This is a genomic window from Sphingobacterium multivorum, from assembly GCF_900457465.1.
Lineage (GTDB): Bacteria > Bacteroidota > Bacteroidia > Sphingobacteriales > Sphingobacteriaceae > Sphingobacterium > Sphingobacterium multivorum.
Window position 1 is genome coordinate 922743 of record NZ_UAUU01000002.1, and the last position, 230686, is coordinate 1153428.

Annotated in this window: 219 protein-coding genes, 6 pseudogenes and 1 riboswitch (2 of these 226 only partly in view); of the genes and pseudogenes, 82 read left to right on the forward strand and 143 right to left on the reverse strand. The window is 39.4% G+C overall.

Annotation, left to right across the window (positions count from 1 at the left end; translation table 11 throughout):
• On the forward strand, window positions 1-313 hold the 3' portion of the coding sequence (gene lat, locus DTA23_RS04050; RefSeq protein WP_070562033.1) for an L-lysine 6-transaminase. Its footprint begins 977 nt before the window's first position; only the last 313 of its 1290 coding nucleotides appear in the window; its start codon lies beyond the left edge, outside the window; it ends in the stop codon at window positions 311-313.
• A 59-nt stretch (window positions 314-372) separates the two neighbouring features.
• Here lat and DTA23_RS04055 read toward each other — a convergent pair whose 3' ends face one another.
• From DTA23_RS04055 to DTA23_RS04065, 3 genes are all read right to left on the reverse strand, one after another.
• Window positions 373-1140 carry a suppressor of fused domain protein gene (locus DTA23_RS04055; RefSeq protein ID WP_070562050.1) on the reverse strand — a complete coding sequence of 256 codons (768 nt, stop codon included), beginning with the start codon at window positions 1138-1140 and terminating at the stop codon, window positions 373-375.
• 77 nt (window positions 1141-1217) lie between these two features.
• Window positions 1218-1667, reverse strand: coding sequence for an energy transducer TonB (locus DTA23_RS04060; RefSeq protein WP_083295803.1), 450 nt, complete (start codon window positions 1665-1667; stop codon window positions 1218-1220).
• A gap of 69 nt (window positions 1668-1736) precedes the next feature.
• A complete protein-coding gene (locus tag DTA23_RS04065) occupies window positions 1737-2720 on the reverse strand; it encodes a hypothetical protein (protein WP_112373884.1) in 984 nt (327 codons plus the stop codon).
• A 224-nt stretch (window positions 2721-2944) separates the two neighbouring features.
• Between DTA23_RS04065 and DTA23_RS04075 the strand changes: the two genes are divergently transcribed.
• Window positions 2945-3451, forward strand: coding sequence for a GbsR/MarR family transcriptional regulator (locus tag DTA23_RS04075; protein ID WP_112373885.1), 507 nt, complete (start codon window positions 2945-2947; stop codon window positions 3449-3451).
• A gap of 4 nt (window positions 3452-3455) precedes the next feature.
• A complete protein-coding gene (locus DTA23_RS04080) occupies window positions 3456-4373 on the forward strand; it encodes a TIGR01777 family oxidoreductase (RefSeq protein WP_239468793.1) in 918 nt (305 codons plus the stop codon).
• Between the two features lie 29 nt (window positions 4374-4402).
• Here DTA23_RS04080 and DTA23_RS04085 read toward each other — a convergent pair whose 3' ends face one another.
• Window positions 4403-6514: a type IA DNA topoisomerase gene (locus DTA23_RS04085; protein WP_112373886.1), complete on the reverse strand. Its 2112-nt coding sequence runs from the start codon at window positions 6512-6514 to the stop codon at window positions 4403-4405.
• 111 nt (window positions 6515-6625) lie between these two features.
• On the reverse strand, window positions 6626-7984 hold the full coding sequence (locus DTA23_RS04090) for a deoxyguanosinetriphosphate triphosphohydrolase (protein ID WP_070562021.1): 1359 nt from the start codon (window positions 7982-7984) through the stop codon (window positions 6626-6628).
• Between the two features lie 294 nt (window positions 7985-8278).
• Here DTA23_RS04090 and DTA23_RS04095 point away from each other — a divergent pair, with 294 nt between their 5' ends.
• The gene (locus DTA23_RS04095; RefSeq protein WP_256602864.1) at window positions 8279-9292 is read left to right on the forward strand and encodes an aldose epimerase family protein; all 1014 of its coding nucleotides are present in this window, start codon (window positions 8279-8281) and stop codon (window positions 9290-9292) included.
• 97 nt (window positions 9293-9389) lie between these two features.
• Here the strand turns inward: DTA23_RS04095 and argH are convergent, their stop codons facing one another.
• Window positions 9390-10709 (reverse strand): argininosuccinate lyase, encoded by a 1320-nt coding sequence (gene argH / locus DTA23_RS04100; RefSeq protein ID WP_112373888.1) that lies wholly within the window; start codon window positions 10707-10709, stop codon window positions 9390-9392.
• Between the two features lie 583 nt (window positions 10710-11292).
• Here argH and rbfA point away from each other — a divergent pair.
• The 4 genes from rbfA to DTA23_RS04120 are packed head-to-tail and all read left to right on the forward strand — an operon-like array spanning window position 11293 to window position 14075.
• Entirely contained in the window at window positions 11293-11664 is a 372-nt protein-coding gene (gene rbfA / locus DTA23_RS04105; protein WP_070562015.1) for a 30S ribosome-binding factor RbfA, read from the forward strand.
• Between the two features lie 29 nt (window positions 11665-11693).
• Complete coding sequence (gene aat / locus DTA23_RS04110) at window positions 11694-12341, forward strand: leucyl/phenylalanyl-tRNA--protein transferase (protein WP_112373889.1); 648 nt, start codon at window positions 11694-11696, stop codon at window positions 12339-12341.
• The gene (locus tag DTA23_RS04115; protein WP_112373890.1) at window positions 12334-13422 is read left to right on the forward strand and encodes an aminotransferase class V-fold PLP-dependent enzyme; all 1089 of its coding nucleotides are present in this window, start codon (window positions 12334-12336) and stop codon (window positions 13420-13422) included. Before aat ends, DTA23_RS04115 begins: the two co-directional genes overlap by 8 nt.
• Window positions 13423-13424: 2 nt before the next feature.
• A complete protein-coding gene (locus DTA23_RS04120; protein WP_070562009.1) occupies window positions 13425-14075 on the forward strand; it encodes a DUF8465 domain-containing protein in 651 nt (216 codons plus the stop codon).
• 50 nt (window positions 14076-14125) lie between these two features.
• Here DTA23_RS04120 and DTA23_RS04125 read toward each other — a convergent pair whose 3' ends face one another.
• A complete protein-coding gene (locus DTA23_RS04125; RefSeq protein ID WP_112373891.1) occupies window positions 14126-14524 on the reverse strand; it encodes a hypothetical protein in 399 nt (132 codons plus the stop codon).
• A gap of 221 nt (window positions 14525-14745) precedes the next feature.
• Here DTA23_RS04125 and DTA23_RS04130 point away from each other — a divergent pair, with 221 nt between their 5' ends.
• From DTA23_RS04130 to hemL, 5 genes are all read left to right on the forward strand, one after another.
• Window positions 14746-15585 carry a hypothetical protein gene (locus tag DTA23_RS04130; protein ID WP_070562005.1) on the forward strand — a complete coding sequence of 280 codons (840 nt, stop codon included), beginning with the start codon at window positions 14746-14748 and terminating at the stop codon, window positions 15583-15585.
• Between the two features lie 219 nt (window positions 15586-15804).
• Entirely contained in the window at window positions 15805-17046 is a 1242-nt protein-coding gene (gene hemA, locus DTA23_RS04135) for a glutamyl-tRNA reductase (RefSeq protein WP_070562003.1), read from the forward strand.
• Between the two features lie 349 nt (window positions 17047-17395).
• Window positions 17396-18982 carry a hydroxymethylbilane synthase gene (gene hemC, locus DTA23_RS04140; RefSeq protein ID WP_112373892.1) on the forward strand — a complete coding sequence of 529 codons (1587 nt, stop codon included), beginning with the start codon at window positions 17396-17398 and terminating at the stop codon, window positions 18980-18982.
• 90 nt (window positions 18983-19072) lie between these two features.
• Window positions 19073-20056, forward strand: coding sequence for a porphobilinogen synthase (gene hemB / locus DTA23_RS04145; RefSeq protein ID WP_046674929.1), 984 nt, complete (start codon window positions 19073-19075; stop codon window positions 20054-20056).
• Window positions 20057-20059: 3 nt separating this feature from the next.
• A complete protein-coding gene (hemL, locus tag DTA23_RS04150) occupies window positions 20060-21370 on the forward strand; it encodes a glutamate-1-semialdehyde 2,1-aminomutase (RefSeq protein ID WP_046674928.1) in 1311 nt (436 codons plus the stop codon).
• 91 nt (window positions 21371-21461) lie between these two features.
• On the opposite strand, the gene DTA23_RS04155 is transcribed toward hemL, so the two are convergent.
• Genes DTA23_RS04155 through DTA23_RS04170 form a run of 4 tightly spaced genes read right to left on the reverse strand, consistent with a single transcriptional unit; the run spans window position 21462 to window position 23788 of the window.
• Window positions 21462-22007 carry a DUF4252 domain-containing protein gene (locus tag DTA23_RS04155; RefSeq protein WP_083295802.1) on the reverse strand — a complete coding sequence of 182 codons (546 nt, stop codon included), beginning with the start codon at window positions 22005-22007 and terminating at the stop codon, window positions 21462-21464.
• Window positions 22008-22013: 6 nt separating this feature from the next.
• The gene (locus DTA23_RS04160) at window positions 22014-22535 is read right to left on the reverse strand and encodes a DUF4252 domain-containing protein (RefSeq protein WP_046674926.1); all 522 of its coding nucleotides are present in this window, start codon (window positions 22533-22535) and stop codon (window positions 22014-22016) included.
• A gap of 6 nt (window positions 22536-22541) precedes the next feature.
• On the reverse strand, window positions 22542-23231 hold the full coding sequence (locus tag DTA23_RS04165; RefSeq protein ID WP_112373893.1) for a hypothetical protein: 690 nt from the start codon (window positions 23229-23231) through the stop codon (window positions 22542-22544).
• Window positions 23232-23272: 41 nt separating this feature from the next.
• The gene (locus DTA23_RS04170; RefSeq protein WP_070561993.1) at window positions 23273-23788 is read right to left on the reverse strand and encodes a GFO_1088 family ECF-type sigma factor; all 516 of its coding nucleotides are present in this window, start codon (window positions 23786-23788) and stop codon (window positions 23273-23275) included.
• A gap of 273 nt (window positions 23789-24061) precedes the next feature.
• On the opposite strand from DTA23_RS04170, the gene DTA23_RS04175 reads away from it, so the two are divergent.
• The gene (locus tag DTA23_RS04175; RefSeq protein ID WP_112374060.1) at window positions 24062-24898 is read left to right on the forward strand and encodes a hypothetical protein; all 837 of its coding nucleotides are present in this window, start codon (window positions 24062-24064) and stop codon (window positions 24896-24898) included.
• Window positions 24899-25003: 105 nt separating this feature from the next.
• Here DTA23_RS04175 and DTA23_RS04180 read toward each other — a convergent pair whose 3' ends face one another.
• Window positions 25004-26293 (reverse strand): DUF3472 domain-containing protein, encoded by a 1290-nt coding sequence (locus DTA23_RS04180; RefSeq protein ID WP_370445057.1) that lies wholly within the window; start codon window positions 26291-26293, stop codon window positions 25004-25006.
• Between the two features lie 292 nt (window positions 26294-26585).
• Between DTA23_RS04180 and DTA23_RS04185 the strand changes: the two genes are divergently transcribed.
• The 4 genes from DTA23_RS04185 (at window position 26586) to DTA23_RS04200 (ending at window position 29987) form a co-directional block, all read left to right on the forward strand.
• The gene (locus tag DTA23_RS04185; protein WP_112373895.1) at window positions 26586-27740 is read left to right on the forward strand and encodes a sensor histidine kinase; all 1155 of its coding nucleotides are present in this window, start codon (window positions 26586-26588) and stop codon (window positions 27738-27740) included.
• 62 nt (window positions 27741-27802) lie between these two features.
• A complete protein-coding gene (locus tag DTA23_RS04190; protein WP_070561988.1) occupies window positions 27803-28492 on the forward strand; it encodes a LytR/AlgR family response regulator transcription factor in 690 nt (229 codons plus the stop codon).
• Between the two features lie 75 nt (window positions 28493-28567).
• Complete coding sequence (locus tag DTA23_RS04195; RefSeq protein WP_112373896.1) at window positions 28568-29290, forward strand: dioxygenase family protein; 723 nt, start codon at window positions 28568-28570, stop codon at window positions 29288-29290.
• A gap of 10 nt (window positions 29291-29300) precedes the next feature.
• On the forward strand, window positions 29301-29987 hold the full coding sequence (locus tag DTA23_RS04200) for a hypothetical protein (RefSeq protein ID WP_146753005.1): 687 nt from the start codon (window positions 29301-29303) through the stop codon (window positions 29985-29987).
• Window positions 29988-30260: 273 nt separating this feature from the next.
• On the opposite strand, the gene argC is transcribed toward DTA23_RS04200, so the two are convergent.
• From argC to DTA23_RS04215, 3 genes are all read right to left on the reverse strand, one after another.
• Complete coding sequence (gene argC / locus DTA23_RS04205) at window positions 30261-31274, reverse strand: N-acetyl-gamma-glutamyl-phosphate reductase (protein ID WP_112374061.1); 1014 nt, start codon at window positions 31272-31274, stop codon at window positions 30261-30263.
• A gap of 102 nt (window positions 31275-31376) precedes the next feature.
• Window positions 31377-32561: an argininosuccinate synthase gene (argG, locus tag DTA23_RS04210; RefSeq protein WP_112373898.1), complete on the reverse strand. Its 1185-nt coding sequence runs from the start codon at window positions 32559-32561 to the stop codon at window positions 31377-31379.
• A 161-nt stretch (window positions 32562-32722) separates the two neighbouring features.
• Window positions 32723-33439 carry a GNAT family N-acetyltransferase gene (locus DTA23_RS04215; RefSeq protein WP_070561978.1) on the reverse strand — a complete coding sequence of 239 codons (717 nt, stop codon included), beginning with the start codon at window positions 33437-33439 and terminating at the stop codon, window positions 32723-32725.
• Between the two features lie 575 nt (window positions 33440-34014).
• Here DTA23_RS04215 and DTA23_RS04220 point away from each other — a divergent pair.
• A complete protein-coding gene (locus DTA23_RS04220) occupies window positions 34015-34278 on the forward strand; it encodes a hypothetical protein (RefSeq protein WP_046674987.1) in 264 nt (87 codons plus the stop codon).
• 43 nt (window positions 34279-34321) lie between these two features.
• On the opposite strand, the gene DTA23_RS04225 is transcribed toward DTA23_RS04220, so the two are convergent.
• Complete coding sequence (locus DTA23_RS04225; RefSeq protein ID WP_239468792.1) at window positions 34322-36364, reverse strand: S9 family peptidase; 2043 nt, start codon at window positions 36362-36364, stop codon at window positions 34322-34324.
• A gap of 368 nt (window positions 36365-36732) precedes the next feature.
• On the opposite strand from DTA23_RS04225, the gene DTA23_RS04230 reads away from it, so the two are divergent.
• From DTA23_RS04230 to DTA23_RS04255, 6 genes are all read left to right on the forward strand, one after another.
• On the forward strand, window positions 36733-38358 hold the full coding sequence (locus DTA23_RS04230) for a S8 family serine peptidase (protein ID WP_112373900.1): 1626 nt from the start codon (window positions 36733-36735) through the stop codon (window positions 38356-38358).
• Window positions 38359-38439: 81 nt separating this feature from the next.
• On the forward strand, window positions 38440-38631 hold the full coding sequence (locus DTA23_RS04235; protein WP_139144906.1) for a hypothetical protein: 192 nt from the start codon (window positions 38440-38442) through the stop codon (window positions 38629-38631).
• Between the two features lie 167 nt (window positions 38632-38798).
• Complete coding sequence (gene nth / locus DTA23_RS04240) at window positions 38799-39476, forward strand: endonuclease III (protein ID WP_112374062.1); 678 nt, start codon at window positions 38799-38801, stop codon at window positions 39474-39476.
• A gap of 67 nt (window positions 39477-39543) precedes the next feature.
• Window positions 39544-40569 carry a recombinase RecA gene (gene recA, locus DTA23_RS04245; RefSeq protein WP_070561972.1) on the forward strand — a complete coding sequence of 342 codons (1026 nt, stop codon included), beginning with the start codon at window positions 39544-39546 and terminating at the stop codon, window positions 40567-40569.
• Window positions 40570-40761: 192 nt separating this feature from the next.
• A complete protein-coding gene (locus tag DTA23_RS04250) occupies window positions 40762-41529 on the forward strand; it encodes an endonuclease/exonuclease/phosphatase family protein (protein ID WP_112373901.1) in 768 nt (255 codons plus the stop codon).
• Window positions 41530-41548: 19 nt separating this feature from the next.
• Window positions 41549-42730 (forward strand): metallophosphoesterase family protein, encoded by a 1182-nt coding sequence (locus DTA23_RS04255; RefSeq protein WP_070561968.1) that lies wholly within the window; start codon window positions 41549-41551, stop codon window positions 42728-42730.
• A 55-nt stretch (window positions 42731-42785) separates the two neighbouring features.
• Here the strand turns inward: DTA23_RS04255 and pruA are convergent, their stop codons facing one another.
• The 6 genes from pruA to DTA23_RS04285 all read right to left on the reverse strand — a co-directional run bounded on the left by pruA (window position 42786) and on the right by DTA23_RS04285 (window position 47224).
• On the reverse strand, window positions 42786-44423 hold the full coding sequence (gene pruA / locus DTA23_RS04260; RefSeq protein WP_070561966.1) for an L-glutamate gamma-semialdehyde dehydrogenase: 1638 nt from the start codon (window positions 44421-44423) through the stop codon (window positions 42786-42788).
• Between the two features lie 168 nt (window positions 44424-44591).
• Entirely contained in the window at window positions 44592-45245 is a 654-nt protein-coding gene (gene msrA / locus DTA23_RS04265) for a peptide-methionine (S)-S-oxide reductase MsrA (protein WP_112373902.1), read from the reverse strand.
• Window positions 45246-45489: 244 nt separating this feature from the next.
• A complete protein-coding gene (locus DTA23_RS04270; protein ID WP_112373903.1) occupies window positions 45490-46098 on the reverse strand; it encodes a superoxide dismutase in 609 nt (202 codons plus the stop codon).
• A gap of 101 nt (window positions 46099-46199) precedes the next feature.
• The gene (locus DTA23_RS04275) at window positions 46200-46667 is read right to left on the reverse strand and encodes a nucleoside deaminase (RefSeq protein ID WP_112373904.1); all 468 of its coding nucleotides are present in this window, start codon (window positions 46665-46667) and stop codon (window positions 46200-46202) included.
• A 9-nt stretch (window positions 46668-46676) separates the two neighbouring features.
• Entirely contained in the window at window positions 46677-47018 is a 342-nt protein-coding gene (locus tag DTA23_RS04280; protein WP_112373905.1) for a tRNA-binding protein, read from the reverse strand.
• Complete coding sequence (locus DTA23_RS04285; protein ID WP_112373906.1) at window positions 47015-47224, reverse strand: hypothetical protein; 210 nt, start codon at window positions 47222-47224, stop codon at window positions 47015-47017. Before DTA23_RS04285 ends, DTA23_RS04280 begins: the two co-directional genes overlap by 4 nt.
• Before the next feature lie 87 nt (window positions 47225-47311).
• Here DTA23_RS04285 and DTA23_RS04290 point away from each other — a divergent pair, with 87 nt between their 5' ends.
• The 6 genes from DTA23_RS04290 (at window position 47312) to DTA23_RS04315 (ending at window position 57174) form a co-directional block, all read left to right on the forward strand.
• Window positions 47312-47908 (forward strand): porin family protein, encoded by a 597-nt coding sequence (locus tag DTA23_RS04290; RefSeq protein WP_046674910.1) that lies wholly within the window; start codon window positions 47312-47314, stop codon window positions 47906-47908.
• A gap of 171 nt (window positions 47909-48079) precedes the next feature.
• Complete coding sequence (locus DTA23_RS04295; protein ID WP_112373907.1) at window positions 48080-48850, forward strand: succinate dehydrogenase cytochrome b subunit; 771 nt, start codon at window positions 48080-48082, stop codon at window positions 48848-48850.
• Window positions 48851-48907: 57 nt separating this feature from the next.
• On the forward strand, window positions 48908-50842 hold the full coding sequence (locus tag DTA23_RS04300; RefSeq protein ID WP_070561950.1) for a fumarate reductase/succinate dehydrogenase flavoprotein subunit: 1935 nt from the start codon (window positions 48908-48910) through the stop codon (window positions 50840-50842).
• Between the two features lie 14 nt (window positions 50843-50856).
• Window positions 50857-51630 (forward strand): succinate dehydrogenase/fumarate reductase iron-sulfur subunit, encoded by a 774-nt coding sequence (locus DTA23_RS04305; RefSeq protein WP_172462311.1) that lies wholly within the window; start codon window positions 50857-50859, stop codon window positions 51628-51630.
• A gap of 170 nt (window positions 51631-51800) precedes the next feature.
• Window positions 51801-55547, forward strand: coding sequence for a HAMP domain-containing sensor histidine kinase (locus tag DTA23_RS04310; RefSeq protein ID WP_112373908.1), 3747 nt, complete (start codon window positions 51801-51803; stop codon window positions 55545-55547).
• A gap of 280 nt (window positions 55548-55827) precedes the next feature.
• Window positions 55828-57174, forward strand: coding sequence for an IS5 family transposase (locus DTA23_RS04315; RefSeq protein WP_112373584.1), 1347 nt, complete (start codon window positions 55828-55830; stop codon window positions 57172-57174).
• Window positions 57175-57324: 150 nt separating this feature from the next.
• On the opposite strand, the gene DTA23_RS04320 is transcribed toward DTA23_RS04315, so the two are convergent.
• From DTA23_RS04320 to DTA23_RS04330, 3 genes are all read right to left on the reverse strand, one after another.
• Window positions 57325-58251, reverse strand: coding sequence for a DUF8428 domain-containing protein (locus DTA23_RS04320; protein ID WP_112373909.1), 927 nt, complete (start codon window positions 58249-58251; stop codon window positions 57325-57327).
• A gap of 98 nt (window positions 58252-58349) precedes the next feature.
• Window positions 58350-59501, reverse strand: coding sequence for a GDP-mannose 4,6-dehydratase (gene gmd, locus DTA23_RS04325; RefSeq protein ID WP_046674906.1), 1152 nt, complete (start codon window positions 59499-59501; stop codon window positions 58350-58352).
• 262 nt (window positions 59502-59763) lie between these two features.
• Window positions 59764-60318, reverse strand: a complete 555-nt coding sequence (locus tag DTA23_RS04330; protein WP_046674905.1) for a lipocalin family protein — start codon at window positions 60316-60318, stop codon at window positions 59764-59766.
• A 54-nt stretch (window positions 60319-60372) separates the two neighbouring features.
• On the opposite strand from DTA23_RS04330, the gene DTA23_RS04335 reads away from it, so the two are divergent.
• The 3 genes from DTA23_RS04335 (at window position 60373) to DTA23_RS04345 (ending at window position 62417) form a co-directional block, all read left to right on the forward strand.
• On the forward strand, window positions 60373-60705 hold the full coding sequence (locus DTA23_RS04335; RefSeq protein WP_046674904.1) for a hypothetical protein: 333 nt from the start codon (window positions 60373-60375) through the stop codon (window positions 60703-60705).
• Window positions 60706-60792: 87 nt separating this feature from the next.
• On the forward strand, window positions 60793-61707 hold the full coding sequence (locus tag DTA23_RS04340) for a lysylphosphatidylglycerol synthase transmembrane domain-containing protein (protein ID WP_112373910.1): 915 nt from the start codon (window positions 60793-60795) through the stop codon (window positions 61705-61707).
• Window positions 61708-61709: 2 nt separating this feature from the next.
• The gene (locus DTA23_RS04345; RefSeq protein ID WP_070570367.1) at window positions 61710-62417 is read left to right on the forward strand and encodes an SDR family NAD(P)-dependent oxidoreductase; all 708 of its coding nucleotides are present in this window, start codon (window positions 61710-61712) and stop codon (window positions 62415-62417) included.
• A gap of 175 nt (window positions 62418-62592) precedes the next feature.
• On the opposite strand, the gene DTA23_RS04350 is transcribed toward DTA23_RS04345, so the two are convergent.
• The 4 genes from DTA23_RS04350 to DTA23_RS04365 are packed head-to-tail and all read right to left on the reverse strand — an operon-like array spanning window position 62593 to window position 65389.
• On the reverse strand, window positions 62593-63966 hold the full coding sequence (locus DTA23_RS04350; RefSeq protein WP_112373911.1) for an alpha/beta hydrolase family protein: 1374 nt from the start codon (window positions 63964-63966) through the stop codon (window positions 62593-62595).
• Window positions 63967-63978: 12 nt separating this feature from the next.
• Window positions 63979-64563, reverse strand: a complete 585-nt coding sequence (locus tag DTA23_RS04355) for a hypothetical protein (protein ID WP_112373912.1) — start codon at window positions 64561-64563, stop codon at window positions 63979-63981.
• Window positions 64553-65047 carry a hypothetical protein gene (locus DTA23_RS04360; RefSeq protein WP_139145106.1) on the reverse strand — a complete coding sequence of 165 codons (495 nt, stop codon included), beginning with the start codon at window positions 65045-65047 and terminating at the stop codon, window positions 64553-64555. The genes DTA23_RS04355 and DTA23_RS04360 overlap by 11 nt, the downstream gene beginning before the upstream one ends.
• A gap of 42 nt (window positions 65048-65089) precedes the next feature.
• Window positions 65090-65389: a DUF2089 family protein gene (locus DTA23_RS04365; protein WP_112373913.1), complete on the reverse strand. Its 300-nt coding sequence runs from the start codon at window positions 65387-65389 to the stop codon at window positions 65090-65092.
• Window positions 65390-65512: 123 nt separating this feature from the next.
• Here DTA23_RS04365 and DTA23_RS04370 point away from each other — a divergent pair, with 123 nt between their 5' ends.
• The gene (locus DTA23_RS04370; protein ID WP_046674899.1) at window positions 65513-66253 is read left to right on the forward strand and encodes a lysophospholipid acyltransferase family protein; all 741 of its coding nucleotides are present in this window, start codon (window positions 65513-65515) and stop codon (window positions 66251-66253) included.
• Window position 66254: 1 nt separating this feature from the next.
• On the opposite strand, the gene DTA23_RS28465 is transcribed toward DTA23_RS04370, so the two are convergent.
• From DTA23_RS28465 to DTA23_RS04380, 3 genes are read right to left on the reverse strand one after another with little or no spacing between them, the layout of a single operon-like run.
• On the reverse strand, window positions 66255-66926 hold the full coding sequence (locus tag DTA23_RS28465; protein ID WP_256602768.1) for a glycosyltransferase family 2 protein: 672 nt from the start codon (window positions 66924-66926) through the stop codon (window positions 66255-66257).
• A complete protein-coding gene (locus tag DTA23_RS28470) occupies window positions 66898-67317 on the reverse strand; it encodes a glycosyltransferase (RefSeq protein WP_256602769.1) in 420 nt (139 codons plus the stop codon). Before DTA23_RS28470 ends, DTA23_RS28465 begins: the two co-directional genes overlap by 29 nt.
• Window positions 67318-67366: 49 nt before the next feature.
• A complete protein-coding gene (locus DTA23_RS04380; protein ID WP_239468790.1) occupies window positions 67367-68362 on the reverse strand; it encodes a lysylphosphatidylglycerol synthase domain-containing protein in 996 nt (331 codons plus the stop codon).
• A 79-nt stretch (window positions 68363-68441) separates the two neighbouring features.
• Here DTA23_RS04380 and ruvC point away from each other — a divergent pair, with 79 nt between their 5' ends.
• Window positions 68442-69008, forward strand: a complete 567-nt coding sequence (ruvC, locus tag DTA23_RS04385) for a crossover junction endodeoxyribonuclease RuvC (RefSeq protein WP_046674896.1) — start codon at window positions 68442-68444, stop codon at window positions 69006-69008.
• Here ruvC and DTA23_RS04390 read toward each other — a convergent pair whose 3' ends face one another.
• On the reverse strand, window positions 69009-70055 hold the full coding sequence (locus DTA23_RS04390) for a hypothetical protein (protein WP_046674895.1): 1047 nt from the start codon (window positions 70053-70055) through the stop codon (window positions 69009-69011).
• 388 nt (window positions 70056-70443) lie between these two features.
• Here DTA23_RS04390 and DTA23_RS04395 point away from each other — a divergent pair, with 388 nt between their 5' ends.
• Window positions 70444-70917: an Lrp/AsnC ligand binding domain-containing protein gene (locus tag DTA23_RS04395; protein WP_046674894.1), complete on the forward strand. Its 474-nt coding sequence runs from the start codon at window positions 70444-70446 to the stop codon at window positions 70915-70917.
• A gap of 36 nt (window positions 70918-70953) precedes the next feature.
• On the opposite strand, the gene DTA23_RS04400 is transcribed toward DTA23_RS04395, so the two are convergent.
• From DTA23_RS04400 to rplC, 34 genes and pseudogenes are all read right to left on the reverse strand, one after another.
• On the reverse strand, window positions 70954-72018 hold the full coding sequence (locus DTA23_RS04400; RefSeq protein WP_112373915.1) for a M20 family metallo-hydrolase: 1065 nt from the start codon (window positions 72016-72018) through the stop codon (window positions 70954-70956).
• Window positions 72008-72814, reverse strand: coding sequence for a pyrroline-5-carboxylate reductase (proC, locus tag DTA23_RS04405; protein ID WP_112373916.1), 807 nt, complete (start codon window positions 72812-72814; stop codon window positions 72008-72010). Before proC ends, DTA23_RS04400 begins: the two co-directional genes overlap by 11 nt.
• A gap of 27 nt (window positions 72815-72841) precedes the next feature.
• Window positions 72842-73639, reverse strand: a complete 798-nt coding sequence (gene argB, locus DTA23_RS04410) for an acetylglutamate kinase (protein WP_075990880.1) — start codon at window positions 73637-73639, stop codon at window positions 72842-72844.
• Between the two features lie 52 nt (window positions 73640-73691).
• Window positions 73692-74654 carry a Rossmann-fold NAD(P)-binding domain-containing protein gene (locus DTA23_RS04415; protein ID WP_112373917.1) on the reverse strand — a complete coding sequence of 321 codons (963 nt, stop codon included), beginning with the start codon at window positions 74652-74654 and terminating at the stop codon, window positions 73692-73694.
• Window positions 74655-74792: 138 nt separating this feature from the next.
• A pseudogene (locus DTA23_RS04420) lies at window positions 74793-75937 on the reverse strand (aspartate aminotransferase family protein).
• A 157-nt stretch (window positions 75938-76094) separates the two neighbouring features.
• The gene (rplQ, locus tag DTA23_RS04425; protein ID WP_070570394.1) at window positions 76095-76598 is read right to left on the reverse strand and encodes a 50S ribosomal protein L17; all 504 of its coding nucleotides are present in this window, start codon (window positions 76596-76598) and stop codon (window positions 76095-76097) included.
• Window positions 76599-76706: 108 nt separating this feature from the next.
• Complete coding sequence (locus DTA23_RS04430) at window positions 76707-77699, reverse strand: DNA-directed RNA polymerase subunit alpha (protein WP_046674887.1); 993 nt, start codon at window positions 77697-77699, stop codon at window positions 76707-76709.
• A 96-nt stretch (window positions 77700-77795) separates the two neighbouring features.
• Window positions 77796-78404, reverse strand: coding sequence for a 30S ribosomal protein S4 (rpsD, locus tag DTA23_RS04435; RefSeq protein ID WP_046674886.1), 609 nt, complete (start codon window positions 78402-78404; stop codon window positions 77796-77798).
• Window positions 78405-78464: 60 nt separating this feature from the next.
• Window positions 78465-78854 carry a 30S ribosomal protein S11 gene (rpsK, locus tag DTA23_RS04440; protein WP_046674885.1) on the reverse strand — a complete coding sequence of 130 codons (390 nt, stop codon included), beginning with the start codon at window positions 78852-78854 and terminating at the stop codon, window positions 78465-78467.
• Window positions 78855-78864: 10 nt separating this feature from the next.
• Window positions 78865-79242, reverse strand: a complete 378-nt coding sequence (gene rpsM, locus DTA23_RS04445; protein ID WP_112373918.1) for a 30S ribosomal protein S13 — start codon at window positions 79240-79242, stop codon at window positions 78865-78867.
• Window positions 79243-79272: 30 nt separating this feature from the next.
• Window positions 79273-79389, reverse strand: a complete 117-nt coding sequence (gene ykgO, locus DTA23_RS04450) for a type B 50S ribosomal protein L36 (RefSeq protein ID WP_013665024.1) — start codon at window positions 79387-79389, stop codon at window positions 79273-79275.
• Between the two features lie 45 nt (window positions 79390-79434).
• Entirely contained in the window at window positions 79435-79653 is a 219-nt protein-coding gene (gene infA, locus DTA23_RS04455) for a translation initiation factor IF-1 (protein WP_002997456.1), read from the reverse strand.
• 74 nt (window positions 79654-79727) lie between these two features.
• The gene (gene map / locus DTA23_RS04460; RefSeq protein ID WP_112373919.1) at window positions 79728-80510 is read right to left on the reverse strand and encodes a type I methionyl aminopeptidase; all 783 of its coding nucleotides are present in this window, start codon (window positions 80508-80510) and stop codon (window positions 79728-79730) included.
• 9 nt (window positions 80511-80519) lie between these two features.
• Window positions 80520-81857, reverse strand: coding sequence for a preprotein translocase subunit SecY (gene secY / locus DTA23_RS04465; RefSeq protein WP_046674882.1), 1338 nt, complete (start codon window positions 81855-81857; stop codon window positions 80520-80522).
• A 3-nt stretch (window positions 81858-81860) separates the two neighbouring features.
• Window positions 81861-82307: a 50S ribosomal protein L15 gene (gene rplO, locus DTA23_RS04470; protein WP_046674881.1), complete on the reverse strand. Its 447-nt coding sequence runs from the start codon at window positions 82305-82307 to the stop codon at window positions 81861-81863.
• Between the two features lie 119 nt (window positions 82308-82426).
• Window positions 82427-82606, reverse strand: coding sequence for a 50S ribosomal protein L30 (gene rpmD / locus DTA23_RS04475; protein ID WP_046674880.1), 180 nt, complete (start codon window positions 82604-82606; stop codon window positions 82427-82429).
• 5 nt (window positions 82607-82611) lie between these two features.
• Window positions 82612-83130: a 30S ribosomal protein S5 gene (rpsE, locus tag DTA23_RS04480; protein WP_112373920.1), complete on the reverse strand. Its 519-nt coding sequence runs from the start codon at window positions 83128-83130 to the stop codon at window positions 82612-82614.
• 12 nt (window positions 83131-83142) lie between these two features.
• Window positions 83143-83496 carry a 50S ribosomal protein L18 gene (gene rplR / locus DTA23_RS04485; protein ID WP_046674878.1) on the reverse strand — a complete coding sequence of 118 codons (354 nt, stop codon included), beginning with the start codon at window positions 83494-83496 and terminating at the stop codon, window positions 83143-83145.
• A 5-nt stretch (window positions 83497-83501) separates the two neighbouring features.
• Window positions 83502-84056, reverse strand: a complete 555-nt coding sequence (rplF, locus tag DTA23_RS04490; protein WP_088160090.1) for a 50S ribosomal protein L6 — start codon at window positions 84054-84056, stop codon at window positions 83502-83504.
• 21 nt (window positions 84057-84077) lie between these two features.
• Window positions 84078-84475 (reverse strand): annotated as a pseudogene (gene rpsH / locus DTA23_RS04495) (30S ribosomal protein S8).
• Window positions 84476-84615: 140 nt separating this feature from the next.
• The gene (gene rpsN, locus DTA23_RS04500; protein ID WP_028071569.1) at window positions 84616-84885 is read right to left on the reverse strand and encodes a 30S ribosomal protein S14; all 270 of its coding nucleotides are present in this window, start codon (window positions 84883-84885) and stop codon (window positions 84616-84618) included.
• On the reverse strand, window positions 84878-85447 hold the full coding sequence (gene rplE / locus DTA23_RS04505) for a 50S ribosomal protein L5 (protein ID WP_046674875.1): 570 nt from the start codon (window positions 85445-85447) through the stop codon (window positions 84878-84880). The genes rpsN and rplE overlap by 8 nt, the downstream gene beginning before the upstream one ends.
• Window positions 85447-85791, reverse strand: a complete 345-nt coding sequence (gene rplX / locus DTA23_RS04510) for a 50S ribosomal protein L24 (protein ID WP_070570406.1) — start codon at window positions 85789-85791, stop codon at window positions 85447-85449. The genes rplE and rplX overlap by 1 nt, the downstream gene beginning before the upstream one ends.
• A 2-nt stretch (window positions 85792-85793) precedes the next feature.
• Entirely contained in the window at window positions 85794-86162 is a 369-nt protein-coding gene (gene rplN, locus DTA23_RS04515) for a 50S ribosomal protein L14 (protein WP_046674873.1), read from the reverse strand.
• A gap of 1 nt (window position 86163) precedes the next feature.
• Window positions 86164-86419: pseudogene (gene rpsQ / locus DTA23_RS04520) on the reverse strand (30S ribosomal protein S17).
• A 14-nt stretch (window positions 86420-86433) separates the two neighbouring features.
• Entirely contained in the window at window positions 86434-86571 is a 138-nt protein-coding gene (locus tag DTA23_RS30170) for a large ribosomal subunit protein uL29 (protein WP_370445053.1), read from the reverse strand.
• A 172-nt stretch (window positions 86572-86743) separates the two neighbouring features.
• On the reverse strand, window positions 86744-87166 hold the full coding sequence (gene rplP / locus DTA23_RS04530) for a 50S ribosomal protein L16 (RefSeq protein WP_046674870.1): 423 nt from the start codon (window positions 87164-87166) through the stop codon (window positions 86744-86746).
• 59 nt (window positions 87167-87225) lie between these two features.
• Window positions 87226-88020 (reverse strand): 30S ribosomal protein S3, encoded by a 795-nt coding sequence (gene rpsC, locus DTA23_RS04535; protein ID WP_046674869.1) that lies wholly within the window; start codon window positions 88018-88020, stop codon window positions 87226-87228.
• 11 nt (window positions 88021-88031) lie between these two features.
• Window positions 88032-88466 carry a 50S ribosomal protein L22 gene (gene rplV, locus DTA23_RS04540; protein WP_046674868.1) on the reverse strand — a complete coding sequence of 145 codons (435 nt, stop codon included), beginning with the start codon at window positions 88464-88466 and terminating at the stop codon, window positions 88032-88034.
• A 6-nt stretch (window positions 88467-88472) separates the two neighbouring features.
• On the reverse strand, window positions 88473-88625 hold the full coding sequence (locus DTA23_RS30855) for a ribosomal protein S19 family protein (protein ID WP_440591177.1): 153 nt from the start codon (window positions 88623-88625) through the stop codon (window positions 88473-88475).
• 112 nt (window positions 88626-88737) lie between these two features.
• Window positions 88738-89565: a 50S ribosomal protein L2 gene (gene rplB / locus DTA23_RS04550; protein ID WP_046674867.1), complete on the reverse strand. Its 828-nt coding sequence runs from the start codon at window positions 89563-89565 to the stop codon at window positions 88738-88740.
• Between the two features lie 6 nt (window positions 89566-89571).
• Window positions 89572-89862: a 50S ribosomal protein L23 gene (gene rplW, locus DTA23_RS04555; RefSeq protein ID WP_046674866.1), complete on the reverse strand. Its 291-nt coding sequence runs from the start codon at window positions 89860-89862 to the stop codon at window positions 89572-89574.
• Between the two features lies 1 nt (window position 89863).
• The gene (gene rplD, locus DTA23_RS04560; protein ID WP_046674865.1) at window positions 89864-90493 is read right to left on the reverse strand and encodes a 50S ribosomal protein L4; all 630 of its coding nucleotides are present in this window, start codon (window positions 90491-90493) and stop codon (window positions 89864-89866) included.
• A gap of 5 nt (window positions 90494-90498) precedes the next feature.
• Window positions 90499-91116, reverse strand: coding sequence for a 50S ribosomal protein L3 (gene rplC, locus DTA23_RS04565; RefSeq protein ID WP_104385215.1), 618 nt, complete (start codon window positions 91114-91116; stop codon window positions 90499-90501).
• Window positions 91117-91452: 336 nt separating this feature from the next.
• On the opposite strand from rplC, the gene DTA23_RS04570 reads away from it, so the two are divergent.
• Window positions 91453-91923: a DinB family protein gene (locus DTA23_RS04570; RefSeq protein ID WP_112373923.1), complete on the forward strand. Its 471-nt coding sequence runs from the start codon at window positions 91453-91455 to the stop codon at window positions 91921-91923.
• 149 nt (window positions 91924-92072) lie between these two features.
• On the opposite strand, the gene DTA23_RS04575 is transcribed toward DTA23_RS04570, so the two are convergent.
• From DTA23_RS04575 to DTA23_RS04600, 6 genes are all read right to left on the reverse strand, one after another.
• Complete coding sequence (locus DTA23_RS04575; RefSeq protein WP_112373924.1) at window positions 92073-93026, reverse strand: helix-turn-helix transcriptional regulator; 954 nt, start codon at window positions 93024-93026, stop codon at window positions 92073-92075.
• Window positions 93027-93366: 340 nt separating this feature from the next.
• On the reverse strand, window positions 93367-93831 hold the full coding sequence (locus tag DTA23_RS04580; protein WP_112373925.1) for a hypothetical protein: 465 nt from the start codon (window positions 93829-93831) through the stop codon (window positions 93367-93369).
• A gap of 590 nt (window positions 93832-94421) precedes the next feature.
• Window positions 94422-95696: a glycoside hydrolase family 88 protein gene (locus DTA23_RS04585; protein ID WP_112373926.1), complete on the reverse strand. Its 1275-nt coding sequence runs from the start codon at window positions 95694-95696 to the stop codon at window positions 94422-94424.
• 41 nt (window positions 95697-95737) lie between these two features.
• On the reverse strand, window positions 95738-97003 hold the full coding sequence (locus DTA23_RS04590; protein ID WP_112373927.1) for a DUF2264 domain-containing protein: 1266 nt from the start codon (window positions 97001-97003) through the stop codon (window positions 95738-95740).
• Window positions 97004-97189: 186 nt separating this feature from the next.
• Window positions 97190-99082 carry a RagB/SusD family nutrient uptake outer membrane protein gene (locus tag DTA23_RS04595; protein ID WP_112373928.1) on the reverse strand — a complete coding sequence of 631 codons (1893 nt, stop codon included), beginning with the start codon at window positions 99080-99082 and terminating at the stop codon, window positions 97190-97192.
• Window positions 99083-99191: 109 nt separating this feature from the next.
• Window positions 99192-102533 carry a SusC/RagA family TonB-linked outer membrane protein gene (locus tag DTA23_RS04600; protein ID WP_112373929.1) on the reverse strand — a complete coding sequence of 1114 codons (3342 nt, stop codon included), beginning with the start codon at window positions 102531-102533 and terminating at the stop codon, window positions 99192-99194.
• A gap of 137 nt (window positions 102534-102670) precedes the next feature.
• Here DTA23_RS04600 and DTA23_RS04605 point away from each other — a divergent pair, with 137 nt between their 5' ends.
• Window positions 102671-106546 (forward strand): hybrid sensor histidine kinase/response regulator transcription factor, encoded by a 3876-nt coding sequence (locus tag DTA23_RS04605; protein ID WP_112373930.1) that lies wholly within the window; start codon window positions 102671-102673, stop codon window positions 106544-106546.
• 195 nt (window positions 106547-106741) lie between these two features.
• On the opposite strand, the gene DTA23_RS04610 is transcribed toward DTA23_RS04605, so the two are convergent.
• From DTA23_RS04610 to DTA23_RS04620, 3 genes are all read right to left on the reverse strand, one after another.
• Complete coding sequence (locus tag DTA23_RS04610; RefSeq protein ID WP_112373931.1) at window positions 106742-107989, reverse strand: glycoside hydrolase family 88 protein; 1248 nt, start codon at window positions 107987-107989, stop codon at window positions 106742-106744.
• 165 nt (window positions 107990-108154) lie between these two features.
• Window positions 108155-108787, reverse strand: a complete 633-nt coding sequence (locus tag DTA23_RS04615) for a glycosyl hydrolase family 95 catalytic domain-containing protein (RefSeq protein WP_172462313.1) — start codon at window positions 108785-108787, stop codon at window positions 108155-108157.
• 120 nt (window positions 108788-108907) lie between these two features.
• Window positions 108908-110296, reverse strand: coding sequence for a glycosyl hydrolase family 95 catalytic domain-containing protein (locus tag DTA23_RS04620; RefSeq protein ID WP_146753007.1), 1389 nt, complete (start codon window positions 110294-110296; stop codon window positions 108908-108910).
• A 428-nt stretch (window positions 110297-110724) separates the two neighbouring features.
• Here DTA23_RS04620 and DTA23_RS04625 point away from each other — a divergent pair, with 428 nt between their 5' ends.
• The 3 genes from DTA23_RS04625 to DTA23_RS04635 all read left to right on the forward strand — a co-directional run bounded on the left by DTA23_RS04625 (window position 110725) and on the right by DTA23_RS04635 (window position 116764).
• Window positions 110725-111948 carry a Gfo/Idh/MocA family oxidoreductase gene (locus DTA23_RS04625; RefSeq protein ID WP_172462314.1) on the forward strand — a complete coding sequence of 408 codons (1224 nt, stop codon included), beginning with the start codon at window positions 110725-110727 and terminating at the stop codon, window positions 111946-111948.
• A gap of 12 nt (window positions 111949-111960) precedes the next feature.
• Complete coding sequence (locus DTA23_RS04630) at window positions 111961-115362, forward strand: DUF1080 domain-containing protein (protein ID WP_112373934.1); 3402 nt, start codon at window positions 111961-111963, stop codon at window positions 115360-115362.
• Between the two features lie 151 nt (window positions 115363-115513).
• Window positions 115514-116764, forward strand: coding sequence for an ROK family transcriptional regulator (locus tag DTA23_RS04635; RefSeq protein WP_112373935.1), 1251 nt, complete (start codon window positions 115514-115516; stop codon window positions 116762-116764).
• Here the strand turns inward: DTA23_RS04635 and DTA23_RS04640 are convergent.
• The 8 genes and pseudogenes from DTA23_RS04640 to DTA23_RS04675 form a co-directional block, all read right to left on the reverse strand.
• Entirely contained in the window at window positions 116761-117120 is a 360-nt protein-coding gene (locus tag DTA23_RS04640; protein WP_088160077.1) for a CoA-binding protein, read from the reverse strand. The genes DTA23_RS04635 and DTA23_RS04640 overlap by 4 nt on opposite strands.
• A gap of 128 nt (window positions 117121-117248) precedes the next feature.
• Window positions 117249-118439 (reverse strand): serine hydrolase domain-containing protein, encoded by a 1191-nt coding sequence (locus DTA23_RS04645; protein ID WP_112373936.1) that lies wholly within the window; start codon window positions 118437-118439, stop codon window positions 117249-117251.
• A gap of 382 nt (window positions 118440-118821) precedes the next feature.
• Window positions 118822-120453 carry a dihydrolipoyl dehydrogenase family protein gene (locus tag DTA23_RS04650; protein ID WP_112373937.1) on the reverse strand — a complete coding sequence of 544 codons (1632 nt, stop codon included), beginning with the start codon at window positions 120451-120453 and terminating at the stop codon, window positions 118822-118824.
• Between the two features lie 29 nt (window positions 120454-120482).
• Window positions 120483-121478: a pyruvate dehydrogenase (acetyl-transferring) E1 component subunit alpha gene (gene pdhA, locus DTA23_RS04655; protein WP_046674850.1), complete on the reverse strand. Its 996-nt coding sequence runs from the start codon at window positions 121476-121478 to the stop codon at window positions 120483-120485.
• Window positions 121479-121721: 243 nt separating this feature from the next.
• Complete coding sequence (gene hisS, locus DTA23_RS04660) at window positions 121722-123104, reverse strand: histidine--tRNA ligase (RefSeq protein ID WP_112373938.1); 1383 nt, start codon at window positions 123102-123104, stop codon at window positions 121722-121724.
• Window positions 123105-123128: 24 nt separating this feature from the next.
• On the reverse strand, window positions 123129-123869 hold the full coding sequence (rnc, locus tag DTA23_RS04665; RefSeq protein WP_046674848.1) for a ribonuclease III: 741 nt from the start codon (window positions 123867-123869) through the stop codon (window positions 123129-123131).
• A gap of 84 nt (window positions 123870-123953) precedes the next feature.
• Window positions 123954-125208: pseudogene (gene fabF, locus DTA23_RS04670) on the reverse strand (beta-ketoacyl-ACP synthase II).
• A 27-nt stretch (window positions 125209-125235) separates the two neighbouring features.
• On the reverse strand, window positions 125236-125472 hold the full coding sequence (locus DTA23_RS04675) for an acyl carrier protein (RefSeq protein ID WP_028070665.1): 237 nt from the start codon (window positions 125470-125472) through the stop codon (window positions 125236-125238).
• 287 nt (window positions 125473-125759) lie between these two features.
• Between DTA23_RS04675 and DTA23_RS04680 the strand changes: the two genes are divergently transcribed.
• Entirely contained in the window at window positions 125760-126254 is a 495-nt protein-coding gene (locus DTA23_RS04680; protein ID WP_239468789.1) for an IPExxxVDY family protein, read from the forward strand.
• A gap of 134 nt (window positions 126255-126388) precedes the next feature.
• On the forward strand, window positions 126389-127816 hold the full coding sequence (gene pyk / locus DTA23_RS04685; RefSeq protein ID WP_112373940.1) for a pyruvate kinase: 1428 nt from the start codon (window positions 126389-126391) through the stop codon (window positions 127814-127816).
• On the opposite strand, the gene DTA23_RS04690 is transcribed toward pyk, so the two are convergent.
• Entirely contained in the window at window positions 127811-128194 is a 384-nt protein-coding gene (locus tag DTA23_RS04690; RefSeq protein ID WP_112373941.1) for a hypothetical protein, read from the reverse strand. The two genes, pyk and DTA23_RS04690, sit on opposite strands and share 6 nt — an antisense overlap.
• Before the next feature lie 374 nt (window positions 128195-128568).
• Between DTA23_RS04690 and DTA23_RS04695 the strand changes: the two genes are divergently transcribed.
• From DTA23_RS04695 to metE, 4 genes and pseudogenes are all read left to right on the forward strand, one after another.
• Window positions 128569-130185 carry a sensor histidine kinase gene (locus DTA23_RS04695; protein ID WP_256602791.1) on the forward strand — a complete coding sequence of 539 codons (1617 nt, stop codon included), beginning with the start codon at window positions 128569-128571 and terminating at the stop codon, window positions 130183-130185.
• A gap of 17 nt (window positions 130186-130202) precedes the next feature.
• The gene (locus tag DTA23_RS28475) at window positions 130203-130400 is read left to right on the forward strand and encodes an ATP-binding protein (RefSeq protein WP_256602792.1); all 198 of its coding nucleotides are present in this window, start codon (window positions 130203-130205) and stop codon (window positions 130398-130400) included.
• 95 nt (window positions 130401-130495) lie between these two features.
• Window positions 130496-131192 (forward strand): annotated as a pseudogene (locus DTA23_RS04700) (response regulator transcription factor).
• 184 nt (window positions 131193-131376) lie between these two features.
• Window positions 131377-131480, forward strand: a riboswitch (SAM riboswitch).
• A 78-nt stretch (window positions 131481-131558) separates the two neighbouring features.
• Complete coding sequence (metE, locus tag DTA23_RS04705; RefSeq protein WP_112373942.1) at window positions 131559-133871, forward strand: 5-methyltetrahydropteroyltriglutamate--homocysteine S-methyltransferase; 2313 nt, start codon at window positions 131559-131561, stop codon at window positions 133869-133871.
• A gap of 99 nt (window positions 133872-133970) precedes the next feature.
• On the opposite strand, the gene DTA23_RS04710 is transcribed toward metE, so the two are convergent.
• Entirely contained in the window at window positions 133971-134501 is a 531-nt protein-coding gene (locus tag DTA23_RS04710; RefSeq protein WP_112374064.1) for a hypothetical protein, read from the reverse strand.
• A 419-nt stretch (window positions 134502-134920) separates the two neighbouring features.
• Here DTA23_RS04710 and DTA23_RS04715 point away from each other — a divergent pair, with 419 nt between their 5' ends.
• Window positions 134921-135169, forward strand: a complete 249-nt coding sequence (locus DTA23_RS04715; protein ID WP_112373943.1) for a helix-turn-helix domain-containing protein — start codon at window positions 134921-134923, stop codon at window positions 135167-135169.
• A 374-nt stretch (window positions 135170-135543) separates the two neighbouring features.
• On the opposite strand, the gene DTA23_RS04725 is transcribed toward DTA23_RS04715, so the two are convergent.
• On the reverse strand, window positions 135544-135909 hold the full coding sequence (locus DTA23_RS04725; RefSeq protein ID WP_070561580.1) for a hypothetical protein: 366 nt from the start codon (window positions 135907-135909) through the stop codon (window positions 135544-135546).
• Between the two features lie 174 nt (window positions 135910-136083).
• Here DTA23_RS04725 and DTA23_RS04730 point away from each other — a divergent pair, with 174 nt between their 5' ends.
• Entirely contained in the window at window positions 136084-136479 is a 396-nt protein-coding gene (locus DTA23_RS04730) for a single-stranded DNA-binding protein (RefSeq protein ID WP_070561582.1), read from the forward strand.
• A 52-nt stretch (window positions 136480-136531) separates the two neighbouring features.
• On the opposite strand, the gene DTA23_RS04735 is transcribed toward DTA23_RS04730, so the two are convergent.
• Both DTA23_RS04735 and DTA23_RS04740 read right to left on the reverse strand, forming a co-directional pair.
• Window positions 136532-136939, reverse strand: a complete 408-nt coding sequence (locus tag DTA23_RS04735) for a hypothetical protein (RefSeq protein WP_112373945.1) — start codon at window positions 136937-136939, stop codon at window positions 136532-136534.
• Between the two features lie 433 nt (window positions 136940-137372).
• Window positions 137373-138032 carry a helix-turn-helix domain-containing protein gene (locus tag DTA23_RS04740; RefSeq protein WP_112373946.1) on the reverse strand — a complete coding sequence of 220 codons (660 nt, stop codon included), beginning with the start codon at window positions 138030-138032 and terminating at the stop codon, window positions 137373-137375.
• Window positions 138033-138123: 91 nt separating this feature from the next.
• Here DTA23_RS04740 and DTA23_RS04745 point away from each other — a divergent pair, with 91 nt between their 5' ends.
• The 6 genes from DTA23_RS04745 (at window position 138124) to DTA23_RS04770 (ending at window position 147322) form a co-directional block, all read left to right on the forward strand.
• A complete protein-coding gene (locus DTA23_RS04745) occupies window positions 138124-138513 on the forward strand; it encodes a YbjN domain-containing protein (protein ID WP_046674974.1) in 390 nt (129 codons plus the stop codon).
• Window positions 138514-138517: 4 nt separating this feature from the next.
• Complete coding sequence (locus tag DTA23_RS04750) at window positions 138518-139225, forward strand: PspA/IM30 family protein (protein WP_112373947.1); 708 nt, start codon at window positions 138518-138520, stop codon at window positions 139223-139225.
• A complete protein-coding gene (locus tag DTA23_RS04755; RefSeq protein WP_083295781.1) occupies window positions 139209-139406 on the forward strand; it encodes a DUF4177 domain-containing protein in 198 nt (65 codons plus the stop codon). Before DTA23_RS04750 ends, DTA23_RS04755 begins: the two co-directional genes overlap by 17 nt.
• A gap of 11 nt (window positions 139407-139417) precedes the next feature.
• Entirely contained in the window at window positions 139418-140143 is a 726-nt protein-coding gene (locus tag DTA23_RS04760; RefSeq protein WP_046674834.1) for an OB-fold-containig protein, read from the forward strand.
• A 119-nt stretch (window positions 140144-140262) separates the two neighbouring features.
• Entirely contained in the window at window positions 140263-142380 is a 2118-nt protein-coding gene (locus DTA23_RS04765) for a flotillin family protein (protein ID WP_112373948.1), read from the forward strand.
• Window positions 142381-142477: 97 nt separating this feature from the next.
• Entirely contained in the window at window positions 142478-147322 is a 4845-nt protein-coding gene (locus tag DTA23_RS04770; RefSeq protein ID WP_112373949.1) for a DNA repair ATPase, read from the forward strand.
• A 104-nt stretch (window positions 147323-147426) separates the two neighbouring features.
• Here DTA23_RS04770 and DTA23_RS04775 read toward each other — a convergent pair whose 3' ends face one another.
• Together DTA23_RS04775 and DTA23_RS04780 are read right to left on the reverse strand one after the other, a co-directional pair.
• Entirely contained in the window at window positions 147427-149130 is a 1704-nt protein-coding gene (locus DTA23_RS04775) for a bifunctional alpha/beta hydrolase/class I SAM-dependent methyltransferase (protein WP_112373950.1), read from the reverse strand.
• A 167-nt stretch (window positions 149131-149297) separates the two neighbouring features.
• Window positions 149298-150146 carry a hypothetical protein gene (locus DTA23_RS04780; RefSeq protein ID WP_146753008.1) on the reverse strand — a complete coding sequence of 283 codons (849 nt, stop codon included), beginning with the start codon at window positions 150144-150146 and terminating at the stop codon, window positions 149298-149300.
• 138 nt (window positions 150147-150284) lie between these two features.
• On the opposite strand from DTA23_RS04780, the gene DTA23_RS26880 reads away from it, so the two are divergent.
• Window positions 150285-150521, forward strand: a complete 237-nt coding sequence (locus tag DTA23_RS26880) for a hypothetical protein (RefSeq protein WP_146753009.1) — start codon at window positions 150285-150287, stop codon at window positions 150519-150521.
• 87 nt (window positions 150522-150608) lie between these two features.
• Here DTA23_RS26880 and DTA23_RS04785 read toward each other — a convergent pair whose 3' ends face one another.
• The 8 genes from DTA23_RS04785 to DTA23_RS04815 all read right to left on the reverse strand — a co-directional run bounded on the left by DTA23_RS04785 (window position 150609) and on the right by DTA23_RS04815 (window position 158651).
• A complete protein-coding gene (locus tag DTA23_RS04785) occupies window positions 150609-151364 on the reverse strand; it encodes an SDR family NAD(P)-dependent oxidoreductase (RefSeq protein ID WP_112373952.1) in 756 nt (251 codons plus the stop codon).
• The gene (locus tag DTA23_RS04790; RefSeq protein WP_112373953.1) at window positions 151361-152389 is read right to left on the reverse strand and encodes a patatin-like phospholipase family protein; all 1029 of its coding nucleotides are present in this window, start codon (window positions 152387-152389) and stop codon (window positions 151361-151363) included. Before DTA23_RS04790 ends, DTA23_RS04785 begins: the two co-directional genes overlap by 4 nt.
• A 50-nt stretch (window positions 152390-152439) precedes the next feature.
• The gene (locus DTA23_RS27035; RefSeq protein ID WP_172462315.1) at window positions 152440-152868 is read right to left on the reverse strand and encodes a phosphatidate cytidylyltransferase; all 429 of its coding nucleotides are present in this window, start codon (window positions 152866-152868) and stop codon (window positions 152440-152442) included.
• Between the two features lie 28 nt (window positions 152869-152896).
• On the reverse strand, window positions 152897-153271 hold the full coding sequence (locus tag DTA23_RS27040) for a hypothetical protein (protein WP_172462316.1): 375 nt from the start codon (window positions 153269-153271) through the stop codon (window positions 152897-152899).
• Window positions 153264-153848: a CDP-alcohol phosphatidyltransferase family protein gene (locus DTA23_RS04800; protein ID WP_204990926.1), complete on the reverse strand. Its 585-nt coding sequence runs from the start codon at window positions 153846-153848 to the stop codon at window positions 153264-153266. Before DTA23_RS04800 ends, DTA23_RS27040 begins: the two co-directional genes overlap by 8 nt.
• Before the next feature lie 179 nt (window positions 153849-154027).
• Window positions 154028-155512, reverse strand: a complete 1485-nt coding sequence (locus tag DTA23_RS27045) for a TPM domain-containing protein (RefSeq protein ID WP_172462317.1) — start codon at window positions 155510-155512, stop codon at window positions 154028-154030.
• A 288-nt stretch (window positions 155513-155800) separates the two neighbouring features.
• The gene (locus DTA23_RS04810; RefSeq protein WP_112373955.1) at window positions 155801-157123 is read right to left on the reverse strand and encodes a gluconate:H+ symporter; all 1323 of its coding nucleotides are present in this window, start codon (window positions 157121-157123) and stop codon (window positions 155801-155803) included.
• 16 nt (window positions 157124-157139) lie between these two features.
• A complete protein-coding gene (locus DTA23_RS04815; RefSeq protein WP_112373956.1) occupies window positions 157140-158651 on the reverse strand; it encodes a gluconokinase in 1512 nt (503 codons plus the stop codon).
• A 180-nt stretch (window positions 158652-158831) separates the two neighbouring features.
• Between DTA23_RS04815 and DTA23_RS04820 the strand changes: the two genes are divergently transcribed.
• The gene (locus DTA23_RS04820; RefSeq protein ID WP_070561606.1) at window positions 158832-159011 is read left to right on the forward strand and encodes a hypothetical protein; all 180 of its coding nucleotides are present in this window, start codon (window positions 158832-158834) and stop codon (window positions 159009-159011) included.
• A 40-nt stretch (window positions 159012-159051) separates the two neighbouring features.
• Here DTA23_RS04820 and DTA23_RS04825 read toward each other — a convergent pair whose 3' ends face one another.
• Window positions 159052-160683: an ABC-F family ATP-binding cassette domain-containing protein gene (locus DTA23_RS04825; RefSeq protein WP_046674822.1), complete on the reverse strand. Its 1632-nt coding sequence runs from the start codon at window positions 160681-160683 to the stop codon at window positions 159052-159054.
• A gap of 84 nt (window positions 160684-160767) precedes the next feature.
• On the opposite strand from DTA23_RS04825, the gene trmD reads away from it, so the two are divergent.
• The 6 genes from trmD to dusB all read left to right on the forward strand — a co-directional run bounded on the left by trmD (window position 160768) and on the right by dusB (window position 165934).
• On the forward strand, window positions 160768-161445 hold the full coding sequence (trmD, locus tag DTA23_RS04830; RefSeq protein WP_070561607.1) for a tRNA (guanosine(37)-N1)-methyltransferase TrmD: 678 nt from the start codon (window positions 160768-160770) through the stop codon (window positions 161443-161445).
• Window positions 161446-161703: 258 nt separating this feature from the next.
• A complete protein-coding gene (locus DTA23_RS04835; protein WP_070561608.1) occupies window positions 161704-163107 on the forward strand; it encodes an anthranilate synthase component I family protein in 1404 nt (467 codons plus the stop codon).
• Entirely contained in the window at window positions 163104-163397 is a 294-nt protein-coding gene (locus DTA23_RS04840; RefSeq protein WP_070561610.1) for a chorismate mutase, read from the forward strand. The genes DTA23_RS04835 and DTA23_RS04840 overlap by 4 nt, the downstream gene beginning before the upstream one ends.
• Window positions 163384-163959 (forward strand): anthranilate synthase component II, encoded by a 576-nt coding sequence (locus DTA23_RS04845; RefSeq protein WP_112373957.1) that lies wholly within the window; start codon window positions 163384-163386, stop codon window positions 163957-163959. Before DTA23_RS04840 ends, DTA23_RS04845 begins: the two co-directional genes overlap by 14 nt.
• Window positions 163960-163970: 11 nt before the next feature.
• Window positions 163971-164753 carry an indole-3-glycerol phosphate synthase TrpC gene (gene trpC, locus DTA23_RS04850; protein ID WP_112373958.1) on the forward strand — a complete coding sequence of 261 codons (783 nt, stop codon included), beginning with the start codon at window positions 163971-163973 and terminating at the stop codon, window positions 164751-164753.
• A gap of 185 nt (window positions 164754-164938) precedes the next feature.
• On the forward strand, window positions 164939-165934 hold the full coding sequence (gene dusB, locus DTA23_RS04855; RefSeq protein WP_070561616.1) for a tRNA dihydrouridine synthase DusB: 996 nt from the start codon (window positions 164939-164941) through the stop codon (window positions 165932-165934).
• Window positions 165935-166001: 67 nt separating this feature from the next.
• Here dusB and DTA23_RS04860 read toward each other — a convergent pair whose 3' ends face one another.
• The 3 genes from DTA23_RS04860 to DTA23_RS04870 form a co-directional block, all read right to left on the reverse strand.
• Window positions 166002-167471 (reverse strand): lipopolysaccharide biosynthesis protein, encoded by a 1470-nt coding sequence (locus DTA23_RS04860; RefSeq protein WP_112374065.1) that lies wholly within the window; start codon window positions 167469-167471, stop codon window positions 166002-166004.
• A 44-nt stretch (window positions 167472-167515) separates the two neighbouring features.
• Window positions 167516-167797: an acylphosphatase gene (locus tag DTA23_RS04865; protein WP_112373959.1), complete on the reverse strand. Its 282-nt coding sequence runs from the start codon at window positions 167795-167797 to the stop codon at window positions 167516-167518.
• A gap of 118 nt (window positions 167798-167915) precedes the next feature.
• The gene (locus DTA23_RS04870) at window positions 167916-169091 is read right to left on the reverse strand and encodes an amidohydrolase family protein (RefSeq protein ID WP_070561620.1); all 1176 of its coding nucleotides are present in this window, start codon (window positions 169089-169091) and stop codon (window positions 167916-167918) included.
• 408 nt (window positions 169092-169499) lie between these two features.
• Here DTA23_RS04870 and DTA23_RS04875 point away from each other — a divergent pair, with 408 nt between their 5' ends.
• The 5 genes and pseudogenes from DTA23_RS04875 to DTA23_RS04895 all read left to right on the forward strand — a co-directional run bounded on the left by DTA23_RS04875 (window position 169500) and on the right by DTA23_RS04895 (window position 176365).
• The gene (locus DTA23_RS04875) at window positions 169500-171935 is read left to right on the forward strand and encodes a TonB-dependent receptor (protein ID WP_112373960.1); all 2436 of its coding nucleotides are present in this window, start codon (window positions 169500-169502) and stop codon (window positions 171933-171935) included.
• Window positions 171936-172144: 209 nt separating this feature from the next.
• Complete coding sequence (gene dtd, locus DTA23_RS04880) at window positions 172145-172603, forward strand: D-aminoacyl-tRNA deacylase (RefSeq protein WP_070561625.1); 459 nt, start codon at window positions 172145-172147, stop codon at window positions 172601-172603.
• Between the two features lie 18 nt (window positions 172604-172621).
• Complete coding sequence (locus DTA23_RS04885; protein ID WP_070561627.1) at window positions 172622-172948, forward strand: nucleotide pyrophosphohydrolase; 327 nt, start codon at window positions 172622-172624, stop codon at window positions 172946-172948.
• Between the two features lie 60 nt (window positions 172949-173008).
• Window positions 173009-174709 carry a gamma-glutamyltransferase gene (gene ggt / locus DTA23_RS04890; RefSeq protein ID WP_070561629.1) on the forward strand — a complete coding sequence of 567 codons (1701 nt, stop codon included), beginning with the start codon at window positions 173009-173011 and terminating at the stop codon, window positions 174707-174709.
• 119 nt (window positions 174710-174828) lie between these two features.
• A pseudogene (locus DTA23_RS04895) lies at window positions 174829-176365 on the forward strand (IS1182 family transposase).
• 156 nt (window positions 176366-176521) lie between these two features.
• On the opposite strand, the gene groL reads toward DTA23_RS04895, so the two are convergent.
• The 27 genes from groL to DTA23_RS05025 all read right to left on the reverse strand — a co-directional run bounded on the left by groL (window position 176522) and on the right by DTA23_RS05025 (window position 200910).
• Window positions 176522-178159, reverse strand: coding sequence for a chaperonin GroEL (groL, locus tag DTA23_RS04900; protein ID WP_070561631.1), 1638 nt, complete (start codon window positions 178157-178159; stop codon window positions 176522-176524).
• A gap of 163 nt (window positions 178160-178322) precedes the next feature.
• Window positions 178323-178598, reverse strand: coding sequence for a co-chaperone GroES (locus DTA23_RS04905; RefSeq protein WP_028070710.1), 276 nt, complete (start codon window positions 178596-178598; stop codon window positions 178323-178325).
• Window positions 178599-178900: 302 nt separating this feature from the next.
• Complete coding sequence (gene secG, locus DTA23_RS04910) at window positions 178901-179314, reverse strand: preprotein translocase subunit SecG (RefSeq protein WP_070561633.1); 414 nt, start codon at window positions 179312-179314, stop codon at window positions 178901-178903.
• 12 nt (window positions 179315-179326) lie between these two features.
• Entirely contained in the window at window positions 179327-180397 is a 1071-nt protein-coding gene (locus DTA23_RS04915) for a DUF8458 domain-containing protein (RefSeq protein ID WP_070561635.1), read from the reverse strand.
• Between the two features lie 13 nt (window positions 180398-180410).
• Window positions 180411-180926: an LptE family protein gene (locus tag DTA23_RS04920; protein WP_070561637.1), complete on the reverse strand. Its 516-nt coding sequence runs from the start codon at window positions 180924-180926 to the stop codon at window positions 180411-180413.
• A 9-nt stretch (window positions 180927-180935) separates the two neighbouring features.
• Window positions 180936-182210, reverse strand: a complete 1275-nt coding sequence (locus DTA23_RS04925) for a sigma-54 interaction domain-containing protein (RefSeq protein ID WP_070561639.1) — start codon at window positions 182208-182210, stop codon at window positions 180936-180938.
• 36 nt (window positions 182211-182246) lie between these two features.
• Window positions 182247-183683 (reverse strand): tRNA (N6-isopentenyl adenosine(37)-C2)-methylthiotransferase MiaB, encoded by a 1437-nt coding sequence (miaB, locus tag DTA23_RS04930; protein WP_112373961.1) that lies wholly within the window; start codon window positions 183681-183683, stop codon window positions 182247-182249.
• A gap of 314 nt (window positions 183684-183997) precedes the next feature.
• Window positions 183998-184687, reverse strand: coding sequence for a YiaD family glycine zipper/OmpA-like lipoprotein (locus DTA23_RS04935; RefSeq protein WP_172462318.1), 690 nt, complete (start codon window positions 184685-184687; stop codon window positions 183998-184000).
• Between the two features lie 93 nt (window positions 184688-184780).
• The gene (locus tag DTA23_RS04940) at window positions 184781-185650 is read right to left on the reverse strand and encodes a hypothetical protein (protein WP_112373962.1); all 870 of its coding nucleotides are present in this window, start codon (window positions 185648-185650) and stop codon (window positions 184781-184783) included.
• Between the two features lie 205 nt (window positions 185651-185855).
• Window positions 185856-186254, reverse strand: a complete 399-nt coding sequence (locus tag DTA23_RS04945; protein ID WP_112373963.1) for a hypothetical protein — start codon at window positions 186252-186254, stop codon at window positions 185856-185858.
• Window positions 186255-186265: 11 nt separating this feature from the next.
• On the reverse strand, window positions 186266-187675 hold the full coding sequence (gene rlmD, locus DTA23_RS04950) for a 23S rRNA (uracil(1939)-C(5))-methyltransferase RlmD (RefSeq protein ID WP_112374066.1): 1410 nt from the start codon (window positions 187673-187675) through the stop codon (window positions 186266-186268).
• A gap of 424 nt (window positions 187676-188099) precedes the next feature.
• Window positions 188100-188675 carry a TetR/AcrR family transcriptional regulator gene (locus DTA23_RS04955; protein WP_046674798.1) on the reverse strand — a complete coding sequence of 192 codons (576 nt, stop codon included), beginning with the start codon at window positions 188673-188675 and terminating at the stop codon, window positions 188100-188102.
• 125 nt (window positions 188676-188800) lie between these two features.
• Complete coding sequence (pheS, locus tag DTA23_RS04960) at window positions 188801-189841, reverse strand: phenylalanine--tRNA ligase subunit alpha (protein ID WP_046674797.1); 1041 nt, start codon at window positions 189839-189841, stop codon at window positions 188801-188803.
• 236 nt (window positions 189842-190077) lie between these two features.
• A complete protein-coding gene (locus DTA23_RS04965) occupies window positions 190078-190536 on the reverse strand; it encodes a single-stranded DNA-binding protein (RefSeq protein ID WP_046674796.1) in 459 nt (152 codons plus the stop codon).
• Window positions 190537-190555: 19 nt separating this feature from the next.
• Window positions 190556-191605, reverse strand: a complete 1050-nt coding sequence (gene mutY / locus DTA23_RS04970; protein WP_070561649.1) for an A/G-specific adenine glycosylase — start codon at window positions 191603-191605, stop codon at window positions 190556-190558.
• Between the two features lie 42 nt (window positions 191606-191647).
• A complete protein-coding gene (locus DTA23_RS04975) occupies window positions 191648-192130 on the reverse strand; it encodes an urease accessory protein UreE (RefSeq protein WP_053003768.1) in 483 nt (160 codons plus the stop codon).
• Complete coding sequence (locus DTA23_RS04980; protein WP_112373964.1) at window positions 192123-193064, reverse strand: urease accessory protein UreD; 942 nt, start codon at window positions 193062-193064, stop codon at window positions 192123-192125. The genes DTA23_RS04975 and DTA23_RS04980 overlap by 8 nt, the downstream gene beginning before the upstream one ends.
• Before the next feature lie 12 nt (window positions 193065-193076).
• Complete coding sequence (gene ureG / locus DTA23_RS04985) at window positions 193077-193697, reverse strand: urease accessory protein UreG (protein WP_046674969.1); 621 nt, start codon at window positions 193695-193697, stop codon at window positions 193077-193079.
• A gap of 16 nt (window positions 193698-193713) precedes the next feature.
• Window positions 193714-194400 (reverse strand): urease accessory protein UreF, encoded by a 687-nt coding sequence (locus DTA23_RS04990; protein WP_070561653.1) that lies wholly within the window; start codon window positions 194398-194400, stop codon window positions 193714-193716.
• Between the two features lie 23 nt (window positions 194401-194423).
• Entirely contained in the window at window positions 194424-194918 is a 495-nt protein-coding gene (locus DTA23_RS04995; RefSeq protein ID WP_112373965.1) for an urease accessory protein UreE, read from the reverse strand.
• Between the two features lie 10 nt (window positions 194919-194928).
• Window positions 194929-196779 carry an urease subunit alpha gene (ureC, locus tag DTA23_RS05000; RefSeq protein WP_046674791.1) on the reverse strand — a complete coding sequence of 617 codons (1851 nt, stop codon included), beginning with the start codon at window positions 196777-196779 and terminating at the stop codon, window positions 194929-194931.
• 2 nt (window positions 196780-196781) lie between these two features.
• Window positions 196782-197153: an urease subunit beta gene (gene ureB, locus DTA23_RS05005; protein ID WP_070561656.1), complete on the reverse strand. Its 372-nt coding sequence runs from the start codon at window positions 197151-197153 to the stop codon at window positions 196782-196784.
• Window positions 197154-197168: 15 nt separating this feature from the next.
• The gene (gene ureA, locus DTA23_RS05010) at window positions 197169-197471 is read right to left on the reverse strand and encodes an urease subunit gamma (protein WP_046674789.1); all 303 of its coding nucleotides are present in this window, start codon (window positions 197469-197471) and stop codon (window positions 197169-197171) included.
• 37 nt (window positions 197472-197508) lie between these two features.
• Window positions 197509-198699, reverse strand: a complete 1191-nt coding sequence (locus DTA23_RS05015; RefSeq protein WP_070561658.1) for a porin — start codon at window positions 198697-198699, stop codon at window positions 197509-197511.
• Between the two features lie 157 nt (window positions 198700-198856).
• Window positions 198857-200239, reverse strand: coding sequence for a sensor histidine kinase (locus tag DTA23_RS05020; protein ID WP_070561660.1), 1383 nt, complete (start codon window positions 200237-200239; stop codon window positions 198857-198859).
• On the reverse strand, window positions 200229-200420 hold the full coding sequence (locus DTA23_RS28480; RefSeq protein ID WP_256602820.1) for a winged helix-turn-helix domain-containing protein: 192 nt from the start codon (window positions 200418-200420) through the stop codon (window positions 200229-200231). The genes DTA23_RS05020 and DTA23_RS28480 overlap by 11 nt, the downstream gene beginning before the upstream one ends.
• Window positions 200404-200910 carry a response regulator transcription factor gene (locus tag DTA23_RS05025; protein ID WP_256602821.1) on the reverse strand — a complete coding sequence of 169 codons (507 nt, stop codon included), beginning with the start codon at window positions 200908-200910 and terminating at the stop codon, window positions 200404-200406. The genes DTA23_RS28480 and DTA23_RS05025 overlap by 17 nt, the downstream gene beginning before the upstream one ends.
• A gap of 403 nt (window positions 200911-201313) precedes the next feature.
• Here DTA23_RS05025 and DTA23_RS05030 point away from each other — a divergent pair, with 403 nt between their 5' ends.
• The 6 genes from DTA23_RS05030 (at window position 201314) to DTA23_RS05055 (ending at window position 206513) form a co-directional block, all read left to right on the forward strand.
• Window positions 201314-202717 (forward strand): WG repeat-containing protein, encoded by a 1404-nt coding sequence (locus DTA23_RS05030; RefSeq protein WP_146753010.1) that lies wholly within the window; start codon window positions 201314-201316, stop codon window positions 202715-202717.
• A complete protein-coding gene (locus DTA23_RS05035) occupies window positions 202707-203147 on the forward strand; it encodes a hypothetical protein (RefSeq protein WP_053003767.1) in 441 nt (146 codons plus the stop codon). The genes DTA23_RS05030 and DTA23_RS05035 overlap by 11 nt, the downstream gene beginning before the upstream one ends.
• Before the next feature lie 83 nt (window positions 203148-203230).
• Window positions 203231-203791 carry a YeeE/YedE family protein gene (locus tag DTA23_RS05040; RefSeq protein WP_197084072.1) on the forward strand — a complete coding sequence of 187 codons (561 nt, stop codon included), beginning with the start codon at window positions 203231-203233 and terminating at the stop codon, window positions 203789-203791.
• The gene (locus DTA23_RS05045; protein WP_070561666.1) at window positions 203792-204205 is read left to right on the forward strand and encodes a DUF6691 family protein; all 414 of its coding nucleotides are present in this window, start codon (window positions 203792-203794) and stop codon (window positions 204203-204205) included. It abuts the gene before it with no gap.
• An 83-nt stretch (window positions 204206-204288) separates the two neighbouring features.
• A complete protein-coding gene (locus tag DTA23_RS05050) occupies window positions 204289-205104 on the forward strand; it encodes a sulfite exporter TauE/SafE family protein (protein ID WP_112373967.1) in 816 nt (271 codons plus the stop codon).
• Window positions 205105-205115: 11 nt separating this feature from the next.
• The gene (locus DTA23_RS05055; RefSeq protein ID WP_112373968.1) at window positions 205116-206513 is read left to right on the forward strand and encodes an MBL fold metallo-hydrolase; all 1398 of its coding nucleotides are present in this window, start codon (window positions 205116-205118) and stop codon (window positions 206511-206513) included.
• A gap of 123 nt (window positions 206514-206636) precedes the next feature.
• Here DTA23_RS05055 and DTA23_RS05060 read toward each other — a convergent pair whose 3' ends face one another.
• Window positions 206637-207494, reverse strand: coding sequence for a hypothetical protein (locus tag DTA23_RS05060; RefSeq protein ID WP_112373969.1), 858 nt, complete (start codon window positions 207492-207494; stop codon window positions 206637-206639).
• A 159-nt stretch (window positions 207495-207653) separates the two neighbouring features.
• On the opposite strand from DTA23_RS05060, the gene DTA23_RS05065 reads away from it, so the two are divergent.
• Complete coding sequence (locus tag DTA23_RS05065; RefSeq protein WP_112373970.1) at window positions 207654-209531, forward strand: M1 family metallopeptidase; 1878 nt, start codon at window positions 207654-207656, stop codon at window positions 209529-209531.
• Window positions 209532-209635: 104 nt separating this feature from the next.
• Here the strand turns inward: DTA23_RS05065 and DTA23_RS05070 are convergent, their stop codons facing one another.
• Entirely contained in the window at window positions 209636-210775 is a 1140-nt protein-coding gene (locus DTA23_RS05070) for a glycoside hydrolase family protein (RefSeq protein ID WP_204990924.1), read from the reverse strand.
• A gap of 109 nt (window positions 210776-210884) precedes the next feature.
• Between DTA23_RS05070 and DTA23_RS05075 the strand changes: the two genes are divergently transcribed.
• The 3 genes from DTA23_RS05075 (at window position 210885) to DTA23_RS05085 (ending at window position 213932) form a co-directional block, all read left to right on the forward strand.
• Complete coding sequence (locus tag DTA23_RS05075; RefSeq protein WP_112373971.1) at window positions 210885-211100, forward strand: hypothetical protein; 216 nt, start codon at window positions 210885-210887, stop codon at window positions 211098-211100.
• A gap of 118 nt (window positions 211101-211218) precedes the next feature.
• Complete coding sequence (gene hemW / locus DTA23_RS05080) at window positions 211219-212346, forward strand: radical SAM family heme chaperone HemW (protein ID WP_112373972.1); 1128 nt, start codon at window positions 211219-211221, stop codon at window positions 212344-212346.
• Window positions 212347-212483: 137 nt separating this feature from the next.
• Window positions 212484-213932, forward strand: a complete 1449-nt coding sequence (locus tag DTA23_RS05085) for a glyceraldehyde-3-phosphate dehydrogenase (protein WP_070561678.1) — start codon at window positions 212484-212486, stop codon at window positions 213930-213932.
• 74 nt (window positions 213933-214006) lie between these two features.
• Here DTA23_RS05085 and DTA23_RS05090 read toward each other — a convergent pair whose 3' ends face one another.
• Window positions 214007-215251, reverse strand: coding sequence for a 3-deoxy-D-manno-octulosonic acid transferase (locus DTA23_RS05090; RefSeq protein WP_112373973.1), 1245 nt, complete (start codon window positions 215249-215251; stop codon window positions 214007-214009).
• A gap of 65 nt (window positions 215252-215316) precedes the next feature.
• Here DTA23_RS05090 and DTA23_RS05095 point away from each other — a divergent pair, with 65 nt between their 5' ends.
• The gene (locus DTA23_RS05095) at window positions 215317-216309 is read left to right on the forward strand and encodes a UDP-glucuronic acid decarboxylase family protein (protein WP_112373974.1); all 993 of its coding nucleotides are present in this window, start codon (window positions 215317-215319) and stop codon (window positions 216307-216309) included.
• Window positions 216309-217340 carry a UDP-glucose 4-epimerase GalE gene (gene galE / locus DTA23_RS05100; protein ID WP_046674775.1) on the forward strand — a complete coding sequence of 344 codons (1032 nt, stop codon included), beginning with the start codon at window positions 216309-216311 and terminating at the stop codon, window positions 217338-217340. The genes DTA23_RS05095 and galE overlap by 1 nt, the downstream gene beginning before the upstream one ends.
• Before the next feature lie 179 nt (window positions 217341-217519).
• Here galE and DTA23_RS05105 read toward each other — a convergent pair whose 3' ends face one another.
• The 10 genes from DTA23_RS05105 to DTA23_RS05150 all read right to left on the reverse strand — a co-directional run bounded on the left by DTA23_RS05105 (window position 217520) and on the right by DTA23_RS05150 (window position 229056).
• Complete coding sequence (locus tag DTA23_RS05105) at window positions 217520-219055, reverse strand: IS1182 family transposase (protein ID WP_070560775.1); 1536 nt, start codon at window positions 219053-219055, stop codon at window positions 217520-217522.
• Between the two features lie 162 nt (window positions 219056-219217).
• A complete protein-coding gene (locus DTA23_RS05110; protein WP_112373975.1) occupies window positions 219218-219955 on the reverse strand; it encodes a hypothetical protein in 738 nt (245 codons plus the stop codon).
• Between the two features lie 314 nt (window positions 219956-220269).
• Window positions 220270-221949 carry a helix-turn-helix transcriptional regulator gene (locus tag DTA23_RS05115; RefSeq protein WP_112373976.1) on the reverse strand — a complete coding sequence of 560 codons (1680 nt, stop codon included), beginning with the start codon at window positions 221947-221949 and terminating at the stop codon, window positions 220270-220272.
• 140 nt (window positions 221950-222089) lie between these two features.
• Entirely contained in the window at window positions 222090-222671 is a 582-nt protein-coding gene (locus DTA23_RS05120) for a 5-formyltetrahydrofolate cyclo-ligase (protein WP_112373977.1), read from the reverse strand.
• Between the two features lie 257 nt (window positions 222672-222928).
• Window positions 222929-223489, reverse strand: coding sequence for an elongation factor P (gene efp, locus DTA23_RS05125; RefSeq protein WP_046674772.1), 561 nt, complete (start codon window positions 223487-223489; stop codon window positions 222929-222931).
• Between the two features lie 257 nt (window positions 223490-223746).
• On the reverse strand, window positions 223747-224376 hold the full coding sequence (locus DTA23_RS05130) for an ABC transporter ATP-binding protein (RefSeq protein ID WP_312351929.1): 630 nt from the start codon (window positions 224374-224376) through the stop codon (window positions 223747-223749).
• Between the two features lie 17 nt (window positions 224377-224393).
• Window positions 224394-225182, reverse strand: coding sequence for an acyl-ACP--UDP-N-acetylglucosamine O-acyltransferase (gene lpxA, locus DTA23_RS05135; RefSeq protein WP_112373978.1), 789 nt, complete (start codon window positions 225180-225182; stop codon window positions 224394-224396).
• Window positions 225183-225192: 10 nt separating this feature from the next.
• Window positions 225193-226593 (reverse strand): bifunctional UDP-3-O-[3-hydroxymyristoyl] N-acetylglucosamine deacetylase/3-hydroxyacyl-ACP dehydratase, encoded by a 1401-nt coding sequence (locus DTA23_RS05140; RefSeq protein WP_172462319.1) that lies wholly within the window; start codon window positions 226591-226593, stop codon window positions 225193-225195.
• A gap of 138 nt (window positions 226594-226731) precedes the next feature.
• Complete coding sequence (gene lpxD, locus DTA23_RS05145; protein ID WP_112373980.1) at window positions 226732-227772, reverse strand: UDP-3-O-(3-hydroxymyristoyl)glucosamine N-acyltransferase; 1041 nt, start codon at window positions 227770-227772, stop codon at window positions 226732-226734.
• 33 nt (window positions 227773-227805) lie between these two features.
• Window positions 227806-229056, reverse strand: a complete 1251-nt coding sequence (locus DTA23_RS05150) for an HD domain-containing protein (protein WP_112373981.1) — start codon at window positions 229054-229056, stop codon at window positions 227806-227808.
• A 218-nt stretch (window positions 229057-229274) separates the two neighbouring features.
• Here DTA23_RS05150 and porX point away from each other — a divergent pair, with 218 nt between their 5' ends.
• Window positions 229275-230686, forward strand: the 5' portion of a protein-coding gene (gene porX, locus DTA23_RS05155; protein WP_070561696.1) for a T9SS response regulator signal transducer PorX. Its footprint extends 142 nt past the window's final position; 1412 of the gene's 1554 nt are visible here — the first part of the coding sequence; the start codon lies at window positions 229275-229277; its stop codon lies off the right edge, out of view.

The window sequence follows — 230686 nt, forward strand, 5'->3', positions numbered from 1 at the left end:
ATTAATTCTTGAAGTCATAGAGCAAGAAAACCTGATTCAAAATGCGGCAGAAAAAGGGCGCTATCTACAAGATAAGCTCCAGGAACTGCTAGCGAAAAAACCGCAGCTGTCCAATTTACGGGGTGAGGGTTTATTCGTTGCAGTGGATTTCGAATCGGAAGCTGCACGGAATGAATTTATCAAGAAAGCCTACGCCAATAAACTGATTATGTTAGGCTGTGGAGAGAAAAGTATCCGTTTTAGACCGCACCTCAATGTGAGCTATGCGGATATCGATAAAACGATAGCAATTATAGAAAAAAGTATTTCCTAAAAAGATATGCAATGCTAAAAGCTCTAAAATAGCCCATCGCATTGCATATTTTTTATAAACTATCTATCTTTACAGACATTGGGACGGTCGATATCGACCAGCTCGGAAATTCCATATTCATCAAACAAGTCTAAGAGTGCATCTGTGCCCTCTTCCAGTTTGTAATCCATCTCTTCTTTATACACGGGAATCATTGCATAAAAATTGATCAGATTACCATCTTTGGTCTTTAACTCCAAAAATTCCTCATCAAAACTTAACATAGGCGGAAGCAGCAACATACAACCGAAACCTGTATTTGCAATATCTTCGGCTTCCATGCCATTGGGAATGGTATGCCCATAGCCCAGCCAGGTTTTGTACTCATGTGGAAACCGCGCTAATCTTTTCAAAAAGTAGACCGGCCAATAATTATTGTCATCCTGAAATTCCTCTTCTCCGATCTTCCAATCAGCGGGCAGCACAACCATTAGCTCTGCGCGCTCATAAGACTCTTTGTTTTCCACTTCATCTGGAACATGCATAGCCAGGTCACTCATGCCCGAAGTAACCAAGATATGGTATGGATAATTTGCACTTGGTTTAATCCAATGAACATCGATATGAACAAGCTCAGAGATTATCTCATGGAACACCATATCGGGTTCGGCAATATATTTGGTCAAATGCTCCTCAATCTCATCCAGATAAACACATTGTACCTCCGGAAATAAGTTTTTTGGATCCTTATCATCAGATTGATCTTCATAACGGTAGACCGTAGAACCTCCGGCAGTAATTTCTGTATCTTTTTTATCAGGCGAAGATTCCTCCGCTCCGCTACTCATAATCTTTTTGACTTTATCCCAAAATGACATATTATCTTATAAATGGTGAAAATTTAAGCTATTCTTTTCTTATCAATTTATTCGATCACAGCAACGACAGGTTGCCTGAATCTTGTTTTAACCGGTTTTCCCTTGACCTGACCAGGCATCCATTGTGGCGACCGGCGCATAGCAGACAACACAGCCTTTGCAAACTCGGGGCTTATCTTATCGGGATTCTCGATTTCAATATTGCAGATCGCCCCATCCTCGCAAACAATAAATTTCAGAATTGCCGTTTGCCGAGATCCGTATTTTGCATAGGCCACACTATCCATTGCCCGGACTGTTCCGGACAGATCCAGATTATTTTGTATAAATTTGGACCAGGCCACCACCCCGCCCTTGAAATAGGGAAAATCATCAACATGCTGTGCGATACTGTCTGCAGGGATATCCCGCTTAGCAATCACTTGTGCACTTGCGGAAGTACACCATACCATAAAAAGTAAAACTGAAAAAAGAGTCTTGAATCCTGTTAAATACATACCCTATCCTATCCATAACCGTACCATTTAACGCTTATTAAGATAATTTATTACTTTAATTCTTTTGGACTAATTGAGCGGCCTAGCAATATCAGTAACAAACTCTCCTGCTTCGTCAACAAGAAAACTAATCGGATGCTCTGGATTTTTAATAATCTCGAACAAGGTCAAACCCCAAGGTTTCCAAAAATTTTCCAAAACTTGGCCATAGGTCTTGTTTTGCCAATGATCAAAGATAGGTTTCATCGACATATCTGCTAATGGCATCGGTTCAACATAGACTTTTTGCGGGGTATTTAAATAGGTATAATCTGGTAAACGATTAAATAAGTAGGCTGAATAAAAATAGCGTGCACACAATTCTTCAAACTGAATGGGATGCAATGTTTTGCCCGCAATAACCTTGAGGATATCTTCGTGATAAATATTGTTTGTGGCATTATCTTGAAGACAGGCGATTACAGCAAAGTCCTTCATGCGGATAGAAAAGATCAAGGTATTGATTTCATCACGATACATAAATGTATCGGGTGCATTCTTAACCGGTACAACAACCAATGAAAATGGGAAGGTATTTTCAAACTCCATCGGTACAACCAGCGACTGCAACATCGCATGGAGATTTGTAAAACGCTGTGCAAGCGCCTGAGAAAAGTTCATATCTTCGCCAGAAGCTTTTTGCTGCCGAATTCCCGCAAGAATTTCATTAAAGATCACCCCATAGATGATTTTTGTCATCCATTGAAACAATAATAAGGGATCCAACTGTTTGACGGCTTCATAACCTTGTTCAAACGACTGTTCTACCACACGTTCCATTTGTTCGATCGCTTCAGCTGCAGTTATGGAACAGGGGAGCTTCAACGATTTATAAGTCACCAGATTCTCATCCAGCATTTTAAAAGGTTTATCTTCCAATTGAAAAGATTTCATCATCCATACAGGAAACACCTGAATGGATTCTTCTTCCGATTGGAGTTTATTTCCTGTTAAAAAACAAATATCTGAATCAAACTGAAATTGTTTGAATGGATTATACAAAGTTGCCGCCATAATGCAGGCAAAGTTAAAACAAATCGAAAAGTCCGCAAGAAAAGCAAATTCTTATTACGATATGGTGACTTGTCTATTTAAACTTATTTTATTTTCAGAAATTTTTGAAAGTTCAAAAACTTTAAATAACTTTAATATAGGCAATCATAAAAAAAGGACGAGAAAGCCGATCGGTTCAATAGTCCGATAAAAACAAATTGAGGTATTGGCAAAATAAAAGCACGATGGAATTACAAGAAGCAAAACAGCAATTTATAGACACCTGGGGGGCATTAGGTTCTGAATGGGGAATCAACAAGTCCGTTGCGCAAGTTCATGCCTTACTCCTCTCGGCAAGCAATCCCATGTCTACAGACGAGATTATGGAAAAGTTGGTGATCTCGCGCGGCAATGCCAATATGAGTATCCGACAATTGATCGATTATGGCATCGTCTACAAAAAGCATATTGCCGGCGACAGAAAAGAATATTTTGTTGCCGAGAAAGAAGTCTTAAAATGGGCCATGAAAATTGCGGTAATGCGTAAGCAAAAAGAACTTGACCCCGTTATGGATATTCTAAAGGATATCAGCCGAAATACAGAGAAGGATCAGACGGCAGAAGGTAAGGAATTCCATAAAACGGTCAAGGACATCCAAAATCTGACGGATCAACTCGAAACTATTGCCAACAAGATTTTCAATACTAGCGGTGGAGATTTATTAATTAAATTGATCAAATTAATGATGTAGCATCATGAACTGGACTGTAAACACACTTGCCATGCGTAAAATAGTCATCGCTGGAGGAACAGGTTTTGTTGGACAATATCTTTCCGAGAGATTTCAAACATTGGGTTACCAGGTTATCGTCATTGGCCGTCGGCAGGGCAATATCCTTTGGACCGATCGATCCGGCATTTCCGATGCACTGGAAAATGCGGAGATGCTAATCAATCTAGCCGGAAAGTCTGTCAACTGTCGATATAACGAAAAAAATAAGGCCGAAATATTTTCTTCAAGAACAAAGACCACAACGATTCTTGGTGAGCTGATCGCAGGCTGTACCAATCCACCAAAATTGTGGCTCAACTCCAGTACAGCAACCATTTATAGGCACGCCGAAGATCGTCCGATGACCGAAAGTTCGGGGGAGATCGGAACAGGTTTTTCTGTTGATGTTGCCAAATTATGGGAAAAGACTTTTTTCGACTTCAAATTGGAAAAGACAAGACAGGTGGCACTTCGGATGGCGATTGTTTTGGGTGCGGATGGAGGTGTTATCCTGCCTTTTAAAAATCTTATCCGGGCTGGACTAGGGGGCATACAAGGAAATGGCCAGCAATATTTTAGCTGGATCCATATTGAAGATCTTTTTCAAATTATTTTGTTCTTAAAAGATCATGCGGATATGGATGGTGTCGTCAATTGTGCGGCCCCCCACCCCGTTACGAATAAAACTTTTATGGTGACTTTTCGACAAGTAATGAACTGTAAAATTGGTCTACCATCTCCCAAATGGCTGCTGGAAATAGGTGCTGCTTTTATTGGCACGGAGACAGAGCTGCTTTTAAAAAGCCGTTGGGTATTACCTGAAAAGCTGGAGAATAGTGGATTTACGTTCAGGTTTCCATCGATTTCAAGTGCTTTACAGGATATTCTGCAGCGGGAATAAAATTTTAAGGTTAACGTGGGGTAAACCATTTACCCCACGTTAACCTTAAAATTTTCAAATACAAGCGGCGCAGTGACAATAGCACCCTCATTATTTTTTACCCCTTTAAACTCGGAGGTTTTTCCTTTCTCCAACAGGTTCTTCATCTCTTTTTCGTCGAGAAAGATACCATTCAATGTCCGCCAGATCTTAAAATCACATCCACGGGCATAATGGTCGCATTGGGCTACTTTATCGTAGAGCAAAATCAATCCCTGCTCACATTTCGGACATTTTATCTTTCCTTTTTGTTGAGGTTTAACTTCCTCTTGCGCGAGAGAAATCCGCAGCGTCAACAGTTCTTTTGTAATTTTGGCCGTATAATCCTTAATATGTTTCATAAAAACATCATAGGACACTTTATTGGCTCGCATTTCCTCCAGCTTCTGCTCCCATTTACCGGTCAAGGTTACCTTGGCAATGGAACGATCTTTTACAAGATTGTATACCGCAAGTCCTTTTTCCGTTGGGATCAGTTTTTTCTTGTCGCGCTTAATATAATCCCGCTGGAAAAGTGTTTCGATAGTTGCGGCTCGTGTAGCAGGTGTACCAAGTCCACAGTCCTTCATAGCCTGCCGCATTTCATCGTCTTCAATTTCCTTTCCCGAAGTTTCCATGGCCTTCAATAAGGAGGCTTCGGTATGTATGGGTCTTGCTTTGGTAAAACGTTCGGCAAGTTCGAGGGTCAGAATCTGCAATAATTCCTCAGCTAACAGCTTCGGTAACTGCGCATTTTCATTATCCTGATCGTCATTGTTTTTATCTTCATCGGGCGCTTCGATCTGCTCCGCGGAAAGACGCCAGCCGTATTGCTTGATTACAGTACCTTTGGCGATAAGTTCAACCCCCTGCGCATCAATTGTCACGGTGGTAATATCTTTTATACATACTTCCGAGAAACTTTCCACCATGCGCTTGGCGATCATATTGTAAACATTCTGTTGCTCTTTGAGCATGGGACCCGGCTTTTCATCCGTCACCAATAGGGCGTGGTGATCGGTTACCTTTTTGTCATCGACAGAACGTTTGTTCAATTTTGCACCGATCAGATTTTTTGCGATCGACGAGATGGATTCATCTGCGGTATCCGACAAATGTTGAAAAAGTGCGCCAATTTCTTCAAAAACATCCTCACCGATGTAACGGGAACCCGTACGCGGATAAGTGATGACCTTCTTTTCGTAAAGTGTTTGCGCAATACTCAGTGTCTGATCGGCCGAATAACCATACTTCTTATTTGCATCCTGTTGCAGCGATGTCAAATCAAATAGCAAGGGCGGTTGCTCTTTTGTTTCTTTGGCTTCCACCTTTGCGACGCGGGCATTGGAACCAACGGTCAATCGCGCAATGGTTTGCTCGGCGACATCCTTTTTATCGATCTTATTGGAGGTTGCCTTAAAACTGATATTATCTTTTTCAAAACCGGCCTGAATTTTATAGAATGCCTGGGGTTTAAAGTCTTTATTTTCCAGATAGCGCGAACAGATCATGGCCAAGGTTGGCGTCTGAACGCGGCCCAAAGAAAGTAATCCTTTATTCCCGGCCGCCAAGGTGATGGCCTGCGTCGCATTGATACCGATTAGCCAGTCCGATTCCGAACGTGAACGGGCAGACATGTACAGGCTATCGTATTCCGTACCTGCTTTCAAATTGGCAAAACCTTCTTTAATGGCTTTATCCGTTTGGCTCGATATCCAAAGGCGTTTAAAAGGCACTTTAGAACCTAAAAAATAGTATATATTACGAAAGATCAATTCACCCTCCCGTCCCGCATCGGTAGCCACAATGATTTCTTCGGCCTGTTCCAACAGGGATTTTATGGTGTTGAGTTGCTTAACTGCTCCGGTATCATCCATCTGCTTGCCATCACGCTTCACTTTCTTCGATTCTAGCTTAAATGTGGATGGAATGATCGGCAAATTTGAAATTGTCCACGAATTGTATCCGTAAGCCTGTGGCGTACAGAGTTGAACCAAATGGCCAAAAGCATACGTAAAAGCATAGCCATTGCCGGCGATATAACCGTCTTTGACTTCCTTCGCCCCCATCACTCGAGCCAGATCACGCGCCACGGAGGGCTTTTCAGCAATTACAACCTTCATTTTAGATATGAGATGTTAGATTTTCGATCCGAGACTTTAGGATAATACCCTCAGGTATTACAGCGAGTCTCAATTTAATATTGATATTTTACCCCTTTACCTGAAACGTCCCTATTCTATGGATGGTATTGTTATTCCCTTGATTTTACGGTACAGCTCTATGGCATAAACGTCAGTCATACCTGAAACAAAATCCAATACACAACGGATTTTGGAATACGAATCTTGTTTATCCGTATAAAATTGTTCAGGAATTAATGCAACGAGCTTTTTATCGTAATTGTTCTTGTTCTTCTTTAGGTATGCCGGAACAAACTCTTTTAATAGGGCATCCATCACCCGGTAACCAGCAATCTCAATTTGCACAACCGTGGGCGCATTATAGATTTTTGCAATGGAAATCTTCGAGATTTTTTTCATTTGTGTAACAATGTCCTCATCTAAAGCATCCATTAACGCTGATCCGAAAGTTCCTGACAGAAATTTGTCCTGCTGACGTACAAAGACATCAACACATCCTTTAATCAAGGTATTGATCGCTTTAGCACGCAACAATGCTACACGGCTTGGGGTATCCAGCAATCCATCGAGCCTGTCGCGAAGATTTTCTTTGCCACAGAGCGGCAATAGTAATTCTTCCACTTCTTGATAGGACAATATCTTAAGATGATGTGCATCTTCCAAGTCAATAATATTGTAACAAATATCATCCGCAGCCTCCACGAGATAAACCAAAGGATGTCTTAGGTAGCCCTTTGAATTGGAAGGATCTTTTAATAATCCCAATTCATTAGCAACCTTCTCAAATGCTTTTTGTTCTTCCGTAAAAAAGCCATATTTCTTGCGATGATGGCTTTTCTTGAGGTGGCCATCAATTGCCAGACAGGGGTATTTTACAATGGAAGCCAGGGAAGTATAGGTCAATGCAAAACCTTTGGGATCCTTTCCTTGAAAGGCATGTGTCAGAATCCGTAGCGCATTGGCATTTCCTTCAAAGTGGGTCAGATCGGCCCATTCTTCGGCTGTTACCTGCTCTTGGTATTTACGTCCATCGCCATCTGTGAAATATGTGGAAATAGCGGATTCACCAGAGTGACCAAAGGCCGGGTTGCCCAGGTCATGTGACAAACATGCCGCAGAGATAATATTTCCTACTTCTTGCAAAAAAGGGTAATCATTATCCAGGTTTGGATTTTCCTCTTTCAACTGTGCATAAAACATACGTCCCAAAGAGCGTCCTACACTGGCAACTTCTAAACTATGTGTCAACCTATTGTGCACGAATACAGCGCCAGGAAGTGGAAAAACCTGCGTTTTATTCTGTAATCTCCGAAATGGGGATGAAAAGATCAAACGATCATAATCCCGTTGAAATTCCGATCGGGCCACCAGGTAACTATCTACGCTCCGATCTTCGTAACCCCAGCGCTTTGCAGAGAGCAAATCTTTCCAATTCATTTTTTCAGACATAGCGCAAACTTAGATAAATTTGCCTTTAAATACAATTATAATCATAGGAGACCGGCTCAGAAATTCCCCGAATGACTGTGCACATATCCCTATATTTTACTGCTGTTATTTACCTGTTCAGGAGTCATTTTTGCAACAGTATCCTGGATTGCATTTCAAAATGACAAATTTTACAAACAGCTGTTGTCAAAGTCATTTTTATACTGGTTATATTCTGTATCTTTAACCTAAATACCAATAGGGATTCATCATGACGAAATATCAAACACTTATTCCAAACATTTTGAAGGTACAATTGACGGCAAAAACACGCATTTGCTCTTATTAAAAAACGAAGGGGGCATGCAAGTACTCTTAACGGACTACGGTGCGCGTATTGTCAGCATTTTGGTACCTGATAACAAGGGAAATTTGGTGGATGTTGCACTGGGCTTCGATTCCATTCAGGCCTACCTGGATTCTGATGAGAAATACCATGGCTGCACAGCGGGGCGTTTCGCCAATCGCATTGCTGAAGGCAAATTTGAAATAAACGGAAAACACTATACGCTTCCGCAAAACAATGGCAATAATTGTCTTCATGGTGGTATTTCGGGCTTTCATGATAAGGTTTGGGACAGAAGGGTCACTTATCAATCGCACGTCGAATTTTATTATGTTTCCCAAGATGGTGAAGAAGGATTTCCAGGGAATCTAAAAGTTATGGTTTCTTATACCCTAACCAGAAATAACGAGATTATTATCAAATATCATGCGCAATCGGATGCCGATACGCACGTCAACCTGACCAATCATACGTACTTCAATCTGGATGGGGAAGGCAGTGGCGACGTATTGCAGCAGATCCTTCAGATCAATTCAGATAAAGTCTTATTTGTAGACGACAACCAGATACCGAATGCAATAGTACCTGTGGAGGGCACCGCCTTCGACTTCCGCATACCCAAACCTATTGTGCAAGATATTACTGCAAATAACGAACAATTGATCGCTGCCAAAGGATATGATCATTGTTATGTCAACAACCAGCCTATTTCGCAGCCTTGTGCAACAGTCTATTCTAAAAACACGGGCATTCAGCTGGATGTCTTTACAACGGAGCCGGGCGTACAACTCTATACAGCAAACTGGATGACCGGAAATGATTTTGGCAAAAGAGGTTACAAGTATCTTCCTTATGCCGGATTCTGTCTGGAAACTCAGCATTTTCCGGATACACCCAATCAAGCGGAATTTCCTTCAACTTTGTTAAAAGCAGGCGAATCATTCGACTCCGAGACACATTTTAAGTTCTCCATAAAAAAATAAGAACATAAAACGGCCGATAAGCACATGCTTACCGGCCGTTTTATGTTGATGTGCTATTTCCTCTGTAGGGCTACAGCATATTTTTTATTTTAAAAGGTCATCCAATGCTGATTCGACTTTTTTCAAAACCAAAAGTTGCTTTGACCTCACCGAACATCCGTTGAATCTGATCATTGCAGAGATTTCCAATACTTCCTTCATGGGTATGATTTACCTCTTTTGATGGCTTGAAGCGCCCTTCATCAATATCAATCCCGATAGTCCTGTAAGCCTCGCGGAAAGGAACTCCTTTCAGAACTTCATTGTTCACGACTTCAACAGAGAACAAATAATCGTATTTTGGATCGTCCAGGATATTGTCTTTAACAGAAATGTTTTCCAACATGAAAGTTGCGATTTCAAGACATTCATTGAGCGATTTAAACGCCGGGAATAAATTTTCCTTTAACAACTGAAGATCTCTATGGTAACCCGATGGCAGGTTGGTCGTCATCAGCGCAATTTCATTTGGCAAGGCCTGTATCTTATTACAACGTGAACGGATCAACTCAAAGACATCGGGATTTTTCTTGTGTGGCATGATGCTCGATCCCGTAGTCAAATGTGCCGGAAAAGAGATAAAGCCAAAATTTTGGTTGATATATAGACATACATCCATTGCAAACTTGGCCAACGTCGCCGCGATGGAACTCATGCCCTGTGCCAAGATACGTTCGGTTTTACCTCTACCCATCTGAGCATAAACCACATTGTAATTGAGGTCTTCAAATCCTAACAATTGCGTCGTCATCGTTCTATTCAATGGAAAGGATGATCCATACCCTGCAGCAGATCCTAAAGGATTCTTATTACAAACCTTCCATGCTGCACGCATCATCTCCAGATCATCCACAAGACTTTCGGCGTAAGCACCAAACCATAATCCAAACGATGAAGGCATGGCAATCTGCAAGTGCGTGTATCCAGGGATCAGAATATGCTTATACCGCTCGCTGAGTTGGATCAATTCATTAAAAAGAGCCTCCGTATTCTGGATGATATGCTGAATCTCTGAGCGGAAGTATAATTTTAGATCGACCAAAACCTGGTCGTTACGGGATCTGCCGGAGTGAATTTTTTTACCAGCCTCTCCAATACGCTGTGTAAGCAACATTTCAACCTGCGAATGCACATCTTCTACCGAGTCTTCAATACGAAAGTCACCGGCTAAAATTTCTTTATAGATATTTTTCAGTTCTTTTTGTACAAGCGCTAGATCCTCATCGGTCATCAGGTTTATGCTATTCAACATGCGTGTATGGGCCAATGAACCCAAAACATCCGCAGCAGCAAGTTGCAGGTCCATTACGCGGTCATTGCCCACTGTAAACGATTCTACAAAAGAATCGACATCTATATTTTTTTGCCAGATTTTCATTCGTATAATTTCTTTTTGATCCTGTTATTTTCAAAAGCCTTTGGTCGGTTTAGTGTTGATTGAAGCTTCTGATAATTCTATCACATACAATTTTTACAAAAATACCAATTGCAAATGGTTATATCAATGCAAAGATTGCATACATTTTGCTCAGAAAATTGGATGAAAAACAAAAAATCAGGTGGAAAAAAAAGACTGTTACAAAAAAAATAAAATGTTAAAAGTTTGTTAAATCGCGATAAACACACATTATAAGTAACCACTCACTTTATTTTTAAAAGTTATTTTGTCAGTTTTTTAAGTATTCCTATGTTTGTAGTGTAAGGGAGATGAAAAAATAGAAGATGGTAAGGTTAGTAAATACTTACCGCTTTAAATACACCGAAATTTCAAACCAAATATGATAGACCCCAAAGTCTTAAAACTTGAAAGAAATTACCTAACCAATTGTGAATCGAAATTTAAAGGCACGTCAAACCAAGATGTGCCTTTTTTCTTATGTCGAGTCAAGTTTCTCTTTTAATTGAAATTTTGGCTATTTTTGTTTAACATAATTGAGAATATTCAACATAAAACGTATACGATGGGAACAGAAAGCAAGAGACAGCAACGTTTTGCTGGGGTGATTCAACAGGATTTAGCAGCATTATTTCAACGCGAAGGTAATTCATGGGCTCCTGGAGCGTTTATCACGGTTACACGGGTTCGTGTTACACCTGATTTGGCAATTGCCCGTGTTTACATAAGCTTTTTGAACACAAAAACGGCACAGGAAAATATGAAGTCCATTCGTTCCAAAACATCTGAAATACGCTACAAACTGGGAGCAAAAATTAAGAACCAGGTAAAGATTGTTCCTCAATTGGAGTTCTTCCTCGATGATACCAACGAATATGTTGAACACATGGACAAACTATTTGACGAGATCGGCAAAGAACCGCGTCAGCCAGAATAATGCTATCTATCGCAGCCTGTTAAACAACCATGGTATTTGAACTGGATAGGAACAGACTGGAGTTTCCACACCCAAGTTATGCAGAAGAAGATGGTTTACTCGCCGTAGGTGGAGATCTTTCGCCAGATCGTTTGCTACTGGCCTATAGTAACGGAATTTTCCCCTGGTTCAGTGATGACAGCCCTATACTTTGGTATGCCCCAGACCCCAGATTTGTGATCGATCCCTCCAAGGTCAAGATCAGCAAAAGCATGGCGAGTGTACTCCGGAAAAAAACATTTTCCTTATCGATAGACCGCAGCTTTAAAGAAGTCATTCAGCTTTGCGCGACTATCAATAGAAAAGATCAGGCTGGAACCTGGATAACCCAGGGCATGATCCAAGCATATAGTAAACTTGCGGAGCTAGGTTATGCACATTCGGTGGAAGTATGGCAAGGTGGTATACTCATTGGCGGGCTTTATGGCGTGTTAATCAATGGTGTCTTTTGTGGAGAAAGCATGTTTTCAAAAGTCCCCAACGCTTCGAAAGCGGCCCTGATTTATCTCGCCCAAGAAATTGAACTACGTTTAATTGATTGCCAATTTCACACGGATCATTTGAAAAGCATGGGCGGTGAATACCTTTCCTTGACAGATTATTTAGCAAAAATAACAAAAGACCAAAGACATGAGTAGTCCCTATCGTAAACATTTTGACATCGCTTCAGCCGTAACTTACCTCACGACACCAGGATCCGGCTTACTTTCACGTGAAACAAAGGCTTGGCGCTCCAAAAGAGACCAAGATTTCTTTGACGCGAACAGTACCTTACGCGAACAGCAAGGTGCAACTTTAGATGCCTGTCGGGATACGCTCGGTAAATTCTTTAATTGCCCTTCCCAAAATGTGTTCTTATCAAGTTGTTTTTCCTTTGCCTTCAATGCGCTATTGGCAGGTTTACCGAAAAAATCGAAAGTGCTGCTATTGGACAATGATTATCCTTCGGTTAATTTTCCTACAATTATAAGCGGTTTTGAACATCAATTTGTCAGGATGGACGAACAGCTGGAAACGAATTTATTGGACACAATAGCAACATTTAAACCAGATGTCCTTATTCTTTCCATTGTTCAATATATTTCGGGATTAAAAATAGACCTATCTTTCATACAGGAATTGAAGCATCAGCATCCCGACTTGTTGATTGTAGGCGACGGCACCCAGTTTTTGGGAACAGATCTTTTTGATTTTACGCTTTCGGGCTTTGACGCCGTATTATCCAGTGGATACAAATGGCTTATGGCTGGCTTCGGCAATGGTTTTGTTCTCTTAAGTGACAAACTCAAAGCGATACTTTATGCGGATATCCAAAAAAATTACAGCTTCCTCAACAACCAATGGATGAATAAATCTGTGGTACAACTTTGTTTTGAACCAGGGCATCTGGACACCCTATCGCACGGAACGCTACAGCAGTCCCTTCTTCAATTGGAGGAATGGGGATTTTCCGAAACAGTGGCCTATACCCAAAAGTTAATTGCAGATGCCCGCGCTGAACTTGCCGACCGTAAACTGTTATTGGACAGCATCATCAATAGACGTCCGCAGAGCAATATTTTCAATATTCAGATCAACCCCGACAATTATCAGACCCTCCTGGATGAGGGCATAAAATGCTTTCCCCGAGGATCGGGGATCCGTGTTGGATTTCATTTATACAATGATCACTCGGATCTTGAGAAGCTATTATATATTATCGACACAAAAGTAAAGTAAACATGAAATTTAGAATAGGCGACTTAGTACGGTTTGTCGATGAGCCCATTGAGGGGCATATCACATCCATGCAGCCCAACGATATTGTAGGCGTTACAGATGACACTGGTTTTGAGATTCCGGTGCCCATGGATAAAATCACCCTCGTCTTCGGTAATATGCGTCGAGCAGATGATGAACTTGACCAGCATGCGACACCACTGACACCACATCGATTTATCGAAAAAGGAATACTTTTGGCAATTTCGGGAGACCACAAAGATGGACTTGCCAAATTACATATCATCAATGAAACGAGTTTTGAGCTCCTAGTGTCCGTAGCTGAAGCTACAGCGAATAAAGTGAAAGGTATTTTCAGCAATAAAATACCGCCACACGATTCGATGCAGTTTTATACAGGCAACTTTGCAAATGTTGGGAAATGGCCTACCTTCCGTTTTCAGATCATACGGCATAGTGCCAGTTTGCAGGAACTGACCTCACCAATCAACAGAGAACAGCGTGTACGTCCTGTAGATCTTACTAATCCAAAAGTCCTGAACGAAATTTTGGATGAAAAAATATGGTCCTACGAACTGGATAAGATTGAAGAGGATTTAGGACTGGACAAGTTGAAAAATCATTTCATACCACATCGTCCAAATAAAAAATAAGCTAGATGAATTTGATCTAGCTTATTTTTTATATACCAAACGGCTTTATTTTATTCAGCTGTCGCAGAAACCTTCCTGGTGCTCAACAATAATAATACGATGCCGACCAAATAGACAATCCAGCCCCAGCGCATGTGCAGGGATTTAGAAAGCAATTTATCGGCAAATCCCCAGCCGAAATAATTATTGATCTTAAACCAGACCGCTGTTATACTCAACAGGTACCAACAGGCGGCCACTCGGGTCATCCACTGATAAGCTCGAACCGCACGGACAAAAAACAAGAGGGCAGTCACCCCGAGAATAAGTAATGTGATAAAGAACAAATAGGCATCTACCTGATATAAATTCCAATTTCCCTTAATAGGCACTTTTAAGAATGGTGTCATGCTGGACAAAAAAGAAATGACTAGTCCAACAATGGCAAAATATTTTTTGATAATAATCATGGTTCAAATTACTTTAAAATTGCTACGAATATAAGTTGAATATTGACACATATATAACTTGTATTTCACTTTTTGAAAAATTATTCTATTTTTAAGCGCAATTAACACTTAGAACAAATAAAAAACAAGACTAATCCAAAGATCATCAATCATTTAAATCTGGTTTTCACTTGTTTAAAAGAGATGAATATAATTTTTAGCATTTAAGCCGAATAATAAACATGAAAAGAGAAGTTGAAGAAATCGCAGCAGAACAACCTGCACAGCCTAATAAAAAGAAAAAGATCTATATTATTATTGGCGTCGTGCTATTGGTTGTCCTAGCCGGTGGCGGATATTACAACTATAGCCATCGACAAGCTATCGACGGCCTGCAGGTGGATAGTACCGCGACAGCTGTTGTAGGGTTTGACAATGCAGATCCCAAAGACCTGGAAGACGCTGATGGTTGGAGTTCACTGGAAGACTATCAACACTGGAACAATGCAATCTTCACGATTCCCGAATACGATAATATCCCGTTACGCTATAGAAGGGGTATTACAAAGATATTCATGGGTAATAACTACCTTGAACCTGTAGATGATAAACCTATATACAAGTTTACACGGATAAAAGATCGTGCTAAATCTGTTTTCTGTTATGGTAACTTTACCGATCGCAACGATTCAGACAGTTGGAATAAAGAAATGGCTTTTTTGGTAGAAAAGAACGACTATCAGAGCAGTGCCATCTGGATCATTTCAGCAAAAGGCGATATTTTATTCTGGAAGGAATATTCAAGCGAACTGCCACTCATCAACAGCTTCAAAAAGGGACAGAAAATTTTTATGGATGAGATGAAGTTAGTACCTGCTCCTGCTGATGGAATTATTGTCAAGAATAAAAATTCCAAGTACGCATTAATTTACAATAAAAACAGCAAGACCTTCGACAGCTATTACCAATACAGTGATAGTGAAATTCAGGAAGCTACCACTTCCGAAGAGGAGCCTTATGTGGAAGAATTGCAAGATGTCACCATCGACTCTGCAACTACAAATACAGGTATTAAAGAGTAGTTTATCGTATTTTATCGCTTAAAATTTTCGTCACGACAGATCGTGACGAAAATCATTCGATATTGATACGCAAAACAAACACCTGAATTACAGACATATAACCATCAAAATCAGCTATTTAAAATCTTTCTAAATTAATCCCTTTGACAGATTTTTGACACAAGCACAAAGCTTTTAAGCTACATTTGTACCGTTAAATATAAGCGAGGGATTAGAGCTTTGAAAAATCTTAAAGTATTAGCGTTTACTCATAAACATGTCGAACTAAAAGATCTAGGTAATCTAGTGATCTGCAATGAGGATTTAGAAAGTCGCCTCATCAATCTAAAGCATAGCCTAGACATTCCAGAGATCTTTTATATTGGTACTTGTAACCGAGTAGAGTTTGTATTTTATGGTGCTCACGAATTGACCCATGAATTCATTGCTGATTTTATGGGAAAATTGAACTTCTGTGTTCCTCAGGAGAGACTACAATGTTATTTAGGACAGGTCAACAAATACGAGGGTATGGATGCTTTAAACCACCTGCTTCGGATGTCATGTTCACTTGAAAGTCTTGTTGTTGGTGAAAAAGAAATTTTGGCACAGGTACGTCGGGCCTATGATCGTTGTAGAGAAGCTGGTTTTACTGGAGATTTTCTACGTCTGATGATGGATCGTCTCGTAAAAACGGCTAAAGAAGTATACACCTATACTAAAATTTCCAGAAACCCAATTTCCGTTGTCTCGCTCGCCTATCGCAAATTGCGCGAACTAAAACTGGTTGAAAACCCTAGAATCGTCATTATCGGTTCTGGAGAAACCAATCAGAACTTAGCGAAATATTTCCAAAAGAACCAAAAAGCTAAGTTCGTTATTTTCAACCGCACAATAGAGAACGCAAAGGCCTTAGCCGAAGAATTAAATGCTGAAGCTTATCCCCTAGCTGATATTGATCAGTACAAAGAAGGCTTTGATATTTTAATTACTTGCACAGGTGCTCCGACCTCCATTATTGACAACACACTTTATCAATCCTTATTAAACGGAGAAACGGATAAGAAAATAATCATTGACTTAGCCGTTCCGAATGATATTGATGCTGAAGTTCTCCAAAACAATCCGATTCATTATATCGAAGTAAGCAGCTTACAAGCTATTGCGGAGAAAAACATCCAAGAGCGTTATAACGAATTGGAGAGTGCCGAAAAGATTATACAGGACAATATCCAAGAATTTTTACCTTTAATCAAACAGCGACGTGTAGAGGTTGCTATGCGTGAGGTTCCTGAAAAGATTAAAGAAATTAAATCATTTGCGCTAAATGAAGTTTTTGCTCAAGAGGTTCAAGCCCTAACCCCCGAAGCGAGAGAAGTATTGGAAAAAGTCATCAACTACATGGAAAAGAAATACATCAAGGTTCCAATGGTTATGGCGAAAGAAATTTTGGTTAAAACTCCAGAAACGGAAAAAAACTAATACTAAGCTTCCCTTCGAACAGAGTTATATTCTATTACTTTTTGTTGCTTCCCTAGGTTTTGACCAAAGCCTATTAGCAGAATGAATCTGCGCCCATCCCGAGCTATCCTTTGACTGTTTCCTTTAAATTTCGGTTTATCAATTATTTCCTGACATATAATGACAGTAACGTGTCAACATATTCCTTCTATTTATTTATTTTTGCTCTGATAAATGGTATTAAATACATTTTTCCGAAATTGTTTATTTCCGGGGCTCAATTGAATTAAAACACATGCTGTGCTAGTTGAATACGTCGCTACTGGGGGAACATTTTTGTGATTGTTTTAATAGGTAAAGTAAAATTAACGTGAATAGAAAACTAATTATTGGTACCCGGGGAAGTGTTCTTGCCATGTGGCAGGCAAATTTTGTAAAAGATCGATTGGCAGAAATCGGAATTGAAGCAGAATTAAAAGTCATTAAAACACAAGGGGATATCATTCAACACCTTCGTTTGGATAAATTAGAAGGCAAAGGATTTTTCACCAAAGAGCTTGAAGAGGAGCTTTTAAGCGGGACCATTGATTTAGCTGTACACTCACACAAAGATTTACCTACGGTCAACCCTCCGGGATTGATCATTGCAGCGGTTTCTGAGCGTGAAGATCCCGCTGAATTATTGATTATCCACAAAGATTGTGTGGATATCAAAAAACGTCTTTCATTAAAACACAATGCGACTGTTGGGACATCATCCAACCGTAGAAAAGCGCAGATCTCGGCGCTACGTCCGGATCTAGAATTTGACGATCTCCGTGGTAATTTACAGACAAGAATCCAGAAGCTACGTGATGAGCAATACGATGCTATCGTACTTGCAAAGGCAGGTATTAGCCGTATTGAAATGGATATTACAGATTTTCATGTGGAAGAGATTCCTCCTGTTGAAATTATCCCGGCACCGGCGCAAGGAGTACTTGCTATTCAGATCCGTGAAGTTGACAAGGAACTTTTTGACGCTTTACAGCCCTTAAACAATGAAGAAGTAGCAAAAACAATCTCCGTAGAACGTTTGGTATTAAATAAATTTGACGCGGGATGTCATGCGCCATTAGGATGTTATTGCCGTAAAAGCGGTGATGAATACGAAGCTTGGGCCTCTATTGCTGACACAAGCGAAGATTTTCCTGACCGTGTTTACCTTAGAGATACCGATGCGACACGGTTAGCGGAGCGTATTTTCAGCAAATATGCAAAGGATAGAAAATTGCCACAATCTGTATTTATCTCCCGGGAGGTAGACGAAAATTCCTATTTCGCAAGAGCAATGGCCAAGCACAATATTACTATTGAGGGCCGCTCTTTGATCAAAATATTCCCCATCATCAACAAATTGGATCCTTTTATCCTAAAACACGTGGATTGGATTATATTTTCAAGCAAGAATGGTATTGAGCACTTTTTCAATTTAGAGCCACGTTTGAGCAAAAAGACCAAGATTGGTGTAATTGGCCGTGGCTCGGAAGAGATTTTGCGCAAATATGACCGCGTTGCTGATTTCTCTGGCGACAGTGAGGGCATCAATATGGAGGAAATTGCGAAGAAATTTGCTGAATTGGCCAATGGTGGTACCGTGCTTATACCACGTGCGAAGGAATCTTTGGAGACGATCCAAAAAGCATTAAGCCCGGAGACAAAAATTATCAATATACCGGTATATGAAACGGTCTTAGAAGAAAATGTAGATCCATCCAATGCGGAGGTATTGGTCTTTACCAGTCCAAGCAATGTGGAAGCTTATTTTGCAGACAACCTACTGGAACCAGGCCAAAAAGTAATCTGTATTGGCCGCTCTACCGGTGCAAAGTTTGATGAGATGAATGTGCCTTATACCCTTCCTTATTCTCCTGATGAGATCGGCCTTTCCGAAGCCGTTTTTGGATTGGAGTATTAGAATCGTATAAAGTAGTTTGTATTTCAAAGTCAGTAAACGATTGCACTGCTATTGCAATAAACAACATAGATCATAAATAATCTTAATATAATGTTACAACGTCCGAGAAGAAATCGTAAATCTGCCGTGATTCGCGACATGATTCAAGAGACACGTTTAGACGCGTCAAATTTGATTTTCCCACTTTTTATCGTCGATGGGCAAAATCAAAAAACTGAGGTTAAATCGATGCCAGGCATCTATCGCTATTCAATAGACAATCTATTGAAGGAAGTGGAAAGTTGCCTGAAGTTGGGCTTACGTTCATTTGATCTTTTCCCTAACATTGAAGAGTCATTAAAAGACAAATATGCTACAGAAAGCTACCGTGATGGAAGTTTATACTTACGTGCAATTGCTGCGGTAAAGAAAAATTTTCCGGAGGCTTGTATCGTAACGGATGTTGCCATGGACCCTTACAGCAGTGACGGGCACGATGGAATTGTCGAAAACGGTGAGATCCTAAACGATGAGACATTAGAGGTATTGGGCAAAATGGCCTTGGCACATGCACAATCAGGTGCAGATATCATTGCACCATCAGATATGATGGATGGCCGCATCGGTTACATCCGTGAGCTATTGGACCATAATGGTTTTACTAACGTTTCTTTGATGTCGTATACGGCAAAATATGCTTCGGCCTATTATGGTCCTTTTAGAGATGCCTTAGGCTCGGCACCCAAGCATGGCGATAAAAAGACCTACCAGATGAATCCTGCCAATGCAAAAGAGGCGCTTATTGAAGCACAGCTCGACGCACAGGAAGGAGCGGATTTTCTGATGGTGAAACCAGGACTTCCCTACTTAGATATCGTTAAACTTCTTGCAGACAACTTCGATCTACCAATTGCAGTATATAATGTCAGTGGAGAATATGCGATGTTAAAGGCGGCAATTCAAAACGGCTGGTTAGACGAACGTGTCATCCTAGAAACGTTATTGAGCTTCAGACGTGCTGGCGCTACAGCAATCTTATCCTACCACTCCAAAGAAGTATTGGAGAAAGGTTTTATTTCGCATTCAACTATTTAGACTATGCAAGCACCTGATATTTCAAGAGCAAAATCTGCTGAGCTATTTGAAAAAGCAAAACAATATTTCCCTGGAGGCGTAAACTCTCCTGTTAGGGCTTTCAAATCCGTATATGGTACCCCATTATTTATTGAGCGTGGCGATAAAGCACACCTGTGGGATGCGGACGGAAATGAATTCATCGACTTTTGTTGTTCATGGGGCCCCTTAATTTTAGGGCACAATAATGATCAAGTTCGTGAAGCTGTAGCGGCACAACTCGGGAAAGGCTTAAGTTTTGGCGCTCCTACTGCTTTGGAGAACCAACTGGCTGAGTTGATTATCGAAAACAATAGGTTTATTGAGAAAATTCGCTTTGTCAGTTCTGGCACCGAGGCCGTAATGTCTGCAATCCGTTTGGCTAGAGGCTATACGAAACGTGATAAGATCATCAAATTTGATGGCTGTTATCATGGCCACTCCGATTCTCTTTTGGTTAAAGCGGGTTCTGGTTTGGTCACTTTTGGTGAGACATCATCGGCTGGTGTACCTAAAGCATTTGCAGACGAAACCATTGTTATCGAATTAAACGATAAGCAAGCTTTAGAAGCTGCTTTTGCAGAATTTAAAGATCAGATTGCCGCAGTTATCATTGAGGGTATACCTGCAAACAATGGCTTATTGTTGCAATCTAAGGAATATGTTCACTTCTTACGTAATATCACCAAAGAACATGGTGCAATGTTGATTATGGATGAAGTGATCACGGGATTCCGTATTGGTTTTGAAGGTGCTTCGGCTTACTATGACGTACAACCAGATATTATTACCTACGGCAAAATTATTGGTGGCGGAATGCCTGTTGGTGCCTATGGAGCCTCAAAAGAATTGATGGCCTGTATATCTCCTGATGGTGCAGTTTACCAAGCCGGAACTTTATCCGGAAATCCAGTTGCTATGGCTGCCGGCATTGCCGCATTAGGTATCTTGGCACAAAAGGATTTCTACACAAATTTAAATGCCAAAACAGAAGCTTTCGTCAATGATATGCGTACTTATATTGCGGAGAAAGGATATAAAGTTCAACTTTTCCATGTGGCTTCTATTTTTTGGTTTGCCTTCACAGAACAGCACGAAATTAAAAAAGCGAGTGAAATCGATCCTAAATCGATGGAATCTTATAAAATTATGCACCGCGAATTGTTAAATCGTGGCGTATATTTTGGTCCTTCAGGCTATGAAGTAGGCTTTGTTTCTGATGCACATACAGCAGCGGATCTTGACCAGGCAAAAAAACATATTTTCGATGCTTTAGACATTGTCTTTAGTGCATAAAATCAAACTACTATAAAAAAGCCCTCCAGTATATTACTAGAGGGCTTTTTTTATAGGTTAGTGGAAGTATAGGCTCGAATCAACGTGCTTATTACAGTTTGTTTGCCAGCTTCTTATCTTTAGATTTCATCTTATTTAGTCCGGCAATAAGTTCATCCAATGAAAACTTACCTTTGATATCCATAAAAACACTTTCATCTTCGTTATCATGAACGAGTAGAGAAACCCGCTGAATAACATTATTCTTATCAATACGCGCATTCAGCGAAATCTCCTGTCCATCCGTGTTAATAACCAGTAATTCCTCAAATTTGTTCTTCTTCAAAAACTTATGGTAATCGTCCAAAATCCGTGCATTCTTCGTTTTGTCATTATTTGAAAGTGTCAGCATTCTGAACTTCTTTAATTTCTTTACAATTTCAGCCATTGCACGAGACTCTTCATCATTATCGTCCTTTAAGGCTTTTTTCATAAAGGGTTTTGTTAACCACATCGGTAAATTAATGGCAACAATCTCAGCGTCGTCCGATACATTAGACCGGCTGACGAAATCCATATTGGAGGCTTTTTTTATCATGCATGACTGCATGGAGAAAAGAACGCCAACTAGGCACAACAAGGTTAGTAATCTTTTCATAATCTTCTACTTTTTGTTGTTATCACCTTTATTCTTACTCACTTTATTGTTCCCTTCGTTGACCAAGCTAGTCACGTCTTTCAACGGTATAGCCCCGTCAAGGATCATAAATAGATTTTGCCCATCTCCGTTGATCGTTAGTAACAGATTGTTTAGGATGTCGGCATTTGCAGACATATTTTCCACCATGAACCGGATATCCTGACCTTCATTATTGAGTGACATGAGTTCTTCATACTTTAAATTTGAAACTGCCCCTTGAATAATACCTGTTAAGGCTTTATCCTCCCCATCTTCAACAATCAGCATCCGCAACGATTTAACATTCTTAAGTAGTGGTGTAATTGTCTGCATATCCTCATCGTCTATTTTCAAATTACCCAATAGCTTGAACATCGGCGCCCCGATTTTAAGTGTTGTCACGCCCTTTTTTCCTTGATATTGTTCAAAAAGTTTATCCAATTTTGAAATTTGTGCATTTGCCATACTTGCTACAAGTAGAAGGCAAGCTATTAAAAAACCTTTCATTTTATTTTAGTTAATCGTTATTGACATTTGTTTTATATTCATTGCTTTATCTACACCATTTTCCAGATTATTTGCCAGTAAGCCTAAAGATTTTAGGGTCAGTTCAACAGCTTCCTGTTCGTTCGCGACAGGTTTCCCATTCAAAACAACATAATCTGCCTGATAGGGTTCACTTTCGACTGATTGCAGACTTTCAGCAACTATTTTCTTCTTTTCAGTCCATTTCTTCGCTTGTTTTTTAACTTTAGAATGTTTGAGCGTTTCTGCGATCTGTAACGTCTTACCGCTTTCCACCGAAGGGGTCCCATCATTAGCATTGGAAACTACCGTTTCTTCATTTTGTTGTTCGATCAGCTTCTTGTCCGCGGATTTTAGCTCTTTCATTTCCTTTTCGGCAAGTACAGGTACTCGCGTTGTTGGTTCCTGATTTAGGAATAGTGCAATTCCAATAGCCATTACCAACATGGCTGCCGCAGCATATTTTATCCAACTCTTATTCCACCATACAATACGTTTCTTATCCTCATTGATCTCACTTTGGAAGTCCTCAAAGGACCAGTCCATTGTTCTATTCTTTTCTTGATTCAATGATTGAAAAAAAACATCATCCGAGCTTTTCAATGCTCTTTCTTCCTCTAATGACGACTGGCCATTAAAGTACTTCTCTTCCAATTCTTTTAATTTCTTATCTTTCATCACTGTGCATCTTATTTTCAAAGACGATGAAACATTCGGGTTTATTTTTTACCTGAATAAATCCGCGTGGTTTCATAATCGAATAATTTTGTCAATTGTTCTTTTACCTTCTGTCTAGCACGCATCAGATTAACTCTTACCGCAGACTCGCCCATCTCCAATACTTCACCGATTTCATCGATGTCATAATCCTCAACATCGCGCAGATGCATAACAAGCCGTTGTTTTTCGGGAAGGGAATTGATCATTTCAAGGATAATTTCTTTCGTATTCCCAACAGTATGTTCCGTCATGGTAACAACCTGATGCTGCTCAACAAAGTCTGCCCTGACCTTATCTTTTTTTAGACGATTGAGCGCTTCATTTTTGACACTCTGCATGCAGAAGGCTTCCATATTTTTATACTGAAGCAGCTGATCTTTTAATTGCCACAAACGCATCATCACATTTTGTACCGCATCAAAAGCCTCGTCATCATCAACCAAGATCCGTTTCGCAAAGCGAAATAGCTTATCCTTATGGATGAAAACGGTATTTTTAAATTGCTCTTGGTTCATGTTATCGTCAATATTGAGACTTACGCTATTTTAATCTTCTAATCGGCTTTTGCCCCATCTCCGTATCACCTGTGCCTTTTATATTATCAAGACATTTCAGCTTATCGATTTATTACATCTAATATGACTATTTTTTTAAAAATATTTAATTCACTGTGTATTAAACTTCAATGAGTAGCCCAAACGGCCTATTTTTAACCTTATTACAAACAAAATAGGTATATAGACTGTTACTTAAGATGCTGAATGATTAAAAATTTAAACAAAAAAATTATGAAGTATTACAGAATTACAGGTATTACTGCTGCAGTAGCACTCCTAGTAGGCGCCATTGGATGTAACAACTCTTCTACGAAAAGTACAGGTGGAGCTGACTCAAGCAGCAGTATCGACACAAATACTGCACAAAAAATGGACTCTATCACCGTTAGTCCCATTGCAGACTCGAAAGAATTTCCTGGAGCTGATCTGCAGATCGCCTCGATCACTGCAGAAAAGGTAGGAACAGACTCCGCAAAAGTAACTGTAAAATATGCGATTAAGAATTTCAAATTGACTGAGATGACCGATGATGCCCATGCCGCCCATATGGCGAATTCGCATGATGGACAGCATATTCATTTTATTTTAGACAATAAACCTTATACGGCTCTTTATAAGCCCGAGAACTCCGTAACCGTACCGTTAAATTCGGAACATTACCTACTCTCGTTTCTATCGAGATCCTATCATGAATCCATAAAAACCACTGAAGCTTCTAAATTGGTAAAATTTAAGATTGATGCAACGGGTAAATTGACGACAGATGCAACGCCAAAGGAACCATCGCTTTTCTATTCTCGACCTAAAGGCGAGTATAAGGGAGATGAAACAAAAAATCTACTGTTAGATTTTTACCTAGTCAATACCAAACTTGCTCCAGACGGCAACAAAGTAATTGCAGATATCAATGGCCAGACATTTACATTGGACAAATGGGGGCCGTATGAGATAAAAGGGCTGCCAATGGGCAACAATAAAGTAAAATTGACCCTAGTAGATAAGGATGGTAACGCTGTTACAGGAGATAATGTTTCGGTAGAACGTGATATCAAACTATCTGAAAAATAAATCCAGAGCTGTACAAAACAAAAAAGAGTCGCATTGAAATGCGACTCTTTTTTGTTTAGGATAAACTTTGAGCAACAATAAGGCATCGTCTTTATTCCTTTTTGATTAAGGTAGTTTGTCAAAATCAATTTTCGGAGCACTATTTTTATTCATGAATTCAAATGTACTTCCTGGCTTAACAATGTCATTAAAGAAACCACCATTACGGAGAAAGTATCCATTTTTCGTAATCCCGCCGATTGCATCAATGCGCTGATTTGCACGATAGGTATTATCGATACTGAAAGAAGCCGCTTGTACAGCTTTCCATTGCCCATCATAGACCCATTGATTGCCAAAATCGACCTTTCTACCCAGGTAGCCTTGATTCGGACTAAAGTTCTCCAAGAAACTATGGAATCGTTTCAGGTAGGTATTTGTCTGTGGACGTTTGAAGCTTGCGATCACATTCCATGCATTCTCTTCAGGCACAAAAAACCAAGCCGTATAATCGGTATTCCCTTTTCCATCGGGCACACCTTTCAAGAGAAACTTATAAGTTATACCTGCTTTCCAAAAGTACTTACGGTAACTCTGCCCGCCTGACCCTTCATTTCCAAACTCGCCCGAATGCACATCCTTTCCTTTTTTTAGCAGATGGATTTTTTGCTCGTCCGGAATACTTTTCGGATCATCTGTATGGAAAGGACTCCATACGGAAAATAAAATACGCCGTTCGGTTTCTGAATTAACCTGTATACCAAAATAGCCTTCTCCGAAACCGTTCGCCATAAAATAGGAACCAACTTTATCTTCACCTTGAGGAACGGTTACTTCATTATAATAGTAACTCACATTCCCCTCCGTAGGAACGGTATAATTAAGATGACAGGAAGGTCCTCTCCGGGACCAATAGTAATAATCAGGCTTATCAGAGTAAATAAGTCCTTCTGACGCAGCTTCGCCGCTAACAAGTAGTTCTGTCACGTTAGCAAAATTACTGCCCGATTTACTGACTCCTTTTAGGTTGACCCGAACATAACCGGGGGCCTTTACTACAATAGACAGAGGAGCTGTTTCGGCAAGTTCAGTGCCTTCAACATCTACAACAGCTTTTTTCCCTAGTGCGTCAATTTCTATTTTAGATTTCCCAGCATCATTTTTCGCTTTCAGCTTTAATGTTAATTTCCCTGCTTTCTGAGCCCGAAAATAAACCGATGCCACTTCCTGATTGCTTGACCATTTTACAAGGCCATTATGACCGGAAATTTCCACATCACCCGCTTGTCCTGCGGTAATGAAAGCATTCCCCGCTAGAGGAACGGCATAAGTCTTCCCTACAGTCTGCGCGATACTGCTTATCGAAAGACAGGATAAAGCTCCTCGCGAAACCGACTTCTTTATTAGTTCCGAAATTCAATTTTTCAGCTATCGTTCTGCAGCACTTTATTATTGAATCAAGATGGTATCGGTTTGTGAAACTGGATTATTTGATGAAGATAAGGCTTAGATTTACAGAAAAAGAAAGGAAATGTATATCAATCGATTGTGTAAAAAAACAGCAATAATTGACTATCGTTCCTTTCCCATTAAAGGATCTATTATAAAATTAGATGCTGTATTTTAATATTTTAAAAATACAGTATCATCTTTTTGTGTATTTTTAGGTTCAGAGTCCCCTTTAATAAAAGCTAAAATAGCATGCTCCATGGACAAATCTGCTGATCGCACGTCAAAACGTATCTTAGGACAACGACAAATCTCCATATTGATTCATGGGCTCGCCTGGCTTATTTTCTTGTCTTTTCCAGTACTATTTTTTAACAACGGCCAACTGGGAATCAAGGAAATGCTTATTGCAGCAGCATTTTGGATTTTCACGGGCTGTTTTTTAATCCTATTTTATGTCAATGCCTATGTACTGATTCCATACAGCATAAGGCATCGAAAATTTATCAGTTACGGAATCTCCATTATTTTGACAGGTTTGTTACTAGCTTGCTATCTTCAGCCCTTTGACCGGCTGATGCGTATTGGACGTCAACAATTACCGACCCCTGGGGACAGAGAATTTTCACCTAGGCATCATCCTGATTTTCCACCGCCACCATCTGCTAGGCATTTCCCATACCGAGGTCCAGGGCAATCCCCGGGACAACGGCCACAACCTATCGATATCGCTTCTGTGTATATTTTCCTGTTAACTATTAGCCTTGCCGCGCTCTATAGAATCGTAACCTATTGGATGGAAACGCAGCAAAAAATGCAATTGGTCGAACAAGACCGTATGAAGGCCGAACTTTCCTTTTTAAAAGCGCAAGTCCACCCCCACTTCTTGTTTAATACCTTAAATAATATTTACGCATTGGCACTGACCAATGATGATGCCGTCGCAAGTAGTATTCATCGTCTTTCGCAATTAATGCGTTATTACATGGATGAACGGCACAGTGATGCGATTGACATCAAGATCGAAATCCAGGCTATACAAGATTTTATCAATCTCCAAAAGCTACGCATTGGCCCGAATTGTTCGATCAGTGAACACTATACGGGGCTCGAACACCCTAAAACGATACACGCATTTGTGCTGCTTCCTTTTGTTGAAAATGCGTTCAAATATGGATTAAGCACCATAGAGCCCTGCCAATTAAGTTTTGAGGTCATTCTAACGCCAACATCCTGCACATTAAATGTAAAGAATAGTATTGCTACACAGTCAACCGAACAACACCGCACAGGAACAGGCCTTAAAAATGTTCAACGTCTATTGGAACATTTTTATGCCGACAGGCACCGCCTGACGATCCAACAGGAGGATCATTCTTTTTTTGTTCAGCTTATCCTCTATATTTCTCCATAAATTGTTTTTATATTAGGCTATACGATTATGTATACATAAAGCAGTCTATCTTAATTTAATCGATGTTAACTTGCATAGCTCTTGACGATGAACCATTGGCTCTTCGTGTTATTTCTACGTTCACAGCAAAGCATCCCGCTATACAGCTTGCTGGAACCTTCAATAACCCCCATGAAGCGAAGTTGTATCTCGCCAATAACAGTGTTGATTTGATTTTTTTGGATATTGATATGCTCGAAATCAACGGTATTGATTTTGCAAAAAACTTAAATCCAAGACCCTTATTGATTTTCACTACGGCACATAAAGAATATGCGATAGATGGATTTGAACTTGATTCAGTAGACTATCTTCTCAAACCATTTGACTTCACTCGTTTTGAACGGGCTATTGATAAGGCAATGACACGTTCAGCTTCACAGAGCCATCGCCCCTTCTTAATCGTTAATGTGGAATATCAACGCATCAAAATCTACCTTGATGAAATTGAGTGTTTGGAAAGCATGCAAGATTATATCAAAATTCATCTTATACAAGGAAAAACAATATTGACTTTGTCGACGATGAAAGCCATGTTGGATCGTTTACCGCCAAATCAATTTATCCGCATTCATCGCAGTTTTGTTATCGCGGTCAAACACATCATTACGTTTTCACAACGTAAAATACAATTACCCAACTTCACATTGAAAGTCGGCGATGGGTACTATAATGAAGTGATCAAATGTTTACGTGATTCGTCGATGCAATAAGCCTCTTTATCGACACTTAACATTATTTTACATCTCCGTCCACTACCTTGCTTCCATTCATAAAAAAGAAGAGATATGGAACGCAAAAATTTTATAAAAACCTTATCATTGCTGGCATTTACAGGTCCAATGGTCTGGGCAGCCTGCAAGAAAGACGATACCGCATCAACCACGGACGAGGGCACTGACGTCAATGTCGATTCAAGCTGTAGTGTGACACCATCTGAAACCGAAGGGCCCTTTCCGACAAAAACACCTTCAAGTTATGTCCGCTCAGATATACGCAAAGGTGATGGTATTGGGGCTAATATGCTCGGTTTAATTACTATTGTCAATACAAATAATAACTGTGCGGCACTAGAAGGTGCCTTAGTGGATATATGGCATTGTGATGTGGAAGGTAATTACTCGCAATATGGTGGAACACAAATGCAATCCAGCAACTATCAGTCTGTCAATTGGTATCGTGGTAGACAAGTTACCAATGCCAATGGACTTGTTTCTTTCCAAACCATCTTTCCGGGCTGGTATCAAGGCCGAGCAACACATATTCACGTCCATGTATATGATGCTACCGGTAAATCGCTATTAGTGACACAAATCGCTTTTCAAGATAGCCTGTGTCTTGAAGTCAATAATACAGGTTCATCTTATGGTTACAAAAAAGGAGTTTCAGGCTATACCTATAATGCCAACGACAACGTATTCAGCGATGGTGTTACCAAGGAAATGTCTACGGTCACAGGATCCTTATCTGAAGGTTTCAAAATGAAAATGACAATTCATGTAAATGCTTAACAGCCTGATCATGCAGGATATTAGAATCTATATCGCGGAACAGCGTGGGGAAACATCCATCGGAACTCATGTAGTCAGAAGCACACTCAATTATGGTTCCTTTGCTTCTCCTCACCGGGAGTCTATTGGTCGACTTCAACAGGTCAATAACTGGGAAGTTGCGCCTCAAGGCACTTTGGATCTCCCGACCAATAAAGGTACGGTCTCGCTTTTGATTCCTTTGATTGGGGATCTACTTGTAACAATGAATGGCCAAACCTACACGGTACCCGTTGGGACAATCTTAATATGCAATCCTGGAAATAGTACGGCAATTCATATAAGGGCATCGTCCGAAACTGAAGGCCCAGTGACCTTTCAAGAATTTGGACTTAATTCGACAATACACACTCCTACACTACCTCATATCGTGGATCTTCCATTTACATCTTCATTTGAGAAAAACAAGATGTATCCTGTAGGCACCGATTTAGCTACTGATTTTCAGTTCTACTTCGGTGCATTTGCTGGAAAACATGATTTTGAATTACAAACTGGCCCAGACCACAAAAACGTATTTGCATTTACGTTAGATGGTAATTTTGAAATTGAAGAACGCATCCTTTATCCATTTGATGGTCTTTATCTACCATATTCAAACAATTTGGACATCGAATGTTTATCAGCAACTGGCCTTTTGGTAGTTTTGAGTTTCTAAAAATAATATCCATCATCAAAGTCCAACCTATCAATTCACTCTGATTCAATAGGCTGTCGACATAAGAGTCCGTTTTTTTGAAAAACGACATATCATTGTTCATAACTGGATAATGTACGTTTCGAAAGCCCGATTCATAAAAAAAGTGAAGGGGCTACCCTTCACTTTTCCACACGATATTAATAAAATGTTGAAAACCTTATTTCGCTTTCAGGACGAACTCCCAAGTTATTCACAACTTGTTAATATTGCTGTTTAATATCCTAAAAAGGGTTAAAAACCAACGCTTTTCAAGTTTAATCCTGTACGCTCGTCTAAACCGAACATTAAGTTCATATTTTGTACAGCTTGACCGGATGCTCCTTTAAGCAAATTATCAGTCGCATTTAAAATAAGGAGCTTATTTCCGTGCTTTTCAAGGTGGATAATACTTTTATTTGTATTGACAACCTGCTTAAGGTCGATATTTTTTTTGCTGATATGCGTAAAAGGGTGAGCGGCATAATAGCTCTCATACAATGCGTAGGCCTGCTCTTCAGACAAATCGGTGTCTACATAAATAGCCGAGAAAATTCCCCGGGCAAAATCTCCACGTTGTGGAACAAAATTAATTTTTGCTGCAGCACGTTCCAACAACGATCCTGCTGACACCGGTAAAAATCCCGCTTGCAGCTGATCCAAAGATTCTGAAATTTCCTGTAAATGCTGGTGTTCAAAAGATTTGTAAGCAGAAAGATTATTGTTACGCCAGGAAAAATGCGTGGTTGCACCCGGTTTTTGCCCCGCTCCTGTTGATCCAGTCGTTGCATTAACATGGATTTGATCCGGTAATAAGCCTTTACTCGCTAATGGCAATAAAGCCAATTGTATGTTTGTAGCAAAGCATCCTGGGTTTGCAATATACTGCGCTGTTTTGATTGCTTCTTTGTTTAGTTCTGGAAGCCCATACACAAATTGGTGCCCTTGGAAAGCTGTATTCGCACGAAGACGATAATCTTGTGAAAGATCAATAATCTTCACGGATGCATCGATCGGATTTGCATTTAAAAATTTGCGTGCATCTCCATGGCCCACACATAAAAACAAGACATCAATCGCGGAGTGATAGTCGGAAGAGAAGGTCAATTCAGTATCGCCAAATAAATCATTGTGAACTTCATATAACTTATTTCCTGCATTGGAAGCACTATTAGCAAATACGATTTCCACCTCAGGATGATAAATCAATACACGTAATAATTCACCACCAGTATATCCTGCCGAACCAATTATTCCTACTCTTATCATTTTTTTGAATTTAGAATTTAGGGATGTGTTGTCCCCCATTATGCCCTGTATTTTTTCTTATCAATTTTACGTTAAGAAAAAATACAGGGCACAAAACACGGTTTATTTTTTATTCACTTTGTGCCAAATGATGGTTTGATTTCCAAAAATTTTGGAGAAACCTTTCACATCGTCACCTGTATAGCCCTTATTCATCTCACCATAGCTACCGAATTTATTGGACATCAAATCGTGTTCAGACTCGACACCAATGACGACAAAACGGTATGGGTGAAGTTCAACAATCACTCGGCCAGTCACTGTTTCTTGTGAAGATTGCAAGAATGCTTCAATATCACGCATAACGGGATCGTGCATTTGGCCTTCGTGCATATAATTTCCATAGAAAGCAGCGATTTGGTCTTTCCAAGACAATTGCCATTTGGTCAAGGTATGTTTTTCTAAGGCATGGTGTGCCTTAATTAAAATGACAGAAGCAGCAGCTTCAAAACCCACACGACCTTTGATACCAATGATGGTATCACCCACGTGGATATCACGGCCAATACCGTATGGTTGAGCGATTGCCTGTAATTCTTGAATCACTTTAACAGAAGTCATTTTCTCACCATTTAAGGCCACAGGCTCTCCTTTTTCAAAATCGATTGTAATTTGTTGTGGCTCTGAAGAAGTCACTGGAGTTGGCCATGCCGATTCAGGCAAATATTGGTTGGATGTCAATGTTTCTGCTCCACCAACAGAAGTACCCCAAAGTCCTTTATTGATGGAGTATTTTGCTTTTTCAGCAGAATACTCTACACCATGCTTATTCAAATACTCAATTTCGGCTTCACGCGACAATTGCAGATCACGGATTGGGGTGATAATTTCCACTCCTGGAATCAGGGTCTGGAAAATCATATCGAAACGTACTTGGTCGTTTCCTGCACCGGTAGATCCATGAGCAACACATTCAGCACCAATTTTCTTTGCGTAGTTTGCAATTGCGGTTGCTTGGCATACACGCTCAGCAGATACTGACAATGGATAAGTCGCATTTTTTAACACATTGCCAAAAATCAAAAATTTAATAGTTTCGCGGTAATAGTCTGCCGTTTCGTCTATAGCTGTATGTGATTTCACACCTAAAGCATAAGCACGTTCTTCAATATTTTTTAAATCTTCATCCGAAAAACCACCTGTATTTACAACTACGGAATGAACTTCTAAACTTAAATCTTGTGTAAGATAAATACAACAGAATGAAGTATCTAATCCGCCACTAAATGCTAAAACTACTTTTTTCATTAGAATGTTATTTTATGAGTGTTTGTTTTCAACGGCTGACTTAAGCTCGTTTCACTCGGTTTTTTATTATTATGTTGAGAGAACCTTGAACTGATCTTGTTATTATGAACGTCTTCAGTTACCTGTTACATCTATTTTCAATATAATCGCTCAGCTTTAGCTTAATATCCTTTTGCGACTTTGTTATGCTTCGGAAAATTGACGGCAATAAATTTATTGGCCGATTTCCAAAACTTCGCCTGTATACGCTTTAGCAGAGACTGTTTTTGTGTAATTCTTTCCAAGCGTTCTTTCGCTTCATGCTTGCGCTGGATCTTCTCTCGCAATTCACGTTCTTTCTCTTCGGGGTCCCAAAGCATGGCTGTACACATACAGTTTTTACGGTCTTTGCTCATCAGAATTTCATAATTCACGCAACTTTGACAACCCTTCCAAAATTCATCATCGGAGGTCAATTCGGAATATGGAACCGGTTCATAGCCTAGTTCTGAGTTGATTTTCATCACGGCAAACCCGGTTGTCAAACCAAAGATCTTCGCTTTAGGGTATTTCTCACGGGAAAGTTCGAAGACTCTTTTTTTGATCGCTTTTGCCAAACCGACTTTTCTGAATTCGGGATTGACAATCAAACCTGAGTTCGCAACATAATCACCATGCCCCCAAGTTTCTATATAACAAAAACCTGCCCATCGGCCATCTCTATGTAAAGCAATCACTGCTTTACCTTCATTCATCTTGTTGGCAACGTATTCTGGTTTACGACGCGCAATACCAGTACCACGAGCCTTTGCAGACTCGAACATTTCGTCGCAAATAACCTCTGCATAATGTGCATGCTCAGGTTTAGCCGGGATAATTAAAAAATCTGATATAGTCATTGACTTACGACCCTAATAATAAAACAACAACTACTGTCGTGTTTTGTTACTAAATAAATTAAAATAATGGATTCAAAACCATCGGACAATCATGGTCTTGCTTGGAAAGATTCACTACCTCAAATCAAGCCCGAGGTAGTATAGGTCGTCGGAGGCGTAAAACAGGTATTTCTACAAAAATGAAAGCACAGAAAACCTTCCTCATAAACTTCTCAAAAGCTTGAGTATAAGAATAATCGTTCTTTTTGTTCTGTTTCATTTTTTAATGCGCTGTCAATTGTTTCTGACGATGCAAATGTATAAAAATATTTTTTTCTTTTCCACAATATTCTAATTGATTTTTTGCAAAAATCAAAAATTTACAATCTACCATCAAAACCGCGTTGTAAGCTTCATTTTCAAGCAATTAATCCGCAATAAGCCGGCAATAGACCGCGCACATTAGCGATATTAATTTGACAACAAAACGTATAAAGGTTTAAGGCTTTATCAATTGAAATTGTTGTTTTTCCTATCGGTTCGTTATTTTTAGTCAAAAACAATACTTTTGTAGGGATCATTTAATGGAGAATAGTATGTCACCGAGTTTAATTTTCTATCTTATTTTTGCTGTCCCTTACATTATCTTTATGTATTGGCTCGTCAAACAGGACAAACATAAATATGCCTGGGGAATAGCAATCATTACTATTGTTGCCCTATTAGCGATTTACGTATCGCAGAAAGCCAGTAAAGTGGCCATGGACAATTATCAACAGCATCAGATCGACTCGAGAGAGATCGAGCGGGAAGAGCGTTTACAAAAACAACAGGATAGCATTAATCATGCTCAACAATAAAAAAGCGGCGAATGCCGCTTTTTTATTGTTCGTTTGTATAATTTCAAATAAGACCTTCTAATTTAAAGAGAAAAGCATATTCCAATGCAATTTCCTTTAAGTAGTCAAATCGACCAGATGCCCCACCGTGGCCATAATCCATATCTGTCTTTAAAAGTAAAACCGTATCTCCGGTTTTAGTTGCCCTAAGTTTAGCCACCCATTTTGCTGGTTCAAAATACTGCACCTGACTGTCGTGAAGCCCAGTTGTGACCAATAAATTGGGGTATTCTTTTGCTTCAATATTTTCATATGGAGAATAGGCCTTCATATAACTATAAGCTTCCTTTTCATTGGGATTGCCCCATTCATCATATTCATTTGTAGTCAACGGTATAGTATCGTCCAACATGGTATTCACTACATCCACAAACGGTACCTGAGCTATTATGCCATGATATAGCTCGGGCGCAATATTAGCGACTACGCCCATCAGCAAACCTCCTGCACTTCCCCCCTGTGCATAAAGATGTTCGGGTGTACAATAATGTCGATCAATCAGGTATTTACCACAATCCACAAAATCATAAAAGGTATTCATCTTATGCATCATTTTCCCATCTTCATACCACTGCCGCCCCATTTCCTCTCCACCTCTGATATGTGCCAAAGCGTAGATAAATCCACGATCCAACAAACTCAGTCGATTGCTCGAAAAAGTGGGGTCCATCGATGCCCCGTAAGATCCATAGGCATATTGCAACAATGGAGCTGAACCATCAAGTTTGGTTCCTTTTTTATAAACAATAGAGATCGGCACCTGAATACCATCTCTTGCCGTTGCAAAAACACGCTCGCTGATATATGCAGCTTGGTCATATCCACCCAAAATCTCCTGTTGCTTTAACAATACTTTCTCCTGCTTAGCCATGTCATATTCATAGACTGAGCTTGGTGTCACTAAAGAAGTATAGCCATATCGCAACTTATCGCTGTTGTATTCAACATTAATAGCCGGATATACCGTGTAGGTAACTTCTCCAAAATCCAAATAGTGCTGTTGCTGACTATTTAAATTATAAATTGCCAATTGAGTCAATCCGTTTTTTCGTTCAGCAATAGCTAGAAAACCCTTAAACTCTTCAATATCGCTGACCAATACATTCGGTCGATGATCGATGAATGTCTGCCAGTTACCGCGCTCTGTACGATCTAAGGGACATTGCATGATTTGAAAATTGATGGCCTCATCATTGGTCAGAATTAAAAAGCGATCGTCCAATGCAATGACCGAATAGAGAACATTGTGTATCCTTGGCTGAAAAACGCGAAATTCCGACTGCGGTAAATCAGCATTCAATATCCAAATTTCTGAAGACAATGTCCCTTCAGAATTGATGATGATATATTTTCCATTTTTGGATTTCCCGACAGCAATATAATTTGTATTATCTTTCTCTTCATACACGGCCACATCCGCTTTTGTATCGCTGCCCAATGTATGTCGCATAATCCTCTCGCTAAGTAAAGTTACAGGATTTTTAGCCGTATAAAACAACGTCAGGTTATCATTTCCCCATATCGCTGCCCCCTCTGTATTCTTTATCTGGTCGGGATAAATTTCTCCGGTCTCAATATTTTTGATAAATATGGTATATTCCCTCCGGGATACGGTATCCACACTAAAGGCAAGCAAACGATTATCCGGACTAACCGAAAATCCCTTTGCCGTATAATATGCATGCCCTTGGGCAAGCTGATCTACATCCAATAGCACTTCTTCTTCGCCCTCAAGCGTACCCTTTTTCCGACAGAATTTAAAATACTGTTTCCCCTCTTCCGTACGGCTATAATAGTAGTAGCCATTTTTGAAATAAGGTACCGACTCGTCTTTTTCCTTAATACGGGACTTCAATTCGTGAAAAAGATCCTCCTGTAGGTCTACTGTATCCTGAAGCATCAAACTGGTGTAATCGTTTTCCTTTTCCAGATAGTCAATAACTTCTTGAGCTTTTTCTCCTTTTTTAAAGTAATCAATCATCCAATAATAATCATCTCGCACAGCATCATCATGTATGTTTCTTACATGAGGGTAAACTGCTGCCATTGGGGCCATTAGATTAGGCCAAACTATTTTTTTATTTTGTTGCATTCGCTTTCTTATTCGCTATTTAATATAAACGCTTTCTCATTCTGCTGTCCGGACCATCCCATAAAACAGGAGCCTCCTAGAAAGATTTGAATTTAAGATATTTCGTCAACAGTTTAATAAGAGATATGGATTATAAATACTTTTAATAAAAATTAACAGTTCAGAAGAAGCATTAGCATTATCTTTGCTATTCTGCTATAGTTAGGAATAAATGAGCAGACACGCTCTTGAAAAAAAATTAAAACACACAGGAGAGAATAACCAGGTGGAATGCGTTCATGGCAATCATTGAAAGCAGACACTTCATTAAGAATTATTTACATATGAATTTAAAAAAATCACTATATCTAATTGCTTTAGGCTCATTGCCACTTATCTCTTTCGGACAATCGGATACCATTCCAGCAAATTGGTTTAATTTGGACTATAAGACGGATGGGGTGATGGGAATCAGTACCGAAAAAACGTATAAAACTTTATTGAAAGGGAGAAAATCCACTCCAGTCATCGTTGGCGTATTGGATGGAGGTGTGGATGTTTATCACGAGGACCTCAAAGATGTCGTGTGGATCAATGTGAAGGATAGTCTTGCAAATGGTATAGATAATGATGGCAATGGCTATATCAATGATAAATATGGCTGGAACTTTATTGGAAACGCCAATGGAGAAGATGTTCAGTTCGACAACCTTGAACTGACAAGACAGCTTAGGATACTGGACGAAAAGTTTGCAAACATCACAGCGGCAACAGAACTCAATGAAGCTGGTCGAAAAGCTTTCGCTAGTTATCAAAAAATGCTTGCCAAATATAAAAACAAGCTAGAAGAAGCTAAAATGGGTCAATTTTCGTACGATGCGCTCAAACGCAACATAGACGCTGTGGTACGTGAAATAGGTAAAAAGCCCGAGGATATCACACAGGAGGACATAGACAATTTCAAAGCGACCACAAATACGCAACGCATCGCACTGGGCTATGCAAAGGATGAAATCCACAACGGCGGCTTTGCCAAATTTTTTGATGATATCACCGAAGGTGCAAAATATTTCAACAATCAAGTTGATTATCATTTAAACAAAGCATACGATTCTCGACCTATTGTTGGCGATAATTATGAAGATGCTTCAGAGCGCCATTATGGCAACGCGGACGTAAAGGGACCAGATGCATTACATGGCAGCCATGTCGCAGGAATTATCGGTGCAAAACGCAATAATAATATCGGTATCAATGGAGTAGCGGATAACGTTAAAATACTCACGGTTAGACTCGTCCCTGATGGTGATGAGCGTGACAAAGACGTCGCAAATGCTATTCGCTACGCTGCAGACAACGGAGCCAAAGTACTGAACATGAGCTTTGGGAAAAGTTATGCCCATAATAAGCAGGCCGTAGACGATGCCATCAGATATGCTGAATCCAAAGATGTATTGATGGTTCATGCCGCAGGAAATGACAGTGAAGATAACGATATAGAACCTAATTTTCCAATGAAGTATTATACGGATGCAAAAGGTGATACCACCGGAGTTGCCAATGCATGGATCACCGTAGGCGCAACCGGTCTTCATTTGGACAATGAACTATTAGCCGATTTTTCCAATTATGGCAAAAAAACGGTCGACGTTTTTGCTCCTGGCGTCCACATCAACTCAACGGTACCAGATTCCAAGTATAAAGAAGAACAGGGCACGAGTATGGCTGCGCCCGTTGTCGCTGGTCTGGCGGCAATGATTCGATCTTATTATCCCAATTTGAGCGCGGTGGAAACCAAACAGATTATTATGGAATCGGTGGAAAAGCCGAACCAACTGGTACAGATAAAGGTTGGTGAAGATGCCACCAAAACGGTTCGATTAGCGGACATCTCGGTCACCGGAGGAATCGTCAATGCTTATAACGCCATTATAAAAGCAGAAGAATATACCAACAAAAAGAAAAAATAAATATTTTCTCGTTTTTTTATACCAAAACTATCTTTTGTCCGTTTAATTATTTAACTTACAGAGACAAAACAACAGATGCTTATGGTAGAAAACTTTACCCAATCAGAAAACGAAGTTCAAAATTTGCTAACCCAAAACGAGAAGGTAATGACAGACGAGGACATAGAAAATGAATTGAAACTTCAATTACCAAAAATGTTGCTTCATCCAAGCAAAAGAAGTGTAGAGAATATCCTGGCATATTCGAAACAACTGGAAAAAAGAAAGGCCTAATCTGGGAGATTAGGCCTTATTTTTTAACCTTAATATCGTCTTGATTTATCTATGATCCAAAACAGTTGAGACTTCCCTTCCGTTTTGCACATTAAAATCAGAGTATTCACCATGTAGTAGGTTTCAAAATTTCTTTTTTGATGGAAATTTTGGCTAGTTTTGAACCGATGTTAAAACAAGAACGATACAAGGCTTTCGTAGATTATTTCTCCAAAAATAGTCCTGACGCACAGACAGAACTCAACTATAGTAATCCGTTTGAATTACTGGTCGCTGTTATTTTATCTGCACAGTGTACAGATAAAAGGATCAACCAAGTCACGCCCAAATTGTTTGAACGCTACCCTGATGCACACAGTTTGGCAGCTTCTAGTGTAGACGAGGTGTTTAGCTATATACGATCCGTAAGCTATCCAAATAACAAGGCCAAACACCTTGTTGGAATGGCTCAACTAATGATTGAAAAGTTCAACAACATTGTACCCGAAAAAATTGAGGATCTTGTGAAACTTCCTGGTGTAGGTCGAAAAACTGCTAATGTCATTTCATCTGTTGTTTATCATAATCCGGCGATGGCCGTAGATACCCATGTTTTTCGTGTTGCAAATCGTCTTGGGCTAACCTATCGTGCGACAACGCCATTGGCTGTAGAAAAACAATTGGTAAAAAATCTACCCAAAGATACAATTGCCATTGCTCATCATTGGCTGATCTTACACGGACGTTACATATGTCTGGCCCGAAAACCAATGTGTGAGAAATGCCCTATTACTTATATGTGCAAATACTTTGAAAAAAATCACCATATAAAAAGTGTTTCAGCTATATCAGAAACAAAAAGCTAATTTTTTTAGTGAAAATATTTGGTTTATGATTTTTAATTTTTAATTTTGAGAAATATATACTAAAAATATGAGCAACACAGATAAACTAAAGGCTTTACAGCTGACGTTAGATAAATTGGAGAAGAACTTTGGAAAAGGTTCAATTATGAAGTTAGGGGATACTGCTGTTGAGCCGATCGAAGCTATTTCTACAGGATCTCTAGGCTTGGATATCGCCTTAGGCATTGGCGGTGTACCAAAAGGCCGTATCATTGAAATATACGGGCCTGAATCTTCGGGTAAAACTACCTTAGCAACTCACATTGTTGCAGAGGCACAAAAAAAAGGCGGTATTGCAGCAATCATTGATGCTGAACATGCTTTTGATAAATATTACGCTCAAAAATTAGGCGTAGATGTAGAAAATTTATTGATTTCTCAACCGGATAATGGTGAGCAAGGTTTAGAAATTGCTGATAACCTAATCCGTTCTGGTGCAATCGACGTTATTGTCATTGACTCCGTTGCGGCTTTGGTACCAAAAGGCGAGATCGAAGGCGAAATGGGCGATTCTAAAATGGGGCTTCAAGCTCGTTTGATGTCTCAGGCTTTACGTAAGTTAACAGGTACAATTTCAAAAACAAACTGTTGTTGTATTTTCATCAACCAATTGCGTGAAAAAATTGGTGTCATGTTTGGTAACCCAGAAACAACAACTGGTGGTAATGCCTTAAAATTTTACGCTTCTGTACGTTTAGATATCCGTCGTACATCACAAATCAAAGATTCTGATGAAGTATCGGGTAACCGCGTAAAAGTGAAGATTGTAAAAAATAAAGTAGCCCCTCCGTTCCGCATAGCGGAATTTGATATCATCTTTGGTGAAGGTATCTCTAAAGTAGGTGAAATCATTGATCTAGGTGTTGAATATGGTATTATTAAAAAAGCAGGCTCCTGGTTTAGCTATGGTGAGACCAAATTAGGACAAGGTCGAGACGCTGTTAAAGCCTTATTATTCGACAATCCAGATTTAATGGACGAACTTGAAGCTAAAATCCGCGCTGAAGTGACAGGAGAAGATCCAATGCTTAACACCGAGGAAAACGAAGACTAGTTCCTGTAAAAATTAGTATAATGTAGGTAGCCATCCTGTTTAGGATGGCTATTTTTTTGCGAAAGTTCAAGTGCTTAGATGATTATTTTTGTTACAGATCCAAAGTTTTCAATTTGTACTCATAGATTTTATTAATTTTAGCAGGTCGAGCTAAAAACGCCTGACATCCAAATGCTAAACTTAATATAAACAATGAATCGTAAACTAATTCTATTTCTTTTAATACTGCTAGGCTCAGTATTTCATCTACATGCACAAACGATACGCATACTCTCCTTTAATATCCACCACGGAAACCCACCCACCGAAAAAGAATCAGTTATCAACCTTGACACAATTGCCAAAATTATTAAAAATTCAAAAGCTGACCTCGTAGGTCTTCAGGAAATCGATGTCAATCTCGGTAGATCATATTTTGAAAATCAAGCCAAAAAATTAGCCGAATTAACAGGCATGCACTATATATTTTCCAAAGGAATAGACTTGGATAAAGGTGAATATGGCACCGCCATATTGTCAAAAAATCCGATTGAACGTGTAGAAAAACACCTTCTACCCTCACCTGTGGAAAGCGAAACACGTAGTTTATCTGTAATCGAAGTCACTATTCACAAAAAGAAACTCTTATTTGCGAATACACACCTTGACCTGAAAGACAAAAACAAAATCGAACAGGCAAAATTCATCACCAATCGCTTCAAAAACGAAAAGTTACCCACCATCCTTGTCGGTGATTTGAACTCCGAGCCCAATGATCCAGCGATTATTGAACTTAGCAAAATATTTACAAAAAGCAGTATTGCCAATGGATTTACGTTTCCTCAAGATAAACCCACTACTGAAATTGATTATATCATGATCAATAAAACAGTTGCCGCAAGGTTTTCTAACCATCGAATTTTGGACGAGAAATACGCTAGTGATCATCGTCCATTATATGTCGAGATAAATATTAAATAACCACTTGTGAGCTTTAAATATGAATTTTAACAGAAGAAGATTTTTAGAAGTCCTGGCGCTGGCTGGGATTACATTACCGAATATAAGCGTCGCGCAAGAAAAAGAAGCAAATGAGGCAGAAGGCGAGTTCAGTTTTCTCGTACCTGCCTATCTACAGAATCAAACGGAAACAGGCGTCAGTATTTTTACAATTTTGAGCAAAGAGGCTTTTGCTTGGCTCGAGATTCTCGATAACGCAGGAAATGTCCATAAAAAAATCTACCAATCCGAAGATGGGATGATCAACGCCAATACTGACTTTTTTCATTTTACAATTGAGGACGCGCCGCGCTCATTTCGCTATCGCATCAAGGCGAAGGAAGTCCAAAAATTCGATCCTTATAAAATTGTATATGGCCAAGAAATAGAAACACCTATTTTTGAGGCTAAATTAGCCAAGAGCGATCAAGAGCAGATTCGCTGTCTTGTATATAACGATGTACATGAGGAAAAGAGCAGTTATCATGACCTTATCCCAAATCAGGATATCGCGCCTTACGATTTCTTTGTGATGAATGGAGACTCATTTCATTATGTCACCAATCAGCAAGATATCACAGAGAAATTGCTAAAGCCAATTGAATTTTTTGCGACAAGCAAACCATTCATCATGAATCGAGGAAACCATGAGACAAGGGGATCTTTCGCACGTAATTTCAAACGATATTTTGGTTATCCGGACAACAAGTATTACCAAGCCTTTAAAAGAGGGCCTATTTTTTGGATCATGCTAGACAGTGGCGAAGACAAGCCTGACAATCATGAGGTATACGCCGGAACAGTCGATTACGATAACTACAGAAAAGAACAGGCTCAATGGCTGGAACAGGTCCTCCAATCCAAAGAAAGAAAGCGTGCTCAACATACTGTTGTCATTAGCCATATTCCAATTTTTCATTCGGACGACTGGCATGGCACCCTGGATAACAGAGCATGTTTCCATCCCCTGTTTCAGAAATATAAAATTGATGCCATGATCTCGGGCCACACCCATCAATATGGATACTATCCAGCAGATAAAGACCACAATTACCCTGTCTTTATAGGTGGTGGTCCAAAAGCGGGGAAAAGAACCATCATCGATGTGGCCGGGAACAACAAGTCATTGAATATTCGGATGACTAGAGACGACGGAACAGAATTGGGATTATTTAAAAAATAGAAAGGCGCTTTATAAGCGCCTTTTCTATTTTAACAAAGCTGTTATGCTAGCTTCTTTATTCTCCCTTTTCCAAGAAAGGATATCTATAATCTGTATCTGGATTAAACGTCTCTTTAATTGTACGAGGAGATACCCAACGAAGCAAATTGATCATTGATCCTGCTTTGTCGTTTGTACCCGAACCTCTAGCACCACCAAACGGTTGTTGACCTACGACAGCACCTGTACACTTATCATTCACATAGAAGTTACCCGCAGCATGTCTCAATTTATCTGTTGCTAAATTAATGGCATAACGATCTTGCGCAATGATTGATCCTGTCAAGGCATAAATAGATGTTGTATCAACAATAGCTAACGTTTCTTCAAACTTAGCATCCTCGTAAACATATACCGTCAGCACAGGTCCGAACAATTCCTCAACCATGGTCTCGTAATCTGGTTTTGAAGCCTCAATGATTGTTGGATGGATGAAATATCCTTTAGATTTATCGTATGTACCACCAACTACAATTTCTGCTTCATTAGATTCTTTAGCTCTGTCGATATACTTCGCTAATTTATCAAACGACTTCTCATCAATGACAGCATTGAAAAAGTTCGTGAAATCCTCTGTTCCGCCGATTGTAAAAGATTTTACGTCATTCGTCATAGATTCTTTCAATGCTGGCCACAATGATTTAGGAATATAGGCGCGCGATGCTGCAGAACATTTCTGGCCTTGGTATTCAAAAGCACCACGAACTAAAGCTGTATTCGCAACCTTCAAATCAGCCGAAGGGTGTACAACGATAAAATCCTTACCACCAGTCTCACCAACAATACGTGGATATGTTTTATAACGGTGGATATTGTTACCGATCGTTTTCCAAATGTCTTGGAATACTCCTGTTGAGCCAGTGAAATGGATACCTGCGAAATCTGGGTGTTGGAAAATCACATCACCTGCATCAGGACCTGAAACATACACCAAGTTGATTACACCATCCGGAAGACCAGCTTCACGGAAAATTTTCATCAATACATTTGCTGAATAGATTTGGGTATTGGATGGTTTCCATACAACAACATTACCCATCATTGCAACACACGACGGTAAATTACCCGCAATAGCTGTAAAATTAAATGGAGTCAATGCAAATACAAAACCTTCAAGAGGACGTTGTTCTACACGGTTCCAAACACCTTTACCTGATATAGGAGGTTGTTGCTTATAGATTTCACTCATGTACTGTACATTGAAACGCAAGAAATCCACAATCTCACATGCCGAATCAATTTCTGCCTGATAGGGGTTCTTCGATTGCCCCAACATTGTAGCAGCATTCAACTCATAACGGTATTTTCCCGAAATTAATTCAGCAGCTTTTAAAAAGATTGCAGCACGATCCTCCCAAGTAAGATTTTCCCAATCCTTTTTTGCCGCCAAAGCAGCATTGATTGCATCTGTTACGTGAGATTTATCGCCTTGATTGTATTGACCTAAAATATGTTGGTGGTCATGTGGAGGAGCTAGGTTTACTTTTTTAGAAGTAGTGATTTCTTTACCACCAATATACATTGGGATATCGATTTGTTTCGAACGTGCCTCATCAATTGCTGCTTTCAACAATTTACGTTCTTTCGTTCCGACAGCGTAAGTATACACCGGTTCATTGGTAGGAACAGGAACTGTAAAAAATCCTTTAGACATATTACAATTATTAATTATTCATCCAAAAAATGCTATCAATGAATCATGAAGCTATCAAGTTTGTTCGTTCCATTATTTGCATGAGAAACCATGGTTTCAACTTGTTAGCATGATACTAAATAGCGTTAATAGAAGTAAAATTACCTCAAATTTTATGAATACCCAAAGTTACTGTCCCTCTTTGAGCACCTTGGAAAAGATACGTTTAAATTTTTCCAATTTCGGTTTAATCACCAATTGGCAGTATGGTTCTTTTCCATTTAACCGATAATAATCTTGATGATAGTCTTCCGCTGGATAAAATACCGTTGCCGGAACTACTTCGGTTACAATAGGTTTATTGTAAACCTTCTCTTTTTCTAAAGCCGAAAGATAATACTGTGTCTTGTCAAGCTGTTCTTTGTTGTGCACAAAAATAGCTGAACGATATTGCGTGCCAACGTCATTGCCTTGTCGATTGAGTTCGGTAGGATCATGTGCTACGAAAAAAGCTTCCAATAGCTGATCGTAACTGATCACATGGGGATCAAAAATAATATTAGTCGCTTCGGCATGCCCTGTACTTCCGGTACAAACTTGCGCATAGGTCGGATTTTTGATCCATCCTCCAGTATATCCAGAGACAACATTTACAACACCTTTCAGTTCTTTAAACTGTGCTTCGGTGCACCAAAAACAGCCTGCACCAAAGGTTGCCGTATCCAGCTTTGCCATATTTTTTGCAGGCAATTTTGAGAAGTCTGTTTTCTTTGCTTGCTTTTCCTGCCCTTGACAGGAAGTAAAGACAAGAATTGCCACTAAAATTATATATAGATTTTTCATGTATTTAATTGTCAATTTGCTTGTCCGGCTACAAACCATTCTTGCTTTCAATGAGACGCCCCACTAATGCAAGAAATACAAAAATGGACTGAGTTCACTGAAGCAAAACTCTCATGATTTTGCAGATACCAACAGTAATGAAATCGAACTGAATGTTCTTACTGGCTAATAACATCAGACACTTTCAAAAAAAAAAGCGACAATAAATAATTGTCGCTTTTCTGATTTGCTATCAAATGATCAATTATTTTGCAGCAGCATAGTTTTGTGCTACGGCATCCCAATTGATAACATTGAAGATTTCTTCTAAATATGCTGGACGCTTGTTTTGGAACTTCAAATAATATGCATGCTCCCACACGTCGATCCCTAAGATAGGAGTTCCTTTTACTTCAGCAACATCCATCAATGGATTGTCTTGGTTTGGTGTAGAAGTTACCTCTAATTTACCGTCAGCACCAACGATTAACCAAGCCCATCCCGATCCAAAGCGAGTTGCACCTGCTGCTTGAAGTTGCTTTTTCAACTCATCAAATGAACCAAAAGTAGCATTAATTGCATCCGCTAACTCACCTGTTGGAGTGCCACCAGCATTTGGACCTAGAACTTTCCAGAATAAAGAGTGGTTATAGTGACCACCACCATTGTTACGTACTGCTGCTGAATATTTACTCACGTTTTTGATGATATCCAATAAAGATAGATTCTCTGCGTCTGTTCCTGCAATAGCTTTATTTAAGTTATCTACATAGGCCTGATGGTGTCTGTCATGGTGGATTTCCATTGTAGTCTTATCAATATGTGGTTCCAATGCGTCGGCTGCGTATGGTAACGCTTCTAATTCAAATGCCATATCTATTTTAATTTAAATGTTAATTACTTCGTTATTATATACAAATATAACACAATATACACGGTTATGTTTTTATGTGTTACACTAAATTCATTATTTCTCTACCGTTTTTGACGAAAAAATGATTTAACCAAATCGGCACATTCTTCCTGCAAAATGCCATGGTTAATAACAGTTTTTGGATGCAATATTTTGTCGTGAAAATGGGAATAGCCCCGTTTTTCATCTTTTGCTCCATACACTATCTTACCAATATGTGTCCAATAGGCAGCTCCGGCACACATAATACAAGGTTCTATGGTAACGTATAATGTACATTCATCCAGGTATTTGCCTCCAAGGTAATTAGCAGCTGCTGTAAAAGCCTGCATCTCAGCATGAGCTGTCACATCATTCAATCGCTGCGTCAAATTATGACCTTTCCCTATAACACGTCCTCGATGAACAATAACTGCTCCAATAGGTACCTCCCCCTCTTCGTATGCAACCTTAGCTTCGTTCAATGCCATACGCATGAACGACTCGTCACTATCGATGAGTTGTGTTCCTTCAAAATCTATAAATGTCATGGTACAAACTTAACTAAGTTTAGATCCATTTGGTAATTTTTTGTCGACGGATGTCAAAATAATATCGCCATTTTCGTCGGCAAATCCGGTCACGAGACACTCCGAAAAGAAATTAGCGATCTGCTTTTTGGGAAAGTTCACAACTGCGACCACTTGCTTTCCAATCAACTCTTCTTTGTTATAGTGTACTGTAATCTGGGCACTACTTTGTAAAATACCAATTTCATCTCCAAAATCAAGTTTCAATTGATAGGCTGGCTTTTTAGCTTTCGGAAAGTCCTTTACTTCTAAAATAGTTCCTACCCGTAAATCCACTTTCTCAAAATCGGTCCAACTAATGGCATCACTCATAATCGGTTGCTACTAATATCCTGGATCTCTTTACCTATCGTAAATAAAACATAGGAAGGTTTACGGCCCAAACGAGAAGACAATCGATCAATCAGTTTATCCTCCTCTCCAGCTTTAAAAGCTAAATCTTCATCACTTAAGTGGTTGTACTTGCGACGGAGTTTTTCTTTGGCTACTTGCCACTGTTCTTCGTTAATTTTCAGCATAACTCAGATTTAGGTATAAAATTTGTATATCTTTACTGAACTGTAAAAGTTTGTTTAAAGATACAATATATACATAAATAAAAGATTATGAAAAAGATTTTACCAGCATTACTTTTGATTTGTGGTAGCGTAGCAACGGCACAGGCGCAGCTTTTGCCGGGTTTTGAGGTGGGTGTAAAAGGAGGTTTGAACTTCTCCAAACTTAAAAGCGATGGCAAATATTTCAATTCCGACACGAAAGCAGGCTACCAAGCTGGTCTTTATGGACGTGTTGGTGTTTTGGGATTCCATATTCAACCTGAGGTGTACTTAACAGGTAAAAACACAACAGTGAAAGCTGAAAATGGGGAATCTACAGATGTTAAATTTACAACAGTTGATGTTCCAGTATTATTGGGCAAACGTTTTGGCTTAGGGCCGATTGGCGCGAGAATTCAAACTGGCCCAATATTTTCGTTTAAAGTAGATGATAAGCAAGATAAAGTCATCGACCAATTGAATCCCAATAACTACAAAAAAAGTGGTACAGCTTGGGCATTTGGCGTAGGAGCTGACATTTCAAGTTTACGTGTCGATGTTAGATACGAAATGGGCTTAAACAAAGTCAATAACGAGAGTCAGGCAAATCCAAAAATCAATATGTGGAGTATCGGGTTAGGCTATAGATTATTCAGTATTCTATAGTTCGTCCAACCTTGTTTATATGCAATTGAAAAGTCCGTTTTTATTCAAAACGGACTTTTTAATTGTATAAACTTTAGAACCGTTCTAAATTATTGCTTTTTCTTGTCAAAATGGTATCATATTTAATAGCAAATAGTAGATTTGCCTAATTCAAATTAAATTACAAGGATAATGAGTAAATCAAAGCCAGTTTTCAGTTCTTCGATTGGGAAGAAGCTAATCATGAGCTTAACAGGAATCTTCCTATGTTTATTCCTAGTTGTTCACTTGGTTGGTAACTTGCAATTATTTAAAGATGATGCGGGTCTAGCGTTCAACAAGTACGCCTATTTTATGACTCACTTTACACCAATCAAAGTTGTTTCTTACTTATTGTATGCTTCGGTCATTGTTCACGTCATCTACGCTATTACATTGTCGATGAAAAACAAGGCCGCTCGTCCTATTGGTTATGCCAAATATGATGGTCAAGCAAACAGCAAGTGGAATTCACGCAACATGGGTATCTTAGGTACTGTCATTTTAGTATTCTTAGCTACGCACATGTCTAATTTTTGGTGGAAGTTTCACAATGATGAAGTGCCGTACATCGAATACCGTACTGATTTGGCAACTGGACAAACCACAGCGAGAGAACTTCAAGCTTCTGAATTCCACGACTACCAAGAAACGGTAGAAAACAATGTTCAAATCTTAAAAGCGAGAGATTTGTACAAGCAAGTTGACTTTGCATTCCAAAATATTGCATTGGTCGCATTGTATGTTATTGCGATGGCAGCATTGGCATTCCACTTAATTCATGGTTTCCAATCTGCATTCCAAACTTTAGGTTTTAACCACAGAAGATATATTGGAATCATCAGAGTAATAGGTGTTTGGGTATTTGGAGTTTTAATCCCAATTGGCTTTGTATTAATGCCATTGTTTTTCTTCTTTAAATAATTCAGAATCTTTTAAGATAGAGCAGCAGCTCTATTCATTAATATAAAATTAAGAGATATGTTAGATTCAAAAGTACCAGCGGGCCCATTAGCCCAAAAGTGGTCAAATCATAAATTTAATCTTAAGTTGGTTAACCCTGCTAACAAACGTAAATTTACCGTTATTGTTGTTGGTACAGGTCTTGCTGGTGCATCTGCAGCAGCGTCTTTAGCTGAATTAGGATATAATGTAATTACATTCTGTTATCAAGATTCACCTCGTCGTGCGCACTCTATTGCAGCACAAGGTGGTATCAATGCAGCAAAGAGCTACCAAAATGACGGTGACTCTGTTTTCCGTTTATTCTACGATACAATCAAAGGTGGTGACTACCGCTCACGTGAGGCAAACGTTTACCGTTTGGCTGAGGTATCTGTCAACATCATTGACCAATGTGTTGCTCAAGGTGTTCCTTTTGCGCGTGAATACGGAGGTCTATTAGACAACCGTTCTTTCGGTGGTGCGCAAGTTAGCCGTACGTTCTATGCACGTGGTCAAACGGGACAACAATTGTTGTTGGGCGCTTATTCAGCGTTAAACCGTCAAATCAAAAAAGGGAAAGTAAAATCGTATACGCGTCATGAGATGTTAGACTTAGTTATGATCGATGGTCATGCTAAAGGTATCGTCACTCGTGACTTGGTTTCAGGTAAAATCGAAACGCATGCTGCACATGCAGTATTGATGTGTACTGGTGGTTACGGTAACGTATTCTTCTTGTCGACAAATGCAATGGGATGTAACGTTACAGCAGCTTGGAGAGCGCACAAACGTGGTGCTTACTTTGCAAACCCTTGCTATACGCAAATTCACCCAACTTGTATCCCGGTAACAGGTGATCACCAATCTAAATTGACATTGATGTCAGAGTCTCTACGTAATGACGGCCGTGTATGGGTTCCTAAAACTCAAGAAATGGCTGAAAGATTGCGTAAAGGTGAGATCAAAGCCAATGACATCAAAGAAGACGACAGAGATTATTTCTTGGAGCGTAAATATCCTTCATTCGGTAACTTGGTACCACGTGACGTGGCATCTCGTAATGCAAAAGAAGCTGTTGATGATGGTCGTGGTGTTGGTAAAACTGGTTTTGCGGTATTCTTGGATTTTAAAGAAGCTATCGGTCGTCTAGGCGAAGATGCTGTACGTGCTAAATACGGTAACTTATTTGACATGTACTACCAAATCACGGACGAGAACCCTTACAAACAACCAATGCGTATCTATCCAGCTGTTCACTATACAATGGGTGGCGTATGGGTTGATTACAACTTGATGACTACAATCCCAGGTTTGTATGCATTGGGTGAGTGTAACTTCTCTGACCACGGCGCAAACCGCTTAGGTGCTTCGGCATTGATGCAAGGTCTTGCCGATGGTTATTTCGTAATTCCTTACACTGTGGGTGATTACTTAGCTAAATTAGGTTCATTCGCACCAGTAGATCACAACCATCCGGCATTCGAATCTACACGTAAGGAAGTTGAAGACAAAATCAACAAATTGTTGTCTTTAAACGGTACTGAAACGGTTGATGATATCCACAAAAAACTAGGTCTCATCATGTGGGAATACTGTGGTATGGCTCGTACTGCTGAAGGCTTACAGAAAGCACAAGGTTTGATCCAAGAGTTGAAAAAAGAATTCTGGACGAACGTTAGAGTCCTTGGAGAGAATGAAGAATTAAATCTTTCTTTAGAAAAAGCTGGTCGCGTAGCTGACTTCTTAGAATTAGGTGAGTTAATGGTAGTCGATGCATTGCAACGCGCGGAGTCTTGTGGTGGTCACTTCCGTTTAGAAAGCCAAACTGAAGAAGGTGAAGCAAAACGTAACGATGATGAATTCGCCTATGTATCTGCTTGGGAATACAAAGGAGACAACGTACCTGAGGAATTACACAAAGAAGACTTGGTATTCGAGAACGTTCAGTTAACACAAAGAAGTTATAAATAAGAAGGAAAATTATCATGGCACAACATATGAATTTAACGCTGAAAGTTTGGCGTCAAAAAAATGATAAAGATAAAGGTCAATTTGTAACTTATCAGGCAAACGATATCGCTGATGATATGTCTTTCTTAGAGATGCTTGATATTGTCAATGAAGAATTGACTCGTAAAGGAGAAGATCCTGTATATTTCGATCACGACTGTCGTGAAGGTATCTGCGGGATGTGTTCATTAGTCATCAACGGTCGCCCTCACGGTCCTAAAGAAGGTACAACAACATGTCAATTGCACATGCGTAGCTTCCACGATGGACAGACTATCGTGATTGAACCTTGGAGAGCTGCTGCATTCCCTGTATTGAAAGACCTTGCAACAGACCGTACGGCTTTTGACCGCATTCAACAAGCTGGTGGATATGTAAATGTTAATACAGGTGGTGTTCCTGATGCCAATGTTATTCCGATTCCTAAACGTATCGCTGACGAAGCATTTGAATCGGCTACATGTATCGGTTGTGGTGCTTGTGTTGCAGCATGTAAAAATGCTTCTGCAATGTTATTTGTGTCTGCAAAAGTATCTCAATTTGCCTTATTACCTCAAGGCCAAACTGAGCGTTACGAACGTGCACAGGCAATGGTAGATCAAATGGATGCTGAAGGTTTCGGTAACTGTACCAATACAGGTGCTTGCGAAGCAGAATGTCCTGTAGGAATCAAATTAACAAACATTGCTCGCTTAAACCGTGAGTACTTGACTGCTAAAATCTTCAGACAAGAAGAACCGCACGCTTAATAAGCAATTAAAATCCTTCGTGTTTTCGATAGCGTTAACAAAGCTTAAGAAACCGATTGAAGATTCTTTCTAGCCAATTAAAATAGGCTATTCAGAAAATAATATAAAAGTCCTTGCCCTAAGAAAGCAAGGACTTTTTTTTATATTTACAATAATGTAAATTGACGAACGTGAATTCTGGTATAAAAATTCGATTACTCCTACTTATCTTGACTTTATGCTTTATAGGAACAGCTATCACCATTAAAGAATCTGTTACCAATAAGGAAATACTGGACATTGATACAAAATCACTCAATGATTATATCGCTCAACAAGAGAAAAAAGTCGACCGAATTTTTAATGATTCACTCCTGCTCAAAACATTTAAAAACTACGATCAGTACCCAATAGCAGTTTATCAGGCATTTGAAAAGTTCAAAACCAATGAGAAGGTTTATTTATTTCTCTTTAAGGACCATGAACCGAAGATGTGGAGCACGCATTTATTTGTGCCAATTACAGATCAGGGATTTCCGGAAAAATCCAATTTTATTCAGGATGATAACCGTTCTTACGTTGTTCGAAAAAAAACAATTGGCAATATCAGTATACTCGCCTATATTATTGTTAAAGGCTATACAAATAACAACAACCCCTATTTAAATAGCTCATTGCGGAGGAACTTTTTCGACTCTCGAAATATCGACATTGCCTCCTATACAGACACGGTCACCATTAAAAATATCTATAGCAATGAAGGGTCTTATCTATTCTCTGTTAAGCTAAAAGACGGAGAGCATGAAAACGCCTATACGATTTTGCAATTCTTCTGTTGGCTACTTGCCTGGATCGCATTATTGATCTTCTTCAATAGTCTCTGCCTACATATGGCCAAGACAGGAAGGGCCTGGTGGTCTGCATTACTGCTATTATCGGTATTTAGCCTCGTCAAATTTGCCGATCTTAAATGGAATCTGCTGTCCGAAAACGCGACATTTTCAATTTTCGATTCGCGCAATTACGCTTACAATCGCTTCTTCCCCAATATATGGTCCGTGATGTCCACCACCATATTGGTGTTATGGTTGATTCTATTTATCTATTCAATTCGCAAAGAGCTCAATTTCGACAAGATAAAGAACATCCGGTTCTTCAGAATTCCTATCGCAATCGGATTTATTCTAAGTATATACCTGTCGTTCGGTCTATTGTATGACATCGCCGGTACCCTGATTACGCACTCCAATAACATCTATTTTGATTTCACAAAACTTGTCGATTTACATTTCCTAAGTTGGGTAGATTTAGGCATTGTTGGCATGGGTATTTTGGCCTTGAGCATCTACATAGATCTTGTCCTATTTTTTCTTAAAAAATTAGAGTTAAAACCGACGCAGCTACTCAACATTCAACTGGCATGTGTCATTTTTGTCATCCTGATCATTTCCTTTTATATTGAGAAAAATAGCCTGGTCAATTTGTTACTTGCACTGATCATCCTGATTAAATCATTTGGCGAGAAGTATTTCGACCGACATATATTAACAAATTATATCGCCGTACTGATACTTTGGGCAATCATAAGTGCAATCACGCACGCTCGTTTCTATCAGGAACGGAACTTAATTGACATGAAGATCTTATTGAGTAACCTACAATCAGAAGATGATGTCAATGCTGTTTCATTGTTCTCCGATATTGAAAGTAGCCTAGCAAACGATCAAGAATTAAAACACCTATTTAATATCAGTCTCCCCTATACCAACACTGAAGGGATCAACGATTTCATCAAGAAAAAGTACTTTAGTGGCTATCTTTCCAAATATGAGTTCAAAGCATATTATTATGATCAGAATAATATTCCGCTCAATCCAGCCAGTCAGAATAAGATCAATGAATATCGAGAAAAAGTAATCAACAAGTCGATAAAAGTCACGCAGAACTTTTACCGTTCCAGTGCGGAATTAGGTACGCATGAATACTTCTCCATCATCCCTGTCACCATTGACCAAAATAGAATTGTCAATGTTATCGTCAATCTTTCCAATAAAGATTTTAGCTATACGGTTCCATATCCCGAAATCCTTACCGATATGCGGATTAACAATTCGCAATATTATAATAAAGCAGATTATTCGATAGCCCTCTATAAAGGCGGCTCCTTAATAACACAGTTTGGGAAATATACTTACGAGAACAATTTGAGGGGGCTGAAAGGTGTTCCAGGGGAATATATTCAAGTACTCGACCGAGATGCATACCTACATATGGCTTATGTTGCCAATAAATTTTCTACATACGTTATCAGTAAACAAAAACCTTCTTTTTGGGATTATCTAGCGACGACTTCATTTCTGTTCTTGGTATTTTTTATGATTTTCATGCTTTTCCATTTCATAAAATCACTCTATATCTTTCTTAAAAACACCAAGCTAACTTTCCGTAATTTAAAGTATCAGTTCTACAAAATAGTAAATAAAATACAGTACTCTACACGTATTCAGACTTCCATCATCTCATCGGTAATTCTGGCTATTCTTATTTCAGCGGTAATTTCATATATAAGTATCAACAAGCAGCTTTATAATAACAATAAAGCAAGTAAAGAGCGCTTTATTATCGAGCTGGGTAAACGGATGGAAAATATGTTGACCTACACGGATGAAACATCCACCGAAACGCAGCTGATCAGTATTCTCAAGACATTATCCGAAACAATTTCCAAAGACTTCAATCTTTATTCCAAATCAGGCAGGTTACTTTACAGTTCGCAGCGTAGAATCTACGATCTGGAGCTTTTCTCTACTTTCATTAATCCGGCTGCACTGAAAAATCTTTCCATCTTAAAAAAATCGGAGACGATTGAAGATGAGCGTATTGGTACTTTCCAATTTGAGACCAGCTACGCCACCATCAGGGATAAAAACTATAATACACTGGCTTATATAGGTATACCAAACTTCTCACTTCAGAAGGAAGAAAATATCAATAAGAATCTTCTTTTAAATACCATAGTGAACATTTATTCGCTGATTATTATAGGCTTTGGATTTTATGCGACGTTTGTGGCCAACAGTGTCACCAATCCATTGAGCATCATCAGTAAGAAGATTTCACAACTACGCCTGGGGCAGCCCAACGAGCCTCTGTTTTGGCAACGAAATGATGAAATAGGTACATTGATCAAAGAATATAATCTTATGATCATAAAGCTGGAGGACTATGCTAATAAGATCAAAGATACCGAGCGAGAATCAACTTGGCGTGAGATGGCTCAACAGATTGCCCATGAAATCAAAAATCCGTTGACACCAATGAAATTAGGCATTCAGCAACTCCGTAGATCTTACAAAGACGAGGACCCTAAATTTCCGGATCGCTTCAATAAATTCTCCACTTCATTCATCGAACAAATCGATGCATTGACGCATATTGCCTCAGAATTTTCACATTTTGCAAAATTCCCAAATACGGTAATGGAAAACATCAATATTGTAGAGAAAGTAACAAAGTCTATTTCCTTGTACAACAATACACCAAATGTAAGTATTCGTCTCATTAACAATGCGGATCACAGAACCCTTATCGTTAAAGCAGATGGTAATGAGCTATTAAGAACCTTCAATAATTTGATAAAAAATGCGATTGAGGGCGGTTATGGACGAAAAAACATGAAGATCGAGATTTCCATTGAACGCTACTCAGATAAATTTGTCAAGATAGATATCAAAGACAACGGTTATGGGATTCCCAAAGAGATGCAGGATAAAATTTTCCAGATTAATTTTACGACAAAGAGTTCCGGAAACGGCTTAGGACTAGTTCTTGTCAAAAAGACAATTGAAGCCTGTAACGGGCAAATCTATTTTGAGACTGTAGAAGGCGAAGGTACAACGTTTCATATACTGCTTCCTTTGCAACAGATAGAATCTTAAATCAACTGTAATCAGACATCCAAGAAAGCGGATAGGATACTGCACCCAAAGCATCTAAATAATAAGATGAGCCGTTCCAAGTACATAAATAAGAGGCTACCACATTCAAGTAATGTAAATAAAACTAGGGCGTTCAGTTAGGCTCCTTATATCTCAAACATTGATTACATAGTCTCTCCTTAAACCACCTATAATTTACTGATTATTAGTATTTTGGGTTTAAAATAGCTTGTTTTTTATTGCAAGAATTTGTATCTTCGAGCTTTAAAACCTTGCAAATATGTTGGGGAAAAATCCAGAAAAGAAGCCAGAATTATTCCGCCCAATGTTGGTGGATTTTATTGACCACGAGCATGAACTTGTTCTACTTTCAGAAAAAATAGATTGGAATTATTTTGAGAAAGAATTTTCGCCCTTGTATTCCAAAGTGGGCAATCCGAGCCATCCGATTCGGTTTATGGTGGGTTGTTTGCTACTGAAACATTTGTATAATTTGGGCGATGAGACGTTGGAAAAAGCCTGGATCATGAATCCTTATATGCAGCATTTTTGTGGCAGGGTTTTCTTTGAACACGAATTTCCTTGTGACCCGAGTAATTTTGTTCATTTCCGAAAAAGAATTGGCGAAAAAGGTATCGAAAAAATCTTTGCCTACAGCGTAAGAATGCACGATGCCAAGACGAACACCTCAAATTTTGTTTTGTCCGATACTACCGTTCAGGAGAATAATACCTCTTTTCCTACCGATGCAAAATTGTGCAAAAAAGTGATCGATTATTGCAACAAAATAGCCGGAAATGAAGGCATAAAACAAAGACAACGCTACACAAAAGTCAGCAAACAAATGGTGCGCAACACCTACAACGGAAAACATCCCAAGCGGGCAAAAGCGGCAAGGAAATCTCAAAGACAGCTCAAAACCATCGCCATGAGACTGATTCGTGAATTGCAACGGAATTTTAATGCAGAACAGCAAGAATTTTATAAAGATTTAATGACATTGTACACCAAGGTTGTCACACAAAAAAGAAACGATGCCGATAAAATTTACAGCATTCACAAGCCTTTTACCCGATGTATTGCCAAAGGAAAAGCGCATAGCCAGTATGAATTTGGGAATAAGGTAGGTTTGATAACCACCGCCAACAAAGGCAAGAAAATCATTCTCGGGATTAAAGCATTTTTGCAAACTCCTTACGATGGTCACACCATAGAACCACTTTTGGAACAGATGGAAACCGGTGGTCAAAAGCTCCCAAAAGAACTCCTTTACGATAGAGGTGGCAGAGGAAAATCAGAAATAAAGGGCGTGAAAATCTCCATCCCAAGCACTCCAAGAAAAAAAGACACTGCTTATCAAAAGCAGACAAAGCGCAAAAAATTTAGAACCAGAGCGGCAATAGAACCTATCATCGGACATTTAAAAACCGATTTTAGGCTGGCAAAAAATTACTTCATGGGAGAAACGGGACCACAAATCAATGCATTACTAGCTGCAACCGCTTGGAACATGAAGAAAATGATGGAACTACTGAAACAGAAAATTATTTTCTTATTTTATAAGATACAAATTATGCTGTTTTCTAATCCTGTTTTTAAAAATAAATTAAATAGTGGGTTTTGTTAAGGAACGACTACATAAAACTGAACGATAAATGGGAATAGTCCTATTCTTACGACGTTCCAAGGATCAGCCTAACACAAACAGCGTACTATTAAACAAAAAAGCTCTTTGCATTTATGCAAAGAGCTTTTTTGTTTAATAGTGCATTTATTTTTAACGTAACACAACCGTAGATCGTCCCATGATTGCATTATCTTCATATAGCAAAACCGTATAGGCCCCTTTTGAGAACCCCTCTTCTGCTGCCCAATAGACGATATAATCTTCACCTTTGTTGGTAAATAAAATATTGTGTTTAAAGGTATATTGCAATTTCTCTCCATGTACATAGAAAATATTATCACCTTGCACGACCAGATTTCCCTGTGGATCGATAATTCTGACATATATATCACGTTCTCCACTTTTAGCTAACGGATTATCAGCAACGGTAAAGTTGATTTTTAACTTATCGATTTTTTTAGCACGTTCTTCTACCACTTCCTTTCCATTCTTTTTGACTTCAAGTCCATTTATACTGATACTTGAAACCTTCAATGCTGAAGCAGTTGCAACTTTCTCTTTCAGGTCCGAATTTGATGTAACTAAAGAAGTAATTTGTTTTTCTTTTTCAACTACAGATTCGCTCAAATTGGAGTTTTGCTTCGATAAAATTTGATTTTCCTGAATCAGCCGTTGCACATTTACACGATAAGTATCCACCTGCTTCTTAAGCTGATTGATCTTGTGCTGTGCATCATCAATATCTTTTGGAGTAATACTTTTATTTTCAAGCTTTTTACGAAGTACTGCGATCTCCGCCCTAGAATCATCCTTCTGCACAGTCATCTCTGGCGTCAATTGGACATTTTCTACATCAATTTTATCCAATTCAGCTTCAATACGATCGATTTGTACCTGCAGATTTTCTTTTTCTACTGTAAGTGTATAGACCTTTTCACCATTGGTCTTAAACTTGACATAAAAATATATGTTTGTTGCAAGTAATGCTGCTATCGCAATGATAAAGAAGTAAATCTTCGAAGAATCTTTCTTCTTTTCTTCTTCTTTCTTACTCGAAACAACTTCTGAATTTATCATAATATACTGTCATTTTCATAGGTATAAATCTATAAATTTATACTATTGAATGTTTAAACAAAAATTATTCCAGTTTTATTTTTTTTACCAATTATGAATTATTCAAAATAATTCAAGGTTTCAAATCCGCCTTGTTTTAAGTATTCTTCCTTTCTCATCAGATGAAGATCGGATTGTACCATGTCTGTTACCAACATCTGAAGATCATATTTTGGCGTCCATCCAAGTTTTGTATTTGCTTTTGTCGGATCACCAATAAGTAAATCGACTTCAGTTGGCCTATAATATGCCGGATCAACTTTGACAACAGTCTGACCGAATTTAATCAGCGACTTATCAATATTTAACTGAGCTAAGCGTTCCTCGTCAATATCGATAATTACCCCCTTCTCCTGCTCTCCCTTGCCACTGAACTCAATTTCAATTCCCAATTCTGCAAAAGCCATGCGAACAAAATCCCGAACAGTTGTTGTCACACCTGTAGCAATCACAAAATCTTCTGCGGTTTCTTGTTGTAGAATCAACCACATTGCTTCTACATAATCTTTGGCATGCCCCCAGTCACGTTGTGCGGACAGATTACCAAGATATAATTTATCTTGCAGCCCTAGCGCGATTTTTGCCACAGCCCTGGTAATTTTACGTGTCACAAAAGTTTCTCCTCTTACAGGGCTCTCGTGATTAAATAAAATACCATTACAGGCATACATCTTATAAGCTTCACGGTAATTTACAGTAATCCAATAACCGTACATTTTTGCTACAGCATACGGACTTCGTGGATAAAAGGGTGTTGTTTCACTTTGTGGAACCGCTTGCACCAATCCATACAATTCGGAAGTGGAAGCCTGATAAATACGGGTTTTTTCGATCATTCCCAATAATCTGACCGCCTCAAGAATCCGCAATGTACCGATACCATCTGCATTAGCAGTATATTCTGGCGTATCAAAACTAACCTTTACGTGAGATTGTGCCGCAAGATTGTAAATCTCGTCAGGCTGTGTTTCTTGTATAATACGAATCAAATTGGTTGAATCCGTCAAATCACCAAAATGCAATGTGAAATTTCGATTGTCGAGATGAGGATCTTGATAAAGATGGTCAATACGATCAGTATTGAATAAAGAGCTACGGCGTTTTAAACCGTGTACTTTGTATCCTTTCTTCAATAGGAATTCTGCTAGATAGGCACCATCTTGTCCTGTTATACCTGTTATTAAAGCAGTTTTCGTGTTTTGTTCAGCCATGTTTCTCTCTAGATTAAGCAATACCTGACGAAATCGTTAGATATTTATCCCATATCCATACATACAATTAGTTTATCCGCGATTAATTTAGCTACGCACAAGATTATCATTCCATACTTGCCGGTCACCGTATTCGTAAACTCATCCGTCTACAGTGCAAATAAATCATAATGAATTGGGAGTGTAAAAGTATTAAATTTTAAACAAAAAAAGCCATAGGAATTCCTATAGCTTTCTGTTATTCTTTTTTTATCGTTTACGTTTAGTTTGAGCGCGTAAAGTTAAAAACTAGATAGGCTTCTCCATTCGCAACAGTCAATGGCATACGCATAACTAATTTATTCCCATCAGAATAAGATAAATCTAAGCGGTAACCTGTTGTGACATTTTTCGCCTTATCGCCCGCATAAATCTTTTTAAATTGAAACTGAGGTTCTCCTAAGCCTTTTCCAGGGTTATAGATAGACCAAAAAATCTCACGTGATGCTCCTGGAGCACATAAAGTTCCTTGCGCATTAAATGTAATTGATCCTTTCCCATTTCCAATAAAATTCCATGTACTACCTACGAAACATTCTGCCGGAGCCTCTTCAAATACACTTTTGATCGTGAATGAAGAAGGTAAATTCTCTCTATCGATTGTATTCAATGTCCACGTTCCTTTTACCGCGGATTTCCAATCCGAAGCGCTAGGACCAGAAGCTGCACTCGTATTGGAAGAAGGATTTCCAGTTGATGTACCTTGCTTTTGTGCTCCACAAGAAAATAAGGTCACCGTAGCAAAAACAGTTGCTAATGATAAAACGAATCGATTCATATGTATAAATTTTAATTTCAAATTGTATTTTTGGGGTAAATTAATCCACAAATCATGAAGATTACAGCCAAAAATCATACCATAAGCAAAATAATCGCAAAAACGCTGTTAAGGTTATTTATCATTTTATTGGCCTTTGCTTCTTATCCGCTTTTTTTAGGACAGGAAGCAAAAAGCAAATTGAATCAAATCAGCCTTGCTTTTACGAACAAGATAGCACTCATAGCTCCTATCTTGTTATTTTGCTTCATCATTGGATTAATGATCGCTGTGCTCAAGCACAAATATAACAGAATTGACCTAAATTGGCTATTTTCTCTTGCTACTATCTTTGGTATTTTATATTTGATATTATTGTATTCAAGAATTTACCCAACGATTGCTTAAGCCCAATTGCACAATTCGCCAAAGTTTCTAACTTTGGATTCTCCAAAACGCTAATTACAGCCGAACAAGATTGGATGTATAATTTATATGGATAAAAAAAAGGGGCTCAAAATAGCCAAAAATATAGCAAAGATTGTCGTTACTGTAGGAGCCTTATACTGGGTATTTAGCAAGGTATCGCTAAAGGATTTGAAAGAAGCCGTCATCAACTCCAATCCTCTCTATCTATTCTTTGCTTTAGTTGCTTATAGTATCTCAATTTTTATTTCTTCTTCGCGCTTATTGACTTTTTTAAAGGCAATCGGTTTAGATGTTACGGAAAAATATAATTTAAAACTGTATCAACTTGGCCTATTTTACAATCTCATTTTACCAGGCGGTGTTGGCGGAGATGGTTATAAAATATTCTTCCTCAGGAAACGATTCAATATTAAAGGACGAAAATTATTTACGGCCTTATTTTTAGATAGATTAAGTGGATTATGGGCACTGTGCCTCATCATTGCAGCGCTAGTTACTTATATGCCACAACTCGGAATTCCAAACTATCTGACCGTTATTCTATTTATAATAGGGAGCGTTCTCTATTACTTTATCGTAACCAAGTTCTTTAAAGAATACAAGGCTACATTTTTAATAGCCCATTTAAAAGCAATCGGTGTGCAATCCATGCAAGTTATTGCAGCAATTCTTATCCTTTATGCACTAGAATTTAGCGGCAAATTTTCTCCTTACCTATTTTTATTCCTTGCATCTTCTCTTGTTTCGATCATTCCGTTTTCAGTGGGTGGTTTAGGGATGCGTGAGCTTGTGATCATGTGGGGAGCGGGCATATTCCACGTCGACTCACACAATGCGGTTTTAATCACCTTGTTATTTTATATTATTTCCGCTCTCGTCGCGCTTTCAGGAATTTATTTTATCTTTCATCCGCAAGCAATTGGAGAGGACAAATTACCTTCCGCAGAAGAAGTTGAACAAAGTCAAAAACTAGAAGAATAAACATGGCAAATATTATTATTACAGGTGCAAGCAGTGGTGTTGGATTTGAAGCGGTGTTGGATTTGACCTCTAAAAAGGACAACAAAGTCATTGCTTTGGCTAGATCAGCAGACAAACTGAGAAAACTTCATGAAATTGCAGGTCAGCTCAACTATGATGGCGGCACCTTATACCCGGCTCAATTTGATATTGTCTACGATGACTATACTACACTTGTTCCCTTCATCCAATCTAAATTTGATAAGGTTGATATCTTGATAAACAATGCTGGAGCACTCATCAATAAGCCATTTATGGAAACTGATGGAAAGGATTTTGCTGAAATGCTACAAACCAATGTAATGGGACATGTAAATATGATACAAAACGTTGTTCCCATGATGCCATCAGGCTCACATATTGTCAATATTGGCAGTATGGGGGGATTTCAGGGATCATTGAAGTTTCCCGGACTTTCGGCATATTCAACCAGCAAAGCCGCATTAGCAGTGCTTACAGAATGCTTAGCGGAGGAGTTTAAGGAAAAAGGAATCAAAGTGAACTGTCTAGCCTTAGGATCTGCTCAGACCGAAATGTTCGAGGCTGCTTTTCCGGGTGTTGAAGCGGGTACTTTAGCCTTTGAAATGGGACGCTATATTGCAGAGTTCGCTCAAAATGGACATCACTATTTCAATGGGAAAATACTTCCTGTAGCCAATACAACACCTTAATTGGAAAGCCCTTCAAAAAAATATCCCTTGATCTAATATAGTCAGGTTGGTGTAATATAGTCAGGTTGGTGTAATATAGTCAGGGCCATTTAATAGAACATTAAATGGCCCTGATCTTTTACCCCTATTTGATCCGGAAAGAAATACTAAAACTCGCGGCCTTCAGTTCATTAAATCAATTTGTCTTCAATTTAAGCCATTTTGTAAGGTCATCCATCAATTGTTCATTAAAACTCTCTGAGTTTTCAAAATATTCTTCGATTTTTCCAGTTTGCGCATGCTGAAAAAGGTGATTCAAATTGGGATAATCCTTAATGGTGAGGTCAGTAGTCTTTAAGTGCAGGTGTTGGAGACAATAAATGTTTTCATTTGCAGGAACTTGGACGTCCTTTCCGCCAAATGAAGCAAAAACCGGTATTTTTAGCTGCTTCAGATAATAAGCCGGATCGATACGAAGAAATGTTCTAAACCAGGGGCTCATCATTGGACTTAGTTTAATTTTCATATCAGCAGTCAGGGGATTACCGTTATTTTGCTGAATAAGTTCTTTTTCCAACGATTCGGCCAATGCCTTTGGTGGCGCATCTTCCAATAGAATAGTATACAATCTTCGATTATTTGCTTTATTGATCTGTAATGCTGCTTCAGATAATCCGCCCGCTTTTCCTAAAGCATAACTCTGTAAGATCAGTAAAGAATCTCCTTTGATCACTGGGCCAGACAAAAGTGCAATATACTTTACCTTACTGTTCTCGGATGCCACTATTTCGGCAATTAGGGCTCCCTCACTATGCCCGATCATTCCGATTTTATCCACATCTACTATAGCTTTTTTGCTGAGAAAATCAACTGCAGCATTGGCATCAGAGGCAAAATCAATTGTTGTCGCTAAATTAACTTCTCCTTTAGAGCCGCCTACCCCTCGATCATCGTAACGTAATACAGCAAAACCGTTTTTGGTAAGATGATCTGCAAGCACCTTAAATGGCCTGTGACCAAACACTTCAGAATCCCTATTCTGCTGACCGCTACCGTTGACCAACACCAATGCGGGGAATGGTCCACCATTTTTAGGATAAGTCAGAGCGCCCGTAAGAACTGCATTGCCGGCACTATTTTTAAACGAAACTTCCTCTTCCGTATAGCTATAAGGAGGAAAAACATCCTGCTTACGAGAAAGTCCACTCTGTTCATTCTCGCTTCGTACTAAAATCATAGCAGATTCAAAGGGGCCTTGTTTCATCACCCCTTTCATAACATCTTTATCCCGATCCAAAAAGCCCGCATACAGAAGACCTATATTCTTAACATCCATCCAAATGGAATCGTGTTGAATACGTATTTGATTGATTGGAAATTTCTGCGCTGTTTGCATTGGACTCTCAAAGGTACCATTCCACTTCCCTGCACTATCTTTTTGAATATTGAATACCAGTAGCAGCTTCTGCCCTGAAACCTCAACCTCGCCCTTCCATGAGCCATCAAATGTCTGCGCATGGGTACATGAAAAATGAAAACAAATGATAAATAGGTATAAAATTTTTCTCATTGTCGTTTTTTACTAGAAATTAAACTGTATGCATAAATCCAATATAAAATATAATGCCACAAATACCATACTGATTCCAATCTTCTTATTATTAACGGCTACATTCATACCCTTAACCAATAAATAGAACTGATAGCATAGCAATAACAAACTGATGATTCCAAACATGCCAAACAAGAGCATCTCCATTTTATCAACTCCAACCAATGTATGATCGCCGCTTTGCACTGCCTTTAAGACTTTATCCGTAAATTTGTCCTGGTTTAACAATTTCCCTAAAAATAAGGCAAGATAAAGCGGAAATGGCATAATCAGAACGACATTCATGACATCGATAATTCTGGTCTTTCTGTTCAATAACATCCCAGTACCGTAAAGAAGTGTAAAAGGAGCCAAAACCATACAGGCATGAACGCCCAATACAGCCCATATCGAAATCACCCTATCCGGTTGATAGAAATGCATAAAACCATTGAACTGCTGGCCCGATAAATAAATAACATAGCTTGATAACAAAAATCCGATAACACCAGCAAAGAATAACTTCCACTCTGGGAATTCCGCAAATGGATTCTGAAAAATCTGTTTAACTTTCATTTTTTAAGAATTGAGATAAGTTCAGCTGTTCAATCGCAGCCGGATTTTGGGTTCCAATAAGTAATATCTTACCAGTTTCCAATGTAAGTTGCAACCCCATATTACCACGAGCTGAAAAAGCCAGACCTCTCACCCCCCTCCTCAATCCCCATCCACCAAACTCACCGATCGGGTTATAGTTTCGTACCTGAATAGCACGGATATCTGCCCAAAGCGTCCTTTTACGATAGAAATTAAATGGGAAAAAATAGACTTCAATTCCATCTTCACGAATAATAGTTTTTAATCGTAGTATGCCAAATAACCCCCACAATACCAAATTGATCCAAAATCCTGGTAATTGAAATAATGGAACAAAATCCAACTGCAAGATATCATGCCAGTGCACAGAAAAACTGGCTACACTGACCGTTAAAAGGATCAAACATAATAACCAGCTAAAAAAAGATTGGCTTTCGGTAAAAAGCGTATTATTTTTCATCATGACATCATTCTTTGTTCATCAATCATTCGATTTCCCTCGCCACTAAATATTTCTATTTCTGCCAACACTATTTTTATTCATAAGAGCTTTCACTTTTTGAATCAGATCATCCAGGATATTACGAACTGTCGGATAGGATTTTCCCATTTGGTTTGCCATTTCCTTTAAACTTCCTGAGTGTATCAAAAAATTCAGAACAAATTCTTGCTCCTCAACAGTAAGTTGCATTAACACGGGTAATGAAAACTTTCCAACAACTTCGGTTTCACAGGAGTCACACACCAATTTAGCGACTTTTAACTTCGCTTCACAACAAGGGCAATCAACCGGTATTTTTTTCATTAAATAATAACTATATTAATATTATTAAATATAACATTAATAATATTAAAACAAAACACTATAAAATCAATATTTTTTAAAAACCACTGCTTAATGATATATTTGTATCATTAAATAACATTTATGAAGAAGTTTTTAGGCTATTTCCTATCTATAATATTTTGGTTTTGTTTTGGTTTATCCTTGATTATCTTCCACCCTATACAGTGGTTATGTTTAAAGCTGGGTGGATATAATGCACACAAAAAGAGTGTGGATATATTAAATGCCTGTCTCGTTGCCTGCTATTACACCCTATTCAATCGGGTGACGTTTATCGACAATAAAAATATTCCAACAGGGCAACCCATTGTCTTTGTAGCCAATCACCAAAGCACCTTTGATATTCCGCCAATGATCTATTTTTTACGCAGGTTTCATGGAAAATTTATTTCTAAAATTGAACTTGCCAGCGGTATACCTAGCATCTCCTTTAACTTAAAACATGGTGGTGCCGCAAATATAGATCGCAATGACCCCAAACAGTCTATTGCTGAGATATTGAAGCTTGCCAATAATATGAAAACCAAAAACTGGTCCGCGTTTATTTTTCCAGAGGGAACAAGATCGAAAACCGGAAAAATGAAGGCCTTTCATGTTGGCGGAATTGCCACATTACTAAAGAAGAATCCGAACGCACTCGTTGTTCCTATCGCCATCACAGGATCATATGAAATGGTACAATATGGGATGTATCCATTAACCCCATTTCTTCATATGACCTGGGAGGTTCTAAATCCTTTGGATACGGAGGGCAAGAATATTGAAGAGATCGTTAAATTAGCTGAGGAAGCTATAAAACTAAAGGTCGAAAAATTGCAGTAAGCTACTTGACCTGCCTTCCTTTCCAGTCATACTTCCCAACATTACCCAATATGCCGATATAAGCTAGATAAAGGATATGAGCCAGGCTTAATAAAGGAAGATACCATAAGAGTTCATTTCTGCTTGCGAACCTGGTTAAAGGTTGAATAAAAAGAAATTCGACAGTCATCTTCAATAACAACGCGAACAGTACTACCCAAGCAACAAATTTCACACCACAGAGCGCAAGAACTGCAGCAACCAATATCAATAAGTTGAAAAACCAAATGGAAATCCCCAATGCGATGACACCTTTATTTTTATATTTGGTACTTTTTGAAGCCCAGCGTCTACGCTGACTAATGAATGATTTCAAATCTGGTTTTGCATCTGTATAAACAACGGCATCTTGTGATTTACAAAAGATTATACGATCGGGATATTGTTCTGCTACCTTATGTAAAAAAAGTTCATCATCTCCGGATGCAAGCTCATCAATCCCTTTAAATCCGCCCATTTGTTTAAAAATATCCTTTCGATAGGCCAAATTCGCTCCATTACAGGTCGTTGGTTTTTTATTACCAATACCTGCAGCGCCCAAACCTATCAAATACAAAAATTCCAGGGTCTGCAGTCGTTCAAAAAACTCTTTTCTTCTGAATACACTACTGGAGAAGATTGTAGATAGGCACATTCTTCTCAAATGAACTGATAACTGTCTTTAGCCAGTTCGACCCCATGCGGCAGTCAGCATCAGTGGTAATAATAATTTCGCCACGACAGCAGTCTATTGCCCTTGAAATTGCCAATTTCTTGTAGGAATTCAAACGGCCATTTTCGTTCAATTGAATCAGCTTGACACCTTTTTCTTCATATTCTTTCACAATCAAAGACGTACTATCGTCCGAATGGTCATCGATAATAATTAACTCCAGGAGCTCTCTTGGATAATTTTGCCCTAGTATCGATTCAATGGTGCGCCTAATATTTAACTCCTCATTCCGCGCGGCGATAATGACAGATACGGTCATTGTTGGCCTAACAGTATTGTTAGGCTCCGAAAGCAAGAACCAGCCTCTGCGCATCCATAAAACTAGAATTACGTATACGCAGGCAAAAATGATCAATAAATAGTTAAGAATTTGTATCACCGAAAAAATTTATCTTAAAAACAAAAATAGAACCAAATATAGCTGGAAGAATCAAATTGACGAACCAAATGCAGGAAACAATAGCCATTACAGCAATTTCCTGTGTGGTAATATAACTATATAGATTGCTTGCAACGAAACTTCTAACACTGAAATCAAAAATATCCAATGTAGGTAGCGCTGCCTGCACAAAAAACAGGATAAAAATCATCAGAACCATGGATAAAAGCGGTAACTCAGGTAGCGTTAGCTTCATCAAGATGATATACTGAGAAGTAAAAATGACAAATCGCGCCAAAGAATTTAAAAGAACAATACGGAGCTCGCGCATTGAATAATGTTCCAATACTTCAAAGAAAGGCTTAATCCGTTTCAAAAACTTAATTTTGCCGACCAATAAATCGATCCATTTTACATTGAAATATAAGATGACAAATCCTCCGGCATAAATAATTGCAAGTAGCCATACACCAAATTGTACGGTTAAAGGAGTTGAGAGAAATTTACAGATAAACCAAGCGATACTTAATGATCCCGCAACGCTTGTGAGCACCAATTGTGCAAACAATCCAACGCCCATCGCCACGGCTCCTTTTGCGCGATGTTGAGGCTGTAAAAAAAGAACGCGTCCACCATACTCTCCAATCCTATTGGGAGTAAAAATAGCCCAGGTAAGTCCGCAAAAAACGGATTGGAAGGCCCGCCAAAATGAAATACGCTCCAGTTTAGAGGCAAGATACTGCCATTTAACGACTTCAAGCAACCAATTTACAAGCATTAACACCACGATCAGAACCAGGGTCCAAACAACAGAATGTTGTTCTAAACCTGCTACTAGGGTTTTAAACTTCTCAATATTACTTTTATCAGATACTTTCACGGCAATATACCAGGTCGCCAGAGCGAAAACCAATATCTTCAATAAAAGACTGATGTATTTTTTTTGTCTTCCTGTCAACTTACGATAATTAGAGAGCAATGTTACTAAATTTTAGCCAAATGATTAAGTTTTGTCGAATGCAATCCGCGAATAAAACGCAAAATTTGTAATATTGTATATGCAGAAGGAAAAGGCGAAAGAAAGAATAATTTTAGGGATCGACCCCGGTACCGTTGTACTGGGATATGGGATCATCAAAGAAGTCGGCAATAACATATCCTTGATCTCAATGGGGGTCATCAAAATGGGACATTTAGACGATCATGCCCTAAAACTACAACGTATTTTCAAAAAAACTTCGGCTTTAATGCAGGAATATAATCCCGACTGCGTAGCCCTTGAATCACCATTTTATGGCAAAAACATACAGGTCATGCTCAAATTAGGGCGAGCTCAAGGTGTTGCTATGGCGGCGGCGCTGGCGCAAGATATTCCGATCTTTGAATATTCTCCAAGAAAGATAAAACAATCCGTTACAGGAAATGGAAATGCGACAAAGGAGCAGGTTTCCGCTATGCTAAAAAATCTATTAAAATTTGAGGAAACACCACAATTTTTAGATGCCACCGACGGATTGGCAATTGCTGTCTGCCACTCGTTTCAGAAAAATGCAGTATCAGGCAACAGTAAGTCGTACACGGGATGGTCCGCCTTTATCAAAGATAACAAGGATCGAATCAAGTAATCACATTTGCACCTGACGAATCACATTCTTCACATTCAATTCCACAATATCCGTCATCGTTTTACACTTGAGGTAGGAGTTGTTCTGATAAAATTCAGCATAGCCCTCACGTAACTGTTTGATATTCTCCTGGGTCGAGAGCACCTGCGTTTGCGAGGCATCCCTCAGATCAGCGATCCGATGTCTTTCGCTTCGAACTCTATGCACAATAGAGGAACGCTCCTCTTGTTGGTATTGCAGTACTGTTTTTTCATTGAGATGTTCCATCGCCAGTTTGACATAGGGAAGATTCTCCTTAAAAAATTGCGGCATATATACCTTCGGATTTCCTTCATAAAACTGCTGGTCAAAATCTATTGCCCGAATTCGAAACTGGAAATCATCAAAATCTGGTGTAATCTGCATCACGAAATTGTATGCCCGCATATCCCCCAACAACGTAATAATACATCGCTCATTAAACTTGACAAATTCTTTGGAAATCCGGGTCAGATTATAATCAGGCGAGAACATACGTGTTTTCGAAAAAGTGTCTCCCGGAATTCCAACAATATGTTCCTCAACCAAGGTATCATGGTCTACCATATAATTCACCTGATTGGGCGACAATATTTCTTCCAACTCCAGTCCATATATTCTTGATGCATCGGCCTGCTTGATGTAAAAATAATCATACACATCATTTAAACGGTTCACGATACGAATACGAAAGGGTTTCGTATTGCCAAAGCCGCAGTACTCGACACGATCAATATATTTATGCTGGACGATTCGCGTATTACCTGATGCTTTCAGTTTAGCATAAATAACCTTCAACCCGTCATATAATTGGTCAATGAGATATTGTGGATACAGTGGAGTCTCCCAAAAAGTATCGTTGCCAAATTTATCCATAACAGGTACTGTCTCCGTAAAATTCAGTAGATCCTTATATCCTATAGGCAATTTTTCATCTCGCTGATACAGCTTAAGGTATTTATGAAGTCCTTCCCCTACTTCAAAAATCGGCTTCTTTTTCGAAATCTTTACATCTTGAACTTCTTCCATCGCTATTCCGTATTTGATTTTTCGTTTACTCAAACATCACACGGTTGGCTACATTTTTAACCTAACAACCGCTAAATACGAACTGATTAGATTGTTAATAGGCCAACTGCATTTCCTACTTCTTAAAAAGGCAATACTAAATTAATTTATCATAATCCTGATTTCAAACATGAAAACAATCACTTAACCTATAATAAGATCACCATGAAACAATTATAATCACTTTCAATCAAAAACATATAACATTATCAATATGAATAAGTATTTTTTATTAAATTTACATCTATAAACCGAAAATTCTTAGTAATTTTGAAATAAATTTAATTATTTTAGCTATTGGTCCGATTTTGATGCAACGGCCAATTAATGAACACAAAAACCATTGTTAATGGAAAATCAATATGCAAACTATGATCTAGACAATTTGGATATCCAAATCTTGTCTATTCTAATGAACGATGCCTCTATTCCTTATACAGAAATAGCAAAAAAGCTAATTGTATCAGGTGGTACAATTCACGTTAGAATGAAGAAGATGGAAGAATTAGGTATCATTAGAGGGTCAAATCTAATTATCAATCCTCAAAAAGTCGGATTTGATATCACGGCCTTTTTGGGTATCTATCTTGAAAAAGGTTCACAATATGCAGATGCGGTAGATAAATTGAAAGAAATCAAAGAAGTGGTCGAATTACATTATTGTACTGGCCAATACAGTATTTTTGCAAAAATCATCTGTAGAGATACAGTTCACCTCAGAAAAGTATTGAATGAAGATATTCAATCCGTACCTGGGATTCAACGTACCGAGACGATCATCTCTCTCGAAGAGAGTATCAAACGTCAAATCAGCTTAGTCTAGTATAAAAAAAGCTTCCATAAAAAATGGAAGCTTTTTTTATACTATCTTTTCTAACATGGCGATATAGAGATCGATCCCTGCTCTAATTTCATCGATATAGATGAACTCATCCGCCATATGCGACCGAGCGCTATCACCAGGCCCCAACTTCAGAGAAGGGACAGGAATAAGAGCCTGATCGCTCATCGTCGGCGATCCATATACCTTACGCCCCAGGACAACACCTGCTTTGACAATTGGATGCGTTTCAGGAATAGAAGAAGACTTCAGACGCGTCGATCTCGCTGTGACCTCTGATTTTACATGAGACTTGATAATATCCAACGTCTCTTCATTCGAATAAGCATCTGTGGTTCTGACATCGACAACAAAGTTACAAGTAGCCGGTACCACATTATGTTGTGATCCCGCCTGAATTACTGTCACCGACATCTTAATCGGGCCTAAGGTTGACGAAGTCCTTTCAAACGTATAATTTTGAAACCATTCAATATCCCTAATCGCTTTGTAGATTGCATTATCGCCCTCATTACGTGCGGCATGTCCAGCTGTCCCTAATGCTGTACAATCCAACACCATCAGTCCCTTTTCTGCAATTGCCAAATCCAATAAGGTAGGTTCACCCACAATTGCAAAATCAATTGAACCGATATCATCCAAAACAGATTCTACACCGTTCTTACCTGAGATCTCTTCTTCGGCACTAGCGACAAGACAGAAGTTATACTTCAAGTCCGTCTGCTGGTAAAAATACAAAAATGCAGCTATCAATGATACCAAACAGCCTCCGGCATCGTTGCTCCCCAATCCGTACAATTTACCTTCCTCTACAGTCGCCGCCAAAGGATCTCTTGTATAACCTGTATTTGGTTTTACTGTATCGTGATGGGAGTTGAGTAATATCGTAGGTCTGGTGCTATCATAATGAGCGTTATATACCCAGACATTATTGCCTTTTCGATGTGTTTTGATATCACGCTCCTGAAAGAAGCGAACAATTAAATCCGCTGTGAACTCTTCCTCTTTACTTAAAGACGATAGTCCAATTAATTGTTTTAAAAGGGCCAGAGCATCTTCAAATAAGCCCTGCTTATCCTTCATGGTATAGTCCTCCTGCTTTATCCGCAGATAGTTTAATTCCTTTTATAAAAGCAGAACTAAAACCATTATGTTCCATTTCGTTCAGTCCCGCTATTGTACAGCCCTTTGGTGATGTTACCTTATCAATCTCTCCTTCTGGGTGAGCATTGGTATGCAATAACAAATCAGCAGCGCCTTTTGCAGTTTGAACCGCCATCTTTAATGCATCATGCGCATGAAATCCGATTTCAACTCCACCTTGTGAAGCAGCACGGATCGCACGTAGGAAAAATGCAATACCGCAAGCACACAATGCCGTCGCCGATGTCATTAGGTCCTCATTAATAACAACGACTGAACCAACAGTTTCAAACATTTTCTCAACCTCTTTCAAACTATCCTCTGAAGCATTGTCACTGGCAATACACGTCATTGATTGCGCTATTGCAATTGCCGTATTGGGCATTGCTCGTATCACTGTGGCATCTGCCCCCAACTCTGCTTTTAAATCGGCACAAGAAACTCCCGACACAATAGAGACAAAAATCTGATTGGTCTTTTCAATTACAGGAGCCACTTCCACCAATACCTTTTTTAGTTGTTGAGGTAGGATTGCGAAAACAACAATATCAGCCCCCTTTACAGCGAGCCTATTATCATTACTTACTGAGAAGCCCTGGCTCGCTTCTTCGGCCAGTGCATTCAAATTTCTCCTCGTCAATGTAATATCGGCAGCATTGGCAAATTCACTTTTTACAAGTCCTTTTGCCAAAGAAAGACCGATATTACCGCTTCCGATAATGGTGACCTTTTTCATAGCGATCGTTGGGTTTAGGTTAGATTTTTATTTTAATGTCAAGCAAGTGCCAAATTGTCCTTGTTGAAACAAATGCAAATTATTAGCATTTCCAATATAGACCTCTTGAACACCTTTATTTATAGCATTGAATGCATTTTGCAACTTAGGAATCATCCCGTCATTCACCACGCCGGATTCCTTAAGATGTTCAAACTCTTCTGACTTAATCGTTGGGATTACTGAATTCTCATCTGTTACATCGCGTAAAACGCCGTTCTTCTCAAAACAATAAACCAGAGAAGTTTCATATAATGAAGCCAAAGACACCGCCAATGAAGAAGCTATAGTATCCGCGTTGGTATTGAGCAATTGTCCAAGGCCATTGTGTGTAATAGCTGAAAACACAGGAACAAACCCTGCTTCCAAAAACTTCTTGATGGCCAGGGTATTTACAGAGTCATGCAACAAATCACCTACAAAGCCATAATCGATATCTTTTACAGGACGCTTTATCGCTTTTATGACATCCCCATCAGCTCCGGTTAATCCGACGGCATCGCATTTCAAATTTTGCAACTTAGCAACGATTGTCTTGTTTGTCAATCCAGCGTATACCATTGTTACAATGCGTAACATTTCCTCATTTGTCACACGACGCCCTTCTATCATTTGGGCTTCAATTCCAAGTTCACTAGCCAGGCGAGTCGCTATTTTACCACCGCCATGTACAAGAATCTTTTTCCCTGACAATGCAGAGAACTTTTCCAAAAAAGAATCCAATTGGCGTTCATCATCAATAATATTCCCGCCAATTTTAATTATATTTAATACACTATTAGCCATTACGCAAACTTTTCCCAATAAAAATAGTTTTTCAATAATCTATAGGATTGGACTATGCCAAATCCTCTAACATACGTTTCAAAACAACCTGAGCAGCCCATACACGGTTGCTAGCCTCTTTAATCACGAGTGAATTTGGTCCATCTAAAATCTCAGAAGACAATTCAAGATCTCTTCTTACTGGCAAACAATGCATTACTTTGGCATCATTCGTCAAATTGAGCTTCTTGTTATCCATCATCCAATCTTCATCAACACCATATACCTCGCCATATTCTTGATAAGAAGACCAGTTTTTCACATAGACAAAATCAGCATTCTTTAAACTTTCTTCAAGATTATTAGATATGGTTGCTCCAGCGGTAAATTCTTCACTTAACTCATAGCCCATAGGTTGAGCTATCGTAAAATCAACCAATCCCTCTTCTTGTGCTTTGCACATCCATTCTGCGAAAGAATTAGGTACCGCTTGAGGTAATGCCTTAACATGCGGAGCCCAAGCCAATACCACTTTCGGCTTTTCAGTCTTCTTGTACTCAGTGATGGTAATCATATCTGTCAAACTCTGCAGTGGATGGCGTGTTGCACTCTCTAAGGAAACAACAGGAACACCACAGTATTTAATGAATTTGTTGAACAGGTCTTCACTATAATCCTCTTCGCGATCTTTCAATTTTGGAAAGGAACGAAGTCCCAAAATATCACAATACTCGCCCATAACAGCAGCGGCTTCACGAATATGTTCAACAGTTGTCCCGTTCATCACAACACCATCCTGTGTTTCAAGAGCCCAACCATCTTTATCCATATTCATAACCATCACATTCATGCCCAAATTCATCGCCGCTTTTTGTGTGCTCAAACGTGTACGTAAACTGGGATTCAAAAATACAAGTCCCAGCGTTTTGTGTTGACCAAGATCCTGATTGTCATATGGTGCAGCTTTCAAATTTAACGCTTCTTGAACAACGTCCGCTACACTGGAAACATCCTTAACAGAGAAAAACTTTTTCATCTATATCTATTTATTCGAGTGCATCTTCAACGGCAATAAATAAGCGCGTCACACTCAGTATATATTTTAACTAATACAGTGCAATCAAATTTCCACAAGCTGAAACAGCCATTGGCCAATTTGACAGCATTTAGGGGTTTACGCAACCGTTACGGCCTTTACATGCTCCTTTAATGCAGATAAAAACTGATCCGCATGCTCTTTCGTCATATTCAGGGCAGGTAATAAGCGAATCACAAATGGCTTAGCCTCTCCCGTAAAGATACGGTTCTTTAACAAGAGATCCTTCTTCACATGACCCAACGATGCTGGAAGTTCGATACCGATCATTAATCCCCTACCTCTAACTTCAATAATTTCCTCTATTTGCTTCAATTCATTGATAAGATAGGTGCCGACTTGTGCAGCATTTTCCATAAGCTGATCTTGTTGGATGACCTCCAAAACAGCCAAAGCTGCCGCGCATGCAAGATGATTCCCCCGAAGGTAGTACCCAAACTGCCGTAAGTAGCTTTAAATTTAGGCGATATACTTATTGCTCCGATTGGAAACCCATTGCCCATACCTTTTGCCATGGTATAAATATCAGCTTCGACGCCGGAATAATCCTGGGCGTAGAATAAGCCCGTCCTGCCGTAGCCACATTGTACTTCGTCTGCAATGAAAACTGCATTATATTGATCACAAAGAGACCGAATCAAACGAAGAAAAGAAACTGAAGCCTCCCGAATACCGCCAACTCCCTGAATACTCTCTACAATAACGGATGAAATTTCCTCACCATAAGATGCGAAAGCGCTGGTTAAAGCCTCTTCATCATTAAAAGGAAGAAAAACAATATTGTCCGTCTCGTTTACAGGAGCCACGATACTCGGATTGTCTGTTGCAGCAACAGCTAATGATGTACGTCCATGAAATGCTTTTGAAAATGCAATAACCTTCTTTCTTTTGTTATAAAAGGAAGCTAATTTCAATGCATTTTCATTCGCTTCTGCGCCCGAATTACAAAGAAATAAATCATAATCAACCTTTCCCGACACTTCCCCCAACAATCGGGCAAGTTCACGCTGAATTGGAATTTCAACAGAATTAGAATAGAACGCAATGCGGTTCAATTGCTCTGTTATACGTTGTACATAATGTGGGTGCGTGTGTCCGATCGATATCACAGCGTGGCCACCATACAAGTCCAAGTAAGCATTTCCTTCGGCATCCCACACCGTTGATCCATTAGCTTTTACTATGTTAATGGGATTAATGGGATAAACATCAAATGGTTTCATCTTAATGAATTATAGATTGATAAACGAAATAGCTTGTAATAGAAAAAGCTATCAGATTTTAGCAATACAAATATATTAGTTATAACGGTAGGAATGGTCATAAAATAAAAAAAGTCCTCTTAAAAAGAGGACTTTTTTATGTTAGATCAGCAGAATACTATTCTCCGTCTACTTTTTCTTCACCTTCTACTTCGGCTTTAACTTCTGCAGGAGCTTCAGTTTCGGCAGTAGCAGCTTTTTTAGCACCACCACGACGACGAGTCGCTTTTTTCTCAGCAGCAGCAGCTTTTTTACCGTAGATTTCGTTGTAATCAACTAGTTCGATGAAAGCCATTTCTGCGTTATCACCTAAACGGTTTTCCATTTTGATGATACGTGTGTAACCACCTGGACGGTTAGCTACTTTTTCAGAAATTTCGCGGAATAAGATAGAAACTGCGTCTTTATCTTTCAAATAAGCGAATACTGTACGACGAGAGTGTGTTGTGTCGTTTTTAGATTTAGTAATCAAAGGCTCAACATACGTACGTAACGCTTTAGCTTTAGCCAAAGTAGTTGTAATACGTTTGTGTAGGATTAATGATGTCGCCATGTTAGCCAACATTGCTTTTCTATGGCTATCCGTACGGCCTAAGTGATTTACTTTTTTTCCGTGTCTCATTTTGATTTTATTATACTAACCGTACCGTTTTTGTATAGTTCAAATAGGTAAAAATCACCTATTCAGACAGCCAAAAGGAATTACGACTAGTGGTCGCTTAATAAATTATTATTCTTCGTCTAATTTGTATTTCGCCAAGTTCATTCCGAATGATAAACCTTTTGATTTAACCAATTCTTGGATTTCACTTAACGATTTTTTACCGAAGTTTCTGAATTTCAACATATCAGCCACGTCATAAGTTACTAACTCAGCCAATGTGCGAATATCTGCAGCCTTCAAACAGTTCAATGCACGAACTGAAAGATCAAGATCTACTAATTCTGTTTTCAGAATCTTACGCATATGTAAGATTTCTTCATCAACTACTTTAGTTTCTTCTTTCGTTTGAGACTCAAGAAGCATATTCTCATCAGAGAATAGAATAAAGTGTTGAATTAAGATCTTAGCAGCTTCTTTCAAAGCTTCTTCGGGGTGAATTGAGCCATCAGTAGAGATATCCAACAACAATTTCTCGTAGTCAGTTTTTTGCTCTACACGGTAATTCTCAATGGTATATTTAACATTCTTGATCGGAGTAAAGATCGAATCGATTGCGATAACACCTACTGGAGCATCCACAACTTTATTCTCATCAGCATTTACGTATCCACGACCTTTGGCAATACTCAATTCCAATTCAATTGTCACTGAATTATCCATGTTACAGATTACCATGTCTGGGTTCAAGACCGTAAAGTTATTAGAGAATTTTGTGATATCACCAGCTAAGAATTGTTCTTGACCATTGATTACTACAAATACCTTTTCGTTGTCGCCAATCTCACCTGTTTTTTTGAAACGAATTTGTTTCAAGTTCAAGATAATTTCAGTTACGTCTTCAACAACACCTTTGATCGTTGAAAATTCGTGCGAAACGCCAGAAAACCTTATCGACGTAATTGCATATCCTTCTAAAGAGGACAATAGAATACGGCGCAAAGCATTACCAATGGTTACACCAAAACCAGGCTCCAATGGACGAAATTCAAACGTACCATCAAAATCCGTAGATTTTTGCATGATAACTTTATCCGGTCTTTGAAATGCTAAAATTGCCATTTATTTTCTTTTAATGTTTTATTTGTAATAATAATTGTAATACAATAGAAGATGCATACCCCAAAAATTGGACTATGCATTCTTCTATTTTATTTATTATTTAGAGTATAACTCAACGATTAAGTTCTCTTTAATGTTTTCAGGAATGTCAGCTCTTTCTGGATAGCTTAAGAAAGTACCTGTCAATTCTTTCGCATTCCACTCTAACCAAGAAAATTTATTTACAGTACGACCTGCAACTGAATTTGTGATGGCTTCAAGTGTTTGAGAACGTTCACGAACTGCTACAACGTCACCTGGACGCAAGCTATATGATGGAATGTTAACAACTTCGCCGTTAACAGTAACGTGTTTGTGGGATACCAACTGACGAGCAGCGGCACGAGAAGTAGCGATACCTAAGCGGTAAACTACGTTATCCAAGCGAGCTTCTAACAATTTCAAGAAGATCTCACCTGTAATACCTTGTTTAGAGGCAGCTTTAACAAATAAGTTTGAGAACTGACGCTCCAATACACCGTAAGTGTATTTTGCTTTTTGTTTTTCTAACAACTGAATAGCATATTCAGATTGTTTACCTCTGCGTTTAGAAGCTCCATGTTGTCCAGGAGGGTAATTTTTCTTTTCTAACGCTTTATCTGGGCCGAAGATCGGCTCTCTAAATTTACGGGCAATTTTGGACTTAGGTCCTGTATATCTAGCCATTTTCTTTTACAATTAAAGTATCTATCAGCCTATAGCCGATGAATCTTATCTTTAAATTAATTAAACTCTTCTGCGTTTTGGAGGACGACAACCGTTGTGAGGAAGTGGAGTGATATCTTTGATAGTAGTCACATCGATTCCTACTGTTTGCAATGTTCTGATTGCCGATTCACGACCAGCACCAGGTCCTTTAACAAACACTTCAACTTTACGTAAACCCAAATCGTGAGCAACTTTTCCACAGTCTTGTGCAGCCTGACCAGCAGCATATGGCGTGTTCTTTTTAGAACCACGGAAACCCATTTTACCAGCACTAGACCAAGAAATAGTTTGACCTTGATTATTCGTCAAAGTTACAATGATATTGTTAAACGTTGCGTTAATGTGAGCCTGACCTACAGGTTCGATAACAACGATACGCTTTTTTGCAGCTTTTTTAGTTTTAGCCATTTCTTATTTATTATTTAGTAGCTTTTTTCTTGTTTGCAACTGTCTTACGTTTACCTTTACGAGTACGTGAGTTGTTTTTAGTACGTTGACCACGAACTGGTAAGTGTTTACGGTGACGCAATCCACGGTAACAACCGATATCCATTAAACGTTTGATGTTTAATTGAATTTCAGAACGCAATGCACCTTCAACTTTCAATTCGTCGTTAATGATGGTACGAATTGCTGCCAATTGATCATCATTCCACTCTTGTACCTTCACATCTTCGCTGATACCAGCTTTTTCCAAGATATATTCAGCTCTTGTACGACCGATACCAAAAATATAGGTAAGGCCGATCACACCTCTTTTGTTTTTAGGTAAATCAATACCTGCTATCCTTGCCATATAATATTAAGCTATTATTTTTTTAATGAATTAACCCTGACGTTGTTTAAACTTTGGGTTCTTTTTGTTGATTACAAAAACTTTACCTTTACGACGGATGATCTTACAGTCCGCGCTACGTTTTTTTATTGATGCTCTTACTTTCATGATATTTATTTTTTCAAAAGCTTGCACTAATACAAGGGCTTACGGCTATTTATAGCGATAAGTAATCCTTCCTTTAGTCAAATCATACGGAGACATTTCCAATTTAACTTTATCACCAGGTAAAATTTTGATATAGTGCATGCGCATTTTACCAGAAATATGGGCAATGATTTCATGTCCATTTTCCAACTCTACCCTAAACATAGCATTAGAAAGTGCCTCTCTAATTATACCGTCTTGTTCTATTGAGGCTTGTTTAGCCATATATTCTCGATTAAATTTAATTTAAAAGCCTGCGAACAGGAGTGCAAAGATAAATAAAAATAATTGAAAACCAACTACTTTTTGTTCAAAACTTTCTCTACATGTTCGAATGTCAGCAACAAATCTGGTTCTCCTTTTCGGATTGCAACCATCTGTTCGAAGTGCGCCGATAATTTCCCATCCACTGTACTTACTGTCCAACCATCATCCCAAAAACGAACACCCGCACGCCCTGCATTGATCATCGGTTCGATACAAATAACCAAACCTTCTTCCAATTTAGGACCAGCACCTCGTTTTCCATAATTTGGAACCTCAGGTTTTTCATGTAAGTGATAACCAACACCGTGTCCAACCAGTTCACGAACAATTCCGAATCCGAATTTGCTCACATACTCCTGAACAGCTGAAGAAATATCCCCAACACGTTTACCAGCCACCGCCTGTTCAACACCTTTGTACAATGATTCCTTTGTTACATCCAGTAACAACTGTGCTTCTTCAGATATTTCACCTACACCAAAGGTGTATGCTGAATCACTGATAAAACCATTCAAATTGACACCACCATCGACCGAAACAAGATCTCCATCTTTAATTTCATAATCACTTGGAAAGCCGTGTACAATTTGATCGTTGACAGATATACACAAAGAATATGGAAATCCCTGATAATTTAAGAACGCAGGCGTTCCGCCGTTATCATGAATATACTCATAAGCTAATTTATCAAGAGATATAGTCTTTACCCCAGGCTTAATCACTTTTGCGATTTCACCAAGCAATTGCGAAAGCACATCTGCTGACTTTCGCAATTGCTCTATATCTTCTGCTGACTTATAAAATACTTTAGACATCTAAAGAAATTAAATTGCCGAATGATCCATTCCCTCAACAGACGCGGCCGAACGACCTTTAATACGACCTGTTTTCATTAATCCATCGTAATGACGCATCAATAAATGAGATTCGATCTGTTGCAAAGTATCCAACACCACACCTACTAAAATCAATAATGACGTACCACCGTAGAAGTGCGCAAATTGATTGTTAATACCAAACAAACTTGCAATAGCAGGTAGAATAGCAATGATCGCTAAGAAAATTGCACCTGGAAATGTAATATTTGATATTACGCGGTCTATAAAATTACTAGTTTCCAATCCCGGTTTAATACCTGGTACAAAACCTCCGTTCTTCTTCATGTCGTCCGACATCTGTTGTGGGTTCACCATAATCGCTGTATAGAAAAACGTAAATGCGATAATTAACACCGCAAATGTCACGTTGTATGCAACAGAAGTATAGTTACTCAACGAAGTCAAAAATTCCGACTGAAGATTTGGGAAGAACTGTCCTAAACTCATTGGCACAAACATGATTGCCTGCGCAAAAATGATAGGCATTACACCTGCAGCATTTACCTTTAACGGTATATACTGACGTACTCCACCGACTTGCTTGTTTCCAACGATTTTCTTCGCGTATTGTACAGGGATCTTACGAACACCTTGTACGATCAAGATCGTAAAGATCACAACAAAGAACAAAGCTACAAATTCAAGCAACAATGGAATTGGACCACCACCACCTTTCGCCATTCTAGAAACCCATTCCGCAGTGATACCACTTGGCAATTGAGCGATAATACCAGTCATGATGATCAAAGAAATACCATTACCGATACCTTTATCCGTAATTTTCTCTCCTAACCACATCACAAATAAAGTACCGCCTGTCAAAACTATAGCAGTCAGAATAGTGAATAATGGGTCAGCTATTGTCTTAGCACTTGGCTCGATTTGAGTACGTACATAAGCAAAAGCTTGAAGCAAAGTAATCCCTAAAGTTAAATAGCGAGTAATTTGATTCATTTTTTGACGACCACTTTCCCCTTCCTTCTGCATCTTTTGGAAGTAAGGAACCGCGATGCCCAGCAATTGAACAACAATGGATGCCGAGATATATGGCATTACCCCTAAAGCAAAGATAGCCGAACGAGAGAATGATCCTCCCGCAAACATATCCAGTAAGCCCAATAAACCCTCTTTTTGACCAGAAGCCAAAGCATGAGGATTTACACCTGGTAATACCACGTGACATCCAATACGGTAAATCAAAAGAAAAAGTAAGGTATTTAGAATACGCGTACGTAAATCATCGATTTTCCAAATATTGGTTAAGGTTGTGATTAGTTTCTTCATTTATTAAATTTTAACGATAGAACCGCCTGCAGCTTCAATAGCTTTTTGAGCAGAAGCAGTAAACGCGTGCGCTGTTACTTCAACTTTAGCTTTCAACTCACCGCGACCCAAGATTTTAACTTTGTCATTTTTAGACACTAAACCATGAGCTTTCAATGCGTCGAAATCTACAGCTGTTAAATTGTATTTCTCGATCAACGCTTGTAAAGTATCTAAGTTTACACCATTATACTCAACACGGTTGATGTTTTTGAAACCAAATTTAGGCACACGACGTTGCAAAGGCATTTGACCACCTTCGAAACCGATTTTCGTAGAGTGACCTGAACGAGAACCAGCACCTTTGTGACCACGTGTTGAAGTACCACCACGACCAGAACCAGTACCACGGCCAATACGTTTGCTACTTTTTACTGCACCTTTTGCAGGTTTTAAATTACTTAAGTTCATTTTTAAACTAAATTGTGCTAGCCCTTCGCTCTCACTAAACAGGTACTAGCGATTAAAAAATAATGATTATTAATAACAAGTAATGGAAGAAGCCCAAAGACCTCTTCCATATGCTAATATTAAATAGTTTCGATAGCTACTAAATGGTTTACTTTACGTACCATTCCAATAATTGATGGAGTAGCTTCAACTTCTACTGAGTGGTTGATTCTTTTCAAACCCAATGCCTCAATAGTTTTCTTTTGGCGCTCGCTTCTGTCGATAACGCTCTTTATCTGGGTGATTTTGATTTTTGCCATGATAATTAACCGTTAAATACTTTATTCAAATCGACACCGCGGTGTTGTGCTACTGTATACGCATCACGCATATCTGCTAAAGCAGTTACAGTTGCTTTTACCACGTTGTGTGGGTTAGAAGAACCTAATGATTTAGCCAATACATCTTTGATACCAGCAGACTCCAATACTGCACGCATTGCACCACCTGCTAAAACTCCTGTACCACCTACAGCTGGTTTAATCAAAACTGAACCACCAGAATATTTACCATATTGTGCGTGCGGAACAGTACCTTTGATAATAGGAACTTTTACCAAATTTTTCTTTGCGTCATCGATACCTTTCGTGATTGCTTCAGTTACCTCTTTAGCTTTACCTAAACCGTAACCAACGATACCGTTTTCATCACCTACTACAACAATTGCAGAGAAGCTGAAAGTACGACCACCTTTAGTAACTTTAGCTACACGTTGGATACTTACTAAGCGATCTTTTAATTCAATTTCGCTTGATTTTACTCTTTTTATATTGCTTAATGCCATTTCTTTCTATGATTAAAAGTCTAAACCGCCTTCGCGAGCACCTTCAGCCAAAGATTTGATACGGCCATGGTATAAGTACCCATTACGGTCAAAAACTACTTTATTAATACCTGCTGCTAATGCTTTTTCAGCCACCAATTTACCTACAGCTTTAGATTGATCAACCTTGTTACCAGATGCAACAAACTCTTTTGACAAGCTAGATGCAGCAACTAATGTTTTGCCTGCATTGTCATCAATGATTTGCGCATAGATACCTTTGTTACTTCTAAAAACCGATAAACGTGGACGTTCAGACGTTCCAGCAAGGTTTTTTCTGATTCCTTTTTTGATTCTCTCTCTACGAGATGCTTTTTGTCCTGCCATGATTATTATTTTTTAGCTGATTTACCTGCTTTTCTTCTCAATACTTCACCTGCAAACTTGACACCTTTTCCTTTGTAAGGTTCTGGTTTACGGAAGCCACGGATTTTAGCCGCTACCTGACCGATCAATTGTTTGTCAGCACACTCTAAAGTGATTGTAGGGTTTTTACCTTTGTCAGCAGTAGTTGATACTTTAACCTCGTTTGGCAATACAAAAACAATCTGGTGAGAGAAACCTAAAGTTAACTCTAATACATTACCAGTACTTGAAGCACGGTAACCTACACCGACTAACTCTTGCGTAGTTTTGTAACCTTCAGTCACACCGTGAACCATGTTAGCCAACAGGGAACGGTATAGACCGTGTAATGCTTTGTGTTTCTTTTGATCAGTTGGACGTGTTACAACGATATTACCCTCTTCTTGAGCAATCGTGATGTCACGGTCAACTTGTTGTGTTAATTCGCCTTTAGGACCTTTTACTGAAACTAAGTTTTTGTCCGAAATAGTAACAGTTACCCCAGCAGGGATAGCGATAGGCGCTTTTCCAATTCTTGACATTTCTTTGTGCTTTTACCTAGATTAATAAACGTAACATAAACTTCACCACCAACATTTTGAAGTCTAGCTTCCTTATCTGTCATTACACCTTTCGATGTTGACAAGATAGCAATACCTAAACCGTTCAAAACACGAGGCATAGTATCAACGCTTGCATACTTTCTTAAACCAGGTTTACTCACACGTGTCAACGTACGAATAGCCGGAATTTTGCTAATTGGATTATATTTCAATGCGATTTTGATCGTACCCTGTACGCCATTCTCATCGAATTTGTAATTAGCAATGTAACCTTTGTCAAAAAGAACTTTAGTGATCTCTTTTTTTAGGTTCGATGCAGGAATTTCAACAACCCTGTGGTTGGCCTTGATGGCATTCCTTACTCGTGTAAGGTAATCCGCAATTGGATCTGTAGTCATTATATATGAAAATTTGTGACAGCGGTTTCCCTCCCAACCATTGGTATGGGACCTTCTATCTGTTAAACAATTTTAAAATGCAAAAAACCCCGGCAATCCTCAGTTGAATTGCCCGGGCAAAATTAAGTATTTTTTTTTAATTACCAAGAAGCTTTTTTCACCCCTGGGATTTTGCCATCTAAAGCCATCTCACGGAATGTTACACGAGAGATACCGAATTGACGCATATATCCTTTAGGACGGCCAGTCAATTTACAACGATTGTGTAAACGTACTGGAGAAGCATTTTTAGGCAATTTATCTAATGCAACGTAATCGCCAGCAGCTTTTAATTCTGCACGTTTTGCCGCATATTTAGCTACCAATTTAGCGCGTTTTACTTCGCGTGCTTTTAATCCTTCTTTAGCCATTGTTATTAGTATTTTGATTTTTAAATGGTAAACCGAATTGTTTCAACAATTCTAAAGCCTCAACATCATTTTGAGCTGAAGTCACGAAAGTGATGTCCATACCTTGGATCTTGTTGATTTTGTCAATGTTGATCTCAGGGAAAATGATTTGCTCAGTGATACCTAAGTTATAGTTACCACGTCCGTCAAAGCCTTTATCGTTGATACCGCGGAAGTCACGAATACGTGGAAGCGATACTGCTACCAAACGGTCCAAGAACTCAAACATATTGTTGTCACGTAAAGTAACACGTGCCCCTACAGGCATACCTTTACGTAATTTAAAGTTTGAAATATCTTTTTTCGATTTTGTAGCAACGGCTTGTTGACCTGTGATTAAAGTCAACTCAGCGATAGCGTTATCGATTAATTTTTTGTCAGCTGTTGCAGCTCCTACGCCTTGTGAAACAACGATTTTCTCAAGTTTAGGAACCTGCATAATACTTTTATACTGAAATTTTTCTTGAAGTGCTTTACGGATTTCCTCCGCATATTTCACTTTTAATCTTGGTACGTAAGTCATTATTTAATTTCCTCCCCTGATTTTTTAGCGTAACGAACTAATTTACCATCTGCATTTAACTTACGACCTACACGTGTAGTTGCACCTGTTTTAGGATCGATAACAGCTAAATTAGAGATGTGAATACCAGCTTCTTTCTCAATGATACCACCATTAGGATTAGCTGCACTTGGTTTAGTGTGTTTTTTTACGATGTTAGCGCCCTCAACGATAGCTCTATTTTTATCCACTAAAACAGTTAATACTTTTCCTTGAACACCTTTAGAGTTACCAGCGATAACTTTCACTAAATCACCTTTTTTAATTTTGATTTTGTGCGTAGTTGTTTTTGTTTTCTGTGCCATAATTATAAAACCTCCGGTGCTAATGATACAATTTTCATGAACTGTTTCTCACGCAACTCTCTAGCAACAGGGCCAAAGATACGTGTACCACGTGGTTCATCATTATTATTTAATAATACAGCGGCGTTATCATCGAAACGGATGTATGAACCATCTTTACGACGGATTTCCTTTTTCGTTCTAACCACTACTGCTTTAGAAACGGAACCTTTTTTCACGTTTCCTGAAGGCATAGCGCTTTTCACCGATACAACAATCTTATCTCCGATTGATGCATAACGCTTGCGCGTACCGCCCAATACACGGATTACTAAAACTTGTTTAGCACCGCTATTGTCAGCTACATTAAGTCTTGATTCTTGTTGTACCATGTTATTTAGCTCTTTCTATAATTTCTACTAATCTCCAGTTTTTTTGTTTTACTCAGCGGACGAGTTTCCATAATTAATACCGTATCGCCGATACCGCAGGTATTAGTTTCGTCATGAGCTTTAAATTTAGTAGTTTTTTTAACGAACTTACCATAGATCGGGTGTTTCACTTTACGTTCCACTGATACCACGATAGACTTGTCCATCTTGTTGCTAACTACTAAGCCGATTCTTGTTTTTCTTAAATTTCTTTCCATTTCGACTTTAAATTTTACGCCTCAGAGGCTGTTTCATTTTTAGCTGCAGCTTTGCGTGCACTGATCTCTGTACTGATACGAGCGATAGTTTTGCGTGCTGCTTTGATCACGTTAGGGTTCTCAATAGCTGAAACAGCATGTGCAAATTTCAATTTTGTAAGGGCTGTTTTCTCTTCTACAAGACGAGCTTTTAAGTCCTCATTAGATAATTCTAAATTTCTGAATTTTTCATGTTTTTTCAGTTGTTATTTGGGTTATCATCGCTTTATATATAGCGTTAGGGGTAACGGCCCTAACGCTTAAATGATGACATTACCAAGATTTTTATGCTTCAACGTAGTCTCTACGAATCACAAACTTAGTTTGAACCGGAAGTTTTTGAGCTGCAAGGCGTAAAGCTTCTTTGGCAATTTCCAAAGGCACACCTTCTGCTTCAAATAACATACGGCCTGGGCGTACTACTGCTACCCAGTATTCTGGAGCACCCTTACCTTTACCCATACGTACCTCTGCAGGTTTTTTCGTAACAGGTTTATCAGGGAAAATACGAATCCAAACTTGACCTTCACGTTTCATATAACGTGTAACCGCAATACGAGCTGCCTCGATTTGACGACTAGTGATCCATGCTTGCTCCATTGTTTTGATACCGAAAGAACCGAAAGCTAACTCCGCTCCACGAGAAGCGTTACCTTTCATGCGGCCTTTCTGCATCTTTCTGAACTTCGTTCTTTTTGGCTGTAACATGTTCGTATACTTTTTAAATCTGCTTTTTCAGCAGGTTTTTGTTGTAATCTAAATAACTATTAATCTTTTTTCGGACCACGGTTGCTTCCACCACGGTTGTTTCCACCACGGTTGTTTCCACCGCGACCACCTTTGTTGTTACGGTTGTCACGACGTTCGCCACCACCTTCGTGGTTGCCACGTGATTTTACACCAGATGCTTGACCAATGTTTGGAGATAAGTCACGTTTACCGTAAACCTCACCTTTACAGATCCAAACTTTGATACCAATTTTACCGTATGTAGTCAATGCTTCAGCTAAAGCGTAGTCGATATCAGCACGCAATGTGTGTAAAGGAGTTCTTCCTTCTTTGTATTGTTCAGTACGCGCCATTTCAGCACCACCTAAACGACCAGAACACATGATTTTGATACCTTCTGCACCCATACGCATCGTAGAAGCGATTGAAGTTTTCATTGCACGACGGAATGAAATACGCGCCTCTAATTGTTTAGCGACACCTTCAGCTACTAACTTAGCATCTAACTCAGGGCGTTTGATCTCGAAAATGTTGATTTGAACATCCTTTTTAGTCAGTTTTTTCAACTCTTCTTTGATCTTGTCAACTTCTTGACCACCTTTACCGATAACGATACCTGGACGAGCAGTGTGAATTGTAACAGTGATACGTTTTAAAGTTCTTTCGATAACAACTTTAGCTACACCACCTTTTGCAATACGAACAGAAAGATATTTTCTGATTTTTTCGTCTTCAACTAATTTATCGGAATAGTTTTTACCTCCGAACCAGTTAGAATCCCAACCTTTGATGATTCCTAATCTGCTACCTATTGGATTTGCTTTTTGTCCCATTTCTCAATAAATTAGTTTTGTTCAACGTTTAATTTGCTATCAACTACCAACGTAACGTGATTTGAACGTTTACGAACTCTGTATCCGCGACCTTGAGGAGCCGGACGCAATCTTTTCAATTGACGACCACCACCTACTGATACTTCTTTTACATATAGTTCGCTTTCTTCCACTGATTTACCTTCGTTTTTGGCTTCCCAGTTTTTGATTGCAGATAATAATAATTTTTCTACACGAGCAGCAGCTTCTTTACTTGAGTGTTTCAAAATGTAAATTGCATTTTCAACACGTTGACCGCGAATTAAGTCTACCACCAAACGCATCTTACGAGGCGAAGTCGGGCAGTTCAATAATTTGGCATCCGAAGCTCCTCCTTGTTGAGCTTTCTCTTGCTCTTTACGTTGTCTAATTAAGACAGACTTTTTAAGTTTTTTTGTTGCTTCCATTACCTATTATTTTTTCTTTTCTGCGTGGCCTCTGAATGTACGCGTAGGCGCGAATTCACCAAGCTTGTGACCTACCATATTCTCTGTTACATAAACAGGGATAAATTTATTCCCGTTGTGCACTGCGAAGGTATGGCCAACAAAATCAGGTGAAATCATTGATCTACGAGACCATGTTTTGATAACTGACTTTTGTTAGTTTCATTCATAGAAAGAACTTTTCTTTCTAAGTTGTGATCGATATAAGGACCTTTTTTAATTGAACGAGCCATTATTTTTTCCTTCTCTCAATGATGTAACGATTCGATGTTTTCTTCTTGTAACGTGTTTTGAAGCCTTTAGCTAATACACCTGTACGTGAGCGTGGGTGACCTCCTGAAGTACGGCCTTCACCACCACCCATAGGGTGATCTACTGGGTTCATCGCAACACCACGAACTCTTGGACGACGACCTAACCAACGTTTGCGACCTGCTTTACCTAACACTTGGTTAGATCTTTCATGGTTCGATACTGAACCGATTGTAGCAACACAAGTCAATAAGATCATACGTGTTTCGCTCGAAGGCAATTTGATGATGGCATATTTACCATCACGAGCAGACAATTGAGCATAAGTACCAGCCGAACGAGCAATTGAACCACCTTGACCAGGATTTAATTCAATATTGTGGATGATAGAACCCAATGGAATGTTTGCTAATGGTAATGTATTACCAACTTCTGGGGCAACTTTATCACCTGCGATTACAGTTTGACCAACTACTAAACCAGCTGGAGCAAGGATGTAACGTTTTTCACCATCAGCGTAATGCAACAAGGCAATACGAGCAGTACGATTTGGATCGTACTCGATAGTAGCTACTTTTGCAGGGATATCTTTTTTATCGCGTTTGAAATCAATTAATCGGTATACTTTTTTATGTCCCCCACCGAGATAACGCATAGTCATTTTACCGGAGTTATTACGACCGCCTGATTTCTTGTTGATTTTTACTACTAACGATTTTTCAGGAACGTTTGTAGTAACATCAGAGTAGTCAGCGCCTACTCTAAAACGAGTACCAGGGGTTACCGGTTTGAATCTTTTAACTGCCATTTTGTATTATATAGTACTGTAAAAGTCAATAGTTTCGCCGTCTTTAATCGTAATGACAGCCTTTTTATACTTAGGAGCTCTACCAGATACGAAACCTGCTTTTGTGTAACGGCTTTTTGCTTTACCAGCTACTACTGCAGTGTTTACAGCAAGAACTGTAACACCAAACATAGCCTCAACAGCTGCTTTAATCTGGATTTTGTTTGCTCTGTGATCTACTTTGAAAGCGTAACGGTTTAATTTTTCCGTTAACAAAGAAGCTTTCTCAGTCAAGATAGGTTTTTTAATAATTTCCATATTACTTAGCTAATGCTTCCTCCAAAGTTTTAACAGAATCTGTAGTCAACAATAATTTTGTTGCGTTCAATACATCATATGTATTTAAATCAGCTGCAACAATAACTTTTGCTTTTTTCAAGTTTCTGCTTGATTTATAAACAATCTCATCGTAAGCTGGTAATACCAACAATGTTTTCTCATCAGCTACGTTCAACGCATTTATTAAAGCAACATAGTTTTTAGTTTTGATAGCATCGAATTTTACTTCATCCAATACCACAATGTTATTATCTTTTGCTTTGTAAGATAACGCTGATTTACGTGCTACTTGTTTCAATTTTTTGTTCAATTTGAACGAGTAGTCACGAGGTTGAGGACCGAATACACGACCACCACCATTAAACAATGGAGATTTGATAGAACCCGCACGAGCACCACCAGTACCTTTTTGTTTGTGTAATTTACGAGTAGAACCCGCGATTTCGTTACGTTGTTTAGATTTGTGAGTTCCTTGGCGTTGGTTCGCTAAGTATTGTTTCACATCCAAATAGATCGCATGATCGTTAGGCTCTAACCCAAATACCGACTCAGGAAGTTGCACCTTGGCACCTGTTTCTTTACCTGATAAATTTAAAACTTTAACTTCCATCTCTACTATTTGTCTACGATTACATAAGAACCTTTAGCTCCTGGAATGGAACCACTAACAACGATAAGGTTTTGCTCAGCGTAAACTTTCAACACCTGTAAGTTTTGAACTTTAACTCTGTCACCACCTGTACGACCAGCCATGCGCATACCTTTGAATACGCGTGAAGGCCATGATGAAGCACCTAATGAACCTGGAGCACGTAATCTGTTGTGCTGACCGTGAGTCGCACCACCTACACCACCAAATCCATGACGTTTCATTACACCTTGGAAACCTTTACCTTTTGAAGTACCAACTACATCTACGAATTCGCCTTCCTCGAAAAGTGTAACGTCAACTACGTCACCAAGTTGTTTTGCATCTGGGAAAGTTTTAAACTCTACCAACTTACGCTTAGGCGTTGTGTTTGCTTTCGCAAAGTGCCCTTTCAAAGGAGCTGTCGTGTTTTTCTCCTTAGCTTCGTCGAAACCAAGTTGAATTGCCGAGTAGCCATCCTTTTCTTCCGTACGTATCTGCGTAACCACGCACGGCCCGGCCTGAATCACTGTACAAGGAATATTTTTCCCATCAGCGTTAAACAGGCTCGTCATTCCTACTTTTTTTCCAATAATACCTGACATGTTGTAAATTAATTAATTAAAAGTCCTTCGAAGCAGTAGGGCTTCGCTCAAGACATACTATTCCCATTAAGGGACTGCAAAGTTACAAACATTTTTATAACTGTCAAATAATTAGTGAATTATTTTTTTTTATTTTCTAGATCTTTTCTTCATCCGCTTCAAATTTCCGAATAATACCTATCCAACTCCCCACTCCGACTAAATCATCTCCAAAAAAATAAAATTAGGACAATCTATTCCTACTGCCATACAGCTGTCATAAGTTGCGCTAATTTTGAACTGTCATACAACACGTCAGGTGATGTATCGCTTACTAAAACTTTAAATACGAAAATCATGAAAACAGAAATCATTTCGAAGAACGAGCTACTTCAACATTGGTTAGGCCACAGAAACCTAACAAGACAGACTATTGAAAAATTTCCAGAAGAAGGATTGTTCAATTTCAAGGTAGAAGGCATGCGCACTTTTGCAGATATGATTAAGGAGCTATTAGGTATTGCTGTTCCAGGTCTCCAGGAAATTGTCAACAACAAAAGTGGCAAACTCAACGAGAATCTCAGTTATTCGACCAAAGCACAATTACTGCAGGCTTGGGATGAAGCTACTCCTCAGATCAGTGAACTGTTCAATCAAATTCCAGAAGAACGTTTTGCCGAAGAGTTCAATTTATTTGGACAATACAAATCCCCCATTATCCATAGCATATTTTATTTTATTGACAACGAGATCCACCATCGTGGTCAGGCTTTTGCCTATTTACGCTTACTGGGTATCCAACCACCATTTTTTTGGGAAAGGGGTTAATAACTGATACAGACAACGGAAGTTTTCTCCTGACATGGATCAAAAACTTTTTAGTACAATTTACAGTTTAACTTGTTCGGCATCCTCCCTTTCCGCCGAACAAGTTTTTCCTTTACCATAGTAAAGAATCCTGATTACTTCATTTACAGCTAAACTTGCTCCAAAGCAGATGAAAGCAAACCTCTGACAACATCTTTTAGCGATTCGGGTTCAATTATGCGACCTTTATCTGCAAACATCAGATACCATCGCGCAAACCCATTCTCCATATTCATGCAGTCAAAATGCATTTCCACATAGTTATCGGTTACAATTTCTTCTTGGAAACCAAAATAGTGACGATCCCACTCCATATACCTAGCCATTTCTTTATCCACTTGCACCACCACTTTGGTTGTTGGCACTTCATGCCGCTTACTCAGAAAGAAAGATAGTTCGGGATGCTCTTTTCCAAAATCTTCAGCAAGTATTCTAATATTGTTTATTCTATCCAAGCGGAATTGCCTATAATCTTGTCGCAATCTACAAAAAGCAAGTACATACCAAAACTTGCTCTCCACAAAAATACCCACAGCTTCGATTTCACGCCTTTCTGGAGTTTTATCGGAAGGTTTGGAATAATAGATTTCCACACATTTCTTTGCTGCGATGCTTTCGATCAGAATATTGGTGCCATGGGTTAGCTTCTCATTGAATTGATGACGCCCACCGCGCACCAGAAAGTTATCCCCAACTAAGGCTACCTGTTCTTTTTCGTTGCCCCGTAATATAGCTTTCATTTTCAGCAATGCCGTGGTAAAATGATGAGCAAGATTCCGGTCCGTATATTTTTCAACTAATTTCTCTGCTGCGACAAAACTCAATGCCTCTTCCCTTGTAAATTGCAAAGGTGGCATCTTATATCCCTCCACCAAAGAATAACCGCTTCCCGCTTCACCATAAATAGGTACCCCTGCCTGCATCAGGGAACGAATATCTCTATAAATGGTACGCTGACTTACTTCATATCTTTCTGCCAACGCTGCAGCTGTCACAACAGGTTTAGCTTGCAGATGCATATAAATAGCGAGTATACGGTCAAATCTCTTCTGGATATCGGTCATAGGGATAAAGATACAAAATCTAGGCTTTAACGCTACAAAAGTTAAGTTTGAGCACTCCTGTTAAGGAAGGCAATAAATTAATAGCGTTTTGTTAAATAACAGGGAGTTTATAGGGACTTCATACGGACTTAATAGGGACCTCATTCGGATGAAAGCGTATAATATCCGATTTATCTACGGATAATATTTATTTAAAATCTGCACTAATCAAAAAGGCACCTCCACCTCTGTTTTATATGGGATAAACCGACGCTATGTTTCAAGATATAGCCCCCTGCTTCCTTAAAATAGCTGCCCCAATGAAGACATTGAGACAGCAACATTAATTATTATGTGTAACTTAATTGCTTCCGACATCTAATGATGTACAGCCAGTATCGCTCAAATAGACATTTTCAAAAGTGTAATATTGTCCGGAGCCCGAATGACCGCAACTCATCGCATACCACATTGTTAACCAACTAGGGCAACTTGCATAAATATCATAATTTCCACTTTGAATATTAACGGGATAGGAAAGCGTATTCGCAGGGACTACAACATGCTGTGTGGTTCCTCCTGGAAAATTCCCACTAAAGGTCAAATAAATAGGGGAATTACTAAAGTTATACACATAAAAGTCGAATGTGCTACTTAGTGTTTTAATATTCGTTTTGGTATTTTTTTTTGCACCAACGTTTTCTGTAGAAATTACATTTCGTTTATTAGATAGTTTTATAGCTGGTACACTCAAATCTCTAGCTTGAACGAACAAACCGGTGACAATAAATAACGCAAAGGCTATTACAAATGATTTTTTTAACATAATTCAAAAGTGTTTATAAATAATTGACTATTTCAATAAGCTTTTTTTGAGATATAGCTTATCAACAATTGGCTTCTGCCTTAACTAAATCATAAGTGACCTCCTTTCTTTTAGATAAATTGACTAAAGTTTCTCAATCCTTAGCGAATGATGCCTCATCGTTAATAATTATGGTCGAAAAATCCATGGCGCATCGCATTAAAAAATCTTCCGTAAAAAAATAGGTTTACTATCTATAAATCCGTCCAAATGATTACTTAACCAAAGTGTACTAGCCTGAAATACAAAAACTTACCGACCTCTAAAAAAACACTAATCAGTGCAATTTCAATAAATCTGACTTTACTTTGTTCTTTTCATTCTTTATTAGATTTATGCTATTGGTAACTTATAAACGGAGCGGTATAGATCTGACAATTCGAGAGACAGATCTCGCTAAATATGATGTGTCTATCGCGACTATTATAACAGGAGATGATCCAATGAAAATATGGGGTTGGTTGGAACGGCATTTTTCCGGGTGCACGAACGGCTAAAACTGTCCCTAAAACAACACTCATTTTAGGAACAGTTTAAAGGTCCCTTATCGCCTATTGTTTAATCACTTTCTCGCCATCAAGCAATCGATTATACCGCACCAATGCTTCTAGATAATAGTAATCGGCATAGGTTAAAGGCACATCTACCTCTGTTTTATGTGGAATAGAACCGACGCTATGTTTCAAGATATATCCCCCTGCTTCTTTATAATCTGCTTTGTAGGGTTTAGATGATAAAGACCGCAACATCTGCTCGGCCTTTGAAATATAGAGCTGGCTTTCACTACCTGTTGTGTATTGTGCCAATTCCAGCAAAGCCGAGGCCGTTACTGAAGCTGTCGACACATCGCGAAGATCTTTTTGGCTATAATATTTACTGTCTGGTGTAAGCTTGTTTTGGTCCATATCCCAATAGGGAATTAGATCTTTTGGAAGGTTGGGATGATTCAGATAAAACTGCGCAATATGCCGCGCTTGCTCCAAATATTTCTTGTCGCCGGTCTCACGGTACATCATCGTATAACCATAAAGTCCCCAAGACTGTCCCCTAGCCCATGCAGACTCGTCAAAAGCACCTTGGGCAGTCTTTCTCGAAATAATACGTCCATCTTTTGGATTGTAATCCACGACATGATAGGAACTATAATCTTTTCGATAGTGATTGACCATTGTTGTATTTGCATGCGTTATAGCGATATCACGATAGCGCTTATCACCTGTCATCTTGGAAACTTCCGTCAAAAACTCCAGGTTCATCATATTGTCGATGATTACCGGATAGGTCCAAGGCTGCCCATCCCAGTTTTTTCCACCGTCCCATGAACGGATAGTTTTGGGTGCTTCGTGAAAGCGTGTTGCCAACGAGGCTGCTCCAGTACTTAAAATTTCCTTATATGCAGCCGAATCTCCCGTCAAGCGTAACGCATTCCCAAAGCTGCAGTACAACATAAAGCCCAAATCATGTGTTCCCTTGTTGTTCTTTTCCTTCTCGAGTTCTTTTAATTTGCTTTTTGCTTCCGTCAAAAGTTTTTCATCCTTGGTATACTCGTATATGTATAACACTGTACCGGGATAAAAGCCCGAGCACCACCAACTTGAACCCCAATTCACATATTTACCATCTTTATACGTCGTCGGCATATCCGATTCATTGATCGATGCGGCAAGGTAGGCGATTTGTTTATGTGCATCTTCCAAATTTGTGCGAACAAATTCTTTGTCAAGTCCCAATTTCACTGCTCCTAGGTTTCGCTGACTGGAACAGGAAATTCCCTGCATTCCTAGCCCGATCATTAAAGCTCCCGTAATATAGTGTTGTATCTTCATTTTATCCAATCCTTAATCTTTTGCTTTTTATTCTTTTTCGTTTAATAACTTACATAATAGTCTTTGGGAAATTGCTCAGCATTCCAGCATTTTTGGGAGGTCCATGGTTGTGGAGCACAGGTCCAGAACTCGTCGTTTGCTGGTAGTCCTAATGGCAAAAACGACAATGAAGCTACATACATTGAACCTGCATTTGTATAATAATCTGCGAGATTGGATTGTTTATCACCCACCACGCCCATACGTAGCCATCCAGATGGCGCAAAGGTTTTGTCAATATAAATATGTCGAAGTATAGTCGTCAACGCTGCCCTGACCTGACCCTTCGAGATGTCTTCGGGCAACTTATTTTCTAGAGCAACTGTTGCTAGCGGCTGAAAAGCAGCATTCTTATAAGTTGATGAACGGCCAACGACAACATAATGGCCTTCTGGGGAAATCATGCGTTCCAAATGATGCGCATAACGCTGCATCCGTTTGTATGCCCGCTCATACATCTCTTTGTATTTTCCACCCGCTGGGATATTATGACGCAGCGACTCAACCTGCATGCAATGGATTACGTACCCGTTGTAGTGATCAAAACTAAAATGGGCGCCATCGCTATACCAGCCATCTCCCACATACCATTCCTGATCAAATTTATTGACGGCATAATCGATCTTTTCTCGCGCACATTCCTCACCTATGCTGTAAAGAAATGTTTCTGTCATTGCAGCAAACAGCAGCCAATTGCTCTCATTCGGCTTAATCTTACGCAGCAGTTTAAACTCTTCGACCACTCTTTTCTTTGTAATTGGGTCCAATGGTTCCCATAAAGCTTTTGGAGCTCTCAGAAAAGCCAGCGCAAGATGTGCTGCATCTACGAGTGTTTGAGACGACGGACCTCGCCAGGTAAAATAATCCGGTGATTTAGGATCTACACCATACTGTATACCGAGTAATGCTTGATCGCGTAATTTTTTTCGCAATTTTCCTTCCTCAGTGACGTCATCCGGTAATGCCAACCAGGGTGCCATTCCTGCCAGCAAACGTCCAAACGCTTCTAGGTATCCGACTCCAGGGTCCCTACTATCAAAAGTCGGGCTCACCTCCATCGGCATATTTTTACGCCACTGCTGCTTGCTGATATTACCTAATATTGGAGCAGCCATCTTATGTAAGACAGATACCCAATAGGCGCGATCGTTTTCGTTAACGCTTGTCTTATTGTCCAAACTGCTTGCCTCTGCTTTTATTGGTAGAGACGCAGTTAATGCGCCAACTCCAGCTCCGCCTAACAATTTTAATAGGAATCTTCTCTTCATTCGATAATGGTTTATAAATTAATGTGAGCTTGATAATGCTGCACAAAACATTAAAAATCTTTAATTTAACCTAAAAAAACAAACCTAAATAAATCAATCGCTCTAGCAAACGATTGCATGAGCGATTGATAACAGCTTTTTTACAAAATCATCATGAGATTTTAAATTTAGCTGAAACGTTTTTTATTAATATACCCAGCCTGGTGTTGGCTTCAAATTTTTATTTAACTCTATTTCAGATTTTGGGACTGGCCAGGTGTACCATTGGTCACCTATCCATTCATAAGTGGTACCGCCCGTATTTTCTGTACCACCCCAAGCATGTTGTGCAAATTTTTCGTTGAACTTTGTCTCTTTCAGTGTTTTCCAACGCATTTCATCAAAAAAGTTAACTCCCTCACCAATTAATTCCCGACGCCGCTCGTCTCGTACATAATTACGTGCTTTGCTTTGATCTGAAAAAGAGGAGGCCATTGTTGGAATTCCAACCCGATCTCTGACCTGTTTTACTTTTGCCATAGCACCAGGTAAATCATTCATCTCGACTAACGCTTCTGCCCACATCAACAAAACATCTGCATAACGAATAATAGGCTCGTCTACTGGGTTTTGCTCACGACGAGCGTATTCTAAACCTTCCCCCACAAACTTGCGATGGATATACTTAAACTCAGCCTGTGCATTGGCGCTTCCCGAAGTATAATAAGTACTAGGTAAACTACTATTCAAATTAGGCTCAGCTCCAGGTTGGTCCACATAGTATTTACCTGTGACCGGGAATCTATAGGTATACATACCTGCAGTAGTGGAATTGCTGTTTACTCCCTGGAAAGATGCATAAGGAGTTACCACGTTATACGCTAAACGTGGATCCCTATTTGCGTAAGCTGCTTTAAGGCGTGCTTCATTCCCTTCTGGTAGGTAAAACGCCCGCGCAGTACTATTCAATTTATTCAATTCTGTATTGATTACCGTGGTAACAGTAGAATGGACATCATTTCCGTTAACTTTTTGATCCCGGATAAAAAAGACTTTTCTATTGGGAGCTCCTAAAGCATTTACCGTATTCCATTCAGGAATATAGTCTGACCAACTAAAAGGACGTACGGTAGTTCCATCAATTATTTCTTCATACAAATTAACCAAAGCTGGGGTCACTTGGAGATCTGTCCAACATCCCCGGCTATCTTTTGCCCCCTGTTGAAATGCGGCGGTATACTTCTGTACGGCCGAACCGTATCCTGAAGGTTCCTCTATATATTGAACGCTCAAAATCATCTCTTCACAACGTTCATTGGCAACTTTAAATAATTGCTTATAATTTGAGAAAAGTTTGTAGCCGCTCTCCCCAACTTTCGCAAAATCAGCAACTGCCTGATCGTATTTTTTTGTCATAAGATAAGCACGGCCACGTAGTGCATAAGCAGCACCTTTACTCACACGTCCTTCACCTTGGATTTGATTGTTTGGCAAAGCACTCTCATTGATTGCATCAGTTAAATCCTTAATAATAAGCGCCCAAACTTCCTCTTCAGAACTCTGTCCTTTGTTACCTTCTGCAGGACTAATAGGCTCGGTGTAAATAGGAACACCCAAACCATTCCGACCATACAGCTCATTGAGTCGCATGTAAAAAAAGGCTCTTAATACTTTACATTCCGCTACTAATTTGTTCTTTTTTTCCTGAGCCATCATGGCATCGGGTATATGAACAATTGCATCGTTAGCGCGATGTACGCCATCATACAACCATTTCCATTGGAATGAAAAATAGGAATTACTTGGATTCACGGCGCTGGAGAAAAGGTTATTTAAGTTATATTCACCTTGACCAGTCATACCGAATGCCTCATAAGCATAATACCCAATATTTGCAGATGTTCCTACAATTCCGTCACTTCTTACTGGACGTTGTAATGAATAGTAAACACCTATTACCCCTTGATCAACCAACGTTTCCGTTGACCACATTGTTCCCGAAGATATTTTGTCATTAGGTGCAAGGTCCAATATTTTCGTACAAGACGATAAAGAACTTGCTATACCAATTGCTATGACAGATTTTAATATTTTTTTCATCTCTATTTCTATTTTATTTGACTAAACAGAGTTTAAGATTAAGATGCTAGTCTAAGTCTTACTCTATTGAAAACTTCAAATTAGCTTATCCTGCTGTTCTGAGATTAAGTTAAAAAGTTACCGATACCCCGGCGGAATATAGCTTCGCGATGGGATAAACAATCAATGAACCACCTAATTCCGGGTCCACTCCTGGAAAGTCTTTATGTTTAAATGTCAACAGATTTTCTCCTGTTACAAATACCCTTAAGTCTTTAATTTTAGCTTGATTAATCCATTTTTTAGGAAATGTATACCCCAACTGCAAAGACTTTAACTTTAAATACGAGGTATTGTACAAATAGAATGTATTAGCCTGCATGATTGAACTTGAAGAAAGCAAACGTGGGTATTTACCATTTATATTTGCATTTGGATCTGTAGCTGGATCATAATTATCATAATCGCTATTTGCTCTTACTGCATCATAAGAATAGTATTTGGTCCAGGCATCTGCTGGCAATTGATCTCCTGTATTCGCTAAGATTGATCCATTGGATCCACGCTCATTAATATAATGATAAGAGCCGACACGTCCCGCCAAAAGCATGTTTAGATCAAAACCCTTGTAAGCTGCTGTCAGATTTAAGCCAAACACAAATTTGGCAACAGAAGACTTCCCTGTGAATTCACGGTCATCATCATTACCGTATTTACCATCACCGTTCGCATCCGCCATAAGCATTTGTCCATACCATATATTTGCTGCACCAGGCCCAACCGTATTATTATTAAAAGAATAATTTGCAGCAATCATAGATTTCACCCACTCCAGATCAGCTTTAGTACGGATCATTCCGTCTGTGGGTCCACCATTTGGATCTACACTTCCGTCAGATTTCATATAGGTTCCAGTTCCCGCATAAGGCCTTCTTAAAAACCACTCGTCAAGCATATGTTGTTCCACACGACGCTCATTCCCTCCTGTAGATACATCGGCTAAATTCGTATAGCGCCAAGTTGGATTACCCCATATATCGAGAGTGGATGGATCTTGCTCATACTTTAATGTGCCTTTAAAACCTGAAACTCTGTTCATGTTATAGGAAATATTACCATTTACTCCATATCTAAACTCTCCAATTTTATCGTTCCAACCTAGATTAAGTTCTATCCCTTTATTATTCATTGAAGCAGTATTGGACATAGGGGCATTGATATTACCCATTGTCAAATAAATAATAGCTGCAGTTAAGATATCAGAAGTCTTTCGGGAATACATATCAGCCTCGACACTCAAACGGCGATTTAAGAAACTGGCTTCCAACCCAAGATTGTATGTCGTTAGCTTCTCCCATGATAAACTAAGATTTTGGATAGTTTGCTGAATAACCCCATTAGCGACCGACTCGTTAAATACATTATTCACTTTCTGATAAAGAGTCTGCCAATCGTAATTTCCACTTATTGTATTCCCTAAGGTTCCATAAGACCCTCTAAGCTTTAAGTAATTAACTGTTGTTTTAGCTGGATCAAAAAAACGTTCGTTACTGATCACCCAACCTGCCGAGAAAGAAGGAAAAAATCCGGTGCGATGTCCCGGAGCAAACTTAGATGACGCATCCGAACGAAAGTTTCCTTCAAACAAATATTTACCATCGTAGGCATAATTTACCCGGCCAAAATAAGAAATCATTGCGTTCTCCGCCTTTGCATTATCTTTTCTATTTTGGTCAGAACCGCCAATGGACTCCATTGTACCTCCCGAGTTTATATCAGTAACACTCCAATCAAGTAATCCACGTTGAGTAGCATTAAAACCACTTGTCTTCGAGTAATATTGTTCATAACCTGCTAATCCACCCACATCATGTTTCCCAAAAGTATGGGCATAACGTAATAATGCATTCGCTGTATAACTCGATGATTTATAAGAAAAACGATAAGTAGTTGCCTGATCCAAATTCCCTATGCCTTCTTTAGGTTTCTCAAAGCTTTCTCTAAAACTATATCTAGGCAAGTTTTGTGAGTAATTTTCATCCTCACGCATATATTCACTGTAATTAAACCGCGCTTCGGCGACAATCCCTTTCCAAAGATCCGCGTTAGCATACCACGTACTATTGATACGTGTGTAGTTGTTTTCCCCTCCATTTGAAGCAACCTGTTGCAGAATATTGTCCTTATTTGTTGTATTAGGATCTTCACTAGCACCATATTTCCCCTGATAAATGGGGGTCATGCCTGGGAAAGCCTGTAACAAATAGGTCATCGAAGTGCTACCTGGTTGCTTATACTCCTTTGTTGCATAGGTTTGTGTACCAAAAGTAATTCTATCCGCAATTTTTGTTTCCAAATTGGTACGAATATTAAATCTTTTCATCCCAGTATTTGCCAACGTTCCAGGATTATTTTGGTATCCAGCGGACATGAGATAAGAAGATTTATCACTCCCTCCCGTTACTGAAACACCATATCGTTGATAATATTGTGGTTGAAAGAGAACCTGTGCCCAATCCGTATTTGGATAAGCTAACCAATTTGGAATGCTATTCCCAGTGATTGGATTATTATAGATACCATTAGGATCCCCATTCGCTTTTCGCCAATCTTCAATGGTTGACAGTGTATAATCGGGAGATGTGGAAGTTGGGTTAGCATTCACTTTAGCGATGTTGTGCAGTTCCATCCAATCCGCTGTACTCGACATAAACTTTAAATCAGTTTGTGCTTGTTCACGTGCATACAATTCATTGAATGCTATTTTAGGCGCTTCACCTTTCTTCCCTTTTTTAGTGGTCACGAGAATTACACCATTTGCTGCACGAGATCCATAAATCGCTGCAGATGCCGCATCTTTCAAAATGGAAATGTTCTCAATATCATCTGTATTTAATGGAACCATATCGGCCACGGCACCATCCACAAGGATCAGAGGGTTATTATTATTGAAAGATCCTGTACCACGAATACGAATAGATACATCCTCGCTTCCAGGATTACCATTTCCTTGCGTAACACGAATGCCCGGAGCCGTTCCGCCTAAGGCCGCCGCAAGGTTCATAATAGGTCTATTGGTAAGCTTATCTGCACCAACAGTAGCGACAGATCCAGTCAAATTGACTTTTTTCTGTGTGCCATATCCTACAACCACGACTTCATCAAGTGCTGAAGTATTTTTTTCTAGACTAACATTAATTATCGAACGCCCTTTAGAATTGACTTCTTGATCCTGATAACCAATGTATGAAATCAGTATGATAGTATTTTCTGGGACAGAGATGGTATACTGACCCGTCTCATTAGTAGAAGTAGAGATCTTTCCACCCTTTTCTCGAATCGTTACACCCGCTAAAGGTGCACCTTGACTGTCTGTAATCCGCCCCGTAATCGAAATTTTCTGCTGTGCCATACTCGCACCCACAGTAAACATCATCATAGCAGACAGTCCAACTTTGTAAAACTTTGCCATACTTTAGGAAATTAGCTTTATAATAAAAATTGGTTGTTTAACTAGGCCAAAGATGGGCCTATACGCAAATTAAGAGGGGTGAAATTCATAAATATTTGGGGGTAAAATCTTAAATTTGATCCAAATACCCCATAACCATGAACATATTGCCTATTTTATCGCGACAATTTCTGCTGTTGATATCCATCATTTCCATTGGTCATGCCCAGAATCTGAAATTTGAGACACTGAGCCAGGAGAACGTATTGGATAAACAGGCGGTATTAACAATTGCTCAAGATAAACAAGGTAAACTGTGGTTCGGTGGCGGAGCCAACCTTTTTGTCTATGACTCCCAAAATATCACCAATATCCTCGTACAGGATACGGTATTTAAAAAGGTAGATTACATTAACAAGATTGCCATCAACGCAAATAACGCCCTTTTTATTGCTACAGCAACGCAGTTATTTATTTTCGACATCGACAAACGTAAAGCCGTATTTAAACAGGGAAAACCTTTTCAGGAAAAAATTGCTGTTACCGACATTCAGTTTCTTTCAGACCAGATATTTTTGTGCACTGACAAAGGACTCTATCAGGCTGTCCCGACAGCTGGCACCTACAATCTCAAGAAAATTCTTGACCGTCCGCGGGTGCAATCCATTATTCAAACTAGCCCCAACAACTATATAATAGCCAGTTACAATGGCATAGAATCTTTTTCATTGCAAAATAATCAGGTCCTCCATATCCAGAATCTGATACTGCCTGCGCTCCCTTTAAAAGAACGTATTTTCTGTGCCCTATATCTCCATAAAAACATCCTGTGGGTTGGCACAAAATTGCATGGAATATTCCAATATAACTTCGCTGATAAAAAATGGAATAACTTAACAGAAACAAATAGCAATCTGCTCAGCAATAACATCCGGAAAATTGTCCCAACTAAACAGGGAGACCTGCTGATCGGTACATTAAAAGGACTCTCCATCTTTAATGGGGCACCACATTTCTTAAACTATAAACATAATACCTCCGTCAAAAACTCATTGAGTCAAAATTCAATCTATGATATTTTTATTGATCGACAACAGATCACCTGGATAGGAACTTATTTCGGCGGAATCAATGCCATCTACCCCGAACTGATCCCCATACAGCATTACTCAACACGTTCGCGTCCTGGTCTCAGCCTCAATAGTGATATCACCGGTAGCTTCGCCGAATCAGACAATGCCTATTGGATAGGAACGGAGGAAGAGGGAATCAACAAAATTGACAAAAGAACAGAAACGACCTCTCCTTTGTCAAAATTGACCCGGTCAAACCTGATCAAGGATCTATATGTTAGAGATAACAAAATTTATGCGGCACAGTATGGCGGAGGCTACTCCATTATCGATGCACAATCTGGAAACACACAACACTTTTACCTGGAAAAAGATGTCTTGAATCTCAAAAACAACATTTATAGCATTTATGTCGATCCCGTACATCGCATTTACCTCGGAACCAATAAAGGGCTTTACATCGTCGATCCTGGAAAACCTGCAGCGTATAACGCTGCATTAAAAACAGGTACAATTGATGATATCCAAGCGGACAATAAACAGCAGACTTATTTTCTCAGAGGAGGTACACTTTTTCGCAAAAAACCGAATGAATCAAACATAAACCCAATAAAACAGCTGGATACATTGACGCTAGGTGGGTTTTATGTTCATCCGAACGGGGACATCTGGCTGACATCCAAAGAATACTTATATCATTTTGATCAGCATGATCAATTAACCAAGGTCTCTCGCTTTCCGAACAATTCGCTAGGCTGGCCCATCTTTGTGAACAATCAGGTATGGCTTACCAGTAAAAATGGATTAATATGCTATAATCCCAAAACAAAACATAGCTACCTCCTGAATCAGTATGACGGTTTACCGGTCAAAAATCTACTTGGAGCCAAAGTCTTTGCCAGCAAAACAGGAACACTATTCGTCACAACACTCAATGGTGTAGTTGCCATGGATACCCGAACAATAATTTTCAATCAGACTATCCCCGAGGTACTCTTCCGAAATATCTTTCTCGAAGAGACACCATTGAACTACGGACGGATTCAGAAAACAACAGATCCCAACAGCTATCAGCTCAAACTCCGACATGACGAAAACTTTGTTACGATTAATTTCTCAGGTTCTAATTTCATCAAACCACAAAAGAATAGATACCGATATAAGCTTGATGGCTTTGACAAGGATTGGGTTGAAACAAGTACTCCGTCAATACGATATACCAATATTCCAGTCGGAATGCATACTTTGACCATATTCGCCAGTAACAACGATGGCATTTGGAGCAGTATACCCCTACGGATCAATATCGATATTAAACCTCCCTTTTGGAGAACCTGGTGGGCCTATCTGTTGTATGCCGGCTTGTTTACCTTGGGTGTACATTTTGTCATCAAGTTTGTTGTCGAACGTGAGATGTTGATCAATTCAGAACGGGAACAGGAAAAGAAAATAAAATTCTTTACACAGATATCGCACGAAATTCGCACACCGTTGACTTTGATTACAGCTCCATTAGACGAAATTATTTCCGAAACGGCCAATCTGACTTCTACACAAAACAAAGTAAAACGGATAAAAAAGAATGCCAGTAAGCTCCTTGGTGTTATCAACGAGCTGCTGGACTTTAAAAAATTCGATGACAAACACTTTGTACTGAAGAAAACCGACATCTCTTTTAGAGAATACATAGAAGACACGTTCTACCTACTGAATGACCTTGCCAAAACAAAACATCTCAACTATTATATACGTCAGTTGGACGCAGTAGGATTACAATCCATTGATACCCTGCAGTTTGATAAAGTGATGTTTAATCTACTATCCAATGCCATCAAATATACACCCGAATATGGTACAGTTTACCTTGAGCTGATCGAAAGCGATGACTCATTTTCCATAAACATAGTTGATAATGGCATTGGTATTGCCACAGGCAATCAGTTCAAAATATTTGAAGAATACTATCGTGAAGAACAAGCTAATGATGCAATCGGCACAGGCATTGGATTGGCACTTACCAAACAAATTGTGCAGCAACACAACGGAGACATTCGTTGTTTTTCGAAGGAGGATGAAAAAGGAAAATGGACAATATTTACCATAAACCTACCGAAACAAGCTTGCGAGAAAATAGAGCCGCAAGCGGTAGATATCCTTGCAAAAGAAACAGAAGACATTAGCATACACAGACTAGGCACATTCGACACTTCCTTGCAACAAACGATTTTAATTGTAGAAGACAATAAAGAATTGTTAGCAACAGTTGTCAATCTATTTCAGGATACCTACACAGTCATTACAGCAGGTAATGGTGAAGAGGCTCTTCCCAAGGCATTGGAATATATCCCTGATCTGATTATTTCGGATCTAATGATGCCTTATATGGATGGTGCTCAACTCTGCCGAGCTATTAAAACAAATATGGCGACAAGCCATATTCCGTTCATTTTGTTGACGGCCGTAACAGACACCCATTCACAAACCTTAGCCCTGGAACACGGTGCAAATATCTATTTAACAAAACCCTTCGACAATAAACAGCTATTCCTTTCTGCTCAAAATCTCCTGGCTATCAGCCAGAAAAAGAGTAGAGAATTTCAGGTCAAAACAGCTTCATTCGACAATGAGCTTGATGCACAATTCATCTTATCCCTAAATGAATTGATCGAAGCTAATATCCAGTCAGATGGCTTTGATGTTAATTATATATCGCGTACAATGGGAATGAGCGCACCAATTCTCTATCGCAAGTTGAAGGCCATATCCAATTTGTCACTCAACAATTATGTCAAAACGTATAGGTTAAACAAAGCGAGAGAATTACTGACATCGACCATGAATATCAGTGAAGTTGCTTATACCGTGGGCTTTTCCGACAGAAAATACTTCAGCAAGGAATTTAAAAAACAGTTTGGATACAATCCATCGGAACAGACCGCGACGTCTAACCAAAGTAGCTAAACCCTGCTATATCGAATTGTGGTCTCTATAAGATCCAATAAACTCCGTAAGAGCCAATAAAAAGACAGAGGTGGCGTAGCCACCTCTGTCTTTTAGCTTTAACTGCGCTTTTAATCAAGTTCGAATCTTACTTAAAACAAATCATTTTTTAAACGATCTGATCCCACTAAAATAAGCTTTTAGCTGTTGACAGCCTTATTTAGCAATCTCTTTGATCATTGGTTCGCCCGCCAATAAGCGTTGATATCGGACCAGGGCCTCCACATAATAGTAATCGGCATAGGTCAAAGGCACATCGATTTCCGAATTCAACGGTAGCGCTCCAACGCTATGTTGTAAGATATAACCTCCATTTTGACCATAAGGTGCCATATAAGGTGCTTTCGACAGATTTTTAAGAATAGTTTCTGCTTTTTCAAAATAATTCAAAGCTTCGCTCCCTTTTGTATATTGTGAGAGTTCTAACAAAGCAGATGCATATAATGCCGCCGCAGACACATCCCGCAGATCCTTACTCGGATACATTTTATCTGACTGTGCAATTTTGTCTTTATCAAAATCCCAGTAAGGAACCAAATCAGCAGGCAAATTCGGATTGCTTAAGATATACTTTGCGATTTGCTGGGCCTGCTTCAAAAATTCTTTCTTCTTTGTCTCGCGATACATCATGGTATAACCATACAGCGCCCATCCCTGCCCTCTTGACCACGCCGATTCATCAAATGCGCCCTGATGGGTCTTTTTACCAATGGCCTTGCCTGTGTTTTTATCATAATCGATCACATGGTATGAACTATAATCTTTTCTAAAGTGATTTTTCAAAGTTGTTTCAGCATGAGATACCGCAATATCATAGAATTTTTTATCTCCAGTCATTTTAGACACCTGTGTCAAAAACTCCAGATTCATCATATTATCGATTATAACCGGATACTGCCATGATCCGTGATCCCAAGAACGGATCGTTTTGGTAATGGGACTATAGCGAGATGCTAAGGAATTCGCACCGGTGCTGAGTACTGGTCCATACTTTTGCGTATCGCCCGTGAGACGAAGTGCATTTCCGAAACTACAGAATAACATAAACCCTAAATCATGTGTGCCCTTGTTGTTCTTTTCTTTTTCTAGATAGGTCAATTTCTCGATTGCTTTCTTTAATAACCCTTCATCTTTGGTGCCTTCATATAAATACAACAATGTCCCTGGATAAAACCCCGAACACCACCAGCTCGACGAAGAAAATACCTCTTTGCCATTTTCGAAAGTTTTTGGAAACTTTTCTGTCGGAGTTTCGTTCGCCAGGACTTTTATTTGCTTCGCTGCAGCATCTAGCTGCTGCTGAATAAACGCTTTGGATAGATTCGGTTTTGCCGTTTGCGCCTGACCGACAGTCGAAGTACCCAAAATGGCCAATAATAACACGGAAAGTTGTTTTAATTTCATTATTTTCTATTCTTTTATTTTTATTTGGTCAGCGCATTAGCGCTTTAATTCTATACCTAAATAATCCGCTCTTTTTCTTTATTTCAATTGATCGAGGAATATTAAGCAATTGGCTCAAGGAGCTTGAATATTCAGTTTCAACGTAATTTCTTTAACTTACTTTTATCAATGTACATTAATCAAAGCGATTGCTCCCTTATCAAGCTTCAGATCAATTGTTCCATCTCTCCTTATATCAAACGTACCTTTTCCCTGTATCTTTACCTCTGGTATTCCGATATCGGATTTTAAACGTAGACGACCTCCATATTGACTTTTGATCCGGATGTTGGCCGTTTTTCCATTTTTCCGCTCTGCTGATACGAGATTTCCACCATCTGTCAAAAAATTGGTAAAGGAAACATCCTTCCATTTATGAGGAATAGCAGGAAACACGCGTAATACACCATTCCAATACTGCATACACAATTCTTGAATACTGGCCATCGCTGCCAGTGGGGTTTCTATCACCGGACCGCTTTCAGCATATATTGTATTGGCTTTAATATATTTCTGCAATAGCACATCCAGCGAAGCCAAAGCCGAGTCTCCTCTTCCCATCATGGCATACATAGAGGCAGCCCCCGTAAATGAATAGCCCTGCAACCATTGCTTTTTGCTCTGCCAATGTGCAATAGAGCGCTCAATAAGAGCTTGATTATTTACCTGATCCCAGTTTATATCGTAAAAAGGATAAATCATCATTAGATGCGAATAGTGACGATGCGATTCGCCATAAGGAAGATCTTTTGCGATCATAAAGCCATCGACATTTTGTGGATAATCAATCAAGTTGGCCAATACGTCTGTCCAGACAGCATGAAGTTTATCCTTGCCGCCTCTTTCTTGATCCAGCTCAATAAGCGTCTTGAGCCCCCATTAGAAAATAGAAAGATCATAATTTGTATCATAAGCATACCCTTTTGAATATTCTGGTGAATAGGTTTTCACACCGATATGGTATTTTCCTGCTTGATTCTTTTCCAATAAGTGCAAATGATAATTTATCGCTTCCTTCAGTAGCGGAAATAAACGATCATATACTTCCTGCGACAGGGTCGCTCGATAATATTGATAATAACTATGCAAAAGCCATACGAGATTCCCTAGCTCCTTTTCTCCATCGGAAGCCGCATCCAATGAAAATTTTTTTGCCAGAAGAACAGGACTCCATAAGCTTGGCCCCGAGGAGCGACCTACAGCCAAACTGTTATAGCGATAAGGCTCGGGAACATTTTGTCTTAAATTATCTTTATTCCGATCAATCATCTGAATCAACGAGTTTGCAATACCGAGCTGGTTCGCTTTGAAAACAGGGGAATAAGCAAGTTGCATATTAAGATTAAGCCAGTACGCTGGCCACGGAGTTGGACTTGTCCAGGGCCCCTGTAAATCCATAGCGGGTTTATCTGACCTTGTTGCACTGGCAAGCTTATACAGTTGCATATCATAAAACTGCTGGTAAACCGTATCTGGCAATTTCAAGGTCGATGCCTTAAAATAGTTTGTCCACCACTTGCGATGGGACGCCAGTCCCTTCGTTAACTTTTGTTCTTTAAAATTCTGAACATAATTGATCGCCTTTTTGACATAAGCGGTTCCCTGCTGGTTATAATCTACGGTAATTAAATAGGTATCCACTTCTTTGCCGGATCTGCCACAATAAGCCGTCACATACCCTCCCCCGGCTAGAAGAGGCTGATCAAAATATTTTATTTCGCCTTGGGTGCCAAAACTTCCTTTTGGATTTGTCGGATAGTTTTTCGGTTTTTGCGTATAGCTGAATCCCATCCTTGGGCTGATGGCTTCGTCGGGTTTCCATGTAAGATGGTAATTCCCGTTAAAATCTTTTTTAAATACCTCTAGCAAAATAATGTTGTCATTTGATAAGGTGGTCGTCCGAATTCTCACCATCCCTTGGTCTGTGCCGACTTTCGCCTCAGCATAGGCATCTTTTAAATGAATTTCTCCTTGTGCCAGCACAATCGGGCGTTCAAATTCTATTTCAAAATGACCTAACGACATACGCGCCTGATCAAACAATTTATCGGCCGAATTCGCTCGATGGTCATAAATATCAGTTCTTCCAATATCCACACGCATCGAATTCTTACCAGCTAAGTAGGTCATCGTTCCCAGGAGACCATTTCCAGTAAACACACCTTCATAAATGGTATACCCCAGTGCGGGAATTCTAAATTGTGCTGCCCCCAAAAATGGCTGGCATAGGACGCAAACGAATAAAAACAGTATTCTTAGATTCATCATTAGGATTTAATGCTATCAGAGCGACCATAAAGATGCTGGATTATTCTCCTGAAATCAAGCCTCTTTTACGAAAACGATTGAGGAAAACCTAGATTCAAGCTCTTCTCTGTCCATCACTTCGAATAGCTACCTCTCTGAAATGTAACAATTTAGTAGATAAAACAACACAGCATAGGCAATAATGAGGTAGCTATATATGAAAGAAATGAATTCAACAGTATTCTTTTGTTATTTTTTAACAAAACACAAATAAACAATACGTAAAATTTTAGTTATCAGTTTACATTTATCAGTTTTTTATCTATTTTTAAGATTAAATATCCAATGCCGTTATTTTTAACAGCCTAATAGTGGATCAATTATAAAACAACTAATCCAACCAAAATGAAAGAACAGAATTCATCAAGGCGTGATTTCATAAAAAATCCGTGGTCGGTGCTGCGGCATTTTCTATTGTACCACGCTTTGTACTCGGAGGACAGGGCTATCTTGCTCCGAGCGACCATCTAACCAAAGGTGTAATTGGTGTCGGCAATATGGGCCGTGGACACTTTGGCTACGCCGGAACTAAAACAGTAGCCATTTGTGATGTGGACAAAACCCATCTAGCGGCAGCACAAGCAGACTTAGGCGGTGGTGTGAAGGAATACCATGACTTTAGGGAGTTGATTAAATCTCCGGAAGTAGATATCGTACATATTGCTACTCCGCCACATTGGCATGGACTGATGTCCATTGAAGCGGCAAAAGCAGGAAAAGATATCTGGTGTGAAAAACCGATGACACGCACTATCGGTGAAGGTAAAAAAGTGAAAGAAGCCATTGCACAGCATGGTAATATCTTTCGTTTAAATACCTGGTTTCGTTTTAAGGATGATTTTTATGGAATGAATGTTCCCGTAAGCAAAATCAAAAAATTAGTTGATACAGGGATGTTGGGTTGGCCTTTGAAAGTGACGATAAGCAAACATACGGGCTTTGACTGGAAATTTTATTGGGTAGGAAAGGAAAACCTACCGGAAGAGAAAGTACCAGCGGAACTTGACTACGATTTTTGGCTAGGCCCAGCACCATACAAACCTTATAATAAGCACCGTGTACATACGACCTTTAGAGGATATTGGGATTATGATGGCGGCGGCCTAGGAGATATGGGACAACACTATATGGATCCTGTTCAATACTTCTTAGGAAAAGACAACGAAAGTCCCGTTACTGTTGACGTTGATGCTCCGCAGCAACATCCGGATGCCGTGGGCACATGGAGACGAATTACATTTACCTATGCCGATGGTTGTCAGATCATTCTAGATGGTGAAGCGAAAGATGAAAAGGCAGCCTATATTGAAGGTCCAAAAGGTAAATTATATAGAGGATTTCAATCGGATATACCAGATTTGGAAAGAAAACTTGCACAATATCCTGAACCAGCACCACAGATTACCGACTTCCTGGAATCTGTGCGCACAAGAGAAAAGTTTGCACTGAATGAAATCAATGGACACCGTTCTTGTACTTTGGTCAACATGGGGTTAGCAGCATTGCGACTAAACAGATCATTAAAATACGACTCTCAAAACGAGCTATTTATTAATGATGACGCCGCAAATAGATTGATTCACCAACCAATGAGAGGCCCTTGGTCTATTTAAAAAGAAATCCCAATGAAAAGAATATTCAATTCGCTGACTGTATTGCTTCTTATATCTAGTGCAACTTACGCTCAGCAACCACAAAATAGAACGACTGCAACCAAAATAGCAGACGTATTGGCACAGCAGCCTGCCGAAGAAAAAGAAAAATTTTTGCTTGCCATGCATGAGTTGGAAGGTTTTTCGTCTGACGACGTTGTCACTTTCCTCAAGGGACTTAAAGCACCGGGAAGCAATAATGCTCCGATAGAATTTGCAGCAAACAGCTATTCATTCTATGTAAATCAACCAGGTAAAGAACAGCAAAAAAGAGTTTTTGTTGAAGGTTTGGCAAAATCCATCTCGCAATTGAGTGAACCAACAAATCAGGTCTTTGCCCTACGCCTATTACGTCAATGTGCAGATAATACCGCTATACCCGCTGTCGCAAATTGCTTGGCAAACGATTATCTTGCCGATGCTGCAGCGAGAACTCTGGTATCTATTCGTACCCCTGAGTCGACAGCAGCATTAGAAAAAGCTTTAGCTGCGTCAACGACAGAGAAAACTGCTATTGCCTTAGTTACTGCACTCGGAGATTTAAAGGATAAAAATGCTGAAAATGCTATTTTGGGATTGACCAAAAAATATAATTCGGACGGTTTTCAACGGACAGCATTAATCGCATTAAGCAAAATAGGTGGCACAGCTTCTGAATCGCTATTCCAGGAAAAACTAACTGCTGCAGGTTACAGCTACGACAAATTTGATGCGGTTGGTCTTGGTATCGACTATGCCCAAGCATTGATCGACAATAAGCATGATCAAGATGCAATCAAGTTTCTGAACAAATTTTTCCAAGAATCCCAAAAAGCCAAATCAATCAACGGTCAAATTGCATCGCTTAAATTATTGACAACTCTTGACCCGGCGAAACAACAAAAGAACTTATTAGCAGCAGTTAAGAGCGATAATGGTGCTTACCGTAACATTGCTTTACAATTACTCGGAAAATACGGAAAGGGCAGCGACGCAAAAAGCTTGCTTGCTTTAGCAAGCAAGGGTACGCCTGAAGTTCAAGAAAGTGTATTGAACTACTTAGCCCACAATGGTTCGGCAAGCAGTTTAAAACTAATCCAGGCGTTAGTAAATAAAACACAATCTCCAGTAACTAAATTAGCTGGATTAAGTGCACTAAATACACTATCACAGGGAAAAGAAACCAATACTTTAATCCAGGCTCTCAACACAGATCAACAGTTCAACAATTCGGTAAAGGCGTTGATCCTATCATCTAAAGATGCAAATGTTGTTACCGATGTCAACAATGCGCTCGCCACGGTAGATGACGACAAAAAGATTCAATTACTGGATATTTTAAGTAAACGTTCCAACAATGCATCATCCAAAGCTGTATTAGCAATAAAGAGTTCAAATCCTGCTGTCGAAGAAGCGATCAACAAAGCACTTCCCAATGTTGCCCAGGAGTCGGATTTAGAAGAACTATTCAATAGGCTAAACAATACGACAGATAATAAATCTGCCGTTCTATTGCAGCGTGCCATTGTCAATGTGATTCAGTCAAGCACAAATTCAAAAGGATTAACAGAAAAACTAGCAACTAATATAGCGAAATCAGCAGCGCCTAATACCGCTAAATATTTCCCTATTTTTGCTGGGCTTGGTGACGCACAGTCATTGAAAGCTGTAACTGCATACCTTAACAATAATAATACAAGTCTACGGTCAGCAGCAATTGAATCTTTGGCTGGCTGGTCTTCCTCCAACGCACTTCCAGAATTGGTATCTCTTTCCCGAACAGAAAAAGACGATAATCTGTTCAATACGGTATACCGGGGATTAATTAAATCAATTTCTTCTTCTTCGAATACGCCTGAACAGAAAACGTTGTTATTAAGAGATGCATTCAGCGTTGCCAAAACAGCAGATCAGAAAAAAGCAGCATTATCGGCGTTACAACCTACAGGAACATACCAGTCTTTAGTTTTTGCCGCCGACTTAATGAACGATGCACAACTGGGCGGAACTGCTGCCAATGTAGCAATGAACATTGCAATGGACAACAAGTTCTATGGAAAAAAGGTCAGAGAGGTTCTTGAACAGGTAATCGGTAAATTGTCGGGTAGTGAAAGTGGATACCTTAAAGAAGCCGTTGTTCGCTATCTCGCTGAAATGCCCATCAAAGAGGGTTACGTTTCGATGTTCAATGGTAAAGACCTAAGTGGCTGGAAAGGTTTGGTAGCGGATCCGATCAAACGTAGTAAGATGAACGAGAAAACTTTAGCAGCAGAACAAGCTAAAGCCGATGACATCATGCGCAAAGGCTGGACAGCATCCAATGGCGAAATTACCTTCAGTGGTAAAGGAGATAACCTGGCTACCGTAAAAAAATATGGCGATTTTGAAATGCTTGTAGATTGGAAATTGGAGAACTATGGTGGTATAGAAGGTGATGCCGGTATTTACTTGAGAGGTACTCCACAAGTACAGATTTGGGATATTGCGAATACAAGAGTCGGTGCCCAAGTTGGCTCTGGTGGATTATATAACAACCAGAAAAATGAAAGCAAACCATTGAAGGTTGCCGACAATGCTACCGGCGAATGGAATACGTTTAAAATCAAAATGGTAGACGATAAAGTCACGGTTTGGTTAAATGGACAGTTAGTAACCGATAATATTCCTCTTGAAAACTATTGGGATAGAAACCAATCCATTTTCCCTACCGAACAAATTGAGTTACAAGCGCATGGTTCAGTTGTTTATTATAGAGATCTTTTTATCAAGGAATTCCCAAGAAAGCAAATCTTTAAATTGAGCGATCAAGAGAAAAAAGAAGGTTTTGAAGTACTTTTTGATGGAACAAACCTGGACAAGTGGACAGAAAACCAAGCCTATGTCATCAATGACGAAGGTTATATCTGGGTGTATCCAAATGCAAAATTTGGTGGAAACCTCTACACAAAAGAAGAATACGCAGACTTCATTTATCGCTTCGACTTCAAATTGACCCCTGGTGCCAACAATGGTGTGGGAATAAGGGCTCCTCTAGAGGGGGACGCCGCATATGAGGCAATGGAAATCCAGGTACTTGATGATGGCGCAGATGTTTATAAAGACTTGAAGCAATACCAATATCACGGTTCGATTTATGGTGTTGTTCCTGCCAAAAAAGGTCATTTAAAACCTGTAGGTGAATGGAACTCCGAGGAAATAGTCGTGAAAGGAAATCGTATCAAAGTTACACTAAATGGCGCTGTTATTGTTGATGCGGATATCGCCGAGGCAAGCAAAAACGGAACCTTGGATGGCAAACAACATCCTGGACTTAAACGAACCTTTGGTCATATCGGGTTTCTAGGACACGGTACCGAAGTATTCTTTAAAGATATTCGAGTAAAAAAACTCAAATAGTCTAAACTTATACGTAGAGAGGGGATAAGGAATCTTATCCCCTTTTTGCTAATTAGCCCACTTGCTTGTCAAGTGAGAAAAATAACCAAATGATTCCAAAACTTTTGCTAAATTAAAGCCCTGAGGATTCTATTTCAAAATTTGACGTTTTATGACTAAAGCCGTAAACTTACTGATTAACAAAAAATTGGAGAGTAAACCTGAAAAGAAAAATCTGTTCAACAAAATCTCCATTATAAAATTAATAGCCGAATTAGGATCTGTATCGGTAAATGACATTGTAAAAAACCTCTATTTAAGCCTGCCTACGGTAAATAGCCTTATTGCAGAATTGCTGGAAGATGATTTTATCCGTCAATTTGACAAAGGAGAATCTATTGGTGGACGTAAACCCAATTTATATAAGCTATGTGATGGATTGTTTCAGGTGCTATCGATTGAACTCCAACGTTTCTCCATCACACTGAGCATAATGGACAACAACCAGAACATTATTGCTGAAACTGTTGAGCTGGATAATGAATTATCTCGAAATGGAGAAAATCTAGCCGCTATCACACAAATCGTTGATCAATATCTTATCGATAAATCAGTTGATACTGAGAACCTAACAGGGATTATTATTGGCATGCCAGGACTAATCAATGCTGAAGAAGGTACTAACGAGACTTTTTTACATGACAACAATCAATCCATAACAAACTATTTTGAGCGCATATATAAAAAACCGGTCTTCATTCTGAATGACGTCAAAGGCGCAGCTTATGCTGAATTGAAATTTGGATTGGCAAAAAACACAAAAAACAGTTTAATTATCCTAATGGATTGGGGGATAGGTTTAGGAATCGTGTCCAATGGCGAAGTCTACCTAGGCCGTGATGGCTACTCCGGCGAAGTAGGACATATGCCCTTTATCGACAACGGTGAACTTTGCTATTGTGGGAAAAGAGGCTGTTTGGAAACCGTAGCTTCCGGAATTGCTTTGGTCAACAATGCTAAACAGGAAATCCAAAAAGGAGAGCTGACTAAATTAAATGAATTACAACCCGATGAATTACAACATTTAACACCGACACATATTATTGAAGCGGCAAACAAGGGTGATCAATTTGCAATAAATCAGATTTCAAAACTAGGAACAAACCTAGGAAAAGCATTTGCATCTTTAATACAGCTACTCAATCCCGAATTGATCGTGTTGGGTGGAAAAATTGCAAAAGCAAATGAATTGATCACGATTCCGATACAACAAGCCATAAATTCCTATACCATGGCCATTTTGAAGGAACATTGTGACATCAAAGTGTCAAGTCTAAATCTCGACAGCAATACCGTGGGTCTGACAAATTATTTTATCACGAAGTACCTATCGGTTGAATTGCTTCATAAATCCAAAATCTAAAACTGCCCTGTACTCAACAAGACAAGAGTACAGGCTCTTTCTGTCTTAATACCGTGCTCCATAGCGAACTGTTCCAATTCTGCATTCTCCGCACCAGGATTAAATATTATTCGTTTTGGCTTCGTCGCTAATATATAATCGTAATATTCTTTCTGATTAGGCTCACTAAGATACATTGTCACAGTATCAATATCTGTATGGATATCACCTTTCTTTTCAATAGGAACTCCGGCGGCTTCCCCTCCACTCAAGCCAATATTAACGATAGCATGCCCATGTTTATGCAACATATTTGCAGCTTTATTCGAATAACGTGAAGGATTGGTACTAGCACCTAAAATCAATGTTTTTTTCATCCCTTTTTATATCTTTTGTGTTTACCTGTTGCATGCATACTCAGGGCATGTAGATTATCTTCTTTGCCTTCTCGTTACAATAGGATAAAGAAGATAATCTAAATTCTCAAAGTAGCATCGCTCAGAAATTACTCATCGATGATAAAATTACCATGGGTGCTATAGGCATTTTTACGCAATACCGGCATTCCCATGATTTTATAAAGCTCATCCAATTTGACCAAGCTTCCATTGGTCATATTAGAAAGTAAAACAATAACAATGTTTCTTTTTAAATCTCTTACATAAATATGTCTAAAACCGTGCCACCAGCCTGTATGGTATACGATATGATCATTACCATGCTCAAAGGTACGCCAACCATAACCATAGCTAAAAATTCCCTTTTTGGCATCGGGATATCCTCGGTATGCTGAATCCAATGTTGACTGCTTTAACAGTCGTCCATCTCTCAAAGCCAGATCAAAACGATAAAGGTCACGCACTGTACTATAAATTCCTTTGTCACCAAGCGGTCCATCCTGAAAATTTTGCACCACCGATCTTCGCCAAACCTTATCATGCCCGATAACGTTGGTCGGAATTTTATCATACACGGCCTTAGAGAGTGCGGCTGTATTTGTCATTCCGGCAACATTGAATACGCTATCTTTCATATACGTCGCATAATCTTGCTTTGATATCTTTTCAATAATGGCCCCTAAGACCATAAAGTTCGAATTATTGTAAAAGAAACGGCCTCCTGGCGCACCATAGCGATTAGGCTTAAATTCGGTCAGCATTTTCATCACATCCTGATTTGTCATTCCTTTCTTGCGATCAGGCCAATGTTCCTCCGAAAAATAAACGTAATTAGGTAATCCCGAGCGGTGTGTCAATAACATTTTTATGGTAATACCAGGATAAGGAAAATCCGGATAGAAGTCATTGATCGTTTGATCGAGACGTAGCTTTCCTGCCTCCACTAACTTCAAAATTCCGACAGCTGTTAACGGTTTAGAAACTGAAGCGAGTTCAAATTTGTCATCAATTTTTAGACTATCCCGTTTTAAGTAATTTGCCCAGCCGAATGTATTCTGATATAAGATTTTACCATCTTTCGCAACAAGAACATTCCCATTGAATGCAGCTTTTGAATGAAGATTTTTCATAAAAGCATCGATCTTCTGATCTGCATTATTTGGATTATAGACGAGCCTTGTGCTATCCACTTTTGCCTGCGCTATCGCTGCTTCCTTCTGTTTTTTCTCTTTTGAACTACAAGCCACTGTAGATACAAACAAAAGAGCGACCATTCCCTTTAAAAAAAATAATTTCACTATACTAAGTCTCCCGGATTTTTGTGTTTTCTGTATTGTATATCAATAAATACCCCCTATTTCCTGTGTCCTAAATAATATCAAATTATTGAAGCTCGTAATAGAAGGACCAGCATACTGATAATAATGCTAAAATGAAGATTTTAGTATAAAAAAACGAATTTTTCCCTACAATAATTGTTATTCATCGTATATGTTACCTTTTTTACGCACAGCGTCTCTTTCACTATAGAGTTGAACAACCTGTACTTCCTTCAACCAAACGGATAACGATAGAAATTATCGGTAAAAAAAGCTTTCCTGTGGAATGAGCTTAATCAATTAAGGCCATAAAAAAAGCCACTTTATTACTAAAGTGGCTTTTAATTCCTCTATTAAAGGATTATGCTAATAATCTTACTGGATTTTCAACCAAAGATTTCAATGTTTGCAAAAATGCAGCTCCAGTTGCACCATCAACCACGCGGTGATCACAACCCAAAGTCACTTTCATTACATTACCAGGAACTACAGCACCGTTTTTAACAACAGGAACTGCTTGAATAGCACCAACAGAAAGAATAGCTCCATCTGGTGAGTTGATAATGGATGTAAATTCATCAATTCCAAACATACCTAAGTTGGAAACTGTAAATGTAGATCCTTCCCAATCCGCAGGCTGTAATTTTTTAGCTTTCGCCTTTTGGGCGAAGTCTTTCACCTCTGCAGAGATATGTGACAATGATTTACCATCTGCAAAACGCACAACAGGAACTAATAAACCATCTTCAACAGCCATTGCAACACCAATGTTGGTATGCTCATTGAAACGGATTTTATCGCCTTGCCATGAAGAGTTTACAGCAGGATGTTTTTTCAAAGCAACAGCAACAGCTTTTACAACGATATCATTGAAAGAAACTTTTACTGGAGCAACCTCATTGATCTGCGCACGAGCAGCCATTGCATTGTCCATGTCAATTGATACAGTCAAATAGAAGTGTGGAGCTGTAAACAATGACTCTGCTAGACGACGCGCAATAGTTTTACGCATTTGGTTAACTGGTTTTTCAGTATAGCGCTCTTCACCAACAAATGTAGGCAAAGTGATTGCTTTTGCTTCTGTTGCAGGAGCAGCTACAGCTTTTGTCTCCGCCGGTTGTGCAGCAACAGGAACAAACGATTCAACATCTTTCTTCACAATGCGGCCACCATCTGCAGAACCTTTGATATCACTTAAATTGATACCTTTTTCTTGTGCAATTTTACGTGCTAAAGGAGAAGCTTTCACACGAGAATCATCGCTTGAAAACGATGCTACCGGTGCAGCAGTTACAGCAGCAGCTGAATCAGCTTTAGGAGCTTCAGCAGTTTCCGCCTTTGCAGGTGCAGATTTTTGATTTAACAAAGGTGTGATATCAGTTCCACCAGGACCAACGATCGCGATGATGTCGTTTACCTTTGCAGCTTGTCCAGCTTCAAGACCAACATATAACAAGGTGCCATCAGCATAAGCTGTAACCTCCATAGTCGCTTTATCAGTTTCTACATCAGCAATAGCATCGTCAGATTTTATCGTATCACCAACTTTGAAGTTCCATTGCGCAATGACCCCCTCTTTCATGGTATCACTTAACAAAGGCATTGTTATAACAGTACATCCCAATTCTTCAGGAGTTACAGTACTAGCCGAAGATTCTGGACCAGAAACTTCTTCTGCTTTTTTTTCTTCGGTTTCTTCTGGTGCTTTTTCAGCAGCAGGTGCATCACCACTCAACAATGCTTGAAAATCTTCACCCGGTTCTCCTAAAACAGCAATAACAGCATCAATAGCTACTGCTTCGCCTTCTTTGGGACCAATATATAAAAGAGTTCCTTCTTGGTAAGACTCAAAGTCCATCGTAGCTTTATCTGTTTCAATCTCAGCTACTAAATCACCAGAATTTACTTTATCACCAACTTTTTTGTGCCATTTCGCGATGACCCCTTCGGTCATTGTATCGCTCATTTTCGGCATTCTTACTACTTCAGCCATTCTTTATTATATTATCAAGTTAAAGAGTATTAATCTAAAATAAATGGATAGTCTTGTTGTACATATACATCTTTGTACAATTCATCTGCAGTTGGATAAGGAGATTCCTCTGCAAATTTCACCGACTCCTCAACGACCTTTTTCACATCAGCCTCAACTTCTGCAAACCAAGCGTCATCTGCATAGTTGTTTTCTAAAATAGCATGTTTAGTCGACAACAATGGGTCACGGTCTTTATACGCTTCTAGTTCTTCTTTCGTACGATATTTAGCTGGATCAGACATTGAGTGTCCTTTGTAACGGTACGTACGAATTTCTAGGAATGTCGGACCTTCACCTGCACGAGCACGTTGAACAGCTTCGTCCATCGCATTGTGTACAGCAACAACATCCATTCCATCAACCGGAGCAGAAGGCATATCGAAACCTAAGCCCATTTTGTAAATATCCTGCATGTTCGTTGTACGTTGTACAGAAGTACCCATTGCATAACCGTTGTTTTCACACACGAAGATAACAGGGAGTTTCCACAACATCGCCATGTTCAATGTCTCATTGAATGCACCTTGACGCACAGCTCCATCACCCATATAACAGATATTTACATTATCTGTACCAAGATATTTTTCAGCAAATGCGATACCAGCACCTAAAGGAATCTGACCACCAACAATACCATGGCCACCCATGAATTTGTGTTCTTTGGAGAAGAAGTGCATAGAACCTCCCTTACCTTTTGAACAACCCGTGATCTTTCCATATAATTCAGCCATACAAGCATTTGCAGAAACGCCTTTAGCCAAAGCGTGGGCGTGATCACGATAAGCAGTGATTAAAGAATCTTCCGGTTTGATTACTGACATCGTTCCAGCGACTACAGCCTCTTGTCCTATGTACAAGTGACAGAAACCACGAATCTTTTGCTGTCCGTAAAGTTGACCTGCTTTTTCTTCAAACTTACGCATAAGTAACATAGACTTATACCACTCCAAATATGTCTCTTTTGTTATAGGTGTTGAACTCATTTCAAAGTTTTGATTTTCTTACTATTCTAGACTACAAATCTAATAATTTTGGACGAATTTCCTTGCCCAAAAATCAATTTTATTTATACTTTAAGACACTTCTAAGACATTTGATTTAAAGTATATAGCATTTGATTACAAATAAATGAACGGCACAATCAAATAAATCAAAAACTTATGAAAATAAAAAAGCCAAAGGACTTAATAATCATTTGGCTTAATCTATTTTATGCAAACTGTTTGCTATCGAAGTTTTTGTATCAGCTCACTTTCAGTTACCTTTACCTGTTCCCCGCTTTCCATGTCCTTTAATGACAATTGCCCTGAAGTAGCCTCTTCGTCACCCACTAATAATACGTAGGGGATTCCTTTCCCATCCGCATAACCCATTTGTTTCTTCAATTTTACAGGAGAAGCATAGAGTTCCGAAGCGATATTTTCCTTCCGAAGCTTATTGAGTAAATTCAGGGTGTAACTTTCCAGTTGTTTATCAAAATTTATAATCAGGAGTTTGGTAGAATCGGCCTTACCGATAGGAAATAAGTCCAGCTCTTCCAACACATCATAGATACGATCCGCACCAAAGGAAACACCGACTCCGGTCAGCCCCTTCAGACCAAACATACCCGTGAGATCATCGTAGCGACCACCGCCACCGATACTTCCCATGGCAACCTCATTCGTCTTGACCTCAAAAATACAACCTGTATAATAATTGAGGCCTCGAGCCAATGTAATATCCAGATCTATGATTTGATTAAGCAATTTTTCTTCAGCACCTAATTTGCCGACATAGTCAAACACTTCCTCAATCTCAGCGATACCATTTAAACCGACAGCAGAAGTTGCTAAAATCGTTTTTAAGGAAGACAGTTTCTCATCATTCGAGCCTTCCAATAAAATTATAGGTTTCAAAATAGCAAGATCTGCTTCTGTAAAACCCCTTTCCAACAGTTCTTTGTTGACACCTTCCAACCCGATTTTATCCAATTTATCGATCGCGACAGTCATGTCTACGATCAGCTCCGGTTTGCCGATGATTTCAGCAATACCCGAAAGAATTTTCCTGTTGTTGATTTTGATATTAAAATCTTTCAGTCCAAACCGTTCGAAGGCTTCTTGATAAATCAAAATAAACTCCGCTTCATTCAATAGACTTTCTGACCCGACAACGTCGACATCACATTGGTAAAACTCGCGGTATCTTCCGCGCTGCGGACGATCTGCACGCCATACAGGTTGCACCTGAAAGCGCTTAAACGGTAAAGTAATATCATTTTGGTGCATCACAACATAGCGCGCAAAGGGCACCGTAAGATCATATCTTAGTGCTTTCTCTGTTATATGCGGAATGAGCTTATTGGAATTTTTATCGTGAAGCAGGCTGTCGGGCGCTTTTGTCAGGTAGTCACCCGAATTAAGAATCTTAAAGATCAATTTATCACCCTCGTCGCCGTATTTACCGGTGAGGGTCGTCAAATTTTCAAATGAAGGGGTCTGTATTTCATTATAGCCATATTTTCTGAATACCGTTTTCAGTGTATCGAAAATATAGTTGCGTTTGATCATTTCGGAAGGCGAAAAATCACGCGTTCCTTTTGCCAAAGAAGGTTTTACTACTGCCATATTTGGCAAAGTTAATAAAATCCTTTATTCTACTTCCAGAATTTTAAGGAATTCACAGGCTTTTTCGGCGGCAGATTTCTCGGCAGACTTTTTATTAAAATCACGGCCAAGTCCACAAACAATACCATCCACGACCGCTTCAATACTAAACATCTTAGAAGATTCCCCTTCCGGGTTGTCTGTTTGCCGAAATACAATCTCTTTGCCAGTATGTTGACACCACTCGATCAACCGACTTTTAAAGTTTGTTTCCGTCTGTTCCAATAGGTGAATATCGACGTGCGGTTTAATAATTCGATTCAACAAAAAGCTCTTGGTAAAAACATAGCCCCTATCTAGATAAACTGCTCCAATCAATGCCTCAAAAGCATCACCCAATAAAGATCCTTGTTTATTTGGAAAACTGATCATTCGCGCATCAAACTGGATAAGCTCATTAAACCCCAACTTTCTGGAAAGCTGGTTTAGATTTGCTCTACTGACAATTTTTGAGCGCATTTCAGTCAGGAACCCTTCGTCTTTATAAGGATATTTCTTAAATAACAGTTCAGCCACAACCGAACCCAAAACAGCATCACCTAAGAATTCTAAACGTTCGTTGCTATTTTTTGCGCCCTCTTTAATTGTAACGGCGACAGACTTGTGTCTAAACGCCATCTTGTACAGATGTACATTTCCGGGAACAAATCCTAGCAGGTTTTTTAGTTTTCTAACGTATTCCCGATCTGGCGAAAAATATAATTTATATATCCTTGCAAAAGGCATCTCTTCTAAAAATAAGGCGACAAGTCCTAGTTAAAGAACCTGTCGCTAGCTCATATTATCAAACCATGTTTGAAGGATCAAACATTAAGCTTTATATTTTTTCACAATAACGGTAGCATTATGCCCACCGAAACCGAATGTGTTGCTCAAAGCGGCATTAACGATACGTTTTTGCGCTTTGTTGAATGTAAAATTCAAGTTGTTATCAATTTCCGGATCGTCTGTAAAGTGATTGATTGTCGGAGGGACAATATCATTTTGAACAGCCAATATAGAAGCGATAGTTTCAATAGCCCCTGCAGCACCCAAAAGGTGCCCTGTCATTGATTTAGTTGAACTGATATTCAATTTATAAGCGTGTTCACCAAACAGGTCAACAATAGCCTTCGTTTCACTAATATCACCGACCGGTGTAGATGTTCCATGAACATTGATATAATCAATATCTGAAAAATCCATCTCTGCATCATTTACAGCCATTGTCATAGCCAGTTTTGCGCCCAATCCTTCAGGATGCGAGGCTGTGATGTGATGTGCATCTGCACTCATTCCACCCCCTGCAATCTCTGCATAGATTTTTGCTCCACGTGCTAAGGCATGCTCCAAACTTTCTAAGATCAATGCACCCGAACCCTCTCCCGAAACAAAACCGTCTCTGTCTTTATCAAAAGGACGTGATGCTGTTTTAGGATCATCATTCCGGGTTGACAACGCATGCATAGCATTGAACCCGCCAATTCCAGCTTCATTGACTGTAGCTTCTGATCCACCTGTAACAATCACATCAGCTTTGCCCATACGAATATAGTTAAAAGCATCTATCATTGCATTGGTAGCCGAGGCACAAGCCGATACGGCAGAAAAGTTAGGGCCACGTAGGCCATGACGCATTGAAATATGTCCTGGAGCAATATCAACGAGCATCTTAGGAATGAAGAAAGGATTGAAACGAGGTGTTTCCATCTCCCTTTGCAAAGTTTGCAACTTCTTCAGTGAAAGTTGTTAAACCTCCAATTCCTGAGCCCCAAATTACTCCGATACGATTTGTATCTAATTTTTCAAAATCTAAGCCAGCATCTTTAATTGCCTCATCTGTTGACGCAATTGCATACTGGACAAAAGGATCGACTTTACGAGCTTCCTTTCGATCCATAAATTCATGCGGATCAAACCCCTTTACCTCACATGCAAACTGAGTCTTGAATTTTGACGCATCAAAATGCGTAATAGGAGCAGCTCCGCTTACACCATTTATTAACGCCTCCCAGTAAGCTGAGACGGTATTACCAATTGGTGTAAGGGCGCCTAATCCTGTTACTACTACTCTTTTAAGCTCCATTTATTACGATTAGCCTAATTAAATTAGTTAGTTAACGTTTTTTTCTAAATAAGCGATTGCTTGACCAACAGTACCAATAGTCTCTGCTTGATCATCAGGAATAGCAACGTTGAATTCTTTTTCAAACTCCATGATCAACTCAACAGTGTCAAGTGAATCAGCACCTAAATCATTAGTGAATGAAGCTTCTGGTGTTACTTCGTTTTCGTCAACACCTAATTTTTCAACGATAATTGCTTTTACTCTTGAAGCGATATCTGACATGATTTTATAGTTTAATTGTTTAATAAATCTGTGCAAAGAAAAATAAATTTCATCAAAATTCAAACCTAAATTGATATTTAGATGAAAGTCACCATGTTAGGCGACCGAACTTATTCGCGTCTTATACTAGCTAACCCACTCTATATTAACTTAGTTCAAGTATAACAAAAAATATTTTGTATTCCAAACGCTCAGCTAATTAACTCAAATTTTACACAAAAAGTATATTCCTACCTCAAAATTATTAGTACCTTCGTTAGCAGAGGGACATATATTTAAACATTAAAGTGGTCAATAAGTTAGTAGCAAGATTGGATATGGACATGAATGAAGAGTTGGATTTTACCCTACTCGCCATCACCTGTTCGTTGAAAGATTACCGACTCTGCCATTTCATCAACAAGGAGACTAACCTGAATTTTTCCAGAGGAAAAGAAAGCAAGTACGACCATGATGGTCGACAAAAAAACAAAACCGAAGAAGAGCTTGAATATCACATTGTCTTTGATCCAAAGAAAAAAACAAGCTACCACTTCACTGCTTTTCATTACCTTATCGCCGATGCCGACACCGAATATTTCCTGATCAACAATAAGAGCATCGAAGGCACTTATTTAATCCCAGAAAACCCCCACTTCGATTTTTTTATCATCATCAAAAACTACATCTGTGAGGATGACGTGGAACATATTATCAAAAGGATCAACAAATTACCCGAAGTCGTCATTGCAAAAGAAATATCACCAAAAATATTGAAATCTAAAGAAAATCTCATATTTTAGCAAACTGTAGGTTAGTGTAGCAAATACACCCCAACTTAGATCTAAATTAATTCGATTTAGTTTTGACAAAACACAACAATATAGTAGGCTATTTGTTGTGATTAATGAAGAACATTTAAAATACAAAATAACAGATGGAAAAAGTTCAAAAAAGGACTAAAATTGTCGCAACATTAGGCCCTGCCTCGGCAGACAAACAATTTTTGACCAACATGATTGCCAAAGGGGTTGATGTGTGCCGGTTGAATTTCTCTCATGGCAGCCAGGAAGATCACCTTAAGGTAATCGAAACTATAAATGCAATAAATAATGAAACAGGATTCAATGTTGCCATCTTAGCCGATTTACAAGGTCCAAAAATTAGGATCGGAAAAATGAAAGAAGGTGGAGCTATTCTCGTGAATGGTTCAAAAGTTGAAATTACAACACAAGAACTCATCGGAGACGAAAACAGAATCTACATTACATACGAAAACTTTCCAAACGATGTTGAAGCCAACGAAATCATTTTACTTGATGACGGAAAACTTCAACTTCGTGTTTTAGAGACCAATCATAAAGATACTGTTACCTGTGAAGTTGTACACGGAGGTGTCCTTACTTCACGTAAAGGCGTTAACTTACCGAACACCAAAGTATCTATCCCATCGTTGACGGAAGAAGATTTAGACAACTTGAATTTTGCCCTGGATCATGGTGCAGACTGGATCGCGATGTCTTTTGTACGTTCGGCAGAAGATATTTTTCAATGTAAAAAAATCATCGAGGCAAAAGGAAGCCATGCTCGTGTCATCGCAAAAGTTGAAAAACCGGAAGCGATTGAAAATATTGATGCCATTATCGAAGCTACAGATGCTGTTATGGTTGCTCGTGGTGACTTGGGCGTTGAGCTCCCAATGGAAGAGGTACCAGGACTTCAAAAGATCATCGTACAGAAATGTAGAGATCTTTCAAAACCGGTAATCATTGCGACACAGATGTTGGAAAGTATGATCACTACACCACGTCCTACACGTGCTGAAGTAAATGACGTAGCCAACTCCGTATTGGATGGAGCGGATGCTGTGATGTTAAGTGGCGAGACTTCAGTTGGTGAATTCCCTGAAATCGTTATCGAAACAATGAGCAAAATCATTATCCACGTGGAACAAACTTCTTATCCTTATTATAATGAGAAAGTTAGTGAAATCCACGACGGAACACTTATTCCGGACGCGATTTGCGCATCTTCGGTTTATCTTGCTCAAAAAACAAATGCATCTGCAATTGCGGTATTGACATCATCTGGTGCAACAGCGTTTGAAATTACAAGTTATAGACCAAATGTAGATATCTTAGTTTTCACAGGAACACAAAAATTGCTGAAACAACTCAGCCTACTTTGGGGAGTAAAAACTTTTATCTACGACAAGTTCGAAAGCACAGATGGATCTATTCATGATGTTAACAAATTTATTGTAAAAAATAACTACGTTAAACCTGGATCTATCATTATCAATACAGCTTCGACACCGTTAATCGAAAAAGGTAAAACAAATACAATCCGTGTTTCCCAGCTATAATGGACAATAAGGATTAAAGCAAAAAAAATAGCGTTCTAGATAGAACGCTATTTTTTTTTGCTTGTTTGGATACAAGGAGTCGATTTTTAATTTAAAGTCCTTCACCTTTAGCGAATCATTCAAGCGCCTAAAAGGAAGATTGTTTTCTTTCTCATCACCTTTGGGCATTTTTTCCGTTCCTGGCATTGGGGCTAGACCGTCCACACGATTTGGCTTCTTAATGGGCATATGATACTTTTCATCTGAAGAATCCAATTTAAAGACAGGCATCTTTGATTCTTTTTCCTCCATTAAAGGAATCTGCGGTTTCACCTTTACTTGTCCTAAAGCAATGGTCCCTATGGAAGACAATACCAATAATAATACGTAGCTTTTCATCTTTATATAGTTATTAAAGAGCACTCATTGTACCAATGAACGCGTCATATTCGGCTTATTCACTTCTCCAGCAGTTAGACTCAACCGCGTAGATTAAAATTTGTCCACAGCGCAATTCAGCACATAATCCATTTCTATTCACTAATTTACAAAGAACAGCATCTATATTTAAACAGATTGCTGTTAAACATTGTTAAAACAGCTACAAAACACATTAGCATCTTTATATTTGTAACAATTTAAGAAAAAATGAGCTATCGCACCTTAAATGGCCGCTCACATGGCATAAGGGATGAATACGCAAATGGTAAATAAACTGAGCGCTATAAACTTTTTGATATATTCAAAATACATTTATTTAATACCCAATACTAATGAAGAAAAATAGCATTGTATTAATCATTGGACTGATGTCTCTCGCTCTAATTGGGGTATTGGCCATGCAATTCTATTTTCTGAGAGATTCTTATCGCCAAAAGTCTCAATTATTTGATGAGTCCGTCAATGCTGCGATTACAGCTGTTGCCGGTAAGCTTGAACGACGGGAGGTAGTTGACTTCGCTAAGGTTCAACAGGAGCGTAACATTGAAAAATCCAAGCAGGAACAGGCCAAACAACGTCTTTTGGCCGAGCAACTCGAAATACAGTATAGAATTGAAGAATTAAAAAACAAACAACATGTTGTTTTCTCAAACTTTAAAGAGCAAGAAGACCAATTACGTGCATTGTATCCAAATGTAATTGAAATCAAAAATTCATTCTACGAAACATACATCAAAAGACCGGAGTACCAGAAATTTATCAAATTTTCTGTTTCAAATGAGCTTACCGACGATAATTTGGTACAGGCATTTATCATGTTAAATGCTTCAAAGGTAGATGATCAGATCAATGGGAAGGACGATAGCACGCGGTTTGTTATCCCCCTAATGGACCCACTGGTCAATCAACAAACAAAATTCCGGGTAGCCACATTACCTCCAAGAGAGAATGCGAAACTTGCGAAAACAATTTCTGATTTGGAAAAAAGATTGGATATCCTCAACAGAAAAAACGCGTGGAGTGGCTTTAATGTATATGATTCCGTTGCCATGCTGGGCGGCAAAAAAGCAGACTACATCGAAGATATTGCTATTGGAATGGAGCTTGCTAAACGTCCATTAAAGGATCGATTGAATGTGATCATCGTTCAAGAACTTATCAAAGAGGAGTTGGCTCAACGCGACATTAAAGCTCCTTTCAATATTGAAATATGGAGCACAAACAATATATTACTAAATAATATTTTAAACGAAGCCGCTTTAAATAACCCAACAAATACAACCAAATACTCAACGGCACTTTTTAAAGGTGATATCGGTGCTGCGCCAGGAAAATTAACCATCTATTTCCCCAATAAAAAGGCGATAATTGCCGATAATATGGGCTATCTGTTGCTGCCCATGCTGGCACTGCTTTTCTTGTTGGTGGGGTGTTTTGCTTATACACTGATTATCATCTTCAGACAAAAGAAAGTTTCGGAAATGAAGACGGATTTCATCAACAACATGACGCATGAGTTTAAAACACCTGTTGCAACAATTATGATTGCCAGTGAGTCACTTAAAGATCCAGACATCAATGCCGACCACAAGCGCGTTCAGAAATTGGCTAATATCATCTACGACGAAAATGTTAGACTCGGAAATCATATTGAACGTGTGCTCGATTTGGCAAGACTAGAAAAAGAAACGCTAAAACTCGACCAGGTAGAAGTATGCATCAATGATCTTGTTTCGGCAGTAACGGACAGTATGCAGCTACGGATGCAAAATATTGGCGGGAAATTCAGTATAGATCTTGCAGCGACCAAGGATGTTGTCGTTGGTGATGAGTTACATTTTTCCAATGTATTTTACAATCTTTTGGATAATGCCATCAAGTACAGCAAAGGAGATTTACATGTCAACATCAATTCAAAAATGTTGGCGACACCATTGTTGTCACCATAGCCGACAATGGTATTGGGATGAGCCGGGATCACCTGCAAAAGATTTTCGACCAGTTTTACCGTATTCCAACTGGGAATGTTCATAATGTCAAAGGATTTGGCCTTGGCTTAAGTTATGTACAGGACATTCTGAGAAGGCTGAACGGAAAAATTACAGTTAAAAGTGAAAAAGATAAAGGCACGACCTTTGAAGTAATTTTGCCTATTAAAAAATAAAACGTTCCTTTTTTGTATATTTCCTCTTTAAAAAATTTCAAAGGTTGAGGAAGGCTGATTTATCAGCATCAAGGGACATTGGTGAAAATTAATATATTCATTATGCAAAGATATTATTAGCAGAAGATGATCCTAATTTGGGGGATCTTTTAAAAGACTATCTCGAATTAAAGGGAAAATTTGACGTCACATTATGCACGGATGGAGATGAAGCGATTTCTCAAATTCAAAAAAAATAACTACGACCTTTGTATTTTTGATGTCATGATGCCAAAAAAGGACGGATTTACAGTTGGACGTGAAATCAGAAAAACAAACAATACTGTTCCTATTATCTTTGCCACAGCAAAGGGGATGATGGAAGATAAGACCGAAGCCTTTGAGCTAGGAGGAGATGATTATATCACCAAGCCTTTTCGAGTGGAAGAATTATTGCTCCGCATCAATGCTTTGCTGAAACGCAGTGTTCGAGACAAAGAAGAAGAAGTGGTTGCGGATAAATTTGAAATTGGCGATTATTTCTTTGATTATACAAGTCAGCAGATTTCTTACAAAGGACAGATGCAAAAACTCTCCACGAAAGAAGCTGAACTACTCCGCTTGCTTTGCTTAAAGAAAAATGATGTGCTGACCCGGGAAGAAGCGTTGTTAAAAATATGGCATGATGATAACTATTTTACGGGTAGAAGTATGGATGTATTTCTCAGTAAACTTCGTAAATATCTAAAAGAAGATAGCAAAGTTGAAATTGTCAATGTGCACGGAAAAGGTTACAAACTTTTGGTCAGCTAAAAAAAGGGGAATGAAAAATATAGTCATTCCCCTTTTTATGCTACACACGTATTCAAGCGTGACTTACTCGAATTCGTGGATGAAAATAAAAGAACAAAACAATTTCATCCTTAGTAGAATATAAAAAATTGACGCACTTTTATAAAAAATTTGCATTTCAAAAAGAAATGTTCTAACTTAGCGTCGCTTATAGAGAAAGGCAGAGGGAATAGACCCGATGAAGCCTTAGCAACCTGTCCCTTGACAAGGTGCTAAATTCTACCCTACTTGATATGGGAATGATAAGCCGAAGTCACCAAATTCTAGTGTGTCCTTCTCTCTCTAGCAAGAAATATAGTTGAAAAAGAAATATTAAAAACATTCATTATGTTATTGACTAACAATTTAGGTTACCCTCGTGTGGGCGCGTTCCGCGAATTGAAAAAAGCCAATGAGGCCTATTGGGCTAAAAAATCTTCTGTTGAGGAATTATTGGACACAGCAAAAAAAATTCGTGAAGGCAATTGGAAAACACAAAAAGATGCTGGAATAGATTTGATCCCTTCCAATGATTTCTCTTTTTACGATCAAGTATTGGATTTAACCCTCACTGTTGGTGCAATTCCTGCTCGCTACCATTCTTTATTGAATAAAGTAGACAACAATTACAGTTTAGATCTATATTTTGCCATGGCGCGCGGTTTCCAACAAGAAGGAATCGACGTGACTGCAATGGAAATGACCAAGTGGTTGGATACGAACTACCACTACATGGTACCAGAATTCACAAAAGATCAAGAATTCAAATTGACTTCCGAAAAATTCTTAAATGAATACAACGAAGCAAAATCATTGGGCATCGATACTAAACCAGTTCTATTAGGTCCTATTACATACCTTTTGATCGGTAAAGAAAAAGAAGCTGGCTTCGACCGTATCGATTTATTGGATAAACTTATTCCAGTATATGAGCAAATACTAGCTAAATTAGCTGATGCTGGTGCACAATATGTTCAGATTGACGAGCCTTTCTTAGCATTGGATTTAGATGCTAAAGTAAAAGCTTTATATCAACCTACTTTCGAAAAATTAGCTGCAGCAGCAAAAAATATCAAATTAATCGCAACGACTTACTTCGAAGCTTTAAAAGACAACGAAGATATCGCAGTTAACCTACCTATCCATGCTTTACATTTGGATCTGGTACGCGGTGAAAACCAATTGGATACGGTATTGGCTAAAGTTCCTGCTTCATTAACATTATCTTTAGGTATTGTTGAAGGCCGTAACATCTGGAAAAATGATTACGAAAAATCATTGGTTAAAATCAAACAGGCTGTTGATGCATTAGGAAAAGACCGTGTATGGGTAGCTCCTTCTTCATCTTTGTTGCACGTTCCTTTTGACTTAGACAATGAACACAATGAACAATCGCTACCAGCTGAAGTAAAAAACTGGTTGGCATTTGCTAAACAAAAATTAGCTGAAGTAAAAGACTTAGCCGTACTAGCGGAGGGAGAAGTTGATGCTGAAACAGCAAAACGCTTCGAAGCGAACAAAGCGGCTGCTGAAAGCCGTCGTACCTCTCCATTGATCCACAAACCAGAGGTTAAAACACGTACAAGCAATATTACTGATGACGATGCAAAACGCACTTCAGCATTTGCAGACCGTAAAGCAGCGCAACAAGCGAAATTCAACTTACCGGCGTTCCCGACCACAACTATCGGTTCATTCCCACAAACGAAAGATGTTCGTAAATGGAGAGCAGATCTGAAAAAGGGTGCCATTACGCAGGCAGAATACGATAAAGCAATCGCAGAAGAAACAGAAAACACCATCCGTCTTCAAGAGCAATTGGATATCGACGTATTAGTACACGGCGAATTCGAACGTAATGACATGGTTGAATACTTCGGTGAACAATTGGCTGGTTACGCTTTCACACAAAATGGCTGGGTACAATCTTACGGTTCACGTTGTGTAAAACCTCCGATTATCTATGGTGACGTATACCGTCCTGAAGATATGACTGTACGTTGGTCTTCATATGCACAATCATTGACAAATCGTCCGGTTAAAGGTATGTTGACTGGTCCTGTAACAATCTTACAATGGTCTTTCGTACGTAACGATCAACCGCGCTCAACAACGACTTACCAAATTGCATTGGCGATCTTGGATGAAGTACAAGCCTTGGAAAAAGCAGGTATCAAAATCATACAAATCGATGAACCAGCTATCCGTGAAGGATTACCGTTACGTAAAGCTGATCAAAAAGATTACTTGAACTGGGCAGTACGTGCTTTCCGTGTCTCTTCATCAAATGTTGAAGACGATACACAGATTCACACACACATGTGTTATTCTGAGTTCAATAATGTGATCGAAGATATCGCTGCAATGGATGCCGATGTTATCACGATTGAGACTTCACGTTCTCAAATGAAATTATTGAATGCTTTCGCCGGTGATTTCAAATATCCAAATGATATTGGTCCAGGTGTTTATGACATTCACTCACCACGTGTTCCAAGCAAAGATGAGATGGTAGATCTATTGCGCAAAGCAAAAGCAGTAGTTCCAGCAGAACAACTTTGGGTTAACCCTGACTGTGGTTTGAAAACTCGTGCTTGGCCAGAAACCAAAGCGGCTTTAGAGTCTATGGTTGAGGCTGCGAAAATCTTAAGAGCAGAATAATTCTTAAACTATATTGATAAAGCCCTAGCTGAAATTTCAGCTAGGGCTTCTTTATTGGGCTTCGTTCAAAATAAAAACTGTTATCCGAATAAGGTGCGGTTATTTTCGGCTGTTCTTCCGTTCTTTCTTGTTTTCCTTTTCGTTCCCGTTCTTAATTTCCTGTTTTCCTTTAATCCGATCTTCAATCGCCTTCAGGCTTGACGAAAAATCGAGGTCAACATTTTCAAGTTTAGCCTTTTTTAACGCCTTCAATGCCTTTTTGTATTTTCTCATTTTTTCAAATAGCAGTGCTTTCTTGATCCAGATTCCTGTCAAGGGCATGGCCGGAAGTGTCAAAGCAAATTTGATCGTCTTTTTTGCAGCTTCATATTCCCCCATATCAATCAATGTCTGAATGAAATAAGGATATACTTCCAGTGCCTGCACATTATGCACCAAAGCTTCCTGGAAATACCTTTTTGCCTGCTCATAGTCCAATAGCTGTTCGGCATGAACTCTTCCCATCAAACACAGCGCCATTGTATTGGACTCATCATAGGATAGCGCATAGGATAAGGATTCCATGGTCTCCTCCAAATACATCGGATAGTTATCCAGCGCCTGAAGGACATATTTATTTACTGAATTCATAAAATTTTCTAAAACATAACATTCATATCCAGCTTTCACGATAACTTGAAAGTAACTGGATTTTTAAAACTCCTGAATAAGCTAAGCATATTGGAAAAGTGGACTACCATTTCGAGCGCCACGTTTTAGCCAATATCAACCTAGGTTACTTAACGTATTAAGAAGAAGATTAGGAAAGGGCCGTATTCCGAAGAATATTCCCGAGAATCTTCTCTGTGGACGAAGCGGGATTTTCTAATATTGCAAACATATTCTTCCGTTTTTATTAATTACTCTATTGAATTGCAAAGATTCAAAATATTTACCAAATTCCAAAAACTTTTGATTATTAATCTGTTATATTGTTCAGCACGATATTGGCATATTATTGTCGCATCAATTTCACTAAAATTCACCGACTATTTCCCCATCTTTGAACTATGGAAAGTCAATCAGCTAATCAATTAATCAAATTAGCAAGAAAACGTAAGGGACTAACGCAGCAGGAACTCGCCGATCAAGCGGGGGTATCGCTAAGAACAGTGCAACGCATAGAAAAAGGCACGGAAGAAATCAGTGGATTTAGTCTCAAACAGATCAGTCAAATTTTGGAAATACCATTAGAACAACTCAATTATGCCAAATGTAAATCAAATCAGTATCGACAACAATCAAACAGGAAGTATTAAAGCGCTATATTTAGCATCGCTCACCTTTTTGGTCAATCCATTATTAGGGCTATTGGTCCCAGCAATTATGGGTTATACGAAACAAAACAAAGACGCCTTATACAGTAAGCACCTAAAAAAAATAATTATAATACACGCTGTTGGACTATTTTTTCTCGGAAGTTTCATAGGCTATATCATTATTGCAGATTTTTTTAAAATTGCACTACCGTCTTTTTTAACCAATATCTTTAATAGCGCCTATTTTTTACTCATCCCAGTATGCTATTACATATTGATTCTAACGTTTACTATTTTTAATTATATTGCAATAAGAAAAGCCAAGCTCAGTTCTGCAAACTAAACCAATACAAATGAATCTATTGTGATCAATATCACAGCGGTTTCTTTTGAACAATCAATACCCAATCATTCTCCAACAACAGATAGCCTGTTTCGTAAATAAAGTTATAGGTCTGCCCCTTGTTATTGGAAAAAGTATGTGTATGAAACTTAAAATCAAATCCCAACCGCTTTAACTTTTCCCGTTGTATCTTCACCATACCCTCCCCACTCAATGCATCTAATAAAATACGGCGGTTTTTTCGTAGGATATTATTCACATTGCGCACCAGATTGGTCTGGTCGCTATTTAATTTATTGTTATAGGCGTTCCGGCAAGCATCATCACAAAATCGCTTGTCCGAACGGCCATATATTACTTTGCCACATTCAAGGCAGACTTTTTCTCCAGAACTCATAACGGAAGATTAAACGACAACAAACGGTTACAACCGACTATAGTCGAATACAAATGGTAAATAGACGACTATAGTTATTTCCCCGCCCCACCTTTGCTTAAGATCATTCGGCGTTCATAGCCAATGACCATCAACTAAAATAAGAATTATTAAAAACTTTTAAAAATTAGACACATGAGCACATTACGCAACAAAGTACAATTGGTTGGGCATTTAGGAAACGACCCGTTAATCAAAACAACTTCCACTGGCACCAATTACTCCATATTACGTCTCGCCACCAATGATCTTTTCAAGAACAAAGCCGGTGAATGGGTTGAAGAAGTTCAATGGCATACACTCGTGGTTTGGGGTAAGCAAAACAATACCATTGAAAAGAAATGCCAACGTGGGACCAAACTCATGGTTGAAGGCAAACTCACCTATCGTAACTATGAGAACGCAGATGGGGTAAAACAATATGTCACAGAAATTAAAGTAGATAATTTTATGATTTTATCTGATTCGAACGGTGCCAAAGATGACATCCCAACACCTCCAGATGAAAATGAAGACGATCTGCCTTTCTAGTATGATCAACGAGGTAGGTTTTCAAGCCCCTACCTCGTCGATTGTTTCCAACTTATTTTGTCAGGCTTGCAGTCAACGCTCTTCCTAGGTTCTCTGCATAAGCCTTCCATAATTTAGCATCTTCTGGCGTAAACTTAGCAACAGCGTCAGTTTCTTTGGCCGCCCATTCCTGTCGCTTCGCTGCAAGCTCCTTGAGTTTAACAACATCGCCGCTTTTAGCAACAGCGATAAATTCTTTGATATATTTTGTATAATCCTCCGCCAATTTTTGTGTTTCAGCAGAACTAAATTTCGGTATTGGCACTTCGCCACCGCTATTTTCTACCGACATTTCGGCCGTATCTTTTTTTAAGTCAATAGCGGCAGTTGTATCTTTTACTTCGACTTTTTTAGTCGTGGAATTAATGCAAGAAATAACAAAAAATCCAGCAATTAATGCTGATAAGGCTACTTTCTTCATTTATTTAAATTTAGTTTTTTATGTCTGGTCATTTATCCGTTTATGCGTGTTGTTCTAAAGCTAAATAAATCACTCTAGTTTTATCGGATCGACAAGTTCATCACCATCATCTTAATCACAACCCTACCTTTTTGTAACGTTACTTTATTATCGAACTAATTTAATTACAATGCCCGACTCTACGAAATTTTTTGTGGACTCAGATTCTGCAGGCCTGAGTTAGGAGTCTTCTTTTCTTGTAGGCAAGTCAACATCAGATCAACTCCAAGGCCGTACATATTAGGGGTATTACAAGGGTAAACCCCTGCAAACCCCTTGTTAATACCTTGTAAATGGACTGCAATTACATAATTAACCACGGATATGATAACAACATGGAAATACGCCCGATACCGGCAAAACAGAATAAACAATAGGAAAAAGTTCCGCGCAATTAGATTCGCTCAAACCTGCCATACAATTTCCAGAAATATGCGTTCTCCCCCATAGTGAGATCAATCTTCTTCCAAGCATTTAAGGCTAAACTAATCTCCTTTTCCTGCAAACTGTATTTTCCAATAAAGAACTCTTCTTCGGAAAAATACAAACCAAATGCTTTATCCAACGTATGTAGGCTCTGAACATCTACCTCTTCAAAAAATAAAATGGATTGAGGGCCAGCCAAAAAATCACTCGGCACCGGAATAGCGTCAGCGTATTCGATTGCGATGAGGCGGTTCCTACTTTGCAAAGGAAATTCAATTATTGGAAGCTCTTCTAATTTCGAAAAATAACTACCCGCCTCAAAAATACCATCTCGTTCCAGCAGCGGGATTTGTAACAATCTTTTACGTCCAATAAGAGAAACATTTGGATCAAAATAATCATTGAAATTAAGAATTTCATTGACAGATAGATTTTTTTCAATAAGATGCTGCACAGGAATGCCAAAATAATTTGCAATCTTTAGAACAATCTCAATTTTTGGCTCTGCACGCATTTCTTCGTAAGACGAAATATTACCTCTAGTAAGATTAAAAATATCCCCAAATGCCTGTTGACTCATTCCTTTCACTTTTCTTAATTTCTTAATATTGTTGCCTACGTTGCTCATTTTAAAAAAAATTGAATATTTATTGCAAAATATTTTTGCATTTTTATTACCTTTATGCAAAGAATATGTGCAATATATAAAAAACTTGATTATGTACTTCTCAAAAATTGAAAATTATATCGCCAATATCGGTTACACCATCACCCATAAGGATACAAAAGAAGGAATCTTTGTCATCGAAAATGAAGATGACGGAATCCGTAACCTGATTGTAGGCATTGCCCAACCCATCCTGATTTTTGAGCAATATCTTTTTACAATCAGCAATGACACCATGGATATGTTCAAATCACTATTGATAAAAAATAGAGATATTATACACGGTGGGTTTGCATTAACAGAAGATGGTACCAAAGTTATATTTCGGTATACCTTACAAATACATAATCTCGATCAGAATGAGTTTGATGCAGCCATTAATTCGCTGAGTCTTTTGATGAGTGAATATTATAATCAGTTAATAAGTTTTTCAAAATTATAGAATAATGAATATTTTTAAGAGAATTTTCAGAATTGGTCAAGCCGAGATCCACGCAGTCGTGGACAAAATGGAAGACCCCATCAAAATGACGGAACAGGGTATCCGTGAGATGAAAGAGGACCTGGAACAATCGTTAGAAGCCTATGCTAAAGTTAAAGCGTTAGCCATACGTACCCAAAACAATTGTGAAAAGAAAAAAGAAGAAGCCAATGAATTCGAAAACAAAGCTATTCTATTACTCCAAAAAGCACAAAAGGGAGAATTAACGACAGAAAAGGCAGAAGGTCTTGCAAAGGAAGCGCTGTTGTTGAAAAAACAGTTATTAATCGAAGCTGGTGAATTGGAGAAACAAGCCGTGATTCATCAAAGTTCATCGGATGAGCTACACAAAAATGTAGATATTCTCAAATTCAATATATCGAAATGGGAAGGTGAACTCTCTACTTTAAAGGCACGTGTAAAGGTATCCAACGCAGCTAAAATGGTCAATCGTCAGCTCGCTAATATCGATTCCAATAGTACGATTTCCATGTTAGAACGTATGAAAGAGAAGGTCGAAGAAGATGAAGCACTAGCAAAGGCCTATGGTGAGATTGCACTAGGTAACAAAAGTAAAGTTGATGAGATCAACGAGACCATAGGCGGGTCTGAAGCCGTCAACAACGAATTAGAAGAACTAAAAAGAAAATTAAATAATGATGAAAAGATTTGAATATAAAACGCTAAAAATTGAACCTAAAGGTTTTTGGGGAACAAAGTTGGATCCCGAAAAAATTGATGAAATCTTAAATGATCTTGGAAATCAAGGCTGGGAATTGGTAACCATGCAGGACCTTGAAGTCAATGGGAATTCCTGGTCTTTTCATTATACTTTCAAGAGAGAGAAAATTTAAACAATAACACTATGACAGAACTAATCAATATCTTATTCAATCCATTGTCCAATGGAATTATGACAGTCTTAACTGGCATGTCTGTAGTGTATTGGTTATTTATGTTTCTGATGGGAGATGGAGTACATCTATTTGATGCCGATGCAGATATAGACCTCCATCCTACACCTGATGTCACGGACGTTGATGGCTCACATGATATCGCAACTGAGGGCGGCGATCATGCACACCATCATCATACGGATACGGACGCTAATACAGAACCTGGTTTCTTTGCAAAAGCAATGGATTACATCAATGTTGGCAAAGTACCCATCATGCTTATTGTAACACTGTTCAAATTTATAGGCTGGATAATTACCATTGTTTCTTCGCTCTTTATCGACGTTGCTTCATGGGGGATAAAGTCCGTATTAATCCTGATCCCTGTTTTTATTGTTACATTTATTTTAATGCATTTTCTGACCAAACCTTTAGCTAAAATGTTCAAAAGTATAGGTTACAATGGCGAAGAAAGTCACGATTTTCTTGGTCGCATGGGTAAAATGAGAGCCAGTATTGAAGGCAAGAAAATAGGTTCTGCCGAATTTATCATCCAACAGGATCCTATTCGCCTCAATGTTGTCAGCCATAATGGGGAGAAAATAGGCTATGGAGACGATGTCATTATTGTTGACGAATCCAAGGACAAGAAATATTATTATGTGACCAAAGAAATCACGATAGACAATATTTAATGGAAAAGGAATAAACGCAAAGCCCCGACACTAAACAACTGTCCTAAAAGAGCGAATCTTTATCCTTTTAAATTCTAATCGTAAACCCAAATATTAAAATCTAAATAAATACAAATCATATGCTATATCAACCTCTTTTATTTTTAAGTGGCTTAAACGGAATTATACTTTTAATTGTCGGTTTGGCTGTCTTTTTAATTTTTGCATTCTTTGTTGTATTGAGTGCATTCTACAAGAAAATTCCACAAGGGAAAGCGATTGTACGAACCGGTGTTGGTGGTACAAAAGTAGCATTCAACAAGGGAATGTATGTTGTACCTGTATTTCACAAGATGGAGATCATGGACATCTCAATCAAAAAAATTGAGATTGCCCGTATGCAGGGTGAAGGTTTGATCTGTAAGGACAATATTCGTGCAGATATCAAAGTTGCTTTCTTTGTTCGTGTCAATAAAAATGTAGATGATGTGATCAATGTAGCCCAAAATTTAGGTTGCGACCGCGCCAGTGAACCAGAAACATTAAAAAGTATTTTTGAATCTAAATTCTCCGAAGCACTCAAAACAGTAGGTAAGAAATTTGATTTCATTGAATTATACGAAGCCCGTCGCGAATTCCGTGATGAGATACTGGACGTCATCGGAACTGATCTTAATGGTTATATTTTGGACGACTGTGCGATTGATTACCTTGAACAGACCGACATCGAACATCTCAATCCAAATAATATCCTAGACAGTGAGGGTATCAAAAAGATCACCGAATTAACAGCCAAACAAAATATAAATGCCAACTTCATTCGTCGTGATGAGGAGAAACTAATCAAAAAACAAAACGTGGAAGCAAGGGAAGCGATTCTAGAACTAGACCGTCAGCTTGCCGAAAAGGAAGAGAAACAAAAACGGGAAATTGACAACATCAGAGCACGCGAAGAAGCAGAAATAGCAAAGGTACGCGAAGAAGAACGTCTCAAGTACGAAAGCGTCCGGATTTCTACCGAAGAGCAACTCGCTGTTCAAGAAGAAAATAAACTGCGGCAGATTATCATTGCTGAAAAGAATAAACAACGTACCGATGCTGTGGAGGCCGAACGTGTAGAAAAAGATCGCGCCTTAGAACAAACAGAACGCGAGCGCATTGTTACCTTAGCACAGATCGACAAAGAACGCTCGATCGAAACCGAAAAGAAAAGTATCCAAGGCGTTATCAAAGAACGTGTACAATTGGAAAAAGGTGTTGTTGAAGAGCAACAAGGCGTCAAAGACATCGAAGTATTCCGTGAAGTAGAACGTAAAAAACAAGCGGGTGTTATTGCGGCATCACAAGAAGCAGAAGAAAAATTAATTTCAACTGTTAAAGCTGCCGAAGCTGCAAAAATTGCGGCAGAACAGGAAGCAGAGAAAAAAGTAATCGACGCGGAGGCTGCTCGTAAAATCGCCGAAAAGCGTGCACAAGAGCTATTGATCGATGCGGAAGCGAAAAAAGAAGCATCACTCAAAGAAGCCGAAAGTCGTAAGATTATTGCCGAGGCACAAGCCAAAGAAGAAGCTGCACTTGGCTTGTCCGAAGCCGAAGTTATGGTTGCCAAAGCTGAAGCTGAAGAAAAACAAGGTACTGTTGAAGCTAATGTCATTGAGAAGAAAGCGGAAGCGATGCGTAAAGAAGGCTTAGCACAGGCGGAAGTGGTGCGTGAGAAAGCGCTTGCTGAAGCCAAAGGTATCGAAGAGAAAGCTGAAGCGATGAAGAAATTGGACGGCGTGGGCAGAGATCACGAAGAATTCAAATTGCAATTGCAAAAAGAACGTGATATTGAACTCGCACACATCAATATCCAAAAAGACATTGCTCAAGCACAAGCCGGCGTATTATCGGAAGCACTTAAAACAGCAAAAATCGATATTGTTGGTGGTGAAACCATGTTCTTTGAGAATATCGTCCGTCAAGTATCCAACTCCAAAGGTTTTGATCACTTGATTGACAACTCCAAACATGCCACAGCTATTAAAAATTCTTTGATAGGTCCAGATGGACAAGGAGACCTCGCAGAGAAGGTGCGTGGATTAGCCGATAAATATGGAATTTCCACAAACGATATTAAGAACCTCACCGTTTCAGCAGCATTGATTAAACTTCAACAAGCGGCGACTGATGCTGAAAATGGCGAAGATACAGGCTTCATTAATTCTTTGTTCGGATTGGCGAAAAACTTGGGCATATCAAACAAGAAACTGTCCTAGCCCATACCCAATTCACTATTGCCTGCAATGCTAATTAGCATTGCAGGCAACGAACACAAGATTTTATCACATATACCAAGTCGAGAAAGCTCATTTTATGCCAGAAGAAAACGTAATAAATCAGAACGACTCCCTTGATCAAGGTGCATACGAGGTTATTCGAAAGCGGCTCCTTACACAAAAGGAAGAGCTTTCTATCAAACTCCAGCAACTAAATAATGCCCGCAAGGAAGTATTTAATGCGACAAGTTTTATACTCAAAGCCAATCAACGGATCACGACAGAAAATAACTGTGTTGCTCGCGGTATTTTGGCCCTGGACAAGCTATGTATATTTGGTTATAATGTCCATTTTGGGTTACGTACCGAAATTAAACTCGAAGATGTTTTCAGTGTATATACGTTCGAAAACAATCAGTTTATCCCACAATCACTCGATCTGATCAATGATCCTAATTTCATTGGCGATTATCAAAATTTATACAAATACTATCGCGACTCGATCTTTTCCAAGTTTCGACGTACGGAAAACTATCTTTATATGATCTTTCAGACCAGCAAAAATCCTGCTGACCTGAAGGCATTCAAGTGGTTGATTAAAGACGGAAAGCTCCAATATCAGGATGACCGCAGCATCCACGAAGTCAAATTGCCCAACCAATTTGAATTTGAATGGACAAAAACAACCTTGGAAGACCGTCGCCTCGGAAAACACCCACACATATCCATTAAGGATAAGATCTTTATAGAAGCGATCAATGGCGATATTACTTTCAAAATTGAAAATAACACCGATACAGGGAAAGGAATCTTCTCTGAAAAAGTTTCAAACGCCGACCAACAATTGGATGATGCGGATTACTACTATGCAGACCTTGGCAATTTGATTGCCGTTCGCATCAAACCGTATCAAGAAGATTTCCGTGCATTTGTCTTTAATCAACGGACAAAAGAAGTGGTGAATCTTAAATCCCTGAATGAATCAGCCATTTTACTACCCGATAATCAAGGAATCATTTTTTCTAACGGATACTACCTGCAGAATGGCACCCATAAAATCTTTGACGTCCAGTTTGACCGGGTTAGTTTCCTTAGACGCATCACATCACCAAACGGTGAAGACTTTCTCTATATCTTTTGTCAGGAGGAAACGAATACCTACATCTTACTGTCTTATAACATCATTCAGCAGCATGTCGAAACGCCGATCATCTGCAATGGATTCACACTTTTTAAAGACGGCAGTTTAATTTACTTCCATACAGAGGCCGAAGCAACAAGGCATCATCAGGTTCAGATCTGGGAAACCCCTTACATGGCCGTGCTCAAAGAAAATGAGTTAAAAAAAGACGACCCACTTTATAAGGTTGGTAATAAACAGATCGTACAGGCCATGGCCGAGGCACAAGAAGTCATACAGCTCATCAACAAAGAAGACAGTTATGAAGGTCTTTACGAGGATATACTCAAAAAATCGACTGTCCTTCTTGACTCTTATTTTTGGATAAAGGATGAAGCCTTGTCCAACCTTGGTCAGCCGTTGGCTCAGATCAAGGAGGTCGCCAATACGGCAATTGACGAATTTGTTAAGGTCCAAGCCCAACGTAAATACGCTACAGAGCTCAATAGCACTGCCGAGAAGAAAATGGAAGAGCTTACCTTTTACATCAATAGTACAGTAGTCGAAAAGCTTGACCAACTTGTTCATCAATTGGCAGATTCACGACGTTTACAGGGCGAAATCATTGACCTCAAAAATGTCAGATATATTGATATAGTCCGTATCGATGCTTTACTCGAGAAGCTGCAGTCAATCACCACCGAACTTGCCGAAAAGACAATTGCTTTCTTGCTCCGCGACGAGGCTTTACAACCCTATGAGCAGAAAGTGGAGCAGCAGAAAAACAATGTTGCTGCAATTGTCAAAGTCTATGACGCCAAAGCGATTGAGAAGGCCAATTCGACTATATCGAGTGAATTGGAGCTGTTGATCGATATTCTAAACAGTTTAAAAATCGACGACTCCACCCAGACCACCAAAATCATCGAAAAGATAGCCGTTATTTTCTCTTCTTTGAATGAGGTCCGGGCGCAGCTTACGCGCAAACTCAATTCATTAAAAAGTACGGAAGCCATTGCGGAATTTTCTGCCCAACTTACTCTGCTGGAACAGTCTGTCACCAACTACCTTGAACTCTCTACGACAACTGAAAAAGTAGACGAGTATTATACCAAGGTCATTGTCCAACTGGAAGAACTCGAAAGTAAGTTTTCAGAATTTGAGGACTTCGCCCTGAAAATAGCAGATAAACGCGATGAAATCATCAAAGCATTTAATTCCCGCAGAGAGCAAATCGTTGAACAGATCAACAAACGTAGCTCTTCACTCGAGCAAATTGGACTTCGCGTATTAAAGAATATCGAAAACAAATCAAAGACATTTGCAACGCGTGAGGAAATCCTAAGTTTCTTTGCTTCAGATTTGATGATTGACAAAATCAGACAGCTTGTGCAAGAACTGAAAACGCTCAGTGACGTTTCAAAAGCCGAAAATCTTGAAAACCTGCTCAAAAAATCTCAGGAGGATGCATTACGCATTTTACGTGACAAGAATGATCTTTTTGTAGATGGAGAGAACATTATTGCGCTTGGCAAGCATAAATTTGCCGTCAATAGTCAGTCACTCAGTTTAACACTCGTACGCAAAAATGACGAACTATTCTTCCATCTTACCGGAACGAGCTTCTATCAAAAAGTCAAAGGATCCGAGATCGAAAACTTTAGCGATATTTGGGATCAGGAACTGATTTCCGAAAACAAGGACGTATATCGGGCTGAATATCTCGCCTATAAAACATTCCTTGCTTCCAAAGGACAGTTAGATTTTGATGCCAACCTGTTTATCAATCAGACTGTCGAGCAAAGTTATTCGGAAGGTTATGTCAAAGGAGTGCATAACTTTGATGCCTTGGTAATCTATGATACCATCAAACAGCTAGATAGCAAGCTTGATCTTTTACGTTACGATGCTCATTTGCGTGCTATGGCACAATTGTTTTGGCATTCACTTGCGCAAGACGAGCAGGAAAAACAGAAAGCGTTGATTCAATCTACACATTCGGTATTAAAAGCATTTCCAAATTCCACACGCTACCAATCTGTCGTGGACGAACTCACAAAATTATTCATCAATTGGGACACCCATTTGGATCGTTCGACATTTCATGCGGAGGACGTCGCGAGCTATCTCTTCCAGACGTTCACAAGCTACAGCAAGTTTGTCGTCAGTGAGCAATCGGATGAACTTAAAAAGGCTTTCATCCGGCTATTGGAAAACAAAAAGAGTTTTAAACTCTTTGAAGCAGATATTCAGCATACACAATTTAGTCTCGTAGACCGCTTCTATTTGACCTTAAATTGGCTAAATTCTTTTATCGACGAGAACGACGATTACCAGGATTTCCAAAAGTACGTGGAGGAAACTGCAGTCACGCTTCTTTATCCGAAGGATGAATACCAATTGATCATCGCCAAAGACAATGCACTCATCCAGGGATTAAAGGGAAATCACGCGATCTTGAACAATGGAGAAGAGCAGATTCAATACCATCAATTTCTGCGTAGATTGAAGACTTTTGCCGAATGGAATGTTCCTCGTTTTCAAGAATTCGCTTCTTTGAAGGAGCAGCTCGGAAAAACATACGCCAAGGAGCTGAAAATCGGAGAATTTGAACCAAAAGTCCTAACATCTTTTGTCCGAAATAAGTTGATCAACGAAGTTTACTTCCCATTGATCGGAAATAATTTGGCCAAACAGCTGGGGGCAGCTGGCGACAATAAACGTACCGCCAGGATGGGTATGCTTCTCCTCATTTCTCCGCCAGGTTACGGAAAGACAACATTAATGGAATACCTCGCGAAAACCATGGGATTACATTTTGTGAAAATCAATGGACCTACAATAGGGCATTCCATTACTTCAATAGATCCTGTGGAAGCGAAAACCTCTGGTGAACGTGAGGAACTTAAGAAGATCAATCTTGCTTTCGAAATGGCCGATAATGTGATGCTTTACCTCGATGATATCCAACATTTGAATCCCGAATTCCTTCAGAAATTCATTTCATTGGCTGATGGGCAACGTAAGATCGACGGTATTTTTGAAGGTGAGAGTAAAACATACGATTTGCGTGGGAAAAGATTCTGCATCGTAATGGCAGGAAACCCTTACACCGAAAGCGGATCCAAATTTCAGATTCCAGATATGTTGGCCAACCGTGCGGATGTATACAATCTTGGGGATGTGATCGGTGATACCGAAGCACTTTTCAATCTCAGCTTAATTGAAAATGCGGCAATTGAAAACAGCTACCTTGAAAAAATAGCAAGCAAATCCTTCAACGATTTCTATGCTTTAGTGAACTATGCACAATCGGTTGTAGATCAACTTCCCGATTTAGAAGGCAATTACCTGAAGCAAGATATCGATGATTTTATCACGGTATTAAAACATGTGTTAAAGATCAGAAACGTTGTCATCAAGGTCAACCAAAATTATATTCAAAGTGCGGCCATGCAGGACAATTACCGAACAGAACCGCCGTTCAAACTGCAAGGGTCTTATCGGAATATGAGTAAGCTCGTCGCACAAGTTGTGCCGATGATGAACGAACAGGAAATCGATCAAGTTCTCCTCGCACATTATGAAAGTGAGTCACAAACCCTTACTGCCGATACGGAAAGTAATCTTTTAAAATTGAAAGAACTTGCTGGATTAATCAATACAGTGGAACAAGAACGGTGGGAACACATCAAAGAAATATTCCGCAAGAACAATAAACATGGTGGACTTGCCAAAGATGATAAGGTCTTTGCACAAATGCAGGACTTTAATGAAAACCTAGAGGGTATCATACAAGCTATCCGTGCTTATAGGAATTAATATTCGTCCTGATTATTCCAGCTGACGTAATTGGAAGCGTCAGCTGGAATAATCATTACCCTAAACAAAGACATAACTTTTCACTGCTAAGAATAGCGGAATGGCTACCCATTTACCGTCCCTGAAGACACCGTAAATATGCCAAAGTCATCGATCAGCATACGTTCCTTAACAACTCCATTGTACGCCATCAGACGATCTAATTCTTTCTGCGAACGACGACGCATCACCCAGTCCTTTTTCTGATGACTGTTTAACACGTAAGCAATCATCTTTAACTGTGGATGCCATGGCTGTCCAGTATAAACCAAATGACTGCTTGATTCGCAAATCGAAATTGCGCCTTTTACAGCCCTACTTGCCATTTCATTGTCACCAAAAAGTTCAAAAATACCTGAGATAATAACAATATTAGGCTCGAATTCCAGTTTGGAATAGGTAGCTGGATCAAAACAATCGTAATTGGTAAATCGTATCCCCTGCAATCCATTTCTACGGATAATCCTCTCTCCCACCTCAATATTGGACAACAGGAATTCATTAATCACGATTTCGGCTTCGGAATATTTCGCTTTGATATCAAATAAGTAATTGCCGGTGCCACCTGCAATATCCAATATCTTCACGGTCTTTCCAGCAGCTTTGACCTTCGCGATATTCTCTTCCAATAACTGTAATAAGTGCTGTTTTCGAATGCGAATTCCTTTCCATCCAATCGCCTCCAGATAACCTCGGTCGAGGATACGACCGAACCGATTTTTACCCTGCGATTCATTGCGATAGACGTAGTCCAGCGATATCCCCGAATCAAATCCAAACTGCAGTCCTAAATTCATTCCTTTACTTAAGGAACCTATTTTGCCCAATGCCCATTTCTGAACCGCATAGTTCAATTTTTCACCTGCAGGAAGTAATTTATGGTATAATTGTTCATACTCTTTCACCGAAAAATCATCGGGTTCGAGCGTCAGTTCAGGACTTTGTCGGGCATAGGCTTTGTCGATAAAATTTCGCAGATAGTGATAAACTTTCTGCCGATTTGTTTCAAATAGAATCCCGTGGTAGAAATTACGTAAAGTGATAAAAGTCTTCAACTTTGAAGCTATTGTCACAAAGAATTTTTTCTGCACCGAATTTTTGACCACATAATCTTTTTCAGCAGAAAGGACAATCACAGGGATATCAATCGCCGCAGCGTCTTCAACAATACGCTCGCCAGCTTTTAATAGATCAACCAACAAAGCACCATTGATAGATTTGGAAATCAACGGATCGGCATCGTAAGACTTCTGCTGATCGATATCGTGAGTCAACACCTTAGATTTGACATAACTCTGGATAATCAGATCTTTTTTTAGCTTTGTTCCCAAAGCAATCATCTGATTTGCCAAGGGCACATATAATTTAATTTCAAATGCAGGTGCCAACAATGCGATACCTGCGACTTTAGGCGCAAAATCATGTACCCAGGCACTGACAACAACTCCTGCAATACTATTGGCGATAACGAAAATGTCTTTCGAATCAACCAAATATTCGTGGCCTATATAATGAACGAAACTATCTAAATCCCGTACATAATCCATAAAGATCGGTGAAACTGGTTCTTTCGTATAACCATGTCCGCGCAAATCAAATGCAAAGATGGAATGATCGGCAAACTGGGGATCCGTAGCCATCTCCTGCAGACGTTCCGAATGCTCATGCCCCCGGTGCAGTACGACCAATGCCCGCTGTCCGGCCTGATAATTCCAAACGCGATATAATAACTCCCCTTGATCAAAACTCTTGAAGTAACCTGATTTCATGTATAATTTTACGTACTAATTTCAAATAGTATATTTCATAACAAAGATCATGCAAAGGACCGTCTAGCTATTTCTCTCGACCAGCACCTCCATCAACTCAAGTGCATGTTTATGCAATACAAGATGCTTATTATGAGATTTAACACGATCTATAGCATCCATTAAATCTAAAGATAATATTTTTGTGACAATAGAACAGCAAAAATCATACTCCTGCTGTAACCCATTGTACAATGTATAATCATATTTTCACCTCGCTTCAATTGTTGATAACTGATTACGAGCGCTGCCAATATCCTTTCGGCATCCGACAATTTAATTGCTGCTATATCCAACAATGGAAACGAATGATAGTTTTTCTCCAAATGTAGAATAGGTATTTCTTCCAATTCAGCAGCCAGATCAAAAACAACCAGATGCTTATTCAGACCAAGCACACGGAGATCTCCTGCAGTCATCCTCGGCCCCACATAACAACCTGGTAAAATTTCAAATAAAGGCGGATTATTGCTGCGTCTGACAAAACGCCACAGTAACCAATATATGCATTGATATGGACAATAAAACCATTTTTTAAATCCAGGTATCCAACCTTTATCATTTTTTAGAAACCTTGGATTATTGATAACATAATTCCTTCCTACCGCAATGCAGACCAGGGATGGCCAACACAAAAGATATATTCCAAAAGCATGAACTCCGCCCCACAATGCCAGTAACAATAAACTCCAGCCAATGGCATAGTAAACGTTACCAATTCTTTGGTTTCTACGACAAATCTCCGCTTCGAGGTCTAATTTCGTCTTTTCGTATAAATTTGCCTTTTCGGTACCAGCCAAAAAGGGCAAATTCCCGGCCTTTAACATAGATAATGCACTGTCATGAAGCAGTCCCGATGGAGATGGGAATAGAACGAATCCCATATGAACCAAAATCAATGCGGTCAGCACATCCACCAGATGGTGCTGATAAACGGTGAGTGTAGCAATCCCCGTGAGCAGCAGCCAAATTCTCACAGCCTCTTTTTTCCATCCTTTTAGCTGCCTACCGAGCACCGACCAAAACAGACATGCATAGGCCACATGCAACGAAGGTGCTTGATTAAATGGGGAATCGTACTTCCCTAAAAAGGCGAAGAAAAATTCAAAAACTGAATGCTCAACGCTAGGCCTATCAAAAGAAAATCGCAAGGGAAAAATAAAAAAACAACAAATAGAGAAGATGGTAATGAAACTGAAACGCTTCGTATAGACCCAAAGCTCTTCTCGACTTCGACAACAGAAAGGAACCACAGCGAAGAACAAACCACTGCTCATGTAGGGGATAATCATCCAAGAAACGAACGCATAAAGTGTTCAAAAGGAAACACAAACGAAGATACAGTAGTCTGATTTGCAGCATGGACCGCAGCAGCAGAATAAGTCACCTGGAAAATAGCGCACAATAAAGGAAAACAGCAAATTGCAGTCCCCCATTTTTCAGTCGTTTTTCATCCATTTGGCCTTCCTCGACATAATTTTATTCAATACGATATTTGGAAGTAGTCCCAGCGATGCCATTAACCACTTCATACGCTTCGGAAACACTACTTGCTTCTTCTTCTGTTCGATAGCTGCCATTATACGCTGTGCCGCATCGCCTACGGGGATTAAAAATGGCTTTTTAGACAAATCTTGCTTGTTGAGTGTTCTTAGCTTTTCCGTATCCACATATCCCGGGGCGATAACAGTAACCGCAATTCCATACGGCTGGAGTGCCCTACGATAGGCATCTGCCACTTGGATTGCAACACGCTTGGTCTTACTATATAGGCTTGAATTGGGAAAATGAAGCGTTCCCGATACCGATGCGACGATTGCAATCTGTCCTTCCGATTGACCCTGCATAACCATTCTTGCCGCTTCAAAACAATTTATCGTACCCATCATATTCACCTGTAGCATGGCAACCGCCTCCTGATAACTTATCTGTTGAGCAACGTCATCTGCGTAACTCCCGGTACAATTAATAAAGAGGTCCAAAGATGAATGTGCACAAAATGTGCTGACCGTACCCTGCAGACTGTTTAATTGACATACGTCTACTTCAAAACTTTTAAGGCTATGCGTCCAGGAATATGCTGACATTTTCGTTAGATCACGTCCACATACCGCTACCTCTGCTCCTTGATCAAGATAACGCTTGGCCAACGCAAGGCCTATTCCACTTGTGCCACCGGCAATAAATACTTTCATTTCAATGATTTTAATGTCACCTCATAGCCATAGTTCCATTGCGCTTCCATCGCTTCAGCAAATTCTTCCAGATCTCTCGGGAAAGAAAGCGTAACTTCAAATTTACGCCAATCAATTCCTTTTTTACAGTATTTCCCAGCTAATTGTTTCGCGGCATCCTGTGTATCTATCCAATGTGCATACGGAAAATGTTGTTCCAAATCTGCTAACCGTTTATTTCCACTAAAGCCCAATACTGCCCGTACCAACGCTTCTTCTTGTGGTCTGTAAGGTTGTTTTCGCTCACATATAATGTTTTCAGCAAGCACATTTGCTAGCTCCATTGGAACGAGATCAATTGCTCCACCAGCGTAATGAGTATTATTGGAACATACATGTTCAATATAAAACATATCGGACATTGAAATACGGGCCGCCTGTAGCACAGAAAATTCAGCGCTCAAATGAACTTCTTCAGCCACTGCACTGTGCACATAATTCTCATCCGCAATGCCTATTGCCTCAACAGGCACATTGGCCAATACATCCTTAGTTCCCATCAGCATTTTTTGATAGAGTTTCCGATCTCCACGCCGCTGCCCTACTTCAGACGGGCTGAACAGCATTTTAGCGCCGACCACCAGTGCCGGTATTGCTGCCGAGAATGGTCTATCCAAGGTAGGCAATAGTAAGGAAAGATCCTGTTCCATATCTACGAGATAGCGACTAAAGACATCCTCGATAAAGGGCGCCCGTTTTTTGTTCAGCTGTTTTTTCAAAACATACACGCCCAGCTTCCCCAAACGACGCTGTTCAGTGAGCCGATGATGCAAGAAAAATCGATAAAGTTCTTCAGATTGTAGATAGCACTTGCGGGCTTCATGTGTAGCAAAGGCCTGTATAACAGCGACTGCCATTGAACCTCCGCAGCTCGCTATAAGCAGATCTGGTTTTAAGCCCAGCTCATCTAACGCAGCGTACATGCCCAGATATAGACTGAACCGCGTTCCACCCCCTGAAAATAAAACAGCACGTTGATAAGCCATCACATTGAAATTTTAATTAACCTTCTCTCCACTACATTCGTCAAATTTTATTAATTCCCCAACAACAGGATAATCAAAGCATAAAACAGTGGTGCATTGAAGATCAGACTATCGATACGGTCCAATAAGCCACCATGCCCGGGAATCAATGTTCCAGTATCTTTCACTCCTGCCTTTCTTTTCAGATAGGAAAAAAGAACATCTCCCCAGAATCCCAAAATACCGAAGAACAAACCGAACAACGAAAAGTATAGAAAATTCTGAAAAGGCAGTAGGAAATACCCCAATAAATTACTCAGTATAATTGTTAAGCCGATACCGCCCACACATCCCGCAATTGTCTTATTTGGGCTAATACGCGGAACGATTTTACGTTTGCCAAAAAACTTGCCCATCAGGTATTGAAAGACGTCATTCAGTTCCGTTAACACAACAATATATCCGATTAATTTTAGTCCTAGGAACGCGATGCCATCCATTTTAATGGATCGGATAAAAGCTAAATGGCTAAAGGGCAAGCAAACAAGCTACGGCGCCAAAAAACAGTCCAAACACAGTTCCCTTCTTAACCTTTAAACCATAGTTGAAAAATAAAGCAGTCCCCAAACACATGAAGCTGGCCAACACTAAATATTCTTGATAGGAACAAAAGTACAGAAGCAACGCTTGCAACATTGCCATGGAAAGAAATACAAATGGATTCGCCTTCCATTCAGGGATAAACATACGCGCAAACTCGCACATCCCTTGAAAGGTTATCCAGGCAACAAACAAAGGTGATAATGTTGGTGGGACGAAAGCAACCGCCAGCACCAAGACAATGTAACCCCAGCTTCTAACACGAACAGGAACATCTGCAAACTTGCCATTGGCATCAGCCATGCGCCAAAGCCTTTCTCAATCGAGTTACCGAACTCAAAAGTAAGAGTAAGCACAAAACGCCAAAAATATAGCCCGAAATAGCAACGATAGAAATATGCAATAATGCTAAAATTCCATATACGCCCAACAGCAAAGCACGATCACTTTTGCCCATCGGCCCATCGTAACGACGATCATTGGCAATTACCTTCCCTATCAATCCACAAAATTCATTCACAACACTCAAGACAATAAAAGCGACGATTGGATACACGCTTTCCGGATGAAACTTCAACAAAGGAAAAAATAGCACGACATCCGAAACAATATCTCCGACTTCGTTCAAAACCTCTCCGGTCTTGCTTGTCTGATTAAAAAGCCTCGCCATCATACCGTCTAAGGCATTCAAGGCCATGCGTAATAACAATCCGATTGGCAGGACCAAAAAGAAAATCGGGAAACGATCAGCATACCAAAAAAACAAAGCAATAATCAACGAGAATACGATCGATCCAATTGTAATTTGATTGGCCGTTATCTTCCTTTGATGCAAAAAGTTCAAGATCGGCATCAGCAACTGCTGAAATTTTGGTTTCAATTTATAAACAGAAATCATATAGCGCTAGCTGTAACTTATTTTTTATTTTTTTTTAAAAAAAATTTGCATAGTGTAATAAATACACTATATTTGTATCATCATAATTTAGGTTTATAATTGGTTATTTAAGGTTTTCATTCTCCCCGTTTGGAAACCTTTTTTTTGCCCTAAATTACGGATTACCATCTTCCGCCTGCACCACCGCCACCAGAAGATCCGCCACCAAAACTACCACCACCGCCACTACTACTCGATCCTCCGCCAGAGCTACTCGATGTTGAGCGCACTTTAACTGGAGTTGAATGTTCACCATGGGATACCCGATGGCCACAGTTCTTGCATAAGTCAAAGCGTTCTTCCAATCCCTGCGAACTATACGTTGCTGCACGTATCGTCTTGGTACGCCCGGTCTCAAAAGTTCTGTAATGACATGCAGGACAATCACTGAACCCAACATTTTCATCCCAGGGAACCAGCTTTGTTTCATTGGTCGTCTGATCTATCCATATTTCGTACGAACGACTACCGATTTTTTCCTCCAAAAGCTGCCCCTTATCCAGGTATGCACTTTCTCGGGTAGACACATCATCCTTATTCATGCGCAACCAACGTCCAGATTGATCTGGAGGAGCCAATCGAAGTTGATTCTTCCGAATGCGTTTATTCAATCCAATTAGATCAAATAGCGCCAATGGACTAAGCAATAGCGGAACTAAGCCCCAGACACGAAATTTGCGCAAAGCTTTTTGTATATTTTCTTCGTCCTGATAAGAATTGACAATTTGCGTGCGGCTTGCATTATACTTCATCGCCAAGGTGATACTACCAAAAACACCAATAAAATAAGGTAAATTTTTCCACTGATAGACCTCCTCAAAATTATTGAGGGCAAATGCACAGATAAACACCGAGATAAACATTACTATCCCCATACAGCCGCATCCACTGACTAAAGGCGGGAAATATTTACTTTTTTTGGTCAACTTCCCTTTGATCGCTCGGGTCACTTCACCCAACCAGATATAACAGATTGCAAACAAACCTAAAACCAACAGTGAATTTCGCAGGATTGGACTTTTAAAGCTCCAGACAGGTGTTGCCTCTGGCATTAAGCGTTCCAGCTCGGCTTTACTATCCGGTGAGGTGAGAATGGTCTTTATAAATTCTGAAGCCTCCATAACACCCCGGTCGTAATCCTCATTCCTAAAATTAGGTACGAGATATTTTTCGCCAATGCGCTTTAAATAAGCGTCGGGCAAAATACTTTCCATACCATACCCAGTGAGAAAACGGTATTCATGGCGGTCTTTAGCAATAAACAACAAAAGCCCATTGTTACTTTCCTTCTTACCGATCCCCCAGGCATTGAATAATTTTAAAGCAAATTCGAAATCACTGTCGCCAACGTAATCGTTCACAACAACGATGGCAAATTCACTTTTTGTAGTAGCCTCAATCTGCGTCGATAAACCATCTAATTCCGCCACTGTACCTGAGGATAGAATCCCATCAGGATTGGACACAAAATAATCCTGCCCCTTTATTTTTGGACTGGGCAAATTGTCTACTGTATAAGCAATTGATTGTCCAAAAGAAGGTAACCCAGATAGGCAGCTTACCAACAGGATTGAGCAAAGTATATAAAATCGGTGTAATCTCCACATAATTTTAGAACAACAAAAATTTGGTTCATTGTCACGATATTAAGAAAAAAAAATCAAACAAAGGTTTCCGTCAAAAAAAAGCCCATAATCAACCGATTATGGGCCTGTATAATTCAATATTCGTTTGAGCTATTACTATACATCCTTACGATTACTTCATATCATCATTTTGTTGAGCTACAGGGACAGTACATGATCCTGTTTATGTTGTTTATAAAGAAGCAATGCTTAGAAAGGCAAGATTATTAACTAAAGATGTATGACAATAGGAAACTTTCCCATTCGCTGTCAATGACCAAGCCAATGTAAAATCAAGACGCCAATCAATCCAACAACAGAAACGAGCGTTTCCATCACCGTCCATGAGCGAAACGTATCCTTCATGCTCACTCCAAAATAAGATTTAAACATCCAAAACCCAGGATCGTTGACGTGTGAGAACATAAGACTACCCGCTCCCGTCGCTAGCACCATTAATTCAGGAGTAACCTTTCCTGCCTGCACAATGGGAAGCATAATGCCCGCTGCCGTGAGCCCAGCAACACTAGCCGAACCGATAACTAGGCGAATGATACCGGCTATTAACCATGCAAGCACAAGAGGCGACAAGCTCAGGTCTGCGGTTAGGTCAGCGATGTAGTTCGCTACACCACTGTCTACCAAAATTTGCTTAAAGGCGCCTGATGCCGCAATGATAAAAAGGATCATCATTATCCCGCGGATTGCTTCTTCCACACTTTCTGATTGCTCCCGCAAACTTTTACCTTGGCGGATACCCATTGTGTACATCGCCATTAGCGATGCAATCATTAAAGCCACCACTGGGTCACCCAAGAAACGCAGTGCCTTCAGCCAAGAGGAGCCTTCTGGAAACATTAGATGGGAAAATGAACCAAAAGCAATTAAAATTATTGGAAAAAGCCCCGTAAATATACTAATTGCAAACCCGGGAAGCTCCTTCCTATCCGCTTGATTGTGTTCCGGAAAAAACTCGGTCGGTGGATTGGTCGGAATACGCTTAAGCATCCTGCCAAAGAGCGGCCCACCGATAATGATGGCAGGAATTGCCACAACAATGCCATAGACCATTGTTAAACCGATATCCGCTTTGTAGTTAAGCGCTATGGCCGTAGCTCCCGGATGCGGTGGCAAATAACCATGTGTCACGGACAGCGCTGCCAGCAACGGAATGGCTATGTAAAGCAAAGGCATTTTATTGGAAACACATACCATGAAAACGAATGGTACTAAGACGATAAAACCGACATTGTAAAATAAGGGAATTCCTACTAAAAAGCCCGTGAGAACCATTGCCCAAGGTAAGTTCTTTTTGCCAAATACAGCCGTTAGTACCGTTGTAATCTTTTCTGCAGCACCACCCTCCGCCATCAATTTTCCCAGTAAAGACCCGAAAGCCAACAATAGTGCCAACTGGCCCATAGTGGTACTCACTCCGTTTTCAACAGATTTAAGGATGTCGACGGCACTCATATTCATAGCAAAACCGACCGCAACAGAGGTTATCAGTAATGAAAAGATCGTGTTTAACCTGACGACGGTAACTAAAAGAAGTAGTAAAGCTACTCCCAAAATAACGATGATTAGAGGCATAATAATTTATATTTACTTAAAACTCACCTTCCAATATATGGTACAGGCGTTCAAATTTCCGGAAGTTTTTCATATATACAGCGTGATTCTCCGCACTCGGTTTATAATAATGCTCGGTCTCTTGCTCTCCTTCCGCTTGTTTGTTTTTTATAGTAGGCTCACATCCCTGAATACCCAAGGCTTCCAAGCCTATCAATGCTGCTCCCCATGCAGAGCTTTCTACTGTATTTTTGGTGAATACAGGTTTATTGAAAATGTCTGCAAGCATCTGCACGAACAACGATGACCGCGCCAAGCCGCCGCTTGCAAAGATCGTATGAATGGGACCGGTGTTCTCCTCTAACGCGATTCCTACACTGTAAATTGCAAACAACATCCCTTCCATCATGGCACGTGCAAAGTGCGCCCTGCCATGATGCAACTGTATTCCAAAATAAACACCTTTAGCATTGGAATTCCAATGTGGTGCCCGTTCACCAGTTAAATAGGGCAAGAATATCAAGCCCTCTGCCCCCGGAACGACGGAGCCGATCAAAGCATCTAACGACGCCGAAAGATCTCCATCTGCTTCCATTTGGGTATATTCGTTCAAAAAGTTGTCTCGAAACCAGTTGCGTAATACACCGCCATTATTAACCGCACCACCAATTATATATTCATTTGATCTCAGTAGGTAGGTAAATAGTCTTTGTTTTTTTTCTTGATTTGCCTGCGAGCTTGCTACGCGAATAGCTCCACTGGTACCTACAGTTACCGAAGCCACTCCAGGACGTATAGCTCCTACTCCGAGATTAGCCAAACAACCATCGCTACCACCTATAACAAAAGGGGTATCTTCAGGGATATGCATCAAGGCCGCAATTTCTCGGCTAGGCATATTTAAAATATAATTGACCGGAACTGGAGATGCTAGCTGTTCTTCCGATATGCCCGCCAAGCTTAACGCCTGATCAGACCATCTTAGGTGATGTATGTCGAAAAGCCCTGTTGCAGATGCAATGGAATGATCGACCACATACACGCCAAAGAGCCGGTAAAAAAGAAATTCTTTGATACCGATAAACTTGTACGATTGAGCAAATAATTTTTGATCATTGGCCCCTATCCACATTAATTTGCAAAGCAAAGACATGGGATGTATTGGTGTACCCGTCTGCTGATAAAGCAACCTGCCCGCCTCACTTGCCTCCAAGGCAACCGCAATATGCTCACTTCTGCGATCTGCCCATATAATGCAATTGCTAAGTGGCTGTCCTGCCGAGTCAACAGCGATCAGTCCGTGCATAGCACTGCTCACCGAAATACATACAGGTTTCGGTATCTCCACACTAGATTGCCTTAAGCTAATCATGACATGCATAATAGAATCAATACATGCGCCATAAACAATCTCCGGATCTTGCTCATACCACCCTTCCAACGGGTTTATTATAGGATAAGGTATACTATGCTGGGATAAGATGTTACCTGCGTGGTCAAATGCAACAGCTTTCGCAGATGATGTCCCAATGTCTAATCCAATGATCATAAATAAAATTGATGTTTAGGAAAGTTCAATATACGGAATATCTGTTAGCTTACAACAAAAGGCTCAATACCAGCAAAGTAATTGGAGCGAGAAAATCGCCGCATACCGATCTACTGATAATTGTCTTTCGTAGTATCAACATAAATGGTAAATTTCAACTTAGAAAAATGGTATTAAACGATGAGTATAGACAAAAAGAATAACTACGATTTTGGAATAGTTGGACTCGGCGTAATGGTATTGATCGGGAAGGTGTCTTTCACACACTTTGGGATTAAGGAAAAAAAGCTTGAAGGCTCGATTAATATTCTTTTAAAACACAAAAAAGCGGCTTTTATATCAAAAAGCCGCTTTTTATAACTGAGCCCCTATCGGGTTTTACACGACGTTTATCTAGATGCTAACGTTCAATATCTTTCAAGCTACTCATCTTCTTGTATTCCAAGAAACCTTTAATATCTTCAAAATGCTCCCGTACACGTTTATTTCCGAATTCAAAGACTTTCTCTGCCAAACCATCCAAAAAGTCACGGTCGTGCGAAACAAGGATCAATGTACCATCGAAATCTTTTAAAGCATCTTTGATAATGTCCTTTGTCTTCATATCCAAATGGTTTGTGGGCTCATCAAGAATCAATACATTGACCGGTTCCAACAACAATTTTATCATCGCCAAACGCGTTCTCTCCCCTCCAGATAATACTTTCACCTTTTTAGTTGTATCATCGCCGCTAAACATGAAAGCCCCCAAAAGATCTTTCATTTTAACACGTACATCGCCTACTGCGATTTGATCAATGGTATCAAAAACAGTCATTTCACCATCAAGTAAGGCTGCCTGATTCTGTGCGAAATAGCCAATTTTTGCATTGTGGCCAACTTTTAACGTACCTTCGAAATCGATCTCACCCATAATTGCTTTGATCATGGTAGATTTACCCTCACCGTTCTTTCCGACAAAAGCAACCTTTTCACCACGTTCGATAACCATATTTGCTTTTTGAAACACAACATGTTCATCATAAGCTTTGGTTAGATCCTCAACAATAACAGGATATTGACCCGAACGCGGAGATGGTGGGAACTTAAGACGCAATGCGGAAGTATCCACTTCGTCAATCTCGATGATTTCCAATTTCTCCAACATCTTTACACGTGATTGTACCTGCAATGTTTTAGAATAGGTTCCTCTGAAACGATCAATAAACTCCTGATTGTCCGCAATAAAGCGTTGTTGCTCTTCATATGCTTTTAGCTGATGCTGGCGACGCTCCTGACGTAATTCCAGGTAATGACTATACTTGGCACGATAATCATAAATCCGTCCCATCGTCACCTCAATGGTCCTATTGGTGATATTGTCGACAAATGCCCTATCGTGCGAAATAACGATAACTGCTTTAGCCGAATTGACCAAGAAATCTTCCAGCCATTGAATACTCTCGATATCCATGTGGTTGGTTGGCTCATCCAATAAAATCAAATCCGGCTTCTTCAATAATATTTTAGCTAATTCGATACGCATCCGCCAACCACCCGAAAACTCAGAAGTCTGTCTTGTAAAATCAGAACGCTCAAAACCGAGTCCCTTCAAGACCTTTTCAACTTCTGCATCATAATTAACTTCCTCAATTGAATAGAACTTTTCGCTTAATTCGGATACACGTTCGATCAATTGCATATAATCATCAGACTCATAGTCTGTACGGATATTTAATTGCTCATTCAGGTTTTCCAACTCATCACGCATACCATAGACTTCTTCGAAAGCCTTTGACGTTTCCTCAAAAACAGTCACGTTATCCTCTGTTAGCAAATGTTGCGGTAAATAGGCTATAATGGCATCTTTCGGACCAGCAACATTACCTGTAGTAGGTTTACCCACTCCAGCGATAATTTTCAATAAAGTCGATTTACCGGCGCCATTTTTACCCATCAATGCGATCTTATCATTCTCATTGATGGAGAAGGATACATCTGAAAAAAGAGTTGTTCCCCCAAAGGAAACAGAAATATTATTTACGTCAATCACTGTATATACACTTAATTTTGGCACAAAGATAAGCGAATCAATCTTATAAATAGACAATGGTGCATTTTTGTGTATCTTTGCCCCATGCGTTTTGATATTATTACGGTCTTACCTGACCTCTTGGAAAGTCCATTTGCACACTCTATTTTGCAACGAGCAAAGAACAAAGGCTTGGCTGAAATATATGTCCATAATTTAAGAGACTATTCAACAAATAAACACAAAAGTGTCGATGATTATCCGTACGGGGGCGGATCGGGCATGGTCCTTCAAATAGAACCCTTTGCCAAGTGTATTGAGGAATTGCAGTCTGAACGGGAATACGATGAGATCATTTACATGACTCCCGATGGTGAAACATTCAATCAGGATATTGCGAACGGATTATCGACAAAAGGAAATATGATGATTCTCTGTGGGCATTACAAGGGAATAGATCAACGTATCCGTGATATTTATGTAACAAAGGAGATATCTGTAGGTGATTATGTATTGTCTGGAGGTGAACTTCCAGCGGCGATTGTTACAGATGCTGTGATCCGTCTGATTCCCGGAGTTTTGTCGGATGAAACATCCGCGCTTTCAGATTCTTTTCAGGATGGATTACTTGATGCACCTATCTATACACGCCCTGCAGACTGGAAAGGCCACAAAGTGCCTGATATTCTCCTTAGTGGTCATGAGGCAAAAATCGCTGCATGGAAAGATGAACAACAGTTAAAAAGAACACAAGAAAGACGTCCTGATTTATTAAATGATTAAGAAATAAGGTGAATTTTTGTTTTTTTGTCACAAAAAGTTTGCTTATTTATTTTTTTTTATAAATTTGTGTAATAATGACACGAAGATATACAAATACAAATTGGTGGTGGCCTGAAGCAATAAGCATCGGGAACTAATTGGTATTGTCATAATATTTCATAATCAACCAAAACCATTTATGGAAATTCCAACCCCGATGCTGACCAGTATCGGGGTTTTTTTATACATAATTTACAAAAAGAAGATAAGACACAAAAAATGAAGTATACATTCAAAACACAAACCAGAAAGTTGCTTGCGGATACAACTACCCCCGTGAGCATCTATCTTCGTCTAAGAGATATCTTTCCAAACTCCTTGTTACTGGAAAGCTCCGACTACCATAGTCGCGACAACAACATAAGTTATATCTGTTGTCAACCAATAGCTGGAATCCAGCTCGATGAGGAAGAGCTGACGCTCACTTATCCGGGTAGAGAACGTATCGCAAAAAGTGCACACGAAATCGAATTACGTCAAGAAGTTTCCGATTTTAGAAATTCGTTCGAAGATCATACAATTGCTGAACTTAACTTGATCTCCAATGGCCTATTTGGTTACTTCACCTTCGATTGTATTGAACACTTTGAGGACATCAAACTCACAACAACGGTAGATCCAGCACGGAAAATACCGTTTATGCAATATCATGTTTACAAATATGTCATTGCCATCGACCACTTCCGTAATCAACTCTATATTTTTGAACATCTGCTGGACGACGAAGAATCAGAACTTGAAAGAATGCAGTTCCTTATTCAGAACAAAAACTTCCCTGAATATACCTTCAAACTAGCTGGTGAGGAAAGCTCCAATCGTACCGATGAAGAACACCGTCAGCTGGTCAAGAAGATGAAAGAGCATATCCAACGTGGCGATGTATTCCAGATTGTTCCATCCAGAGGCTTTAAGACACCATTCTCTGGTGATGAATTCAATGTCTATCGTGCACTCCGCTCCATCAACCCATCACCTTATCTTTTCTATTTTGACTACGGTGACTTTAAACTTTTCGGATCTTCGCCTGAGGCTCAACTGCGTATTCACGGAAAACAAGCGACGATTTTCCCTATTGCAGGAACATTTAAACGGACAGGCAACATGGAAGAAGATCAAAAAATAGCCACCAAACTCAAAGAAGATCCAAAAGAGACTTCAGAACATGTTATGCTCGTAGATCTTGCCCGCAATGACTTAAGTAGACATTGTACCCAAGTTAAAGTTGAGTCCTACATGGAACCACAATATTACTCCCATATTATCCACTTGGTCTCTAAAGTAACGGGCACATTAAAAGATAATATCAATCCATTTGACATCGTAGGCGATACGTATCCAGCGGGTACACTTTCAGGTGCTCCAAAACATATGGCGTTGACACTGATTGATCGTTACGAAGGATTACAACGCTCATTTTATTCTGGTGCAATTGGATTCATGGGTTTTAACGGCGACTTTAATCATGCCATTATGATTCGTTCCTTCCTAAGTAAACAAAACACCCTACACTATCAGGCCGGCGGTGGTATTGTACTAGATTCAGATCCTGAAATGGAGCTACAAGAAGTAAATAACAAAATTGCTGCTCTACGAAAAGCATTACAATTAGCAGAAACATTATGATCAGACCATTGGAATACTGTGTCAACAAGCAACATATCCATGATTCGGTAGACACTATTGACAACCGCATCGTTGAGCTATTGGCATTACGAAAAACCTATATCGGTAAAGGTAAGGCCTTCAAGGATGAGCAAAACGAAGAGCAGCATATTATTCGGAACCTGGGCAGTAATTATGGAGTGCTGGCAAAAAGATTTAATTTGCCAACCGAATTTATTCAATCTATATTTCAGGAAATTGAAAATTATATTAATCAAGATTTTATAGTAAAAGGTTATGAGCAACAATAAAATAGTCGTTATAGACAACTACGATTCGTTCACTTACAACTTGGTCCATTTGTTACAGGAATTAGATCAAGAGTATGTTGTATGGAGAAATGATAAATTCAAACTGGAAGATATTGATGCTTTCGATAAAATACTTCTTTCGCCCGGACCAGGCATTCCGGAAGAAGCTGGATTATTGCTTGATGTTATCCGTACCTACGCTCCACATAAAAGTATATTGGGCATTTGTTTGGGCCAACAGGCGATCGCAGAGGTTTTTGGTGGTACGCTATTCAATATGGAAAAACCTTTGCATGGCGTAGCAACAAATATTACCGTTGTTGATGAGTCAGAAAAATTGTTTCGCGACTTCCCAAAAGATTCCAAAATAGGACGCTATCATTCTTGGGCCGTAAACAAAGACACCTTACCGGCTAGCCTCAAGGTAACGGCGATCGACGAGAATGGCATCATTATGGCCTTAACCCATACTGAATACGATGTAAGGGGAATGCAGTTCCACCCAGAGTCGGTATTAACCACAAATGGTAAGAAAATAATTGAAAACTGGTTGGGAATCTAACATCTAGAAAAATGACTATACTTGATAAAATCATTGAACGAAAAAAAATAGAAGTAGAACAAGCAAAAGCTTTAGTTCCTTTGGAGGAATTATTAAACTATCCCTATTTCAATGTGGCTTGTCTATCGTTGAGAGAATCTATTCTTGATCCTGAAAAAACAGGAATTATAGCTGAATACAAAAGAGCATCGCCATCAAAAGGAGACATCAATAGCACTTCAGCAGTGGAAGATGTTGTAAAGGCATACGAGGAGGCAGGTGCTTCAGCGGTGTCTGTTCTGACGGATGGGGAATTTTTCAAAGGCAATTTAGAAGATCTATCGAAAGCACGTAAGGCTATTAGCATTCCTATCTTAAGAAAAGAATTCATCGTCGATAAGTATCAGATCGCCGAAGCAAAAGCGTATGGCGCAGACATCATTCTTTTAATTGCAGCATGTCTGAAAAAGGAGGAAGTTCAGGAATTTGCAGCCTATGCACATCAATTGGGTTTAAATGTCTTACTTGAGGTGCATAACGAACAGGAACTGTTGGATAATCTTTTTGATGACATTGACGCAATCGGTGTTAATAATAGAAATCTGAAAGATTTTTCAGTCGACATTCAGCATTCCTATGATCTCCTAGACAAAATACCAACAGAATATATTAAAGTATCTGAGAGCGGCATAGCTGATCCTTCGACAATTAAAGCCTTAAAAAAAGCTGGATTCCAAGGTTTTCTAATTGGTGAAAATTTCATGAAGACAGCCGATCCTGGACAAGCCATCAAAGACTTTGTAAAAGAAATATAGGGAAATCGAACCCTGACAGCAGGACGGCTATCCTCTCCTTTAATTATCGATTTGGCGGGCTTAGCGATTTGAACAGTCAACGTTCGACAGGGTCTGAAGAGATCAAAAATAGGCTTTAAACTCGTGACAGTGAGTTAACTTTATACTAATGCCAAATTTTGTACCTTTGTAAAAAATTATCGAAGATGTCGGTCAAGATTGGTGAAAATATTGATTTGGGTAAATTCCCTTTGTTATTAGCTCCGATGGAGGATGTAAGTGATCCTCCGTTTCGCTATGTGTGCAAACAGAATGGTGTTGATTTAATGTATACTGAATTTATTTCTTCGGAAGGGTTAATTCGGGATGCTGCAAAGTCAATTCAAAAATTGGATATTTTTGAGTATGAACGTCCTATTGGCATTCAGATCTTCGGTGGAGATATTGAAAGTATGCGTCAATCTGCTGAAATCTGCACAAAAGCAGGACCTAATTTAATCGACATCAATTACGGCTGCCCAGTTAAAAAAGTAGTCTGTAAAGGAGCTGGTTCATCCCTGCTACAGGACATCGATAAAATGGTTGCAATGACAAAAGCTGTCGTTGAGGCTACGGATTTACCCGTAACGGTGAAAACACGTCTTGGTTGGGATGACAACACAAAAAATGTATACGAAGTTGCTGAAAGACTACAAGATGTGGGGATCAAAGCACTGGCTATTCATGGACGTACGCGCGCACAATTGTATAAGGGTCAGGCGGACTGGTCCATGATTCGGGATATCAAACGTAATCCGCGTATCAAAATCCCAATTTTTGGCAATGGCGATGTAGACTCTGTCGAAAAAGCTGCGGCATGGCGCCAGGAGTTTGAAGTGGATGGCATTATGATTGGCCGTGCAGCAATCGGATACCCTTGGATCTTTAGAGAAATCAAACATTTTTTCAATACTGGCGAACGTTTAGAAGGACCTACCATTGCTGAACGTGTCGAGGTTTGCCGAACACATCTCAACAAATCCATCGAATGGAAAGGTGACAAATTGGGTATTTTTGAAATGCGTAGGCATTATGCGAATTACTTCAAAGGAATCCCCAACTTTAAAGAACACCGCATGAAATTAGTCAGCTTACAAAGCCAGGCAGAGATTCTTGAGGTACTTTATGAAATTGAACACAATTTCTCCGCAGAAATGGTATAATACTGAAGTCTACAATTTATAAAGAAAAAGGTCGTGCTAAGTTAACATTAGCACGACCTTTTTTCTTTTAAGCATCTTTCTTGATAAATCGCTTGAGCTGATTTCGTTCCATCAAAAATACACCTCCCAGGTAAGCGATTAAAAGTCCATTACCAATAAAAACATTATGATGAAATACAAAGTAAGAAAGGTAGGAGAAACATATTCCCGCAAATATATACATCAGGATCTTTCCCAATTTATAAGGTATAGGGTAATGTTTTTGCCCCCATACATAAGATAGCACAACCATAGCAAAGTAGGCTAAAAATGTGACTATTGATGCTCCCACATAGCTGTATCTCGGAATCAGATAATAATTTGCCACGATGGTTATTCCTGCGCCTACCAATGAAATATACAAAGCGTACCGCGTTTGATCAGAAAGCTTATACCATACCGAAAGATTCATATAAATCCCCAGCAGCACATAATTGAACAGCAACAAAGGAACAATGAAAAGTCCAGACCAATATAAGTCACGTGTTTCCACATTTCCTTTAATAAAATACTTCAGCCAGTCAATATTCGCTGTAATCCCCAACATAACTAACATCATGGCAATGACGAAATATTCCATAATTAACGCATAGGTCTTTTTCGCATTTGCATTTTTTGCATAAGAAAAGAAAAATGGCTCTGCCCCCAATCGAAAAGCCTGAACAAAAATACTCAGAAACATCGCCAATTTTCCAACGGCTCCATAGATCCCCAAATCGCGATCACCAATATCCTTAGGCAGGTAGATTGGCAATACAATTTTATCTAAATTTTCGTTGATGATATAAGAAATATTGGCTATTAAAATCGGAAAGCTATAGGATAGCATCTTTAAGATTAGCTGCTTTTCGGGTTTAAAATAAAAACCTCTCATTTCAGGCAGAAGAAATAGAAAGGTCGCTGCACTTGCCACAATATTGGAAATAAATACATAACCTATCCATTCATTTCTGTACCAACCGGAACACCAAGAGCCCAATGCACCTCCATCTTTTATCAAATAGGGAACCAGAGCAATAAAGAATAGGTTAAGAACAACCATAATACCGATATTGGCCAATTTAATAACACCAAATCGGATAGGCCTTCCCTCCGATCTCAATTTCGCAAAAGGAACAATAGCTAAAGCATCCAATGCCAATATGAGGGCAAAATACTTCACATAGCTCTCGTAATCGGCATTGTAAGTTCCCTTATTCAACCAACCACCAATAGTGCCAGCAAAGACAATGGCCGTTATAAAAAATAATGTTGCCAGAGTGGCAATGACGATAAAACTATTATTGAAAACCTGCTTCTTATCCTTTTCTTCGACTTTTTGGAGAAACCTAAAAAAAGTAGTTTCCATACCAAATGCCAAAACGGCATTGATCATGGACGCCCAGGCGTACATATTGGTAAATATTCCGTAGGACGCAGGTGGATATTTGAGGACATAGAGTGGCGTCATAACGAAATACAGCATACGTGCTATAATCGTACTCAGGCCATAAATCATGGTCTGTCCAGCGAATTTTTTAAGTACTGACAAGGTGAAAAGACTTAAGATTGAACTCTTTTAACTACTTCAAAATTGGAAAAGCCCTTCATTTCGCCTTCCTTTACTTCAACACTTTCAACAATTGCACCCTCGGGCCCTTCTTGGCAGAACTCCAACAGTGAATCTAGTGCAAACTCGTCGCCCTCGCCCTCAATATAGACAGAACCATCTTTTAAATTGACAACAAAGCCCCTAACACCAACTTGATCTGCAACCGCCTTGGTTGTCAATCTAAAAAAGACTCCCTGTACTTTACCTATTATTGAAATATTCAAATGTTTCATCTGTAACTTATTTTTTCTTCCATCGGTCAGATGGAACTTACCATGACTATAGTTCCGTTATTATAGTCATGGACGGTTCAATAAGAGCAAAAGTACAGAAGTTTTGGGGAATTAAATACTACGCTAAACGTTTTACCTTAACATCTTCATGTAGGCGCATGTGTTCCATACCTTGCAACAATACAATCCCAGGCTTTTTACCCACTTCAAGTGAGCCAAATTCATCCTCAATGTTCAACGCGATCGCACCATTAATCGTAGCCCATTGAATAGTCTGCAAGAAATCGAGATCCTCAAAGTGCGCATGCAATACCTTTAGTTCCTCCAAAATGGATAATGTATCATTTGAAGCTAAACTGTCCGTTCCGATTACTAAACGCTGTCCGGCATTCATAAAATTCTGAACCTTTGGTAATGTTCCTTCAATATAAAGGTTGGCTTTTGGACAAAGACACCACATCACATCACGATCCATGCGCTCTACAAAATCCAGATCTTTAAGAGAAGTATAGGTATTATGAACCAACAATAATTTATTGGGATATGGCAAATAAGGAAGATAGGACTGAATCGAATTTCTTGCCTGCGCCTTAATCGCATCGGCGTTTTTTCCTATACTTTTATAAAAGTCCAGGAACTCCCCCATTTTATAACGAAACAGTTTATTCTCCTCTTCACTTTCTTGATTGTGGATACTGATAATATTTGTTTCCGGAACCATCTTCTTGAATTTTTTGAAAAGTACTTTCGAACAAGAATATGGCGCGTGTGGCGTAATGGATACATGCCCATTCCTAAACTCTTGAGTCAACGATTTAGCCTCTTTTAACTTAAAGTCAGCTTCGTCAGGTTCAATTCCGAGCACCTCCACAAACGTATGATATAAGATCTGAGAATCTTCCTTCAGTTTCGAGGAATTATCTGTGTTGGCATGATCTCCGACTGCAACAATACCATTTTCATACATCTCTCGATCGGCTTTTGCCATAGCGTCGTCTATTTTTTTCATCGACGCCGACCGCGTTGTCATCACCTTACTAAGAAAACTCGGAAGTCCCGTACCTTTAGGGACAATACCTTTCATATGCGACAATTCAATGTGGCAATGTGCATTGATAAAACCTGGAATTATCACTCCTTCATATCTCTCAACCTTCGTTTTGTCTGAAGGTGTAAATGAAGTTGGATCATAGATACCTTGAATTACCCCCTCCTCATCTACCGAAACAATACCATCTTTTATTGGCATTGAAGTAATCGGCAGAATATAATTAGCGCTTAAATATTTTAACATTTTATCTCCTCACTATCAATTTAGTAACTAAAAATTTTTGACCTGTATGAATACATACCTCTAGTAGAAAAATTCATGCCAAGGTACCTAAAAAGAACAATAAATACCAAAAACAACAATTTGCACAAATTTTTAACCAAAAAGAAATAAAGCCGTAAATCCACTCTTTTGTATTTGTCATAAATTACTTCTTTATACTTCATTTCAATTTTAAATTTATATATTCGCAGCATCGAATAGGGGTGCCTTGTTTTGTCAGGAACACAAATAAAGGCTGAGATTATACCCAACAGATTAAATTCTGTACACCTGATCCAGATAATGCTGGCGTAGGGAGAGGTTAGTTAAATAGTGCGGTCATAGTAACCCCTTGCTATGATTTGTTTAACTCAAACAAAATACATTACCATGATCAAATTTTTGATTTGTAGCTCCTTAGCTACTATTTCAAGTCAAATTGCCATTGCGCAACAAAATCTGACAATTAAAGCTGTAGACAATACCAATCAGACTCCCTTACAGTACGTTTCCATATCCATCGATGGACAAGCATCCTTCGCTGGCCAATCGGACAAAAACGGACTGATTAAACTATATCGTATCAATACAGGTAAGCATCAGATTCAGGTATCTTCTCTTGGATATAAAACATGGAGCCGAAATGTGGATATTAAAGACAATTTGGAACTTACGGTAGCATTAGAACCTAGTACAATTCAAATGGAAGAGGTCCTTGTTCAATCTACCCGTGCCAAAAGAAATGCTCCTACAACCTTTAAAAACATCTCCAAAGAAGAAATAACACGTAACAATCTCGGTCAGGATATCCCATTTCTTTTAAATCAGACCCCGTCCGTGCAGGTAAATTCCGATGCCGGTGCGGGTATAGGTTATACAGGAATGACGATCAGGGGATCCGACAATCAACGAATCAACGTAACACTCAATGGAATCCCCTTAAATGATGCAGAGAGCATGGGTTCCTTTTTTGTAAACCTTCCCGACTTTGCCTCTTCTACCGAGAGCATCCAAGTTCAGCGTGGTATTGGGACCTCGACGAATGGCGCCGGATCATTTGGAGCCTCATTAAATATCCAGTCCAATACTCTAGTAGAAACCCCTTACGCAGAACTCAACAATTCATTTGGCTCTTATAATACTTGGAAAAATACGGTCAAAGTCGGTACCGGACTAATTGACGACAAATTTGCCTTCAATGCCAGATTATCTCGAATAAGTAGCGATGGTTACATCGAAAGAGGTAGTTCAGACTTACAATCTTTCTATGTGGACGGAGGGTATTATGGCAAGAAACATATTTTAAAAGGAATTGTATTCTGGGGAAAAGAAAAGACCTATCAAGCCTGGAATGGCGTTCCTGAACCATTGATTACAGGAGATCGGTCGCGCATGGATGATTATGCAGATAATGCACTCGAAATTTCCGGTGCCGAGAAGGATCGTTTCATGAACGCTGGCCGTAATTATAACCTATACACGTATAACAATCAAACAGATAATTATACGCAGAAACATCATCAACTTCATTATACCAATATACTGAACGACAAATTGACGCTCAATACAGCCTTACACTATACAAGAGGTTATGGTTACTATGAAGAAATGAGACCGGGAGATAAACTAAGTAAATACGGTTTGCCTAACGTCATTATTGGTAAGGACACCATTCAAAAAACAGATCTTGTCCGCAGGAGATGGCTGGATAATTATTTTTACGGAATGACTTATGCTCTGAATTACAGGCCGAACGATCAGCTTGAAATTACTTGGGGTGGAGCTTATAATCAATATAAAGGAAAACATTATGGCCAGGTGATTTGGGCACAATATGCATCAACAGGATTTCTTGACGACAAATATTATTTTGGGAAATCACAAAAAAATGATTTCAGCAATTTCTTAAAAATCGATTACAAACTAGACAAATGGATATTAATGGCCGATATTCAATATCGGAATGTAGATTACCACATGTATGGTGATGATGATAAGGTAAAAAATTATAATTATCATCCTAAGTTTAATTTCCTGAATCCTAAAGCTGGTGCAACTTATCTGCTAAATGACCATTCAAATGTATACGCTTCTTATGCCTTTGCACAAAAAGAACCTGTCCGAAAGGATTTTATAGAGAAAAATAGCGCCTTACCAGATCCTACCCCAGAGAAAATGCAGGACATTGAATTGGGCTATCGTTTTACAAATGAAAAATTCAACATCGGATTAAATGGATATGGCATGTTTTACAAGGATCAGTTGATCCCAACAGGTGAAATTAGTGATACAGGCTCTCCAATTCGACAAAATGTCAATGATAGCTATAGAATAGGTCTTGAATTCGATGGATCATGGAACATCAGCAAGCAGTTCAATTGGAAAGCAACAGCTAGTTTCAGCCAAAATAAAATTAAGGACTTTGAAGAGGTCATCGGCGATACAAGGATATTTTATTCGAAAACAAACATTGCTTTATCACCGGGAACTATTTTGTCAAGTAATTTCTCTTATAGTCCAATAACATCACTTACATTTTCGCTTCTATCCAAATTTGTAGGAAGACAATACCTGGATAATTCTTCTGCAAAAGAGAGAAGCATTTCCGCTTATTTTGTCAACAATCTGTTAGCAAACTATAACTTTACAGCATTAGGTATCAAAAACATCAGTGCAACCTTACAGGTCAACAATATACTGAACGAGAAGTACGAGGCCAATGGCTACACCTTTGGCTGGATGGAAGGAGATACCCGGAAGTATTATAATTTCTATTTCCCACAAGCCCCAACGAATTTCTTACTGGGCTTGAATTTCAAATTCTAAACCACCCTTTATAAAAGCCTCCTGATTCCAAACGCATTAGTAGCTGGGAAGGCGGACTGAAGGTCGCTTCTGATCAAATCCTTTAGCATAATTAGCGTCCCTTTTTCCTTCGGGAGAAAGGGACGTTTCTATATATACCTTGGAGAAAACTGAATTTCCCATCGTGTTTGACAATCGGAATTTTTACCTTTGGTTTTATACTTTTCACTATGCGCGCAGTTATACAACGAGTTACCAAAGCTTCTTGTACGGTAGATAATCAGATAACAGGCCAGATCCAGAAGGGTCTAATGATTTTATTAGGAGTTGAAGAAGCAGATACAACGGAAGATCTGAAATGGTTAGGACAGAAGTTCATCAACTTACGCATCTTCGAGGATGAACAGGGTATGATGAATAAGTCGATACAAGATGTAGACGGAAATATCTTACTCATCTCACAATTCACGCTCTTTGCTCAAACAAAAAAAGGAAACAGGCCTTCCTTTATCAGAGCAGCAAAACCGGACAAAGCCAAACCAATGTATGAAGAGATGGCTTTACTGCTAAGTCAATTGCTCCAAAAAGAGGTTCAGCTTGGCATATTCGGAGCCGATATGAAAATCGACCTACTGAATGATGGTCCAGTTACCATCGTCATGGACACAAAAGATAAGGACAACTTTTAATTTTTAATTGAACACAAGATGACTATTAAAGAAGCACAAGAGATTATTGACAAATGGATCAATAGTACCGGAGTACGTTATTTCAACGAGTTGACAAACACCGCCATACTCATGGAAGAAGTCGGTGAAGTTGCCCGAATAATGGCTCGGCAATACGGAGAACAATCTTTCAAAAAGTCAGACAAAGAAGTTAATTTAGCAGATGAAATGGCCGATGTATTATTCGTTTTGATGTGCCTTGCCAATCAAACGGGAATTGATCTAACAGCGGCTTTGGAACAAAATCTTCAAAAGAAATCAATTCGGGATGCCGACCGCCATAAAAACAACGAAAAACTTAAATAACCAAGAGTAGTATTGTTTGTACACCTCTTTGAGATAATATTTAATTTTAAATCGCGTACGATGTATAAATTCATAACCTATTCGCTCATAGCAAGCATATGCTTTGCCTCTTGTGCGACAAGACAGCAGCTAAATACTAAGGTTGAGCAGGCCAGTACTTTTAATAAGGCTGCCGTTGTCACAGCACATCCTTTGGCTTCAGAAGTCGGGGTAAAGATTTTAAAACAAGGTGGGAATGCAATAGATGCTGCAGTTGCCGTACAATTTGCTCTTGCAGTTGTTTATCCCAATGCAGGAAATATTGGCGGCGGTGGCTTTATGCTCTACCGCGATCATCGGGGTAATTTAGATGCCTTAGATTTTCGTGAGAAGGCTCCCCTAAAAGCATCCCGGGATATGTATCTCGATGCCCAAGGCAATGTTATTCCGGAGTTGAGCCTTTATAGTCAATTGGCCTCTGGTATCCCTGGATCTGTTGCTGGTATGTGGGAAGCCCACAGAAAGTACGGCAAATTACAATGGAAAGATCTCGTACTCCCAGCAATACAGCTAGCCAGAACAGGGTTTAAAATCAGTCAACGACAAGCCAATGAGTTTGAAAGCCATAAAGAGCGTTTTGTCAAACTGAATCCCGCTGGTGCTGCAATTATCAAAACCACAGTTTGGCGAGCAGGTGATCTATTTATCCAGGAGGAACTTGCAAAAACACTGGAAAGAATCGCAATCGAAGGCCGAGACGGTTTCTATAAAGGTAAAACGGCCGATTTAATTGTTGCCGAAATGGACAAAGGGAAAGGCATTATTAATCATCAAGATCTACTGGATTATCAGGCACTTTGGCGTACCCCAATTTCCACAAATTATAGGGGCCACAAAGTTATTTCCATGCCACCACCTTCGAGTGGGGGAACATCTCTTTTAGCCCTGCTCAAATCAGTCGAACAGTTTCCACTTCAACGCTGGGGCTTCCAAACCGATTCAACCATTCGTGTTATGGTCGAAGCTGAACGCTATGTATATGCCAATCGGGCTAAATATTTAGGAGATCCTGATTTTATTAAGGTACCTGTCGAACAGCTTATTGACTCAAGCTCAAATGCGCATAAACTCCATTCAGTCAATTTCCATAAAGCGACATCAAGCAAAGATGTCAATGCAGATGTCATTCCGGGTTATGAAAGTGAACAAACGACGCATTTCAATATTGTAGACGAGCAAGGGAATGCAGTATCCATTACAACAACACTTAATGATTCTTATGGCTCAGGAGTATTTGTGGAGGGCGCAGGTTTTCTCCTAAATAATGAAATGGACGATTTCTCCGTAAAGACCGGTATCCCAAACATGTATGGGCTTACTGGGGAAAAAGCGAACGAGATTCAGCCCGGCAAAAGGATGCTCAGCTCCATGACACCCACTATTGTAGAAAAAGATGGCAAACTATTTATGGTTGTAGGAACCCCTGGAGGATCAACCATCATTACCTCTGTTTTTCAGACCATCCTCAATGTTATTGACTTCCGACAAAATGCCCAATCAGCTGTGAGCCTGCCAAGATTTCATCATCAATGGCTTCCTGATCGTATTGACGTTGAAAATAACGCAATCGATGTCAATCTACGTGATCGATTGACAAAAGATGGCTATACGATAAATCCGAGAGGGACAATCGGCCGCGTGGAGAATATACTTGTATTACCAAATGGTAAATTACAGACAGGAGCCGACCCGCGTGGAGACGATACGGCAAAAGGCTATTAAAGAACAAAAAGAAAGAGGCTGTCTCAAAAAGGCAGTCTCTTTTTTTTCATTATCTAAGGTTTATTATTTGTTTTAACGGTTTGATTTTCATATATTTATAGTGTAAACAAAAAGGATATATGCCATCTCAAAGACCTACTTTTAAGCCTTACTATCAGGACCAGATCATGGCCATTCCTCCAACTTTTGGACGAACTGGTGGCCAAAGGTCATCCGGTACGTATCGTTAACGATGTAATCAACCGGATCAACATCCAGTCCCTATTGGACGCTTATAAGATAAAAGGCTGCTCCAGTTATCATCCGCAGATGTTGTTGAAAGTTTTGGTGTTTGGCTACGTAAGCAATGTCTACAGCAGTCGCAAATTGGAAACGGCGTGCCGGGAGAACATCAATTTCATGTGGCTGAGCGGCATGAGCTATCCCGACCACAATACCATCAACAGATTTCGAGGCGTTCGTTTGAAAGAAGCACTTCGTAGTGTATTTGAAGAAGTTGTCAAACTCCTGTCCGAAGAAGGTCTGCTGAGTATAGAAGATGTTTACACCGATGGCACCAAGATTGAAGCCAATGCTAACAAATACACCTTTGTCTGGAAAAAAGCTATCCAGACCAATAAGGAGAAGATGAAAGCTGCCTTAAAAGATATTTGGGAATACGCCCAAAGTATCGCCAAAGCAGAGGACAACCTTCCGGAACCTCCCGATCTGACAACAATTGACCGCGAAAAAGTTCAGGCTACGGTCGATAACCTGAACCGGGTCTTGTCCGATAAACCTTCGGTAAGCAAGAAGATGAGGGCAAAGTTGCGCTATGCGACTAAAAACTACCCGGCCAAGATTGTTCAATATGAAGAGCAGGAAGTAACGCTTGGAGATAGAAATAGTTATAGCAAGACAGATCCCGATGCTACTTTTATGCGCATGAAAGAGGATCATATGAAAAATGGCCAGCTCAAACCAGGTTATAACATTCAGATATCTACTTCCAATCAATACATCGTCAATTACACCATACATCCCAACCCCACAGATACCACAACGCTACCCGGTCATCTGGCACAACATGAGGCGAGCTTTGGGGAAATACTGAAAACCATTACCGCAGATGCTGGCTATGGCAGCCAGGAGAACTATGCGTTACTAGAAGGGAAAAACATTGGGGCCTATGTGAAATATGGTATGTTTGACAAGGAGCAGAAAAAGAGTTATTCGGGCAAGAAGCCATTCTCCGTTGATAAACTACATTATAACCCTGCAAAAGATTGCTATATCTGTCCAATGGGACAGGAAATGAACTGCATAGGTCTATTTACACAAAAGACCTCCACAGGTTTCGAGCAAAAAATAAAAAGATATCAGGCAAAAAACTGCACAAACTGCCCATTGAACGGTGCTTGCCACAAATCACAGGGCAATAGAATCATCCAGATAAATGAACAGCTTGAGGCTTATAAAGATAGAGCATACGGATTGCTTAACAGCGATGTCGGTATAGCCAAAAGAAAACAGCGATGTCACGATGTCGAACCAGTCTTTGGAAACATAAAACAGAACCACGGGTTCCGAAGATTTATGCTCCGCGGTAAGGAAAAAGTGTCCATAGAATGGGGTTTATTGGCTATAGCGCAAAATCTAAGGAAAAAAGCAGCTTAAAAAGCTACTTTTTGTTCTTTTTCTTCCCAAATGAACAGTTCTGTGAAATAATCAACAAACAACTCACAAATCTATCGCATAGCCATATTTAATAAAAAAGCTGCCTCAATAAATTTGAGACAGCTTCTTTCTTTTTTATTTAGAAATGGGATGATCTTACATCATTCCACCCATACCGCCACCCATTGGAGGAGCACCAGCACCTACAGGGTTTTCTTCAGCTTCGTCAGCCAATACACACTCTGTAGTTAATAACATTGAAGCAACTGAAGCTGCATTTTCCAATGCTACACGAGATACTTTAGTTGGATCAATTACACCAGCAGCGATTAAGTTTTCGTAACGGTCTGTACGTGCATTGTAACCGAAATCTGCAGTTCCTTCTTTCACTTTTTGAACGATTACTGCGCCTTCGATACCAGCGTTATTACAGATCTGACGTAATGGCTCTTCGATAGCGCGTTTGATGATGTCAATACCGATTTGCTCATCTTCGTTGTCACCTTTAAGGTTTACCAAAGCTTCAGTTGAGCGAATGAAGGCAACACCACCACCAGCGATAATACCTTCTTCAACAGCTGCACGAGTTGCGTGTAAAGCATCATCAACACGGTCTTTTTTCTCTTTCATTTCAACCTCAGTAGTTGCACCGACATATAACACGGCTACACCACCTGACAATTTTGCTAAACGTTCTTGTAGTTTTTCGCGATCGTAGTCAGAAGTTGTTGTTTCGATTTGTGAACGGATTTGAGCAACACGTGCTTTAATATCCTCTACATTACCAGAACCATTGATAATCGTTGTGTTATCTTTGTCAACTTGAACTTTTTCAGCTTGACCTAAGTAAGATAACTCAGCATTTTCTAATTTGAAACCTCTTTCTTCAGAGATAACAGTACCACCAGTTAAGATAGCGATATCTTCTAACATTGCTTTACGACGGTCACCGAAACCTGGAGCTTTAACAGCCGCAACTTTCAACGAACCACGGATTTTATTAACAACTAATGTTGCCAATGCCTCACCATCTAAGTCTTCAGCAATGATTAATAATGGTTTACCAGTTTGAACTTGTTTCTCCAAGATAGGCAACAATTCTTTCATGTTGCTGATTTTCTTGTCGTAGATCAAAATGTATGGATTATCTAATTCCGCTTCCATTTTGTCAGAGTTGGTCACAAAATATGGAGACAAATAACCACGGTCAAATTGCATACCTTCTACAGTTTTTACTTCTGTTTCAGTACCTTTTGCCTCTTCAACAGTGATAACACCGTCGTTACCTACTTTTTCCATTGCTTGAGCAATCAAAGCACCAATTACTTCGTCGTTGTTTGCAGAAATAGTAGCAACTTGTTTAATTTTATTATTGTCTTGACCAACTTCTTGAGATTGAGATTTCAAGTTAGCAACAACAGTTGCAACAGCTTTGTCAATACCACGTTTTAGATCCATTGGATTAGCTCCAGCAGCCACAGATTTGATACCTGGAGCAACGATTGCTTGTGCCAATACAGTAGCAGTAGTCGTACCGTCACCAGCTTGATCTGCTGTTTTAGAAGCTACTTCTTTTACCATTTGTGCACCCATATTTTCTAAAGCGTCTTTCAATTCGATTTCTTTCGCTACCGAAACACCATCTTTAGTAATTACTGGAGCACCAAATTTTTTCTCAATAATTACGTTACGTCCTTTAGGACCCAATGTTACTTTAACTGCATTCGCTAAAGTATCTACACCTTTTTTAAGGGCCTCGCGAGCCTCAACGTTATATTTTACTTGTTTTGCCATTTTTATATGAGTATTTAGTATTTCTAAGAAGTGTAATTCGAGTTTAAATTAAACCGTAAACCGATTTATTTTTTACACGTCCAATTTTACAGCTTCACTAAAATAACCTATTGAATTTTTAATTGAGCCAGTAAGCTCGTTTTAAATAAACTGTTCCTATTAATTAGATAACCGCGTAAATATCAGACTCACGCATAATTAAGTACTCTTTTCCTTCGTAAGTAATTTCAGTACCTGCGTATTTTCCGTATAATACTTTGTCACCAACTTTCACAGTTAACGGTTCGTCAACTTTACCTGTACCTACAGCAACTACTGTACCTTGAGATGGTTTTTCTTTTGCTGTATCGGGGATATACAACCCTGAAGCTGTTTTTTCTTCTGCTGGAGCAGCTTCTACTACTACTCTGTCTCCGATAGGTTTGATACTTAATGCCATAATTAATTTACTTTTTATCTGTTATTGAATTTATTTTAATGTTATAATCGCTATAAACACATCATCTTTTATGCCAATTGTAATTAAGACAGCTTATAAGACAATTTTTCACAGAAAAGTTAATATCTCCATCGACAAAAATTCATTTTGCTGTCACACTGTCATTCCCAGTCTGTCAGTCTTACTTCCTTCGACAGACAGACTAATAAATTTATCGCTACATACCTGTCTTAAACAAAATATCGAACATAAAAAAGCCCCGTCTGTACAAACAAACGGGGCTCATCATTTTTTACTGACAACTATTTCTTAGCTTCTTCTGCTGGTTTTGTTGTCGGTGTAGCCGCTGGAGCCTTTTCTTGCGATTGAGCCGGAGCAGCTTGCCCTTGTCCCGCCGGAGCGCCAACAGGTTGTTGTCCAGTACCCAAGTTCAATGGACCTTGTTGTTTAGGCGCTTCGATTTGACCCCCCAATCCACCTTTAGATGTACTTGGAGACGTACCAATAACATTTACACCTAAGCTAAATACCATAATGGCAATAACCATGATCCAGGTACCTTTTTCCAAAAAGTCACCTGTACGTTTTACTCCCATAAGATTCGTTCCACCTGAAAAACCAGATGACAAACCTCCTCCTTTTGGATTTTGGATTAAAACCAAAAACGCCAAAATAATACTAGCTAATATGATTAGACCGATTAATAATCCTTGCATCTCTTTATGTTATTAATTTAATTTCTTTTCTAATTCTGTTATGCGTGCCGCAAAGTAAGCATTTTTTTCTGGATATTTCAAAACTAATTTTTTGTAAACATCTATTGCTTTTGGATATAAGCCCTGTTCCACATAGATCTTTGCAAGTGTTTCGGTAACAAGTGAATGCTGATCTTCCGAACTTTTTCTAGCTTTATTCTCCAAGTCTAACTTTTCTGCTTGCAGGGGCTGAATCATAGGTTCTTCACGAATAAATTTTTCGATTACCTCGTCTGTTTTACGCGGTATTTGAAAAGAGATTGTCGTTTTAACCTCATCACTTAACTTTGCTTCAGGCGATTGTAAATGAAAGATATTTTCCCGGATCTGTTGATCGAGTAGCTGATTATCCAGCTTCTCATGAATTTTAGCAATATCGTCATTCGAGGGCGTCATTGGGCGTAATGGAGATTTTACATAGGGCTGATAGGTATCAGCATATTCTAATCTCGTCTTATGCAACCACCACAAGAAACTGTAGGGCATGGTATCATCATCATAGACCGAAACACGCTCCTGACCATCATCCATTGTATTGGCAACAGCTTCCGCTACAACAGGTGCTACTAATGCAGGTTCCTCTGAATCGACACTATTTTCTTGCTGCTGATCGTTTGACCGAAAATAATCTTTTGCAACCCCGGCTTGAATCAAACGATCCAATTCATCAACCTCAATCTTGGATAAAACTGGTTCAGCTACCGTTTCACGCTCAGCTTCAATTTCGATAGTCCCATCATCGTCGCGAAGTGCTCCATCCACTGGAATTTCATCTGACGGCATGAATACATCAGGCTCTGTCGTTGGTTTACAATGCATAAATTCATACAACCAACTCGGAGAAGATGCATAGAGCAAAGTAGACGATAAATTCTGAACTGAACTATGCTTGCCAAAAACTTTGCGTTCATAGATAAATCGCAGGCTTTGGGCATAAGGGTATTTTTCAATCAATGCTAAAACAACATCTTCCGCCACAGTGTCGGGATGATTGATTGCTTGAAAAAAAAGCTCGTTATTGGATAATGATATATTAAGATTCATCTTGGAAATAGAATTACCAATTAGCAAACGCTTTATTGTATATATCCTCAGTTAGCATTTGAATAATTTCTTTACCCAAGGTCTCTTCTTGTGCACTCTGAAGATTACCTGCAAACTCTTTAAATCGCGTAAAAGGCTGTTCAAAATCATCCTTCGGATTAATTTTATTATGATAACTAACCTTGATTGTAATCGTCAACCTATTCATCGCTGCACGATCTGTCCCAGCTTCAACAGCTGCAGGACTTATCGAATACTCTGTAATAAATCCCTCAAAGGTAGCATCACCGTCTTGATTCACCTGACTCAATCGAGATTGGTTACGGATACGTTCTTTCAGTGCCTCCGTAAAATTCTGACTTAAGGTTGGATAAACCAAAGGAGCTATATTTTCGAAATATTGAATATTAACTGTTTTCATTCCCTCAGGAATGGATCCACCAGTAAATCCATATTTTACCCCACAACTATTCATTACAAACAAAAAGATTGTGGTGAGAAAAGCATATAAAATTTTTCTTGACAACATCTGTAAACCTTAATCTAAATTTAAGTCTTTAATTTTTCTGTACAAAGTTCTTTCAGAAATCCCCAACTCTTGCGCAGCAGCTTTACGTTTACCTCGGTGCTTTTTCAGCGCTTTTTTAATCAGATCAGACTCTTTATCAACAAGCGATAAAGATTCCTCAACTTCTTGAGCATCCTGCAGGTATTCATCCTGTGCAACAGGACTTTTTAATACGTTTGTTGTATTTGCTGGAGAATGTATGGTGAGCGTTGGGGTTGTATTATAATTTTCTGGTTCTGCTTTCAATTGTGGTTCAATCTCCTGGTATAACTGATTAATGTAAGGGGAATTTTGATCAAATGTGCTCGAATCGACACCTTTCTGAATTAATTCAACCACCAGTTTTTTCAGATCAACCATATCCTTCTTCATATCAAATAAGACCTTATACAGCAAATCTCTTTCGGAGAAATCCTCTTTTCCACCATTATTTGAAGGAACTACCGCTGGCAAACTCGTTCGGGATTCATTGGGCAGATAATTTTGAAGTGTATAGGCATCGACAACGCGTTCTTTCTCCAAAACTGCAATTTGCTCCGCAACATTTTTCAGTTGACGCACGTTTCCGGGCCAGCTATAGTTGCGCAGCATATTTTGTGCATCTTCTGTCAATTGAACCCCAGGTGTACGGTATTTCTCAGAAAAATCTACAATAAACTTGCGAAATAATAAGTTGATATCTTCAGGTCTTTCACGTAATGACGGTACACGCAACGGTACAGTATTCAGACGATAATAAAGATCTTCGCGAAATTTACCTTTTTGTACAGCTTCAAATACATTCACATTTGTCGCAGCAACCACACGTACATTTGTCTTCTGTACCTTGGATGACCCTACCCGTATATACTCACCTGACTCCAATACACGTAATAATCTTGCTTGCGTACCCAAAGGCAACTCACCTACTTCATCCAAAAAGATTGTTCCACCGTCAACGACCTCAAAATATCCCTTTCTGGCTTCATGGGCACCTGTAAAGGAACCCTTTTCGTGACCAAATAACTCAGAGTCAATGGTCCCCTCTGGTATAGCTCCACAATTGACCGCAATAAAAGGGCCATGCTTACGTGAGCTTAATTGATGGATAATATGCGAAAAAACCTCTTTACCACTCCCACTTTCACCTTGTATTAGTACGGAGATATCAGTTGGAGCCACTTGTCGTGCAATATCAATAGCACGATTCAACAAAGGCGAATTACCAATAATTCCAAATCTATTCTTTATATCTTGGTTATCCATAAATTTCCAGTTGGAAATAAAACAATCTAAGTTTTCTTAATCAACAATCTTTCCCAATAATGTCGCAGAGGTACATGACTCGATAAGTACATTCACATAATCGCCTTGTTTAAATCGAGGATCAATTGGAAATACCACCAATGCATTTTGATCATTACGGCCACAGAAATCAAACTCAGATCTTTTCGAAAATCCCTCAACAAGCACTTTACAAACTTTGCCAATAAAATGTTGATAACGGTATAAACTATGATCGCGCTGTTTATTGATCACTTCTGTCAAACGACGTTTTTTAACATCTTCAGGAATATCATCTGCGTATCTTTTTGCCGCCAATGTACCTGGTCTTTCTGAATAAGCAAACATATAGGCGAAATCGTATTTGACATAATCCATCATAGACAATGTTTCTTGATGCTCCTCTTCTGTTTCAGTACAGAAACCTGTAATAACATCTGTGGAAATAGCACAATCCGGAATAATACGACGGATGGCATCGACACGCTCCATATACCATTCACGGTCATAGGTACGGTTCATTAATTCCAATACTCTAGAGTTCCCTGATTGAACTGGCAAGTGAATATAATTACAGATGTTTTCATGCGAAGCGATTGCATATAAAACTTCATCTGTAATATCTTTTGGATGGGAAGTAGAAAAGCGAATACGTAAAAGCGGGCTGATTTCAGCAACCATTGTAAGCAAGCTAGCAAATGTTATGGTTTCACCCGGTTCCTCCCCTTCAGCTACTGGAGCAGTATATTTATACGAATCCACATTTTGTCCCAACAACGTAACCTCCTTATATCCGGCATTGAAAAGATCTTGGGCTTCCTTCACGATAGATTGTGGATCACGACTACGTTCACGTCCACGTGTAAAAGGAACAACACAAAAAGAACACATATTGTCGCAACCGCGCATAATCGAAATAAAAGCTGTCACACCGTTCGAGTTTAAACGGACAGGATTAATATCGGCATACGTTTCCTCCCGAGATAATAAAACGTTTACACCTTTAGCTCCATCGTCAACTTTATCAATCAAATTTGGTAGATCGCGATAAGCATCTGGCCCCACCACGACATCCACCAACTTTTCTTCTTCTAAAAATTTCGATTTCAAACGCTCCGCCATACAGCCCAGCACACCAACGATCATTCCGGGATTTTTTGCTTTAGCAGCTTCAAATTCCTTTAGACGATTGCGTACCCGCTGTTCTGCATTTTCGCGGATTGAACAGGTATTAATAAAAACCACATCAGCTTCCTGATAATTCTTGGTTGTTTCAAATCCCTTATCCAACAAAATAGAAGCAACAATCTCACTATCCGAAAAATTCATCTGGCAACCGTAACTTTCAATATACAGTTTGCGTCCATTACTTAAAATCGGATCCTGTTCTAATAATAATGCCTCACCCTGACGAGATTCGTCGTGTTCCTTAGTGGTATGTGTTAAATCTAGCATAGCTCGATATTCAATAGAATATAATTTTTATTATTTTCGATGGAATAACTAACGCAAATACTCATCTTTTGCTGATCTGATTTCAAGCCCTTAGTTATTTCAAAGACTACAAAGTTAGAAATTTAAATCCATATAATGACAGTTTGTCAGACAGAAATATGGTTTATACTTTGTCAAATTTTAGGCGTAAATGGGCCGTATAAAAATTCGGACGGCTGTATTCCACAAAAAAAGCGCTGAATTTATCAGCGCTTTTTCTATGATTCGCAATCAAGTCAAACAGACTCCGAAAAGACCAAAGTCCTGAATCAGATTTATTGACCTGCTTGTTGTTTTGCTTCTTTCTTCATTTGATCACCTGCCACAATCACGATTTCAACACGACGATTTTGAGCACGTCCTGCTTCCGTATCGTTACTTGCAATTGGCTCAGAGAAGTTTCTACCTTCAGTTCTAATACGCGAAGACGCTAAGCCTTTAGATACCGCAAATGCACGTACAGAATTTGCGCGGTCCAAAGACACTTTTTCATTCGCAGCCAACGTACCTACATTATCTGTATGTCCGATAACCAGGATTTCAGTACCTTGTTCTTTGTTCAAGGTTGTTACCAAATTTGCGATATTATCTTTAGCTGACGCTTTTAAATCTGATTTATTGAAATCGAATAAAATACCTGAATCAAACTTAACCACGATTCCTTCCGCAGATTGTGTAACTTCCGCGCCTTCAACAGTTTTAGAAATCTCAGCGGCTTGCTTATCCATTTTTTTACCGATCAATACACCTGCAGCACCACCAATGGCAGCACCAGCCAAAGTACCTATTGCCGTATTACCAGCTTTACCTCCGATCAATGCACCCAATGCACCACCGGCAACACCACCGATTACGCCGCCTTTAGTTGTATTATTTGTATTTTGGATGGTAGAACAACTTCCAAATAACATAGCTGAGGTTGCAACTGTCAAACCTAATACAGCCAATTTTCTATTCATTTTCATATGTATGCTATCTAAGACTTTTAATATTCAAATTAAATACCGTTCTACTAAAATCAAACAAAGTGCCAAAAGATATTTTTATCAACTTTTTTGTTACAAAACACGACAAAAGGCGCTTAAAACTTCCGAAAATGACGTTGATACGCTACAAAATTTTAAATCACCTTTTCCGACCTTACAATCAGCTAACAGTAACAAAAGCAAAATGTTTTTATTTTCTTGAGTCTTTACTTCAATATCAGGTAAAAGAGCCCCTTTAGGCCTTCCCTTGGCATTAAAGTCGTCCATAGACTGCTGTACGTAATGCATTAGATCGTACTGTCCCCAATGCTCAGCAAGATCAAACGATGGACGATAGCGTATCATAAAAGCATCTAATTCTGTACTATCCAGTTTCGTCAGGTTTTTAACAGCCTCCCGAGAAAAAATACGATCAACTTGCAACTCATCCTTCTCCCTATCCATAAAACGCCCAAAGCGTTTGGCGTTCTTGGCTTCCCGTCCAAAAAGATTATAAAGCGCTGTTGCCGGGCTACCCAGATAGGTCCCGAACTTATTTTTACCCCCATTATAAACGCCCTTTTTAGCGTAATTACTCATGGCATCATTTAATTCGGCCTCCTTTGTTTTTCGTTCAACGATGACAGTCTCCAATCGGATCCCTTCTTGCAACTCCACATAAAACTCGTTCAGGTTGGTCAGCACAGTTTTAACCGGTGAATACCCAACTTTTGTAAAAGACAAGGAATCTCCTACCGATGCATCAATCGTAAAAACACCAAAAGAGTTACTCAACGTAGACCTGTGTGTACGCATATTAAGCACCACAGCATCTCCAATGCGATTACCGTTACCTTTTTGCAGCACCATCCCCGAAACCTTCTGCAACTGTTGCGCAGTAGCACCGAAATAGGTGAATAACAGTAAAAAAAGCCCTAATATATGTATCTGTATTATTTTCATCCTAATATTTCTCTTCAATTACCCCAATTGGTTTCAGTGCGATTGTGATTCTCAACAATTTTATTGGGTCAAACATTTATTTCCGCAAGAACAGTTTATAATTTATTTCAATTTATTAATTCCCTGTTACACCTAACCTACTTTGCTAAAAGTAGTAATAGTTTGACACTTGTACTGTTAAAAAAGTTTAAATATTCTTTGTTGATCACTTGTATGGATAAAAAACAAAATTAGCGCCTTCAGCAACGACAACAAATAAGCACATATAGTCTTTCGCAGGTTTATAGTTCTGAATAAAAGAAGCCTTACGATCTTCTTGAATAATATCCATTTCTACAAACTCTTCCAATGTAGAGGCATTTATACTCCATTTCGTTTCCAATTCTTTACGATCCAATATCAGTTCACCAACAGAAACTTCATGCTGATGTGCAACAAAAATAGGATAGTCAGAATAACCTTCTTCAACAATCTCCTGCGCTACCTCACGGATTGATTCACTATAAAAATCGAGATCTACCTGCAAACTCTTCAATGGACTTTGCGCTGTAGACGCTGCATTTTCTTCTCTTGCAGATCCTGCAAATAAATCTTCTACTTCCATATGGTATCCTATTACTTCTTTAACTCCAATAAAACGACATTCTCAACGTGTTGCGTATGCGGAAACATATCTACCGGCTTGATCCGCTTCACCTCATATTTTTCGCCTAACAACACCAAATCGCGGGCCTGTGTAGCAGCATTACAACTGACATATACAATACGCGGCGATTCCATTTCTAACAAACGCGCTACAACGTCAGCGTGCATTCCTGCACGTGGTGGATCGGTAATAACCACATCCGGTTTACCGTGTTCGGCGATAAAGGAAGGGGTCAACACATCTTTCATATCACCGGCGTAAAACTTTGTATTCGTGATATCATTGATCGACGAATTCACTTTAGCGTCCTCAATGGCAGTGGGAACATACTCTACACCCACAACTTCTCTTGCCTTCTTAGCGACAAAGTTTGCAATTGTACCTGCTCCTGTATACAAATCATACACCAGCTCATCCCCCTTTAAATTGGCAAAGTCACGTATGATTTTATACAGCTCATACGCTTGTGCAGAGTTTGTTTGATAGAACGACTTAGGCCCCACTTTGTAACGCAAGCCCTCCATCTCCTCATAGATAAAGTCACGACCTGCATATACATGAATATCCTGGTCGAAGATTGTATCATTGCGTTTCTGGTTTACGATATATAACAGGGAAGCGACTTGAGGAAACTTTTCTTTAACAAATTCCATCAACAACTCAACCTGTCCTTCTTCAGGATATGCAAACACAACGATCACCATCATCTCCCCGGTAGACGAGATACGGATAATCAAATTGCGCAATACACCGGTGTGTTCACGCAGATCGTAGAACGTCATACCTTGACTAAGCGCAAAATCACGAATGCTGTTGCGAACTTCATTTGACGGATCTTCTTGCAAAAAACAATGATCAATATCTAAAATCTTATCAAAACGCCCTGGCACGTGAAAACCTAGCGCATTCATTTCCAATTGGGACGCATCTTCATCAACTGAAGTCAACCATTTTTTGTTGGAAAATGTATATTCTAATTTATTTCTATAGTATTCCGTTTGCGCAGAGCCCAAGATACTTTCCATCGCTGAAGTATCCACTTTCCCAATACGCGATAGGGCATTATCGACAGATTGTTGCTTGAATTTTAATTGAGCATCATAGGTCATATGCTGCCATTTACATCCACCACACACACCGAAATGTTCACAAAACGGATCTACGCGATAAGATGAAGCCTCTTTTAAACTGGTTACCCGAGCTTCCGCAAAATTCTTTTTCTTGCGCATAAGCTCCACGTCAACAACATCACCGGGAACAGCTTTTTCTACAAACAAAACCAAATCTTCGGTTTTTCCAACACCTCTACCCTCTTCGGCAATATCAATGATGGCAATATCTTTCAAGAACTTTTTCTCTTGCGGAATTCTTCTACTCATAGGGTGCAAAAATACAAATTTATACCGATTTTTCATCTGCATAAATGATTTATAGCCATTGATTATCACTGGCATAAACGAGTACCTGACGGGTATGATAAGTTTCAAGCGAATAAAATACGGGGATCAGATTCGGACATTGTTCGTACCTTATTCGGATGCGATACAGATTGTGTACCAATACTGACCAGATTCTGACCTGACTCTGAACAGGAATTATCTGTTCCGAGTCAGGTCAATAATAGTTGCAAGAGTGTTCATCTCCGAAGGTGGTACGAACACAATACGAAGACAACCCGGCAACAGCATGAACGTTGCAGAGCATCATAAAAAAGTGAGCATGCAAAAAAGATAAGATGTAAACCTTTTTCAGGAATGGACATAACGTCGCGAATTAGAAAGGGATGCGCGCGTTATAACAACTTTACTGAACTGTTGCCTGAACAAGATAAGGAAGGATTTCTTTCTGAAACGAAATAAAGTTTTTCCGCACATCGGCATCTGAGACAGCCGTAAAAGCAAAAGAAAACACAATACTTTTACTGGACTTGATCAAAAAGGTTAGCTTCTCTTCGCTAATCGCTTCATTTATCTTTTCATTCTGAATGAATGTACTTAAGAGCAGAAACTCCAAATCTTCAGACAGCGTTTTTAAATATTCTTGGGCGTTTGCAGATTCCCGGATAAATTCCCAGCCGATCAATTCATTGCAAGCCGTATAGGTCAGTCGGCTTACCCGCAATATTGTAGACGCCAAAAACGAAGCCATATCATCTTCATATTTGGTTGTTTTCAAAATATCCTGCAGACTCGCACGAAGATAATCCATGAGAATGGCATGCAGGATCATTTCTTTACTATCAAAATACTTGTACACTGTCGCCTTCGCAATCTTAGCTTTTTTTGCCAATGTGTTCACACTGGTTTTATGATAGCCATTTTGACGAAAGAGCTCACGTGCTGTTCTTTTTATGGATTCAATAATATAATCTGGTTCCATATACGTTAGATCGTACGAATGTTGAAAGTCATCTACAAAGCCTAAAGACCAAAAAGCATCACATTGTTCTCTTGCCTAGTTATCGTAGAGAATAATGTGATGCCACAATCTTTACAATGAATAATTTATATTAATTCAGTCTCAAATTGAGACAAGAAACGTGTGTCATTTTCTGAGAAAAGACGTAAGTCTTTAATCACATATTTAAGGTTTGTGATACGTTCTATTCCCATACCAAAAGCAAAACCAGAATACTTTTTACTATCGATACCACAGTTATCAAGCACGTTAGGATCGACCATACCGCAACCTAAAATTTCTACCCAGCCAGAGTACTTACACAAGTTACACCCTGCCCCCTTGCAGATTGTACAGGAGATATCCATTTCGGCCGAAGGTTCAGTGAAAGGAAAATAGGACGGACGGAAACGCACTTTGGTACCTTCACCATACATCTCTTGAACAAAATGATATAACGTTTGTTTCAAATCGGCAAAAGAAACATTTTCGTCTACATATAAACCTTCTACCTGATGAAAGAAACAGTGCGCACGGGCTGATATAGCTTCATTTCTATAAACACGTCCAGGCATTATCGCACGAAATGGCGGTTTACCGGCTTCCATTAAACGCACCTGAACCGAAGAGGTGTGCGTTCTCAATGTAATGTCATTACCTTCTTGTTTTTTGATAAAGAAAGTATCTTGCATATCACGCGCAGGATGTTCCGGCGGAAAATTTAGTGCGGAGAAATTATGCCAATCATCTTCAATTTCCGGTCCTTCTGATACAATAAAGCCTAATTTCTTGAAAATTTCAACAATTTCTTTACGAACTAAAGAGATGGGATGTCTAGACCCCAGCTGAAAACCTTGACCAGGCAATGTTAAATCACCCGCTAGTTCCTGGGATTTTTGCTTCTCACCAGACCCGAACTTTTCTTGTGCTTCTTTGAATGTATTTTCTGCTAACTGCTTAAATTCATTCAACACTTTTCCCAAAGTACGCTTCTCTTCAGGCGTAACTGTTTTGAATTCATCAAAAAGATTTTTCACAATCCCTTTGGAAACCAAAAACTTCAATCTGAAATTTTCTACATCGGCTGAAGAAGCTGGCGCAAATGCCTTAATCTCTTCAGTATACTGCGTAATTCTATCTTGCAACATAATTAGAGCAAACATAGCCAAAATTTCCACCAAAAAGAAATTTTGAACTTCGACCGGGCATTAAAAACATCACAACAGAAACAGCATGCTCGCTTGGGAGAAAGGAATCAGATTATACGGCTAAAACGCTGATAAAACAAAAGAGCAGGCTTAGTTGCCTGCTCTTTTGTTTTATCGATGATTTTACAATAGTTATTATACATGTAAAGTTTTTACATAATCTCAAATTCTTCAGCTTAAAATGGTAATGGATTATCCTCCTGATCATTCTCCGTAAAATCGACCTCCACTTCCTTATCTTCGACTTTTTGCGCCTGCGTGTTTGCTGTATTACCAGCACTTACACCAGCATTCGGTTCAAAATCCGATTTACGACCTAAAAGCGTGAAGGTTTCAGCGACAACCTCTGTAGCATATCGTCTAATACCCTCCTTATCCTCATAAGTACGCGTCCGCAGTCGACCTTCAATATAAACTAACTTCCCCTTTGTTAGATATTTTACAGCCACGTCAGCCAGACCTCGCCACATTACAATATTGTGCCATTCGGTTTGTTCTACTCTTTTCCCGTCTTTGTTATACGTTTCTGATGTTGCCAATGGAAAACTGGCAACAGAGACATTACCTTCTAAATAGCGAATTTCGGGATCTTTTCCAAGATGTCCCACTAAAATGACTTTGTTAACTCCTGACATAATTTAAAAGCATAAATGGTTAAAAATTTGACCTTTCCAAAAAGGTAAAGATCAACTTGTGTTTAGCTAATTTATCTAAATCTTTTAGAAATACATAATCCCAATTGGATTTTTTTTGAATTAGATCGCCTTTTAACCGCACCTCAAAAAATGTCGCGTAGATATTCTGATGACTCAGGATATGTTTTGTCTGCTGCTGTAAAACATAAAGTTGTGCATCGGGGCCGAAACAGGAAATAAACCACTCATCGCTAAGAACATCCGGGATAGACAAGCTGTAGTTAGACTCCAAAAGCGGAAACTCATATAGGTTCTGCCAAACGTCACTTGCACCGCGTTTGGACATCAGTATCCGATCGTTGTCCTTCAAGATAAAATAATTAAAGTATCTATCTTTACTTGCCTTGGCTTTAAGCTTTACAGGCAACTGCTCTACCTGCCCCTGACTCAGCGCATAACAGGAAGGACGAAACATACAGAATTCACATAAAGGCAGCTTGGGCTTACAATGGGTAGCCCCAAAATCCATAATTGCCTGATTATACAATGCCGGGTGTTTACGATCAAGATTTTCTTTAGCGATAGCTGTAAAAATCTTCTTTCCTTCTGTAGAATTGATAGGTGTTTCTATGCCATAGTATCGCGCTAGTACACGAAACACATTTCCATCCAATACCGCCTGGGCTTCATCGTTCGCAAAAGAAGATATCGCCGCAGCAGTATACTCACCTATTCCCGGAAGCGTTATTAATGTTTGATAATCTACCGGAAAGACACCCTGATACTGATCGCGAACAATTCGGGCAGCCTTATGCATGTTCCGTCCTCGAGAATAATAACCCAGACCTTGCCAAAGATGGAGAATATCATCTTCTTCTGCATTCGCAAATTCCACAACATTCTTAAATCGCTCGACAAAACGTACATAATAGGGTAAGCCCTGTTCGACACGAGTCTGTTGCAGAATAATTTCAGAAAGCCATATTTTGTAGGCATCTTTTGTTTCTCGCCACGGCAGATCTCGTTTATGCTGTCGATACCATGCTTGCAATTCCTCGCCAAATTTCATAGCGACAAAAATGCGCAATTTTTCGCTAAAACCAACATTTCATCATTCGAGGATAGGCCTACGAATGTAGGTAATCTGCTCATCAGGTTCCAAAATCGTATTTTCCAACGTGATAAAGCCCTTGTATTTTTCTTTTAGCGCCTGATAGAGACGTCCGTCATAGGAAACAGCAAATCGCCCATCTGCTTTGAGATAAACTGGCAGATGCCGATTGCCCACGTCGAAGCAGAACTCGCCCACAACTGATAGATTCTGACAATCCAACAATACACAAAGACAAGGTAAAATGTTGACCTGGATAAATAAATCACCGCGATGATAAATACACTGTCCTGAACGCAGTGCGCTGCTATCATCGCGCTGTATGCGCACCAGATTACCCTTTCTTGTTTTTCGCTGGATAACGCGCTTATTTACTTCATAATAGGAAAGATCCAAAATATCTGAATCGCGGCCCAGCTTCAATTGGTCAAAATCAGGGATAACATCAATCCATATCTCCTCGTGCAGGCTCTCCTTATGCATAATTAGTTCCTTCCACCACGACAGCTTCCATCAACTCGGGCTTACTTTTTCGACGGGGTTTGCGCTGTTCAATGACGCTGATTTCCTCGGCCTTCGATTTCTCATCTTCCGCTATCGCTTCAACTGTTGTCTCTTCCTTCTTTTCAGAAAGCTTATATTGTGTAAAATCCCAACACAATTGGCCCAACATGTGTAAGAAGTCGTACAATAACTCTCCATCAGTACCCAAAGCACGCAGGATAACCACATCTTTTGAAGCCTGTGTAAAACCATAAGAAATATCGTTGTATTCGACAGTTAAGATTTCATCCAATTCATATTTTAATTCTTGCGCAAAAAGAGCCGAGAACACAAAAGTGGCCTGATGGGTGTATCCCTCAAAAAACAACATCTTCTGTATCGGCTGACTTTTGGGCCGCAAAACCTGATTGTCAATAAAAGACAGTTTACCATTTCTAAAAATCTTGGTTTGCGTATGCAGACTATCGAACTCAAATGCCTCTTTCATGTGGATTCTACCCACACTAATAATATCCCCCCACATCAAAACCGCATCTTCAGCCAAGTGAATATGATTGCTTGCCTTGAAAATAGAATCCTTAAACGGCGTTACTGGGTGTGGAATGTAATGAAATAGGCCTCCGGCATCCACATGCACATCCGTATGTTGCTTTGCTCCCGTTTTCATGGGGTGAAGCTTATTGAAGGACTGTGTAAAAAGCTTCAATTGTGCATCTTTTTTCACACGAACATCAATATGCAAATAATCCGTATCCATAATACCAGGCGATGCACTCATGATGATCATTTCCAAATGGTTGGTCAATCCTGCAGCGCCATAATGCGTTAGTTTATAAGGTGCATTATGATAACTCTCCTTCAATCTGCTTCTGCCGTCCTCTTTGGCAACATTTAATACGATTTTGCTATCCATATACGATAAAATTTAGCCTACAGGCTCCAACAAAGCATACTTTTTGATCCATGATTTTACATCTTCCAAACCTTCTAAAGTCATTAAGTTTGTAAAAATAAATGGTCGTTCACCGCGCATGCGGATGGTGTCCTGACGCATCACTTCCAAGTCCGCATTTACATAAGGGGCAAGGTCTATTTTATTGATCAACAACAGATCCGAGCGCGTAATACCTGGCCCGCCTTTACGTGGCATTTTTTCGCCTTCAGCAACATCAAGAACGAATATGGTCAAATCGGCTAGATCCGGACTAAACGTGGCTGTCAGATTATCACCCCCACTTTCAACAAATATCAGTTCCACATCCTCAAAACGATGCGCTAATTCTTCTACAGCTTCAATATTCATCGAAGCATCTTCACGGATTGCCGTATGCGGGCAACCTCCTGTTTCAACACCAATAATACGTTCAGCGGGCAGTGCCGAATTCTGCTGTAGATACATCGCGTCCTCACGCGTATAAATATCATTCGTTACAACACAAATACTATAATCTGCCGACATCGAACGTGTCAACCGTTCAATAAGTGCCGTCTTGCCAGAGCCCACAGGACCAGCAACACCAATTTTCACGTAATTTCTCTTAGACATCTTTATTTCAATTTTTTTACGAAATGTAAATTCTCGTGTATAATTTTTCATGTTGCATGCATCGAATATCCTGAGCGATACAACAATTTCCAATTAGATCCTCATCCAGTTCGGGCTGTAATCCGACCAATTTATTAATCAAGGGCTGCAGTTTAAACAAAATCTGCTGTGCATCCATTTGGCTAATGGGAACCAGTTTGGCACAATTCGTCATAATACCATTCAAAGAATTATAATAAAAAGCGCTCAGTGCGTCTGCATAACTAATTTCCTGTGCATGGGCAAACATGGCAAATGCCATTGCATAGTGACCATGCAGTTCTTGCGCATTGATAGCCTTTAGATAAGCCGAACAACGCTTGACCGGTTTTAACTTTTCTGTTAATTTCAAAAACCGTATTCCCAATTTTTTACTGGCATCCCGAATCTCATAGGGGGCTTTGAAAGCAGTAATTAATGCATCCAGTTCAGCGATCTTTTTCTTGGTTGCTCTTGATTCACACAATTGCCAGGCCTTATGAAAAAAAGCGGCATCGTTGTAATAGAAGCTATGCTCCAATAAAGTCTGTGCATATTCTTTTGCTGTTTTAGCATCATGTACAATCTCTTTATTGATATAGGTTTCCAAGCCATAGGAATGTGTGAAGCCTCCAATCGGAAATACAGAGTCGTTAATCTGCATTAATGTCAACAATGGATTCATATGTAATCGTTATTAATTAAGTATTAAAGCCCCTTGGCCAAGGTAATTTTATGCTGGACTACAGCATACTGATGTATGCGTAAAGTATGGGTTCTTTCAATCACCCGTAACTCTTTCGTCGGTGTAAAACCGGCCCTTTCTAAGATTTCCCAGAGGGGGTTTTCATACGCTGCAATAATTTCATGTGCAGCGTTTATGAAAACAGGGATATGTTTATTGCCAATTTCGAGACATATCCGAGCCATATCCAAGAGGTTTTTGGGGCGTACAACAAGGCAAGGACAGGGCAATATTCGAACAGCGATGCGCAGGTCCTTTGTTTCAAACAAAATATCACCGTCGAACAAGGATTCCGTTCCTAAATTTTTAAAGCCTATTTCGCGGCCTGCAACAGTGAAGCCCCGGATAATACGTCTTTCCGTATCGAACCATTCGAGTTCCAAAAAATCAAGTTCAACGCCGTCCTGATCGGTGCCATCGGTCCAAATATTCCCCTTAATGTCTCTTGCTAACAACATAAATAACCAATTAGAATAAGAAGTACCGTTGGGCCATTGGAAGTTCCTTCAACGGTTCACAGGTTGCCAACACACCATCTACTGTCACTTCGTATGTTTCTGGATTAACGACGATATTTGGTGTAGCATGATTATGGACCATATCTTTTTTCATCACCGTACGACATCCCTCCACAGGCAGACATTTACGCGATAAATTCAATTTTTGAATATTTCCGTTCTCCAACGAAATTTTCGAAACGAAATTGAAGCATAGTTTTGAAACTGCTTTACCGTAATTTCCAAACATTGGCCTATAAATAATAGGCTGTGGTGTCGGAATCGACGCATTGGCGTCCCCCATTTTAGCACCCAAAATCATACCTCCTTTGATGATCAACTCGGGCTTTACACCAAATAATTCCGGTTTCCAAAGGATCAAATCGGCATACTTTCCTTTTTCAATCGAACCGATATATTGATCAATACCATGTGCTTTAGCAGGGTTGATTGTAAATTTAGATACATAACGTTTGACACGGAAGTTATCATTTTCTTTGCCTTTATCTTCAGCTAAAGGGCCGCGTTGGATTTTCATCTTATGGGCCGTTTGGAATGTACGGGAAATAACCTCTCCCACACGTCCCATCGCTTGGCTATCCGAACTCATAATGGAGAATACACCCATGTCTTGCAAAATATCTTCGGCAGCGATGGTCTGAGGACGGATACGTGAATCAGCAAATGCTACATCTTCTTTCACATTTTTATCCAAGTGATGGCAGACCATCAACATGTCCAAATGTTCTTCAGCAGTATTTACCGTAAAAGGTTTTGTTGGATTGGTAGATGCAGGGAGGATATTGGGATACATGGCGATCTTAATAATATCCGGAGCGTGTCCACCGCCAGCTCCTTCCGTGTGGAAAGTATGGATTACACGACCATCTATGGCGGCAACAGTATCTTCCAGGAAACCGGCTTCATTCAACGTGTCGGTATGGATTGCGACTTGTACATCGTATTTATCAGCAACTTTCAATGCCGCATCAATTGTTGCCGGAGTAGCCCCCCAATCTTCATGGATTTTGACGCCCAGTGCTCCAGCTTCAATTTGTTCTTCGATAGGTTTAGTGGTCGATACGTTACCTTTTCCGAAAAAGCCAACATTGATAGGAAGGTTTTCAAAAGCTTCAAACATACGCTCGATATACCACTTTCCTGAAGTCACTGTCGTGGCCAGTGTTCCGTCGGCTGGTCCCGCACCGCCACCAATGAACGTGGTTACTCCAGAATATAGGGCTGTTTCAATCTGTTGCGGCGAGATAAAGTGAATGTGCGTATCAATACCGCCGGCAGTTAGTATATAGCCTGCTCCCCCATGTACTTCCGTAGACGCACCGATGATCATGCCCTCGGTTACACCATCCTGTACATCTGGGTTTCCAGCTTTACCAATACCGACAATTTTACCATCCTTAATTCCGATATCACCTTTTACGATACCCCAGTGGTCGATGATAATGACATTAGTGATGCAAAAATCCAATACCCCCTCATCACGCAAGGCACGGGCAGATTGTCCCATACCGTCACGAATGGTTTTACCACCGCCAAACTTGTTCTCTTCTCCGTAAACATTGAAATCTTTTTCAATTTCAATGAAAAGCTCTGTATCTGCCAGACGAACCTTATCTCCAGTGGTGGGTCCAAAAAGAGCAGCATATTTGTCTCTTGGGATATAAAGTTCCCCATCAACATATTTTACAGATGATTTATCTAAACCTAGTTTATCTAAACCAAGCGCATGTAGACCAACAGTAGTTCCCAACGTGGTGAGTCCTACGACTTTAATCCATTCGCGTCTATTCCATCCTCCCATAGTTACTTCGATTGTCTGAATTTTAATTTTTTCATTTTATCAATGGCTTTGCTTTTCACCGATTGATCTGTATACTTACCATTTGTCAATCCATTAAAACCGTGGATTTCCTTACTTCCGCCAAATTCAACCAGAACAACTGATTTTTGTTCCCCTGGTTCAAAACGAACAGCGGTACTGGCTGGAATATTCAAGCGCATCCCAAACGCTTTCTCTCTGTCGAAGGAAAGCAACTTGTTGGCTTCAAAGAAATGATAGTGTGAACCCACCTGAATAGGTCGGTCACCTTCATTTTTCACAACGATGCTTGTGGTTCTGTGCCCAACATTAGCTTTGATTTCCTCTTTTTTTAAAATGTATTCTCCTGGAATCATATCATTCAATATTTATTAACGAATAGGATCATGGACAGTCACCAATTTAGTACCGTCCGGAAAAGTTACTTCGATCTGAACATCATGGATCATTTCGGGGACTCCTTCCATGACTTGGCTCCTTTTCAATAAAGTAGTACCATAAGACATTAAGTCCGCCACAGACCTCCCGTCCCTAGCCTCCTCCATGATCTGGGCACTGATGTAAGCGATACACTCTGGATAATTTAATTTTACCCCGCGTTTCAATCGCTTAGCCGCCAATTCGCCGGCCAAATGCAACAGCAGCTTTTCTGTTTCTCTCGGTGTTAAACGCATAAAAAAATAGTTATTTGTTAATTTGTTAAAGGAATTATTATAAAACTGGAATGGTAAAATATGCCCCAAAGGCTAAGCGGTTGTACTGACTCTTGGCCATATCCATATAGTCCTTATAGTTTACGGTGTTACCGACGTAACCTAGATAGAACCGAAGATCCTGGTTATGAAACGGCTTATGTTGCAAAGCCGCAAAATAGGTCCAGTTTTGGCGAAAATTCTTGCCGAGTTGCTTATCATCCCGCGATCCCGCAATCTCATAGCCACCTTTCAACGCCAGCTCCCATTTTTTACTCAAAAATTGATCATAGCGCAGTATGGCAGAGCTGTAGTTTACATCTTTGGCCAATACACGGTTCTCGCCAGTTCGACCATAAAATTCGTTGATCGCGGAAGATGCAATCATTGCATGATCGACAGCAAGATAAGAGTACTGTAAATCAAGATATAGCATCTGCTTTGCTGTTTTGAATTTATTCGCTAATGAAATGGCATGATTGGTATGTCCCTTTGCGAACTGAGCGATGTTGTAAGACCATTTCGTATTAAAACGTTTGTCCATAAATGCACCCACCCATGTGAAATAGGCTCCCATAGGCACAGTAGAGCGTTCCAAATCACCTACAGCAAAACCATTTTTTGTATGAAGCTCCATAAAACTATCATTGGTTGTGTTGTAAACTTGGGCATGCAACGAATGATTCGGGTTGACTTCATAGGATAACATTCCTCCGACGACGAAGAGATTCAATATACGGTCTACATAGTCTGTGAACTTATATTCGTAAATTGGGTTATTTTCGAACTCATAACTCCCGACCATTGCACTTTGTTTACCGGCCGTAACAGACCATTTGAGATCCTTGCCAAACTTGTACTTAATATAAGCCATATCCAAGGCACGCGATCCATTATCCTGACTCGTTGGAGCAAATGACCTATTGAGGCGAAAACGTACTTTATAGGATAATCGATCATTGTATTCCCCGCTCATCAGAATACGGGCGTCATCAAGGTTTGCTTTTGCTTGAGAAGCACCCTCGCCATTGTCCGTTTGCAGACCTGCTCTTAACAGGACATCCAATTGAAATGATTTTGCTCTCGCGGGTTCTTTCAGTAGCAAGCTGCTTCTCTGTGCCTGAACAGAGTCCGTTTGGACCTGCTCCTGCGCATGCAATGATGCTACGCCAATCCCAAGTGTTGTAAAAAGTAAACGTGTTTTTTTCATCCTTATAGTGTATTCCTCTAGGGTAAAGAAGCCATCCCGCAGTTTCAAAACAGAATTCGATTCAAAACAACAAGATAGATCCATGCTTTATACTTATCTCCGGTACAAGTATATCACAGCCACCTAAAAATGGAATAAGGATGAGATTAAAATGAAATTAGAAAGGAGTTTTTGGGATTGTAACAACGACCAAAGTGCCTTGACCTTCCGCTGAATGGAGGAGCAATTCAGCACCATGGAGGTCAAAGATATTTTTGGCTAAAACAAGCCCCAAACCATTGCCATAGATATCACCGACATTAGAAGCACGGTAAAAAGAGGTAAAAATATGTGGCTGGTCTTTTTTAGGAATACCGATCCCTTGATCAAACACTTTTATCGTAATATTTTTGCTATCGCTACTTATTGCTACGCCAACCTGCAGTCCATTGCCGTACTTAAATGCATTTGAAATAATATTGCTAAAGGCAATAAAAAACAGATCCGGATTCGCCAAAACCGTAAGTTCATCACTATCTTCCGGGATTTCCGTTAGATCAAAAGAAAGCTTGAGGTCCTTATGAATACTTTTTTCCGCTTTATAAATTTCATAGAGTAACTCGTCAATTCGAATAATTTCTTTATTGTCCACTTCCCCCTTGAAACCCATGCGAGATAGCTGCAAAAGATTATTGATAATCAACTCCATTTTATCCGCATATTTTGCGATAGTCTCCAGGGAATAATAGGCTTCATGCTCTTTCGACAAGAGCTGTTGCGCCAATTCGGCTTCTCCCCCAATAATTGTAAGTGGGGTTTTTAGCGAATGTGAGGCATTTCCGATAAAACTCTGTTGCGATTGAACCGAAATATCCAATCGGTTAAGCATTGAATTTAAGTTCGCAATCAAAACACCCAATTCATCTTTGCTATTACTGAATTTACTGAACAGGCGATGGTCTAAATGGGCGATATCAACTTTATCTAAATCATTGTTGATATCTTTAATAGGTTTCAATAATCGGTCAGCAAAGTAAAAAGACATGAGTACGATTAAAAAAATCGCCAAAATCCCACCTGTGATCAGTGTCCGATCCAATTGACACTGTTCCTCATGACCGTAATCATCGATCCCTTCCGATACAACAATCAAATTCTCGTGGTGAAGATGATCTTGAAAGAATACCGCTACAAAAGCAGTCTTACCATGCATGTATCTTCCCTTTCCATGGCGAATTACGTCGGTATAGAATGTTTCGGGCATGGGCAACTCAGGCCGCATTTGAACACGATCACTTCCTTTAACAACACGAATAAGATGGTCTGTTCCCTCAGATAACTGTTTCAGGTATTTACGTTTTACCTGAATATAGAGCGCTCTATTTTCATCCTTCTGATGGACGATGTGATCTCCAACAATCACGGCATTCTCTTCTAGCCGATGAAAAAATTTAGTTTGCAGACTGTCGTACGTGAAATAAGACACATAAATGGCAAAAACAACAAGCAGCAGGGTACTGATGATCGAAAATAGAAGAACTATTTTGGTCCTAATTTTCATGACGGATTACATAGCCCATACTAATCACTGTATGGATAAGTTTACGCGAAAATTGTTTATCGATCTTTTTCCGAAGGTAATTCACATATACGTCAACAACATTGGTACTTAAGTCAACATCCATACCCCATACTTCCTCCAGGATATCGATCCGGCTCAATACCTTATTTCGATTGAGCATTAAAAAATTCAAGTAGACGAAATTCAGTAGCGGTAAGAATAATAGGAGAATTGGCACGTTGAACCGATTTGCTGTCTCTATCCAATTGAAGATCGTCAAATACCAATATATTTTTCTGCTCGGTCACTGTTTTGGATTTGCGGCTGTAGCGGCTGATTCGAGCCTTTAATTCCTCTAAACGGAAGGGCTTCGTCAAGTAATCATCCGCATCCCTGTCAAATGCCTCGACGATGTCCTCCGTTTGATTTAATGCCGTCAAGATAATAATAGGGACTTCGTTGTTTGACATCCGAATGTTTTTACAGACATCCAAACCATTCATACCAGGCAACATTACATCCAACAGGATGAGGTCATAATGATTCAATCCCGCCATTTTTAGACCAGTATAACCGTCCATAGCAATACTAATATGATAGCCTTCTTCTTTTAAGCCTCTTTCGATCAATGATATGACAGATGGTTCGTCCTCAATTAGTAATAGTTCCACAGGTATCTCTTTTAAACAGTAAAAAATTCGAGGTTTGTAAAATACAAAATTAACATGTCACCTTTTCTCAAAAAGCTACATTCTTAAATTATTTTCGCTTTTTCTTGACGATTATATGATAATAACACATAAAATAAGTATAAAAACACATACACCCTCAAGATCCCTTAACCACCGCCATGACATCAATTTACTTCAAGTGGTATAGCGATATACCGCAACTCAAAACCTCTACTTAAAAGAATCAGACTATTCTTAACACTTGAAACTTAGCACAGACCAAAAACCGGATTTAAGCATTCGAATACAATAATATCTATTTTTGAAAGAATTTCCACAAATAACGAAAGATTATTTCAAAAATCAATTGAATTTCAATATTTTTGTAGCTCAAAATCACACAATGAAACAATTTATCCTTTGTTTACAGCTGGCATTTTTACTCCTTATAGGACAAGGACATGCTCAGGAGAAACTATATAAAATTTCATACCAATTTGCTGATCCTGAAACGGGAACAGATACGGCATCTTCAGAATTCATCAAAATATTGGCTGGAAATAAGGAAGCGTTAATGCAGGCCTTCATCGCGAAAGACCAGATGCGAATTGAAAGTCTATTATTCGGAAAATCGATACAGATCAGCAATATCCGCGAAGGCAGTTCTTTTCTACTGGATGAAATAAATAAAACCTATACCGCAACAGAACTGGCTACGGGCAAACTCATTGAGACTTCCGCAAACGAAGGCGATAATTATGCCTATTCAGGGGATTTTGAGATCAGCTTAATTCCTAATCAAAAGAAAATAATTGCAGGAATTACCTGCGAAAAAGCAACATTCAATCTAACAGGTAGTCAAGATCCACAAACGGAAATTACCGTTTGGTATGCACCCAAATTACCAAAGTTATACTGGGGCACTTACGATTATCTCGAAAAAGTACCTGGGGCAGCGCTCTATATCGGATCGGCGGGTTTAGGAATTCAGGCCACTAAAGTCGAGGAGATAACATTCGACCAATCGCTCTTTGAAGTCCCAGCAGATTACGAAGAAGGTGAAGCTACAGATGAAGCTGTAGATTCCACGTTAAACGACCATCTATCTTGGTATCAAGATTCCAGCACATCATATTTTGGTGTACAGGACAGCTTAGGAAACAAATTAACACCAGCAAAATATACGGCAATATATAGCTATGTAGGAGACTATGCCATCGTAAACGATGCAGCGCAAATGTTTGGCTTGATAGATCTCCATGGCAAAGAAGTTATTCCATGTCAATATGAATCGCTCAGTTTAGAAACCGAAGGCGGTCCTGTGGTTTATATGAGCGATCTTAAGTATGGACTTCTGGATACAAACGGTAAAATATTGCTGAAGGCGAAGTATGACTTTATTTCAGTACCTAGCCCAGCATATGGACTTTTTACGGAAGGAGAATACACGGGTATTATTGATCAAAAAGGCACCGTTTTACTTCCTGCCAAATATGAGACCATTTCAGATTATCGCGATAATCTCGCGTTAATTATAGTAAACCAATCCTACCAGCTTATTAATAAAACGGGGCACAATCAACTTAAGACGAACTATGAATTTCTGTCTTTTGCAGGAGAGAAACTTCTTTTGGCCTTTAAAGACGACAAGTACGGATACATTGATTACACAGGAAAAGTCGTGGTCCCAATTAAATTTCAGAATGCCCAAGATTTTGAAAACGGGCTAGCGCTTGTAACAGAGGATCTAGGGAATTTTTACTATATTGACACAAAAGGGAAGTTTATCAAGAAATATGAAGAGTAATCCACAGACATTCCACTTGTCGACATTGCATCGTGGAAAATACATGTTAATCTTGCTGGTTTCAATCTTTTTGATCGGAATGGTCATGTCTAAAGTTCCCATACAAGAAATTCTCAAGATTATTGTTGCTCTTTTAATGATCCCTTTAGCACTGTATTTGGCCATAAAGTGTTCGACTTTATCATCGACTTGGGTCTTGGACGAAAATACACTGCAGATAAGCAATGCTAAAAAAACAATCGTTTTCCCTCTGAATAATATTTCTCATATCAGGAATCTTAAACGTTCTGGCGGAAACCTGATCATTATCAACCAAAACAAAGGACCGGCTTTTCGTACTTGGCGCAACAAATTATTTCAAAAAGAAGATGATCTTCCTCTGCTAACCGAAGCCCTAAAGACCGCAGACATCGAATATTACGACCTATAAATTCTTTCTTCCTTCGGTAACATTTGTTACAGGCTTTTGCAAAGGCAGTATGTACCTTTGTAACATCACTTAAGAACATTGTTATGCTATTGGAATACATTAAACAACCGTGGCCCTGGTATATTTCAGGACCTTTAATTGCGCTGGTCATGTACCTGCTGCTCAAACAGGGGAAGGATTTTGGCATGTCCAATAACCTACGTACCATGTGTACTGTATTAGGTGCCGGAAAAACTTCCTCTTTTTTCAGATTCGATTGGAAGACCCAATCATGGAATTTATTGGTGGTACTCGGGACAGCCATTGGCGGTTTTATTGCACATCATTTTCTGAGCGATGGCACTGCAAGCCAGATTAATCCCAAAAGTGTTGCCGATCTAAAAGAGCTGGGTATTATCGACCAACTACAAGGCTACCTTCCTGAATCCATATTCGTTTTCGACGGATCTTTGTTTCAGTTTCTAATTTTAAGTATTGGCGGTGTATTGATTGGATTTGGAACACGCTATGCTGGTGGATGTTCATCAGGCCATGCTATTTCTGGACTTAGCAATTTTCAGCTTCCTTCTTTGATTGCCGTTATAGGTTTCTTCCTAGGCGGGATCATCATGGTTCATTTTTTATTCCCACTAATTTTCGCATAAATGAAAGCACTAAAATTTATTTTCATCGGTATATTGTTTGGAATCATCTTATACAAATCGGAGGCCGCGTCATGGTATAGAATCTACGAAATGTTTCAATTTCGTTCCTTTCATATGTATGGCATCATCGGTACAGCACTGACCACAGCAATTATAATCGTACAGATCATCAAGAGAAAGCGAATCAAAGATAGTAACGGGATGCAAATAGCATTCTATGACAAAGACAAAAGTATTACACGATACCTGGTCGGAGGAACAATCTTTGGCTTGGGATGGGCATTGACAGGTGCGTGTCCGGGCCCCATGTTTGCCCTAATCGGTGCCGGTTATTGGACTATTGGAATCGTCCTTCTTTTTGCTTTGTTAGGTACTTGGCTTTATGGGCTGTTGCGCAATAAGTTGCCGCATTAAGTTGAACAGACTTTGTTATGAAACTACCTCATATATCCGAAATCTGAGGCCTGTACCTGGAGTTTAAATTTTAGAAAGAGAACATGGAATTAATATTTATAGCTGGTTTTATATTAGCTGTTCTGGTCGGGCTATCAATGGGCTTGATGGGTAGCGGCGGAAGTATTCTAACATTGCCCGTCTTTGTTTATATTTTTCATATAGAACCTCAATATGCATTGGACTATTCGCTGTTTTCTATAGGAATATTAGCCTTGGTCGGATCAATTTCTCCGTTGAAAAAAAGAGAAATTGATCTGAAAACTACGGCCATTTTTCTCTTTCCATCGCTAATTTCTGTCTTTCTGACCAAGCGTTATCTGCTTGTAGCCATACCAGAGTCATTTCACCTGGGCGAAATAGCGGTTTCCAGAAACCATATCATCATGTTACTTTTCTCGATGGTGATTCTGATTTCTGCAACAGCAATGGTGCGAAAACGTAAACAGGTTCAGCACGATCAATTCAGAAGCGGAATTGGTCAGATTTTCAACGTTGTCCTCGTCGGATTGCTCGTCGGTATCATGACTGGCTTGGTGGGCGCGGGAGGAGGCTTTATCATTGTACCTGCCCTCGTTTTGCTCTTAGGAATCCCACTTAAACAGGCCATTGCCACTTCGTTGTTTATCATCGGTTTAAACGCTTCATTCGGTTTGATCGCGAATTATCAGTTCCTGGAACATATGAATTGGTTTATATTGGTTACCTTTACGTTAATCACTTTAATAGGCCTCCAAATTGGTTCCAAATGGAAAGACAAATTAGATGCAGCAAAATTGAAAGGTATTTTTGGGTACTTTTTAATTAGTATTGGCATCCTAATCTTTGCTTTCGAATTCATTCAATTTGTAAATCATTAAAATCACACGCTATGTTTTTTCAACACATTTTTGAGTCATCTTTAGCACATTCAAGTTATATCATTGGTTGTCAAGCCAAGGGTGTCGCTATTGTCATTGACCCTAAAAGAGATGTAGACAGCTATCTTGAGATTGCACAAAAGAATAATCTGACCATAACGCATATTGCGGAAACACATATCCATGCCGACTACCTTTCAGGTACGCTAGAGTTAGCCGCATTGACAGACGCCCAACCTTATCTATCCGATGAAGGTGGAGAAGATTGGCACTATGAATTCCCACATATTGGATTAAAACATGGCGATCAATTTCACGTTGGAAATCTGATTTTCCAGGTTATCCATACACCCGGACATACGCCCGAGAGTATCAGTTTTGTATTGATTGATACGCCTGCAACCATGGAGCCGGTCATGCTATTTACAGGTGATTTTGTGTTTGTTGGCGATATCGGACGCCCAGATCTGTTGGAAAATGCAGCGGGAATGGTCGGAACCAAGGAAATTGGGGCCCACCAAATGTACCGATCGTTACAACATTTCCTGACGCTACCTGATCATATTCAGGTATGGCCCGCGCATGGGGCCGGATCCGCTTGTGGAAAGGCGCTGGGTGCAGTTCCGAGTTCAACGGTTGGTTATGAAAAAATACGCAACTGGGCACTTCAATACCAAAACAACGAAACAGCCTTCGTGGAAGAACTATTATCAGGACAGCCCGAACCGCCACGCTATTTTGCCACGATGAAAAAACTCAACAAAATAGCGCGGCCATTGCAAACGGCAGTTCCTCAGTATAACAAGTTATCAAACGAAACTTTTCTGGATTTATACCACCAAGGAACAACCGTCATTGATACACGCTACAAGTTTGACTTTGCCAAAGGGTATCTCCCCAATAGCATCAATATTCAGAACAACAAAACATTTAATACCTGGGCTGGCTGGATCCTTAATTACACAGATCCGTTTATACTCATTGTAGCGGAAAGTCAATTGGACGACATTGCCCGCAAGCTTATGCGCATTGGATTGGATCAAGTCGCTGGATATATTACGCCAGATACGATCCCTCATTTGGGAATTGAATTGGAGCACCAGCAACTCATCGGTTTCGAAGAGATGAATAGTGTATTGGGCAGATCCGATATCCAAATACTTGATGTACGCAATTCTAGTGAGTTTGCAGAGGGGCATTTACCCCATGCGACTCATATCTTTGTCGGTACAATTGCAGACAATCTCCACAAAATTGACCAAAACAAACAGCCGTACCTGCACTGTCAGTCTGGAGACCGCGCAACAATAGCAGCATCCATATTAGCAAAAAACAGTATTAAGGACGTCAAAATTTACAGTCCTTCCATCAATGAATGGAAATCAAAGGGCGGAACTTTGGTACAATAACCTTAAAAAAAAGATCCCAGAATAAACATTCCTGGGATCTTTTTTTAGAGAACCAAACGATACCATCGAATTTGAGCTGCCAATGCATGATAAGGAGCAACTCAACTCGGCAGTATATTTCGTTTATAGACTATTTCTATTGATCCGCAAGAATTCGATAACCTCATCCTTCTTCTCTTCCATCTTGCCTTTCTTTTCGGTAAATTGATGATTATAGATGGTCAGATACTGATGGTCGTCCGTTTCAGATTCATATAATTCGGCCGTAGCAAAAGAGAAATGCTCTTCTTCATCTGAAAGATGATCATACACATAGGCAAAATCATGATTCCCCAAGGAGCTTACTACGGCATCTTTATCCGCCACGAATTTCAACCTTCCGGGCAATGTCCGCTTATTCATCCATACTTCGTCTTTTTCAGAAAAAGGATAAATAGTAATACCGCGGAAAGCCATAATAAGCGGCGTAATCAGAATAATACCCATCTCAATCGCCCAAACGGCCCACAACATACCACCCGAAACCGGGCTCTTTTTCAAGGTAAAGGTACCGACTTCGTTTAAACCTTGCATCGCTTCCCAAATAAATGAAGGGTGTAAGAAAAAGGCTTTGAACCCTTCCAGATTGAAAGATGATTTTACCCAGGTATCTCCGCCCATGGTTCCCTCCGCATTGTACATCAGCGAAACGAAAAGAGCCCATTGCGCATAAAAGGCTAAAAGCGCGACTAGCAAAGTAATCAATAGTGCAATGCCCTTATTTCTTAATTTCCATTTTTTGAAACAGAAATTCAGCACATAGAATATTCCAGCACCAAATCCCAATGTAATAAATACATTAAAATAAATAATAGGGATAAACCACTGCAAAGCGATGTAAACAATTGCCAATACAACAGCACTGATTGTTCCTAGCACAAGAGATCCGATAAATGCCAAAGCAGGAGCCTTTCCCGAGGGCTTATAATATAGATTTTCCATAAAAACAGTAAAATTGATTTTTAACTTAACAGTTAAATTCCCTAACCAAAACCAAGCCAATTCCTAAAGAACAGTCAACTTTCGTCAAGATTTGATGACATTAACTTCGTTACATTCGTTTAAGTGCCATTTATTGAGACAATTTTGTAAGTTTGGGGCATGAAAATCAAAATAATATCCTTTTTTACACTTGCATGTGTATTGAATATTTGGGGGGCAGTAGCGAAGGCCCAAAGAAAAGGATTCTGGCAACAGAAAGTTGACTACCATATGGATGTCAACGTGGATGAAAAAGCATATCAGTACGATGGAAAAATGACCTTGAAGTACAGCAATAATTCAGGGCAATCACTTAAAAAAGTATATTTCCATTTATATTTCAATGCTTTTCAACCAGGATCGATGATGGATTACCGCTTAAAAAACATCAGTGATCCAGACAAGCGCATGGTGACCAACCTTGGCACAAAAGAAAAGCCGGTATATCAAAGCCGCATTGGAGAGCTTAAGACCAATCAAATTGGTTATCAAAAAATCAAAAGCTTAACAATGAATGGGGCTAACGCATCATTTAAAATTGACGGAACGATCTTGGAGGTCGCTTTACCAACTCCTATCCAAGATGGCGAAACAGCACGTTTTGATATGGAGTGGACCGCACAAGTTCCGGAACAAATCAGAAGAACTGGCCGGAATTCTGCCGAAGGTGTAGCATTATCTATGGCGCAATGGTATCCGAAGATGGCCCAATTCGATGAATTCGGCTGGCATTTGGATGAATATACAGGTCGTGAATTTATTGCTCCTTTTGGCAATTTTGACGTCACCATACACCTCAATAAAAATTATGTTGTTGGTGCCTCAGGTGTTCTTCAAAACCCATCAGAGGTCAAAGGTTATCAACAGAAAGCGAAAGTAAAAGCCATCGACAATAAAGCGACCTGGCACTATAGAGCCCAAAATATCCATGATTTTGTCTGGGCCGCAGACCCCAAATTTGTTGTGGATTCCGCTTCAAGTAAAAATGGTATAAAAGTATATACCGTATTCTTGCCAACTGACAAAGAAGTTATTTCAAATTGGAAAACGGCAATAGGCCTTTCTACCGAATTCTTTGACTTCTGTAGTGCGAAGTTTGGTAAATATCCATGGCCAACTTATACCATCATTCAGGGTGGCGATGGTGGTATGGAGTATGGCACAGCTACTCTGATCACAGGCGGCCGCAATCTAAAAAGTCTTGTTGGTGTCATATTCCATGAATCGGCACACTCCTGGTACCAACAATTGTTTGGGATCAATGAAACCGTAGATGAATGGTTTGATGAAGGTTTCACCTCCTATGTCGAAGAGTTGGCCATGCAACATATCTTTGAAAAAAGAGGTGCTATTGCCTCTAACCCACAAATTGCCGCCTACCGTGGCTACTATAAATTGGCTCTTTCAGGTAAAGAAGAACCGATGAGCTTACTGGCAGATTATTATAACACCAACTACGGCTACAGCAACGAAGCATACAACAAAGGTGCCGTGCTTGCAGAACAGTTGGGTTATATTATTGGTCAGGAAAATTTGGAAAAAACCTTCCTGAAATTTTATGACATCTGGAAATTTAAACATCCGACACCAAATGATTTTAAACGCGTTGCTGAAGAGGTTTCCGGTATAAACTTAAAATGGTATTTCAATCTGTTTATCCATACAACACGTCAAATTGATTACGCCATCGAAAAAGTAACAGACACCGACATTTTATTGGCTAATAAGTCAAATTTTGCCATGCCACTGGATGTTCTGGTAGAATACACAGATGGAAGTAAAGAACTATTTTATATTCCTTTGCGTGAAATGCGGGGAGAAAAACCGGAAGAACATTTTGACATATACAAAGGTGTTAAAAGGACCGTGCTTGAAGATTGGTTTTGGACCAAACCCGACTATACTATCCATGTGTCGAAAACACCAAAAGCGGTAACTATTGATCCTTCACTACGCTTAGCGGATGTAGAATCGGCAAACAACAGTTTTAGCAAATAACTCGTAGATTCCCATTATCTGAACAGATCGGGGTAAAAAAAGCTTCCAAACCACTTCACATATACCTGGTTTGGAAGCTTTTTTTGCTAATCACCTCACCTGAATCAAGTACTCTTAAGAGGAATAACCATATTCCATGTGCGTTCAAATTGATAGGGCGCCGAACCATCTCCCGTAGCAGCAAACAAATGCGTAGGTTTCCCATTTTCAAATAATAAAAACGGTCGTTCAAAATTCGCCTGATGACTCGTTGTGCCATCATCCCATTGAATTGTTTTAGAATAAGCTTTTACAGACTTTGAAAGATGCCAATCTATACCATCTTTGGAATAAGCGTGTATCCCGCCCCCCTCTTCACCGCAGATCTTTCCGTAACGGTCCTTCATAATAAGTTCAAACTGCTGACCATTATGCCACACAAATGGATCTTCTACATCATTTTCATGGTTTTGGTCCGTATGGAATGAAAAAATGGGTTTTTCCGACAAACGGCGATAAGGTCCGAGAAAAGAATCTGCTTGTGCAGCTCCCAATAGAAGTGGCGGATTATAATTTAGTGGGGAAGATTTATACACTAAATAAACCTTTCCGTTCGGTAAGACAACTGGCGAAGGGTTTGATGTAATGGAGGCATCCCATTCTCCTTTCCGCGGATTCAGAATCGGTTGATCAACTCGTTTCCATGGCCCTGCAATTGATCTGGAATAGGCCATCCCAATACGTTTATGCATCCAGGCTTTCTGGCCTAGGCCCGACTCCCATACATTTTCTGTAAAAGCAGGAGTTGGCTCATCATAATTATTGCCAAAGTAATAAAGTACATAATAGTCACCGCTTTTTACAATGCGCGGATTGTGTGTTGTACAACCATCAAAATATTGCTTCCCCCGAGCGGGCAAAACAACTTCAACAAATTCGTATGGCCCTTCAGGGGTATCTGAAATAGCCCTGACGACTTCTGAGTTTGTGACCCAATTACCAAAACCATATTGTTTGCTCCAACGCGAAGCAAACATATGATATCGTCCATCCTCTCCTTTTATAACCGAAGGATCCCAAATCCAATAATCTTTCATCGCAAATCCGCCGCCTTTTGGTGCCGGTAACAACCGATCGATAAAAGAGTCCTGATTATTAAAAGAGTCTTTAGGAATAGCCCCAAACGCATATCCATGGTTTGAAAACAGGAAGAGGCCGGAAAAACCGGCAACGTTTTTTAGAAAGTCTCGACGGGAGGTTTTCATACATTTTACTTTTATTAGAAGAAAATAATTCGTTTTCTAATCTATTTGATCGGCTCCCATGAAATAATTTACACGAGGCTGATACCCACAATTTTTTAGAAAGAAACTCTTGAATTCACTTTCCTTCATCAGACATGAGGTGTTATATTGGTACTTCTACAAAAATATCGACAACAAGATAACGAATAACCAGCTCGTTGTCAACCTTCTTGTGGATGATTCTTCCATCCTATTGCACTTTCTTTTTAAATCCTTTAATGAACTGCGGAAAAGTCCAACAGCTATCTTACCCGGAATTTATTCGGCTAGTGGCTACCGGAAATAGTTAAACCTATAAATTCCTCTTGCATCTAGGCATAAGTCTAGAAAAGATTTCAGGTATGCATACTCGAAAGAAGAAAAAATAAGGAGCGATTTGGTCAGGTCTTGGTATATTTGTCCCCATGATTTATGTCCATATTCCCTTCTGTAAACAGGCTTGTCATTATTGTGACTTCCATTTTAGCACTTCACTACAATACAAAAGTGAGATGATCAATGCCATACGACGGGAAATTGAACTCAGGGCATCCTATTTGGAAGACAAAAAGGTCGAATCGATCTATTTTGGTGGCGGTACCCCTTCCTTACTGGAAGCGGATGAGATCGCCCAGATCATCGATACGATAGGGAAGCATTTTGACATCGCAAATCATGCTGAAATTACACTGGAAGCTAATCCCGACGATTTAAATGCCGCCAAAGTAAACAGTCTACGGAATACAGTAATCAATCGATTCAGCATAGGCATACAGTCTTTCTTTGAAGAGGATCTTAAATGGATGAACAGAGCACATAATCAACAAGAAGCACTGGCTTCAATTATGCGGGTGCAAGATGCGGGCTTTGAAAATATTACCTGTGATCTTATTTATGGCTATCCGTTACTGACTGACGAGAAATGGCGCCACAATATGCAACAGCTGATTGACTTTGAAATTCCCCATATTTCTTCGTATTCCATGACTGTAGAAAATAAGACAGCATTGGATCACTTCATTAAAAAAGGCTTAAGTCCAGCAATTGATTCGGATCAGGCCGCAGATCAGATGAGTCTCCTTATCCATACATTGAAAGCTGCGGGATATGAACAATATGAAATTTCCAATTTTGCAAAAAATGGCCTTTATGCGCGTCACAATACAAATTATTGGAAAGGTAAACATTATCTTGGTATAGGCCCTTCGGCACATTCGTTCAATGGAATTTCCAGAGCCTGGAATGTTTCCAACAACGCGAAATATATGACCGCAATCAATTCAAACCAACTTCCCCTGCAAATTGAGGAGCTTTCAACATTGGACCAAATCAACGAAGGTATCATGACTTCGCTGAGAACCATGTGGGGGCTCGATTTGATTGCGCTGGAAAGTAAATTCGGGCAATCTATCAAAAACCGCGTATTGAAGGATGCAGAGCCATTTCTGGAAGAGGGCAATCTTGTTTTGGAAGAAAGTAAATTACGTTTAACGGATGCAGGTAAATTAATGGCCGATCATATCATGTCCGACCTATTTGTTATAGAATATTAATAAATAAAATAGATAAAAATTACAAAAACAACAATAACAACCGTGTTTATGTTTTAAATATTACGAAAATAAAAATATAGGTTATTTTTTTTGGCTCTTTGTGCTATGTTTGCAACATAATCTATTATAACATTATTATGTCACACAAGCCATCTTTTGACTTAGAGATCAAAAGTTACAGAGAGCAACAAAACGCTGCCGTAAGCTTAATTCAAATTGTCAGTAACCTGTGGTATAACCGCGCTATTGAACTTGTATTTTTTCGAAATCAACTCATTGATGTAAAATCGAGTTCAATTCTTAACCTGGTCAAGGAAAGCGTCCTCCTTACCGAAGAGCCATTCGATATTTTTGACACTCTTCAGGTGGCACAGGAATTGGAAAAGCTCACCCTATCTCCTGCACGTATCGATATCGGAAAACTTACCTTACAGGTCAAGAAACAGGCAATTGACAACAACGACCTGCCGAGTTTTATAACAAATGAATTAAAGGACATCAATCAACAAGCGGAATTAAAACCACGCGATGTTGTTCTTTATGGATTTGGCCGTATCGGCCGTTTACTCGCCCGAGAGCTTATGCATAAAGCCGGTGCCGGACAGCAGCTTCGCCTTCGTGCCATTGTAACCCGGGACGCCAATGACAGCAAGTCCATATTGAAAAGAGCGACACTATTAAAAACAGATTCCATACATGGTGCATTCGAGGGCGACATACAGGCCGACATTCCTAATCAGGCACTTATTATCAATGGTATCACTGTCCACCTTATCTCAGCCAAACAGCCAGAAGATATCGATTATACCGAGTATGGAATACAGCATGCTTTGGTCGTCGACAATACGGGCGCTTTTCGAGATGAGCAAGAACTAAGTCGTCACCTGCAATCCAAGGGTGTCGCCCAAGTTTTATTAACAGCACCGGGGAAAGGTGTTCCAAATATCGTATATGCAGTCAATGAAAATAATATTGACTTGCAAAAGCATGCGATCTTTTCCGCTGCTTCCTGTACGACGAATGCAATATCCCCTATTTTGGCGGTGCTTGAAAATAAAATAGGCATTGAAAAAGGACATATCGAAACCATACATTCCTATACCAACGACCAGAATCTTGTCGACAATATGCACAAAAAGTCCAGACGGGGTCGTGCTGCGGCGCTCAATATGGTGATCACAGAAACTGGAGCGGGCGCTGCTGTTTCAAAAGTATTGCCATCGCTAAAGGGCAAACTGACCTCCAATGCCATTCGCGTTCCCGTGCCAAACGGATCATTGGCAATTTTAAATCTCGAAATTAAAGCCAAAACTACGGTCGACGAAATCAATGCACTTTTAAAAGAGGCATCTCTGCAGGGTGACCTGGTCGAACAGATTAAATTTTCTAAAGATCATGAACTCGTTTCTTCGGATATTATTGGTTCCACTGCCACCGCAATCGTGGATGCTCCAGCGACGATCGTTTCGGGAGATGGCAGGAATGTTATTTTATATGTCTGGTACGACAATGAATACGGATATTCCCATCAGGTGATGCGCTTATCGCGTCACATTACCGGTGTAAGAAGATATACCTATTATTAGGAGGCAGTCAAGCATCAAGAATAAGAAACCACGCGTAACCTGCAGAATATAGGCGGCGGCAGTACAGCTACCGCTTATATTTTCACGGAATTGCTTTTGAGGTATTTCATTATAATTGCTGTTGCTCCGGCCTTCTGCAGCACATACGCACGGGCCAGTTTTCCCGCCTCTTGACGGACAGCCTGATCTTGTAGAACAGCAAAGACTTTCTTTAGTTCTTTAGCACTACCAATGGCGAAACCGGATCCATTTTGCACGAGCTCTTTCGCCTCCTGAAACTTCTTGAAATTTGGACCAAATAGCACCGGTATGCCATACGTTGCAGCCTCGAGTGTGTTATGTATCCCTACGCCAAAACCACCACCAATATAAGCCAGTTGGCCATAGCCATACAAAGACGAAAGCATACCAATGTTATCGATAACCAGCACCTTTGAATCGGCAACTAATGCGGCATCGTAGCTAGCCATCTCCGAAAAGCGGAGCGCCTTCGGCCAAAGGTTAAAAATGCTCGCCAAATGTGATTCATTGATTTCATGTGGCGCCAAGATCAGCTTATAGTCTGAATAACCCTGAAGCAATTCCTGTAGAGCCTGTTCATCTTCCGGCCAGGTACTTCCTGCGACAAGCGTCGGACTTTCACCAACAAATTGGCTGATCTCGGAAATCATTTTTCTATTTTTAGGAATGTCTACCACGCGGTCAAAACGTGTATCTCCGGCTAACCCAGCATTCCGTATCCCATATTCTTTCAAAAGACGTACACTTTCTTCATTTTGCACAAAGAAGTAAGTCACAAAACTTAAAATTTTCAGAAAAAAAGTACCATAAGCCTGAAAAAAGATCTGATCGGGTCTAAATATTGCTGAGATCAGAAACAAGGGAATGCCCCGTTTATGTAGGCCTTCAAAAAAATAATACCAATATTCATATTTCGTGAACACAGCGAAACTTGGATTGATCAGGTCGAGAAAAAGCCGTGCATGCTGAGCAGTATCATAGGGGAGATAAAAAACATAATCGGCCAAAGCGGTGTTTTTTCTGATTTCGTAACCAGAGGGAGAGTAAAATGTTACAATTATTTTATGATCCAAATAATTATTTTTCACCGCTTCCAGGACAGGTCTTCCCTGCTCAAATTCGCCCAATGATGCAAAGTGAAACCAAATATGTTTTTGGGAAGAATCAACCGTTTGTTTCATCCTCGAATACCAGTCTTTTCGCCCCTCTACCATAAGCTTGGCTTTGGCGTGAAAAGGAGCCAAAATACGCAGTAAGAGTCCATAAAGAAAGATTCCAATTGAATAAAGCAAACGCATGTTTTTAAAATAATGTTTATCTTAGTCAAAGATATTAAACCCATTTCATTAAACGGAACCATTGAGTGGAAAATAAACATCGCAAACGGATTTTGATAACAGGAGCAGCTGGCTTCCTCGGTTCTCACCTTTGCGATCGCTTTATTGCGGAAGATTACGATGTCATTGGAATGGACAACCTGATTACCGGAGATCTACAGAATATAGCACATCTATTTAAGTTGGAAAATTTCGACTTCTATCATCACGATGTATCGAAATTTGTCCACGTTCCCGGACACTTGGATTCTATCTTGCATTTCGCTTCGCCAGCCAGTCCCGTTGATTATCTTAAAATTCCGATACAAACATTGAAAGTCGGATCTTTGGGAACACATAATCTCTTGGGCCTTGCACGCGCCAAACAAGCACGCATATTAGTCGCCTCCACCTCTGAGGTTTATGGCGATCCACTTGTTTCGCCACAATCCGAGGACTACTGGGGCAATGTAAATCCCGTTGGACCTCGCGGTGTATACGATGAAGCGAAGCGTTTCCAGGAGGCAATAACAATGGCCTATCATAATGCACATGGTCTGGATACCCGTATTGTCAGGATATTTAACACCTTTGGTTCTAGAATGCGCCTCAATGATGGCCGCGCTATTCCTACCTTTATCGCACAAGCGATTCGGGGGGAAGACATTACGATTTTTGGGGATGGTTCGCAAACACGATCATTCTGTTATATTGACGATCAGATCGAAGGCATTTATCGCCTACTGCATTCGGCATGTGTCACACCGATAAATATTGGTAATCCGAACGAAATCAGCTTGCTGCAATTGGCCCATGAAATTGTCGAATTGACAGACAGCTCAAGTAAAATCGTCTACGAACCATTGCCGGTTGATGATCCAAAACAACGGAAACCGGATATTGGCCTGGCGAAATCTAAATTAGCCTGGGAACCTCAAATAGATCGAAAAACAGGATTGAAAAAAACCATAGCATTTTACAAAAAGATCCCTTTGGATACCTTATCACATAAAGACTTTACTTACTATAATCAACAATAATGAACAAAAAAATATTAGTCACAGGAGGAACAGGTTATATCGGTTCTCACACAGTGGTCGAACTACATCAAGCAGGATATGTGCCTGTCATCGTGGATGATCTGTCCAATTCAAACATCAAAATTTTGGATCAGGTTGAGAAGATCATCGGCGTTAGACCTGAATTTCACCAGTTTGACCTTTGTGACACAGACCGCGTGAATGAATTTGTAAAAAACAATACCGATATCTCGGGCATTATCCATTTTGCGGCCTCTAAAGCTGTAGGTGAATCTGTACAGAAGCCCTTAAAATATTACCACAACAATTTTTTCTCGTTAATCAACTTATTAGAAGCATATCAAAATAAGCCGATTAATTTTGTCTTTTCTTCAAGCTGTACCGTATATGGTGAGCCAGACTACCTACCTGTAGACGAAAGTGCTCCCGTGAAGAAGGCAACCTCTCCTTATGGCAACACAAAACAAATTGCGGAAGAAATTTTACAGGAGACTGCCGCTGCATATGATAACTACAACATTATCGCACTCCGTTATTTCAACCCAGTAGGTGCACATGAGTCGGCTTTGATCGGTGAATTACCAAACGGTGTTCCTCAGAATCTGCTTCCATTTATCACACAAACTGCCATTGGAAAAAGAGAAAAGTTAACGGTATTTGGCTCTGATTACGACACTCCGGATGGATCTTGTATCCGCGACTACATCCATGTTGTTGACTTAGCAAAAGCTCACGTTGCAGCAATCAGATTGTTGGAACAAGGCAACCCCAACGGAAAATACGATGTCTTTAATGTGGGAACAGGAAACGGGTATTCTGTCCTTGAAGCGATCAAGGCCTTTGAGAAAGCTTCTGGACAAAAACTGAATTACGAATTTGGTCCACGTCGTGATGGAGATATTATCAAGGTTTATGGCGACGTTACTAAATCAGCTAATCAGTTGCATTGGAAAGCAGCACTTGGTATTGATGAAATGATGGCTTCTGCCTGGGCATGGGAAAAAAATCTAAAAGAAAATCCCTTGGATTAAACAGTAGCCTATTGTGCGGCAACAAAGCATAATACTTAGCTTAACGTTATATGAAGCTGTCTCAAATTTATTGAGGCAGCTTTTTTATTAAATATGGCTATGCGATAGATTTGTGAGTTGTTTGTTGATTATTTCACAGAACTGTTCATTTGGGAAGAAAAAGAACAAAAAGTAGCTTTTTAAGCTGCTTTTTTCCTTAGATTTTGCGCTATAGCCAATAAACCCCATTCTATGGACACTTTTTCCTTACCGCGGAGCATAAATCTTCGGAACCCGTGGTTCTGTTTTATGTTTCCAAAGACTGGTTCGACATCGTGACATCGCTGTTTTCTTTTGGCTATACCGACATCGCTGTTAAGCAATCCGTATGCTCTATCTTTATAAGCCTCAAGCTGTTCATTTATCTGGATGATTCTATTGCCCTGTGATTTGTGGCAAGCACCGTTCAATGGGCAGTTTGTGCAGTTTTTTGCCTGATATCTTTTTATTTTTTGCTCGAAACCTGTGGAGGTCTTTTGTGTAAATAGACCTATGCAGTTCATTTCCTGTCCCATTGGACAGATATAGCAATCTTTTGCAGGGTTATAATGTAGTTTATCAACGGAGAATGGCTTCTTGCCCGAATAACTCTTTTTCTGCTCCTTGTCAAACATACCATATTTCACATAGGCCCCAATGTTTTTCCCTTCTAGTAACGCATAGTTCTCCTGGCTGCCATAGCCAGCATCTGCGGTAATGGTTTTCAGTATTTCCCCAAAGCTCGCCTCATGTTGTGCCAGATGACCGGGTAGCGTTGTGGTATCTGTGGGGGTGGGATGTATGGTGTAATTGACGATGTATTGATTGGAAGTAGATATCTGAATGTTATAACCTGGTTTGAGCTGGCCATTTTTCATATGATCCTCTTTCATGCGCATAAAAGTAGCATCGGGATCTGTCTTGCTATAACTATTTCTATCTCCAAGCGTTACTTCCTGCTCTTCATATTGAACAATCTTGGCCGGGTAGTTTTTAGTCGCATAGCGCAACTTTGCCCTCATCTTCTTGCTTACCGAAGGTTTATCGGACAAGACCCGGTTCAGGTTATCGACCGTAGCCTGAACTTTTTCGCGGTCAATTGTTGTCAGATCGGGAGGTTCCGGAAGGTTGTCCTCTGCTTTGGCGATACTTTGGGCGTATTCCCAAATATCTTTTAAGGCAGCTTTCATCTTCTCCTTATTGGTCTGGATAGCTTTTTTCCAGACAAAGGTGTATTTGTTAGCATTGGCTTCAATCTTGGTGCCATCGGTGTAAACATCTTCTATACTCAGCAGACCTTCTTCGGATAGGAGTTTGACAACTTCTTCAAATACACTACGAAGTGCTTCTTTCAAACGAACGCCTCGAAATCTGTTGATGGTATTGTGATCGGGATAGCTCATGCCGCTCAGCCACATGAAATTGATGTTCTCCCGGCACGCCGTTTCCAATTTGCGACTGCTGTAGACATTGCTTACGTAGCCAAACACCAAAACTTTCAACAACATCTGCGGATGATAACTGGAGCAGCCTTTTATCTTATAAGCGTCCAATAGGGACTGGATGTTGATCCGGTTGATTACATCGTTAACGATACGTACCGGATGACCTTTGGACACCAGTTCGTCCAAAGTTGGAGGAATGGCCATGATCTGGTCCTGATAGTAAGGCTTAAAAGTAGCTCTTTGAGATGGCATATATCCTTTTTGTTTACACTATAAATATATGAAAATCAAACCGTTAAAACAAATAATAAACCTTAGATAATGCAAAAAAAGAGACTGCCTTTTTGAGACAGCCTCATATTTTTGGCAGTACGAGTCCTTCGACATCCCTTCTTTCGAATCCTTCCAACCACATCATTCAAGCTGAAAAGCAGTTAGAATCGAAGCTGGATTAAAATCCTTCTCGTTGAGTATATTTGGCCGACGACGATCCTTCTCCAGATACAAAATAGTAAAGCCAACAAAAATAGAACTGCCTACAAAATCGCCACATGCTATGGACAAGGATTTTTCCGGTATGATGTTCTCTTTATACTTCACATCATATTCCCATTCCGTGTCTTGAATGACGACAGATCTAAGTTGATCAAAATTGAATGCGAATGCTTGAAATTTGAATACAATGGCATTACATCTTTTAGGAAGGATCATGGCTCTTTTCATATCAAACTCCGGAAAAGATACCTTCAGTTTTTTCTTTTTGCTCAGTGAAATGGCAGGATCGATAAAAAGATAGTCCTGTGTTGGACAGTTTTCATTGAATTGAAAATTTACCAAGCGATCCAGTACACAGTTACTCAGTGTTCGACTGCCTTTTTCGCGATCAAGATTTGTCTTTATCGCACGGTAGATCTGCCTATTAAGGCGATTGCCCATCTGCCCATCGTGGAGCTGCTGATGGATTTCACTAAGATACGTTCGAATCAGTGCACCGGCACGGCTCACCGTTCCAAACTCCCGCCCTGCTTTTTTTGTATCTTCCTTTTGTTTGACAGGTTTTGGCCTACTTTGAACATAATTTTTGTCACCAACTTTTCTATTTACGAGAGGACCAACCAGCCCCCTGATAAATCCATTATCATAGACTCCCATACTTCAATTTACTAAGGGAAAGCCTGAAAACCAAACATCAGCTTGATTTTTAGTGATTTACAAACGGTAGTCAAACAACGATTTTCAATCTTGAAATTTTCAAGGGTCTTTTTTGCAAATACCTTATAGCCAAATTCGCCTTATGTTCTGCCTGCTCCCAACTTGTAAAAAACGTACCAGCACAATGAAAGCACTTAAAAAGGTAGACTCAACGTGGACTCACTGTAGACTCACCCTGCATACAGGTCGAAGTCGACCACAATACGATCTCAACTTGGCATCCAAAAGGCCCCTCGGCCAACCGATGATCGACATTAAACAAACTCTTTGTCGGAAATGTAATCCATAAGCACCCCAGCTTGATCTCCAAGCTTCTTTTTCAAGCGCTGCATAGATTTTTTTATGGCGTCTGGAGTGACCCCCAATACATTGGCTACTTCCTTATTATTTAACCCCAGTTTCATAAGTACAATTACCCTCAAATTGGATTCCGTTATATCGCAAAATCTGGATTGTATATCCTGCAGTAAATTGGGAAATTCTTTTACAATCAATAATTTAAATTCCTGCCATTTCTCTTCGGTGATGAGATGTGACTGCAGCAATATTTTTAGTTCCTCACGATCTTTTTCAACAACATTCCCTTTTTCCTCAAGCATAGCAGAAAGCACATTGATCTGTTCATTATTCCGCTTAAGGTAAGCGACGTACTCTTCCACCTGGCTTTTAGAGCTCACCAGTTCCCTGTCCAATTCCGCTTTTGTATACTTTAAATTAAGAAGCTGATATTCATAGTCACGTATACGTTTTCTCGCACGGTATCGAACCGCATTATAAATAAAAAAGAATACCACCAGTACCAACAAACTTATTATGACCCATAATCGTCTCTCAGCTTGCTTTTTCTTAATAACAGCTTGCGCCAGCGATAACTTATCGGCATACTTTTGCTTATCGGCCATAAACTTCAACTGGGTCAATACTGGATCACCATCTAAAAAGCGTAGGGAGTCTTGGAGGCGTTCTATCCGTCTTCGTGCATTCAGCTCACGACCGATATCGTTACTTTGCATGGCCAAATTCAACTTGTGAATTTCCAGTTCAAGTATGGTCTTCTTATCATCCGAGCCTGACAAAAGCGATTCAGCTTCCGCAATCATAGGACGGACATCTTTCGTTTCCTTATTCGCTATATCTAAACGAATTCGCATCATTAAGGCGAAAATTGTATTTCTATAATTACCAAGTGATCTTGAGATCTCAAGATCCTTATCGAGGAGCAATAACGCTTTATGGTAGTCCTTCATCCCTTCGAACACAGCAGCCTGATTACCTAAAATCTTCGCGTAGCGTAATGAGTCATTTTCTGAAAGTGCCAACGTCTGCGCCAATTCAAAAATTTTCATCGCCTGCAAGGTATCACCACCACTTTTCAGCGTCAATACACCTAAATTGTCTAAGATTTCAGCTTTCAATCTCGGCGAAATTTGTTCTTGTCGTTGCCCTAAATCCAGATATTTAATTCCAGAAATATAATCACCTAAGGTTCCAAAAAAATAGCCAAGCTTCTTGTACGTTTGAGTTAGGTCTAAAACAAGTTCTTTAGGTACATCTTCTAATCCTTTCTCCCCTTCCAAAATAAAAGGTAATGCCTCAGAGGCTTTCAGGCATCGATATAGGTAAAAGCCATACATCACTTTTACCCAAACGCGTACATTTTGGTAGCTATAGCCTTCTTCAAGGTCCAGCGCTTTTAAATAGTATTTATCACTAAAGTTATTTCTTGCGCCTTCGTCATTAAACGACTGATCCGCCAGTAAACAATAATAGATCGCCAAAAGTGCTTTATCATTTTTTCGTACCGCCTGACTAAAATAGGGTGCAAGATACTTGCTCAACGACAGACTAGAGGATTGATACTGCGCTGATTCTTTTATAATTGTCTCGTAAAAGGTCTTCTCTTCGATCGAGGAATTGGAATCCATTAAATCCATCCCATAGACCACATGACAAGGTATGATTGTTAGGAAAAGAAAAAATAGAAGACATCGAAACATATTGGCACAGGCATTGAATTTCGCAATAAAAATAAAAAATAATTTTAATTAAATCAGCATGCGACAAAATCAGCCCACTACTTATCAAAAAAACGATAAATATGATCTGGCGTAATGGCCTGCGTCAATTGGACATCGTATTCATTTTTATCTGCAATCACATCAATTGGATCAAAAAAAGATAGTCCAACACGTTGAACATCAACTTTACAGGACGCGAAAAAACGGTCGTAAAACCCTTTTCCGTAACCTACCCTGTAGCCCAAAAGATCAAAAATTAACAAAGGAACTATAATCATATCAATAAGCGATGAATTCACCTTAATGCCGGATACTGGCTCAGGAATACCCCAGTTGTTCGTCTCAAATAGGGTATGCTCATCCAATATGAAATGTTGCATCGAATAGTCCTCAAAATTAGATCGCGAAACGACGATCTTTATCTGTGGAAAAGATTCTTGAATATAGTTGATTATTAAATATGTATTCGGTTCGTGATATTTCCCTATGGGAATGAAAATATGCAAAAATTCGACCTCCGACAGATCAAGCTTTGTAAACTGCGAAAGTAGTCGTTCATTGAGCGTAGTTTCTGTCTCTACAGACAATTGACAACGCTTAGTTTTATACTCAAGTCGTAATTCTTGTTTTGATTTCATTTGTAAAATAGTTATTTCTAAATTTTATTTCCCTTCTTCACCAAAATCCCCATTTAAGTCTACCACTTATGCCACGATTAATCAAAAATAGCATTCCTCCCAATTCAATTTTTATTTGATCTTCAAAAGCCATTAGAAATTCTTATTCAGAATCGAAAACCATATGCTCAACTCAGTTGAAACTTTTGTAAAAAAAAACGGCCTTGTAGCGAGCGCTAACAAGACCGAATAATCAACCTAAACCTAAAATCTTTGTATTATTTTACGCGTTCGATATAATTACCTGTTTGCGTATCAACTCTTACTTTCTCACCTTGATTGATGAACAACGGCACCATAATTTCAACACCAGTCTCTACAGTTGCTTTTTTCAATGCATTTGTAGAAGTATCTCCTTTTACAGCCGGTTCAGTATATGTAATTTCCAACTCAACACTTTTTGGAGCTTCTGCCATGATAGGCTCATCACTTTCAAAAGCAATAATTACAGTCATTCCCTCTTTCAAGAAACGAGCTGAATCACCGAACAAAAATTTAGGAATATTGAATTGCTCGTATGTATTGTTATCCATTACCACGAAGAAATCTCCATCCTCATACAAATACTGATAATCGCTAGTTTCTACACGCGCTATTTCTACAGATTCGTCAACTCTAAAACGGTATTCAACTAACTTACCAGTTTTAACATTACGCATTCTCGCTTGATAAAACGCGCGTAAATTACCTGGTGTACGGTGTATATATTCTTCTACGGATACTAATTCTCCGTTAAATCTTAAGATATTTCCTGATTTTACCTCTGATGCCTTAGCCATTCTTTGAATTGAACTTTAAACGGTTATCTCATTATTGAGTCGTCAAAAGTACAAAAACTAATTGTGTTATTAAAATTTCATTCGCTACTTTTTTTCTGAACCTGTTTGTTTTTATTGCCGGAGAGAACCTTCAGTTCACTTTTGTAGCTGCTCATGATGATACAGTCTTGACGGTTTTATTGAAAGTAACTATTTTTAATACAGGACAAGAACTTTTCGCCTATTTTCGATGTGATAGCAACAAATTGTTGATCTCCCTAAGACTTAAAATCGACTATAGAAATACTTTCATCGCAGAATTCATACTCTTTTTTTTGGTTCGAACAGACGATAAACAATCTAGACTCCAATTTTGTACGCTCAATTAAACGAAGATACCATTGTTCACCCGCACTATCCAAATTACTTGTAGGCTCATCCAACAAAACCAAGGCAGATGCAGAACAACAAGCTAGCGCTAGCTTGACACGTTGACGCATACCTGATGAAAAAAAACGGATCTCTCTGTCAAGCGCATGTTCCAATCCCAATAGGCTGATGACAGTTGCTTTATCAAAAGAAGGAAGATAATTTTTAAATTTAAAATGAAAATCAATCAGCTCGTTTAAGGTAAATTCCTCGATCAGTTCAACATAAGGAGCTGCGAGAGACAGCTGCTGATATATCGTATCCACACCCAGGACTTGGTCTCCATCGGTGTAGATCAGTTCACCCGCTGAGGGTGTCAAACTACTTGAAAGCACTTTTAAGAAAGTGGACTTCCCGGAACCATTATGGCCAAGGATGGCATAACTCTTGCCGGACTCGAAGGTATAGTTTATATGCCTAAAAATCCATTCATTGTTATACCTCCTACCAATATCTTTTAATGTAATTTTCAAATTCACTAGAATCGACAAAGCGACTACATCGCTCTATTATTGAATCCTTTCATGATACCCCGGCCTGAGTTTCGAATAAAATCCAAAATTTCATCACGGATTTCCGTTGCCTGATATTCAGCTTCTATAATTTCTATTGCTTTAGCCAGATTTCTGTTTTGAACAAAAAGAATGCGATAAAGATTCTGAATCTCGGCAATTTGCTCTTCCGAAAATCCTCTTCTTCTCAATCCAACAGAATTAATACCCGCATAAGAAATCGGTTCACGCGCGGCCTTAACAAAAGGTGGAATATCCTTACGTACCAATGAACCACCGGTAACAAATGCATGCGAACCAATTTTAACAAATTGGTGAATAGCGACCATCCCAGCAAGTACAACATAATCGCCCACTGTAATATGTCCAGCAAGTGTACTGTTGTTCGAAAAAACACAATTATCACCTACTTCACAATCATGTGCAACATGACTATACGCTTGGATCAAACAATTTTTTCCAATGACCGTTCTATACCTATCCTTAGTTCCTCTATTGATTGTTACACACTCACGAATGGTTGTATTGTCTCCAATTTCGGCTGTCGTAATCTCACCATCAAATTTTAAATCTTGAGGTTCGCCAGAGATTACTGCACCGGGATATATTTTACAGTTTTTTCCAATTCGAGCTCCATCCATGATCGTCACATTTGATCCTATCCAAGTGCCTTCGCCAATGACGACATCTTTATAAATGGTTACAAATGGCTCGATGACCACATTTTTAGCAATTTTTGCCTCCGGATGAATATAAGCTAATGGCTGTATCATCTATACTACTTTAGTTGTTATTTACTCTTACGATCTGTGCCATAAGCTCCGCTTCACACACAATTTTCTCTCCTACCATAGCCACACCTTTCATTTTTGCGATACCTCTTCGGATCGGCTCCATCAAGTCGCATCTAAAAATAACAGAATCCCCTGGAGTTACCTGCGCTTTAAAACGTGCATTTTCAATTTTAAGGAATAAGGTCAACCAATTCTCTGGATCAGGGACCGTCTTCAGCACTAAAATTCCCCCTGTCTGTGCCATAGCCTCTACCTGCAAAACCCCGGGAAATAATGGCGCACCAGGAAAATGTCCCATAAATAGATCTTCGTTCATGGTAACATTTTTCAAACCCACCACATGTGTTTCCGTCAATTCAAGAATTTTATCGACCATAAGCATGGGCTGACGATGCGGTAAAATCTTCATGATTTCTACTGTATCGTATAATGCAGGCATATTGGGATCGTAAACTTTAATTTTTTTACGTGTTTTATCTTTTTTGATCTGCTCCTTTATCTTTTTTGCAAAAGCCACATTCGCTGCATGACCTGGTCGTGCAGCCATAATATGCCCTTTCAAAGGTCTTCCGACAAGTGCTAAATCTCCAACCATGTCCAACAATTTATGTCGAGCAGGTTCATTTTGGTAACGCAATTGATTATTGTTTAATATTCCTTCCTTAGCAACTGCAACGGTTTCTTTATGAAAAAGATGCGCTAATTTCTGCAATTCCTCAGGAGAAGTCTCCTTGTCCACAATAACGATTGCATTACTCAAATCACCACCTTTAATTAGGCCATGATCAACCAACATTTCCAATTCGTGTAAAAAACAAAACGTACGTGAAGAGGCTATTTCTGAATTAAAGTCCTCAATCGATGTTATTGCGGCATGTTGGCTTCCCAACACCGGCGAATTAAAATCGATCATACAAGTCAAACGATACCCGTCCATCGGCATACCCAGTATTTCAACTTTGCGATCTGGCTCTGCATAATGGATATTATTGGATATCTCATAATAATCCCGGTCAGCATCTTGTTCTTCAAATCCCGCTTCCTCCAGCAACTTCACAAAAATAGCTGAGCTACCATCGAGTATGGGTATTTCAGGGCCATCAATATCAATCAGCACATTATCGATTTGTAAACCAATTAACGATGCCATCAAATGTTCAATTGTACTCACACTTGCTCCATTCTGCGTTATTGTCGTCCCTCTGGAGGTATCCGTCACATTATCCGCATCAACCAAAATTTCTGGTTGTCCCGCTAAATCTACACGTCTGAACTTAAACCAGTGATTTTCCGGAGCTGGCTTGATCGTCATCGATACAATTTTCCCTGTATGAAGACCTACCCCCGAAATTTCAACCTCGTTTTTGATGGTTCGCTGTTTTACATTCATTTCTAATAACATATTTTTAAATCAAAACTTCTTTTGACAAAACATTTATCCCTTAAGCTACATCGATGTTGCCATAGCCGTGCCTGGAATGCTTATTTCATCACCATTAAAGAACAGTTTATTTTCAATGAAAAATAATTATTTCAATTTTTTTTCTACTAACTTTTCTAACTCTTGGATTCGTTTTTCCAACTCAGGGAGGCGTGCAAAAATCACATTAGAACGCAATTGGGGCTGATAAGGCATCACCGGTGTACCGCCCCACTTTTTACCTTCTTCTTTAATCGATCTATTCACTCCTGATTGCGCCTGGATTTGAGAGCCCTTTGCAACAACAATATGACCAACAACCCCAACCTGGCCTCCTAAAACCACATGTTCTCCAATTTTTGAGCTACCAGAAATACCTGTTTGCGCTGCGATTACAGTATTCTTTCCAATATCAACATTATGTGCAATTTGAATCAAATTATCCAACTTAACACCATCACGCACGATTGTAGCACCCATTGTTGCTCTATCGATTACTGTATTGGCGCCGATCTCAACATTATCCTCCACTTGCACATAACCAATCTGAGGTACTTTTTTATATGTTCCGTCTTCTTGTGGTGCAAATCCAAATCCATCCGATCCGATCACAACACCAGAATGTACGACGACATTTTTCCCAATCTTACAATCATGATAAATCTTCACCCCTGGATAGAGTGTTGTATTATCTCCAATCGTTACTTTATCGCCAATATAGACCTGCGGGTAAATTTTCACGTTATCTCCAATGGAAGCTCCGCGTCCAATATATACAAATGCACCGATATAACCTCCTTGGCCGATCTCCGCTTCAGTATGTATAAAATGAGGCTCCTCACGTCCGCTTTTGTCAAGACGGAACTCATTATACATATTCAGAATAGTAGAGAAAGCAGCATATGCATTCTTCACCCGTATGAGCGTTAAAGTCGGCTTAGTTGCTTGGGTCAATTGTAAATCTTCATTCACAATTACAATCGAGGCGTCAGTAGTATAAATAAAATGCTCATATTTTGGATTTGACAAAAAAGAAAGATCGCCTTTTTTACCTTCCTCAATTTTGGCAAGGTTACCTACAGTAACTTCTGGATTTCCTTCAATCCGTCCTTCTAATAATGTCCCTATTTGTTGAGCAGTAAATTGCATGGTACAAATCTATGTTTTTTTATTAAAAAATAACTACTTGATGGAAGTAATTGCAACATATCCCACCTCTTTTGGATAACATAAGGCGTATTTAGCCACATTTTTCGATAGTGCTTCTAAATTCCCTAGATCAGAAGCCTCTGTTATATCCACGAGCTCACCGGATTTCAATAATATTTTTATTTGATCCTTGGAAGAATTATAGGCACGGTTTTGAATTTCCTGCATAAATACATAATAATGAATATCCTCCTGAGCCACACCCAGCTCAGCTTGTACTTTCGATTTCACTAAATCTACATATGCTGGCGAGAATGGTTTATTGCTCATGACAGAGCGATATAGATTACGTTTCATAACGCGCTGGCACATTGTACTTAAAATAGAATCCTCATGACGTTCCCATGTTTTTATCGCAGACATAATATCCGTATCATCTAAACGAGTAAACCAATCCAAATGTAACGGGTCATCCAAAAAATTAGTTTTGTTGACCTGCTGGCTTAAAAACCAATGAAAAGCCGGGGTAGAAAAGAGCTTATGACCAGTAGCCGTTAAATATTTTGCCCGCTGCAGAATTTTAATCAATAATTGTTCAGCACCGATAACGGTCTTATGTAAATAGACTTGCCAATACATGAGCCGTCGTGCAATCAGGAATTTCTCCACAGAATACAGCCCTTTATATTCCACCACGATTTCATCCGCCACGACATTGAGCATTTTTATGATACGATCAAATGAAATCACGCCTTCCGATACACCGGTAAAAAAACTATCTCTATTGAGGTAATCCATTCGATCAACGTCCAATTGGCTCGACACCAATTGATGGAGAAATCTGCGTTCATATTTATTGTTAAAGATTGTAATTGCCAAGCTTAACCTTCCGTCCAAATCCTGGTTGATACGATCCATCAACAGGGAGGACAATAACTCATGTGAAACTCCTTCAATCAAACTATGCTCCAAAGAATGGGAAAAAGGACCATGACCGATATCATGCAGCAAAATTGCCGAAAGAACAGCCTCCTCTTCATCCGCAGAAATGATGACACCTTTACTCCGCAAAGTTTCCAAAGCCATTGACATCAAATGCATCGCCCCTATGGCGTGCTGAAAACGAGTATGTAAAGCTCCGGGATAGACAAGATGCGTCATGCTCACCTGCTTAATATAGCGGAGCCTTTGAAAATAAGGATGTTGCACTAAGTCGAAGACCAATCCTGTAGGAATAGCGACAAATCCATATACCGGATCATTAATAATTTTATTTTTGTTCAACGTGGCGACAAATTAATACGATCATCAACACTATAAATTATGAAACCGAGCGCTTTAATTACGAAGCCTTGGGTAACACTAGTATAAACTTAAAACAAAGATAGTTAGTTCACCGTTAAGAAATGTTAAAAATAAAATCTAAAGCACGATATTTGCTTATGTTAGCATGAGATCGAAAATCCGATCCTCCCCTCTACTAATAGACATATAATAACAAGATGCAAAAAACACATATCCTTTGGGCTGACGATGAGATTGACTTTCTAAAACCACACATTTTATTTTTAGAAAGCAAAGGTTACAAAGTTGACACGGTCAACAATGGAAATGATGCCGTTGAAGCCTTTAAGAATGGTTTTTTCCACCTCGTTTTCCTAGACGAAAATATGCCTGGGCTAACCGGGCTCGAAACACTTGCCATACTCAAATCGATCAACCCTACTGTCCCTGTTGTTCTGGTTACAAAAAACGAAGAAGAACATGTCATGGAAGATGCCATCGGCTCCAAAATAGATGATTATCTGATCAAGCCGGTCAACCCCAAGCAGATCTTGATGACAATTAAAAAGTTAACGGAGAACAAGCGTCTTGTCAATGAGAAAACATCCATGGCCTATCAACAAGACTTCCGCAATTTAGGGATGATTCTAAATGACAATTTGGATTTCAATCAATGGTCAGAAGTCTACAAAAAATTGGTCTACTGGGAATTGTCTCTCGAAAAGCTTGAAGATAACAATATGCATGAAATTCTGACGATGCAAAAATCCGAAGCAAACATGCAATTCTCAAAATTTATTGAAAACAACTATATACAATGGATTAATCGTCCCGAAAACGCGCCCATTCTATCCCACCAGCTATTTAAGAAGAAGGTATTTCCGACCATAGAAGATCATATTCCGACATTTTTCTTTCTAATAGACAATTTGCGTTTCGATCAATGGAAAATTATCAATGAGGTCATTACCGATTATTTTAGACTTGAGGAGGAGATAACCTATTACAGTATTTTACCAACAGCAACACAATATGCTAGAAATGCCATCTTTAGTGGCTTAACTCCACTGGAAATGGAAAAACGCTTTCCGAAATTATGGCAAAACGATGAAGATGAAGGCGGCAAGAATTTATATGAGGATAAATTTTTGGAAGATCAGATCAAACGACTTTACCGCAAGTCCATAAAACACTCCTACACGAAAATTTTGACCCTGGAACAAGGAAAGGATGTGTTAGACAATCTTGGTAATTTGATGCACAATCAACTGAATGTATTGGTGTATAACTTTGTTGACATGCTTTCTCACGCACGTACAGACAGCTCTATGATTCGTGAATTAGCAAACGACGAAGCGGCATATCGCTCGCTTACATTGTCATGGTTTGAACACTCACCTTTATTAGAGGTTATAAAATGGCTCTCTCAAAAGAAAGTTCGTGTGATCATTACAACCGACCACGGCACGATCCGGGTAAAAAAACCAAGTAAAATTGTTGGTGACCGCAACACAAATACAAATTTGAGATATAAGCAAGGGAAAAACCTGAACTATATTGACAAAGATGTTTTTGCTATCAAAAATCCCCACGAGGCACAGCTGCCTAAACTTCATGTAAGTTCAACATA

Bases quoted from the DNA above. Each gene is read 5' to 3' on its own strand.
- lpxA (WP_112373978.1), bottom strand. From the start codon at position 225,182: ATGATACAGCCATTAGCTTATATTCATCCGGAGGCAAAAATTGCTAAA.
- DTA23_RS28475 (WP_256602792.1), top strand. From the start codon at position 130,203: ATGAGCCGGGATCACCTGCAAAAGATTTTCGACCAGTTTTACCGTATT.
- DTA23_RS05065 (WP_112373970.1), top strand. From the start codon at position 207,654: ATGAAAATCAAAATAATATCCTTTTTTACACTTGCATGTGTATTGAAT.
- DTA23_RS04090 (WP_070562021.1), bottom strand. From the start codon at position 7,984: ATGTCTGAAAAAATGAATTGGAAAGATTTGCTCTCTGCAAAGCGCTGG.
- DTA23_RS04885 (WP_070561627.1), top strand. From the start codon at position 172,622: ATGACTATTAAAGAAGCACAAGAGATTATTGACAAATGGATCAATAGT.
- DTA23_RS05035 (WP_053003767.1), top strand. From the start codon at position 202,707: ATGAAGAGTAATCCACAGACATTCCACTTGTCGACATTGCATCGTGGA.
- dusB (WP_070561616.1), top strand. From the start codon at position 164,939: ATGTCGGTCAAGATTGGTGAAAATATTGATTTGGGTAAATTCCCTTTG.
- rplD (WP_046674865.1), bottom strand. From the start codon at position 90,493: ATGGAAGTTAAAGTTTTAAATTTATCAGGTAAAGAAACAGGTGCCAAG.
- DTA23_RS04790 (WP_112373953.1), bottom strand. From the start codon at position 152,389: ATGGCTTATCAACGTGCTGTTTTATTTTCAGGGGGTGGAACGCGGTTC.
- rpsE (WP_112373920.1), bottom strand. From the start codon at position 83,130: ATGGCATTAAGCAATATAAAAAGAGTAAAATCAAGCGAAATTGAATTA.
- DTA23_RS04220 (WP_046674987.1), top strand. From the start codon at position 34,015: ATGTCACCGAGTTTAATTTTCTATCTTATTTTTGCTGTCCCTTACATT.
- DTA23_RS04965 (WP_046674796.1), bottom strand. From the start codon at position 190,536: ATGTCAGGAGTTAACAAAGTCATTTTAGTGGGACATCTTGGAAAAGAT.
- DTA23_RS04745 (WP_046674974.1), top strand. From the start codon at position 138,124: ATGTACTTCTCAAAAATTGAAAATTATATCGCCAATATCGGTTACACC.
- DTA23_RS04955 (WP_046674798.1), bottom strand. From the start codon at position 188,675: ATGGAACCAGATTATATTATTGAATCCATAAAAAGAACAGCACGTGAG.
- nth (WP_112374062.1), top strand. From the start codon at position 38,799: ATGTTAAAACAAGAACGATACAAGGCTTTCGTAGATTATTTCTCCAAA.
- DTA23_RS04710 (WP_112374064.1), bottom strand. From the start codon at position 134,501: ATGAATTCAGTAAATAAATATGTCCTTCAGGCGCTGGATAACTATCCG.
- DTA23_RS04370 (WP_046674899.1), top strand. From the start codon at position 65,513: ATGAAGAAGTTTTTAGGCTATTTCCTATCTATAATATTTTGGTTTTGT.
- rplC (WP_104385215.1), bottom strand. From the start codon at position 91,116: ATGTCAGGTATTATTGGAAAAAAAGTAGGAATGACGAGCCTGTTTAAC.
- DTA23_RS04820 (WP_070561606.1), top strand. From the start codon at position 158,832: ATGAGTATAGACAAAAAGAATAACTACGATTTTGGAATAGTTGGACTC.
- DTA23_RS05085 (WP_070561678.1), top strand. From the start codon at position 212,484: ATGTCACACAAGCCATCTTTTGACTTAGAGATCAAAAGTTACAGAGAG.
- DTA23_RS04170 (WP_070561993.1), bottom strand. From the start codon at position 23,788: ATGAACCAAGAGCAATTTAAAAATACCGTTTTCATCCATAAGGATAAG.
- gmd (WP_046674906.1), bottom strand. From the start codon at position 59,501: ATGGCTGAACAAAACACGAAAACTGCTTTAATAACAGGTATAACAGGA.
- ruvC (WP_046674896.1), top strand. From the start codon at position 68,442: ATGCAGAAGGAAAAGGCGAAAGAAAGAATAATTTTAGGGATCGACCCC.
- DTA23_RS04060 (WP_083295803.1), bottom strand. From the start codon at position 1,667: ATGTATTTAACAGGATTCAAGACTCTTTTTTCAGTTTTACTTTTTATG.
- rplB (WP_046674867.1), bottom strand. From the start codon at position 89,565: ATGGCAGTTAAAAGATTCAAACCGGTAACCCCTGGTACTCGTTTTAGA.
- DTA23_RS04365 (WP_112373913.1), bottom strand. From the start codon at position 65,389: ATGAAAAAAATACCGGTTGATTGCCCTTGTTGTGAAGCGAAGTTAAAA.
- aat (WP_112373889.1), top strand. From the start codon at position 11,694: ATGGTATTTGAACTGGATAGGAACAGACTGGAGTTTCCACACCCAAGT.
- rpsM (WP_112373918.1), bottom strand. From the start codon at position 79,242: ATGGCAAGGATAGCAGGTATTGATTTACCTAAAAACAAAAGAGGTGTG.
- DTA23_RS04995 (WP_112373965.1), bottom strand. From the start codon at position 194,918: ATGTTGTTAGCAAGAGACATTAAGGGGAATATTTGGACCGATGGCACC.
- DTA23_RS04225 (WP_239468792.1), bottom strand. From the start codon at position 36,364: ATGGCAGCAGTTTACCCTCATGTAAGAAACATACATGATGATGCTGTG.
- rplP (WP_046674870.1), bottom strand. From the start codon at position 87,166: ATGTTACAGCCAAAAAGAACGAAGTTCAGAAAGATGCAGAAAGGCCGC.
- rplN (WP_046674873.1), bottom strand. From the start codon at position 86,162: ATGGTACAACAAGAATCAAGACTTAATGTAGCTGACAATAGCGGTGCT.
- trpC (WP_112373958.1), top strand. From the start codon at position 163,971: ATGACTATACTTGATAAAATCATTGAACGAAAAAAAATAGAAGTAGAA.
- DTA23_RS04870 (WP_070561620.1), bottom strand. From the start codon at position 169,091: ATGTTAAAATATTTAAGCGCTAATTATATTCTGCCGATTACTTCAATG.
- map (WP_112373919.1), bottom strand. From the start codon at position 80,510: ATGTCTAAAGTATTTTATAAGTCAGCAGAAGATATAGAGCAATTGCGA.
- DTA23_RS04570 (WP_112373923.1), top strand. From the start codon at position 91,453: ATGAAAACAGAAATCATTTCGAAGAACGAGCTACTTCAACATTGGTTA.
- DTA23_RS04920 (WP_070561637.1), bottom strand. From the start codon at position 180,926: ATGTTGTCAAGAAAAATTTTATATGCTTTTCTCACCACAATCTTTTTG.
- DTA23_RS04940 (WP_112373962.1), bottom strand. From the start codon at position 185,650: ATGAAAATAATACAGATACATATATTAGGGCTTTTTTTACTGTTATTC.
- DTA23_RS04345 (WP_070570367.1), top strand. From the start codon at position 61,710: ATGGCAAATATTATTATTACAGGTGCAAGCAGTGGTGTTGGATTTGAA.
- DTA23_RS04395 (WP_046674894.1), top strand. From the start codon at position 70,444: ATGGAAAATCAATATGCAAACTATGATCTAGACAATTTGGATATCCAA.
- DTA23_RS04775 (WP_112373950.1), bottom strand. From the start codon at position 149,130: ATGAAATCAGGTTACTTCAAGAGTTTTGATCAAGGGGAGTTATTATAT.
- rplF (WP_088160090.1), bottom strand. From the start codon at position 84,056: ATGTCAAGAATTGGAAAAGCGCCTATCGCTATCCCTGCTGGGGTAACT.
- DTA23_RS30855 (WP_440591177.1), bottom strand. From the start codon at position 88,625: ATGATTTCACCTGATTTTGTTGGCCATACCTTCGCAGTGCACAACGGG.
- DTA23_RS04120 (WP_070562009.1), top strand. From the start codon at position 13,425: ATGAAATTTAGAATAGGCGACTTAGTACGGTTTGTCGATGAGCCCATT.
- DTA23_RS04865 (WP_112373959.1), bottom strand. From the start codon at position 167,797: ATGAAACATTTGAATATTTCAATAATAGGTAAAGTACAGGGAGTCTTT.
- DTA23_RS04190 (WP_070561988.1), top strand. From the start codon at position 27,803: ATGTTAACTTGCATAGCTCTTGACGATGAACCATTGGCTCTTCGTGTT.
- DTA23_RS04715 (WP_112373943.1), top strand. From the start codon at position 134,921: ATGGAAAGTCAATCAGCTAATCAATTAATCAAATTAGCAAGAAAACGT.
- DTA23_RS04400 (WP_112373915.1), bottom strand. From the start codon at position 72,018: ATGAAGGATAAGCAGGGCTTATTTGAAGATGCTCTGGCCCTTTTAAAA.
- DTA23_RS05015 (WP_070561658.1), bottom strand. From the start codon at position 198,699: ATGAAAAAAACACGTTTACTTTTTACAACACTTGGGATTGGCGTAGCA.
- DTA23_RS04935 (WP_172462318.1), bottom strand. From the start codon at position 184,687: ATGAAAATGAATAGAAAATTGGCTGTATTAGGTTTGACAGTTGCAACC.
- DTA23_RS04215 (WP_070561978.1), bottom strand. From the start codon at position 33,439: ATGACTATATCAGATTTTTTAATTATCCCGGCTAAACCTGAGCATGCA.
- rplW (WP_046674866.1), bottom strand. From the start codon at position 89,862: ATGGAAATTATTAAAAAACCTATCTTGACTGAGAAAGCTTCTTTGTTA.
- DTA23_RS04860 (WP_112374065.1), bottom strand. From the start codon at position 167,471: ATGATTTATGGCCTGAGTACGATTATAGCACGTATGCTGTATTTCGTT.
- lpxD (WP_112373980.1), bottom strand. From the start codon at position 227,772: ATGCAATTTACTGCTCAACAAATAGGGACATTATTAGAAGGACGGATT.
- DTA23_RS04740 (WP_112373946.1), bottom strand. From the start codon at position 138,032: ATGAGCAACGTAGGCAACAATATTAAGAAATTAAGAAAAGTGAAAGGA.
- DTA23_RS04155 (WP_083295802.1), bottom strand. From the start codon at position 22,007: ATGAAAAGATTACTAACCTTGTTGTGCCTAGTTGGCGTTCTTTTCTCC.
- DTA23_RS04675 (WP_028070665.1), bottom strand. From the start codon at position 125,472: ATGTCAGATATCGCTTCAAGAGTAAAAGCAATTATCGTTGAAAAATTA.
- DTA23_RS04575 (WP_112373924.1), bottom strand. From the start codon at position 93,026: ATGACCGATATCCAGAAGAGATTTGACCGTATACTCGCTATTTATATG.
- DTA23_RS04085 (WP_112373886.1), bottom strand. From the start codon at position 6,514: ATGAAGGTTGTAATTGCTGAAAAGCCCTCCGTGGCGCGTGATCTGGCT.
- DTA23_RS04075 (WP_112373885.1), top strand. From the start codon at position 2,945: ATGGAATTACAAGAAGCAAAACAGCAATTTATAGACACCTGGGGGGCA.
- DTA23_RS04730 (WP_070561582.1), top strand. From the start codon at position 136,084: ATGAGCACATTACGCAACAAAGTACAATTGGTTGGGCATTTAGGAAAC.
- DTA23_RS04750 (WP_112373947.1), top strand. From the start codon at position 138,518: ATGAATATTTTTAAGAGAATTTTCAGAATTGGTCAAGCCGAGATCCAC.
- pruA (WP_070561966.1), bottom strand. From the start codon at position 44,423: ATGTCTAAAGGATTTTTTACAGTTCCTGTTCCTACCAATGAACCGGTG.
- DTA23_RS04355 (WP_112373912.1), bottom strand. From the start codon at position 64,563: ATGAAAGTTAAACAGATTTTTCAGAATCCATTTGCGGAATTCCCAGAG.
- pyk (WP_112373940.1), top strand. From the start codon at position 126,389: ATGGAAAAAGTTCAAAAAAGGACTAAAATTGTCGCAACATTAGGCCCT.
- DTA23_RS04690 (WP_112373941.1), bottom strand. From the start codon at position 128,194: ATGAAAAGCTACGTATTATTATTGGTATTGTCTTCCATAGGGACCATT.
- DTA23_RS04765 (WP_112373948.1), top strand. From the start codon at position 140,263: ATGCTATATCAACCTCTTTTATTTTTAAGTGGCTTAAACGGAATTATA.
- DTA23_RS04815 (WP_112373956.1), bottom strand. From the start codon at position 158,651: ATGATCATTGGATTAGACATTGGGACATCATCTGCGAAAGCTGTTGCA.
- secY (WP_046674882.1), bottom strand. From the start codon at position 81,857: ATGAAGAAACTAATCACAACCTTAACCAATATTTGGAAAATCGATGAT.
- rplR (WP_046674878.1), bottom strand. From the start codon at position 83,496: ATGGCAGGACAAAAAGCATCTCGTAGAGAGAGAATCAAAAAAGGAATC.
- DTA23_RS05020 (WP_070561660.1), bottom strand. From the start codon at position 200,239: ATGAAAATTAGGACCAAAATAGTTCTTCTATTTTCGATCATCAGTACC.
- ureC (WP_046674791.1), bottom strand. From the start codon at position 196,779: ATGGGAGGATGGAATAGACGCGAATGGATTAAAGTCGTAGGACTCACC.
- pdhA (WP_046674850.1), bottom strand. From the start codon at position 121,478: ATGAGTTCAACACCTATAACAAAAGAGACATATTTGGAGTGGTATAAG.
- trmD (WP_070561607.1), top strand. From the start codon at position 160,768: ATGCGTTTTGATATTATTACGGTCTTACCTGACCTCTTGGAAAGTCCA.
- proC (WP_112373916.1), bottom strand. From the start codon at position 72,814: ATGAAAAAGGTCACCATTATCGGAAGCGGTAATATCGGTCTTTCTTTG.
- DTA23_RS04610 (WP_112373931.1), bottom strand. From the start codon at position 107,989: ATGAAATTAAAACAACTTTCCGTGTTATTATTGGCCATTTTGGGTACT.
- DTA23_RS04200 (WP_146753005.1), top strand. From the start codon at position 29,301: ATGCAGGATATTAGAATCTATATCGCGGAACAGCGTGGGGAAACATCC.
- DTA23_RS05030 (WP_146753010.1), top strand. From the start codon at position 201,314: ATGAAACAATTTATCCTTTGTTTACAGCTGGCATTTTTACTCCTTATA.
- DTA23_RS04165 (WP_112373893.1), bottom strand. From the start codon at position 23,231: ATGAAAGATAAGAAATTAAAAGAATTGGAAGAGAAGTACTTTAATGGC.
- DTA23_RS04195 (WP_112373896.1), top strand. From the start codon at position 28,568: ATGGAACGCAAAAATTTTATAAAAACCTTATCATTGCTGGCATTTACA.
- DTA23_RS04975 (WP_053003768.1), bottom strand. From the start codon at position 192,130: ATGCATAAGGAGAGCCTGCACGAGGAGATATGGATTGATGTTATCCCT.
- dtd (WP_070561625.1), top strand. From the start codon at position 172,145: ATGCGCGCAGTTATACAACGAGTTACCAAAGCTTCTTGTACGGTAGAT.
- DTA23_RS05070 (WP_204990924.1), bottom strand. From the start codon at position 210,775: ATGAAAACCTCCCGTCGAGACTTTCTAAAAAACGTTGCCGGTTTTTCC.
- DTA23_RS04630 (WP_112373934.1), top strand. From the start codon at position 111,961: ATGAAAAGAATATTCAATTCGCTGACTGTATTGCTTCTTATATCTAGT.
- DTA23_RS04980 (WP_112373964.1), bottom strand. From the start codon at position 193,064: ATGGATAGCAAAATCGTATTAAATGTTGCCAAAGAGGACGGCAGAAGC.
- DTA23_RS04315 (WP_112373584.1), top strand. From the start codon at position 55,828: ATGTTGGGGAAAAATCCAGAAAAGAAGCCAGAATTATTCCGCCCAATG.
- efp (WP_046674772.1), bottom strand. From the start codon at position 223,489: ATGGCTAAGGCATCAGAGGTAAAATCAGGAAATATCTTAAGATTTAAC.
- rpsK (WP_046674885.1), bottom strand. From the start codon at position 78,854: ATGGCTAAAACTAAAAAAGCTGCAAAAAAGCGTATCGTTGTTATCGAA.
- DTA23_RS04770 (WP_112373949.1), top strand. From the start codon at position 142,478: ATGCCAGAAGAAAACGTAATAAATCAGAACGACTCCCTTGATCAAGGT.
- secG (WP_070561633.1), bottom strand. From the start codon at position 179,314: ATGCAAGGATTATTAATCGGTCTAATCATATTAGCTAGTATTATTTTG.
- DTA23_RS04290 (WP_046674910.1), top strand. From the start codon at position 47,312: ATGAAAAAGATTTTACCAGCATTACTTTTGATTTGTGGTAGCGTAGCA.
- argG (WP_112373898.1), bottom strand. From the start codon at position 32,561: ATGAAAAAAGTAGTTTTAGCATTTAGTGGCGGATTAGATACTTCATTC.
- ureA (WP_046674789.1), bottom strand. From the start codon at position 197,471: ATGCGTTTAACACCGAGAGAAACAGAAAAGCTGCTGTTGCATTTGGCC.
- DTA23_RS27035 (WP_172462315.1), bottom strand. From the start codon at position 152,868: ATGGATGGCATCGCGTTCCTAGGACTAAAATTAATCGGATATATTGTT.
- argB (WP_075990880.1), bottom strand. From the start codon at position 73,639: ATGGCTAATAGTGTATTAAATATAATTAAAATTGGCGGGAATATTATT.
- DTA23_RS04280 (WP_112373905.1), bottom strand. From the start codon at position 47,018: ATGAGTGATGCCATTAGTTGGACCGATTTTGAGAAAGTGGATTTACGG.
- DTA23_RS04175 (WP_112374060.1), top strand. From the start codon at position 24,062: ATGAAGTATTACAGAATTACAGGTATTACTGCTGCAGTAGCACTCCTA.
- DTA23_RS04230 (WP_112373900.1), top strand. From the start codon at position 36,733: ATGAATTTAAAAAAATCACTATATCTAATTGCTTTAGGCTCATTGCCA.
- rlmD (WP_112374066.1), bottom strand. From the start codon at position 187,675: ATGAGTAGAAGAATTCCGCAAGAGAAAAAGTTCTTGAAAGATATTGCC.
- DTA23_RS04335 (WP_046674904.1), top strand. From the start codon at position 60,373: ATGAAGATTACAGCCAAAAATCATACCATAAGCAAAATAATCGCAAAA.
- DTA23_RS28480 (WP_256602820.1), bottom strand. From the start codon at position 200,420: ATGCTCAATCGAAATAAGGTATTGAGCCGGATCGATATCCTGGAGGAA.
- rpsD (WP_046674886.1), bottom strand. From the start codon at position 78,404: ATGGCTAGATATACAGGACCTAAGTCCAAAATTGCCCGTAAATTTAGA.
- DTA23_RS04065 (WP_112373884.1), bottom strand. From the start codon at position 2,720: ATGGCGGCAACTTTGTATAATCCATTCAAACAATTTCAGTTTGATTCA.
- DTA23_RS05060 (WP_112373969.1), bottom strand. From the start codon at position 207,494: ATGGAAAATCTATATTATAAGCCCTCGGGAAAGGCTCCTGCTTTGGCA.
- DTA23_RS04055 (WP_070562050.1), bottom strand. From the start codon at position 1,140: ATGAGTAGCGGAGCGGAGGAATCTTCGCCTGATAAAAAAGATACAGAA.
- rplQ (WP_070570394.1), bottom strand. From the start codon at position 76,598: ATGAGACACGGAAAAAAAGTAAATCACTTAGGCCGTACGGATAGCCAT.
- DTA23_RS04640 (WP_088160077.1), bottom strand. From the start codon at position 117,120: ATGAAAAAAACATTGATTTTAGGTGCTAGTACCAATCCTTCACGTTAT.
- rplE (WP_046674875.1), bottom strand. From the start codon at position 85,447: ATGACTTACGTACCAAGATTAAAAGTGAAATATGCGGAGGAAATCCGT.
- groL (WP_070561631.1), bottom strand. From the start codon at position 178,159: ATGGCAAAACAAGTAAAATATAACGTTGAGGCTCGCGAGGCCCTTAAA.
- ggt (WP_070561629.1), top strand. From the start codon at position 173,009: ATGTATAAATTCATAACCTATTCGCTCATAGCAAGCATATGCTTTGCC.
- DTA23_RS05120 (WP_112373977.1), bottom strand. From the start codon at position 222,671: ATGAAATCAAAACAAGAATTACGACTTGAGTATAAAACTAAGCGTTGT.
- rplO (WP_046674881.1), bottom strand. From the start codon at position 82,307: ATGAACTTAAGTAATTTAAAACCTGCAAAAGGTGCAGTAAAAAGTAGC.
- DTA23_RS05040 (WP_197084072.1), top strand. From the start codon at position 203,231: ATGCTATTGGAATACATTAAACAACCGTGGCCCTGGTATATTTCAGGA.
- DTA23_RS27045 (WP_172462317.1), bottom strand. From the start codon at position 155,512: ATGTGGAGATTACACCGATTTTATATACTTTGCTCAATCCTGTTGGTA.
- ureG (WP_046674969.1), bottom strand. From the start codon at position 193,697: ATGTCTAAGAGAAATTACGTGAAAATTGGTGTTGCTGGTCCTGTGGGC.
- DTA23_RS04320 (WP_112373909.1), bottom strand. From the start codon at position 58,251: ATGATAAATTCAGAAGTTGTTTCGAGTAAGAAAGAAGAAGAAAAGAAG.
- DTA23_RS04650 (WP_112373937.1), bottom strand. From the start codon at position 120,453: ATGGCTGAAGTAGTAAGAATGCCGAAAATGAGCGATACAATGACCGAA.
- rpmD (WP_046674880.1), bottom strand. From the start codon at position 82,606: ATGGCAAAAATCAAAATCACCCAGATAAAGAGCGTTATCGACAGAAGC.
- DTA23_RS04605 (WP_112373930.1), top strand. From the start codon at position 102,671: ATGAACATATTGCCTATTTTATCGCGACAATTTCTGCTGTTGATATCC.
- DTA23_RS04875 (WP_112373960.1), top strand. From the start codon at position 169,500: ATGATCAAATTTTTGATTTGTAGCTCCTTAGCTACTATTTCAAGTCAA.
- DTA23_RS04275 (WP_112373904.1), bottom strand. From the start codon at position 46,667: ATGACATTTATAGATTTTGAAGGAACACAACTCATCGATAGTGACGAG.
- DTA23_RS04295 (WP_112373907.1), top strand. From the start codon at position 48,080: ATGAGTAAATCAAAGCCAGTTTTCAGTTCTTCGATTGGGAAGAAGCTA.
- DTA23_RS04905 (WP_028070710.1), bottom strand. From the start codon at position 178,598: ATGGCATTAAGTATCAAACCTATCGGAGACAGAGTAGTAGTAGAAGCT.
- DTA23_RS04595 (WP_112373928.1), bottom strand. From the start codon at position 99,082: ATGAAAAAAATATTAAAATCTGTCATAGCAATTGGTATAGCAAGTTCT.
- DTA23_RS04755 (WP_083295781.1), top strand. From the start codon at position 139,209: ATGATGAAAAGATTTGAATATAAAACGCTAAAAATTGAACCTAAAGGT.
- DTA23_RS04785 (WP_112373952.1), bottom strand. From the start codon at position 151,364: ATGAAAGTATTTATTGCCGGTGGCACAAGTGGAATAGGCCTTGCGTTG.
- DTA23_RS04235 (WP_139144906.1), top strand. From the start codon at position 38,440: ATGGTAGAAAACTTTACCCAATCAGAAAACGAAGTTCAAAATTTGCTA.
- DTA23_RS04390 (WP_046674895.1), bottom strand. From the start codon at position 70,055: ATGGAAGAAGTTCAAGATGTAAAGATTTCGAAAAAGAAGCCGATTTTT.
- rnc (WP_046674848.1), bottom strand. From the start codon at position 123,869: ATGCCTTTTGCAAGGATATATAAATTATATTTTTCGCCAGATCGGGAA.
- DTA23_RS04305 (WP_172462311.1), top strand. From the start codon at position 50,857: ATGGCACAACATATGAATTTAACGCTGAAAGTTTGGCGTCAAAAAAAT.
- DTA23_RS04160 (WP_046674926.1), bottom strand. From the start codon at position 22,535: ATGAAAGGTTTTTTAATAGCTTGCCTTCTACTTGTAGCAAGTATGGCA.
- DTA23_RS04585 (WP_112373926.1), bottom strand. From the start codon at position 95,696: ATGAAGATACAACACTATATTACGGGAGCTTTAATGATCGGGCTAGGA.
- rplX (WP_070570406.1), bottom strand. From the start codon at position 85,791: ATGGCACAGAAAACAAAAACAACTACGCACAAAATCAAAATTAAAAAA.
- DTA23_RS04845 (WP_112373957.1), top strand. From the start codon at position 163,384: ATGAGCAACAATAAAATAGTCGTTATAGACAACTACGATTCGTTCACT.
- rpsN (WP_028071569.1), bottom strand. From the start codon at position 84,885: ATGGCTAAAGAAGGATTAAAAGCACGCGAAGTAAAACGCGCTAAATTG.
- DTA23_RS04600 (WP_112373929.1), bottom strand. From the start codon at position 102,533: ATGGCAAAGTTTTACAAAGTTGGACTGTCTGCTATGATGATGTTTACT.
- DTA23_RS04115 (WP_112373890.1), top strand. From the start codon at position 12,334: ATGAGTAGTCCCTATCGTAAACATTTTGACATCGCTTCAGCCGTAACT.
- mutY (WP_070561649.1), bottom strand. From the start codon at position 191,605: ATGAAATTTGGCGAGGAATTGCAAGCATGGTATCGACAGCATAAACGA.
- galE (WP_046674775.1), top strand. From the start codon at position 216,309: ATGAACAAAAAAATATTAGTCACAGGAGGAACAGGTTATATCGGTTCT.
- DTA23_RS04285 (WP_112373906.1), bottom strand. From the start codon at position 47,224: ATGCTGAAAATTAACGAAGAACAGTGGCAAGTAGCCAAAGAAAAACTC.
- DTA23_RS04620 (WP_146753007.1), bottom strand. From the start codon at position 110,296: ATGATGAATCTAAGAATACTGTTTTTATTCGTTTGCGTCCTATGCCAG.
- DTA23_RS04990 (WP_070561653.1), bottom strand. From the start codon at position 194,400: ATGAATCCATTGTTGACATTAATGCAGATTAACGACTCTGTATTTCCG.
- DTA23_RS04735 (WP_112373945.1), bottom strand. From the start codon at position 136,939: ATGAAGAAAGTAGCCTTATCAGCATTAATTGCTGGATTTTTTGTTATT.
- DTA23_RS04580 (WP_112373925.1), bottom strand. From the start codon at position 93,831: ATGTTAAAAAAATCATTTGTAATAGCCTTTGCGTTATTTATTGTCACC.
- DTA23_RS04725 (WP_070561580.1), bottom strand. From the start codon at position 135,909: ATGAGTTCTGGAGAAAAAGTCTGCCTTGAATGTGGCAAAGTAATATAT.
- DTA23_RS04695 (WP_256602791.1), top strand. From the start codon at position 128,569: ATGAAGAAAAATAGCATTGTATTAATCATTGGACTGATGTCTCTCGCT.
- infA (WP_002997456.1), bottom strand. From the start codon at position 79,653: ATGGCTAAACAAGCCTCAATAGAACAAGACGGTATAATTAGAGAGGCA.
- DTA23_RS04840 (WP_070561610.1), top strand. From the start codon at position 163,104: ATGATCAGACCATTGGAATACTGTGTCAACAAGCAACATATCCATGAT.
- hemW (WP_112373972.1), top strand. From the start codon at position 211,219: ATGATTTATGTCCATATTCCCTTCTGTAAACAGGCTTGTCATTATTGT.
- argH (WP_112373888.1), bottom strand. From the start codon at position 10,709: ATGAAAATCTGGCAAAAAAATATAGATGTCGATTCTTTTGTAGAATCG.
- DTA23_RS28470 (WP_256602769.1), bottom strand. From the start codon at position 67,317: ATGCGCAGAGGCTGGTTCTTGCTTTCGGAGCCTAACAATACTGTTAGG.
- DTA23_RS04300 (WP_070561950.1), top strand. From the start codon at position 48,908: ATGTTAGATTCAAAAGTACCAGCGGGCCCATTAGCCCAAAAGTGGTCA.
- rpsC (WP_046674869.1), bottom strand. From the start codon at position 88,020: ATGGGACAAAAAGCAAATCCAATAGGTAGCAGATTAGGAATCATCAAA.
- DTA23_RS04810 (WP_112373955.1), bottom strand. From the start codon at position 157,123: ATGCCTCTAATCATCGTTATTTTGGGAGTAGCTTTACTACTTCTTTTA.
- DTA23_RS04915 (WP_070561635.1), bottom strand. From the start codon at position 180,397: ATGAATCTTAATATATCATTATCCAATAACGAGCTTTTTTTTCAAGCA.
- argC (WP_112374061.1), bottom strand. From the start codon at position 31,274: ATGATAAGAGTAGGAATAATTGGTTCGGCAGGATATACTGGTGGTGAA.
- DTA23_RS04350 (WP_112373911.1), bottom strand. From the start codon at position 63,966: ATGAGAAAAATTTTATACCTATTTATCATTTGTTTTCATTTTTCATGT.
- metE (WP_112373942.1), top strand. From the start codon at position 131,559: ATGTTATTGACTAACAATTTAGGTTACCCTCGTGTGGGCGCGTTCCGC.
- DTA23_RS05105 (WP_070560775.1), bottom strand. From the start codon at position 219,055: ATGCCATCTCAAAGAGCTACTTTTAAGCCTTACTATCAGGACCAGATC.
- DTA23_RS04925 (WP_070561639.1), bottom strand. From the start codon at position 182,210: ATGGATAACCAAGATATAAAGAATAGATTTGGAATTATTGGTAATTCG.
- DTA23_RS05115 (WP_112373976.1), bottom strand. From the start codon at position 221,949: ATGGATTTAATGGATTCCAATTCCTCGATCGAAGAGAAGACCTTTTAC.
- hisS (WP_112373938.1), bottom strand. From the start codon at position 123,104: ATGGCAGTAGTAAAACCTTCTTTGGCAAAAGGAACGCGTGATTTTTCG.
- DTA23_RS28465 (WP_256602768.1), bottom strand. From the start codon at position 66,926: ATGTGCCTATCTACAATCTTCTCCAGTAGTGTATTCAGAAGAAAAGAG.
- DTA23_RS04635 (WP_112373935.1), top strand. From the start codon at position 115,514: ATGACTAAAGCCGTAAACTTACTGATTAACAAAAAATTGGAGAGTAAA.
- recA (WP_070561972.1), top strand. From the start codon at position 39,544: ATGAGCAACACAGATAAACTAAAGGCTTTACAGCTGACGTTAGATAAA.
- DTA23_RS05045 (WP_070561666.1), top strand. From the start codon at position 203,792: ATGAAAGCACTAAAATTTATTTTCATCGGTATATTGTTTGGAATCATC.
- ureB (WP_070561656.1), bottom strand. From the start codon at position 197,153: ATGATTCCAGGAGAATACATTTTAAAAAAAGAGGAAATCAAAGCTAAT.
- rbfA (WP_070562015.1), top strand. From the start codon at position 11,293: ATGGGAACAGAAAGCAAGAGACAGCAACGTTTTGCTGGGGTGATTCAA.
- hemL (WP_046674928.1), top strand. From the start codon at position 20,060: ATGCAAGCACCTGATATTTCAAGAGCAAAATCTGCTGAGCTATTTGAA.
- DTA23_RS04270 (WP_112373903.1), bottom strand. From the start codon at position 46,098: ATGGCATTTGAATTAGAAGCGTTACCATACGCAGCCGACGCATTGGAA.
- DTA23_RS26880 (WP_146753009.1), top strand. From the start codon at position 150,285: ATGCTCAACGCTAGGCCTATCAAAAGAAAATCGCAAGGGAAAAATAAA.
- DTA23_RS05055 (WP_112373968.1), top strand. From the start codon at position 205,116: ATGTTTTTTCAACACATTTTTGAGTCATCTTTAGCACATTCAAGTTAT.
- hemB (WP_046674929.1), top strand. From the start codon at position 19,073: ATGTTACAACGTCCGAGAAGAAATCGTAAATCTGCCGTGATTCGCGAC.
- DTA23_RS27040 (WP_172462316.1), bottom strand. From the start codon at position 153,271: ATGGCTGATGCCAATGGCAAGTTTGCAGATGTTCCTGTTCGTGTTAGA.
- DTA23_RS04430 (WP_046674887.1), bottom strand. From the start codon at position 77,699: ATGGCAATTTTAGCATTTCAAAGACCGGATAAAGTTATCATGCAAAAA.
- DTA23_RS04130 (WP_070562005.1), top strand. From the start codon at position 14,746: ATGAAAAGAGAAGTTGAAGAAATCGCAGCAGAACAACCTGCACAGCCT.
- DTA23_RS05090 (WP_112373973.1), bottom strand. From the start codon at position 215,251: ATGCGTTTGCTTTATTCAATTGGAATCTTTCTTTATGGACTCTTACTG.
- msrA (WP_112373902.1), bottom strand. From the start codon at position 45,245: ATGAAAAATCTATATATAATTTTAGTGGCAATTCTTGTCTTTACTTCC.
- DTA23_RS04835 (WP_070561608.1), top strand. From the start codon at position 161,704: ATGAAGTATACATTCAAAACACAAACCAGAAAGTTGCTTGCGGATACA.
- DTA23_RS04255 (WP_070561968.1), top strand. From the start codon at position 41,549: ATGAATTTTAACAGAAGAAGATTTTTAGAAGTCCTGGCGCTGGCTGGG.
- DTA23_RS05140 (WP_172462319.1), bottom strand. From the start codon at position 226,593: ATGAATGTAAAACAGCGAACCATCAAAAACGAGGTTGAAATTTCGGGG.
- DTA23_RS05110 (WP_112373975.1), bottom strand. From the start codon at position 219,955: ATGGGAGTCTATGATAATGGATTTATCAGGGGGCTGGTTGGTCCTCTC.
- DTA23_RS04590 (WP_112373927.1), bottom strand. From the start codon at position 97,003: ATGAAGAGAAGATTCCTATTAAAATTGTTAGGCGGAGCTGGAGTTGGC.
- DTA23_RS04945 (WP_112373963.1), bottom strand. From the start codon at position 186,254: ATGGAAGTAGAAGATTTATTTGCAGGATCTGCAAGAGAAGAAAATGCA.
- DTA23_RS04760 (WP_046674834.1), top strand. From the start codon at position 139,418: ATGACAGAACTAATCAATATCTTATTCAATCCATTGTCCAATGGAATT.
- DTA23_RS04615 (WP_172462313.1), bottom strand. From the start codon at position 108,787: ATGATCGCAAAAGATCTTCCTTATGGCGAATCGCATCGTCACTATTCG.
- rplV (WP_046674868.1), bottom strand. From the start codon at position 88,466: ATGGAAGCAACAAAAAAACTTAAAAAGTCTGTCTTAATTAGACAACGT.
- DTA23_RS05050 (WP_112373967.1), top strand. From the start codon at position 204,289: ATGGAATTAATATTTATAGCTGGTTTTATATTAGCTGTTCTGGTCGGG.
- DTA23_RS04250 (WP_112373901.1), top strand. From the start codon at position 40,762: ATGAATCGTAAACTAATTCTATTTCTTTTAATACTGCTAGGCTCAGTA.
- miaB (WP_112373961.1), bottom strand. From the start codon at position 183,683: ATGCTAGATTTAACACATACCACTAAGGAACACGACGAATCTCGTCAG.
- DTA23_RS04330 (WP_046674905.1), bottom strand. From the start codon at position 60,318: ATGAATCGATTCGTTTTATCATTAGCAACTGTTTTTGCTACGGTGACC.
- DTA23_RS04080 (WP_239468793.1), top strand. From the start codon at position 3,456: ATGAACTGGACTGTAAACACACTTGCCATGCGTAAAATAGTCATCGCT.
- DTA23_RS04125 (WP_112373891.1), bottom strand. From the start codon at position 14,524: ATGATTATTATCAAAAAATATTTTGCCATTGTTGGACTAGTCATTTCT.
- ykgO (WP_013665024.1), bottom strand. From the start codon at position 79,389: ATGAAAGTAAGAGCATCAATAAAAAAACGTAGCGCGGACTGTAAGATC.
- DTA23_RS04360 (WP_139145106.1), bottom strand. From the start codon at position 65,047: ATGATGAAAAATAATACGCTTTTTACCGAAAGCCAATCTTTTTTTAGC.
- DTA23_RS04340 (WP_112373910.1), top strand. From the start codon at position 60,793: ATGGATAAAAAAAAGGGGCTCAAAATAGCCAAAAATATAGCAAAGATT.
- pheS (WP_046674797.1), bottom strand. From the start codon at position 189,841: ATGTTGCAAGATAGAATTACGCAGTATACTGAAGAGATTAAGGCATTT.
- DTA23_RS04185 (WP_112373895.1), top strand. From the start codon at position 26,586: ATGGACAAATCTGCTGATCGCACGTCAAAACGTATCTTAGGACAACGA.
- DTA23_RS04415 (WP_112373917.1), bottom strand. From the start codon at position 74,654: ATGAAAAAGTTTTTCTCTGTTAAGGATGTTTCCAGTGTAGCGGACGTT.